This is a genomic window from Bacillus sp. CHD6a, assembly GCF_001293645.1.
Lineage (GTDB): Bacteria > Bacillota > Bacilli > Bacillales > Bacillaceae_I > Sutcliffiella_A.
Genome location: NZ_LBMD01000001.1, coordinates 230,686 through 461,371, shown reverse-complemented (window position 1 = coordinate 461,371; position 230,686 = coordinate 230,686). Strand labels below are relative to the sequence as shown.

Here is a 230,686-nt window from a genome sequence, read left to right as displayed (position 1 = left end):
TCTATTGAAAGAAAGACAATAGAAATGGAGAAGCTCTTACTTGGACAGGGGGTTAAGTTTGGCTTAGAACTTTTGGTTACCACCGGTATACATTCATTCCTCCCTGGGCTTGATGGAAAAGAAGAACAATTGCTTGAGATTGGGGATCTGCCTTTACAGCGCCTTCAGAACCGGTCAGCAATTTGGACGGTATTGGCATACGGTTTGAAAATAGATAAGCAAGAAATGGAAGTTTTTTTAACTAGCTGGAAACTACCAAAGAAAATCAATAAGTCGGTCGTAGAGAATTTACTGCTCATGGAACAGATCCAACAATTTGGCTGGGAAAAGGAGTCTGTTTATAGAGCGGGTCTTGAGCGGTCATTAGAAGCTCATGGAGTGATGACCTTGGTAGATATAGATGAAGAAACTTCAAAAAAGAAGATAAACGAATTATACGACAATCTTTCGATATACAGTCTGAAAGATATTGTGCTTAATGGTCATGACCTGATGGAAATGGCAGGAGGAAAACGCGGCAAGTGGATTTCCGAGATTCTAACAGACTTGGAAATGGCTTTGGTTCAAGGGGAAATAGAAAATGAAAGAGCGGCTTTAAAGGAGTGGGTATACAATTGGCTACAGAAATACGGTCCAAACTATTAAAAATGTTCACCGAGATTGAAGGTGATTTCCTTTCTGGGCAAAAGATAAGCGAAGAATTAGGGTGTTCAAGAACAGCCGTTTGGAAGCATATTGAAGACTTGAGGCAGGAAGGCTATGAGCTTGAGGCAGTAAGAAGAAAGGGATACCGAATAAAAACCATTCCCGATAAAATATCCCACAATGAGATCTCTCTGGGGTTAAAAACGGAAACACTGGGACGAAAAATACATTTTGAAGATTCCGTCACCTCCACCCAAAAGATAGCCCATCAATTGGCTTATGATGGTGTACCTGAGGGAACATTGGTTGTGGCTGAGGAGCAAACCTCTGGAAGAGGGAGATTAAGCAGGGCCTGGTATTCACCAAAATACACCGGAGTTTGGATGAGTCTGATCTTACGCCCTAACCTGCCGCCTGCCAAAGCACCTCAACTGACTTTATTGACAGCAGTTGCTATCACTCAGGCCATTGAAGAAGTGACCGGGTTGCGTCCGGATATTAAATGGCCTAATGATATTTTGATCAATAAAAAAAAGACAGTCGGCATCTTGACTGAAATGCAAGCAGAAGCAGATAAAATCAATTCTGTCATCATCGGCATGGGGATAAATGTGAATCAATCTTTGGAACAATTCCCTGAAGATCTTCATTCTATTGCAACCTCTTTGTCCATTGAACTCGGTGAAAAGGTCAATCGTGCGGAGCTTATCCAATCCATTCTCATGAAATTTGAAAATCTTTATCAAAAGTATTTGCAGCATGGGTTTTATCCGATCAAACTTTTATGGGAGTCTTATGCTATCAGTATCGGCAAGAGGATCATTGCTCGCACTATCACAGGAACATTAGAAGGAACTGCTAAAGGCATTACAGAAGACGGAGTCCTGATGCTTGAGGATGACCAAGACGTAACCCATTATATTCACTCCGCGGATATTCAAATTGCAAGCGATTAAATGATGGCATTCTTTCATCACATACACTATAATAATGGTGTTGGGCAGTATCTATTAAAGAACTGCACCTGACAACTTCTCAAAAATTTTTATACAACCAACCAAATATCTGCCTTGATCCAAAGGACTGGGACAGAGGGATTGAACTGAATGATTTTTTGAGCTTAACACCACATCCTTCTTTCGCATGCGCAAAAGAGGGATTTTTTCGGTTCTTTTCCTCTCCTTACTAAAAAGGAGGACGGAAAATGAAAACTACATCAGACTTTTTAAAAATGAAAAAAAATAATGAGAAAATCGCCATGTTAACAGCATACGATTATCCCTCTGCAAAGCTAGCTGAAGAAGCGGGAGTGGACATGATACTTGTGGGTGATTCTCTTGGTATGGTCGTGCTTGGTTACGAATCTACTGTACCTGTTACAGTGGATGACATGATTCATCACACGAAAGCGGTGAAAAGAGGGGCACTATCTACTTTTATCGTTACCGATATGCCATTTATGTCCTATCACCTTTCAATGGAAAACACCCTTTTAAATGCCAAAAGAATCGTTCAGGAATCGGGGGCCCATGCGTTGAAAGTGGAAGGCGGCGGGGAAGTGTTCCATGTTATCTCCACTCTGACAAGTGCCGGTATTCCAGTGGTTGCCCATTTAGGGCTGACTCCTCAATCTGTAGGGGTTCTTGGCGGCTACAAAGTACAGGGGAAAGATGTAGAAAGTGCCAAGAAAATGATCCAAGATGCAAGGACAGCTGAAGAGGCAGGTGCAATGGCCCTTGTATTAGAATGCGTGCCAAAGCAACTAGCAAAGGACATTGCTGCTCAACTGACCATTCCGGTAATTGGCATAGGTGCAGGTGTTGATGTTGATGGACAGGTGCTCGTTTATCACGATGTGGTGAAATACGGGGTGGACCGAGTTCCAAAGTTTGTACATTCCTATGTAGATGCCCAAATGTTGATGAAAGAAGGTCTGCAACAGTTTGTACAAGAGGTGAAAGAAAATGCTTTTCCTAAACCTGAACACAGTTTTACGATGAAAGAGGAAACACTGCACCGTTTATATGGGGGATAAAAAGTGAAAATCATTAAACAAATAACCGACATGCAACATGTCATACAAATAGAAAAGCAACAAGGTAAAAAAATCGGCTTTGTTCCTACCATGGGGTTTCTACATGAAGGACACCAAACATTACTAAAGGAAGCTCGAGAAAACAATGATATTGTTGTCTTAAGTATTTTTGTAAATCCTTTGCAGTTCGGACCTAATGAGGATTTAGAAGCCTATCCTCGTGACTTTATACGGGATGAAGAGATTGCAAAATTAAGGGGAGTGGACTATCTTTTTTACCCGTCAGTAGAAGAAATGTACAAAGAGAATCGAACCACCCTCATAAAAGTGGAACAGAGAGTGGATGTTCTTTGTGGAAAACATCGTCCGGGCCATTTTGACGGAGTAGCGACTGTTGTCATGAAACTTTTTCAGATTGTTACACCAGATACAGCATACTTCGGCATGAAAGATGCACAGCAAGTTGCCGTGATTGACGGTTTGATAAATGACTATCATCTGCCAATTGAATTGGTGAGAGTAGGGACAGTGCGGGAAGAAGATGGTTTGGCAAAAAGCTCCCGGAATGTATATTTAAGCGACGAGGAGAGAAGCAAAGCCCCATCCCTGTATAAAGCACTTACACTCGGTAAGTTGAAAATGGAAGAAGGATTGGATGTCCATACTGTAAAAAAAGAATTGGAGGACTATATTTACCTTCATACAGGACACAGTGCGGAATATGTGGAGATTTACGCGTACCCGACCCTTCAAGAACTAAAGAAGGTAAAGGAAGAGGAGAGTATCATCATTGCTATTGCAGTGAAGTTTTCAAAGGCAAGGCTAATTGACAACATTGTTTTTTCATATTCTAAGGGGGAATAATAATTGTTTCGTACACTAATGAATGCAAAAATACATCGTGCTAGAGTTACTGAATCTAATTTAAATTATGTTGGCAGTATTACCATTGACGAGGATATTCTCGATGCGGTTGGTATGGCTGCAAATGAAAAAGTGCAAATTGTGAACAACAATAATGGTGCACGCTTTGAAACATATATTATACCAGGTAAAAGAGGCGGAAAAGACTTTTGTCTAAACGGTGCAGCAGCAAGACTCGTTCAAGAAGGTGACGTTATCATCGTCCTATCCTATGCTATGATGGCGGAGGAAAAAGTAAAAGACCATCAACCTAAAGTCGCCGTCATGAACGAATATAATGAAATAATTGAAATGCTAGGCACAGAACCAGCAGCAACAATTATGTAAAAATATTTATAGAACACCCTGTTGATTGCAGTGAAAGGCAGGAAGTCTCCTCGAAAATGCTAACGCATTTTCTTCGTGCGATGAATCACTGCCGAAGCCTTCCTTGTCCTGAGGGAAATAGCGCTAGGTGGAGAACCCACAGGCGAAGCCGAGGAGGGTCCAGCAGTGCCCCTAGGAAAGCGAAGCCTTTTGGGGAAATCAACAGCGGTGGCTAAGCACAGTCTTAATTCAATGACTTTTCAGTGGCCCCCTCAAAACAGGGGGTTTTTCTATTTAAACATGGGAAAAATAAAAATACATATTTTTTTCAGGTGATGTCTATGGTACCTTTTATATATGTTGAACAGATGTAATGAGGTGGAATGAATGAAACAGCGATTTGTCGTTCTTGACTTGGAAACGACAGGGAATACTCCCAAGAAAAATGACAAAATAATACAAGTTGGCGCTGTTTTAATAGAAGATGGTGAAATAGTCGAGCGATTTGCAAGCTTTGTGAATCCTCAATGTACCATCCCGCCTTTTATTGAACAACTAACCAATATTAATCAAGAAATGGTCGACAGGGCTCCAACTTTTGCGCAAATAGCTCCAATGTTGAGTGAAATGCTAAAAGGTTCGTCCTTAGTGGCACACAATGTACCTTTTGATCTTTCTTTTTTGCAACATGAGTTGAAAACTAGCGGACAACCTAGATTTTCAGGAAATACATTCGATACAGTTGAACTGGCCAGGATTTTACTGCCTACACAAAAAAGCTATAAATTAACGGACTTATCTATTTTTTATGAGTTGAATCATGACAATCCACATAGAGCAGATAGTGATGCAGAAGCAACAGCCATTATTTTTTTAAAGCTAATGGAGAAGATTCAACATCTACCCTCCGTTACAATCAATCAGTTACATACATTTTTACATACGATGAAAAGTGATATTTACCTTTTATTTCAACAAAAGGGTGTGTCATCTTCTCTTAAACATGCTCTATATGATAAAAAACTTGCAGTTAGAAAAGCTTCACTACAGCCTATTGAAGAACTAGCAAAAGTGAAAAGTACGATGCTAACAAAAGTTAAAAGCCTACTAAATCCCATTGATAAAGAGTTGGCTTCCCTTCTCGATGCTAGGCAACATGGTTTATTGGAAATTACAGCATCTCACAAAATGCATACGTTAGGCGCTCTGGCTTTTGCACTGGAAAATAATAAAAAAGTGGTAGTGAGTTCTGCAACGAAAGAAACGAAGCAGGAGCTTGAAAAACAGGTCTTAGCACTAAATATGCATGCGGCATTTCTCTTATCAGAAATAAAAGGAAAGTATTATTATCTTAGCTTGTCGAGGTTAGTGACGATGTTAGAAGAAGCTGATGATAACTATGATGCTGTATTAACAAAGGCGCAGATTCTCGTTTGGTTAACAGAAACTGAAACCGGAGATATGGAAGAACTCTCACTGTCGTCTGGGGGTAGATTGCTGTGGGATTCAATCAATTGTTCTTACGGTGATTCAACTGATGACCAACAAGATGACCTTTGTTTTTATTCAAGAGCAAAGAATAGGGTACAAAGTGCTTCCCTAATTTTTACTAATCACATGTTTTTAGCAAAGGAAATTTGGAAGCCTGAAGCATTTAGACAAACGGACCATTTTCTCGTAGAAGATGCCAATCTATTTAACCAAAGTGTAAGCAGGTTCCTCGGAAAAGAAATCAGCTATCTTGATTTATATTTTGCTTTATCAAGGCTAAAGGAAACCATTGTCGTCCAACAGGCAAAAGAAGAGTTGGACGAGGCTTTTCGTTTAATCCGAAGCTACTGTCTTTTGAGAACCAAAAAAGGGCAATCGAGGGTAATATACAGATATGATGTGTTGAAGGAAAAATCACCTGGGTGGTATGCTGTTTTAGAAGCTGCCCAAAGGCTGTATATGAAATTGACAGAAGTCCTTTTGTCGATGGAAAAAGAGACTGATTCAACACCTTTGAAGCAAATGAGGGATACCTTTCACGCCCTGTTGTTCAGTATGGAGAAGCATGGATTAACGTGGTTTGATGTGCATACAAAAGGGGCAAAGAATTCGGTTACCATTTATGAACAACCTCTTGACGTTTCCCATACTCTTGCTGAAAAGTTTTATCAGCAAAAAAGTAGTATACTTTTTATTTCACCAGCATTAAGTGTGGACAACAATTTTGATTATATGCTTGAGGAGTTAGGACTGACAGACTTCTATCCTAAGACCATAACTGTTGAAAACGCAGGAACTAATTATCCAGATGTATTTATTCCCACAGATATGCCAGCAATTACAAGAGGGAAAAATGAAGTATTCATCGAGATCGCTGCCATGCAACTATTAGAGCTTTTGGAAGATAGAGGCGGAAGAATTCTGGTTACCTTTTCTTCCCTTGAGATGTTGTCTGCTGTTTATCAGGCGATTAAATCCCTCCCAAATGCAGATGAAACCGTAGTGGTCAGTCAAAGTAGTTTGTCAGGAGGAAAGCAAAAGATACTAAAAGCTGCAGCCAACTTTGAAAAGGCAATCCTGTTGGTTACAAACGGATTCCTAGAAGAAGTTAACTTACAAGGTGAAAGAATAGACAAACTCGTTATTATGCGACTTCCTTTCAAATCGATGGACGAACCGGTCATGGCAGCTAAAATTGCCACTCTAGAGGGACAAGGCCGCAATTCATTTACAGATGTATCATTACCGATAGCAGTATTAAGATTCAAAGCCATGATAGATCGCTTTTTAGAAGCAGAAGGTCCAAAAGAAATATTCATCTTTGATAAACGAGTGGTGGAAAAAAGGTACGGTAACACCTTCCTACAAGCCATCCCTAACGCAATTGTAAAGAAAGACTCCTTCTTTGCAATTTTGAATAATATAAACTAGGCTAAAGCAGTTGAAGTAATGCAGGAAGTAGAAGCGACAATGTTGAGATCCCACCGGCAAAGCAAGGCCACTAAAAAACTGAAAACCCAAAGTTTTTATGGACTCCTAGCTGGTCATTGGAACAAATGGCATAGACTCCTGAGGGAAATAGCGCTAGGTGGAGACCCCACATGCGTAGCCAAGCCACTGAAAAACTGATGACGTAATGTTTTTTACGATTCCTAGCGGTGGATTGGAGCAAAAGGCGAAGACTCCTGAGGGAGATAGCGCTAGGTGGAGACCCCGCAGGCGTAGCAGAGGAGGCTCCAGCAGCGCCCCTAGGAAAGCGAAGCCATTTGCGGAAATCCACAGCGGTGTTTAGTAAAATTTCAAAATCAAGGTCTTTTTCAGTGGCTTCGGCGTATCCAAGGAGGCTCACGTCAGCCCCTAGGAAAGCGAAGCCTTTCTCTGAAGTCATGCGGCTTAAATAAAAAGGGGTGAATCTTCCATTTCAGAAAGATTCACCCATCAAGTTGGTGTGGGATAGGAGCAAATTTTATACTTTCACGTACATCAATGTACTAAACTGAATAGAAACTGTTATAATGTGTTTGAACACTATAGGTGATTCAGTACTTATATTCTAACCGACAATACAGGTCACTATAAGTAACAAAAATTGTTTAAACGCAGGAGGATTTTGGGATGGAAAGTAAAATTGAGGTTTTGTCAACTGTAACAGTAGAGAATTCATCGGATTTATATAAAATCGTGGATACATTAAACAGAACATTAAAAAGAGAAAACCTTATGTTCGGCTTGGCTTTAGACCAGGAAAATAAAGAAAAAGCTGTATTTACAATATATCGTACATAAAGAAGTGATGAAATGAAAAAATGGATTATTTTTAGCATTATCATGATTGCCATTATCATTTTGTGGCAATTTATCTCTATATACCAAACAGCCATGTCACCAGTAAAAGACCAGATGGAAAAAGGGGTGGCAGTTGCCCAAAAAGGGGCAGAGCTACAAACAGTGGAAGATGTAGCGGCATACAATGGAACAGACTCCTTTGTAATTGTTCATGGAATGGATAGTAAGAAGGAAGAGCTTGTAGTATGGGTCAAAGAAAGCAAGGAAATTGTCCGTACGATGAAAAAGAAGGACGGAATTCCAAGGGAAGATGTTTTGAACTATCTTCAAACGGACAGGGAGCCAAAAGAGATTATTTCCATCTCTCTTGCAATGGAAAAAAACACCCCATTATGGGAAATTAAATATAAAGACATCAATGATCAGTATAATCTGTACTTTATTAAATTTGAAAATGGCGAATATTTTCAACGAATAATCTTTTAATGGTAGCGGGAGGAAGTAAAATGAAATTAGCCAAAAGGGTATCAACGTTAACACCATCCACCACTTTAGAAATCACCGCAAAGGCGAAAGAATTGAAAGACGCTGGCCATGATGTCATTGGTTTAGGTGCAGGAGAGCCTGACTTCAATACACCAGCACATATAATGGATGCTGCAAAAGAGGCGATGGATAAAGGATTTACTAAGTATACGCCATCAGGCGGACTTCCTGCCTTGAAAAAAGAGATCATCCTTAAGCTTGAACGTGATCAGGAGTTAACATATAAACCATCAGAAGTGATTGTTTGTATCGGGGCTAAACATGCGCTGTATACTCTTTTCCAAGTTATACTTGATGAAGGGGACGAAGTGATTATTCCAACTCCTTATTGGGTTAGCTATCCAGAACAAGTAAAGCTTGCTGAAGGTGTACCTGTATATGTAGAAGGGAAAGAAGAAAATCAATTTAAAATTACTGCAGATCAACTGAAAGCCACGATTACTCCTAAAACGAAAGCAGTAGTATTAAACTCTCCAAGCAACCCGACTGGAATGGTTTATACCAAGGAAGAACTAGAAGCGCTTGGGAAAGTATGTTTAGAGCATGATATTCTTATTGTATCAGATGAGATTTATGAAAAACTTCTCTATGCTGGAAACCAACATGTATCCATTGCTCAACTTTCACCAGAATTGAAAGAGCAAACAGTCATCATTAACGGGGTATCCAAATCCCACTCTATGACAGGATGGAGAATCGGTTACGCAGTCGGAAATCAGACCATTATTAGCGCTATGACAAACCTGGCTAGCCATAGTACATCAAACCCTACATCCATTTCACAATATGCGACGATTGCTGCATACCAAGGTCCCCAGGAAGATGTAGAAGTCATGAGACAAGCATTTGAAGAGAGACTAAATATTATATTTGAAAAACTAAATCAAATACCTGGGTTTCATTGCCTTAAGCCACAAGGGGCATTTTATCTTTTCCCAAAAGCCATTGAAGCTGCTAAAATGGCAGGTTTTGAGGATGTAGATAGTTTTGTAAAAGCATTGCTGGAGGAAGAAAAGGTGGCACTTGTCCCTGGTTCAGGATTTGGAGCAGATGATTATGTTCGTCTTTCTTATGCAACAAGTCTGGACTTATTGGAAAGTGCTGTAGAACGAATTGCAAATTATATGGCAAAAGTGGCGGCTAAGTAAAATTACTTAGCCTTCACCTTTTGTAGAATGTATGTAAAATTGTTTGCTTACAATATTACAGGCTTGTATAATAGAGGGTATGTACATAAAAGTGTAAATACATTGCAAGAACATTGCTGGAGGGAATAAAGTAGTGAAAACAACAATATCGGAAGTACATAAACATGTTGGAGAAGAAGTAACCATTGGTGCTTGGATTGCCAACAAAAGATCTAGCGGGAAGATAGCATTCTTACAATTACGTGACGGTTCCGGGTTCATCCAAGGAGTAGTCGTAAAAGCGGAAGTTGAAGAGAATGTATTTCAAGCAGCAAAATCTGTTACTCAAGAAACGTCAGTCTATGTAAAGGGTATCGTGCGTGAGGACGAAAGATCACCTTTTGGATACGAACTTGGTGTAACAGGAGTGGAAGTAATTCACGAAGCTGTTGATTATCCAATCACTCCAAAAAATCACGGTACAGAATTCTTAATGGATAACCGTCATTTATGGTTGCGTTCTAAAAAACAACATGCCATTATGAAGATTCGAAATGAAGTAATTCGTGCGACTTATGAATTCTTTAACGAAAATGGGTTCTCTAAAGTTGATCCTCCAATATTAACAGGTAGTGCTCCTGAAGGAACATCTGAACTGTTTGCTACGAAATACTTTGACGAAGACGCATATCTTTCTCAAAGTGGACAACTTTATATGGAAGCAGCAGCGATGGCGCTGGGTAAAGTATTCTCATTTGGACCGACATTCCGTGCTGAAAAATCTAAAACTAGACGTCACTTGATTGAGTTCTGGATGATTGAGCCTGAGATGGCGTTCTATGAGTTTGAAGACAACCTTGTTGTCCAAGAGCAATATGTTTCTTACATCGTTCAATCGGTAGTGAAAAACTGCAAATTGGAATTAGGCATACTAGATAGAGATGTATCAAAACTTGAAAAAATTCAAGCTCCTTTCCCAAGAATTTCCTACGATGATGCCATTAAATTCTTAAATGAAAAAGGCTTTGATGATATCCAGTGGGGCGATGATTTCGGTGCACCTCATGAGACAGCCATTGCTGAAAGCTATGATATGCCTGTGTTCATTACTCATTATCCAGTTGGAATTAAGCCATTCTACATGCAACCTCATCCTGAGCGCGACGATGTAGTACTATGTGCAGACTTAATTGCACCAGAAGGTTACGGAGAAATCATCGGTGGATCTGAACGTATTCATGATTTTGACCTACTAAAACAACGCTTAGAAGAGCATAATTTGGAGTCAGATGCATACAAGTGGTACTTAGAGCTTCGCCAATACGGCTCCGTGCCTCATTCTGGCTTTGGTCTTGGACTTGAACGTACGGTAGCATGGATTAGTGGAACAGAACACGTTCGTGAAGCAATTCCATTCCCAAGATTACTAAACCGTCTATATCCATAATAAAAACGTTGGTCACCCGCTTTGAAAGCAGGGTGACTGTTTTTTTGAAATATATTACCTATGAAGAATCGGTAGATATTTGTTATACTTATCGGAGAGGTGTCTCAGATGAAAAAAGAACAATTTATTCAATTCATGGAAGAGGGCAACCTGTCCGTTCCTAAATATTTGTTAAACAATTACGTAAATCTTGGGTTAAATGAAAAAGAATTTATCCTTCTTCTACATGTACATTCTTTCGTGGAAAATGGAATTATTTTTCCAACCCCAATGGAAATCGCAGATAAGATGACAATCGACCCCTCAGAATGTATGGAAATCTTGCGTCATCTACTTCAAAAAGGGTATGTATCCATAAGTGATGAAATGGATGAATACTCCATCAAATATGAACGCTATTCTCTCCAACCTCTTTGGGAAAAAATGATTACCTATATGATGGACCAAAATAAGCAAGCTACACAACACTTAAATCAACAACAAGAAATTAATCTTTATACAGTGTTTGAGCAGGAATTTGGAAGACCATTATCGCCGTTTGAGTGTGAGTCTTTGAATATGTGGATGGACCAGGATCACCATGATCCAACCATTATCAAAGCTGCATTAAGAGAGGCTGTTATCTCAGGTAAGTTGAATTTTCGTTATATTGATAGGATCCTTTTTGAATGGAAGAAGAATGGGATAAAGACAATTAATCAAGCTAATGAATATGGTAAAAAGTTTCGTAAAAATCAACAAAAGATAACTTCCGTTCCACCCAATAAATCAGGCAATTCAACTGTTCCATTTTATAACTGGCTTGATTAAAAAAAGGGGACACGTAATGAGGAATTGCGTGTTCCCTTTTTTATCCATTACGAAAGAAAGGCAGGATCTATCCGAATGTTAAATCTTACACAAATAAAGGAAGTAGTAGATGTGATGGGAGAGATGTTTCCTGATGCACATTGCGAACTCAATCATAAAAATCCTTTCGAATTAGTAATTGCAGTCGCGCTGTCAGCTCAGTGTACAGATGCCCTTGTAAATAAAGTAACGAAGAACTTATTTGAAAAATACCAAAAACCCGAGGATTATCTTGCCGTTACACTCGAAGAGTTGCAACAAGATATCCGCTCTATCGGTCTTTATCGAAATAAAGCGAAAAATATTAGAAGTTTATGCCAACTTCTTCTAGAGGAATACAATGGTGTAGTTCCAAAAGACAGGGATGAACTCGTTAAGCTTCCGGGTGTTGGTAGAAAAACAGCAAATGTAGTAGTGTCCGTTGCTTTTGGTGTTCCAGCCATTGCAGTAGATACACATGTAGAACGAGTTAGTAAGCGGTTAGGTATCTGTAAATGGAAAGATAGCGTATTAGAAGTAGAAAAAACGTTGATGAGAAAAATTCCTAAGGACAAATGGTCTGACACGCATCACCGTCTTATTTTCTTTGGGAGGTATCATTGTAAAGCACAGAATCCTCAATGTGAGAGCTGTCCTTTACTTGAATTGTGCAGAGAAGGTAAGAAGAGAATGAAGAAGAAGGTGGGCTAATGAAGATACCAGAAAGTTTTCTTCATCCCCATTTTTACTCAAATCAAGACAACATTTCTATAAAAACTTATGATTTGAAAGATATCATAGCAGTTCCATTTAAGTTTGATATCGCATACTACATGGGAGCAGCGCCAGATCAATTGCCTTGGGAGATGACAAGTGATTCGATACCAGATATCCTCACTAGTTGGAGAGAGAAAGAAATTCTACTAAACTCTCTTCATGAAACAAGGGATAGAAAGGAAGCAAGGAAACAAATACTGCTACCAATTGCATGGTATCTACAATTGTTATTTTGGATGAATGGGCAACCTGTAAGAGGTTTGACTGGTTGGAAAAAAGAAGTGGGCAGGTTGCAATGGAAGCCGGTAAATGTGGAGGAGAGGCTGGAATTTGTCATAAAAAAACCTGAGATGTATCATTCATTTATTCAACTTCAACAACTTTATACAGAAAGCGCCAAGTTGTTTTATAAAATGAAGGCGTTAGAGAAGAAGTAATCTAGAGAATACTAAAAAGGGCTACCCTCGCAGGTAGCCCTTTAGCTTAATCATTGTCTTCTTCCGAGTTATTTCTTTGTCCATTTCTGTTTGTGTTGCTTTGTGTATTAGCATTATCAGACTCATCCCCGTCGCCAGGAGGCTCTTCTCCATCTCCTGGAGGTTCTTCTTCCCCATCCCCAGGTGGTTCTTCGCCGTCACCAGGAGGCTCTTCACCGTCGCCAGGAGGCTCTTCGCCATCGCCAGGAGGCTCTTCCTCATCCCCAGGAGGGTTTGGTATCTCAGGAATAATACTTTCATCCTCTTCAACCAATTCAGGAATTGTTATTGTCTGCGTTGCTGCATCACTTCTATTTTCATTGTTTTCATCCTGTACTGCAAAAATTTCAAAGGTGAAGGTAGCACCTGGATCTGGTGATTCCACAACCAAACCTAAATCTTTTGTTTCAGTGAGAGGTTGAGGGGAACCTTCATTGACAGCTACGTTAATTGTAAATGTCACACCTTCTAATCGTTCCTCAGGGTATTTCCAATTCAAATTGATAACATTTGCTTCTTCGTCATACTTTGCAGTGAAACCAGACGGACTAGGTAGCTTATCATATTCTTTGGAAACCTTTGTTGGTTCTGTTCCTTTTACAAAATATTCATTAGTAATTTGGTCAGTTGGAGTGAACTGACTTGCTTTTAATGGCGGATTTGATCCTTTTTCAATTGCAACACGGACAACACTGTTAGGAACAGGGAAATCTGCTTTATCTTCATTTGTTGTAGAGATGTTCTCCATTAATTGCTTAAAGATTATTCGAGATAGATACTGATCTTGGTTTACGCCGTCAATTGGTCGCAGATAATTATCTGTTCCAGTTCTTCTGAATCCAGTCCATACTGCGGCCGTATATGTTGGTGTATACCCAGCAAACCAAGTGCTTGGTACACCACCTTTAGGTATGCCATATTCTGCAATTGTTTCATCAGAGAAGTTTGTTGTCCCTGATTTACCTGCAATATTCAATCCAGGAACATTTGCAGCAGTTGCTAATCCGCTTCTTACGGATGTTTTAAGCATATCCGTAATCATGAATGCTGTGGAGTCTTTCATTACCACTTCAGATTCTTTATTCAGGTTAACGCTAGTTCCATCCTGGAAGACGACTTTCGTCACTGCGAATGGTTCGGTATATACACCGCCACTTCCGAATGAACTGTATGCTCCTGCCATTTGAAGCGGCGAAATACCGTTTGTAAATCCTCCAATTGCATACGCTTCATTAATTTCTTCTTCAAGAGGGATGCCTAATTTAACTGCAAAATCTCTTGCTTTGTCCAAACCAACTTCTTGAAGGGCCTTTAATGCCGGGATGTTACGAGAGTCGGCTATATGTTGTCTCATGCTAAGGTAACCTTTATGCTTGTTGTCCCAGTTATTAATCTCAGTACCAGAAGAATAACTATAAGGTTCATCATTAATTTGATGATAGGTGGACCAATCAAAGTACTCTATTGCAGGAGCATAATCGAGAATTGGCTTAATCGCAGACGCTGGTTGGACCCTAATGTCTGTAGCGTAATTGGTTCCAGTCTTCATATGATTTCTACCACCGCCAATGGCTCGAATTTCACCACTTTGTGTATCAATTAAGGCGATACCTGCTTGGTAGTCTTCATTTTCTAAATGCGGGATGCCACTTTCATCTGATAAAATGTATTCCACTTGTTCTTGTGCATTTACATCAAGAGTGGTGTAAATCTCAAGTCCATCTGCTTGAGGGTCTACATCTCCTAATTGATCGGAGATTTCTTCTATTACACGATCAATAAACGCATTGTATTTATTTGAGTAATTCGTTTTCTCTACATCATCTGTTAGTGTAGAGTCTACCGGAATTGCTCTTGCTTCATCGGCTTCTTCTTCTGTTATTTTCCCATGCTTCACCATAAGCGTCAGTACAATATTACGACGCTGTTTAGCATTTTCAGGATTTGTAACAGGGTTATAATTGTTAGGACTTTGTGGGAGCCCAGCGAGCATCGCTGCCTCATGCAATTCTAACTCGTCTAGAGATTTTCCATAATAATTTTTTGCAGCATTGGATATTCCATATGCATAATTTGAGAAATAGATACGATTTAAATACATTTCCAGGATTTCGTCTTTTGTGAAACGGGATTCTAATTGATAAGCCAAATAGAATTCCTGTGCTTTTCTCTTTAAGGTTTTATCAGTTGATAAAAATGATAATTTTACTAGCTGTTGAGTAATGGTACTACCACCTTCAGCACCGAATCCTCTTGTTACGTTAGCGAGAACTGCTCCAGCCAAACGTCTGTAATCTACACCATTATGCTCATAAAATCGAACATCCTCTGTAGCCAAAAAGGCATCTTTTACAAGGTCAGGAATTTCATCCGACTCTACATATTCCCTAGCTTCGTGTCCGCCTATTTCAGCAGCCAACTCACCGTCCATTCCATAAACTTTGGACGGTACAGGGACTTTAAGTAGCGTTTCGTCCAAAGGTGGAGTGCTTTGGACATAGTAAGCAAATGTGCCAATACCTGTAATTAATCCTACAAGTCCTATAATAAGTGCGGATAAAAATATTTTCTTGAAAAGCCCTTTTTTGGGTCCTTTCTTTTTTGTGCCGGATTTAGCACTTCGTTCTTCTTCCATCGCTTTACGTCTTTGCTCTCTGGATTGATACTTTTCAGTCATGTTTCAGACCTGCCTTTCTTCACACTTACAGTAATTCCGGGGTTATTAATAATACATGTCTATTATTTTGAGGTAATCGATTCTAGGCTGATATCCTTGAGGAATAAAGTAGCCGTCTTGTTCTATTTCTTGTTTTGTAATAGACTTTCTTTCACCGGATTCTTTCCTTTCCCAATAATGAAATAATTTTTCTGCCGGAAGCAGAAATACTTCATTATAAAGACGGAACATTAATATGACGAAACAGATTCCATTTTGTTTCACAACTTGTCTCATATGTTGAATTTGATGTTCATGAAAGTTTTGGAGAGGGAAGGAAGTTTTGTTCTTCGTTTCCTTTGCCTCAAAATCAATATACCTTCCTTTGTATACTCCGTTAAAATCTGTTGTAGAGGCTTGTTTGAAGTAGGCTTCTTTGATAACGGCAGCACTTCTTTTAGGATAATGCACATCAACTATCTGAATTGGTGTCGGTTTTTTATGAACAACAGCAATTCCTTGGTGGAGATAATACAAATTGGAATCATGGAGATCATCTTCTAAACTCATTCCTCTATTGCCATACAATGTTGGACCAGTCTTTTTGGAAGGTGAACTGCTGTTTGCCTGAAATACTTTACCATTTGGGTATCGTATAGTCATAAATTTCCCCCTCTAGACTAAAACTAATCTTATATTAGAAAAAAACGTCATCTTTTTGTAAACTTTGTCACTTTTTGTTGGAAAGGAGGAGGATATGTACATGAAACATAGTATTCTTTATTCGAAAATAGAAGAAAGAAGATTGACATACAAGTACTCCTTTCAAGAAAATAATTTTATCACTACTATTCAAAAAAATACAGCGAAATACAATGCTGACAATATTTCTAGGACAAAAGCCTATATGAATTATTATTATAGAAATAAAGAGATTCGATGGGCCTTTTTGGCTAGCATGGTTTCACGAAATGCTGGCTGGAATATGACGGACTTGGAAGGAAAATGGTTCAAGCTTGCTTTAGATTGGCGGAAAAGATATCCCATTTTTTTGACTTACGAATTAGCTAACTGGATGATCTTCCATGATGCCTATCCACAATTATTACTATATGAATTGTCCAAGAAATATAACAAACCTCTATTTCATTTATTAAAAGAGTTCCGTGTTTCTTGTTTTATGGAAGCAGAATGGCAATATTTTTGGGAGGAAAGGGATATAAGTAGGTTAATGACTTCCCTCATTATTAACGAACAAAATCTTATTCAAGAACCTGTTCTTCAAAACAAAAAGTTGAAAAGAAAGGTCTTTGGAACAAGTGTATATGCCTTTCAAGATCTAGGTCATTTTAGTTGTGTCATTTTTCCAACACTTAAAGGAAAATTGTATGGATATTCTGTGCATGGATTTCAAAAGCTCGATAATAGAATTAATTTAGGAAAGAGATTGGCAGATCTTTTGTTTGATGGGACTTTTTCTGATTCATTTTTGAACTTTTCGCAGAAAACAGAACCTACAGGATCAAGATATGACTATGAGCAGTATTTACATAATGGGCTTTTTCGCGAAACTCCTGTTCTTAGAGCAGTATATCCAGTGGTACCACATCAGCCCTTTCTACAGGACGACTGGGTATTTAGGGAGGCAAAACATCTTTCTAAATGGAAGGAAAGGGTAAACACAGAGAGAAAGGAGACAGAGGTAACAAAGTGGTTTATTCATAAACAACATCAATTGCATAGCATAATTGCTTTAAAAAGGTGGTTATAACGTATAAAAACAGCTCCTGTGCAGGAGCTGTTTTTTGAATGGAAGGAAATCAGGTAGAAGGACGGTTTGGTCCTTTTAATTTTTTATCTTCTTGGCCAGGTGCGCTTTCCACTTGGTTTTTACGTTGTTGCTGATTTTTCTTTTGTTTAGACATTGTTAAAACCTCCTTTAATAATTTTTTTACCATCTTATTTTTTACAAATTAGTAAGCAATCATGCGAAAGATAGGAGGTGTTTTTGCAAATAAACACTTTCTTTGACGAAATGCTTCTAGTTTTGTCACACAGGAAGGGAGTAATAGATAAACGGAGAAATTATAAACTAACAAAGTATGGAGGGGATTTGTATGTCCAATGTAGTTGTTTCAAGAAATGAGATTGCGGACTTGTTCAATGAAATGATGCTTCAAATGGATGTATTGGAGGAGACGATGTCAAATTCACTTAAAATAGAGCGAGAAGAAATGGAAGAAGTCATGAAACATCAAATTAGAAGGCTGCATGTCACACTAGATGAAGTGGAAAAAGTGATGGGGGAGCAAAGGCTTTTAAAAATACACTCTCCAAAAACAATTGACTTTAGGCAGAGTGCTTACTCTGTTTAAGAAGATATGGTAATGTATTGCTAGAGGTGAAAAAAGATGTCTGGCAATGAAAATAGCGTAAGGGAATTAACGTCACAAATTTTGATGGAATTGGACAGGATAGAAGCAAACTTTATTGAAGTGAAAGCTAGTCAAGAGGAACCTGATTTTTTTCAAACAGTAAAACCGTATGCGGATCAGGTTTTCGCGACTGTAGAACAGTGGGAGAGTATGGCTAAAAACTGGATTATTTCAGATAAACCCAAATATATACACGTCCAACAAATAGACAGCACGGTTGAAAATATCAACATGGTAGCTGTGCAATGCTTTTATCCCGATACCCGTGAAAAACGTTTTAAAGGCATGTTACAGTCTATACGCTACGTATTGAATGATACAATAGCCAAAAATATGGAATGAAATCAGCCTGATCGGTAAAAGATCAGGCTGGTTTATTTTTATTGATCTTTCTCTGCTTTGTTCGTTACTGGACGTTCCTCAGCAGTAGCCACAGGCTCGATTGCGTATTCCACTTTTTCGAATACCTTTCTTTCAGCTGGCTTTGCCCCTACAGTAGGTTCATGTCCTTTTTTCTTATGGTTAAAGTTTTTTCCTCTACTCATCTATATATCCCTCCTTTGTTATCCTACTTAGCTTTCCACATTGCACTTGTCATTACGCAATAAAGTTAAAAAAAAGAGACCCATAAAAGGCCTCTTATGAATAATGCATATTATGTTACTTCTAAAATGTCTTCAAACGTATTTGGTGGAACAGCACCTTTTGATTCGAGCTCTCTAATTACATTTCTAAACTGACCAATTGTTAATTCCCCTCTAAGGTACAGCTGTCGGGCAAAATCCATTAATTCATTATGCTCCATCGGTTCATAGGTCCTACAACTAATAAATTTATGACGCAATTCTTCAAGTACCAATCCAAATCCCCCCTTTGAAGTTAGTTTCATCATAGCATGCAAACTAAATTTTTCTTGTTTTTGAAAAAATGAAACTTCCGACAAATTGGGACAAAAATGGTGTATTGTGGCAAGACTTATAGCGCTTTTATTGCAAAGTGGAATAGGCACCTTTCCTGGTCTTTTTCATACTTTATTTATAGCTAGAAAAGAGGAGGGGTTCGAATGTTTAGGAGAATGTACGCGAGGCCTAGACATTTATCACATAATAGGAATATGAATATGTTAAGTCAGCTTCCTTTCTTAAATAATTTACTGCCATATTCCGGCAGCGGATCTATGCAAGGGATGTATCCACAGCAGGTAATGAACGGAGGATGGGTGACCCAACAAGGGATGTCTCCTGACTTTATGAATGGTATACCATTTTCAGGAACTAGCACACAAAATTCGACGTTTCCTTTTAACATGATGAACAATATGAGTCAGAATGGATTCCCACAAACTATGCCTTCGGGGGGCAGTATGGGGCAAAATGGCTTCATCCAAGGCGTGCCTTTTAATGCAATGGGTCAGAATGGATACCCTCAAGGCTTTCCACAACAGGGTGGAGGACCTGGTGGTAATTTTATGCCCAATCAAATGAATATGCCATTTATGAATCCCTATCCTACCCAGGGACAATCAACTAAACCTCAAACCTCCCAGGTAAACTCCTTTATGAATCAGTTTAAAGGGCAGGACGGAAATGTGGATATGAAGAAAATGATGGACACAGCCGGTCAAATGATGAACACAGTTAATCAACTAAATAATATGTTCAAAGGTCTAGCAGCAACATTTAAAGCATAATGAAAGATGCCTTCCACTAGAGGGCATCTTATTTTGATATATGTAAGACCACGTGTTCTTCATCTATAAAAAAGCCGTCTACATATAGGGCTTCTCTCTCATATCCAAAAGTTTTAAATCCATAGCTTTCATACAATTTTTTGGCAGAGGTATTAGTCGCAGCCACGGTTAATTGAATCTGTCTTAATCCTGGTATGTTTTTCGCTTTAATTAGTGTATCTCTAAGCATCTGCTTGCTAAAGCCTTGACCTCTATAATCCTCTGAGATATATACGCCCCATATAAATCCTTTATGTTTGAACTTAATCTTGTCTTCTCGTTTAAATCCAATCATACCAATGAGAATACCCTTATCAAATAAACCATAAATAAAGGATTCTTGATTTTCTGGAATACGATTTCTGATGTCACATAAAGATCTATTTTGTTCTTCCTCATAGCTGGAAGCGAAGGAGGAAGGTTCTTTTAATAACGATTCTACACTCAATCGTCTATATTGTTCTGCATCATTTTTATTCAACACACACATCTTCACTCTCATCCCCCCTGCATTGTAAGAAGGAGAGAAAGTTCTCTCCTTACATTACTTATGGTAATCGCCTTTTGGGTCTTGTTCAAAAAAGTAGTTGTCCAATTTTTCTTCTTCCTGATGGTTTAGGGAGGAGCTGTAATATGGATTTTCTTCTTTTTGCTCTTTATCAAGGTTGGTTTTTATTACAAGTGATGGCGAAGTGGATGGACTTGCATATACTTTTTTATACTGTTTGCTCATCTTGTACACCTCCTATTGGTTATCTTGTGTACTGGAGGTGGATTTATGTGATTTTGTAATTGGACTTTTATTTCCATTCATAATATCTTTAATTCCAACCAAGCTATAGAGGTAGGTAGTTAATTTTTATTTAGGGAGGCATATTGATGACGAATAGAAATGATAATAGAGAACGTAAGAATAAATATCCTAATAATCAGCATCAGCAAGAGGTTTCTAAGGAATTGGCAACCATCCAGATGGATTCTACTCCTGAAGAGAATGCAAAGTACGGATCTAAATCGCATAAAAACTAAAACAAAAGCAGTCACTTATATGGGTGACTGCTTTTGTTGTTATTGAGAATATCAAAAATGCATTTAACCGTTGATTGCCGTTCCAGTTGCTTCGCTTTCCATGGGCGGTCCGGAAGCCTCCTCACTCCGTTGGAGGCCACTGAAAAAGCCTTGATTTTAGTATTTTTATAAACACCCCTGTTGATTTCCGCAAATGGCTTCGCTTTCCTAGGGGCTGACGTGAGCCTCCCTCGGCTACGCCGAAGCCACTGAAAAAGACATTGATTTTGAAATTTCACTAAACACCGCTGTTGATTTCCGCAAATGGCTTCGCTTTCCTAGGGGCACTGCTGGAGCCTCCTCGGCTACGCCTGACGGGTCTCCACCTAGCGCTAACTCCCTCAGGAGTCTTCGCCTTTTGCTCCAATCACCAGCTAGGAATCACAAAAAAATTTACGTTAACAGTTTTTCAGTCGCATCGCTACGCCTGCCGGGTCTCCACCTAGCGCTATCTCCCTCAGGACAAGGAAGGCTTCGGCAGCGATTCATCGCACTGCGAAAATGCGTAGCATTTTCGCAGTGTGTAGACAAAGCTAAAAATAGTGAAATTCTCTAGTTGATCGCAGTGGAAGGAGCGAAGACTCCTGCGGGAGGAAAGGACATGGAAGACCCCGCAGGGCGTAGCCCGAGGAGGCTTCCGGACTGCCCGCGGAAAGCGAAGCTCCTGCAACGGAGATCAACTCTTCCAACAGATAACCTAACTAGTTTATAGTTTGTCGACAGTCTGAGAAAATGCGTAGCATTTTCGAGGAGTCTTCGCCTTTTGGGGAAAGGAACAGCGGCGATTAGCTATCAACTAAAATTTATGGAATTTCCCTATGCTATCAATCATCAATTTTAATTTGTTTGATGTTTTTCTTTGGTATGCGAATTTGGAGTAGACCGTCTCGGTAGTTGGCTTGAAGGGCATGCAATTTTACATATGCTGGGACAGGTATGGTCCGTTTTTGGTGCTTCATGGAATAGCTGTTGCTTACAAAAGAACTCGATTCATCAATTGTTTCGACCTGTTCTTCATTTTTAACTCCGATGGTTAAGTATCGATCAAATGTCTCAATGGTTATTTGTTCTTTTTTAATTCCAGGTAGTTTACATATAACGATAAACTCGCCAGTTGTTTCTCGTGTTTCCACTGGTAATGTAGCATCTGTAAATGCATGGCCAAAGAAATTATCCATTTGCTGAAGCATCCCTTTTATTGGTGAGTTGCTGAAAAATGTATCAATAGAATTCATGATATTGTTTTGAGGGAGATTCTTGTTTGGAAGCTTACCTTTTTCGTCTTTCATGGTAGGACTCCTTTCGTGCTCTTTATCATTACTATATAGAAATGGGCTTAGTCGGGTTACTGAATTTAGAGGTTCTATTATTGCAGATTTTGCAATTGATAAATCCTTTAGAAAAATGCATTTTCTCTAACTTTATGCTATAATATATTGGAAGAGATTGTATGACGAGGATGCTTTTTTTATTTTTTTCTTATTTTTTCCTTGTATAATGGCATACTAAGAGTATATTAGTGAGGATAAACTGCGCCCCACCTCAAAAGATAGGAGAGTGGTACAATGGCTTTTGGAAGAAGAGAAGTAGAAGAAATCGTTACCGAGGAAACGAAAATATGGGTTTGTGAATCAGAGGATTGCAATGGGTGGATGAGAGATAATTTTAAGAACAGCGAAAGCGACATCCCAACTTGTCCTCTTTGCAACAGCGGCATGACACAATCTACCAAAGTGCTAGCAGTCATCAATAACTATAGTCAAAATCAGAAGATGTAATATACCAAAATAGAAAAACCAAGCGCCCTCCAAGTGCTTGGTTTTTCTTTTTGGACTTTACGAACCGAACGCTTATTCGCTAAAATAGAGAGTAGAGAATGAGGTGAATGGTAATGAAATGGAGAAAAACAATATATGAAGTGATTGATTGGATGAAAAGTGAGGAATCAATAGCAAAAAATATTGTACATTGGGAAACAGTTCCACCAAAAGAAGCACAAACTGTCCCGTTTCCGGCTCAAATAGATGAACGTTTGTTGAAATCATTAACCGAAAGAGGAATCAATTCTTTGTATACCCACCAGGCTGCAGCATTCAAAGCTGCAATCAATAAAAAACATTTTGTAGCGGTTACCCCGACTGCTTCAGGAAAGACCTTATGTTATAACTTGCCGGTGCTTCAAAAAATTGTGCAAAACCATGATGCAAGAGCACTGTATTTGTTCCCGACAAAAGCACTTGCGCAGGATCAGAAGAGTGAATTAAATGAAATCATTACGCAAATGGGTGTGCCTATCAACAGTTATACATATGATGGAGACACTGCCCCTACTATCAGGCAAAAGATAAGAAAAGCAGGGCATGTAGTGATAACGAATCCAGATATGCTACATTCAGCAATCCTCCCTCATCATACTAAATGGGTTTCACTATTTGAAAATCTGGAATATATCGTAATAGATGAATTGCATACGTATCGAGGTGTATTTGGGAGTCATGTAGCTAATGTTATTAGAAGGTTAAAAAGGATTTGTAATTTTTATGGAAGTAACCCTACGTTTATATGTACTTCTGCAACGATAGCCAATCCGAAAGAACTAGCTCAGGAGCTTACTGGGGAAGATTTCGAACTAATTAATAATAACGGTGCTCCATCCAGTAAAAAGCATATCGTTTTTTACAATCCACCTATCGTAAATAAGCCGCTGAATATTAGGAGAAGTGCAACGCTAGAGGTAAGAAAGCTGGCTGCAGAGTTTCTTCAAGAAAAAATTCAGACTATCGTTTTCGCAAAAAGCAGGGTACGTGTTGAAATTCTATTAACATACCTTAAAGAGCTAGTCAAAAATCAACTCGGAGAAAAATCTATCCAAGGGTACAGGGGAGGGTATCTTCCGACCCAGCGAAGGGCAATTGAAAAAGGCTTAAGAAACGGGGAAATTTATGGAGTAATTAGTACTAACGCATTGGAACTTGGAGTGGACATCGGGCAATTACAAGTTTGTATCATGACAGGATACCCGGGAACAATTGCAAGTGCTTGGCAGCAGGCTGGCAGAGCTGGGCGAAGACAGGGAGAGGCAGTAATTGTCATGGTTGCCAGCTCCAATCCATTAGATCAATATGTCATCCAACATCCGGAATTTTTCCTAAAAAGCAATCCAGAGTCAGCCAGGATTAATCCAAACAATCTCGTAATACTAGTCGATCATATTAAGTGTGCTGCCTATGAGTTACCGTTTAAAAAAGGCGATACCTTTGATGGAGTGGAGCTTGAGGATATTTTGGATTACTTGGCAGAAGAAAGAGTACTTCACGAGAATGTAGGGAAATTTCATTGGATGAATGATGCTTTCCCGGCACATAACATCAGCTTACGTTCAGCTTCACAGGAAAATGTCATTATTATTGACCAATCATCAGAACCTGCTAATAAAGTGATTGGGGAAATGGATCGTTTCAGTTCTATGACGCTTCTCCATGATGAAGCAATCTACTTGCACCAAGGAGTTCAATATCAAGTAGAGAAACTTGACTGGGAAGAAAAGAAAGCATTTGTAAGAGAAGTAAATGTCGATTATTTTACCGATGCAAATCTTGCTGTTTCCCTTGATGTACTTGAGGTGGACAAACAGACCGATTATCAAGCAGGCACCATATCGTTTGGAGATGTTTCGGTCCGGGCGATGGCAACTATATTTAAAAAGATAAAGTTTGAAACGCACGAAAACATCGGTTCAGGACCAATCTATCTTCCAGAAGAAGAACTTCAGACAAGTGCAACGTGGATTACTCTTGAAGAAGATATTACAGACCGACTTAAAGGAGATGACCTGGAAAAAAGTCTCTTGGGTATCTCTCACGCACTTAAACACGTAATTCCATTATTATTAATGTGTGAACCGATGGATATGCAAGTGGTTCCTCAAGTCAAATCCACACACGACGAAAAACCTGTTATTTATTTTTATGACCGTTATCCTGGAGGAGTCGGGTTAAGTGAAAAGGCGTATGATTATATAAGTGAGCTGCTTACAAGTGCGAGTGAACTAATTGGCAATTGCCCTTGCCGTTCAGGATGTCCATCTTGCATTGGTGCGGATTATCCTGATGAAGATTCGAAAGAACTGGCACTCTCTCTACTACAACAACTTGTATAAAGGGGGAAAGCATATGCGCATGAAAAATAAATTAAATAGAATGAAAAAGCATCTCACGAGTAATTCAAAAGAAATGCCTGTGGAACGCAAGGATGAAGGAATACAGAACCTGTTGAATTCAGATTCATCCCTTGCCGATATCCCTAACTTAGAAGAATGGGAAAGCTATGGGGTAAAACCATACTTTGCAAATGGTGAGTACTGCCTTATACGAGAAGTAGAGTATGATTTAAATTACAAGCACGGGAAGTACAGGTTAGGAGATTTATTGCCCATTATGGATAAGTGGCAAAAATCAGGTGTAGAGCATCCATTGTCTGCAAAAGGGCATCAGGCAGTTGATCTCTTTTTCTTTGATACAGAAACAACCGGGTTAAGTGGAGGGACAGGCACAACTATTTTTTTGCTAGGATATGCTAGAGTACTAAGAGATAGAGTGATTGTTAGACAACACCTTTTACCTGGGCCGGGAAATGAGGTTGCCCTTTACCAAAGCTTCCTTGAAGAAGTCGATTACACGACACTTGTAACATATAATGGCAAGGCATTCGACTGGCCTCAAGTTAAAACACGGCACACCCTTATTAGAGAACATGTCCCGAAACTTCCTGCCTTTGGACATTATGATCTGTTACACGCTTCAAGAAGACTTTGGAAGAAAAAATTAGAGTCAGTAAGACTTGCAAATGTAGAGAAAGAGATCCTAGGAATTGAGCGGAAAGATGATATCCCTGGGTTTTTGGCACCGATGATTTACTTTGATTTTGTAAAAACAAACGAGATGCAAGGGATAAAGGGAGTGATGAAACATAATGAATGGGATGTGCTAACTCTCATTACATTGTATGCACATCTCTCTGCACTCCTTTTGGTGGATAACAAAGATAGAGATAAAGTGGAAGAGTACGAAATAGGACGATGGTATGACAGATTGGGAGAGAAGGAAGCAGCTAAAGCATTATATAACAATATTTCCGACACTTCACATGAAGCCACCTTTCATTTAGGGTTATTAAAAAAAAGGGAACAGAACTATCAAGAGGCAAAAATACATTTCCAGAAGTGCTTTGAGGATGAAAATAATAACTGCAAGGAAATGGCGGGCATAGAAATCGCTAAAATACTGGAACATAAAGAGAAAGACTACACCCTTGCTTTATTCTATACAGAAAAATCGTTGGAGTTTTTTCAGTCTGCAAATAAAAAAAAACCTAAAAATATCGGTTCTATTTTAGCTGATTTTGAAAAAAGAATTAATCGGCTTAAAAATAAATCAAGAAATTAAAAATATTTTCACATTTCGTCTAAATTTCTGCAAAACATATATTGTCAACGTGCTTTTTACCATGTAAAATTAACTATTGTTAATGCCAAAATTACTATTAGATATATGGGAGAGAGAGCACGTTGTCTAGATTTATCTTATGTTTGTTTTTTGTTGTTATCGGTCTTACGTTATTTGGTCTTTCCAATTTAAAGGATAATATCTACACGATTTTACTATAAAAATGGTAAGCAAATGTATATAAATTAAGAAAATAGGTGTTTGTATTAGTACATGTATCTCACTTCTTTCATAGTTTGTTAATGTAAAGAGAAAAACAAATTGAAAGGAGATTGAAAGTATGTACAACTGCAGACCTAACATGATGGCACCTATTGTCCATCCTACAAAATGTTGTGTAAAAAATCTTTATTCTACTACTGAGGTTCCTCACATCCATCCTTCTCACACAACATATGTAAACAACCAACAGTACCAACACAAACACTATTTCCCGCAAACAGATTCCATGGTAGATTCTGTGTCACACCAACACTTCAATTGTGGGCCTGGAGGTCCTGGAATGGGTGGAGCACCTGGAATGGGTGGTCAACCTGGTCAAGTGATGGGAGCACAAACTGGCCCTGGAAATGGTCAAGTAATGGGTGCACAAACCAACGCTGGATATGGTCAAATGGGAATGCCTGGTCAAGTGATGGGAGCACAACAAGGTCCTGGAATGGGACAAATGGGACCTGGCGGAATGCCTGGTCAATGTAAGCATTATGGCTATGGAAGATAAGCAAGCGAGTGTAAACTTGCTTTTGTTTGATAAATGACGAAAAGAACTGGCTTCAAGTCAGTTCTTTTTCGATTACATATTGATGTATGACTTGCGCTTTTCTTGCTTTCTATTTATTATTTTAAGTAGAGGTGCTTATGAAAGTATTAGTAATTTCAGGGTATAAACCCCAGGAGCTGCAAATATTCAAAAAGAACGATCCTGCTGTACACTTTATTAAAAAAGCGATACAGAAGCGCTTGACTGCTTTACTAGAAGAGCATAATGAGTTAGAATGGGTTGTTATTAGTGGGCAGTTAGGCGTGGAACTTTGGGCTGCAGAAGTTGTTTATGCTCTGCAAACAGATTTTCCTATGCTAAAACTTGCCGTGTTTACCCCATTTTTGGAACAAGAAGAAAAATGGAGTGAACAAAATAAGGAGTATTACGAATCTATTTTGTCGCAAGCTAATCATATTGACTCCATTACCAAAAAGAAATATGAATCCCCACTTCAACTTCGATTGAAAAACCAATTTGTTGTGGATAAGTCCGACGCACTATTGGTGCTATATGATGAAGAGGGGCCGGGTAGTCCTCAATATTTGATTGACATTGCCCGTAAGAAATCAGCTCAGACAAATTATCCTATATATATGATTGACAGCTACGAACTTCAGCTGGTTGTTGAAGAAGAGCAGTACAATAGCAATCAAGAGTGGTAAGAATGAAATAGAGAAATTGAGAAGTGACCCATTATTACTATTAATACTAATATAAAATGGGCACTCGCATAGAGGTGAGGAACTTATGCTATCAGATAAAATTAAGTTAACGTCAAAAGAAATTCTAGAAAAAGAGTTCAAATCAGGCATGAGAGGTTATAAAGCAGAAGATGTGGACAAATTTTTAGACGTTGTGATAAAAGACTATGAAACCTTTTATCAAGAATATGACTTGCTTGTTCAAGAAAACGCAAGACTGAAACGTCAAGTGGAAGAAGCAGGCAAAAAACCACAACCATCCAATACTAACAGCGGATCTACTAATTTTGATATCCTAAGAAGATTATCAAACCTAGAAAAGCATGTATTCGGAAGTAAGTTATACGACTGACATTAATTTACAGTTGCAATTATTACTCAAATTTACTATACTATATTTTGCTGACATCAATAGTGATTGGGTAACCGCTACAGTTTCGGCTGTAGAGGAAAGTCCATGCTCGCACAGGCTGAGATGCCTGTAGTGTTCGTGCCTAGCGAAAAAATAAGCTAGGGTAGCTTGGTTTTCGGACGAAGCTAACGGCAGGGAACGCACCTAAGTCTTTATAGATATGGTGTTAATACCTTGAAAGTGCCACAGTGACGTAGTCTTACAAGAAATTGTAAGAGTGGAACGAGGTAAACCCCTCGAGCGAGAAACCCAAATAATGGTAGGGGCACCTTCTCTAAGGAATCCAACGATGAGAGGGACAGATACTTTAAAGTTTCTGTAGACAGATGGTTACCACCTGCGTACAAGGAGCGATCCGTTTGCAGTACAAAGGAACAGAACATGGCTTACAGATCACTATTGATTGAATGTCACATCCAACTATGATTATGTAACATAAGCTCTCCTGTTGCCAGGAGAGCTTTATTTGATAGATGGGATATGGGATAGAGAATGTGTGATAATAATACATAAGAGAATTTGAATATTAGTTAGGGTGAATAATACTATGACAGACTACACATTAATTGCAACCGCAGCAATGGGATTAGAATCTCTTGTTGCTAAGGAAGTAAGAGACTTAGGTTATGAGTGTACGGTTGATAACGGAAAAGTTATTTTTAAAGGAGATGCAATGGCAATTTGCCGCGCGAATCTTTGGTTACGTACTGCCGACAGAATCAAGGTGGTGGTAGGAGAATTTAGAGCGACTTCTTTTGAGGAACTTTTTGAAAAAACTAAAGCCTTACCTTGGGGAGAATATTTACCTGAAGATGCCGAATTCCCTGTTATCGGAAAATCAGTAAAATCCAAGCTCTTTAGTGTTCCGGATTGCCAAGCCATCGTAAAAAAGGCAGTAGTGGAAAAAATGAAATCGCATTATAACATTCAGTCAGCATGGCTAGAAGAGAAAGGGGCAGTCTACAAAATTGAGGTTGCTTTGTTAAAAGATGTTGCTCAGATCACCATTGACGCCTCTGGAATTGGCTTACATAAACGAGGGTATCGTGCAGATCAAGGCGAAGCACCACTAAAAGAGACATTGGCAGCTGCTTTGGTCATGCTAACGAACTGGTACCCAGATAAGCCATTTGTAGACCCTTTTTGCGGTTCAGGTACAATCCCTATTGAAGCTGCTTTGATTGGACAAAACATTGCACCAGGATTTAATCGTGACTTTGTTTCAGAAGACTGGCATTGGATCGGAGATGATCTTTGGAAACAGGCACGAGAAGAAATGGAAGATAAGGCTAACTACGACCAGCCGTTAGACATTGCAGGATATGATATAGATCACCGCATGATATCTATAGCTAAAGAAAACGCATTTGAAGCGGGACTGGGAGAACTAATTGACTTTAAACAAATGCAAGTTAGGGACTTTACCACAAGAAAAGAATATGGTGTCATTATCGGAAATCCTCCTTATGGAGAGCGACTTGGTGAACGACCGGAAGTGGAGAAGATGTATAGGGAAATGGGGAAAGCTTTCTCTGAACTTGATACTTGGTCGGTTTATATGCTCACATCCCATGAAGGATTTGAAAGCTTTTATGGAAAAAAAGCAACCAAGAAACGTAAATTATTTAATGGATTTATTAAAACCGATTTCTATCAATACTGGGGCAAGCGTCCGCCTAGAAAAGGGTAAATGACGTTTATCAGCACCTGTCACAGGGAATTACTCCTAAAAAGGAGTGATGGTGTTGAAAGACCAAACGAAAGAAAAAACACTGCTTGAGAGAAACAAGAAAGACAAGGCTTTTAAGAAGAATGACAAGGACCAAAAAAACAGGGATCAACTTGTCATGCCGATAGATGAGCTTCCACTTGATGATATAAAATATGAAGAAGCAGAAGAACGCGACAAAAAAGGTTCTAAAGGGCGTTCTTCAAGTAAAGGAATATAAAGATAACATGTATACACCATAGATGAATAAACTTTAGAAATTGGGCATAGAATACTCCTATCAATACTGTTTGGAGGGATTTCTATGCCTATGCATGTGAATGACTTTATGAGAATCTCCAAAGCATTGGAAAGTAGCTATCAGCGTCTTGCAAGTGAAAATATGCTAGATAATCATGAATGTGTAGAACGAATGAACGCTGCACGTGATGAATATACAAAAGCAATGCTGTATGCCACCCTGCTTGATGATGAGATTATCCATATTACTAAGAACTAAGAGAAACCTCCTAATTGGAGGTTTTTTATTTGGAGTTAGGCTCTGTGAAGCGGGAAACAAGAGGATGCGTCATTTTTTGAAGAGCTTAAAGACCTCCTAGAAAAGGAAATTCATCTAGCGAATAAAGACTACTAATGTCTTACTTGACAAGTACCCCCTGACTAGTAGATAATGTCTAGATGCAAACTTTTTCTCGGAGGTACATAGAATGAATAATCGTCTGCCATTTACAATGAACAAAGGAGATGCTTTTTTTGATCGCCTGAACGAATGGATTGGGGATGTTTTTTACGACATCCTACCCGAAGCTGGATTCGAATTGCGTGATGAACAAATTTTTATGGCTTTCCAACTGGAGAGAGCGTTTAAAGAGAAAAAGGTCATATTCTCCGAAGCCGGTGTAGGAACTGGAAAGACGATGGTGTACCTTTTATACGCAATTTGTTATGCGAGATATATGGGGAAGCCAGCTATCATAACCTGTGCCGATGAATCGTTGATTGAGCAGCTTGTTAAAAAAGAAGGGGACATAGCTAAACTATCAAAAGTCCTAGACATTACAATGGACGTTCGTCTAGCAAAATCTCCAGAACAATACTTGTGCTTGAATAAATTAGATTATGCTGTTAATAAATATGATAACGACAACATAGATGAAGTGTATGATGCACTTCCAAGCTTTGTGACGAAACCTGCTGCGATGCAGTCTTTTCATCCATATGGAGATCGTAAAGATTACTCTAATCTTAATGACGAGGAATGGGATTTGGTGGGATGGGACTCGTTCCAGGACTGTTTCAGTTGTGAAAAACGACATCGTTGTGGACAAACTCTATCCCGCGATCATTACAGAAAATCGACAGACTTGATTATCTGTTCCCATGATTTTTACATGGAACATGTTTGGACATTTGAAAAAAGAAAAAGAGAAGGGCAGCTTCCTCTATTGCCAGAAGCATCAAGTGTCGTTTTTGATGAAGGTCATTTGTTGGAGTTTGCTGCCCAAAAGGCATTAACGTACAAAATAAAAAACCAGCAGGTGGAAGAAATTCTTACCCGCTTATTAGGAAACGATTTAAGAGAAGAATTTGCTTACTTGGTTGAGGATTCTCTACAGGCAAATGACCTGTTTTTTGAAATATTGGAAGAAAGTCTGATAAGCATAGAGGGCTCCGACCGAAAAGATATCACGATGGATACACGCCTTGTGAGAAGTGCCAAAGATCTCCTTGCAAAAATAGAAGAGATAGGCAATCAGCTTGTTTTTGAAGGGGAACTCCACACAGTAGATCACTATCAACTGCACATAGTGGAGGAGTACTTGGACTCTATTGAATTTTTACTAAAACTGCTTCTATCAAAAGAAGATGTGATAGCCTGGGCTGAACATGCAAGTAAAGACCTGACACTTGTTGTGATGCCTAAAACTGTTGAAGAAGTATTAAAGGAAAATGTCTTTTCTAAACGCATTCCTTTCATTTTCTCTTCTGCAACGTTATCAGACAGTGAGAACTTTAGTTATCTTGCCTCTTCTTTGGGTATTGGTGACTATTTATCCTTTTCCATTAATTCTCCCTTTGATTATGACGAAAACATGAAACTTTCATTAACAATCGAAGAGGATTTTTATAGGAAGTTCAACCAGACGAAGAAATCCATTGAAAAACATGGTGGAAGAACGCTTGTCTTGTTTTCTACCAAAGAGGAATTAATAAGGTTTAAAGCGGAAAATGCCAACAACTTCGACTATCCATTCCTTTATGAAGGAGAAAAGGAAATCAGTGTCTTGGTTTCTGAATTCCAGAATGAAGAAAGGGCTGTACTTTGTGCGTATCATCTATGGGAAGGGTTGGATATCCCAGGACCTTCGTTGTCTAATGTTGTTATTTGGTCCTTGCCATTTCCACCCAATGATCCAGTCTTTGCTGCCAAGCGAAAAGGGCTTGAAGATCCATATATGCAACTTGATGTTCCGTATATGCTGCTTCGACTTCGTCAAGGTATGGGCCGACTTATCCGTACAACTGATGATAGAGGAGAAATTACTGTTTATCTTCCAGCTGGATTGCCGGAAGCTGTACTGGCAAAAATTGAAGGTGTCTTACCGACCAGCCCAGTAACCCAATAATTTTCAAACACCAAAAGCACCGAAGCTTAATTCGGTGCTTTTTCCAATCTCCCCAAAACCAGTTGCCAACTAGTGAGAAAATTGTGTATTCTTAACAGGAGCTTTATTATAAATTTGAGGGAGCACTATTAATATTTCAGAGTAACCAGCGGTTATCAGTCGCTCTATAACAAAATGGGGGAGATACATATGATAGAAATCAGCAAAGTAAAAGAACAATACGCAAATCATATTAACAAAATGGATAGTTATAACGAAGCACTATCTCTTATTTTCTGGGATCTAAGAACAGGTGCTCCAAAAAAAGGAGTAGATCGTCGATCAGACGTCATCGGAATCCTGTCCTCAGAAGTATTTAATATGTCAACATCAGAAGAAATGGCAAGCTATTTAACACAACTTTTAAACGAAGAAGTTTTCAACGAACTCGATGACATTACAAAAGCCTCACTATTAGAAAGCAAAAAGAACTACGACCGCAACAAGAAAGTACCGGCAAAAGAGTACCAAGAATATGTAGTCTTATCGACAAAGGCTGAGTCAGTTTGGGAAGAAGCAAAAGAAAAATCGGATTTCTCTCTCTTGCAACCGTACCTGGAAAAATTGGTCGGGTTCAACAAAAAGTTCATTGAATACTGGGGCTATGAAGGTAACAAATATAATACATTGTTAGATATGTACGAACCGGGTATTACTGTGGATAAATTGGATGAGGTGTTTGCTAAGCTAAAAGAAAGGATTGTTCCACTCGTTCAAAATATTGCAGATTCCTTTGTCTCTCCTAGGGCTAATGAATTATTGGTACCTTTTCCAAAAGATAAACAACGCGACTTTAGCTTAGAAATATTAAAAGAACTTTCGTATGATTTCAACGCAGGCAGATTAGATGAGACTGTTCATCCATTTGCAATTGGGCTGAACCCGGGTGATGTTCGAGTTACAACTAAATATGATGAAGAGGATTTCCGAACGGCAGTTTTTGGAACCATACATGAATGTGGGCACGCACTATATGAGCAAAACATTTCCAAAGATCTTCAAGGTACCGGGTTATGCACAGGAACATCTATGGGGATCCACGAATCTCAATCTTTATTTTATGAGAACTTTGTAGGCCGTCATGAAAACTTCTGGAAGCGTCATTATGAGAGTCTTCAACGCTATGCAGGCGGCAAGTTTGATGAAATCAGCCTGGAGGAATTCTATCTTGCTATCAACGAATCCAAGCCGTCACTAATAAGAATTGAAGCAGACGAATTAACGTACTCTTTGCACATTATGATACGTTATGAATTGGAAAAAGCACTATTCAATGATGAATTGGAAGTAAAAGATCTTCCTCAGGCTTGGAATGAAAAGTACCAAAGCTATCTGGGCATAACTCCTCCAAATGATGCCAAAGGTGTATTACAAGATGTACACTGGTCTGGTGGAAGCTTTGGATATTTCCCTTCCTATGCTTTGGGATATATGTATGCCGCACAATTTAAACAAGCAATGTTAAAAGATTTGCCAAATTATGATGAGCTCTTAGCAAATGGAAACTTAGAACCGGTGAAAGAATGGTTAACGGATAAAGTACATCAACATGGTAAATTGAAGAAACCATTAGAAATTCTCAAAGATGTAACAGGTGAAGAGTTGAATGCAGACCACCTCATTGAGTATTTGGAAGATAAGTATAGTAAAATTTATCAATTAACTTAATTAATGGGGAAGGGACCAGGGGAGTATCTCTGGTCCTTTAATTTATGGGTAAACAAAATAACCCGCCATAAAGGAGGGTTCAGTGGTTAGGAAGCTTCTTCTAATTCCATAATAATTTGCATGTGCATGGTATCTTCCAAATAAACAGGAGTATGTAGGCGGTGCAGTAAATGAAACTCTTTTTGCTGTTCGCTTAATACATCAGGTGGAGTGATATCCATATTGATGCCACTACCCGCCACTTTCGAAGATAAGGTCCCTGCAATCATATTTCCAAGTTCTCCTGTGAAAGATTGTAGCATTTCACCTTCTAGCTGCATGCCAAACATCATTTCTGCGATGTGCTGAAAAGCATGTCGGTCTCCTTGAATAATTAACTGACCACGAATATCGCCCGTTAACATGATGAGCACACCGTACGAAACGTTTGTAAGATTTTCTGTATATAATCGAGGTTGATCAAAGGTAAACTCAATCGGAATAACCGTCTTAAACGAGTCTAAAGTCCTGTCAAAAACTTGCGTCAAGTTCTCTGGAAGGGACATTTGGCACCTCCTCTGTTTCTTTTTGAATAGTACAAATTTATCATACCACACTTCTCTTTCTATTTTTCAACAAGTTTCAACAATTTCACGGTTGATAAAGGGTTTTTTGTTGAAGAATAAACATAAATACAGTAGGATGTAGTACCTAAAGAGTTTATAGGAGGAACATCATGTTAGATCTACGTTTAGAATTTACAGCGAAAGATGAGTCATCCGTAATATTACGGCCGGTAGAAGAATCGGATGCAGGAGATATCGTGACAGCAGTGGAGAGTATTATTGCTGCGGGTCAGTACATACAAAAGGATGTCCCTCGAACATGTGAGGAAGAAAAACTTTTCATTCGTGACATGAAGAAAAAGGAGAACATGTATATTGGAGTAGAACGTAATGGAAAGGTAATAGGGATAGCCCGCGTTATTCGGGGGGAAATTCAAATGAAGCGTCATACTGGGTTGTTTAGGACTTGGTTAGCTGAGGAAGCACAAGGACTCGGCATAGGAAAAAAAATTATGGATTACACTGATATGTGGTGTGAACAGCATATCAGAAAACTTTCTTTAACGGTTTTCTCATCCAATCAGGTTGCCTATCATCTCTATAAAAAATATGGTTTTCATGAAGAAGGAAATCAAAAAGAACAAGCCTTTATTAATGGGGAATATGTTGATGAGATTTGGATGGCAAAGTTCTACAAAAAATGATTTCCATTTATTTATAGTGATAATTTTTGCGGCATTCGTTATAATAAAACTGCACAACACAACAACTCCTTTAAAACGAGATGTACCTTCCCAATATCAAACTTGGGAAGGTTTTTTCTGTTTCTATTCTCTTTGTATTTCCTCTCAGTGACTCTCTTATCTGTATAAATATATAAATATTGGAAAAGTTAACAGTACCAAATCGGATGAGGTGCACTAAATATGCCAAAGATATTGTCTGTTGGAACGTCCATTCCCAAATATCCAATCTACCAAGATACAGTTGTCGAGTTTGCAAAAGAACTATTTGAAGAATCGTTCAGAGATATCAATCGCCTACTTACTGTCTTTCAAAATGGCCAAATAGAAAAACGGCATTTTACTAGGGACGTTGAATGGTTCAAACAGCCGCATACTTTTCAGGAAAAAAACGATATATACATAAAAGAGGCAGTCGCTTATGGAGCAGAAGCAATCAATGCATGCTTACACAATTCTGCGACACTCTCACAATCTATAGATTATCAAGATATTGAAGCTATTTTTTATATTTCTACAACAGGCATGTCCACCCCAAGTATTGAAGCTAGAATTATGAATATTTTACCGTTTTCTCCATATACAAAGCGAATTCCAATTTGGGGACTAGGATGTGCTGGTGGCGCTGCGGGGCTATCACGAGCATATGAATATTGCTTAGCCTTTCCACATGCCAAAGTGCTCGTATTGTGTGTGGAACTTTGCAGTCTCACTTTTCAAAAGAATGATCGTTCCAAAAGTAATCTAGTTGGAACTTCTCTTTTCGCAGACGGCATTGCCTGTGTGTTGATGGTCGGCGATGAAGTTCAGGTTGAAAGTAGTAAATCTTACCCTAAAGTGTTAGGAAGCCAGTCTACGTTAATGGAAAATTCAGAAGATGTGATGGGGTGGGAAATCAAAAACGAAGGACTTTATGTAGTATTTTCTAGGGATATCCCTGTTATCATCACAAATTGGCTAGCGCCAAATGTTGAACGGTTCCTTGATAGCCACCAAGTAAAACTACAGGAACTTGACCATTTGGTCTTACATCCTGGTGGAAAAAAAGTGTTAGAGGCATATCAAGAGTGTTTGGGGTTAGAACCAGAAAAGCTGAATACATCATTACAAGTGCTAAAGGAATATGGCAATATGTCTTCAGCCACTGTCTTGTATGTCTTAAAAGAAATCATGGAAAAGAATCCGAAAAAAGGCGAAAAAGGGATTGCCGCTGCACTAGGACCGGGTTTCAGTTCTGAAATGCTATTATTGGAATGGGAGTGAGGAATTATGATCTTTGCGTTGTTTTTTGCATTTATTGTCACACAAAGAGTGGTGGAACTAGGTATTGCTAAAAGAAATGAAAATTGGATCAAATCAATGGGGGCTATAGAATATGGGAAAGAGCATTATAAATACATGGTCAGTCTGCATGTTGTTTTTTTAACAAGTTTTCTAATAGAGGTCACCCTATTGGAACGAACGTTAAGTCCTTTTTGGCCGGCTATACTCAGTTTGTTTATCATGACTCAAACCCTTCGAGTATGGTCCATCCAGTCATTGGGGAAGTTTTGGAACACGAGAGTATTAATACTACCCGATGCATCCATTGTGAAAACAGGCCCGTACAAATTTCTACGTCATCCTAACTACACCATCGTGGTATTAGAGATTCTTCTGATCCCATTAATGTTCCATGCATTTTACACAGCCATAGTTTTTACTGTGTTAAATGCGTGGATGTTAAGTGTAAGAATTCCACTTGAAGAGAAGGCTTTGTCAGAACTGACTTCTAATTATTCTACTTATATGGAAGATCGAAATAGGTTTTCTCCAACTTTTCAAAAAGAAACTGATTGAACTCATTGTCAATTAGCTTTTAAGCTGATATGATTATGATAATAATTATCACTATCAACGAGGGGGACATACCAACATGACATGGTTGTTGATTGGTACTACTGTGGTAGCGTATTCCGTATTGATGAAAGTTGTATTAAAACATACATGCGAGCCTAGACCGGTTAAGTAATACATAACAGGGCCTTCTACAACCATTCTTGTAGAAGGCCCTGTTTTTTTACATTGCATATTCTGTAATATGCACATGTTTTCATAAAAAAATATTAATAATTATGGCTTCTTAAGTGGGAAAATCCTGCAATATCAAGTAAAATAGACGTAAGAAGCGGAGAAATGATACACACAACTAAGGGGACAGAAGAAATGGGAACAAACAATCCAAAACAGCAACTACAACAGAAAGAACAGGAGACAAGTCAGCTCCAAGCAAAACTGCAGTTAATTTTAGAAAAGCTAGACAATCATGGCGATCTTAAAAGTGCCAGAAAAGTGGCAGAACTATTACATAAACATACTACAAAAGAATTAAGTATTGCGTTTTGCGGACATTTTTCAGCAGGCAAGTCGTCTTTTATCAATGAAATATTAGAGGAGGCAATTCTGCCAGCAAGTCCGATACCAACTTCCGCCAATGTTGTCCAGATAAGAAGTGGGGAAGAACTTGCACATGTTCATTTCTTTGAAGGGGAATCACTGGAGATCCTTCCACCTGTCTCGTTTGAGCATGTAAAGGCATATTGCAAAGACGGTGACCAGGTAGAATCTGTTGATTACCAATTTCCTTTTGAAAAACTTCCTTCAGACATGGTCATATTAGATACTCCTGGAGTAGATTCGACTGACGATGCGCATCGCATTTCTACAGAATCAGCCTTGCATTTGGCAGATGTCATTTTCTACGTGATGGACTATAATCATGTTCAGTCTGAGGTAAACCTTAAGTTTATTAAGGATCTTCAGGACAAAGAAAAAAAGATTTATTTGATTGTTAACCAAATTGATAAGCATCGAGAGGAAGAAATTCCGTTTTCCACATACAACGAAAGAATAATGGAATCCTTTGGAGATTGGGGAATTATACCTACAAGCATCTATTTTACGAGCCTGAAAGATACCAATCACTCTTTAAATGACCTTCCAATAGTGAAAGAAACAATCCAAATATTAAGACAAGACAAACTGGAAATCCTGCCAAAAACGATTGAGCGAGCGCTCATTCAAGTAATGGAAGAACATAAAGATTGGCAAATGGACCAAAAGGCAGAGGAAATAGAGATTCTTGAACAAACCATTCGTTCTATAGAAGACCTACCAAAAGATGTATCCGAAAGATTAAACGAAAGAAAAAATAAACTTTCTATCATCCAGTCAGAAAGTGCCGAATTAAAAGAAGACCTTATTAATCAGACAAAACGGATCTTAGAAAATGCAAATATCACACCATTTGAGATGAGGGAGCTAGCTGAGCGTTATCTAGAATCACAACAAAAAGGATTCAAAGTAGGAATGCTGTTTTCTGGGAAAAAAACACAAGAAGAGCGGGAGCAAAGAAGTGCCGCGTTTCGAAGCGATTTGGAAGATCGTGTGAAAACACAGGTGGAAAAATTCATTCATGAACATATTTTTTCCTTCTTAAAAGAGCAAAACTTTTATTCTCCTTCCATTTTTGAAAAAGTCCAGGAGCTTACGGTTCCCTTGACAGAAGAGTTTGTATTCGGCCATGTGAAACCTGGTGCTGGGTATACAGGAAACGCTGTTTTGCACTACACAAAAGACTTAGCGCATTCCATAAAATTAGATTACCAAAAACAAGTACAAAGATTCATGGAAGGGTACTTTGAAAAAATTGATACCCAAATGCAAGAAAACACGAAAGAATTAAAGGTGGAAGTGGATAGGCTTGAGGCTGTTCACCATGCCCAAGAAGCGATTACACAGTTGCATATAAAACTTGAACAAGAATACGAACAATTAAACAATATCTTGATTTCAACTGCCACTCTAACCGAACAAAGCAAGAGGGATAACCTGATTACCAAATACTTAAACCGTTCCTATAAAAAAGTGCGAGGAGATGAATTGCCTTCCTCGTTAAGGAAGCAAAAAAGTGCTATCCAAACACAAGGAATCAGTTCAACTGCTAAAAACCATAATGACCCGGAAATAGTAGTGAAAGGACTTATCGAAACATCCACTTCGTTAAAGGAAATAAGTGGTTTCGGTACAATTGTTGATGACCTGAAAAAAAGGGCAGGAAAAATAGAAACCCAAACCTTTACGGTAGCATTATTCGGTGCGTTCAGTGCAGGGAAGTCATCCCTTGCAAATGCTTTGTTTGGTGAAAAGGTGCTCCCTGTTTCCCCAAACCCAACAACTGCTTCTATTAACAAGATTTCTCCTGTTACAAAGGTTAATCCACATGGATCGGTTAATGTACAGATGAAAACAGTGGTACAACTGCTTCAGGATGTTCAACAAGCCTTGCAACTATTCAATACCGATGTAAGGAATCTTGAAGAAGCTGTTCCGACGATTAAGAGTATCATCACAAATAATGAGCACCTAGAACTGGATGCAAATAAGAAGACTCATCTTCATTTCCTTAAGGCCTTTTTAACTGGTTGGGAGGAAATGAAGACGAAATTGGGAACGCTTCAGCAGGTGTCACTTAATGAATTTGAAGCATATGTCGCCAAGGAAGAGAAATCCTGTTTTGTGGAATGGATCGAAGTATTCTATGATTGCCCATTTACAAGACAGGGTCTGACACTGGTGGATACACCTGGAGCGGATTCTATTAATGCAAGACATACCGATGTTTCTTTTGATTATATTAAGAATGCGGATGCCATTTTGTTTGTCACCTATTATCAACACGCTTTTTCTAAAGCAGACCGTGAGTTCTTGATCCAATTAGGCAGGGTAAAAGATGCGTTTGCGATGGATAAGATGTTCTTTCTTGTAAATGCAGCTGATCTTGCTAATAATGAGGAAGAACTTGAACTGGTATGTGACTATGTAAGGGATCAATTGAATGCTTATGGAATTCGTCATCCACGATTATATCCTGTTTCAAGTCTTCTTGCTCTGAAGGAAAAAGAAAACCGTCCGTTCGAACATACATTTTTAAAAAGTTCTTTGATGAATGATTTTGAGCAGGCGTTCAATGATTTTATTCAATCTGATTTAGTGGAAATGAGTCTTCATGCAGCCCAATCTGATCTAAACAAAGCAGTGGACTTATTTGAACATTTTGTCCAACAGGCTAAGCTTGGATCTGAGGAAAAAGAGAGATTGCAACTTTTATATGCTAGTAACAAAATGAACCTGGAAGCTCAAATTATAGGATACGAAACGGTCAGTTTCTATACGCTTCTTGAGCAAGAAATAAACGAACTTGTGTATTACATTAAGCAACGAACATTATTACGTTTTTCTGATTTTTTCAAAGAAAGTTTCAATCCTGCAGTGATCAGGGAGGACGGACGTAATATCAAGGCTCAGCTTATCAATTGCCTTCACGAGCTTGTTACGGATATTTCTCACAATCTTTCCCAAGAAGTTAGAGCAACTACCGTGCGAACAGAGAACTTTATTCGCAAAACATTAGAGTCCTGGCAAAAGGAATTAGAATCCGAAGCACAGCAGCTAGAAGCTCAGCTTTCCTTACGTGTGTTGGAAGCAGAAGGTTACACCACGTTTAAAGTGAATAGTTCGTTTCCTTCCATTTCTCCAAAGTTAGAAAAACAAACATTAGGCTATTACCGAAACTCGAAAGCTTTTTTCGAGAAAAACGAAAAGCAGAAAATGGCCTTGTTTTTGGAAGAGCAGCTGTCACCTTTAATGGATTCATACTTAAAAGAAAGTGCGCAGAAACTAACAGACCATTACAAAAATGAAATGCAGATTTCTCTAGAAGAGGTCAAGAAGTATATACTAAGACAACTTGAGGATTATTTTGGAGGAATGCAGGCAGCACTTGAACAAGAACAGGACATTCCGCAGTTGGAAGAAGTGCTAGCGCGAATAAAAAAGCATAAAAAGTAAGGAGGAAAAATAGGTGAACCATATAAAGGAAATACTCACGAATATTGAACTACATCATAATGTGAAAATCCTTTATGCCTGTGAAGCCGGTAGCAGGGCATATGGCTTTGCAACCGAAAGCAGTGATTATGATATCAGGTTCATCTATATTGCCCCCATAAAAGTGTATCTTTCCTTGATGAAGAAGGAAGATACCATTACAAACCAGGATGACAAATATGATGTACAGGGGTGGGATTTAAGGAAGGCTTTATTTTTGGCTGGGAAATCCAACCCTTCCCTATATGAATGGATGTTATCTCCAATTGTATACAGAAAGTTAGATCCTGCCATGCTTTCATTGAAAAACGTCGTTTTAACTGACTACTCAAAAAAAGTGCTTGGCTATCATTATTGGATGATGATTAAAAATAACCTGCAAGCTTGGAACAAAAAAAATGAAATTTCTTACCTTGTTCATGCCGTCCGGGCAACTTTAATGTTAGAACAGGTTCTTCACTTTGAAAATGAACCTGTTACAATTAACTTTCAAGACCTAACAGAGAAAAGCAATATATTTACCAATGAAGAGTTATCGTTTTTGTTTAGCTTAAAGACGGGAGAGAAAGTAGCCGAACCTCCACTTATTTCTCAACTTCTTGCTAAGGTGAGTCATTTTATCACTACTTCTGAAACGTCTATAACTCATTTACATGAAGGGAAGATGCATCTTCATGTGTTAGAGGAGATGCTATTCCAACAGCTGGGAATAGAGGGTGAGCGTGATCAAACCAGTTAATCGATTTCAGGCATGTGCTACCTGCAAGCATTATCAAGTGCTTAAGATAGATGCCCGTACCGTTTACCGTTGCAGGAGACTTGGTTTTGACACAAAGCCAAATTACAAATTTGATTGTTGGCAACCGAAAGAAAACATAATACAATTGATGAAAAAAGAACAGATAAATTGGAGGAACGACCATGAGCGTACATCAAGCGATAAGTGAACATTCTAGAAAACAGAATCAAGTAGTGATGAATTTTTTACAACTAGAACAACAAAGAGAAGCATACATTGAAGAGGCAATCGTACTTTGCCGTAACAACAAACCATTTTCAACCGAAAAAATTAATGAAGTAACAAAAAGAATAAACGAACTCGCACGGAAAGGGATTGCACCTCAGAGACAACTGGTAACCAAAGAAATGGTAGAAGAGTTTGTTTCTCGAAGTCACTAATATGCGGAGGAGAGAGCATGAAACATATTGTTTCAGTGAATTGGGTGAAGGAGCACTTAAACGACCTCACAGTCATTGATTGTCGCTTCCATCTTGCAGCACCTGATAAAGGACGGATAGAATATCAAGAAAGTCATATCCCAGGTGCACACTATATGGATTTGAACAAAGATCTATCTAGTGCAGTAAATACACATGGAGGCAGACATCCTTTGCCTGATTTTAAGGAACTTCATCATAAACTTCAAAACATCGGAGTTCATGATGAGGGTAAAATACTGCTTTATGATGATCAAAACGGCGCGATGGCCTCAAGGCTGTGGTTTTTGTTAAAGATTTTAGGACATGAGCATGTTCACATAATGGATAGAGGCTATCGTGAATGGCTGAAACAAGGGTGTCCTGTAACAGGAGAAGTGCCTAAACGAGAAAAACATGGCACTTTTACATTTAAGGTGAAAGAAGAAGATTTTGTCATACATATGGAAGAGGTTAAATCCCAGTTGACTTCTTTTCAAAGCGGAGAAACTTACCTTCTGGATGCAAGAGAGTCAAACCGTTATAGTGGAATAGAAGAGCCAATTGATAAGGTTGCCGGTCATATTCCCGGCGCTCTGAATTTTTTCTGGATGGAGAATATGGAAAATGGAAAGTGGAAAAAGACGGAAGCATTGCAAGAAAGATTTTCCCAGTTGGATCCTTCGAGAGAAATTGTAGTCTACTGCGGTTCTGGTGTTACAGCATGCCCCACATTATTAGCACTTAAAGAAGCTGGCTATGAAAAAGTTAAGCTGTATGTCGGCAGCTGGAGCGACTGGATAAGTTACACAAACAACCCAATATCTAAATTAAAGAACTAAATTTACCCTCACTGAATTGGTGCTCTCTTGAGCAAACTATAAGAGATCCACCATATGAAGGAGGAGATTAGAATGGGACGTACGAAAAAAGGAAATGCAAATGCACAGCGCAACAATAACGCTAAACAAAAAGGAAACATGGATACAGAGTTTGCTTCCTATGCGGAATACGAAGCAGCAAAAATGACAAATAAGAAAAACCAGTAAGTTTTATGCCATCCTCCTTTTTTGGGTGATGGCTTCGATTTCTACAACGCTGCTCAAAGTCGCTTTTTTGACTTTGGGCAGTTTTTTTATTAATTCACCGTTTATTTGAACATTTGCTCTTCCATGAATGCCTGTCCTCCAACTCTAAAATATGCTATAATCAGAATCGGAATAGAGAGGAAGTGTTCTTTTGAAAAAAGTATTATTGATAGATGGAATGGCTTTATTATTCCGTTCATTTTATGCAACCAGTGTTTATAATCGCTTCATGTATACATCCAACGGAGTCCCAACGAATGCAATTCAGGGATTTGTTAAACATATGATTACGTCAATGGAAACGTTCGAGCCAACCCATGTAGTCTGCTGCTGGGACATGGGAAGCAAGACATTCCGCACAGAAATGTTTGATGACTATAAAGCAAACAGACCTGCACCTCCACAAGAATTGATCCCACAATTTGACCTTGTAAAAGAAGTGGTAGAGGCATTTGATATCCCAAATATTGGACTTGCAGGATTTGAAGCAGATGACTGCTTAGGAACCCTTGCAGAACTTTACCGTGAAGAAGCAGAGGTCATTATCCTAACGGGTGACCAAGACGTTCTTCAGCTGATTAAACCAAATATTAAAGTAGCATTGCTAATGAAAGGTTATGGCAACTACGAAGTGTTAGATGAGAATGGGTTCTATGAGAAAAAGGGACTAACACCGCAACAACTGATTGATCTTAAAGCAATAATGGGGGACAGCAGTGATAATTACCCTGGAGTTAAAGGTGTAGGGGAAAAAACCGCTACAAAGCTGTTGATGGAATATCAGACAGTCGATGGGATCTTAGAAAATCTGTCTGCTCTTACCAAAAGTCAACGTCAGAAATTTGAAGACAGCTTGGATTTATTGCATCTCTCTAGAGAACTTGCAACAATTAAGTGTGATGTACCAGTTACCTGTGAATTAAATGATGCCACTATCACAATTGACCGCGGCAAAGTCGCTAGTAAATTTGATGAGTTGGAATTTAGTAATTTACATGGATTTATTGATAAAGTTTGTTAAGAGAAGATGAACAAGTCATCTTCTCTTTTTTATCGTTTCGTATTGTCTTTTTTCGCCTTATTTTCAAGCGTGGAATGTACTTCTTGGGCAAACTCCGTATCTTGGCCGTAACCTTGAGGGTTTACACCAGGAGCTTTCTTGCCTCTGTTTGCAGAATTATTCTTACCCATGCTTCTCACCTCCTTTCTTAGTTTTCCTTTTCCAGCTGAAAATTATGTTGCATTGGGTCGTTCGAAATGACTCAAACTACAGATGAGGTGATTAGTTTGAATCGACCACTAAAAATTGCTTTGAGTGCTATCACATTGGCACAATTCCTAAAAATTCCGATAAAATTCCTTAGAACAGGCAAATGGGAGTGGAATACCTTCTTTGAAACGGGAGGAATGCCAAGCTCACATTCTGCAGGAGTATCAGCGTTAGCCACCATCATTGCAATGAAAAGGGGTTTTAGAACAATAGATTTCGCGCTTTCTGCCATATTTGGTCTGATTGTTATGTATGATGCACAGGGAGTTAGAAGACAAACAGGTGAAATAACTCTTGCGGTAAATGATCTTGCTGAAAAATTGGATAGACTGGAAGGAAAACCTGACAAGAATGTCCATGACAAATTAGAAAAACGATTAAAAGAACGTTTGGGGCATCAACCGGAAGAAGTAGTTGGAGGAGCTATATTCGGTATTATTCTAGCTTTTATAGGGATGCGCTTGTTTCCAAAAAAGAAAAAATTGGAACTTTGGGACAAACTTTAATGGGCAAACGACAAATTTTGCGGTAAAATTGAAAAAGGGGACGTACAAAAGGATGGATAAATTTGAACAAATCATGGAGTACAGAAGATTACCTTCAACAACTTACCGCAAAAGGTTTTAAATTCGGAGAAGATTCTCTCGGTTTTATAGAATTTGGCAAGCACTATACAGATAGCTCGGACTATTTGGTCAACATAGCTATCGAAATTACCCTAAAAGCACAAAAGCAGTTTGACGGCAGTTTTTTCGTCTCGTTTTTGGAAATGATTAAACACGAACAGATTCATTCTAAACATGCAGCGTTTGAATTAGCTAAGGCGAAACAGATCATCTAAAAGACTTTCCTGATTAGACGGGGAAGTTTTTTTGTTGTTAGGAGTGATACATAAAGATGATTTTATGTGCTCGAAGCAGGTTGGTAGGGGGATATCGAGGGGTTTTATATGCATGAAGGAGTAAGGGCAAAAATGCCGGAAGCTGCGGGGAAAAAGGGTGAAAGGTAAAATGGAGGGGATCTATATGCCCGAAGCAGCGAGAGAAAATGGAAAACGGTAATAGAGAGTCGTTCTCACCTCCCGAACTAGCCAGAAAAAATGCAAAACGGTAGAAGAGAGTCGTTCTCTCTTCCCGAATTATCCATAGAAAATGCAAAACGGTAGTAGAGAGTCGTTCTCTCCTCCCGAATTATCCATAGAAAATGCAAAACGGTAGTAGAGAGTCGTTCTCTCCTCCCGAACAAGCCAGAAAAAATGCAAAACGGTAGTAGAAAGTCGTTCTCACCTCCCGAACTAGTCAGGAAAAAAGGAAAACGGTAGAAGAGAGTGGTTCTCTCCTCCCGAACTTGCTCAGAAAAAAGGAAAACGGTAGAAGAGAGTGGTTCTCACCTCCCGAACTTGCCAAGAAAAATGCAAAACGGTAGAAGAGAGTGGTTCTCTCCTCCCGAACTAGCCAGAAAAAATGCAAAACGGTAGAAGAGAGTCGCTTTCTCCTCCCGAACTGGCCAGGAAAAATGCAAAACGGTAGAAGAGAGTGGTTCTCTCCTCCCAAACTGGCCAGGAAAAATGCAAAACGGTAGAAGAGAGTGGTTCTCTCCTCCCGAACAAGCCCGAAAAAAAGCAAAACGGTAGAAGAGAGTGGTTCTCACCTCCCGAACTAGCCCGAAAAAATGCAAAACGGTAGAAGAGAGTCGATCTCCTCCCGAACTAGCCAGGAAAAAAGGAAAACGGTAGTAGAGAGCCCGTCTCACCTCCCGAACTAGCCAGAAAAAAAGCAAAACGGTAGTAGAGAGCCCGTCTCACCTCCCGAACTTGCCAAGAAAAATGCAAAACGGTAGTAGAGAGTCGTCCTCTCCTCCCTAACTGACAGTTAAAAATGCAAAACGGTAGAAGAGAGCCCGTCTCTCCTCCCGTACGCCCATGGAGAAACCCAAAAAGGTAATTGAAAAGCGGTTTCTCCTCCAAAACAAAACTCCCATGAAAAAACCAAAAACGGTAGCAGAAAACCCTATCATTTCTTATTAAGCTGAATCGCCTTCCTCGACAACTCGTCGGCCATCTTATTCTCTTTACTCGGGACCCACTTAATGAAAAATAACTCAAGCTGATCGGATAAGCTTAAAGCTTGCTCCAACAACACGCGATACTGCTGTTTTTTGGCAAAACGCTTTTCCATCGCATTCTCCACCGCCTGAGAGTCGGTGCGAAAAGAAACAATTTGATAACCTTGTTTCTTACATATTTTTAATGCTTCAATCAACGCATGAAACTCTGCTTCATGATTTGACATCAATCCGAGCGGAATACTGTATTGTTCTGCACGACCATGGCCTTTTATAAAAATGCCAGCACCAGATGGACCGGGATCCCCTGCGCTTGCCCCGTCAAAATATACTTCAATCATTGCATTCGCCTGCCTATTAAATAAGTGTTACACGAACATATTTCGATATGTCCTGTGATAAGATAAGAATACACAATAATAATAAAGTAATAAAGACAAAATGCCCATGCTTTTTCCGGCCATAGGGCATAAGTAAGAATCACTTAGTAGTAAAGGGGATCTCCAAATCATGAAATTGACCTTAGAATGGCATTACCACACTCCTAAACATATTGAGACCACTTTCAGAAGTGATGAACTTGATATTAGGCTGGCGCTTAGGCTTGCAGAAGATATAGAAAAGACAGGGAGAGTCAAACGTCTTTCTTTTTTTGATGAGGATGGATCAGAATGGACCAAGAAAGAAATAAACAAATGGATTAAGCAGAGTGAAGTAGGGATTTCTGACGTTGTTGCTTACTTTGATGGTGGATATGACGGAGACTCAAAACTGGCGGGAATCGGAAATGTGGTTTATTATAATCAAAATAGAAAAGACTACAGATACAGAATAAATGCAAGGCTTGAAGAATTGGAATCGAACAACGAAGCGGAGTATGCTGCTTTTTATTTTTTGGTTCAACAATTGGAGCATCTTGAAATCCGTGCAATGGAAGTTACTTTTAAGGGCGACTCTCTTGTCGTATTAAATCAACTTTCTGGAGAATGGCCGTGTTATGATGAACTTTTTAACCGATGGCTTGATAAAATAGAAGCGAAGATGAAGGAGCTTAAGATACGGCCAATATATGAACCTGTATCAAGGAAAGATAATACCGAGGCTCATCAGCTGGCCAAACAAGCACTAGAAGGAACGCCAATAGAAAGTAAATTGCAACTGTGAATATATAGGAGTGACAATAAACAATGATGAATCGAAAAAAGATACTTTTGGAAGTTGGTGAAATTTTAGATACTTATTGTACGGAATGCCTGGTGAAGCAGACGTTGCGGAAAGACTATGGCAAGACACATGCTCAAGCATTTTGTATCAACGAATGTACAGTAGGTGCTGAAATCAAGAAATTAGGAGACCAGTTAGTGGAGCGTAAGTAATTCAACGCTTCGCTGACTGGTTTTTTGTCGAACTAAAAAACCGCCCGTTTAGGCGGTTATTTTCGTGCTTCAGAAAGCTGATGTTCGCATTGAGAAAGGGATAACTCACAATTTTGAAGAAAATCTGTATCTAACCCTGTTCCTGCGCTTTTTGCATCGTTAAGTAGAGATCTAGCGTTTGAAATGGCTCTTTCTGCATGATCCATAGCTTCTGGATCCAGACTCATAGTAGCCGACCCCACCATTTTTTCTGCAGATTGGATGGATACCTGAACTTGAGCCAAATCATTATATCCTGTGTGCAATTCCATATTGTTATTATATTGTTGTTTATCCATTATTACAGCCTCCTTCTTAGTTTAGAATAAGTAAAAGAGGCCAAAGATATTCACTAAAACGAAAAAGACCATCATTTAAATGATGGTCTCTCCCTTTACATATATGTTTTACAACTATAGATTAAAGTTTTGAAACGTTAGCAGCTTGTGGTCCGCGGTTTCCTTCAACGATTTCAAAAGAAACTTCTTGGCCTTCTTCTAAGGATTTGAAACCCTCACCAGTAATTGCAGAGAAATGTACGAATACGTCATCTCCACCTTCTACTTCGATAAATCCGAAACCTTTTTCGTTGTTGAACCATTTTACTTTACCGTTTTGCATTGTTCTTTTTCCTCCTAAAAATAGCGCACAATGTGCCGTGAAATAGTATTATCATAACCAATTTCCATCAGAGAAGAAAGCGGTTAAATGACAACTTCAATATACAATATTTCCTCTATTAGAGTCAAGGTTTCAAACTTTGTACCTGTTTTATTTTCCTTTTCCTTTCATATATATAGGGTAAGGAGGGATAAGCTATGCTGCGAACAAAATTTGAAGGTAGGGAAATGATTTTACGTATTAAAACAAATCTTCGTTTATACTCTTTAGATGAGGATACTATCTACAGCAGCTTGGGCAAATCTTTAGATGAGATATATTTTATGGATACATTCGCACTACAAGTTGGTGAATACCTTATTATTGGAGAAACTCAAAACAGTGCCTATCCGTTAATTACCGTCCAGAACATAGTGCCACAAAAAAATATTGTGACCGTGTAACTATACAAACAAATGTTTTGCTTTTATAATTAATGTAGGAAAAGAGAAGGGAAGCCACACTCTTTTCCTACATTTATTTTTATAGAGTGGAGTGGAAGATGTAGTGAAATTAATAATCGCCGAAAAGCCAGATCAAGGATTAAAGCTTGCTGCTCCATTTTCCTACAAGAAAAAGGATGGCTATGTAGAGATTCCCCCCCAACCTATGTTCCCTAAAGGTGCCTTACTTACATGGGCTGTTGGACATCTTTGTGAACTATTGTCTCCGGAAGAATACGATAAGGCGTGGAAGCGCTGGTCCCTGCAAACTCTCCCAATCATACCCGAAAAATTCCAACACAAAGTAACCAAATCCAAATGGAAGCAATTCCAAACCGTCAAAAAATTAGTTCATCATCCTGAAGTGACAGAAGTTATTATGGCAGGCGATGCAGAGCGGGAGGGAGAGGCGATTATACGCATCATTCTTCTAGTTAGCAATTGTCATAAACCGTTAAAGCGTTTGTGGATTTCCTCTTTGACCCCTAAGGCTGTTCAAAAAGGGTTTGAGAATCTTTTAGAGGAACATGAAACGCGAAATGTGTACTATGAAGCGCTGAGTAGATCTTGTGCAGACTGGCTGGTTGGTATGAATGCTTCGCGAGCTTATACGCTGCTCCTGCAGCAAAAAGGGATATCCGATGTTTTTTCTACCGGGAGAGTTCAAACTCCCACACTTGCCTTAATTGTAAAAAGAGAGATAGAAATTGAAAACTTTGTATCCAAGCCTTTTTGGGAAGTACTCGCCACCTTTAATATGAATGGAAAGAAATATAAAGGTAAATGGCATAAGGAGGAAGAATCAAGGCTGGATGATGCGAACTTAGCCGAAAAGATTGTGCAGTTTTGTAAAGGAAAAGAGGCAAAAATAGAAAACATCGAGAAAGAACGGAAAGAATTTCAACCGCCATTTCTTTTTAACCTATCCTCTCTGCAAGCTACTGCCAACAGTCTCTATAAGTTCTCTCCACAAAAAACATTAGAGGTTGCACAAAAGCTTTATGTTAAAGGAATTATATCCTACCCACGATCTGATTCAAGCTTTGTTACAAAAGAAGAGGCAGGGATGTTTCCTGAAACTTTGCAAAAATTGAGCGGATTTAAAGAATTTAAGGATTATTTTCCACTTCCATTTTCATCTGTCATGAATAATAAAAGGGTAGTAAATGAGAAAAAGGTGACAGATCACTATGCCATCATTCCAACCGAGCAGGTGACGGACCCTTCTAAAATGTCTCCAGATGAAGAGAAAATATATTCACTTATTGTAAAACGGCTCATTGCTGCTCACTACGATAAAGCTATTTTTGACTACACAACGATACATACATTGGTAGATGGACGTGCCACATTTGTCTCCAAAGGAAAAGAAGAAATTCAGGCAGGCTGGCGAACGGTCATTTATGGTAACAAAAAAGAAAAGGAAGCAGATGAAGATGAACAAGACCTCCCATCCCTTGCAAATGGAGAAACTGGACATGTACATGATGTGAAAGTAAAAGAAGGAAAGACCCAGCCTCCTAAACGTTATACAGAAGGTCAACTCATAACAGTGATGAAAACGGCTGGAAAACACCTAGAAGACGGTGAGCTCACTAAAGTCCTTAATAAAACGGAGGGCCTCGGTACAGAAGCGACCCGTGCTGGGATAATCGGTGTGTTAAAAGACAGAAAATATATTGATGTGAAACGAAACCAAGTATTCGCTACTAATAAAGGAAAGCTCCTAATTAGGTCTATTGGATCAAGTATTCTAGCAAGCCCTGAAATGACTGCCAAGTGGGAGCAGCGTTTGCATGAAATAGGTCAAGGAACAGCATCACCAGAAGAATTCATGGAACAGGCAAAAAAGCTGTCGATAAAATTGATAGAGGATGCAAAAAATGAAAGCGGACAATGGTCATTTGAAGGAATGGATATAAGTGAATTCAAATACTCCAAAGGAAAGCGCAGGGGCAGAAGTTCTACAGGTGTCGGCACAAAGGTGGGTACGTGTAAAAAATGCAACGGAGATGTAGTGGACAAGGGATCATTTTACGGATGTTCAAACTACAATTCAAATAAGTGCAATTTCACCATTTCAAAAAAAATACTCGGAAAAACTATCTCTGCTTCCAATGCAAAAAAACTATTAACTGAAGGGAGAACAGCAGAGATTAAGGGGTTCAAAAAAGGAGAAAAGGTATTTAATGCTTCTTTAGAATGGAAAGAAGATAAATTACAATTTGTATTTTAGGTTTCTTAATATCTTTAAGGTCGAGTGTTAGAAGCTCGGCCTTATTTTTTTATGAAACAAAGGGTATAGTATGTACTATTAATAGGATGGGAGGGCTACTTTTGCAGGAGGCTATACGGTTAAAGAACGTTCAGTACAAGACAGATGGTAAACTTATTCTCAAAGGAATTACTGGAGTCATTACAGAAGGAGAAATCACTACCTTTGTCGGACCATCTGGAGCAGGTAAGACAACTTTGTTGAAGATGTTTAACGGTCTTCTGACTCCTACATCGGGTGACATAATAATAGATGGTAAAGAGCTGACTGACTACGAACCAACAGAGCTTCGTAAGCAGATTGGTATTGCCCTTCAGAGTGCTCCAATGGTTGAAGGAGATGTATTCGAAAACCTATCCTTACCTTTGCGGCTCCAAGAACGATCTCTTGATGCGCAAGAGGCAATTAACCTATTAAATGTAGTAGGTCTAGATGACAGCCATTTGCATCAACATGTAAAAGATCTATCAGGTGGACAGAGACAAAAATTGTCGATTGCAAGAACACTTGTTAATCGTCCAAGAGTGTTACTGTTGGATGAAATAACTTCTTCCTTGGATCAAACTTCCCAAAAGGAAATCAATGAATTAATTCAAAGAGTAAGCAAAAAGTATGGCACAACTATTATTTGGATCACACATAATTTAAATCAGGCTTTAACTGTGGGAACCTATACATGGGTCTTAATGGATGGAGAACTATTAGAAGCGGGGAAAAGCAAGGAGATACAAAACTCAACGAACAATCGTGTCCAAGCATTTCTAAAGGGGGAACTGAAATGAACGTCTTTACGCTCGCTATTGCCCTCATTTTTGTCCTAATACCTATCGTACTTTCTAAAACATTTCGTCTTGGACTTGAAAAAGATACGATAGTTGCTGTAATCAGGTCTGTTATACAGCTATTAATCGTCGGTTACCTGTTAACATTTGTGTTTGAGTCGGAAGGATATACTTTTATCATTTTAATGGTACTCGTGATCATTGGGGCAGCCGTTCAAAATGTTGCAAGAAAGAAGACCTCAATTAAAGGGATCACTTGGAAGGTGGCAGTAACATTCATTTTCATTGAAGTATTGACACAAGGAATCTTGATTGGTTTCAATATTATTCCTGCAACTGCACAGTATATTATTCCGATAAGCGGCATGATTATCGGTAACTCTATGGTACTCGGCATTCTTTTTCTTAATAGATTTTTATCCGAGATTGAAGCAAGGGAGGATGAAATCGATCTGATCCTTACCCTTGGCGGGACACCCAAACAGGCCATACATACCCAATTGATGCAGGCAATTAAAGCGAGTATGATTCCAACAATTGAAAGTCAGAAGACGATCGGACTTGTGCAGCTGCCAGGAATGATGAGCGGGCAGATTATCGCTGGAGCCAGTCCTATTCAGGCGGTACAATTTCAACTGCTTATCGTATTCTTATTACTGACGACAGCTTCTGTCACAAGCATCATGCTTGGATTATTGTCTTACCCAACACTGTTTAACAATAGAAAGCAGCTTATCAGATTAAGATAAATAACCATCAAAAAAGCCAACTCATCAATAGTGGCTTTCTCAAAAAAAAGTATAAGCCACAGTTGATTTCCGTTCCAGGCGCTTCGCTTGCCTGCGGGCGTCTTCGCGCCTTCCACTCCAATCACCAAGGTAGCTTCATTCAACTAAAGGTGATGAATTGTTCTCTAAATTAGGTAATTAGGAGCGTCCTCTTTAATGTAATTTCTAGCTTTGTATTGGAGCCAATGACGAAAACTCCTAAGGGAGATGAGTTAAGGTCGATACCCTTCAGGTAAAGTTTATAGTAGAAAATTCTCAAAACAAAAGGGATGACCTGAGTTTAGATCATCCCTTTTTACTTCTTTGTAACTCTAATTCCATTAATTTAGCAATTTCTTTAGAATCATATTGTGATTGTTTTTTCAGTTGTTCGATGACACGTTCTTTTCGTTCGATTGAATGATGTTGGTTTAGTTTCCATTTGCCTTGAAGGTTTTCAACACTTATTCTCAATCCAACAATTCCATTTAACATGCTTTTGACTGTTTCGAGGTTTTCTTCCAATCGCCAAGGTACCTCCAGCTCTTTTTCATAAAAGTCTGTTGCTTCTTTCAAGATATGTAGTAAGGTCTGGTCCTCTTGTATCACTTCTACTTTCCCATGCGCATGTGCACTCACATAATTCCAAGTGGAAACAGAATTATCTTCTTCATACCATGAAGCAGATATATAGGCATGAGGTCCGTTAAATACTATTAGTGCATCTTTTGAGTCCAGTGTTTTCCATTGGGGATTTGCTTTTGCCATATGCGAAAGTAACGTGATGCTGCCGTCCTCTTCAGTAGATAGGATGAATGGTAAATGGGTAGCAGTGGGAACTCCATCATGCTGGGAGAATAATACTCCGAAACTGTTTGCTCGGATAAATTGGATAATTTCGTTTGTTTCTTCTTTTCTAAATTGCTTAGGTACATACATGAGGCAAGCTCCTTTACAGTTTCAATAGAATAGCACTTATTGAAATTATATAGGATTTTCTGGGCGTATGGAGAAAAAAATAAGAGAGCTGCCTAAATGACAGCTCGCAAGAATTATAGTTCCGTTTTATCTTTTTGATCTTTATTTCGCTTATTTCCCTTGCTATTATCCCCGGCAACTTTTTCGCTCCCTGCTGTGAAGCTGCTTGTAGGGCTGTTCTGATTTTGGCTTCCGCCTTTGTTATACTTTTTCGTCATGATTGTTGGCTCCTTCTGTTCGTTTAGAATAACGGTAAGTTATCCAAGTTGTTTGTCGGATCCCCGTCGGGGTTTCCTCTTATATACATTTCGCCGTTTTTACCTTTAAATACATTTGCTCCAAGGACAGTGCCTTGATTTACGTCGTTTACAGCTTCTTGATAGGAGAGAACTCTGCCGCTGGATGTTTTAAAACCTGTGATATCACCATCGCCATTCTTCTGAACTGCTACAAATGTTTCGCTCAAAGTAGATCCTCCTTTCTCTATACGATTGTAGCGTTTCCTTGTAGAATAAATTTATACGGTTTATAGGGAGTAGTTAAGGGAGGGATTATTATGAAGAAGTTCAATTGGAATGAAGAAACAGAGAAGGTATGGAATGAGCGAGCAGATTTTTGGCACGAAAACAGTGAAAACATGTGGTTAAACGGTAGCAGGAAGACTATTATTCCATTTATAAAAGAGAGGCTAACTCAAGAAGCGCATGTTTTGGATGCAGGGTGTGGCGATGGATTTGGTTCATTCTTGCTTGCTGAGAATGGGTACCATGTAATAGGAGTGGATATTGCAGAAGCCATGATAGAAAGAGCTGTGAAAAAACGGGTACATACAAACATCAAATTTCAAAAGGGGAGTTTGACGGAGCTGCCATTAAAGAATCAGTCCATGGACGCCGTGATGGCTATTAATTCAATTGAATGGGTAGAACATCCTCTTCAAGTGTTAGAAGAATTTCAAAAAGTGTTAAAGCCAGGTGGAAAGTTGTTTTTGGGGTTGTTGGGACCAACTGCCGGACCAAGGGCACATAGCTACCAAAGGCTGTATGGAAAAGAAGCAATCTGCAACACCATGATGCCATGGGAGTTTGAACGGTTGGCACTTGAAAATGGTTGGGAACTTTTGGACGGGATGCCCGTATATAAGGAAGAAGCGAAAAAGTTGGATACTGCTAATTTACCTCGCTTTTTAAAGCAAGCATTAACGTTCATGTGGGTTTTTGAGTTGCAGAAAAAATAAAGGGGAGATTTTTTATGTCTAAATACTCCATTCAGCAATTTATTCAAAAAAGTAGGCAAGAGGATAAAGGGCAAGGTCTATTCGAGTTAGAGACAGAAAGAATACTTGAGGTAAATCTTAAAGGAGACATATGGGCTAAAATGGGTTCTATGATTTCCTATGAGGGTTCCATCAAGTTTCAACGAGAAGGTATGTTAGAACACGGTTTGGGGAAATTGATGAAAAAAGCCCTTACCGGGGAAGGTTCACAACTGATGAAGGCCTCAGGCAACGGGAAGCTGTATATTGCTGATCAAGGTAAAAAAATTACAATCCTTGATTTGGAAGGTGACAGCATTTATATTAACGGCAACGATTTGCTTGCTTTTGAAAAAGGATTAGACTGGGACATTAAACTTATGAGAAGAGTGGCAGGCATGATGGCAGGTGGACTTTTCAATGTAAGGCTGGAAGGTCGTGGAATGGTTGCATTTACCTCGCACTATGAGCCTCTCACTTTAATGGTGAATCCTGGTCAGCCTGTTTATACAGATCCTAACGCAACGGTTGCATGGTCAGGTAACCTCCAACCCGAGTTTGTCACAGACGTGCAATTGAAGACTTTCCTTGGAAGAGGAAGTGGAGAATCAATTCAAATGAAATTCGCCGGTAACGGTTTTGTGGTAGTACAGCCATTTGAAGAAATTGTCTCAACAGGAGAATAGCACACCTTCGACACAAAAAACCTTTTCTTAATCACTCTAATGTAGTAAGCTAGATGTTTAATACAAAAAGTTATTAGAGCTGTGTTTAACAGAGTCTGGTTGAAATATATAGGAGTGAAACAAATGAGTAGTGGAAAGAGCAAAGGCGGAGGAACTGGCCGCGGAACAGGTAAAAAGGGATGGAGCCGATGGCAAAAAGCAGCAAATAAAGCCAAAAGCAACAAACCCTACAAGAGTAAAGGTGCCAAAGCAAAAGGAACTAGTGGATCTGAATAATAGGGGAAAGCTTGGTAGCGTTATTTAGCTCCCAAGCTTTTTTTTCTGTGATTTTATAATAGAGTGATTTTTCATTCGTGATATTTTCTCGCTCTCATTGAGTATATCTGTCATGATTTTCTCCTGAGAAGAGGGCAAGTACATTTTTCTAATGGATGATTGCAAAGAAAGTTGTTTCTGTTTGCTTTTTAATAAAGAATCGATGGTATTAAGCAACTCTTCCTGATTTTTCGCTGTTAACGCTGCACCCTTTTCTGAGAAAAAGAGTGCATTTTCTTTTTCTTGGCCAGGAACAGGCATATAAAGGATAAGAGGAGTACCGGTTGCCGTAGCCTCAGTAAGAGTGATTCCCCCAGGTTTAGTCACCATGACACTGGCTATCCTGTACAGTTCATCAATTCTCTCCATGTATCCGAAACAATGTAATCTATCTCGGTACCTATTCTCGAGTTGTGCCATTTCGTTTCTTAAAGAATGATTTTTGCCGCACACAACAGCAAGTTGATGATCTGTTTTTAACAAAAGTGTTTCACATGTTTCCTTTATATTCTTAAGTACTCCATGAGCTCCAGCGATAAGTAGGATTAAATCTTTTTTGGGACTGATCCGGTATTTGTTAAAAAGAATACCCTTGTCTAACGGTTGAGAAAAAGAAGGACGAATTGGGATACCGCTTACTACAATTTTCGAATCAGTTACGCCTCTTGAACGAATCTTTTCTTTTAATTCATTGCTCGCAACATAATATCTATCAATATCGTCATGAAGCCAAAGACTGTGCAGGCAATAGTCGGTGATGATATTGAAGGTAGGTATAACTATTCCTGTTCTACGACGGAATTCAGGTACAGCGTTGATTGGAAAAGTGTTTATGAAAATGTCCGGATTTTCTGTTTCAATTAGAGAAGTAAGTCGTTTAAATCCGTATTGGTAATACCAACGAAGCATCTTTTTATTTTGAATGAAATCTGTTCCGTAATAAAACAACTTATAAAATTGCTTTCCATATGTAAAACTTTTGGAATAAAGCTTTTCTGTCACTTCTGAAATGAACGGATGTGATTCTGCATACAGGTTGCATATCTTTACATTTTCGTATCCTCTTTTGACACACTCTTGATATAAAGAATTAGCCACCTGCAAATGGCCGTTTCCATAAGAAGCAGTCAAAATAACAATTTTCGACCCTTTATGCCTCATCATTAATCCCCCTAACTACAATTCCTACTTTATAAAATAGTATCAATCTTTTGTTATAAGGAAATTAAAGTTTTTCTAATTTTATGTAAATTTTCATGTACGGATGAGCACAACTAATCCATAATTTTTAGGAATAGTGGTACAATAATAGCATTGCAAAAAACATACAAGTTTATCAGTTAAAACGGGGGAATGAATGATGAAGCATACCAAGACAGCAGTGCAGAGTGATATTGAAATTGCCCAACAAGCTTCCATGAAAAAAATTATGGACATCGCAAGGCTGCTTGATATTGAAGAAGATGAAATAGAGCTTTATGGAAAATATAAAGCAAAACTCTCCCTGGACATTACAAAGCGATTACATAATAAACAAAATGGAAAATTAATTTTGGTTACAGCAATTAATCCTACTCCTGCTGGAGAAGGAAAGTCTACCGTTACAGTTGGGCTTGGTCAAGCAATGAACAAGTTGGGAAAAAAGACAATAATTGCTATGCGTGAACCTTCTCTAGGACCAACGATGGGAATGAAGGGCGGAGCAACTGGTGGAGGATATTCCCAGGTGTTGCCGATGGAAGATATCAACCTCCATTTTACAGGGGATATTCATGCCATTACGACAGCCAATAATGCTCTTGCAGCCATGATTGACAACCACATCCATCAGGGAAACGATTTAAAAATTGATACAAGAAGGATCACTTGGAAAAGGGTGCTCGACCTCAATGATCGAGCGCTAAGAAAAGTAGTCATCGGAATGGGAGGACCAACACAAGGGGTGCCCCGAGAAGATGGCTTTGATATTACGGTTGCCTCTGAAATTATGGCTGTATTCTGTTTGGCAAAAGATGTAGCTGACTTAAAAGAGAGACTTGCTAGTATCGTCATCGGATACGATATGGAAAAGAAACCAGTAACGGTAAAAGATTTAAAGGTAGAAGGTGCCTTGACTTTACTCCTTAAAGACGCATGCATGCCAAACCTTGTGCAGACTATGGAACATACGCCTGCCATCATTCATGGAGGTCCTTTTGCCAACATAGCCCATGGCTGTAACAGTGTAATAGCGACGCAAATGGCGGCAAAATTAGGGGATTACGTGGTTACAGAAGCAGGATTCGGTGCAGACCTTGGTGCGGAGAAATTTTTACACATTAAGACACCTGCACTTGGATTTAATCCCGAGGCAGTTGTCATTGTTGCTACAATACGTGCCATTAAAATGCATGGGGGCATGTCAAAAGACCAATTAAAAGAAGAGAACCTGGAAGCGCTCAGTATAGGGATAGAAAATGTGAAAAAACATGTGGAAACAATAGAAAAGTTCGGTCTGCCGTATGTGATAGCCCTTAATGAATTCATAACAGATACAGCTGCTGAAATAGAGTTTGTGAAAAGTTGGTGCCAGAAAAATAAGATTCCAATGGCTCTCACGCAAGTGTGGGAACAAGGTGGGAATGGAGGACTTGAACTGGCTAAAACAGTACTGGAGCAAATAGAAGCAAAAGAAACTTCCTATACTCCACTCTATCAATCAGAGGACACACTGGAACAAAAACTTGAGGCAATTGTAAAGAATGTTTACGGTGGATCAGGAGTTGAATTGTTGCCAGCTGCCCAAAAACAACTTCAGCAAATTGTTGGAGAAGGATGGGGCCATTTGCCAGTATGTATGGCCAAGACACAATACTCCCTAACGGATGATGCCAAAAAGCTTGGAAGGCCAGAAAACTTCACGGTTACCATTAGAGAGTTGAAACCTTCTGTAGGAGCAGGTTTCATCGTTGCGTTAACCGGGAACATCATGACGATGCCGGGTCTTCCAAAAGATCCTGCCGCACTGAAGATGGATGTTGATGAAAAGGGCAAAGCGGTAGGCTTGTTCTAATGTTTGATTCAACCGTTTTTGATAATTTGAAGGTAGTCATTGAAGGGGATTTATATGACTTAGACCTGGATGGTGTATGGTGAGCTTCTGAAGCGTTCAGAGGCTCCTGGCTGTACCGTTAAGTTATTTTTACTAAAAACGTGTCAGAAGATTCGAACCTACATAAAGAGGTGGAGAATTGGAGAATTTCTCTTTCAAAAGTCTGGCTAGAAAGAAACATACATACATATCATGAGGCACACGGAAGTAGTGAGTGTACAACTTAAAGCTGAAGTTATTTATCCTGGAAGACAATATTGATGATTTAAGAGACAAGCTTTTGTTTATGGTAGAGACTAATAGCTAGTTTTACACACAAATGATGGACAGGGATAACACCATAATCCATAATAAAAAGAAAAATGAGGTGAATGCATTGGCAACAATCTATGATTTTACTGCACCAGATATAAGAGGAAATGAAGTACTGCTCTCGGAATATAAAGATTACGTCCTATTAATTGTCAATACAGCTAGCAAATGTGGTTTTACGCCACAATTTGAAGAGTTAGAGGAACTTTACAAAGAATATAAGGACAAAAAGTTTATGGTACTTGGTTTTCCATGTAACCAATTTGGAAATCAAGAACCTGGTAAAGAAGAAGAGATTAGTGAATTTTGTCAGTTGAATTATGGTGTCTCTTTCCCCATGTTTTCCAAAGTAGATGTAAATGGGGACGATGCGCACCCGCTATTTGATTATTTAAAAGAAAATGCAAAAGGATTATTGGGATCAAAAGCAGTAAAATGGAATTTCACCAAATTCCTTGTAGACAGAGACGGAAACGTAGTGGAGCGATTTGCTTCGGCAACATCTCCTTCAAAAATGAAAAATGATATCGAAAAACTACTATAATAAATTCACTTCTATCTAAGTAAAGGCTAAAGAATAAATTTTCACTTTTAATACTATTATAAAAGCAATCCCTTTTCTAAAAACAGAGAAGGGTTTTTTTGTTTTATTATCGAATAAATAATAATATCACTATTCAAATTTTCATTTTGGATACAATCTATGGTTGTAAGTATTATTATCAGAATAGTAGAATAAAATAAGATAAAAGATAGAGAGAAGGGGGATTTACTATGGAAAAAATAGCTTGGGTAACAGATAGCACAGCTTATTTGGACGAGATGTTGTCAAATCATCCTGATGTTTACAGCATTCCGATGGTGGTCTATTTTGAAGAAGAGGAATTTCTTGATGGTGTGACACTATCTTTAGAGGATTTTTATACAAAACTAGAGGCAAGTAACACCCCACCCAAAACATCACAACCTTCTGTAGGTGCATTTGTTGAGTTGTACAATAAATTGGCAGAATCATATGACCGGATTATATCCGTACATTTATCTAGTCATTTAAGCGGGACTGTGTCATCTAGTACGCAGGCAGGGGAACTTGTAGATATTCCCGTTCACACAATAGATTCCAAAGTCATCTCATTTCCCTTATCTGCAATGGTGAAAAGAGGAATAGAAGCCCAAGAAGCAGGGAAGTCATATGAGAATATTATAGAAATACTAAACGATTTATCCACAAAATGTGATATATATGTTTTGATAGGTAGTTTAGAACAATTGCATCGAAGCGGAAGGATGTCAGGTGTACAAAAGCTATTAGGCAGTCTGCTTCAAATAAAGCCGATCATACAAATTAAAGATGGTACATTGGATGTTGCAGAAAAAGTCCGCACACATAAGAAAGCGCTATTAAAAATAGTGGATTTTTTAGAAGTGGCTCAAGCAAATTCAACGATCAAAGAACTATTTGTCCTTCATGGCACTAACGTAGAGGAAGCGGACGCCCTAGTGGACAACCTAAGGGGAAAATATCCTGATATACCAATTAATCGCTTTCCGCTTTCTACAGCAATTGCAGTTCATGCTGGAGTAAATACAATCGGTATTTCCTGGTATAATGAATAAAATTAACGAAACTGAAGGACATATTGAACCTCCTTATCACCAAGAGCATAAGCACCTAATAAGGTGTAACCTATACTAATATATCTAGATAACGTTTCGGCGCAGCTATTAGCTGAAGGTTCAAATGGAGCGTGGTCACTCTTAAATACAGCTAACACTTCATTTGTCCTATAATTGCATCTGATTAGGACGATATGAGTGCCAAACCAGGCAGTTCCAATTTGAGAACGGTTTATATTCCAAGAATAATTCATTCTTTTTTCCTTTCTAGCTAATGTTCAACGTCCGCTAACCCAAGACGTAGCCATTAGCTTTTTTGTTGTGATGATAAGCAAGTTTGTAATACAGTGGATTTCCGTTCCATGCGCTTCGCTTGCCTGCGGGCGGTCCGTAAGCCTCACTTTATTCCAGCTTCTTATATGTCCCTTCCTACCGCGGGCGCCTTGGCGCCTCCCACTCCAATCAACAATGTAACCTCATTCACGGAGAGGCTTAGAAAAAAGCAATTTAACAGAATTAATTGATGAAGCATTAACATCTAGCTCTCATAAATTTCTAGCTGCAGATTGGAGCAAAAGGCGAAGACTCCAGCGGGGGAGCAGCGACAATGTTGAGACCCCGCAACGAAGTGAGGAGGCTCAAGGTCGCCCCGCGGAAAGCGAAGCCATTTGCGGAAATCTACAGCGGTGTTAAACAAATTACCAAAAGTATTAAGCTGACTCAGCCCATTTTATGAAAGAGAATCGCCATATGTTACACTTATGAAATGACTTACATTGCGAAATGGTATAGATATTGACTTTTACATGTTAAAATGGAACTGAATCATATGAAAAAGGGAGTTACATAAAGTGATACATAAAGTAGAAGAATACGTAGAATCATTATTCAACAAGGACAGCACCGGGCATGACTGGTTCCATATCCAAAGAGTCAGAAGGCTTGCCTTACATATAGGAAAAGAAGAGAATGCAAATCTTTTGATGGTAGAAATCATTGCCCTATTGCATGATGTACTTGATGACAAAATGACGGAAAATAAAGACAAGGCGAAACATGAAATAGTTGAACTTTTGTCTGAACTGCCACTAACTAAAATACATATAGATGAAATTCTTTATACAATAGAAAATATCGGATTCAAAGGCGGAAATGGAATAGTACTGGACACACTGGAGGGGAAAGTGGTTCAGGATGCTGACAGGCTAGATGCACTAGGTGCCATTGGGGCTGCCAGGACATTTATGTACTCTGGAGCAAAAGGACGAGCGATGTACGACCCTCAAATAGAGGCCAGAACATCGATGACTTATGAGCAGTACAGAGGCGAAAAGTCCACAGCCATTAATCACTTCTATGAAAAGTTATTTCTATTAAAAGATACACTTCAAACAGAAGAAGCGAAAAAGATTGCGTTGGAACGTCATGAATTCATGAAGAAATTTGTAGATCAATTTATGAAAGAATGGAATGAGATATAACAAGATGAAAATGTTGATTGGGGAAGATCTATCTAAAACATATGTGGAAAAAGTACTGCTTGGGAGGGCCTCCTTCAGTATTCAAGAAAAAGAAAGAGTAGGTCTAATAGGTGTAAATGGTACAGGGAAATCCACCCTTTTAAAAATTATCGCCGGAATAGAAACTCCTGATGCAGGAACCATTACTGCTTCCAATGACTATACAATAGGGTTTCTATCTCAACAGCCAGAATTAAATGAATCTTTTTCAGTAATGGAACAAATCTTCAGCAAAGAGTCAAATACGAACAATGTCATTCGACAATATGAGAAATGCTTACAGAATATCCAAGAGGACCCGCTGAACGAAAAACTTCAGGATCAACTTGCTAAGCTTCAAGCACAAATGGATCAGCTTCAAGCATGGGATGCAAGCTCAAATGCCAAGGCTATTCTAAATAAACTGGGAATTACGGATACAAACCAGCAGATATCCAATCTTTCAGGTGGTCAGAAAAAACGGGTAGCTTTATCTCAAACTTTGGTGGAAGCTGCAGATTTACTTATATTGGACGAACCTACTAACCATCTGGATTTTGAGGCGATAGAATGGTTAGAAGACTATCTGAGCAAGTACCAAGGAGCGGTACTGCTTGTAACACATGATCGCTATTTCCTTGATAAAGTAACAAACAAAATATTCGAACTGCATAATGGCTCCATTTACACTTATACAGGTAATTATGGAGATTACCTGGAAGCAAAAGCGGTCAGGCAGGAAGAAGAACTTAAAGTAGAAGCAAAACAGAAGAGCCTTTATCGCCAGGAGTTAGAATGGATGCGAAAAGGAGCAAAAGCGAGAACGACGAAACAAAAAGCAAGAATTAAGCGTTTTGAGGACCTAGATGAGAGAGTATCCTCCACTTCCTCTACTGGTGAATTAGAACTACTTTCAGGCTCTGCTAGGCTTGGGAAAAAAGTAATGGAAATAGAAGATGTATCTCTTCAATTTGGAACCAAGGTAATTCTTAAACATGTAAACTTATTAATCAAGCAAAAAGACAGAATCGGAATAGTCGGACCAAATGGGGTTGGTAAGTCTACCCTATTAAATGTCTTTGCTCAAAAAATTTCACCTGACCTCGGTAAAGTGGATGTTGGATTAACTGTTAAACTTGGTTACTATACCCAAGAGCAGCAGGAAATGAATCTTGATCAAAGAATGATAGAATATATAAAAGAAGAAGCCGAGGTTATTAAAGGAGAAGACGGACAGCATATCAGTGCGTCACAGTTACTCGAGCGCTTTCTTTTTCCGCCCCATTCCCACGGTACTCCAATACGGAAGCTTTCAGGAGGAGAAAGAAAAAGATTATACTTATTAAGAATACTCATGTCCCAGCCAAATGTATTGCTTCTTGATGAACCTACCAATGATTTAGATACTGAGACATTGACCATTTTAGAGGGTTATTTAGATGAATTCCCTGGGGTTGTCATAACTGTTTCCCATGATCGTTATTTCTTAGATAAAGTTGTGGATGAACTGTTTATCCTCGAAGGTGACGGTAACGTTAAAAGGATTTTCGGCGAATACTCAGACTATGTACAAGCGCAACAACAAAAGCTGAAAGAACAGAAGCAGTTAGAGCAAGCAAAAAAAGATACACAAACAGCAGCCCGCCAAAAACAAAAAACCTTAAAATTGTCCTATCAGGAGCAAAAAGACTGGGATACGATAGAGGAAAGAATTATGGAGCTTGAGGAAAAGCTTGAGACCATTGAGAAAGAGATTGCAGCAGCAGGAAGCGATTATGAAAAGGTTAGCAAGTGGCTTACAGAGCAAGAAGAAACCAATCAATTGTTAGATGAGGCAATGAACCGATGGGAAGAACTCTCTGAAAAAGTAGAAAAGATAAAAGAGCAATCATAAGAATAGAAGGGGTGTATTTTCTTGAATATACAATCTATTGAACCAACTCCAAGTCCCAACACGATGAAGGTTATCCTAAGTGAAGAACTGCCTGCAGGTTCAAGAAACAATTATACAAAAGACAATAGCGACCTGGCACCTGAAATCATACAAGATATACTAGAAATTGATGGTGTAAAAGGTGTTTATCACGTAGCAGACTTTTTGGCAGTAGAAAGAAATGCCCGCTTTGATTGGAAAGGGATACTTTCTGAAGTAAGGGCTGCTTTTGGAGAAACAGAAGACAACCAAGACACAAAAGATCAAAGATCCCTTGAAGGTTTTGGGGAAGTGAAAGTCTTCGTTCAAATGTTCCAAGGAATTCCAATGCAAGTGAAACTTACAGACGGAGAACAGGAAAAACGTGTTGGATTGCCAGATAGGTTCATGAAAGCTATACTTTCAGTTCAAGAACAGCAAGATAATGTCGTACTTGATCGTGAATGGAAGGAACATGGTATCCGCTATGGAGATCTTGAGGCCGTTGGTACGGAGATAGTAGAAGAACTTTCTGCAACTTTTACAGAAGAACGCTTAGAAAAAATGTTAAAGCAAGAAAATAATAAGGAAAAATCGAATACAATAAAATCAAAAGAACGTTATAAAGTGACAGTGGAAATGCTAGAAGACCCCGACTGGTCAAAACGATTTGCTGCACTAGATCAAATGGAACCTAAACCAGAAGACATCCCAGTATTGGCAAAGGCTTTAGAAGACGAAAAGGGATCTATCCGCCGTTTAGCAACTGTATACTTTGGAATGCTTGAAGAATCCGACATTTTACCTTACTTGTCAAAAGCGCTTAAAGATAAGTCCGTTACGGTGAGGAGAACAGCTGGTGACTGCATGTCAGACCTAGGCGATAAAGCAGCCATGCCTGCCATGATTGAATCCTTAAAAGATAAAAACAAGTTAGTTCGTTGGAGAGCTGCCATGTTCCTTTACGAAGTTGGTGACGAAACTGCGCTTCCTGCACTTCGAGAAGTAGAAAACGATCCGGAATTCGAAGTGAGCATGCAAGTGAAAATGGCCATCCAACGAATAGAAGGCGGAGAAGAAGCAAAAGGCTCCGTTTGGAAACAAATGACTGAAAGAAATAACTAAGAAGAATACCGAGTTTAAGAAGTTTCATAGCAGTTGATTGGAGCAAAGGGCGAAGACTCCTGAGGGAGACCCCGCAGGCTTCCGCAAAGCTGATGAAGCTTTCGTCAGTCCCTAGCAAAGCGAGCCGGAGATCAACTGCGGTATAAGTAAATACCTATAACATAAGGAGGAATTGAAAAATGTCAATGGCATATGAAGAATATATGAAACAAATAGTAAAACCTATGAGAGATGAACTTACAAGAGCAGGATTTCAAGAACTAACCACAAGCGATGAAGTGGAAGAATACTTCAATAAAGTAGAAGGAACAACGCTTGTAGTGGTGAACTCTGTTTGTGGTTGTGCAGCAGGGCTAGCACGTCCAGCGGCAACCCAATCCATTATCCAAGCCGACAAAACACCTGATCACCTAGTTACGGTTTTCGCCGGTCAGGATAAAGATGCTACGTCCAAAATGAGAGAGATATTCGGTGATGTTCCACCATCTTCTCCATCAATGGCCGTATTAAAAGGGAAAGAACTCGTACATTTCATTCATCGCCATGATATTGAAGCGAACACGATGGAAAACATCATGACTAACCTTCAAGGAGCTTTTCAACAATATTGTTAATTCGCTAGGATGTGTGTAGATACTACGCACATCCTTTTATAAAGGAGAAAATTATGATTGTAACTACTGCGGGGAGAACCGATGAAGCAATGATTCAAACTGCAAAGCATATTGCACAAGACCTTGACTGTTCATACATAAAAAGAGATAAGAAATCAATAGACATATTATTCAAGGAACATAATCAAGAAGTTTTAGTGATAGGGAAAAATAGGTATGAATGGCATCGCATGAATGAAACTGAACCTATTTTCTTTCATCCTAATACAGCAGGATTTCGAGTTAAAAGGTGGCTACAAGGAGAAATCGAGCCATTCTTAAAAGCAACAGAGTTAAAAGAGGGAATGAGTTTTCTTGATTGTACACTTGGTCTCGCATCAGACAGCATTATGGCAAGCTTAGCGACAGGTGAAAAAGGAAAAGTGTGCGGCATAGAGGGAAATGAGGTACTTGCTTATTTGGTGAAAAATGGACTTGCCTCTTGGGACACTGACTATAAATCGCTTGAAAATGCAATGAGACGCATTAAAGTAATCCAAGGGAAGCATCAGGAAATCTTATCTAACCTACCAGATAAAAGCATTGATGTTGTATACTTTGATCCAATGTTTGATATTGAGATTCAAGCATCAAACGGCATTGCACCGCTAAGAAAGATAGCGATAACAGATCCACTAAATGAACAAACACTTCAGGAAGCAAAGAGGGTTGCCAAAAACAGAGTAGTACTGAAGGACCACTGGGAAAGTGAAAAATTTGCCAATTTCGGATTTACTGTACTAAAAAGAAAATCCGCAAAATTCCACTTTGGCTATATAGATTGTTAGGCTATGTAAAACGGAAACTGTAAATTAGCAAAAAAGGTAGCTGGTGATGGGAGGATAAGGGGGAGACTCCTGTGGGAGATAGCGCTAGGTGGAGACCCTGCAGGCGAAGCCGAGGAGGCTCCAGCAGCGCCCCTAGGAAAGCGAAGCCATTTGCGGAAATCAACAGCGGTGTTTATAAAAATACTAAAATCAAGCCTTTTTCAGTGACCTCCAGGCAGAGCTAGGAGTCTCCAGCAGTGCCCCAAGGAAAGCGAAGCCATTTGCGGAAATCTCAAGCGGTGTAAATGTGTTTAAGTAAAAAAGCCTCGTGTTCTCAACACGAGGCTTTTTCTGTAGATTCAGTCAGTAAAACATAAATAAATTAATGCACCTAAAGTAACAAAGCTTGATACCATTACTGCAATATCTGCCATGAGTTTAACCTCCAATATGTACTATTCATTAATATTAACAAAAAAACACAAATAAATGAATAATAAAAAAATCATTTTTCAATAAATCACAAGATTAGTGCGGAATCTGTAACAAAAAGCAACCCAAAGAAAGTTTTGAAAGGCAAAGAAAGAAAAGTTAAAGCGAAATTGATAAAATTTTCTTACTTTTGTGATATACTAGTTTTACATAATACTAGAGAAATTAATAGAATGGGGATTTACAGATGGAAAGTAAAGCTGTCTTGCCGAAATGGCTCAAGAAATCATTAGTAGTCTTAATTACAGCGCTCACGTTCGGTACAGTATCGCCACCTGCCTATTTGACAATAGACGATCAGAAGGATGATTCCTCGTTTGGCGATGTAACAAGCAAAGAATATAACAGTCATTCTAATGAATTTATAGCTCCATTTGAACAAAAATTATCTAAAGATTCATTCCTGTCTTTCGCTACAGAACAGGCTGAACAACAAAGTTATGCAAAATTCGGTTCAAGAATCGGACCAAAAATACAAGATGAATTTAAAGATGTGATTTTACCTAGAATGGAACTGGTTCTACAAAATTTAGCAGAAGAGCATCCTGAAGAAGATCTCACCAATTTGACTATTTCTGAAAATCCTACAGGTGGAGATAGCGAAAAGATTTTTCATATTTATCATGCTGTTTCAGGAAAAGATCTTATCCGATTTCATGTAAGAAAAGATCATCCGCCACTTGATGGGTATTATTTTAACTTCCATTACCATACTTATCACGATGACTTTCATGGACATCATGCTTTAGGGTCAATTTATTGGGCGAAAAACACGCCACCTAAATGGTTGAGCTAGAGAGAAAGAGGGGGGCCTTATGAGAAAACACACATTAAAAGAGATGAGAGAAACAACAAAAAAGATGTTAGAAGACAGAGGGGTTACGATACAGGATATCGCTGAAATTGTTCTTTCACTACAAAAGAAATATATCAGTAATGTCACCTTGGAAGATTGTATACATAACGTCGAGAAAGTTTTAGAGAAAAGGGAGATTGTCCATGCAGTGCTAACAGGATTATCTTTGGATATTTTAGCAGAAAAAAAACTGCTACCAGATCCGCTTCAATATTTGGTTGAGACTGACGAACCATTGTATGGGATTGACGAAATCATCCCACTATCGATTGTAAATGTGTATGGTTCAATTGGCTTGACAAACTTTGGTTTTCTTGACAAAGAGAAATTTGGAATCATTAAGAAGTTGGATGAACACGATGGAGATGAAGTTCACACCTTTATGGATGATATTGTATGTGCGCTTGCAGCAGCTGCAGCTAGCCGAATTGCTCACAGATCAAGAGACATTGAAGAAGCAGAATTAAGTGAAGAAGAGGTAATTGTATAAATATATTTATCTAAGAAGAGTGATTCTGTTGCAGAATCACTCTTTGGTTTTATAGATAGGTAACATATAATCCGGTTAATTATCGTTCTATGCGCTTCGCTTGCTGGCATAAGGTCCTTGATCATCTTCATTCCGACTTAAAGGGTCTCACCTGTCCGTTCTTCCCGTCGTGGACGTCTCCGCGCCTACCACTCTAATCAACAAAGGCGAGAAATCCTCACAAACGGTTGAAAAGAGCTTCTCTAAGCCGGAAAAGATCACAAATCCTCGCAAATGGTCGTAGAGAGAACTTCTCTAAGCTAGAAAAGATCACAAATCCTGGGAAACGGTCGTAGAGAGGGCTTCTCTAAGCCCGAACAGGCGACAAATCCTCGGAAACGGTCGTAGAGAGGGCTTCTCTAAGCCCGAACAGGCGACAAATCCTCGGAAACGGTCGTAGAGAGGGCTTCTCTAAGCCCGAACAGGCGAAAAATCCTCGCAAACGGTAGAAGAGAGCGCTTGTCTAAGCCCGAACAGGCGACAAATCCTCAGAAACGGTCGAAGAGAGCGCTTGTCTAAACCCGAACAGATCACAAATACTCGCAAACGGTCGTAGAGAGCACTTCTCTAAGCCCGAACAGATCACAAATCCTCGGAAACGGTCGTAGAGAGCACTTCTCTAAGCCCGAACAGGCGAAAAATCCTCGCAAATGGTCGTAGAGAGGGCTTCTCTAAGCCCGAAAATACCACAAATCCTCGCAAATGGTCGTAGAGAGGGCTTCTTTAAGCCGAAAAAGATCACAAATCCTCGCCGACGGTCAAAGATAGCGCTTCTCTAAACCCGAACAGATCACAAATCCACAAATCTTCGCAAACAGTCGTAGAGAGCGCTTCTCTAAGCCCAAACAGACCACAAATCCTCGCAAACGGTAGAAGAAAGCACTTCTCTAAGCCCAAACAAGCCACAAATACTCGCAAACGGTCGTAGGCTCGGTTTTTACTTACTCAGAAGAGAAGCAGTAAATTGGAAAAAATTAATCATTATTATTAAGAAAAGATTACAAAAATGTCATTCCAATTAAATGCCAAGATGATATAATATCAATATAATAGAATTGAATTTTCTAATAATTATAGATCAACATGTTACGGACAACTAGAGAAGGTGAGCAAAGATGAAAAGACGTATAGTTGCAATAATACTATTAATTACATTTACCATTATTCCGATATATTGGAAAGCTTATGCTAGTTTGAACGCGATACCTCTTACACAATTTAAGTCTTCTGAACTTGATACCCATCTAAAAAATATTCCTAATCGAGATACATTAAATCAATTTATCTATCTTCCTCCTGGGAATTTCTCAAAGGAGGATGCAGCAAATATGATCCGTCATGTTTCCAACATACCTCCCCACATTTTACACGTATTGGTTCAACAAAACGTTCATTTGTATTTATTTAGTGGAAATCTTACCGATGTTGAAGGATTCGAGCATCTACATGGTGTAAAACCTAGAGGCTATAGCAATAAGGGTTCTAACTGGGAAGATGTTCCAGGTATTGGAGGTTCTAAGCTAGTATTGGCCAAAATCGGACACAGTAACAAAGGATCCGGACATGGTTCGATCAATTTGGAACTACATGAACTCGCGCATTCTATTGATCGTTATGTTTTGGGTAATATAAGATATAATAAGGCATTCTTAAAAGCATGGAAAAGTGAGGTCGCTTCCTTATTTCCTAACAGAAATTATTTTCACACTTTTCCAGAAGAATATTTTGCTGAGACCTTTGCCATGTACTACTTAAATGATGTGACTAGATTTGAATTGGCAAAACATGCTCCACACACATTTCTATTTTTTCAAAATATGGAGAAGCTACCAATTACAAAAAACCTAATAACCAACACGCACTAGAAAAGCATTCACCTGAATGTTTTTCTTTTTGTCTTACTAGCAAATTTACTTTTGTGATAGAATGTACTAAGAACAAAGACAGTTCAAGAGGTGAAGATAGAATGAAACAATATCTGGATCTATGCAAACATATCTTACATAATGGTACCGAAAAAGAAGATCGGACAGGAACAGGGACAATTAGCACATTTGGTTATCAAATGAGATTTAACCTTCAGGAAGGTTTTCCTTTAGTAACTACGAAAAAGCTACACGTGAAATCAATAATCCATGAATTACTCTGGTTTTTAAATGGAGATACAAATGTGAAGTATTTGCAAGATAATGGCGTAAGAATCTGGAATGAATGGGCAGATGAAAACGGAGACCTCGGCCCGGTTTATGGGTACCAATGGAGATCTTGGCCAACACCTGATGGAGAAAGCATTGATCAAATAGCCAACTTGATTGAGCAAATTAAACATAACCCAGATTCAAGAAGACTTATTGTGTCTGCATGGAATGTGGCAAATGTTGATTCTATGGCTTTGCCCCCTTGTCATACTATGTTTCAATTTTATGTGGCTAACGGAAAATTATCTTGTCAATTATATCAGAGGTCGGCAGATGTTTTCCTAGGTGTACCGTTTAACATTGCATCGTATGCTTTACTTACCATGATGGTCGCGCAGGTCTGCGACTTAGAGCCTGGTGAATTCATTCATACACTAGGTGATGCACATATATATTCCAACCATATGGAGCAAGTGAACTTACAAATAGAACGTGAACCTAAAAAAATGCCGAAAATGAAACTAAATAAAGAAGTTACATCAATCTTTGATTTCAAATACGAAGATTTTACTCTTGTGGACTATGAGGCACACCCACATATTAAAGGGGTTGTCAGTGTATGATTTCTATTATTGTAGCTACTGACAAAAATAACCTAATAGGCAAGGACAATGACCTGCCATGGAGAATTCCGGCAGACTTGGCATATTTTAAGCAGGTGACGTTAGGTAATACAATTGTGATGGGGAGAAAGACGTATGAGTCCATCGGTAAGCCGCTTCCTAATAGAAGAAATATTGTTCTATCAAGGCAAGATTACCATGCAGATGGTTGTGAAACACTTCATTCTTTAGAAGAAGTAGTAAGCATGGATGAGGAGGGAAAAGAGCTCTTCATTATCGGAGGGGCTCATATTTTTAAGGAAGCACTTCCTTTCGCAGATTTTTTATATTTAACGTTTATTGATGAAGAATTTGAAGGTGACACCTATTTTCCTGAAGTCAAGGAGAATGATTGGGAATTGATTTCTAGTGAAAAAGGCATAAAGGATGAAAAAAATCCTTACGATTACTATTTTAAAAAGTTCAAAAGAACAAGCACATTAGACAAATAGATGTATTTTTAGGGAGAGAAAGAAATGTTACGTACGATATGGTGGTTTGTTTATTTTTTCGGCTACTTAATTTACAGTTTGCCGACCATAAAGAAAGTGCAAAAAATAGACACTCCGATGACTGTGGAAGAAAGAGATACAATAATACATCAAAAACCGAAACATTGGGCGAAAACATTGGTAAAGCTTACAGGTTCTAACATAGAAGTGGTGGGTCAGGAGAAAATTCCTACCGGCCCCGTCCTTTTTGTAAGTAACCATCAAGGGAATTTTGATGTTCCGATACTAATTGGTTTTTTAAAGAAGCCACTTGGTTTCATTTCCAAGATAGAAGTAAAAAAGATTCCCTTTATTCCAAGATGGATGGAAGCAATGAACTGTGTCTTCATTGATCGTAAGGATAGAAGAAAAGCGGTCCAGTCTATAAAAGATGGGATCGAAACCCTGAAGAAAGGGCATTCCTTGGTTATTTTCCCTGAGGGGACTAGAAGCAAAGGGGACGTGATGGGAGAATTCAAAAAAGGTGGCCTACGTCTGGCAACAGATAGCAAAGTGCCGGTTGTTCCCATTACAATTTCAGGATCTTATAGAATAATGGAAGAAAGCAAATTCGGTTTCCAGGCAGCAAAAGTAAAAGTAACCGTCCACGATCCAATTTTCCTACCTCTAGACGAAAAAGTTGACGGAAACCAACTAGGCATACAAATTCAAGAAAAAATCAAGCAGGGCTTCTAGGATTGATTGGGGCAAAAGGCGTAGACTCCTTGAAAATGCTTACGCGTTTTCTTCGTGCGATGTTACGCTGCCTAAGCCTTCCTTGTCCTAAAGGAGATAGCGTTAGGTGGAGACCCCGCATACTTGCCGAGGAGACGTACGTCAGCCCCTAGAATAGCGAAGCCATTTGTAGAAATCAACAGCGGTGTTTATAAAGTTATCCAGCCACTACACATGTAGTGGCTTTTCCTGTAAAATAAATACATAAAAAAAGGAAGTGTGCCGACAATGTGTGGAAGATTTTCATTAACTACAGAACTTCATAAGTTGGAAGAACGCTTTTTTCTTGAAAATACAACGAACCTTGAATATAGTATCAGCTACAACATCGCTCCAGGACAACCTATTTTGGCGATTGTAAAAGGAGAAAACCAAAACAGAGCTGGCTACCTTCATTGGGGCTTGGTTCCAAGCTTTGCAAAAGATAAAAAAATTGGCTACAAAATGATTAACGCACGAGCAGAGACATTACAGGAAAAAGTGAGTTTTCGAAAGCTTTTGGAAAGGAAAAGATGTATTATTCCAGCAGATGGTTTCTTTGAATGGAAAAACCAAAACGGAGAAAAGAAGCCCGTAAGGTTTACAAAAACGAATCAACAGCCTTTCGCTTTTGCTGGCCTATGGGACCGCTGGATTACAAAGGATGAAGAAATGGTTAGTTGCACATTGATAACGACTAGACCAAACAAGCTTGTGGAAGATGTGCATAACAGAATGCCGGTGATACTAAAAGAGGAACATGAAAAAGATTGGCTTTCTAGAAAAGAACTTACAAGTAGTGAGTTAGCTACCATGTTGCAACCATTCGATGCGGATTTAATGAGATCTTACGAAGTGTCCTCTATTGTTAATTCTCCTAAAAATAATGGACCTGATTGTATCAAAATTATCTGAAAATGTTTTATTTTGTCTATCAAAAGTTTACACTTATTTGAAATTTTAGGGTATAATGATGATAAACGGGTGAAAAAGAGGATTGATATTTTGCTATGGAAAAGCCTAGAGTTCACGGTTAATGAGGGACAGAAGGTAAAAGTCATTGAAATTCCAGTATTGGAGGACGATAGCACATATCATTTTATGGTTCGAATCAGATTGGAGAAGTATATTAAATTAATCCTATCAGAGAAGGAGCCAAAGCAAATCTATTCCTTTAAGGATTATTTGCGAACAGTATTAAAATGGCCGGATTATTGTAAAGTTGTAAAAACAGATATATTAAAAAATAATGCTTAAACTTATGTTAATGTGATAATATTAATACAGGGCCAACACCCTGTATTTTTTTTGTTTTAAGTTTGAACAAGCCCTGTGAGAAGGTATAATAGTAAAAAGGATATTATTGGGGAAGTGAATGTAATGACAAATGTAAAAATTGTGACAGATTCAACTGTTGATATTGATCAGTCCATCATTGAAGAATTAAACATAGAAATTGTTCCGTTATCCATTACGATTGACGGAGAATCATACATAGATCGATTTGGAATAAAGCCCGATGAATTTATGGATAAAATGAAACACTCTACTGAGCTCCCAAAAAGTTCTCAACCTGCTGTGGGGTCATTTGTCGATGTGTATAACCGTTTAGGGGAAGATGGCAGCAAAATTCTGTCCATCCATATGACTGGTGGAATGAGTGGAACTGTCGGGTCCGCTGAAAGCGCAGCTAATATTAGTGATAGCGATGTCACGGTAGTTGATTCAAGGTTCATTTCTTTTGCTTTATCTTTTCAAGTAGTGGCTGCAGCAAAAATGGCCAAAGAAGGGAAAGAGTTGCAAGAAATAATAAATAAGTTGAACGATATTCGTTCCAATACAGATCTGTTTATTATGGTAGATACATTAGACAATCTAGTAAAGGGTGGCCGAATCGGTAGAGGAAAGGCACTTATCGGATCTTTATTGAACATAAAACCAATTGCTTCTTTGGCAGATGGAGTCTACACCCCTGTTACAAAAGCAAGAAGTCATTCACAAGTAATTAAGTATTATACAAAGCAATTCAAAGAAGATATTGCAGGTAAAATGGTAAAAGGCGTGGGAATAGCGCATGCCGGTTCATTAAAACAGGCTCAAGCATTAAAAGATGCCCTTTATGAAGCTTCCGGATTTGAAAACATCCAAATTGCTTATACTACCCCTGTCATCTCTACTCATACAGGTCCAGGTGCATTAGCATTAATGTATTATGCCGAATAGAAAGCAAAAAGGGTAACGGAGATGTTCACATTTCCGTTACCCTTTTTCATTATCCATTCTCTGGTTCTGGCGTTGGAGTAGGTGTTGAATAGCCCTCTTTATACGCTTCGTCAATCAAATGTCTTATTTCTTCTACACTTTTTCCCTTGTTGAACTCCATGACAGAAGTGGCTGCAATTTCTAAACAGACCCCACATCTTGTGCCATGGTCATCCCAGGTAAGAGAACCATCTTTCTTATTTTCATAAACAAAGCAATTATAACTGCTTTTATGCCCTGCGGAAGTGCCACACCCACAATAACACGGAATATACTCAAGAACTTCTCGGTGCTGTGCTGCGGCAGAATAGATAAGTTGCATATCTTCTGGCTTGTCCTTCAAAAAAGAAGGCAAAACTTCTACAGAAGCCGTTTCTTCCCGAAGATCTCCTTGGAAAAAAGAAGGCTTTTCGTTGTGATGGTGTTGTTCTTCCTTGTGTTGTGCATTGCTTTTGGTGGTTTCCGAATTCGAACATCCCCCCATGAGGATGATCATACAGGAGGCAGTTAATGCCATTTTTTTCATAAATAAATTACACCTCGTTCACATAAACTGTACCATTATACTATAACATAGAAGAGTACAGAAAAATCTAACACAAATGTGAACGAGGCATATAGATTGTTACTCAATTTTAGTAACAATCATATTTTACCAGAATAAAAGACCGCCTAATACCACACCTGTTACGAATGCAAGTGGGACTGCTACAGGGTTATACCCATATCCTCCGTAATATCCACCCCAAAAGCCCATGCCATATCCACCGAATCTATTTCCGCCCGTTGGTTGAATGTAAACGTGACTAGGTGATACTCTAACAATTCTTCCACGATGAGATGAACCGTCACGACATCTTACGGTCACCATTTGCCCCTGGTAACGACGACACTGATTATAAAATTGAGACATGTTTCCTTCCTCCTATCCTATTTAATCACTAATAGACTATTCGCCCCCTATCCCTTGTGCCTGTATGTTTGTCTTGGTTTGTCTTAATCTAAAAAAAATATATTATGGCAAATTTACATAGAGGAGGGATAAATTTGAAGAAAAAAGTGCTGCTTTTTGCTGATTTTGGTATAGATGATATCATGGCAATCATTTATGCGTATTATGAGATACATGTCGAAATTGTCGGAGTAGTAGCAGAATACGGCAATGTTGATAAAAAAACGGCTATCAGAAATGCCAGATACCTGCAAAGGAATACTGGAAGATACGATATTCCACTTATTGGAGGAGCTGAAAGGTCTATGACAGGGGAACCTCCAATATATTATCCGGAAGTGCATGGGCCGGAAGGGTTTGGAGGGTATGTATTACCTGAAGATTTTCAAGCAGAAGGAGATGTTTTTGAAAACTTCCACCAGATTTATGATATTATAGAGAAATTTGCTGGCGAGTTAACTATAGTCTGTGTAGGTAGATTAACCTCTCTGGCAACCTCCTTTATCCTTTATCCTGAAACTGTAGCAAAGGTAAGCGATATCTTTGTAATGGGAGGCGCATTCAATTTTCCTGGCAACGTTACTCCTGTTGCAGAAGCAAATATATATGGTGACCCGTATGCAGCAAATATTGTTGTTAATTTCGCAAAAAATTTGACCATTTTCCCTCTAGATGTCACTCAAAAAGCAATCTTGACAGCAGATATGGTCAATGAAATTGATAGTTTAAACAAGGAAAAAAATAGCCAGTTAGGATCAATAATCAAACCAATGATGGACTATTATTGGCAGTTCTATAAGTCTCAGATACCTACGATACCTGGAGCTCCCTTACACGATGTGGTGACATTGTGGGGAGTATTTAATGAAAAGAATATTAAATATGAAATGAAGCCAGTCAAGGTAGTCACTTCCCAAGGTTCTGCATTTGGGCAAACAATTGGTGATTTTCGTGATTTTGTTCAACTGGCGGAATATCCTGTTCATCGAATAGCGATGGAATTTAGCTATACAGAATTTATTAACCGTGTTGTTGCAGTTTTGACAGTAGAACTAAACAACCATCAATCTCCTTAAGCCAACCTAATTATAGGTTCGGCTTTTTATTATTCATGACCTTCAAAAGACGGTACATTAGAGATTTTCATAAATTTACGTATCTTGGTAAGCCTACATTTATATAGAAGAAAAATAATAAGGTGGTCCGCATGGAGAAAAGGAGTCTAACTACATACGATATATGCGATCTTCAGGATTATTTTAAAAGAACTTTTCATGACAGTCCTGATTTGTATTTTTATGAAATGAAAAGAAATAAACGATCTATTCTTTTTGTTTATATGAAAAACCTTGTTGATACTAACGTACTGAATCAATCCATTCTTCCTACTATAATAGATAAAACGAAGGAAAATACCTTAGACTTGCAGGAATTAATTTACCAATTGCCTACGACTCAGTCTAACCTGACGGAAGATATGGATGAAATGATTCATAAGCTGTTGAATGGATATGTTCTATTAATTACACCAAAGGCTGAGAGAAGTTTATTAATAAACGTCAGCAAAAAAGTAGAACGGAGTTTAGAGAAAGCAGAAACAGAATCGCTTGTCTTTGGTCCGAAAATTTCCTTTACTGAGTCCTTAAGTACAAATATAAGTATTATTAGGCAAAACATCGTCTCAGAAGACCTTTGCACTGAAAAAATGGCAGTTGGTAAAAAGAATGAAACGGAAATAAGAATTGTTTATTTAAAGGGAAAGGCAGAAGAGGAATTAATACAATCTATAAGAGATAAAATTAATTCTCTTCAAGTCAATGACATACTCGATACTTCCGTCTTGGCACAATTAATAGAAGATAACAGTTATTCCATCTTCCCACAATTTGTTCAGACAGAACTTCCTGATAGAGTTACTTACAGTGTGGAAAGAGGAATGGTGGCGGTTTTTGTGGATAGGAGTCCAATGGTAATGCTTGGACCTTCTTCCCTTTTTAATTTCTTTGAGTCGACAGAAGATGTATATATGCGGTGGAATATGGGAAGCTTTATTCGGTTTCTACGTTATGTCACCATGTTTCTTTCTGTTATTCTTACTCCAGCATATGTTGCCATCATAACCTATCACTATGAAATGATTCCTTCTACTCTGTTGGTTTCCCTTGGGGAGTCAAGATCAAAAGTCCCTTTTACACCAATCTTTGAAGCCTTGTTGTTGGAGGTCATGATTGAGTTACTAAGAGAAGCAGGTGCTAGGCTTCCGACAAAAGTAGGGCAAACAATGGGTATTGTAGGAGGGATTGTGTTAGGGCAAGCTGCGGTTGAAGCCGGATTTACGAGCAATATTTTGATTATTGTTGTTGCATTAAGTGCACTAGGCTCTTTCACAGCTCCTAGTTATTTAATGGGGACTGCTGTAAGGGTCATGAGATTTCCGATTTTAATTTTAGCAGGGGTATGGGGAGGCATTGGCATTAGTCTTGGGCTGTGCTTTATATTAATTCATCTAATTCGCTTAACAAGCATGGGTGTACCTTATCTTAAACCGGTCTATCCATTTGATAGAAAGCATGTAATTAATACTATATTCCGGATGCCCATCCACTTGATAAGGAAAAATCCGAACAAAGAAGACTTCTTTTCGTACCGAAAGGAAGTCTCTCAAGACATAGATGAATAAGGTGATGAAATGATAAGTACCATTAAACATAATAAATCATTTTTAATATCGGCTTATTTAATTTTTTTTATCGTTCATACTAACCAAACTGGTGTGGGAATAGCTGGAGTTCAGCGTATCATCTTTCTTGAAGCAGGTCAGGATGCATGGATATCAATCTTCATTAGCTACATAGGTATGGTGATTGTCGTATTTGCCATCTGTTATATTCTTAAAACGTTTGAATCCAAGGACTTGTTTCAAATTCACATGTTACTGTTTGGAAGGTGGATAGGCAATGCGTTAAATCTAATTTTGGTTCTATATCTATTGTCCGGTTTAATGTCCATGCTTTTAAATTATACGGAAATTGTACAGGCATGGGTATTTCCAGATTTAAAAACTTGGACAATCGTTTCGATTATACTTCTTATCTCTATTTATGGGGTATATGGTGGCATAAAAACTATCGTTGGAGTCAGCTTCTTAGGATTCTTTTTAACTATTTGGCTAATATTCATGTTGATAGTCCCAGTTCAATACATGGATTGGACAAATTTTTTGCCTATGTTTGAGGCAACACCAAAAGAACTTCTAAAAGGGGCATATAAAACTTCTTTTACAGTTTTGGGGCTTGAGATATTGTATTTCGTTTATCCTTACATACGAGATAAACATAAAGTCCATAAATACGCTCAGTTAGGTGTGTTTTTTACGTTTATCTTGATTATTGCCGTAACTTTCGTAGCCATCGGGTATTATAGCGGCGAACAATTAGAAAAAACGATTTGGGCAACTTTGTCTATGTTTAAAATAGTACAGTTTCAAAATTTAGAAAGATTTGAGTTTTTTGCAGTCTCTCTTTGGCTTGTCATTATTCTACCAAATACACTTTTCTTGCTATGGGCAGCTTCTAAAGGGTTAAAAAGAATTTTTAACAGAAGGCAAAAAAGCATGGTCATGGTATGTAGTGTGCTTGTATTGATTTGTTCCTGTTTTTTTCAAAAACGCACAGAGATTAATGAGTTTGTAGACTTACTTGGAAAGTTTGGATTTTATATGATTTTTGTATATACCATCTTACTTTCGTTTATCGTATTTTTACGAGAAAAAATCAAAGGGGTGAAAAGGGAGGGATGAGAAAAGTTATATGGATTTGTGTAATCGTCATCTTAAGTGGGTGTGTTCAACAAAAACCGCTGGAGGAACTCGGTTTAATAACAGCAATGGGGTATGATAATGAAGACGGAATGCTAAAAGGCTCTATCATTTACTATGAATTTGATCCCATGCATCCAAATAACACCAAAATGGTGACGACTCTAGCTCATACAAGTAAGGGGGTAAGACAAAAAGAAAACCTTGCTTCAAGCAGAAGACTTGTATCCGGGCAATTAAGGGTGGCAATTTATGGGGAGGAGTTAGCAAAGGAAGGGATAATTTCTATAATTGATACGCTTTCCCGGGATGCTCAAGTTGGAACTATGTCTTATCTTGCAGTTAGCAAACCTAAGGCTCAGGAGCTACTTCAACTCTCGCAAGATTCAGAAGATATATCAAATGCTGGTACATTCTTATACGAATTAATCACACAAAATGTGGAAGGGGATACATTACTTTCTCCCACCCTGCATGAATTTATGCAGTGCTATTATAGTGAAGGGCGTGACCCTGTACTTCCTCTATTAAATTTTAAAGATAATACAATCATTATAGAAGGATTGTCGTTATTTCAAGATGATAAAGTTGTTGGAGAATTGGATAGTAATGATTCCTTTTATTTAAAATTGCTCGTTGATCCTTTTGATGTAGGTAGTACAGAAATTACCATCCCTAAAGAGCAGTTGAAAAAATATATTTTAACTAGCAATCATAAAAAAGAGAACAGTGTATTTGTTTCACTTGATCATCTCAGAAGTGTTACAGATATAAAATTGGAAGACAAAGAAGTTCCCTCTTATTCAATAGAAGTTGATGTGAAAACGAGAATGCAAGAAATATCTGAAAATTATGATTTAGGAAATCCTAAAGCATTGAAAAAATTGGAAGAAGCAATAGGGAAAGATATGGAGGAACAGTTAATTGATGTGTTGGAAAAAAGCAAGGAAATGGGAGCGGATCCAGTTGGTTTTGGAAACTATTATCGTGCAAAAGTAGGATATGACTCATTCCGTACAGAGGATTGGAGAAAACAATATCAGAATGTTAAATATAAAATAAAGATCAAGGTGGAAATATTACGAACCGGAGTAATGGATTAAAAAAAGAAGGAGAGAAACCTTCTTTTTTATGAATAAGTAAGAAAAAAACTCCATTAATCTTCCGTTCCAGCCGCTTCGTATGCCTGCGGGTGTTCCGTGACTCTTCACAACGGTTGAAGCCACTGAAAAACTGATAACGTAAAGTTTTTTATGATTCCTAGCTGTTGATTGGAGCAAAAGGCAAAGACTTCCGAGTTAGATAGCGCTAGGTGGAGACCCCGCAGTTGTAGCGAAGCCACTGAAAAACTGATAACGTAGAATTTGTGTTGATTCCTAGCTGTTAATTGGAGCAAGATGCGAAGACTCCTTAGGGAGATAACGTTAGGTGGAGACCCCGCAGTAGTAGCGAAGCCACAGAAAAACTAATAACGTAAAGTATTTTATGATTCCTAGCTGTTGATTGGAGCAAAAGGCGAAGACTCCTGAGGGAGATAGCGTTAGCTGGAGACCCCGCAGGCGTAGCCGAGGAGGCTCCAGCAACGCCCCTAGGAAAGCGCAGCCATTTGCGGAAATCAACAGCGGTGTTAAAAATTTTAATATCTCAATGACTTTTTCAGTGGCCTCGGTTTAGACGAAAGAGGCTCACGTCACTCCTAGGAAAAGCGCAGCCATATGCGGAAATCAACAACGGTGTGAAAAAAATTCTAAAATCTCAATGACTTTTTCAGTGGCTTCAGCGTAGCGAAAGGAGGCTCACGTCACTCCCTAGGAAAAGCGCAGCCATTTGCGGAAATTAACATCGGATAATAACCAAGCAACCAAAATAGGACCGGGCATTTTTTTGTCCGGTTTTTTATATTAATTTGAAACTTTTTCCTAAAGTGTTACGTCTTAGATATAGTTATTTGAAAATAGAAAGAGAGATTGTCATATTTAGGGGGAAAAGACGTGAAAGCATGGTTATTAATTAGAAAATGTTTAGTCTTGATCATTATCGGATTATTTCTAAATCCATCATTTTCAAACGCAGAGACAAACTTAGAAGTGAAAGTCGAATTTGGAGTAGACAATAAAGTTCAGATGGGGAAGGGACATCAGATTAGAATTGAATTGGTGAACAAAGGGGATGCGACGAAAGGGGATATCGTTGTTTTTTCAAGCCCTACATATAATATGGCCGGGAGTTATGTTATCCCTGTTGAAATAGAAGCGGGAGGTTCCAAAACGTTGGAACTTGCAGTAAAAGGAACCTCTGAACACATGTCATATAACTATTCCGGTACTAGACATGATTTTGTCACTTTTTACGAGGGTGGCGTAGAAAAAGGGAAAGAAGTGAAGCTGAAAGGGAATGCAAATGCTCAACCAAGGTATATTGGGGATAACAGAGTCGTTTTAGGAGTTCTAAGCAAAAACCATGATGCAGTCAACTTCTTGAAATTGGTCAAATATCAAAATGAAAGTATGGAATTACTAAATATCAAAAGCGAAAATATTCCAAATGAATCCTATGGATTGGAATTGTTTGATGTACTTTTAGTTCATGATTTTTCCCTGGCCACTTTAACGGCTCCTCAGCAACAAGCCATTAAAGACTGGGTCAACAACGGTGGCTCTTTGATGTTTGATACAAAGGTAGGTCTGAGTCAGGATTTAGGAGACTTACAGGAATTTCAGCTATTGGATCCCACGAATGAAACATCACTAAAGAAATTGAATGAGTATAGTAGTTTTCCAGATCTTCCTATATTTACTGGTAATATAATAAAGGAAGATGCTACAGTTCTGACAAAGGATGTGGAAACTCCCATCACCCTCATGATGAGTACAGGGACTGGGACAGTAACCCAAATTACAAGTAACTTAGCTTCTCCACTTTTTGGAGAATGGAGTGAATTAACCACATGGTGGAGCAGTGTCCTTCAAAAGGTTACAACTAAAAGTCCGAATCATTATAAGATGCCTGTCATGGAAGAACTATCTCATCAATTAAGCCCAATTGGGGAAGCTTTTCCAGGGTCAATCGTTTCAGTTCCACTGTTAATTGGAGCATTTGCTGTTTATCTTATACTAGTTATTCCAGTTTTGTATATTATTCTGAAGAAAACGGACAAACGAGAGCAGGCGTGGTGGATTATTCCAGCCGTAGCCATTTTTACTAGTGTTGCAGTTTTCGGGATTGGTGCGAAGGATCGGATATCAGGAACACAGGTGAATGAATCCAGTATACTACTCCTGGACAATGAAACAGAAACTGCCAGTGGATATGGTGTAGCCAGCATTCTTACAAATAGTGGCGGAGATTATAAGATGGAAACAGGAGAAAACACCACACTTTTCCCAATGACTTATGGTTATAATGAAAATTTCGAATTAATGAAAAATTATGCATATGTCAGTTCTTTATCTAAAGGAACAGAAATCAAGTTTAACAATGTGGAATATTGGTCAACACGAACAAGTATCGGAAATGTTAATGCTTTGCCATTAGGAAAAATTGAACATGCTATCTCTATGAAAGATGGAAAAGTACAAGGGACAATTTCCAACCAAATGCAATATGAGTTAAAAGATGCATTTATATTATCAGGCCGCAACTCGGAAGCTCTTGGAGATATTAAAGCAGGGGAAACAGTGGACCTTGAATATGAGGTGTCTGGAGGAAACATTGCCAATGCATTGACTGCACCGAGCAGCTCTTCTTCAACAAAGGCATTCCCAAATTTCCAAAGTTATTATAATCAGGGACCTGGGGCTAATCAAATTGAAAAACATGAGCTGGAAGACTATAAGAAGTTTCAGTTGCTGGATCTACTTGTCAACAGAAAAGATATTTTCTCTATAGCATCTCAACCTATTCTGGTTGGCTATGTAACAGACGGAGTGATGAACACGAAAGTGGAGGGGAAATCAGGAAAATCAAATGCCTCTCATCTAGTTGTTCTACCAATTTCAATCACTAATACAGGTGGAGGAAGCTTTAGTTTTACTGAGGAACATTTAGCGCCAAACATAAAGGTGACAGAAGGAGAAACAGGTATGGTTCACCATAACGGTCTACACTATGGAGAAACATATGTATATTTAGGTGGAGGGTCTTATGATTTTACCTATAGCCTACCGGATTTGGTCGACATTACAGAAGACGAAATGAAAGAAGTTAAAATTAAACTTCGAACAAGAGACGGTAGTATAGAGTATTTTATTTTCAATCATAAAACGGGAGAAGCAGAATTGCTTGATAATAAATCTTCTGTGACATTAGAGGGAAATCTCTCCGATTATTTCAATGATCAGGGAAGCGTTACTGTTCGTTTAAGAGTTCCAAATAATTTTGATATGGATATACAATTGCCGGGAGTGAAGGTAGAGGGAGCGGTAAAAGAATGATAGAAACCATTAATCTTACAAAAAAATATGGGAAATTCACAGCATTGGATTCATTGAACTTGAAGGTTGAAAAAGGTACAGTGTTTGGTTTTGTTGGTCACAATGGAGCAGGAAAATCAACTACATTTTCCATACTCTCTACCCTTCTTGCACCTACATCTGGAACTGCTTTAGTAAACGGGTATGATGTTACGAAGTATCCTAAAATGGTTCGAAAGTATATTGGATACATGCCGGATTTCTTTGGAGTATATGATCAATTTAAAACGGATGAGTATCTTGACTTCTATGGTGCGAGTTACGGCATCCCCCTTGAGGAAAGGCAAAAACTGATACCTCAGCTCCTTGAACTTGTCAATTTAACAGATAAAAAAGATGCGTATGTAGATGTATTATCGAGGGGGATGAAGCAGCGACTTTGTCTTGCGAGAGCATTAATACATGACCCAGAAGTGTTAATTTTGGATGAACCTGCATCAGGATTAGATCCAAGGGCTAGGATTGAAATGAGGGAAATTTTAAGAGAACTAAAAAGTATGGGGAAAACCATCATGATTTCCTCACATATACTGCCAGAACTTGCAGAGATGTGTGATGAAATTGGAGTAATTAATGGTGGAAAGCTTGTTGCAACAGGAAGAGTGGAAGAAATTCATCAACAACTTCAAGCCAATAAAGTGCTAAAAGTACTCATTTTGAAAGATATTGATAAAGCTATCAAATTCTTCGAGGATGTACCTAGTGTCTCTAATATTCAAAAAAATGAACAACGATCAAATCTTCTATCCTTCTCATTTGAAGGGACTGATGAGGAACAAGTTGATTTGCTAAAAAGAGCACTAGATTCAGACATCATGATTCTTAGCTTGAGTCAAGAAGAATCTAATCTGGAAGATATCTTTTTAGAAATTACAAAGGGTGTGGAATAATGAAAGCTCAACTAATTAACCCCATGTTAAACAAAGAGTTCAAATTACGCTTCAGGAGTTTTAAAAGCTTTTTGGGGATTTTATTTTACCTCGGTGTACTTGGTCTGATCGCCTTGTTCTACATCTATATGGAGACAAGATATAGTTCCATGGGAATGTTCCGTGCAGAAAGTAGTAAAAACATGTTCATGATATTAGCATTTGTCCAGCTAGCCTTGATTTTCTTTATGACACCTGGATTGACAGCAGGAATTATCAGCAGTGAGCGGGAAAAACAAACGTTAAACATTCTTTTGACGACTCAGCAATCTTCCACAAGTATTATTGTAAGCAAATTGGTGTCATCTTTATCATTTCTACTGTTAATTGTAATTTCCAGTTTGCCGTTATATAGCATTGTTTTCTTATTTGGTGGTATATCACCGAAACTTTTGATGACGACTTTCGGTGTATATTTGCTTTCCATGGCTACTTTAGGAAGTATAGGGGTTTTCTTCTCAACTTTAATCCGAAAAACAATTGTAGCCATGGTTTGTACGTATGGTGTAGCCTTTTTTCTTGCTGCAGGTACAGCAATCATTACCATGTTCACGATTAGTTTTTCACAATTTGGGGCAACAGGCCCACAGGCAAACCCCATACCGTATTTTATTGCCATGTTTAATCCCTTCGGTGTCATGTTAGCACTATTTGAGCCTGCTGCAGCAATAGAATTGAAAAATATTACAGGAATAGAATTACACTTAGGTGTAGGTTTAGTCATTTCATATATCACCATTACTATCATTTTGATATTGCTTAGTATTAAAAAGTTACGCCCAAATATGAAACCAAGTAAAGGGTAGATCATTTATGAAGGAAAACGATCTTATTATCAGATTTCTATTCTCCATTAGAAGAAAGCTTAGAATTCAACGTATATCTAAACAGGCGCAATATGCTATCTTGGCATTTTGCGTCAGCTTTTTAAGTGTGATCTTCGTTGCCAGAATAATGGTGACTCCTTACTTAATCGAAAAAGCGCTCTGGTTAGGAGGAATTGCTTGTATAGCAGTTCTCCTCTTCTACTGGAGAAAAAGACCTTCCACTTGGGATGCTGCAAGATATTCAGATGCCTTTTTAGAAGAGGATAGACTTACTACGTCCCTTGATTATGTGAAGGATACCTCCTTGGTCGCGCAACTTCAGCGCAAAGAGGCTTATGACCACCTTAAGAAAAAGGAACAAACTATTAAAGAGGCAAAGCTACAGCATGTACTCCCCAAAGTATTATTATCGTCGTTAATAACATCGTGCTTGATTGTTCTTTTCATTTTGTTTCCAAATAACAAGATGCAAGAAGCTAAGGCTGTAGAGGCGGAACGAGAAATAATAGAGGAAACCCTTGAAAAAGTTAAAAAAGATGCCGAGAAATGGAAGGATAACAAAGAGATAAAGGAAGAGTTAGAAGAGCTCAAAGAACTTAAAAATGAGAAAGATGCAGATGAGTTATTAAAAGAACTAATGGAAAAAGAAAATAACTTAGCTGAAAAGATGAAAGAGCTTCAAGAAAAAGAAGCTAGCTTAAAAGAAATTGGAAAAGATCAGCCAGATAACTCATTAGCGAACCTTGCGTTAAATAAAAAGAATGAAGAATTAGAGAAGCTACTTAATGAAAAGAAGAAAAATATTGAATCCTTATCAGAAGAAGAAAAAAAAGAGCTGTCAGAACTATCAGATACCCTCTTAGACCAAGAAGAAATGAATTTGGAGGAAATGTCTGACGAGGAATTAGAAGCATTGTTGGAACAACTTGAAGAACTCTTGCAAGACATTTCTGCACTGTCTGATATGGAGGCGTTGCAGAATGCACTTCAAGCAACCGCTGCTAATCAATATGGAAAAATGTCGCAAGCTGGGTTGAACCCTTCTAAGCTGACTTTATCTAATTCTAACAATCCGACCACTTCTAATCAAACTGCCCAAAATTCTAACCAGGGTCAAAGTCAAGGTCAAAATCAAGGTCAAAGTCAAGGTAAAGGTCAGGGTCAAGGTCAAGGCCAGGGTCAAGGCCAGAGCCAGGGACAAGGTCAAGGTAAAGGTAAAGGCCAGGGCCAAGGCCTTGGCAAAGGTCAGGGTCAAGGTCAAAGCGGTGGAGGGCTTGGTGCAGGCGTAGGTGTTGGTGAGCAAACATTTACGGTTCCTTCTAAAATCAATAGTGATACTCAGAATGAAACGGATGGGGGTCCAACTGGGGAAGGGCAATCTCAATACGAGGATGCTCCAGATTCTCCTACCTTGAGAGGGCAAGCAAGACCGTATGAAGAAATATTCTCATCTTATGAAAAGTCCTACAGAGAATCGCTGGACAGAATGCAATTACCTTCAAGATTAGAAAATGTGGTTAAACAATACTTTAGTGAAGTGGATCCGAAGGGAGCAGATTAAGTGATCAGTTTGGAAGAAAAAGAAAAAGAACTGAAATATTATCAAGATACATTGCAGGAAGTGAAACAAGAGATAGGAAAGGTGATTGTTGGTCAGGAGGAAGTGATTGAACAACTGATTTGGGCGATGGTGTCAGATGGCCATGCCTTGCTCGAAGGGATGCCGGGTGTAGGAAAGACCATGCTCATTCGAACAATTTCAGAAGTACTAAGCTTTGATTTTTCTAGAATACAGTTCACTCCTGACTTAATGCCATCCGATATTACCGGAACAAAAATGATTGAGATACACGAAAACGGGAAACAATCCTTTGTGTTTCATGAAGGTCCTATTTTTTCTAATATTGTTCTTGCAGATGAAATCAACCGGGCAACTCCTAAGACGCAAAGTTCCCTTTTGGAGGCGATGGCGGAAAAAACCGTGACCATCATGGGGGAAACTAGAAAGGTATCATCCCCATTCTTTGTATTAGCAACACAAAACCCAATTGATATGGAAGGAACTTATCCTCTACCGGAGGCGCAGATGGACCGGTTCCTTTTAAAAATTAATATGGGTTATCCAAAGAAGGAAGAGTTATATGAAATCATTAAAAGGACGACAGGAATAGAATCTTATCATGTTCAAAAACTTTTAGATACAGATAAGATGCAAAAAATACAGCTGGCTGTAAAGGAGATACTCGTATCACAGGAACTGTTAGACTATACGGTTCAGCTAATCATGGCGACTCATCCAGAAGAAGAGCATGCCAGTGAACTTGTGAAAAAATATGTACGTTACGGTGTAGGCCCTCGTGGTGTTCAAAGTTTAATTAAGGTAGCAAAAGCAAGAGCATTCTGCTCAGGTCGCTTTCATGTCTCCAAAGGAGATATCAAACATGCTGCCATCCCGGTTCTTCGACACCGCTTGTTCTTAAATTTTGAAGGGGAAGCTTCTGGGGTGAAAGAAGATCTTATCTTAGAGGACGCCATCCAATACACAGATAAAGTATTGAATGTAAGGTAGCTCTTATGTTGAATTCTATGATAACTAAGCAGCTACAAGCATATAGTCTTCAAGCGGGTAAGCTTAAGAGAAGTTGGCATAAAGGAACAAGAAAGTCGACAAGGTTCGGTGCATCTCATGATTTCTCTGATTATCGAATGTATGAACAAGGAGACGATCTTCGGCAAGTGGATTGGAATATCTACGCACGTACGCAAAAGCATTACATTAAAAGGTACTTAGATGAGCAAGAACTCTCTGCTTCCATTTATCTGGATTGTACGAATTCTATGGCCAGTTCTTCTGGAAAATGGAAACTAGCCAAAACCCTTACAGCTTCATTTGCATACATAGGGCTAAGTCAGGATGATCGTATATCCATTATTGATGTTCACGGTGAACAAGCTCCTTACTTGTATCGTAAAGGGAAAGGTCACCTCTTTCAGATGATGCAATATGTGGAGGACATACAACCCAAAGATACCTCCCTGTTATTTTCTGAAGCTGCTTTAAACCATATTCAAAGGAAAAGCAGTGTATCCATTGTCATCAGTGACTTACTGGAGCCACTTGATTCGGTTATTCACACGTTGAAGATAATCCAAGCAAATAGACAACAAATTTACTTGCTGCAAGTATTGGAAGAAGATGAAGTAAATCCAAGTTTTGATGGCGACTTTATGCTGATTGACAGCGAGACCAATCAGGAAGTGAATGTAACAGTTTCTGATTTTACTAGAAAGAATTATAAAGAAAAAATGCAACAAAGGAAGGAGATCCTGGAGGGATTTTGTTTTGAAAGGGGAATCTCCTACCTTATGTGCCATACAGGAGAGAGTGTAGAAGATATATTATTTAAAAGGATGACCTCTAAAGGTTGGATTAGGTGATGGGGATGGGTTTTACAGCACCAATATATTTTTTGTTCAGTGCATTTTTACTTTTAGTTATACTTATGTATTTCTTTCGGAAGCAATATGAGAAAAAAGCTATTCCTTCAGTCTTACTATGGCAGGAATGGATGAATGAATTCGAAGCGCAGGCTTGGTGGAAGAAACTGCAGCACCATCTGCTTTTATATCTTCAGTTATTGGCACTGCTATTTCTTATCTTCACTTTAACGCAGCCTTTTTTTCAGAAAGAAGGAATAGAAGGGGACCATCTTATTTTCATTGTTGATTCATCAGCATCGATGACAGCAAAGGAAGGGGACAATTCGCGATTAGAGCTGGCCAAAGAGAAAATGGTGCAATTAATAGATAAAGTCGATAATCAAGAAATGACGTTAATCGTCGCAAAGGAGACTCCTGAAATCCTAACGGAAAGGTCTCTGTCAAAAAAAGAAGTGCTACAGCATGTAGATAAGTTAGAAGCATCTTACGCTTCTCCAAACGTGATTGATTCGATTAACATGGCTAAGAGTCTCCTAGGAGAAGAAAACGGGAACATACAGCTTTTAAGTGACAATTTTACCAAAGAAGCATCCTTAGAGCTTCATCAGAATACTGCTTTTTACGCTCATAACATGGGTACATCTCATGAGAATTTGGCAGTTGAAACCTTCGGAGTAGCCATGCGGGAAGACACAGTTGTGGGAGTAGTTACCGTAAAAAACGAAGGTAACCATTCAAAGGAGTTTACCTTGTCGATATTTAATGATCAGGAAGAAACTTTAAAACAAGTTTCAGAGAAGGTAGAAGCCAATAAAGTAAAGACCATTTACCTGGAAAAACTCCCACTAGCGGCATTGTATAGAGTGGAATTGAAGGGAGACAAGCAATATTTACTTGATAATGAGCAATACGCTTTTCTTGGACAGCAACAGGATCCTACCGTTTACGTGCATAAGGACATACACCCTTTTGCTAGAAAAGCTGTCGAAATTGCAAGTACGAATGTTATTCATCTCACTTCCCATCCATCGGAGGGGAAAAAATTTGATGGTGTTCACCTTATAAAAGGGTTACCAAAAAGCGACTGGCCGTCTGGACCGAAACTAGTGTTTTTATCTGGGGTAGATGGGGAAAAAGAAGTCGATCTTTCGGGTGAGATAACGGCAAATAGGTCAATTCCGTTAATGCAATCAGTGGCGATGGAGGAAGTGTATGTGGAAAAAACCTTTTCATCTGAAGAATTTTCCTCATTAGATGTGGTAGCAGGCAGAGGAGGAATACCACTGATTCTCTCAGGAACATACCAAGGAGATCCGATAATAATCGTAACCTTTGAGCTTGGTTCTAGTGACTGGCCGCTCCATCCCGGTTTTCCGTTGTTCATGTTTCACTCTATTCAGGAACTGACACAGAACCGGGGGATGTTGGGATATTTTTATCCTGGCCAAACAATGGATTATTTTCCAGCTTCTGATGTAAGAAAAGCTGAAATTCTGAATAAGGATAATAAGGTTGTATTTACATCTGAAACATTCGAGCAACCCATCGAACTTCCCTTAACGCCTGGATTGTACACGTTAAGAGAGACAAAGGATGAATCAGAAGAATTTAAGACGCTTTATATCATGTTGGAAGATGAAGAAAAATCCATTCAAACGGAAGAGAGCTTTACCATATCGGCAAATCCTGCAACAGATCAAGATGGAGAGTCAACAAGCAGCAAGGATATTTCCTATTTGTTTATCATACTTGCACTTGTCGTCTTATTGGTAGAATGGGAGGTTTACAGACGTGGAATTTCAAATTGAACATCCTCTCATGCTTTTATTTCTTATTCCGGTACTAATCAGTCTTGTATTGTTCTGGCGTAAAAAGAAAGTGAAGCGGAAAAAGGAGTATGTCATTATCTCCTTGCGAAGCATCATCTATTTGTTTCTTATACTGGGGCTATGTATACCATCGCTTCTTTCCCCTGTAAAAGGGGTACATACTGTGTTCCTTGTAGACCAATCCGATAGCGTGAAAAGGATGGAAGGACAAATATTATCTTCCATTAATGAAGCTATTAAGCAGAAGAAAGAAGAGGATAGTTATAGCATTGTTACTTTTTCAGAAAAGCCGAAACTTGAACGATCTTTTACCAATCAACAGGAAACCATTCACCAACTTTCTGTAAATGACGGTTCACAATTCACTAATATGGAAGAGGGATTGGAATTTGCCGCAAATTACATCCCAGAGGACCGTAAAGGCAGAATTGTTTTACTAACTGATGGAATTGAAACAAATGGGAATAGTACGAAACAATCTAGTTTTTATAAAGGTAGAAATATAGAAATGGATGCAATGGCATTTCAGCCACCTTATGTGGAAGATGTGTCACTACAATCTTTTCATACTCCACAAACAAGCTTTGAAGGGGAAGCTGTCCCATTCCAAATTGGTCTTGAAGCTAATGTAGACACGCAAGCCACATTGCATATTACTCAAAATAATGAAACCATCATTAAAGAGGAAGTTGTAGTGGCAAAAGGGTCGAATACTTATTCCTATACTATTCCTTTAAAAGATCCTGGATTATATACGTTCAAGGCGGAAATTTTCCCAAAAATAGATAAGATTGTGGAAAACAATATCTCGCACTCTCTAACACAGGTATCAGGCCAACCTAAAGTGCTTATGGTAGACCTGGAGGGGGAAGGGGAAAATGTGTTTCGAGCGTTAGATGCAAGCGGATGGAAGGTTGATCGTATCCATCCGAACCTTTTGCCAACGACTCTGAGCGGTTTCCTTGCATATGAAAGTATAATTTTTCATAACGTTTCCGGTCACCTATTAAGTGGTAATCAGATGGAACTGATTGAAACAGCAGTTAGAGATTTTGGTGTCGGTTTCACGATGACAGGAGGCAATGAATCCTATGGTCTCGGTGGATATTTCCAAACTCCGATAGAAAAAATTCTACCGGTGGATATGGATGTAAAAGGTAAAAAAGAAATTCCTTCTCTTGGTTTGATAATCGTCTTGGACCGTTCGGGAAGTATGATGGGAGAAAAATTTAATTTAGCGAAAGAAGCTGCAGCACGTTCGGTGGAACTACTGAAAGAAGAAGACACGTTTGGTTTTATAGCCTTTGATACGGAGCCTTGGGAAGTTGTAGAAACAACCCCCATTAAAGATAAAGAAGAGGTAATTGAGACTATTCGTTCAACCGCCTTAGGTGGTGGTACAGATATTTTCCCAGCTTTAAATCAAGCATATCAGCAACTCAATGAAATGGACCTCAAACGCAAACATATTATCCTGTTAACAGATGGACAATCCAATGATGGGCCATATGAGGAAATCATTGAAGAAGGTTTAACGAACAATGTAACATTATCGACAGTAGCAATCGGTGGAGATGCAGATACTTCCTTGTTAGAAGAATTGGCAGAGATAGGAACAGGAAGATTTTACGAAGTATATGAAGCAAGCTCAGTCCCAAGTATTCTATCTAGAGAAACCGCCCTTACTACTAAAACATATATAGAAGACAATCCACATGTCCCGAATGTATATCAAGGATATGATTGGTCCAAAAGGTTTGAAAATGGGACACCGTTCCTTAATACGTATATAGCAACGACATTGAAATCACGGGCTGAGCAGATCATTTCCAGTGAAAAAGAAGATCCCATCCTTGCTCGAATGAATTACGGATTAGGGAGAACAATCGCTTGGACTTCGGATGTTTCCGGTGCCTGGAGTGGTGGGTTTCCTTCGTGGGAAGAATGGACAGCTTTTTGGAACGAGATGGTGACGTGGTCTTTACCATCTTATGAGAAGGGAGCTTATGACATCTCTACTACTGTTGATGGAGGTAGAGCATCCGTGAAAGTGGAAGCAATTGAGGAAATATTGATGCCTGTATCCATATCAGTCTCAAACAATAAAGGTCAAATTATAGAAGACGCTAAAAGTAAAATGGTGGGTCCTGGACAGTATGAAGTGGAATTTTCAGCCATACCCGACATTTACTTTCTAAATATTACCCAAGAAGAGGAAGGAGAGACGGTCTCAACTTATACTAGCGGTATGGTTGTACCTTTTTCCACGGAGTTTGAGCAAAGACCAGTAAATATGGATTTGCTGAAAAACATTACAACAAATCAAAATGGAAAAGTGATAGAGGATCCTAGGGAAGTATTTCGTCCTTACCATAAAAATGTTTATCAGTCTCAGACGATGTGGTTACCTTTTATCATCATTGCTTTTTTCTTACTGATTATTGAAATTTTCATAAGAAGGTTCGGTTTACTATCGCTAGTCTTTTGGAAAAAAAGTAAGGAGAAAAAAGAAAAGAATGAATCCGATAAAAAATGGAAAGCACCAGTAATTCATAGAAAGAAGGTTAAACAGTCGAAAAAAAGGGAAGAGCCAAAAGTAGAAGAAATGAAGGAATTTAAACCACGGAAAGAAACACCAATTCCACCGAATGAAACAAAACCTTCAGAAGATCGTATGAACCAACTATTGAAAGCAAAGAACAGAAAACGTAAATAACCAATAGAGGTTGACGTAAAAAGTCAGCCTTTTTGTTTTTTTCGTTGAAACGGTAAATTTAACATAGAAAACCAATTGGTGATGGCAGGAAGCGACATACTTATCTTTTTTCCTTCTAAAAACCAAAAGCATAGAATGGCTTGTAATAAACAAAGTACAGAAGAAATTACAAAGATTGTAGGAATGGAAAAATCTATAAAAAAGCCAAAGACAATTGGTCCAAGCGCAATTCCGGCAAACCTGACTGATCCGTATAGAGCTGTTACAAATCCTCTAGCCTTTTTCTTGACAGAATTAGTGATAATGGCATTCATGCATGGAAGAACTATACCAATAGAACTGCTAATTAAAGATATCATGAACATGGTCCACCATAGACTCTTATTTAGCAATATTCCAAGTAGAAAGAAGCTAAGAAGAAAAAAATTAACAATGACAATTCGGTGGATGTTGCCATGGAACTTTCCTAATACATTTCCAGTTAGAAAGGATGCAATCGTCAAAAATAAAAGCGGAAAAGAAAGTATCACACCATTTAAAAAACCATGAGTTTCAAATTTGTTTTCCAACACATTAGATGAATAAAACAACAAACCAAAAAGTAAATAGAGGCAGAGTGCACCAGCACTATAACTTGTCATTAAATAATACTTATTACCTTTTAATACTCCTCCTAAATGCCGTACATAGTTCTTGAAAATTATTTTTTCAGAAGGAGACTCTTCCTTACCAACATAATAATAGAAGAGAACAAACAAAATGCCACAAGCTAAAGGAAAGACAAAGAAAACATAGTGCCACATAATCAGTGCAATACATGCTCCAATCAAAGGAGATACCACTTTCCCTAAACTATTGGTTGTTTCCATTAGGCTTAGTACCTTTAACTGTTTGTTCCCTGAAAACAAGTCTGCTATAATTGCCATGGCAATCGGAGCTGTTCCTGCTGAGCCTACTCCTTGAAGAATCCTGCCAAAAATGATTCCCTCAAATGTATAGGGTGCTTGTAGGATAGAAGCTATCGCTGAAACTAATCCACCAAATCCATAAAGTAAAAGCGAAGCCAGAATTATGTTCTTTCTGGAGAATCTATCAGATAAATATCCGATAAATGGGATAGTAACAGCTCCAGCGATGGAGAATATGGAAAGGATAAGACTTGCTTGTACTTGAGATAATTGTAGATCATGACGGATTTCTGGCAGCACTGGAATAAGCATCGAGTTTCCAAAGACAAGGATGACGGATGTTGATGTGATGGATATTATACTAATTGTCTCAGATTCTCTTTGCATCCTTTACCTCCACTACTAACAAATGTGTTATTTTTATGAATTTATTCTGCAGTTCCTTTTATCTACCTGTAAGAAGTGGTACGATTTGATTGGAAAATAACTAGCGAAAAAAGGTGAAAATCGTGTTAAATCACAGTAAGATACTTCTAATTGGACTTTGTGCAGTGTTTCTTGCCGCATGTAGTGGCAATGCAACGATACCTGATACAACAGATTGGGAACTGGCAAATTTTCAATACATAAACCAAGATAACGAGCAAGTCAGTCTAGAGAATTTAAAAGGTGAAGTCACTGTAGCAAATATGGTCTTTACCAACTGTACAACAGTATGTCCTCCTATGACGGCAAACATGGCCAGATTACAAAGAATGGCCAATGAAGAAAAATTAGATGTTAAATTCTTATCCTTTTCTGTTGATCCTGAAGTTGATACCCCTCAAGTACTGAAGGAATTCGGGAATAACTTCGAAGCAGACTATACATCTTGGGACTTTTTAACAGGATACACACAGAAAGAGATTGAAGAGTTTGGAATGGAAAACTTTAAAACAATTGTAGCTAAACCCAAAAACGGCGGCGAAGTGGTCCATGGAACAAGTTTTTACTTGATTGATCAAGAAGGTACAATACTAAAAAGTTATGATGGCTTGGATGTTCCTTACGAAGAAATATTAGAACATGCAGGAATCCTCTTAGAGCAAAAATAACGTTGACGGGATCACTCTTTCTTAATCAGAGTGATCCTTTTGATTTTCATTAATCTCCTCTTCTCTAGTGGCAGTCAATCCGTCTGTGACTATTACAAATAGTTCTTTTGAAAATAGCTCTTTTGAAACCTCTTCATTGCAAGCAAGTATTTCTTTTTCCTTCAATGTAAACAACCTCCCAACCTTTTAATTTTGAAAAATACATTAGGGTATGTTATAAAAAAGTGTACTATCGTATAATGTTAGTAACGGATGTAATCCTTAACAAATTAAGGAGTTTTATGATGGTTAAATTTTGGAAAATAGCCTTACTTGGGCTAATAATAGTTAGTATGGTTAGTTGTTCCGCAGAAAATTCTTCCAGTTATGTTTTGGAGAAAGCGAAGGAACGAAGAGAAAGCCAAAATGAAAGAGAGCTTTTCAAAGATTTTTTCAAAGAAGAGTCTGCCGAGAACAAGAATAAAATAATGAATATTGAAGAAAAAGAGGAAGTAACCGAAGAATTTTTTAACAGGTCGTTTAAATTGGTCTTTTTTGGTGATTCCCTGACACAAGGTGTTGGAGACGAGTCCAAAAAAGGTGGATTTACATCAGTAGTGAAACAACATTATGAGTCCAAACCATATATCGACAACGTAAGTGTCACTAATCTTGGTGTAAGGGGAAATAGGACTAATCATCTCTTAAAAAGGTTGCAAGATCCAGAAGTGCAGGAGGCTCTTGCTGAAGCAGATGTAATCTTTATGACGGTTGGCGGAAATGATCTGATGAAGGTAATACGCGAAAATTTCCTTGATCTAACATTTTCTCTTTTTGATAAAGAACAAGAGTTATACGCTAAAAGGCTCGATAGTGTGCTAAGTGAAGTAAGGACACATAATGATACCAGTAGAGTATACTTAGTGGGGCTATTTAATCCTTTTTATCAATATTTCCAAGAAATTGAGGAAATGAATGAGGTTGTTACTAATTGGAATGCTACAACCGTTTCAGTCTTAGATGAGTATCCTAATACAGCCTATGTTCCGATACAAGACATTTTTATCGAGCCAGAGGAAAATTTACTAGATGATGATCAGTTTCATCCTAACCAAAAAGGGTATGAATTAATAGGTTATAATGTTGTACAAGAAGTTAAGCGGTTTAATGAGGAAACATCATTGGATGAGATGTTAGAAGAAGAGTAGTGGAGAGGGTTATGGTGAAGAAAGTAATCAACTGGAAAACGGCTTTTTTAAGCTTGCTAGTAATAAATATTATAATTGCAGGAGTAGCAATATTCTTGGTGCTACTGCCAAAACACTCAAAATTTAATTTACCCGGCAAGGATGACGATCGAAAAAGGGTTGCTTTTACAATCCAATCAGATAAAGAAAACTTAAATGAACTTATCCGTTACTATTTGGAAAAAGAAACAAGAAGACCTTTAAATTATGAAGTGGTGCTGACTGACAGAGTGGAGCTCAGGGGTGAAATGACAGTGTTTGAGAGGAACATCCCCCTCACTATGACGTTTATGCCTGAAATTCAGGAAAATGGTGATGTAGTGTTAAAACAGGACTCCATGTCGATTGGAAGGTTGCAAGTACCTGTATCCATGGTATTAAAGTATGTAGGTGATAATTACCCTTTACCATCCTGGGTTACAATAATACCGAACGAACAAAGTATCTATGTCGCACTTCAAGAACTAGAGCTGCAAAGTGATACAAAAGTAAAATTCACAAAATTTAATCTTGAACGCGACGATATCGAATTTAAACTACTAGTCCCAGTTGAGGACTAACACCCAAAAAGCATGGTGATTTTTTACCATGCTTTTTATATTAAGACAATAGAGCATGTAAAACGGTTGATTTCCGTTCCAGGCGTTTCGCTTGCCTGCGGGCGGTCCATGAGCCTCCACAGGCTCCGCCTTCCGGGGTCTCACCTGTCCCTTCCTCCCGCGGGCGTCTTCGCGCCTTCCACTCCAATCAACAAAGTGGCTACATTCATTTAAGGGTTTATGAAAAAACATCTTAACGAGTTAACACTGGATAAGTATTAACGTAACATCTCCTCCATTATTAGCTGTGGATCGGAGCAAATGGCGTAGACTCCAGCGGGGGGTAACGGTAGATTCAGACCCCGAAACGAGGGATGCCACTGAATAACTGAAAACGTAAAGTTTTTATTGATTCCTAGCTGTTGATTGGAGCAAAAGGCGAAGACTCCTGAGGGAGCTAGCGCTAGGTGGAGACCCCGCAGGCGTAGCCGAGGAGGCTCACGTCAGCCCCTAGGAAAGCGAAGCCATTTGCGGAAATCAACAGCGGTGTTTAGTAAATTTTTAAAATCAAGTTCTTTTTCAGTGGGTTAGGCGAAGCCGAGGAGGCTTCAGCAGTGCCCCTAGGAAAGCGAAGCCTTTTGCGGAAATCAACAGCGACGATTATCCAATAACTAAAATTTTCAGTTTTAAAGGTCCGGGCGGTTTCTGCCCGGTTTTTATTTTTCATATAACTTACTTGGTACTACAACGCCTAAGGGCTTAGTAGTAAAAACCACCCAATTTTTTTGGAACTGGGCATATGCCTTTACCAATACGCGCCCCATGAATACATTATGTATTAGGAAAGAGGGGGAGGTGTAGAGCATGGGTGGTTCTGGTTATGGATCAGGATTCGCATTAATAGTTGTTCTGTTTATCTTATTGGTGATTGTTGGTGCAGGAGTCCTCAGCTATTAATTACCAAGCTTCGATAATACCTTTGTAGAGGAGGTGACAGCTATGAGTTGGTGTGGTTGCGGTTACGGTCAAGTAGCAGGAGCAGGATACCCAGGTGGTTACGGAAGCTCTTTCGTGTTAATCGTAGTATTGTTTATTCTATTAATCATCGTTGGTGCTGCTTGGTGCTAATGAATTAAAACACGGTGCTCAATCACAAGTTGATTGAGCATTTTACATATCAAGGCGCTAAAAAGATAGCTTCCAAAGGTGGACTGTTTTTCACAAGCCCAACTGCTACCATGGTATAAGCAACATCCGGCTTCAAGCTTACCCTGTTTAGTGGAAGCACGATATCTTTTGTACCGGCAACCCTTATTTCAAGATCAACTGTCATCGGTGTAAGTCCAAGATAATCAGATATTCCGCTGTAAGGTATATCAGAAAAAACAACATCGCCTTTTTTAACGGCAATATCAACAGAAGGGGCATCTGGGGATAAGTGCCAAAAACGGAGTTTTGATTCACTTTTGGGTATAGTAGAATCATCCTTGATTGGAATTAGTTGTAGGTCATCCTTTATACCGGCAATTGCGATTGTATAAGACATATTTGAGATTGCCTGAAGTGTACCTGTAATTAACTTTTGCCCGTTTTGAATTACTTCTATTTGATTGCTTGTTGGTAGTATATCTAAATATCTACTGCTGTTTGTATAGCGCAAGTCTTTTAATATGGGGTTATTGTTTATATGCACATCCACCGCCATAGTCCCAGGGGATGCATGAAGGATCCTAAGTTGAGCGCTATTGTTTGAAGGATCATCTCTTTTTGGAACGGGTTTTATTGTTGCTATCCATTTCTGCAAATGATTAATATGCATGGAATAAAAGTAAATATATTGTTGTGGATCGGAGTATTTATAATAATCTGCCAACAATTGATATTGAACTGCCAGGTAGTAATTTTCATCATGTCCCATAATTAGACACACCCTCCATTTATTCCTGATGCTAAATGGATATGCAAAGAAAAGTGAAATAGTATTGATTTTTAAGGATACATAGAAAAAAGGATAATAGGCAACTTAGGCCTGTTATCCTTTTTGGTATTCTGCATGTTTGATAAAAGTGATTTCTTCATCAACATTTCCACAGGTGGCACATTGTATTTTTTGAGTAGGACCTTTATACGGAATATGGAAGGGGTCCGTATTGCCCGATGTATACTCCTCTATCACTTCACCTGATTGAGGATTTAACTTCACGGACTTTGCCACTTGTTCAATAATGTTAAAACGCGAGCGGTTGGTTTTACAATTTGGGCATAGATAAGGGGATGCCATATCAAATCCGCCTCCTTTAATAGTAGCTTTTTCCGAACAGATAACTTTTATGCAAAAGCACAAACAAACGGTTCTACCAAAGTAGAACCGTTTTGTGATTAGGCTGCTTTTTTGTTTGGAAAATCATGTGCATCAAGCTCAAAACCTGTCTTTCTTGCTGCAATAGCTTTTACATAAAACAATCCAATAATAATGATCGTAAACATAGCAGCCCCGATATAAGATGCTTCAATTGGTAAGCGGAAGCCAATTGGTGCATTTAAGATATAGGTTGTCGTTGCCATCGTCATAAAAATTGCTGGTATCATTGCGATGTAATACTGTTTTCTAGCAATGAAAAGATACATTGCGCCTACCCATAATGCAATGACGGCAGTGGATTGATTCGCCCAGGAGAAGTATCTCCATAATAACTCAAAATCAATTTTTGTCAGTACAAATGAAAGGACAAATAAAGGAGCTGCTATCCAAAGACGGCTAATGATGTTTTTCTGAGAGATTTTGAAGTAATCGGCAATTATCATACGAGCACTTCGGAACGCAGTATCTCCTGAAGTAATCGGAAGAATAATGACTCCAATGACCGCCATTGTCCCTCCAATAGCTCCGAGCAATGTAACAGAAACCTCACTTACAACCGCTCCTGGTCCACCGTTCGCCAAGACCTCACTTAATCCGGCTGAACCATTAAACAAGCTCATTCCTGCAGCTGCCCAAATCATCGCAATGACACCTTCTGCAATCATCATGCCGTAGAAAATTCGGCGGCCTTGCTTTTCGTTTTGAGTAGTTCTAGAAATAATAGGTGTTTGCGTTGCATGGAAACCAGAAAGTGCTCCGCATGAAATCGTTAAAAATAATAATGGGAAGATAGGCACATTATCTGGATGCATATTTGTAAAACTTAATTCAGGAATAGGTGCGCCTGTAACAACTAAAGAGACTCCCACACCTAAAGCACTTATTAGTAATAGTGCTCCAAAAATAGGATATAAGCGACCGATAACTTTATCGATTGGTAACATCGTTGCGAAAATATAATAGATGAAAATAGCAAATATGATGATACTAAGTGCCACTTTTCCTTCAGCTAACGTATGAATTAATCCTGCAGGCGCGGTTACGAAAACGGTTCCAACTAAAAGTAAAAGCAAGATAGCAAATGCATTAACAGTATGTTTCATGAATTTTCCAAGAAACTTACCTGCAAGCTCAGGCAAATGGGCACCGCGGTTACGGATGGATATCATACCCGTCAAATAGTCATGAACCGCCCCGGCAAAAATACATCCTAGGACTATCCATAAAAATGCCACGGGACCATATAAGGCACCCAAGATTGGTCCAAAAATTGGACCTACACCAGCAATATTCAATAATTGGATCAAAGAATTTTTATTTTGACCTAGGGGAAGATAATCAACGCCGTCTTGATTGGAATATGCTGGTGTTTTTCTAGCATCTTTTATCCCGAATACTTTTTCAATAAATCTACCATAAATGAAATAACCTAAAATTAATAAAACAATACCTGATAAGAATGTATACAAAAGGAAGACCCCTTTCTCTTTATGGAGTATCATTATTATAAATGAAAAGGCTTTCATTTTAGTGGAAGGGTGGCCAAGATGTACAAAAACATAAATAACATGTCAGTATCCATCACTGACATGTTATAATTCAAGTTTTTTTCTTAAAGCTTTTACATAATTACGGCTTACAGAGAGTTTTTCTGGACTTCCTGTAAGTTCCAGCATGTATGCTCCATTGAACCAAGGTGTTAATTTCGTCACATAGTTTACATTAACAAGGTAACTTTTATGGATGCGGAAAAAGGGATAGTCATGCAACCTTTCCTCTAGATCCTTTAAAGCAAGCTTTGACTCGAAGTTGCGAGCATTAGTATGTATTCTTGAAATCCGATCATCTCTGCTGACATAGAGTATATCAAGAGGATCTAGATAAAAAATCTCGTTTTCATATTCCACAGCAAGCCTAGAGGAGCCAGATTGTGATGTGAATTCCTTTTTTGGAATTAAATGTTTACTAAGCCGACACACGGTTTGGGACAGTTGTTCCTCATCGAAAGGTTTTAATAGATAGTCAACCGCTTCATGTCTAAAAGCGTCTACTGCAAAATTAGGAAAGGCAGTGGCAAAAACAATAAGAGGTGATTTTTTTAACTCTTTTAAATGCTTAGCTACCTCTAAGCCGTTCATCTTTGGCATTTCAATATCTAAAAAAACGACATCTGGCTGATGCTGCATGCACAGTAACAGAGCTTCTTCACCTGTGGCTGCTTCTCCAATCACTTGTATACAGTTATGGTCTTCTAATAAATGCTTAAGTTCATCACGGCTGTATGGTTCATCATCAACAATAATTGTTTTAATATTATCCATCTGATAAGACATCCTTATTTAATTTTTTGGCAATGGTAAAAGAAACCGTTGTGCCTCTACCGACTTCACTAAGGAAATGCAATCTTGATTGTTTGCCAAACATCATTATAAGTCTTTTATTAATATTGTAAAGGCCAACCCCCGTACCAGTAGGAGAAAAAACCTGATGCTGTCCAAGCTCATTTGTTCTCTCACTTGTCATGCCTGCTCCATTATCCACTATAGAGATTAGTATATCAGAAGAGCGCTCTTTTATAGTAATGGTTAATTGTGCATTTTCCTGACGGTCCTTAAGTCCATGTTTTACGGCGTTTTCAACTATTGGCTGCAAGGACAGAGGAGGAACAAGGTAGGAAAGCGAAGATTCGTCAATATGATACGATACTGTTAAGCGATCAGAGTATCTTGCTTCCTCAACAGAAAGGTATGCTTGTACATGTTTTAGCTCTTCTTGAACAGTGGTCCATTTAGCAGTGGTTGCCGTCAAGTTTTGGCGGAAGAAATGAGAAAGAGAAATTAATAGTTTTCTTGCCTTTTTCGGATCTGTGCGTATTAAAGATACAATGACATTCAGAGAGTTAAACAGAAAGTGGGGGCTGATTTGAGCTTGGAGAGCTTTAATTTCAGCTTCTTTCACTAGTTTGGATGCATTTTCTGCTTCAGAAATTTCCAACTGATGACTCATAAGGGAGCTGAGTCCTGAAATTAATTGGATCACTACATTATCAATTTCTTTATCAGAGCCAAAATAAAATTTAAGTGTACCAACAGTTTCTTCTCGCTTCTTTAATGGAGCAATAACAACCGCACCGAGTGGACAAGATGGATCTTGACACTGTATGTCGTTCTTTCCTGCTACTAATAAATCTCCTAATTTTAAGACCTGTCTGGTACTATGTGTCTGAATGGGGGAGAGAGGTTTATGATGATCATTACCCATTCCTACATGAGCTAAAATCTTTTCCGTATCTGTTATGGCTACAGCACTCGCATTTACTTCCCGATATATTATTTTGCACGTTTCTTCAGCTGATTCAATCGATAAACCTTTTCGGAGGTGTGTCAACGTATTTTCAGCAAGCGACAAAGCTTTTTGAGCTTGAAGTGCTCCAACTCTTTCTTCTTCGTTAATTACAGTTAATATAATAAGGAAAAAGAGAGCAGATCCAACCCCATTCGCTAAAATCATGGGGAGGCCAATACTTTCCACAAGTGCTAAAGCTTTAGCGAATGGCTGGGAACTTAATAGGATAATCCCCATTTGAATGGATTCTGCTAATGCTCCAGTCAGCAGCGCAACTGTCACACTAATTCTTTTTCCTTTGTATTTGCTTCGAATAAAACCTGCCAACAAGCCTGCTACAATAGCAGAAAAACCGCATGAAAAAGCAGTGAACCCACCAAGACTCATGCGATGGATACCTGCAATAAATCCTGCACCAATTCCTACTTTGTATCCACCAAGTAAGCCTGCCATTACAATGCCAATCACTCGGGAATTGGCAATCGCCTCTGAATCATTTAATTCTGTTATCCAACGGTTAAAGCCTAATGTTTCTGTACTAAAAGCGATACCAGTATATGTACCGATAATGCCGAAAAAGCCAAAAAAGATAATAGCGATTACCTGCTGCTTTCGATTAATTTGCTGTTGGTTGATAAGTTGTCTAAAAAACGATAGCCTTGTCATGATAAAAGCAACGGTGACGATAATCCCAAGTCGCTCTAACATGGTTAGTAGTAATTCAAACATTTTTCACGCTCCACTTTTATCCTGATGTGCTAATGGTAGCATAACCAAACACTTCCGTTAAGATAAATTCTGATAAAGAAAAAAGCATGATTTCCTACTTAGTGGATATCATGCTTAGTTTCTATTTTGTTTAAAATGCGCCTGAATTTGTCCCTTTAACATTTGCTTTTTCCAATTATCATTTTCTTTTTCTTTCTTTTTCCACTCTCTACGTATTTCATGAGTCTGGACACCTTCTTCCATCTGATTGGCGATTTCCATCAGCCGTTCCACATCAGAGAAGGAATACTTGCGTATGCCAGAACCTGATCTGGCAGGGAAAATCAATTTTCTTTCCTCGTAATATCTTATCTGTCTTTCTGATAAACCTGTAAGATCACGAACCGTGCCGATTGAAATGACTTTTCTCTCCTTCAAAGATGGATCCTCTTGTGTCATAGCCATTCACATCCTATTCTAGAGCTCTTACTGTTATTATAGTATATTTCTTTCGTTAATTCCTGTACATGTGTAAGAAAACTTTACAGTCAAATGAAGCTCATTGTAACTTCCATGTGATAACTCCTGACAAAAATAAAGAATTTCCACTACTGATTTACTAAACTGGAAGAAAGAGAGGTGAGTGGAATGGCAAAAATTTTAGAAAAGGCTGTTAGTGATGCAAAAGAGTATTATATTACCAAACTTGTTAATGCGGATTGTTTCATGAATCATAGTGTTCTTTCCACCTACACATTAAGTGAATTGAAAAAGGAATATACGAACTTAATTGAAAAGGGGAGGAGATAAACTTGCAGGAATATTACAATACTGATTCATTTAAACTTGCTTACGATATTATTAAATTAGATTGTCGACGAGATCAGATTTGGGAGGAGCTACTTAGAAAAGAAGGAGACCGTGCTTTGGAAATCTTAAGGTTTGTCCAAAACTTTAAATGAAAGAGGCTGGCTCCGACGTCGGAGCTAGCCTTTATTGATTGGGAAGATAAGATCGGTACAAGTAGAACAAATACCGATCGAGGGAAATGGAGTTCTTGCGATGAATAATGACTGGATGTTGGTGTTTGGTTCGTCTGTTTTGTTGCGAAAATAACTTTGCCAAATGCGAAAAAGATGGACGGGCAACATAATCACTCAAATAAGCTGGCTTAGTAGCATCCGGTTTTCTCGTACCATTCAAAAACTCAATGATATACGCTTCATCTTTTATTCCTAGTCCATGTCCAAAATACAAATCGTCACCCATCACCACGGCATTTTCGCCTCTCCACCAATAAGTCAATGGATTAAAATCAGGGTTTTTAAAGTAAACAACATCACCTGGAATCGTATAATAAGTATAGACAGACTGCATGACAAGATCTGAATCAAAATGCCAGCTGTAAAGTAATAAATCTTGAAAAAACTCATTAAAAAGTTTAGGTCCAATTGTATTTAATATGGCGTGATAATATAGAATAAGGATGGCTGTTGCACACTCATACGCATAAAATTGACTGTTTTCAAAAATATCAGTTATAGCATCTGATGAATTGACATCATCCCGTATTAAAAAGCCGCCAGCCTCTGTTATATTCCAATATGCAGGGTTGCCTTGTGAACCTGCAAACGTTTCAAAGCGTGCTTCTCCCTGTGCCATTAATGCAGCACTTGCAACAATGTTATTCCGTAAAGCAATCTCAAATCTTAATTCCTCCATAGAATCATAAGAATATACCTGTGAATCATTAAGTAAGCGTTGGAAAATTGTTTTTTCAAGATCTTCTAGATTAGGAAGAGTACTTTCTGTAATTGATTCTCCGTTTATGACAATCATGTCATCCCTCTTTTCACAAAAACAGTATCATCCTCATTACTATTCAACATATTCAATTTGAGGCGATTCATGAATGAATAAAAATGAAAAGTGCTGTGCAAATCCACATGATTTGCACAGCACTTTCGATTATTGTTTGTTTTTTTCTAAAGATTGTAATTGTTCTGTTAGTAACTCTGCATCCAAGTCTTCTCCAATAATGACAAGATTCAACGGGACTTTAACCAACTCTTTTAAATACAGCGGAGTGCCGTAAGAATACTGAAACAAATAAATACTGTTTGAATGCTCGAAAGAAAGATACCCTTTAATACGGTAAACGGAGTCAGGTAGATTTCTAAGCCAGTCTTCAAACTCATCCAAGTCAATTTTAGAGGTGAATTGATAGACAAATGTCTTCAAGTGAAGGGACTCTTTAACATGTGCAATAGAATGACTCCCTTTTTCTAGCTGTTTCGTTCTCTTCCAGCTGTTTTCCGGAATTTTAGCATAGGTGGTCAAAAGAGTGGAAGCATGCGGATTTATTGATTGCAATTCAAACAAAATGCTAGCAACCTCAGCTTCACTTACTAAATCCGTCTTGTTTAGAATAAGCATATCTGCATGCTTTACTTGTTCTCTTATCAACTGTTTTACTTGAATTGATAAGTTGTCACGATCTTTCCAACGTAAAACATCTAACAATGTAATGATACGAGCTTCAGAAAATTTGTTGGCAAATATGGGAGAAAGAACCGTGTCAAGCACTTCTATTGGATGAGCTGCACCTGTCGTCTCTATGTAAATGGCATCCAAATCTTTATCAAGTAAAAGCCCTTGCATAGTTGATTCCAATTTCTCTTGAATGGTACAACAAATACAGCCATCAAAGAGTTCAGATAGTGGGGTTTCATCAGGTATAGAATCAGAGTCAATGGAGACTTTGCCAAGCTCGTTCATGACCACCGCCACTTTCCTATTTTCTGATTGTTCCTGTTGCAGCATTTGGGTCAAAAGGGTAGTCTTCCCGCTCCCAAGAAACCCAGCTAATATATAAACTTCCACTTTTTTGCTCATAAATTGAACCTCCTGATATATGTACCCTTCATTTTACCATACTATTATCTTTCTGTAATACGAGCATACCATTAGGAAATCCTCTTTGATATTGCTATAATTCACGTAAATATATTTTATAAAAAGGTGGGTACTACATGATAAACAAATTGGAAAAAGCAACGTTTGCCGGAGGTTGTTTTTGGTGCATGGTTAAACCTTTTGACGAACAGGATGGCATTGAAGAAGTAGTGTCAGGCTACACAGGTGGCCATAAAGAAAACCCAACTTACAAAGAGGTATGTTCTGAGACGACAGGCCATTATGAAGCGGTACAAATTACATTCAACCCTGAAGTATTCCCTTATGAAAAACTATTAGATGTTTATTGGAGCCAAATTGACCCGACTGATGCAGGAGGCCAATTTCACGACCGGGGAGATTCTTATCGTACGGCCATTTTCTATCATTCTGATGAACAAAAAGAAATCGCCGAAAAATCCAAACATGACTTAGACCAAAGTGGAAGATTTAAAGACCCAATCGTAACAGAAATCCTTCCTGCAAAGCCATTTTATGCAGCAGAAGAGTATCACCAAGATTATTACAAGAAAAATCCTTTCCGCTACAAGATGTATCAAGCAGGATCTGGGAGGGCTGCCTTTATCAAAGAGAATTGGAAAAAAGAAAACCATGCAGACTTGAAAAAGAAGCTAACACCCATGCAGTATGAAGTTACACAAAATAATGGTACAGAACCACCTTTTAAGAATGAATTCTGGAATCATACAGAAGAAGGAATCTATGTCGACATAGTTTCTGGGGAGCCACTGTTCTCTTCCCTTGATAAATATGATGCCGGATGCGGCTGGCCAAGCTTTACCAAGCCAATAAAAAAAGAACAAATTAAAGAAGAGATGGATGTAACCCACAGAATGGTAAGGACGGAAGTTAGAAGCAAAAAGGGAGATTCTCATTTAGGTCACGTGTTTGAGGACGGCCCTGTTGATAAAGGCGGTCTTAGGTATTGTATCAACTCTGCTGCCCTTCGCTTTATTCCGGTTAGCCAACTAAAAAAAGAGGGCTATGGAGAATACAACAAGTTATTTTCATAAAGAATTATCGGAGTGTACATCACACTCCGTCTTTTTATGAATTAGAATAACTTCCTGATTTCCGTTCCAAGCGCTTCGCTTGTCTGCGGGAGGTCCGTGAGCCTCCTCGCTTCGCTGTGGGGTCTCACCTGTCCCTTCCTCCCGCGGGCGTCTACGCGCCTTCCACTCCAATCAACAAGGGTATATCATTCTACAGTTGATAAAAAATACGGTTTACTTCAGTAAAATAAGGTATATTATATTTGTTGCATAGATTTTCTTTAAAACAATAAAAGTAGGTGAACAAATTGGGGAAATATCAATTGGATAACAAAGGTAAGGTAGCTGTGGCCAAGTTTCATGAAAAACAGACACCTGCTAAATTTGATAAAAAGCAACAACTTGAAAAATTACGTGCGGAGTATTTGAAAAAGAAGCAAAAACAAACAGATAAATAATATGGATAATAAAATAGGAAGACCAAATTCTTCATATGTAGTACCGGGCAGCTTGCCCGTTTTTTTATGTCAAAATTCAACAAAATAACAGAAATATTGCAGGATAACAGAAGGAACATGAAGAATTAATAGATATAAAGGAAACAAAAGCAACAAGGATGATGGAGTGGGGGATTATGCAATGTCAGCGGTAAGTGTAAAAGAATTAAAGTTTCAAGATTTAATCAACAAAAATAAGCTTATGTTTTTCGTGATTTTTATCTCGTATGGTGCAGGACTTCTAGTGAATTTCTTTGTACCGGCGGCAACCATTATAACCGTGACCTTATTTGTTGCCTTATGCTTAGGGATCGTTTTATTAATTTTGACTAGATGGAAAAATTGGTTCCACTATTTAGTTCCTTACTTTACAGTAGGTGTAACATTTTTAGTATTTTTAATCATTCTTTTAAACCGCGGGGCATCTTTATCAGGATTTATTCTACCTTTTTTTGTTTTGATGCTTGCAACCGTTTACTTTAATAGAAATGTTTTTATCGTTGGAGGGGTGGGGAGTTTAGTCCTTTTCGCTTACTCACTTTGGTCATTTTTAAACGGTAATCTGATGACGGACGGACAACTAGGAAATATAGTTCTATTATTCTTTTTGTTGTTTGTCATTACATTTGTTCAAGTGAAAATAGGGAAGAAACTGTTTGCTCAATTTGAGGGAATTGTAGACACGATGCAAGCTGCAAGTGAAGAGCGGCATATCAAGCAAGAAGCCTTTCAGCAGGATGCCATGACATTAATTGACCAAGTCAATAAAGTCCATGAGCGCTTGAACATGAATATTCAATCGCAGAAAGAGGTTTCTTTAACGATACAGGAGCTTTCGGTGGGAAGTTCAAAACAAGCAGACCAAATTGGTGGCATAGCGGAACAGACGAATGATGTATCCATATTGATGGATAATGTTGTAGAGAAATCCAATAGTTTATATCAAACTACTAATGCTACTAAGTTCACAGCTGATCAAGGGGAAGAGATGGCGGTAGAACTTCAAGAAAACATGAAAAGTTTTTCACAAGATGTGGCGGAAATGGACGCTGTATTCCAGGTACTTACGGAAAAAATTGACGAAACGAATATATTAACTCAACACATAAAAAATATTACGGATCAGACAAACTTACTGGCTCTAAATGCATCTATTGAAGCGGCTAGAGCAGGCGAAGCTGGAAGAGGATTTGCGGTGGTAGCGGAGGAGATTCGGAAGCTTGCCACCTCAACTGGCGAAACGACAAAAGAGATTACAGAAAATCTTTCCTCTTTAAACCAAACAAAAGAAGAAGTATTGAAACAGTTGCAACTTAACATAGCAAAAATGGGGAAAAACCTTGAAGCAACTACTCAAGTAAATCAATCCTTTCAACAAATAAGCGAAACTTTGAAAGCATTATTGACTGATGCCCAACAATTCCGCGATTTTGCGAGCACAGTAAAAGAAAAAACAGCAACTACAGATTCGTATACGAGTGAATTTGCAGCATTGATGGAAGAAGCTACTGCTGGTTTAGAGGAAATTAGCGCGACAGTCGAACAAGTTACAGAGGACAACACGCATATAGAGGAAACACTAAAAAGCATGGTCAAAATCATTGATAAAATGGAGCAACATAAATAGATTTTTCAAAAATGGGCATATGCACATACAGGACAGCCACCCATATCATAGTGTAGAAGTGTAAATATTAAACAGGAGTGATGACCATGCACGATTACTGTTACTACACTTGCGGACCATGCGGCTATCCACCTCAAGTAGCCCCGGCATATGGCTGTGGAAATACATTCGTTTTGATCGTAGTTCTATTCATTTTGTTAATCATTGTTGGAGCTTGCTATTGCAAATAAGATAAGTTTTAAAAGAAGTATCACTCAGGAACTGAGAGTGATGCTTTTTTTGTTTTAGAAAGGGGTCGCCAAGGTGAAAGAGCGCAGCCGTTTGCGCAAAGTAACAGCGGGGTTAAACTGTTTATTAATCCACAAATTGAACGAAAGATTTCATTCAACTGAACATAGAATGAAAGTAAGCTAGCTTATCGACAGCCAGGATTTACCTTGCTTGAAACGGGCAGGAGCTACCTTTGCTAGTAAACGGTTACAGGACAGTTGTGGAAAGGAGTAATCGTTTATGGATCAATCCTATCTTATTAAGCCTTTATTAGATAAAGAATATCCGGTGATAAGCCACGGTAGCGGAGTGTATTTATATGATGTCACTGGTAAGAAATATTTGGATGGTTCGTCTGGAGCTGTTACGGCAAGCATTGGTCATCATGTACAAGCTGTAATAGATGCGATGGCTGACCAGGCAAGCAAAGTATCATTCGTTTATCGATCCCAATTCAGCAGTGTTCCTGCGGAAAAACTGGCAACAAAGATTAGTTCTATCACACCAGGAGATATTAATTGGTCGTTTTTCGTAAATAGTGGGACAGAAGCTGTGGAAACAGCAATGAAAATATCAATCCAATATTGGCAAGAGGAAGGAGAACCTAAAAAAAACCAGATTATTTCACGATGGAAAAGCTATCACGGTATTACAATAGGAGCACTATCCCTCTCAGGACATGCGGATCGCAGGAAGAGATTTGAGCCTTTATTGGAAAAGTCTCCTGTAGTAGAACCGCCTTATTGTTACCGTTGTCCTTTTCAACTTGAATATCCATCATGTGGTCTTAAATGTGCGGAAGATCTAGAGCGTGCCATCTTGGAAATTGGGGAAAAGAACATCGCAGCATTTGTAGCCGAGCCGGTGATTGGGGCAGCAGCTGGAGCAATCTGCCCGCCTGATGGGTATTATCAAAGAATTGCAGCGATTTGCAAAAAATATCACATTCATTTTATTGCAGACGAAGTAATGACAGGTATCGGAAGAACGGGCAAAATGTTTGCGATGGAACATTGGGACGTCATTCCAGACATTATTTGTATAGGCAAAGGCATGAGTGCTGGTTATACTCCCATTGCTGCAACCCTAGTGAGCGAGAGGATAATAGAAAGCATTCTAAAGGGGTCTAGGCTGATTATGAGTGGACATACGTATAGTGCTAATCCCCAATCTGCAGCAGTTGCATTAGCTGTATTAGAATACATTGAAAGCCAAAATCTTGTAAGAAATGGCCTGCATATGGGAGATTATCTGTTGCAACAATTACATCAATTAAAACAAACTTACTCCTTTATTGGTGATGTTAGAGGCAAAGGACTTTTACTTGGAATGGAAATTGTAGCAGATCTTGCAACGAAGTATCCTTACTCACAAGAAAAAGCAGTCACCCCGAGACTGGTAGAGTTGGCCCAGAAAAATGGTTTGCTCATCTACCCTGCATCAGCGGGAATTGAAGGTGTCGGAGGCGATGCCGTCATTATTGCACCTCCACTATCAATCAACCAAAAAGAAATAGATGAACTGATTACCATCCTAGAAATGACACTAAACGAACTTCAAGCAGAATTGTAAGGAGTGGACAGGGATGGAGAAAGTTGAGAATACATTCAACAAAATAGTGGAACAGGAATTGGTCCGCCAATTATTTTTTGATGGAATGACATTGATGTTCGGCGGCTTTGGAGGTGTAGGGACACCTCCGAAATTGGTTGATGACCTCTTGGCTTCAAAGGTGAAAAACCTGACACTTATCGGAAATGACGCAGGCTTTCCGACTATAGGGATTGGTAAGGTAGTGTGTGCAGGAAGGGTAAATAAATTGATTGCTTCCCATATAGGTTCTAATCCAGTTGCAGGCAGAATGATGACAGATAAAAAGATGGAAGTCGAGTTCAGTCCGCAGGGAACATTAGCAGAAAGAATAAGAGCTGGTGGTGTAGGTTTAGGAGGGATTTTGGTAGATGTAGGGATTGAGAGTGATATTGTAACAAAAAACAAGCAAATTCTTACATCAGGTGGAAAAGAATATATTCTTGAACCAGCTTTAACTGCAGACCTTTCAATCGTCTATGCAAAAAAAGCAGATCCATATGGGAATCTTATTTTCGATAAAAGCGCCAGAAACACCAATCCTCTTGTGGCAATGGCAGGGGCAAAAACCATCGTGGAAGTGGAGGAATTTGTTCCTCTAGGTTGTTTGGATCCGGAAGAAATTGTCGTGCCCGGAGTATATGTGGATTATATGGTTCAAAGCGAGGGGGTGAACTGGACATGGGTATGGGAGGAAACATACGGAATTTGATTGCCAAAAGAGCGGCCAAGGAAATAGAAAATGGAATGGTTGTAAACTTAGGAATAGGTATTCCATCCCTGGTACCCAATCACCTACCGGAAAATATCCATGTTTTTTTCCAAGCAGAAAACGGTGTGTTAGGAATGGCATCGACTCCTCAGTCCGGGGAAGAAGATGCCAATCTCTGTAATGCTGCCGGATTTCCGGTATCTGTCCAGCTTGGTGCATCCTATTTTGATAGTGCACTAGCTTTTGGAATGATTAGGAAAGGGAAGCTGGATATTACGATTCTTGGATCACTACAAGTATCGGAACAGGGAGATTTGGCTAACTGGATCGTCCCCGGCAAAAGGGTACCAGGAATGGGTGGGGCTATGGAACTTTCACAAAAAGCAAAAAAAGTGATCGTATTAATGAGCCATACAGATAAAAATGGGCAATCAAAAGTGGTAAAATCATGCAGTTTACCTGTAACTACACCAAAATGTGTGGACATCATTATTACTGATTTAGCAGTTTTTGAGATTACAGAAGCTGGACTTTATCTTCGAGAATTAATGCCAGGCGTGAGTTTGGAACAGGTGAAAGAGAAAACTGAAGCACCCTTTACATTGTCGCCTACATTTTTATAATGAATTAATTATGCTGTGAAAAGAAGGGGGGATGAAATGAAAGAGAAAATGCTCAAGGAATGGTTGGTTAAGAACAAGGGAAGTGCTGTCAAACTTTTAAGAAAGCTTATCCAAGAAAGAAGTGTACAGGGCAATGAAAGTTCTGCGCAAGCAGTGGTAATCGAAGCGTGTCGGGAACTGGGGATGGAAATAGACATATGGGAGCCGGATAGTAAAGAAATGAGTTTGCATGAAAATTTTGTATCCACACGGGATAATTTTGAGGATTCTCCTAATGTTGTCGCGACCTGGAAGGGAACTGGAGGTGGTCGTTCCATCATCCTTAATGGGCATATCGATGTAGTCCCTGAAGGAGACTTGTTACAGTGGGAATGTGATCCGTACGAAGGTAAAGTTCAAGATGGAAAAATATATGGCAGGGGAAGCACCGATATGAAGGGAGGGAACGTCTCCCTACTACTTGCATTAAATGCGTTAAAATCCATTGGAGTAAAACTTAAAGGGGATGTAATTTTTCAAAGTGTCATTGAAGAAGAGAGCGGGGGAGCGGGAACGTTAGCGACCATTCTTCGCGGCTATTCCGCAGATGCAGTACTGATACCAGAACCTACAAATATGAAAATTTTCCCAAAACAACAAGGATCCATGTGGTTTCGTCTAAAAGTAAAGGGGCGGTCAGCACATGGAGGAACGAGATATGAGGGAGTAAGTGCCCTTGAAAAGAGCATTCTGGTTATAAAAAAAATCCAAGAGTTAGAAACGAAAAGAAATAAAAGAGTAGAAGATCCTTTATATAAAGGCATTCCAATTCCCCTTCCAATCAATATCGGAAAAGTAGAAGGAGGAAGTTGGCCATCCTCGGTACCAGATATAGTAGTGTTGGAAGGAAGAATAGGAGTAGGACCTGAAGAAAAACTAGTAGACGTCAAACAAGAACTTGCAACGTGGATGAATAAGATGAGTGAGACTGATTCGTGGTTTAAACGTCATCCTGTCGAACTTGAGTGGTTTGGTGCGCAGTGGGTGCCGGGATCAGTAGAGTTAAGCCATCCCTTTGTGAAGATGATGGAAAAGGCTTATATACAAGTGGAAAAGAAGCAACCCATTTTAGAAGCATCACCTTGGGGGACAGATGGAGGACTATTCACCCAGCTTTCAGGTATCCCAACAGTCGTATGCGGTCCCGGAACAACTGAAGTAGCGCATTATCCTAATGAGTTTATCTACATTGACGAAATGATAAAGGCTGCAGAGATTTTTGCCATCCTTTTAATGGACTGGTGCGAAACCTCAGATGAAGTTTAGATGAATAACCAAGCTACAAAAAAGACCGGGCGGTTTTGCCCGGTTATTTTTATTGGTGTGGTGATAGTAGGGAGGGTGGTGGATATTGATGGAATTTGTCAATTTCTTGATATAATTTGTTTTTTCTTGATATATCTTCAAAATTATTGATATCCTGTGAGAATTATTGATATACCTCAGAAATTATTGATATCCTCCAATTCTTCTTGAAACCCCATCCTTCCACGTGCCTGCATAGCATTAGATAACTGCCCAAAATTTGCGTATTTCACTCTGATTTACATATCCTGAGATGTTTAGAAAATACTATCAAGTATATGAAAACCGGAGGCAACTTTATGGTTACATTTTTTACTATCTTACTTCTATTAAGTATGGTGATTTTTACTTCCATCCTAGATTGTTATTACTATAACAGGGATGTTTTAGACTGTTTTACTCGTTTGTTCATTTTTGATCCTGGTTTAAGAGAGTGGATGGTTTATTTGACGTTAACATTTGGGATTTTTGTAGCAATCATTCAAGATCTACGCTTTAAAAATAAACAAAACAGGGGCAATGATACGAATGGGCAATAAAGAAACAATCTCATTATGGCAACTGTTTATCTTACTCCTCATTTTTGAAATGGGTAGCGCCACAGTAGTCGGGATAGGTGGAGAAGCAAAGCAAAATGTCTGGATTGCCATCAGTTTGGCTGGGTTAATAGGAGTAGGCTATATTTATCTAATGCACTTCATGCTTGGAAGAAAAAAAGGCTATAATCTTTTTGCTCTCATAGAATTTTGTTTAGGGAAATGGTTAGGGCGCGTAATAAGTTTCCTTTATATTATTTATTTTATTTATATTTCTGCAAGAGTTTTGAGGGATTTTGGTGAATTGATTGTGTCTACCATTTTTGTCTTTACTCCAATTGAAATAATTAGTATCACGATTATTTTGACGATTATTTACATGTTGAACTCAGGTATTGAAGTGATGGCAAGAACATCGGAGATATTTTTCCCTTATGTGTTTTCATTTACATTTTTGGTAGGTATTTTTATTTTAATGTCTGGAGAAATTCAATTTGAGAACTTAAGACCATTTCTTGATGAAGGAATGAAACCCATTTTCCAAGCGATTATACCCGGGCTATTGACCTTTCCATTTGGAGAACTTATTGCGTTCGCAGTTGTATTACCACTAGTCACTAAATATAACAAGGCAAAAGGCTTTGCTGTAGGTAGTATCATCTTCAGTACATTAGTCCTTGTCTATTCATCTGTTATTCAAGTGCTGACACTTGGACACGAAATGAAAGAAAGGTCTAACTTTCCGCTCCTTTCGGCTGCGAGGGAAATCTCTTTGTTAGATTTTATTGAAAGGGTAGATATTGCAGTTGTCTTTGTGGTGATGTTTGGCGTCATCGTTAAGATAGGTGTTTTCTTTTTTGGGGCATTAAAGGGTTTAGAACATATCTCCAAAAGAGAGTACCGGACGTATTTGATTCCTGTTGGCTCCATTATTTGTTTATCATCCATTATCATAACCGACAATTTTGCTGAACATATTGAGGAAGGTTTACACATTGTTCCTTATTTTGTCCACCTTCCATTCCAGTTCGCATTGCCACTAATTTTACTTGTGATCGTGTTAATACGAACAAGGGGGAGAAGTGGCAGAAAAAGGAGTGATATTAATTGGGAAAGTTGAAACAATTTCTTCTAGGGGAAAGTGAGAATATAAGTACTACCGATAAAGAACTATATTCACCGGAAGAAACGTCGGAACCTATACAAGAATCACTTGAGGATAATGACAAAATCATACAAAAAGAATTTTCTTTATCTATTGATTTTCATTATTCAACTTTAATTGTTGGGAAAAGGGATGCCATCGTTTATTTTTTTGACACGTTGATTGCCAAAGATAGATTGACCGAAGAGATTTTTGAACCGCTTGTTACTGCAGAAGGGTCTGATACAGTATTACATTCAGGAGATCTTGAAGAGTTTAGAAAAGAATACTTTGCTTCTGTTCCTTATAAATTTGCAGAGAATTATCATCAAATTTTTTGGAAGCTTCTTAATGGATATGCAGTCATCATTATAGATGGAATGAAGCAGGCATTGTGTATCAATCTGGGAAGCATTGAAAAAAGAAACGTTACGGAACCGAGTACCCAAACCATTATAAGAGGACCAAAAGACAGCTTTACCGAAACGATAAATACAAATATTAGTTTAATTAGACGAAGAATACGAAATCCGAATCTCTGTTTTGAACAGTACCGTGTCGGACAGGATACAAAAACAGCGGTTGTGATAGGTTATATAAAAAATATTACCGACGATAATCTTGTACAAGAGGTGAAAAGTAGAATTGAAAAGGTTAATGTAGTCGGGCTTTTTGATAGTGGGAATATCGAAGAATACTTAACTGACAAAACGCTTACACCTTTTCCGCTTACCTATAACACAGAAAGACCAGATAACATAGCAGCAAATCTTATAGAAGGAAAAGTTGCTGTGTTAGTGGATGGCAGTCCTTTTGCCTTAAGTGTGCCAACAGTTTTTACTGATTTTTTTATTTCAACGGAAGATTATTATCAACCATTTTTCATGGCTTCTTTCATTAGGCTTATCCGGTATGTTTCTTTTATGCTTTCCTTGTTATTGCCATCTTTGTATGTGGCTATTTCTACTTATCATCATGAATTAATTCCGACATCCTTATTAATTAGTGTACAAGCTCAAAGAGAAGGAGTGCCTTTTCCGGCTGTAATAGAAATACTATTGATGGAACTTACGTTTGAAGTATTGAGGGAAGCGGGAGTAAGAATGCCGAGAGCTGTTGGACAGACGGTTTCCATTGTTGGTGCATTAGTTATAGGTCAGGCGGCTGTTGAGGCCGGGTTAGTTTCTAGTGTTCTAATTATCATTGTCGCTTTGACAGCTATTGCAAGTTTTGTATCCCCTATTTATAACTTTTCCATCGCTACAAGGATTCTTCGTTTTGCCTATATTTTGATGGGCGCTTTGATAGGGTTGTATGGAGTACTGCTGTTGGTTGTTATCATGGTTATCCATTTGACTGGTTTACGTTCATATGGCGTGCCATATTTGGCTCCAGTGGCTCCTCTCCTTTTAGAAGATCAGAAAGATGTTTTTGTTAGAATGCCTGTTTGGGATAATATAACTCGCCCATCTTATCTTAAGCCTAAGCATACTAAAAAAACTTCAGATAAAGGAAGCAACAGTGGACCATCACAGGATAAGGGGAATTTTTCATGAGGAAATGGTTATGTATATGCTCCGTTTTAATTTTATTGACCGGATGCTGGGACAAGGTTGAGCTAAATGAAATTTCCATTGTCACAGGGATTGCCATTGAAAAGGGAGATAAGGCTAAATTTCGTGTCACTGTTGAGACTATAAATGCACCACAACTATCTGCAGATCAGCCAGGTAGCGGGACACCGGTCATTACTTTTCAAGAGGAAGGGAATTCACTCGCTGAATTATCTGAAAGAATGAACGTAGGACTTTCTAGAAAACTGATCTATTCCCACACTAGAATAATTGTCATCGATGAATTACTCGCTAAGGATGGTGTCGGCGATGTCTTGGACTTCTTGGAAAGAACGGGAGAATTCCGAAATGACTTCAACATTCTAATATCTAGAGGAACAAAAGCTTCTGATATTGTAAAAACAACCTATCCTTTAGAGTTAGTACCATCCATTAAGGTACATAAGCAAATTGAAGTCTATTTAGAAGAATGGGGAGGAGATCCTTACGTACGCCTTACAGACTTCATTTCTTCTTTGACTTCAAAGGGTCGACACCCTGTGACAAGTGCTGTTTCAATTGTAGGAAAACCCGAAGCAGGAAAAAATATTGAACAAAATTCAAAGACAGAGTTGGATTCCATTGTTGTTATTTCCGGTCTATCCGTTTTTAAGAAAGATAAATTGATTGGATTTTTATCTCGCGAAGAAGCTAGAGACTACCTCTGGACACAAGGGCTTAGCAGGACAAGCCTAACTATTCCTTGTTATATGGAGGGTAACGAGGCAGAAAACAATTTTTTGGATATTCGTATTATTCATTCTCATTCCGATGTGACAACGACAGAGGAAGAAACGGGAGTCAAAATTAACGTACATATTAGTGGAGAGGCAAAAATACAAGGAACACAATGTCATCAAAATTTAGAAAAAATCAAAACATATGAAAATCATGAAGAGGCTTTAAATAAATATATAGAAGAAAAGATTATGGCAACTATTCAAAAAATGCAAGACGAATACCAAGCAGATATTTTTGGATTTGGGGAGGTATATTTTCGTACTTATCCGAAAAAATTCAAGAAGCTTGAAGACAAGTGGGATGAGATTTTTTCAGAAGCAGAAGTGGAGGTTCTTGCAGATTACCGTATTAAACGATCAGGAATAAGAAACAAAAGCTTTCTGACCGATGAACCGGATTCTGCTCAATAAAAAAGGTGTTGATAAAAAAATGGGGGAATTTCCGGCTCTTTAGCGAATTCAATTAGTAGGGGGGATACAATGAATACAAAAACAAGCAAAACCTTATTAGTCAAGAATGACACTATCTATTTGAACGCTTATGAGGATCATTATAATAAAAGACTAAAAATAGAAGATTTCAGAGGTAATGTAGATCACATCTTGCAATGCATTGAAGAATGTAGCAATCAGTTATATCTGGAGAAAGTAATTATCAAATCAAGAAAAGATTATGTTCCTGCACTAATGGAAAGAGGATTTCTTTTAGAAGCTTCTGTTCCTGGATATTTTCTTGGTGGGGAAGGATACTTTTTATGTAAATATAAGCATGTTAATCGCTATAACAGTGATAAATGGTGTGAAGAAGATAGTATCCTTGAATCTGTATGGAAAAAAAGGAAGCAAAAGGAAGTAGCTCTAGACCCAAATTTGACAATGCGAGTGGCAGAGGCAAAAGATGCAAAAGCCTTATCGATTTTTTACAAAAACGTATTTGCTATTTATCCTGTACCTATTGAAGACCCGAATTATATAAAGGAACAAATAGATGGAAATACAATCTTTATGCTTTTAGAGGAGAAAGGTGAAATAATCGCAGCAGCATCAGCCGACATGAATACTACTTATAAGAATGCTGAAATTACGGACTGTGCCACCTCTCCTTCCAAACGTAAAGGCGGTTACATGAATTCCTTGATTCGTGGATTGGAAGCAGAATTAGTAAAAAGGCAAATTTATTGCAGTTATTCCATCGCCAGGGCTCTCTCATTTGGAATGAATGCCGTTTTACACAATCTGGATTACACCTATAAAGGAAGGCTAAAAAACAACTGTTATATTTTCGATAAGATAGAAGATATGAATGTTTGGAGTAAAGACCTTTCTTTAATGGATGCCCAAAAATTGGCGCCAGTTGCCGAGAAATAGGCAGGTGAACATTATGCAAACACACACACTATCAAAAGAAATGTTGATGGCAATTTTAGATGGAATTGAAGAGGCTATTCACGCAGTAGATAAGGACGGTATAACGATCTATTATAACAAGGTGGCAGCGGGCTATGATGGTATGAATGTGGAGGAGGTATTAGGAAAACATCTTTTGCATGTTTTCCCTTCTTTGACGGAAGAAACCAGTACATTACTGAAGGTACTTAAAACGAAAAAACCGATCTATCATGAAAATCAACGATATGAAAATAAAAAAGGGCAGTTGCTTGAAACGGTGAATACTACTATTCCAATCCTTAAGGGAGACAATCTTTTAGGTGCTGTGGAAATTGCCAAGAATTATGGACACTTAAACACACTATCTAATAAACTAATGGACTTACAAGCCAAGATTAATAGGTCAGAAGGATCAAAGAAGGTTTCATCTTTTCAAGCATTCTACACTTTTGATGATTTTATCACGGAAGATCCTGATTGTGTGTCTATGCTTCAAGACGCCATGTTATTCGCATCTTCGTTATTACCTGTTGTTATTTGGGGAGAAACAGGGACAGGAAAAGAAATTATCGCCCAAGGAATACACCATCAATCTCCTAGAAAAAGTGGACCATTTATTGCACAAAATTGCGGAGCGATACCCGCTACATTGCTTGAGAGCATTCTGTTTGGAACAGAAAAAGGCAGTTACACCGGTGCAGTTGACCGTAAAGGACTTTTTGAATTGGCATCAGGTGGAACCTTATTCCTTGATGAAATGAATTCTATGCCACTAGAATTGCAGGCAAAACTGCTGAGAGTCCTGGAAGATGGATTTATAAGGAGAGTTGGTGGAACAGTTACCATTAAAGTAGACGTTAGAATAATTACGGCAATGAATGAGTCTCCTGAGTCATGTGTAGAGAATGGATCATTTAGAAATGACTTATATTATCGATTAAATACTTGCCCGATATATATCCCTCCATTAAGAGAACGACCACATGACATTCACCTCCTATTGGAAAAGAATTTGCAAACAAGAATTTCTTATCAGTTGCCTCGTGCAATTGGAGAAATGTTTCGTTCTTATCATTGGCCAGGTAATGTAAGAGAATTTATCAATACAATAGAATATGTCCTATTAAAATCAAAAAAAGAAACCATAGCTACTAAACATCTCCCTGCAAAACTTAACAGAAAAAAACAGCAATCTTCTACCGCCAAAAATCTTGGATCATTAAGGACAGAATTACAGAAGACAGAAGAATCCATGATACAAAATGCCATGGACCAGACAGGTGGGAATGTAATGAAAGCAGCAAAGATATTGGATATTCCACGTCAGACCCTTCAATACAAACTTGCTAAAATGGAAGAGAAATCTAATCCTATTGAAGTGCCGAAAATTCGTCAGGCAGATTAATAACAAGTTTCTCCTATTCTACATATATAAGTAATAACTGGGCATCAGCGTAGTTGGCACGGTTATTGCATGGTGTAGATTAGGGAGGAGATAGAAATGAAAATGGATCTATATAAGCCCAAACGGCATTGGAGTGAATTTGAACTTTGGAAAGATGTAACCGAAGAACAATGGAATGATTGGATCTGGCAGTTGACCAATACCATCCGAACACTTGAAGATTTAAAGAAAGTTATTAACTTAACACCGGAAGAAGAGGAAGGGGTAAAGATCTCCACTAAAACCATTCCTTTAAATATAACGCCATATTATGCTTCGTTAATGAATCCAGATGATCCACGATGCCCTATAAGGATGCAATCTGTGCCAATTTCAAAAGAAATCTACAAAACAAAGTACGATTTGGAAGACCCTCTTCATGAGGATGAAGATTCCCCAGTTCCAGGCCTGACGCACCGTTACCCGGATAGAGTTTTATTTTTAGTTACCAACCAGTGCTCCATGTACTGCCGCTACTGTACAAGAAGAAGATTCTCCGGCCAAATTGGTATGGGAGTACCCAAAAAACAATTGGATGCTGCCATAGCCTACATTGCATCCAATGATCAAATCCGGGACTGTCTAATTTCAGGTGGAGACGGTTTACTAATTAATGACCAGATTCTTGAATACATTCTGAAAAACCTGCGTGCCATCCCCCATCTTGAAATAATCCGGATCGGAACTAGGGCACCCGTCGTGTTTCCTCAACGAATTACAGAGAACCTTTGCAACATATTAAAGAAGTATCACCCTGTGTGGTTAAATACACACTTTAATACTTCTATTGAAATAACAGAAGAATCTAAACTCGCATGTGAAATGCTCGTTAATGCAGGCGTACCAGTAGGAAATCAAGCCGTCATTTTAGCAGGAATCAATGACAGTGTGCCTATTATGAAAAAGTTGATGCATGATCTAGTGAAAATACGTGTAAGGCCTTACTATATTTATCAATGTGACCTTTCTGAAGGGATCGGACATTTTAGAGCCCCCATTTCAAAAGGACTTGAAATTATTGAAGGGTTACGCGGACATACGAGCGGCTATGCGGTACCTACTTTTGTAGTGGATGCTCCAGGCGGAGGAGGAAAAATTGCCGTTCAACCGAATTATATTATCTCACAAAGTGCGAATAAAGTAGTGTTAAGAAACTTTGAAGGGGTTATTGCCACTTATCCGGAACCGGAAAATTATGTCCCGGGAAGAGCGGAAGCCTATTTTGGTGAGATATACGCAAACATGGAGGATAAGCGTTCGAATATTGGGATCGCAGCACTAATGAATGATTCTCAATTCAATCTCGTTCCAGAAGGGTTAAATCGTTTGAACCGACGTAAGGACTATGAAACAAACCCAGAACATTCTTCTTTAAAGGATAAACGCGACAAACGGGATGAATTAAAAGAAAAGAAATTCCAAGCACAGCAGAAGAAATTTCTTGTTGATGACGAAGGAAAACAAAGTGAATCCAGTTAGGAGGGTGCTTGATGAAATGCAATTGGTGTGAAAGCTCACAAGCAACAACTTCATCGGGTACAGTATATTGGGAGCTGCCTGATGGTACAAAAGCCGTCACGATAACCGAAACACCCTCTGTCTATTGTGGGGACTGCGGAATGGAATATCAAGAAGACACGACTGTAAAGGAAATAGAAGATCAATTGTTTTTGATCAACACGAAGGAATTAGAAGCGGAGCTAAGCTACAAGGAGCTAATGGCTAAACCTCGATTGTTAAAAAGAAACTACTTTGACTTTTCAAGCTAAAGGTTGTCCTTTACCCTCATTCTAATGTAGAATGAGGGTAAAAAAATGGGTGTGGATGTGTTTTGAGAAAGTCGTTTTACCATTATTTAATGAAGTTTCGTCATGCTTTGAAAAAAGATGACATCAGTATATTTGCAAATCATGCTTATGATGATCATAGTTTTCCTAAAAATTCAGAGGACTATCATGAAATCAGCAACTATTTAGAAATGAACGGACAGTACCTAGAGAACATGTCTACCTTTGATAAAGCTTGGGAGTTATATGAAGAGGAAGTTTAATAGCTAGTTAAAGTGTACCTTTTATGAGGGTGCATTTTTTTTTTGATAAGTACAAATCCAGTTGATTTCCGTTCCAGGCGCTTCGCTTGCCTGCGGGCGGTCCCTGAGCCTCCTCAGGCTTCGCCTTCCTGGGTCTCACCTGTCCCTTCCTCCCGCGTGGCGTCTGCGCGCCTTCCACTACATCAACAAGGTGCCAAATTCTAGCTGTGGATTGGAGCAAAAGGCGGAGACTCCTGAGGGAGATAGCGCTAAGTGGAGACCCCACAGGCGAAGCGAGGCCACTGAAACACTGATAAAATAAAGTTTTTATATATTCCTAGCTGTTGATTGGAGCAAAAGGCGAAGACTCCTGAGGGAGCTAGCGGTAGGTGGAGACCCCACAGGCGAAGCCGAGGAGGCTCCAGCAGCGCCCCTAGGAAAGCGAAGCCATTTGCGGAAATCAACAGCGGTGTATATAAAAATACTAAAATCAAGACTTTTTCAGTGGCCTCGGCGAAGCCGAAGGAGGCTCACGTCAGCCCCTAGGAAAGCGAAGCCATTTGCGGAAATCAACAGCGGTGTCTATAAAAAATACAAAAATCAAGACTTTTTCAGTGGCCACCAGCGCAGAGAGGAAGCTAAAGCACCGTCCCGCGGAAGCGAAGCCATTTGCGGAAAGGAACAGCGTAGTTCAGTCAAACCGCACAAGTTTTTATTTTTTCATCCGGTTACTGAAAAAGAGACTAATAAGGACAGCCGCCTATAAACACATTGGTGCAACTACTTTTTGCCCTAACACTTTGGCGAGTTGGCATCTTGCTGCATATACTACATTACTATCAAAGCCACAGTGATAAATGGGGAGAAATTATATGGGGAAGAACAAGAAACCAAACAAGCCAAAATATAAAATCGGTGACATTGTCGTCATCACCATCTATGGAACTGTCGGTAAAGTGACGGACATGAAGCAAATAGATGGTGCTTATGTATATGAAGTAAATTCAAGTGACGGGTTATATCAAGAAGAAACGCTCGCCTTTGTATCTGAATATGAAGGAAAAGTTCTGGTAACCGAACGACTTGATATCAAGTATATGTATTTTATAGGTGATATTGTCCATGTTGCAGGTTATGGCAAAGAATTATTTAAAATAGTCGGTTTCCGCACGGAAATCTGGCGGTACAAGGAAGACTCATGGGAAGACATCATTTATGAATTGACAAGATTGTCTGATGGGGAATGGTTGGAAGCAGGAGAGGAAGAATTGACCATGGTTGTCCATCACGAACATGCTGAAATTCTTATCCACAAACTTGGATTGTCCTATATGTTCAACAAAGAAAATACAAGCTTGGAGTTGTATAATCCGATGACTGGATCAAACAAACATTTTAAAAAAGAAGAATACAATAAGGAATACCAAAGGATTATTGATGGGCTACTTGATGTCTATAATGATTATAAAGTGTTATATGATATCTTTGGTGATGACGAATACCAGGAAGTAATGAATCTAGTAATGAAAAACTTAAAAAAATATATGGATGGCAAAAAACATAGTCAATTAGAAAAATAGAATGGAGAATTGAAAGAGCAAATAGATAAAGAACGGACCACCGATAATGGTTGCAGTGAAAACCAATTTGTCCGAAATTTTATCTAATAAAGGCAATAACACTTCCTCTTCTCCTAATTTTTCTAAGCTTGCTAAATAATTTTTCATATTAATCTCCTCCTTTTAAGTGGCTGCTTGTCCTTATGTCCCCAATGTATGCACGCTTAAACTTTGATATGCATTTTTTTGAAATTTTTGAAAACAAAGATAGCATTTGACCAACCGGATGAATTAATATAGAGAGTAAGACATATATCTTTAAAGACGTACATAAACCTTTAAAAAGGGGTGATATTGTGAAAGAAATCGAAGTAGTCATCGACACAGAAGAAATAGCCGAGTTCTTTTACAATGAGCTGGTAAGGCGGGGGTATGTTCCAGCTGAAAGCGAGATAGAAGAGTTGGCGGATATCATGTTTGATTATTTACTGGAAAAATGCATTATAGACGAAGAGATAGAATAGAAACAGATCAAGAAGAAATTAATACAAGCTTTGCTGTTTCTTAGGCAAAACGTTGCCTTGGAGGCAGCTTTTTTAGGTTCAGCTGATTGTTAACTTTTTTTTGATGAAATATATTCAATAATAAGCAAATGATATGAGCTTTGAAACCGTTCGGACAAATTTGGTATAGGTTCAGTCAACGTGAACAGTTGAAAAGAAGGTATTCGGTCATTTTAAATTAGGCTTTGGACATAAAAAAACGAGGTTCGGTCACCTGAAAATTTCGTTTGGTCAACTTAGGAGAAACTTTGGACAAAATAACCAAATCTTCGGCCAATTTCCAAAAATCTTTGGTCAACTATGGAAAAACTTCGGACATTTACACTTTTGACACATTCACCAACAACAAAACCACAAAGCTACTTTACCACCTTCATCATTTTTCCTTATCCAAAAATATCCCATGTAGCTCAGAAATTCCAGCAAGCTTCATCAAATTATAAAGATGTGTTTTCTCCATATCAGCCGGCACCATGGTTGAAGGGAGATAAAAAAACTTTAAAACTTCTTGAATATCTTCAAACCACTCAACAGGCACAATGGAAGGATGATTAAAATCCGGCCAGGCTGCTTCAATAGTCGGACTGAATATTTTTCGGGAAGTAGAATTTGATGAAAAAAAGACAGGAAGGTAATCTTCCCTTGAACCAGTATGGGAATTCTCCTTGCTAAAACGCAAAGCACCTTTTAAGACATCCTCGTTATTAAACAATAAGACATAGAGCTTTTTTCCTATCTCAATACGATTGGAAAGGTTGGAAAATTGCTGTACTCCAAGGCCAGTCAATTGAATATCTGAACCTCTCTGGTAAGGAAACAACACTAATGTAAAACCAAGCTTTTCCTGGAGTTGATAGGTTAAACTGGATAATACTTTTTGCTGAAAATAAGGATTCTGGAGGAGGTTGGATTCTATAAAATTCTGTTCATTAATGATCAATGTTACCGTAAGTAGTTCTTTCATACTGTTATTTTTCCAAAAAAGCGTCCATATCGGATTCATAAAAGATGAAACATGAAATTTGAAGAGAAGATGAAATAGAGGTCTGCCAGCTTTTTTACTTTCTTCATACAGGAGCAGTTGTGGGTAGGCGTCTTGAAAAATGAGGTGATTGGCCTTCTCAAGAAAACGAAATAGGATGGAGGCCTTCTCGTAGGAAAGCAAGGTAGATATATGACTGGCTTTTAGGTCTGTCATATTCCAGCCGCCATTTCTTGAAACCATGTGAGCCAAGAAGCTCCAATGAATTTCAGGGTGCTTTTGGTAAAAATCTAAGTAGGCTTGTGTTCGTGTTACATTATTTCGATTAAGATTTGCTGTCTTTTTGAGGATCTTCAAAATAGTATTCTGTTCTTCCAGCGAAGGTGATGGAATAACAGGAGTTTTTGTCCATTCTTTTATCAGCAGTTCTTTTTCAGCTGATGTGCATACTTGTTTTAAATTATTATCTGAAATCTTTGATTCTGGCCCTGAAAACCACTTCCCAAACATAATATCACCTCGAATTATCATATGAGGGAGGCCATGTTTTCATGATAATTTGGCAAGTCTTGTGTATTCTATGTAAATTTTTTCACATTTCGACAAAACTTTTTATAATTTTATGAAGGATTCGACATACCTTATTGCTAATTAGTATATATAGAAATGGTTGAGGGGTGAAAAGGATGTTGGCTCTTAAAAGAATGATGAAGATGGGGACAGGGGAATATGATGTGACCATTATGCAAACACCGAATTATGGAGAATCTAAAGGGTACAATCCCATTTTCCGACTAACCATGGAAGGTAGTAGTCATCAGGAGATAGTAGATAGAGTATATAAAAAGTTCAATGTGACTGACTCTATTCCCCGTGATTATGAAGGCAGATTTATTGCCACAGGCGATATTATCATGATTGATGAAGGCACACTTGGTATCACCTATTACCGGTTGGAATTTGGAGGCTGGAAGAAAATAAATCGAGTTGCAGTGCGTTAAAAGGAGAAGGGCAAAGTTCAAACTTTGCCCTTTTGCAATTAAATATGATTACCAGGACCGTTTTTCCGGCCTTTAGGAGAATGCTCTTTTTTATGGGCAGTATGTTCTGCTTCAATTGCATCAGGACTGACATGGTTATTCTTTTTTTGTCCATTTATTCTATTACGGTGTTTTTTTCCCATTTGATTCAGCTCCTTTACTAGATGTGTATACACTATTATTTATTTAGCTTTGCTGCTTATCACTTCTAGAAGTGTGAGGTTCTGCGGTTTTCTTCTTTGTAGTGTTTGTTTCATTGGCATGTTCTACAGCTTGTTTTAGTTTTTTCTTCACCATATTCACCTACCTGAAGAGAAATATCTTGCCTTACTATTTTCTTCTTCCTTAGTAAAAGAATGCGCTTTTTTAGGGAGAGTTTCTTTTGAAACATGGGTAATATATGGTATAGTAGTCATTGTTGTAAAGTATCAATGGCAAGAGTTATTAGGAGGTAACAAGATGAGTGTACATATTGGAGCAAAACAAGGTGACATAGCGGAAACGATTCTACTACCTGGAGATCCGTTACGTGCTAAATACATTGCAGAAACATTCCTTGAGGATGCAGTCTGCTACAATGAAGTAAGGGGAATGTTAGGTTTTACAGGTACTTATAAGGGTGAAAGAATCTCTGTTCAAGGTACCGGTATGGGAGTTCCATCTATTTCTATCTATATTAATGAACTTATGAATGAATATAATGTGCAAAATTTAGTTCGCGTAGGTACATGTGGGGCTATTCAGAAAGATGTAAAGGTTCGTGATGTAATCCTTGCGATGAGTGCTTCTACTGATTCACAAATGAACCGTTTAACATTCGGTGGAGTGGATTATGCACCTACAGCAAACTTTGATTTGCTTAAAAAAGCGTATGACGTCGGAGTGGAAAAAGGTCTTAATTTGAAAGTTGGAAATGTCTTTACGGCCGACATGTTCTACAATGACAACGGTGAACTAGAAAAGTGGGCGAAGTATGGAATCCTTGCAATTGAAATGGAATCTGCAGCGCTTTACACATTGGCTGCTAAATACGGTCGAAACGCTTTATCTGTCCTAACTGTAAGCGACCATATCCTTACTGGTGAAGAAACGACTTCAGAAGAGCGCCAATCCACATTCAGCGACATGATGGAAGTGGCTTTGGAAGCTGTAACAAAAAAATAATCCACACTAAGCCCTTGGGATTTTACTCAAGGGCTTTTTTATACGAGAAGGGATGACATTCTATGTTGCAAACATTAAACCTGCAAACACATAAGAGGGATGAATGGCAAGATATCACGGAGAAGGTGGAGAAACTAGTTCTAAAATCAGGGATAAAAGAAGGCCATGTGATGGTGTATTGTCCGCATACAACTGCCGGAATCACGATAAATGAGAATGCTGATCCTGACGTGGTAAAAGACGTTGTACTTCGGCTGGATGAAGTATACCCATGGGAACATCCAAAATACCAGCATATGGAAGGCAATACGGCAGCTCACCTAAAAGCGATAACACTTGGTAACTCCCAGCAGGTAATCATTCATAAAGGTCAGCTTGTTCTTGGCACTTGGCAGGGGATTTTTTTCTGTGAATTTGATGGCCCTCGTCATAGAGAGATATATGTTAAAGTGTTTAATGATGCTCAATGATCAAATAATGTAGGATAGTGACTTATTTCTTATCTTCCACATTATCAGTAAAATCTTTTTACGGCGTTATGGATTAATGGTAAACTGTTTAAGTATGTTTCACATTAGTGAACCGTTAAATGTTAGAACTAACCAACTCATAATGATTATATTAGAATAGTAAAAAGGTGATTATTTTATGAAAAAGAAACATTTTTCTGTTTTGGTAATTTTACTTTTGTTAACAGGCTGTTCCAATCAATTGGATGATGTTAACTGGAGATTTTGGGAGTACTTTACTAATGATACTGTAGAAGAGGTTGTAGAAGAGACTCCAACTGAAGAAAAACCTGTGGAGGAAGAAGACCAGCCGGAAAAAAGTCCACAGACTGAGACACCACCAGAAACAAATGAGAACCAGTACATACTGGATGAGCCCTTTTTCACCGTTTTAAATGAAGAAAAAGTGATTGAAAATACCGAAAACCTATTAGTTCTTGTTAATAAGAATCAGTCACTGCCAGCTGACTATGTCCCAAAGGATTTGACTATTCCGGATGTCCCGTTTTCTTTTGAAGGAGACTATGAAAAAAAATACCTTAGGGAAACAGCTGCACGTGCATTGGAAGAACTTTTTGCTGCAGCAAAAGCTGAGAATGTAGAGATCTTTGCTGTATCGGGTTATCGTTCTTATGAAACGCAATATGGAATCTACAATACCTACTTAAAAAAGTGGGGAGAAGAAAAAACAAATGCTGTTTCTGCCATTCCTGGTCATAGTGAACACCAAACAGGACTTGCAATGGACATTTCTAGCAGATCTGCAGCGCTAGACCTGACAGAGGAATTCGGAGGAACTTCTGAAGGAAAATGGGTAAAGGAGCATGCTAGTGAGCATGGTTTTATCATACGTTATCCAGAAGAAGGAGAGGTAATTACAGGTTATCAGTATGAGCCATGGCATCTTCGCTATGTTGGCAAAGAAGTTGCTGCTTATATGGATGAACACAATCTTACCTTAGAAGAATTTTTCGATCGTGCGATAAAACAGTAAAAAGGAAAACCTCAACCATATGTGATCTGGTTGAGGTTTTTTATAGTATTCCACTTGAAAGGACATAGGAACATAGAACACCCAGTGCAGAGAGCAGGCCCACAATGGGACCTCCTTCTTCAAACGCTTCAGGCATCATGGTGGACGCAACCATTGCGATGATGCCACCTGCTGCAAGTCCACTTACAAGATATATGTACAGCTCATTTAATTCTTTAAATACAACATAACCAAAGACAGAACTGAATGTGGTCAAGACAAACACAATTGTCCAAAGAAACAATATTTTTTTTCTAGAGTAACCATCTTTTTTAAGACCTACCGAACTGGACAGCGCTTCAGGAATATTACTAATAAATATGGCCAAGACAATTACCCAGCTGACCGTATTAGATTTTATCAGGCTAACACCAATTATGACGGATTCAGGTATGGAGTCCATGATTGAACCAATAAAAATAGCCATACCAGAATGTCCTTTGCTTTTTTCTTTTGAACGTTTGCGCTCTTTTCCGCCCTTTTTTATTATCACCATTTCTAAGAGGGTGAACAAAGCGGCACCGATTAGAAATCCAAAAATGACATAGCTGTATCCCGCTTCGATCTCCACTTTTCCCATAAGTTCAAAAGATGCCGCGCCGATAAGTACTCCTGTTCCAAAAGACATAATAAATCCAGTTAGTTTTCGAGGGATTGGTATATATAACCCAACTATAGCTCCAAGCAATAAAGCTCCACCTGCAATTGCTCCCCATAACAAAGCGCCTGTCATAATTTTCACCTGACTTATCATTGAAATTCTTATAGTACTAATGTGTACGAAAAAAAATACAACATACTTTAATTGTATTTTTGACAAAATACAAAGGTACTTGGTTCAATATTTAGGAGGAATGAAAGTGAACAGGTTTTATCCTTATGTCTTGGTAACAGCTGTCATCAGTGTGTTTTTGTTTAATATGAGCATACCGGGCTATGTGTCTGCTTTTGGAGATAGTGAGGAGACGGCACGATATTATGCACAAACATCTCTGGAATCTCAGTACATTTCTGATTTACCAGTTCCTAAAACGGTCATTAAAGCAATAAAAAAAGGGAAATGGATGGACATTACCTATCCCGTCCCTCCGACAGATGTATACATTAGCCTTGATGAAAATAAGAAATATGCAATTGATCACCAAATGAATATATATGACTTAAAAAAGAACAGGGCGATTTTGGAACTGCCTGATAAAGTGGTTCATCAATTAACAAAAGACATGAAAAAACTATATAGAGTTCATTATGGAGATCTGATTACATGGAATGAAGCAAATAGCGCATTGCCTCGTTATAGCAGCTTTACTGTATTAGATTTGGACACTGGGAGGACCTTTGAAGTCCAAAGGAGAGCAGGTTCTTATCATGCGGATGTACAACCTTTAACAAACAAAGATACCAAAATTATGAAAGAAATATACAGGGGAACATGGAGTTGGGATCGCAGAGCAATTCTCATTTTATCTCAAGATCATAAATATGCTGCTTCGATGCATGGAATGCCTCATGGAAAAGGGGCTTTGCAGAACGGGTTTCCAGGTCATTTTTGTATACATTTTCAAGACAGCATTACCCATAAGTCACGAAAGATGGACCATGCGCACTCTATTATGATAAAAAAAGCCGCAGGTGAATGGTTAGATCATACCGAAAAGTTATCACCTGCAGAAATTGTGGATGCAACCGTGTTATCTATTCATCAACATGACTGGTTTATACTTGCCTCCGTTCTTGATGATAAAAATAGAGTCCTGTTGAAGGAAAAAATAAAGTTTCTGGAAGAGATCGATCTTGTAAAAAGGCTTTCAGACTTGCCAACCGATCGCGACTATGACACGAAGCTATATTATCCAATTACTGTAAAGCTATATATCCATAGAGATACAACAGGTACTGAATCAAGGCAAGTGACCTTCCAACTTTACCGAGGGTCTATTGAAGAGCCGTGGACAATGGATTTAGAAAACTTAATTCAGCAGCTATAAGTAAAAGACGGAAGGCTCCTAGACATGACAGGAGTCTTCCTCTATTTTTTATACTTTGTTTTTATGATTTCAATGGGCACCTTGGTTATCGGAACTACTGTCTCTTTTGGTATCCTTATCTCTACAATACCATCTTGATATTTGGCCTTTGAGCTATTTCCTTTAACGATGCACGGTAAGGTGATGGTCTGTTTATCGCCTGAATTGGGTAAATTATCAATATATAAAGTAGTCGTATTATGAGAAGTTTTAATTTGGGATAGTTGCTCTTCTAAAGCAACCGGAAAGCGTACAAATATTTCTTCATGTGTTTCAAATACTTTTGCCTCAAAACCCGCTTTTTTCTTTTTTTTCTTGTTTGCCTGCGCCGATTTCAAAAGATCGAATGACTGAGCAAAAAAGTCTGTGGAACCTAATGTTTGTGGATTAGGAGGCAATTTCCCTTGCATTGCTTTTGACATCCAGTTTTCCACATCTGTTTGTTTGAAAATATCCTGTTTCATGTAATCCTTTGGAAAAGGAAACATCTTGTTCCAAGGTAGCATATTAAACCCCCTCCAATATGACTTTTGTTGCTTTATACTATTCTCTTCTAACGTGATATGTTAGAACCAATTGTTTGACGTTCCCCCTTTTTTTTACTATACTAAATTAATCTCGAATTCAAGATATTAGTAGGTGAGGAGTGACTGATCATGAAACATATATTTAAAAAAGGGTCTAAGCGCGTATTACTGTTATTGCATGGGACAGGTGGAACCGAACAAGATCTTCTTCCACTGGCAGACATGATTGATCCTCAAGCTTCTGTTTTAAGTGTAAGAGGCAACGTTTCTGAAAATGGTATGCCTCGGTTCTTTAGACGACTTTCAGAAGGAGTGTTTGACGAAGAGGATTTGATATTTCGTACAAAGGAACTTCACGACTTTATAGATGAAGCAGCTGCGAAGTATGAATTTGATCGCAGCAATGTCATAGCGGTTGGATACTCAAATGGTGCAAATATTGCTGGTAGTCTTCTTTTCCATTACAAGAACACGCTAAAAGCTGCTGTTTTGTACCATCCGATGGTCCCAAGAAGAGGAGTAGAACTGCCAAACTTAAGTGAAACTCCTGTATTTATTGGCGCAGGAAAAAATGATCCAATTTGCCCTGCTGCAGAAACCGATGAACTTAGCAAGATGCTAAAAAATGCAGGATCAAAGGTCGAGGTTCACTGGGAATATCAAGGACATCAGTTAACACACTCCGAAGTCCAAGCGTCAAAAAAATGGTATGATTCCATCTAATAAAAGCGGAGTGATGTCATATTCACTCCGCTTTCGTATAAATATATGAGCAAACCATTTTCTTTCCATTGCGTCATATATTAAACTGAAGAAAGAAACTAAATCTGTACATAGCGTTGGAGGAACAGAATGAAGATTATTGACCAAAAACATGTGCAAGCCGAATTAAACAAACAGATAGATGTGGAAGTATACGTACATTTGGAGACGACAAATGGAGCTTATGCTGGCCACCACAATACTGGTCTTGCAGTTGGGGCGTTCATACGCAACGTCCCATTGAAATATGAGCGGGCTAAAATAGTTGGGAACGGACCGTACCGAATCGGTTTAAAACTCAAACACGGCTGGGTCTATGCAGAAGGTGTTACACATTATGAAGTGGATGATAAAAATCGTCTGCTGTTGGCAGGTTTAAATCCCGAAGGAAAACTTGCAGTTGCCCTGCAAATTAGTGAGGAGCCATTTTGAGCGAAAGGAGAGAGAGAGTAATGGAAGCAGAAAGGAACGTACTGGTCGTATTCCCACACCCAGATGATGAGGCATTTAGTTCATCTGGCACCATCAAACTTTTTACCCAAAGCGGGGTACCTGTTACCTACTTATGCGGTACCCTTGGACAAATGGGTCGTAATCTTGGCAATCCGCTATTCGCAAACCGTGAGACACTTCCGGAAGTTCGCAGAGAAGAGTTATTGAATGCATGTAAAGTCATGGGAATAGAGGACTTACGCATGCTTGGCCTTCATGATAAAACATTGGAATTTGAAGATGAAGAATACCTGGCAGACATTGTTCATGAAGCGCTGGTAGAGTTGAACCCAAGTTTAGTACTTACTTTTTACCCAGAGCACGGGGTTCATCCAGACCACGATGCTATGAGTAATGCAGTCGCAATTGCAGTCAGAAGGCTACCCGAACAGGACAGACCAACCGTATATGGGAAAGCCATTTTGAAGAATAGTGTTGAGTTAATCGGTGAACCAGATGTGACGATTGATATTCGCTCGGTTGCGGAGGAGAAGCTGGAAGCCATTAAAGCACACAAATCCCAAACAAGCGGCTGGGTAGAGCTGATGGAGAAACAATTAAAGGAAAATGCACCGGAAATAGAGGATTGGTTGTACCGAGAAACATTCTGGACGTATAAAGTGTAAGAGAAATCAGGAGATTAGGTCTCCTGTTTTTTTATGTTTAAACTAGTATATATTTGAAAATATTCCCTTTACCCCCAAATCGTTCTTATATACTATTAAGGTTAGAGAGAAGATCAGTTGGGGAAGGATGAACAACATTTGAGTACTAAGAAGATAAAAATTTTATGGTTGGACTTATGGCAGATAGCCGAACAAGAAGCATGGCTTTCTGATATGGCCGCAAAAGGCTGGGAACTTACCAAAATAACAAGACTGACCGCTCATTTTAAAAAGGCCGAACCTCAGAAGATCATCTATAAAACAGACATTTTGAAAGAACCGATCAATCAAAATTCAGACCGAATGGAACAAAATGAACAAGCGGGATGGAAATATGTTGCTTCGAGAGGTCACCTGCATTTCTTCCGGAACAATTTTGATAGCTCTGTAAAAGAAATCCATACAGACCCAATCCACCAAGCAGAAACTGTAAAAATATTAAATATTAGTTTAAAAACAAGAGCATATTTCATAGCTTTACTTACATTGATAGGGGCGGCTTTGTCTGTATTCATGCTTACATTAGATCCTGTTAAAAACTATCTTAATGATGAGTTTTTGTCGCCCATCATACAAATCTTTATCTTTATTGGTGTGAATTTGTTGATTTTAAAAGGATTATTTCACTTGAAAAAGTTAATGAAAGTATTACAATCCAACAAAAGAATTTCACCTGATTCTAACTTTCGAAAAAAATATTTGCTGAATAAACTAATTGGATTAAGCGTGATTATGTTTTTTGCAGTCATTTTCATATATCAACTTAGTAAATTGGGCAACTCAACATTATCAAATAGTTTTCCGCCTATTCCAAAAGGGGAGTTACCAGTCATCCAGATTAAAGATTTTACGAATGGTAACAATCATAAGCCTTATTTTAACAATAAAAATAATAATCGTGACAATTTCTACTTTGAAAGTTCTAGCATCCTTGTACCTAAGCAATACGAACTCAATCAACTTGTCGAAGTAAAAGGAGAGAAATGGGAAAATGGAAGTGGACCTTATCGTCCTTCCTTGACATCACGTCAATATATTGCCCTGAACGAGGTATTGGCTAAAAGATTGATGCAACATTTAATAGACAGGGAAGAAGAGCTTCAAAGTGGGAATGCTTCTTTTCCTGAAACAACAGCTTTTGATGAGTTGGTTGTATTAGAGAATTCTATTTTATCGAGAAAGGGACACGTTATTTATTATGTGACTTATTATGGGAAAGAACCAGTTGAGAAAGTAATAAATGCAATGGAATTATTAATATCGGATTAAACGCGGAGGAGCTAATTACCTCTGCTTTTTTGCATATGGGACTAGTGTTGGTATTATGTCAATAGAAATGGAAAACTAGCAGTACTATTGTAGGGAAAATTACCTGAATGGTAAACTAAAGATATAACCGATATAATAGAACAACTCTCGTAAGAAGAATGGAACTTTACTTTTAAAGGTCTTATATACGGAACTTTGGGTAGGTGAAGAGTATGCCTCCATTCCTAGGTTTTTTGCCATTAGATTTGCTCTTTTCATATGCAAAGGGTCACTTACGATAGTAAATGTTTTCATGTTCTTCTCATTCGCAATTTCATATGCGTATAATAGATTTTCTTCTGTAATTTTTGATTTAGTCTCAATAAGAATATCTTCTGAACTAACATTGTTTTTAATAGCGTAATCCCTTGCTATCTCAGACTCTGCCAATTCATCATCCTTGCCTTTACCACCAGTAAAGATAATTTTATCTACATAATCATTCTGATAAAGCCAAATCGAATGATTTATCCTCTCACGCAAAACAGGAGATGGTTCCTTACCCCAAGCAGCAGCACCAAGCACGACAGCCGCATCAGTTTTAACTAATTGATTTTTGCTCCCAAACGACCAAATGCTAATAGCTGAATAGCTTATGAAAATAAGAAAAGTAACTATAATGGTAAAGACTAATCTTAGTCCGAACTTCTTGGTCAATTTGAATCAATCCTTTCCATACAATTTCTGTCTCCTACCTCATATTTTATTTACCTACATTATTTAACAATTGTTCGATTTAATCAAATATCAACAAAGTTATTACACAAAACCTAACATTAAAAAGAATCTTCAGAATTATCAGTTGACATTTCTTCCCTTCAAGGTTATTTTAATGGTGTTGAATAATATTACATAATGTATCATGTCGGAATAATTTCGTTATATTAAAAAAGTGAAAGGGGAAATATCGATGATCTTACATGATCCTGAAACCCTATCTTTATCAGAGATGCAACTCCTTCAATCCTCCAGGTTGAAAGAAACAGTAAAGAAAGTCTTTCAACATGTTCCTTTTTACAGACAAAAAATTTCTAACTTAACGATTACACCTTTGGATATTCAAACCATTGATGACATTCACAAACTGCCTTTTACAACTAAAAAAGAACTGCGCGAGAACTATCCTTTTGGATTAATTGCTATTCCGAGAAGTCAAATTACACGGCTTCATGCCTCATCTGGAACAAGCGGGAAGCCTACTGTTGTTGCCTATTCCCAAGAGGATATCGATATGTGGAGCGATATAGTAGCACGTGCCATTTCCATGGCTGGGGGAAAGAAAGGAGACATCCTTCATAATGCTTACGGTTACGGTCTTTTTACAGGAGGACTAGGGCTCCATTATGGCAGTGAAAAACTCGGGATGATCACAGTTCCGGTATCTGGCGGAAACACAGACAGGCAAATACAATTAATTCAGGATTTCCAGCCAACTGTTATTTGTGGGACACCCTCCTATATTCTCAATATTGCTGACAGAATTGATAGATTTAGGTATTAATCCAAAAGAGACTTCTTTACAATATGGAATTTTTGGAGCAGAGCCTTGGTCGGAAGAGATGAGAAATACATTAGAAAATAAATTAGCTATCAAAGCATGCGATATTTACGGTTTAAGTGAAGTAATCGGTCCTGGTGTGGCAATGGAATGTCAGGAGGCGAAGGATGGTCTGCATATTGCAGAAGATCATTTTTATGTAGAAGTTATTGATCCCAAAACCCTGGAGGTATTGCCAGAGGGAGAAGTAGGAGAACTTGTATTTACTAGTCTTACAAAGCAAGCTATGCCAATCATACGGTACAGAACAGGTGATATAGCTTCTATTAAAAGAGAGGAATGCGTATGCGGCCGGACGACAACAAAAATGTCGAGAGTCAAAGGAAGAGTAGATGATATGTTAATTATTAGAGGGGTAAATATCTTCCCTTCTGAAATTGAACATACCTTGCTGCAAATAAAAGATCTAGCACCACATTATCAGTTGCTCGTCTCTCGTGAGAAAAATTTAGATTCAGTAGAGGTTCAGGTAGAAATGCAAGCGCATACATTCCGGCAAACAGAATTAGATAAAAGGCAGGATCAGATGAAAATCATCGCACAAAAGGTGGAATATGATTTAAAGACGAAATGCTTGATTCATGTAAAAGCAAGTGTTGTTGAACCTCGAACTATTCCGCGTTCTGAAGGGAAAGCGGTACGTATTGTCGATACAAGGTTTTCTCACGCTTAAAAGTTCAGAACTTTCTGTGTTGAAAAACGTATAACATTATATTATAATGACGTTAAATAAACGTTATAGAAATAGGAGGCGGCGAAAATGACTAACACATTATCGTTTGACCGCTTGACGGAAGAAGAGAAACTTGAGCATTTTATGCAACGGATCCAGGCAGGGGAAAAGATTGAAGCAGATGATTGGATGCCGGAAGAATATCGTAAGACATTAATTAAACTAATCTCCATGCATGCAATCAGCGAAATAATGGGAGCGCTTCCAGAGAAAGAATGGGTACCAAAAGCTCCTACTTTAAAAAGAAAGCTCGGGATCATGGCAAAAGTTCAAGATGAAATGGGCCATGGACAGCTTCTGTTGCGAGTGGCAGAAGATTTGATGGAACCTTACGGGAAATCCCGTGAAGAAATAATGCAAGATTTATTTTCGGGAGATTTAAAGTTTCATAATGTTTTTCACATGGAAGCACCAACATGGGGCGATGCAGGTCTTATCGGATGGCTTGTTGACGGGGCGGCCATCATATCCCAGACCAATATGTTAGATGCATCTTATGGGCCTTATGCGAGGGCCCTAAAGAGAATATGTGCAGAAGAAGTTTTTCATGCTCAACACGGCGAGGCAATTATTATGGCGCTTGCAGAAGGAACAGAAGCACAAAGAAGTATGATCCAAGATTCGATCAATCGCTGGTGGGAAGCATTATTAATGTTCTTTGGACCTGCAGATGCTTCGACAACTGGTACATCAAAGCAAGATATCACAATGAAGTATAATATCCGCACCAAAAGCAACGAAGAACTGCGGCAAGATTTTTTTACAAAGTATATCCCGAGAGTTTTATCCCTTGGTTTGACCTTGCCAGATGAAACGATGCACTATGATGAAAAGGAAGAAAAATGGAAATACAAACAACCGAATTGGAACAACTTTAAAGATATTATCAAAAATAAAGGTCCCAAATCACAGGATCGCCTGAGGTTGAGGATAATAGCACATGAAAATAATGCATGGGTTCGTGAAGCGTTAAGCTCCGAAACATCAGCAGGGTGAGGGGAGGAGCTTAGAAGTTGAGTACAAAAGGCTTTTATAAAGAATTTGAAGTGTTTAGTAAAAGAACCCATACAGCTCCCATGCAATATCAGTTCAGCCTTCTTGCTCCTAACAAGGAGATTGCTCTTGTCATGGCACAAGAAAACTTTATGAGGCGGGAACCTGCCGTAGATATTTGGGTGGTACAACGCGGTGATATTAGGAAAATGTCTCAAGAGGAGCGTCAATCTTTACAGAGAATTGACAACAAGGACTACCGAAATACGAAAGGTTATGGGTATTTGAAGAAAAAATGGCGCCATTATGAACAGGGGATGCTTGATGAGCAGGAAATCATGTCTTGGGGAGGGAAGAAAAAAGGATGAATATAGCAACGATAGAAGAAGCCAAAAGGGATGCATCCTATTATAAGGCCCTAACAGCGTTATTATATCAACTGGCAGACGACGATTTTATTATAGCTTATCGAGGTTCTGAATGGCTGGGCCTTGCACCGCATATTGAAGAAGACGTTGCTTTTTCTTCCATAAACCAAGATACGATGGGGCATGCCGCTATGTATTATCAACTGCTTGAAGATCTCGGTGAAGGGGATATGGATGCACTTGCACATGGAAGAAAAGCAGCAGATAGAGTGAACGCGGTTCTGTTGGAAAAAGTGAATGGTTCTGGGACCTATCTCACCGAACCTAAATATGATTGGGCATATACAGTCGTAAGACATTATTTTTACACCCAGGCCAAAAAATTAAAAGTGGAGGCATTGAAAAATTCCTCCTATGAACCTTTGAAACATGTAGCAGTAAAAGTAAATATGGAACTTTATTATCACTTGTTGCACTGGAGAACATGGTTCAGACAATTGTGTACAGCAAATGGAGAAGCTAAGACCAGGATGAAAGCAGCAATTGATAGAGTGATGGAAGACTTAGATGGCGTCCTGTCACTGGGTCCGAGTGGTAATCAGATCACTCAACACCAATTACTAGATTCAGAAGAGAATATTCGCAAACAATTTACTGATGAGATGGCGACAATGTTTGAAAAAGTAGAAATGACGTTCCCAACCATTAATAAAAGCCAAAGTGCTAACGGCAGACAAGGTGAACATACCAAGGATTTGGAAGATGCGCTTTTAACGCTTAGCGAAGTCTATAATAGCAATCCAGCTGCAGTTTGGTAACAACTTACACCTTTTAGCCCAACAAAAAGGAATGATGACATCATGCAGGAAGAAGCAAATATCATAAAGGTTTGGGATGCCCTGCAGCATGTAAAAGATCCTGAAATAGATTCTGTCAGTATTGTGGATCTTGGAATGGTGGAAGCAATCGATATGATCAATAATCAGATAACTATTCAGATGTTGCCTACATTCATGGGATGTCCAGCCCTAGAAATTATTAAAAAGAATGTAGAAAACGAGATTAATAACTTAGCATTATTTAACAAAGTGGAGGTTCAATTTATCTACCAGCCACCGTGGACTTCTGACCGTATAACAGCACAAGGCAGAATTCATTTAAAAGAATTTGGGATTGCTCCACCCCCGAAACTGGATGATTCAGGGGAATGGCATGTGGATTGCCCTTATTGCGGATCGACCTATACAACATTGGATAACATCTTTGGCCCGACCGCTTGTAGAAGCATTCTCTACTGCAAAGGATGCAAAAATCCTTTTGAAGCAATGAAACCAGTGTCAACCATGATGTAAGTACCAATGCCTTGCAGAGAAACATTCTGTCGGGCAATTACATAAATAACCGCTCTGACAAAGTTCTGAGCCCATAAAAGGAGAGATTTAGAATGGTAAAATTAATTGCGCTTTATAAACATCCGGAAAACAAGGAAGCTTTTGATCAGCACTACTTTGACACGCATGCACCTATTACTGCTAAGATTCCTGGCTTACGCAAAATGGAAGTAACGAAAGTAGTAGGCAGTCCAATGGGTGGAGAGGGCAAGTACTATTTAATGTGTGAAATGTATTACGATAGCCAAGACGCTTTAAAGCAAGCGATGAGAACGGATGAAGCAAAAGCATCTGGAAAGGATTTAATGAGCTTTGCCGGCGATCTTGTCACCTTAATGATTGGTGAAGAAGTGAATGAGTAACACGTACGAATATATCGAAGTTTCCATTGAAAGCTCGATAGGCATCATCAAACTCAATAGACCTAAAGTGTTGAACGCAATCAATCGCCCCATGGTTACAGAAATTGTGACGGTATTAGAAGAGTTTGACCGAAATGATGAAGTAAAAGCTATGGTACTGGCAGGAAACGGACGCGCGTTTGCAGCTGGGGCGGATATTGATGAAATGGCAGAAGCTACAGCAATCGAACTTGAACTGTTAAATCAATTCACTGAATGGGACCGTCTTGCTTGGGTAAAGAAACCTATTATTGGAGCAGTTCAAGGGTTTGCCCTTGGGGGAGGCTTTGAACTTGCTCTGTGTTGTGACATCTTATTCGCAGCACAGGATGCCGAGTTCGGCTTTCCTGAAATTAGCCTCGGTGTTATGCCTGGGGCTGGAGGAACCCAGAGATTGACGAAACTAATGGGAAAATCAAAAGCAATGGAGTGGCTGCTCACAGGTGACAGAATGAGTGCGAAAGAAGCATTGCACTATGGAGTCATCAACCGGGTCATCCCGAAAGAACTATTACTGGAAGAGACCATGAATTTTGCCCAGAAAATTGCTAAACAACCACCTCTTTCCCTTCGGTTAATCAAAGAATCCGTCCATAAGGCAGTGGACTATTCTGTGTATGAAGGGATGCAATACGAGCGAAAGAATTTTTATCTTTTGTTTGCATCCAACGATCAAAAAGAAGGCATGCGTGCATTTAAAGAAAAGCGTAAGCCTAAATTTGAAGGGGAATAAGGGGGGAGATTCCATGTTTGAAACCATTAAATATGAAGTAGTAAACCAGGTTGCATGGGTCATCATGAACCGGCCGGATAAATTGAATGCGTTTACAGAGCAGATGAACAAAGAGATTACCAAAGCATTAAAACAGGCAAGTGTGGATGAGAGAGTTCGGGCCATTGTCATTACTGGGGAAGGCAGGGCATTCTCCTCCGGTCAGGACCTTGCAGAAGTGGATGAAAATATGGATCACGGGCATGTCTTACGTACAAGGTATGGCCCAATGATGAAACAATTGTCCCGATGTGAAAAGCCTGTCATTGCTGCGATAAATGGAGTTGCTGCCGGTGCAGGTTTCAGCCTTGCCTTAGCATGTGATTTTCGTCTTGCATCTGAAAAAGCAAGCTTTGTCCAGGCATTCATACATGTTGGGTTAATACCAGACTCTGGGAATCTGTATTTTCTCCCTAAGTTAATAGGTAATGCAAAAGCATTAGAATTAGCTATATTAGGAGAGAAAATTAAAGCAGATCAAGCAAAAGAATACGGACTTGTTACCAAAGTGGTCCCTGTAAACAGTTGGAACGAAGAAGTGGAAGCATTTGCGAACAAACTTGCTAACATGCCTACACAAGCTATTGGACTCATTAAACGATCCATACAAGCGAGTTGGAATGTTACGTATGAGGAGTATTTGGAGCAAGAAGCATATGGGCAGAGAATTGCCGGTCTATCTGAAGATCACAAAGAAGGGGTAACTTCTTTTATAGAGAAGAGGAAACCGGCTTTTAAAGGGAGATAATAAAAACTTAAAGGAGATGAGAGTATGTCTACAGTAAAAGAGCAAAAAATGGAACAACTAAATATGAAACGAGACACTTATCAACTTATTATCGCAGGACAACGCATGGACAGTTCCACAGGAGAAACGTTTACGACATACAACCCTGCAACTGGAGAAGCGGTTGCAACGATCGCGAAAGCTTCTAAAGAGGATGCGGAAAAAGCTGTTCAAGCTGCGCGTCAGGCCTTTTATAAAGGAAAATGGAAACTGTTTCCTTTAAATAAACGTGCAAGAACGTTAAATAAAATTGCGTCTATCATGCGTTCCCGTTTCAACGAGCTGGTTGAGTTAGAGATTTTAGATACTGGTAAATCCCTTTCTGCTGCCCAAGGGCAAGTCATGCAAGCAATCGAAGACTTTGAATTCTATGCTGGTGCTATCGTGGGACACCGTGGGTCTGTAAACAATGTTCCAGGACAATTCCAGAACTTCACAGAAAAAGAACCGGTAGGTGTGTGTGCACAAATCATCCCATGGAACTATCCATTAATGATGGCAGCATGGAAGATTGCCCCGGCAATAGCAGTAGGTTGTTCCGTTGTTGTTAAACCAGCTACATTAACTCCGCTAACCGCCATCGTATTAGGTGAAATATGCGTGGAGGCAGGAGTACCAGAGGGAGTTGTCAACATCATCCCTGGAGCTGGATCTGAAATTGGAAACTACTTGGTTGAGCATCCTCAAGTAGACAAGGTAGCTTTCACAGGCTCTACACCAATCGGAAAAGACATCATGGAGAAAGCTTCCCAAACACTTAAACGAGTAACATTGGAACTTGGCGGCAAGTCTCCTAATCTAGTGTTTGAAGATGCAGACATTGATGCAGCAGTAGATGGGTCGTTGTTTGGAATTTTCTATAACACAGGACAATCTTGTGAGGCACGATCTCGTCTGTATGTTCACGAAGATATTTATGAGACGTTCATGGAGAAGTTCGTAGAAAAAGCGAAAAAACTTTCTCTTGGTGATCCTTTTGCAAAAGAAACGCATATAGGTGCGATCATCAACCAAGGTCAGTTAGATGTAATTGACGGATATGTTCAATCTGCAAAAGAAGAAGGAGCTAACATCGTTTTAGGTGGTAAAGTGGCTAAAGTGGAAGGTTATGAAAATGGTTTTTGGTATGAGCCAACCATTATCACAGGTGTTACACATGAAATGAAAGTGGTAAAAGAGGAGATTTTCGGGCCTGTAGTAGTCGTTATGCCATTTAGCGATGAGAAAGAAGCGGTTAAACTTGCAAATGACAGCGAATATGGTCTAGGCTCAGCTATCTGGACGAAAGATCATGGCCGTGCTACACGTGTTGCAAAACAGATTCAAGCAGGTATTGTTATGGTCAACTGCCCATTCTCTGCATTCCCTGGAACGCCGTTTGGAGGATACAAGCAATCCGGATTCGGCCGTGAGCTTTGCATTGAAACACTTGATCTTTACACAGAAACGAAGAGCATCATTTCCTATTTTGGAAATCGTCCGCTTAATCCGTTTGGTGTATAAATAGAATAATTTTCTTTCTGGAGCAAAGGGGCATGGTCCTCTTTGCTTTTTTTACAGCATGATGAAGGAGGAGAGTCTACATGAAAAAAGTAGTGGTCATCGGTTCAGGAGTTATGGGCCGTGGAATTGCCTATGTAAGTGCGCTAGGCGGGTACCAAACTACATTGGTTGATGTTAAAGAAGAACAACTTGAAGGAGCTAGAAAAGAAATAGAGCTCATCATTTCCAAAGGGTTGGAAAAAGGAAAATTAACAGAGCAAGCTGCAGAAGAATTAAGGGACAGCCTTTTTTACTCGACAGATCTTGAGGAAGCTGTGAACGAAGCCAATCTTATCATTGAGGCGGTACCTGAAAACATAAATATCAAAAAATCCGTCTTCGAAAAAATCGACAAGGTTGCCCCTTCGCGTTGTTATTTTGCTTCCAACACCTCTACCATGAGTCCGACCGAAATAGGAAGCTTCACATCGAGACCCGAAAAAGTTATCGCGATGCACTTTTTTAATCCTGTACATAAAATGAAACTGGTCGAAATTGTCCGTGGTTTGGAAACAAGTGACGAAACCGTTGAATTTATCAGAGATGTAGCAGAAAAAATGGGGAAAGAAACGGTTGTTGTAAATGAATTTCCCGGCTTTGTAACAAGTAGAATTAGTGCCCTTGTCGGAAATGAAGCCTTTTATATGCTTCAAGAAGGGGTAGGTACACCAGAAGAAATAGATAAAGCGATCAAACTGGGACTCAATTATCCGATGGGGCCTTTTGAACTCGGAGATCTCGTTGGATTGGATACCCGTCTAAATAACCTAAAATATTTGCATGAAAAGTTAGGGGAAAAGTATCGCCCGGCACCTCTGCTAGAAAAGTATGTGAAAGCTGGAAGATTGGGCAGGAAAAGTGGAAAAGGAGTCTATGACTACCAATAATCAACGAGAGAGGTGTTCATTATGAAGGAAGTTGTAATAGTAGATGCTTGCCGAACTCCCATTGGAAGGTATAAAGGAGCTTTAAAGGCTGTCCGACCCGATGACCTCGGGGCGATTGTTATTAAAGCCCTTGTAGAAAGAAACCCAAATGTCCCTGTCAATGAAATTGAAGAAGTCGTGTTCGGTAATGCTAATCAGGCAGGAGAAGATAATCGAAATGTCGCCCGGATGAGTGCACTATTGGCTGGTCTTCCGGTAGAGGTGGCAGGAACGACCATTAACCGATTATGTGGTTCTGGTCTTGATGCGGTAAATTATGCAGCACGCGCCATTATGGTGGGAGAAGGGGACATTTTCATCGCTGGAGGAACCGAGAGCATGACAAGGGCTCCATTTGTCATGGGCAAACCAGAAATAGACTACCCCCGTGGCAATATGGAACTCATGGATACAACCATAGGCTGGAGATTTACAAACAGGAAACTTGAAAAAATGTATGGAGTGGACACGATGCCGCAAACCGCGGAGAACGTGGCAAAAGAATTCTCCGTCTCCCGCAAAGATCAAGACGAATTTGCGCATGAAAGCCAGTTAAAAGCTAAATTGGCAATGGAGTCAGGTCGTTTTAAAGAAGAGATGGTACCAGTCACTATTGTGGATAGAAAAGGCAAAGAAACAATTGTGGACTGCGACGAGCACCCTCGACCTGATACTACTTTAGAGAAGCTGAGCCAATTGAAGCCTATTTTTGGTGAAGGGACGACAATCACAGCAGGCAACGCGTCCGGAGTAAATGACGGCGCATCGGCACTGCTGTTGATGAGTGCTGAAAAAGCGAGGGAGCTTGGCTTAAAACCATTAGCAAGGTATGTCACTTCTGCCACTGCTGGACTTACCCCTTCCATCATGGGAATTGGACCAATCTATGCCACTAGGAAGGCAGTTGGTAGGGCAGGTATATCTGTTGGAGATTTGGACCTCATCGAGTTAAATGAAGCATTTGCATCCCAATCACTAGAATGTATGCGACAACTAGAATTAGATCCAAGCATAGTAAATGTTAACGGTGGGGCAATTGCATTTGGCCATCCTCTAGGTGCCAGCGGGGCAAGAATACTTACTACTCTTGTGCATGAAATGAACAAGCGGGAAGTGAGATACGGCCTTGCTACCATGTGTGTAGGCGTTGGTCAAGGGATTGCAACCATAGTTGAGAGACCACAAGAGTCATAGAGCATCATGCTCTATGGTTCTTTGGGGTGTTTTTTTGTTGGGGTTTTTGGATGCGTTTTCCGTTACCATCTTTTCTATAACGCGTTGCTCTGTTAAAATGAAATTACTGTAATATAACGATTTATTTAATGTGGTAGAAAGAGGATGCTGGAAATGAATACAAGATCAATGATTTTTACTTTATATGGTGACTATGTCAGACATTATGGCAACAAAATTTGGATTGGTAGTTTAATCAAACTATTAAATGAATTTGGTCATAACGATCAAGCGGTGCGAGCAGCGATATCACGTATGAACAAGCAGGGATGGGTCCAAGCGGAAAAAAAGGGAAACAAAAGTTATTATTTTTTAACAGACCGCGGCGTGAAAAGAATTGATGAAGCGGCAAAACGTATATTTAAGCTAAAGACAGATAGTTGGGATGGAAAATGGCGTATGCTCATGTATACCATTCCAGAAGAAATCAGAAGTGTTCGGGATGAACTGCGTAAAGAGTTGATTTGGAGTGGATTTGGAACATTATCCAATAGCTGTTGGATTTCACCCAACTCATTAGAAAAGCAGGTACACGACCTCATTGCCAAATACGAAATACAAGAGTATGTCGATTTTTTCGTTTCTGAATACCATGGTCCCTATGAAAATGAACGCCTTGTTATGAAAAGTTGGGATCTTAATGAAATTAATGGGAAATATCAAGAATTCATTCAAGAATACAGCCAAAAATATATCATTGATAAAAATAAAATTGGGAAAGGCCAAATGACAGACGCGGAATGTTTCGTGGAGCGGACCAAGCTTGTGCATGAATACAGAAAGTTCTTATTCGTTGATCCAGGACTGCCAGAAGAGCTTTTACCGGATATGTGGTTAGGCAGCCATGCCGCATCTTTATTTAGTGAGTATTATAAAGAATTGGCAGAGCCTGCTTCCCGCTTTTTTGAAGAGGTTTTTGAAGATGGTAATGAGCTGGATTTGAAAGACAAAAAGTATGATGTGATGAATCATCCTTATATTATGGAGTAAGGAGAGCATTTCCACTTTAGATGGTGGAAGTGCTTTGTTTTTGTGAAGTGAGTGTTTACATAATATTATTATGATCGATATAGTTCGTGTCGATTTTTGTTGAAAGGTAGAAGGTTCTACTTTTAAAAGGTAGAAGATCTCCCTAAAGTTGTAGAACCTAGCAAACTATATCAAAAAGGCAGAACTAATAAACCGAATCATCAAAGATCAAAACAAAAAAAACCGAACCATCTACCCGGCCCGGTCCCACGGGAACTCCCGTCTATCAATCTCCCAATTCCCTCTGATAATCTTTCCCTTTTTGCACATATGTATCAATGGATAGCTGAATGAGCTCCAAATCCCTGTCAGACAATTCACGAATAACTTTACCTGGAGATCCAACAACCAGTGATCGTGGAGGAATTTTTTTGCCTGAAGGAATCAAAGTATTGGCACCAATGATACTTTCTTCGCCAATTTCAGCTCCATCCAATATCGTAGAACCCATTCCTACAATGCATCGTTTTCTAACTGTACAACCATGAAGAATGGCAGTGTGTCCTACTGTTACCTCATCCTCCACCACTAACGGAAATCCTTCGTATAAATGCGCAGTTACATTATCCTGGATGCTGCACTTTTTCCCAATTGTTATTGGTCCTTCATCACCTCGAAGAACGGCGTTAAACCAAACAGTCGACTCTTCTCCAATTGTTACGTTACCGATAATCCGTGCACCTGGTGCAACAAATACAGAATCATGAAGTTGCGGTTTCTTCCCGTCAAAAGGATAAATCATTCATCACTCACTCCCTAATTATTATTGTCTAAATATTAAAATTAGTATAACATTATTTTTACGAGGGGTGAAATAATTGATGAATAAACTACAAGAAATTCTCCACATAAACTTTCCAATAATCCAAGGCGGAATGGGAAATATCAGTAACGCGCCATTAACTGCAGCTGTCTCCAACGCAGGAGGCCTTGGTACAATTGGGGCAGGGACGATGAAGCCAGAAGAAGTGGAACAAATCATCATACAAACGAAAAATCTTACAAATAAACCTTATGCAGTGAATGTTGCGTTGTCGGTTTCTCCATATACAAAAGAGGTTCTAAAACTCATTATTAAGCACCAGGTACCGGTTGTCTCTCTGTCAGCGGGGAATCCAGGGCCTTTTATTCCTAAGTTAAAAGAACATGGGGTAACAGTTATTTGTGTGGTTGCTTCCCCTAAACAGGCCTTGAAAGCAGAAAATGCAGGCGCTGATATTATTGTGGCAGAAGGCTATGAAGCTGCTGGTATAAATTCAAACCTTGAAACAACGACTATGACATTGATTCCACAAGTGGTGGAGGCTGTGTCTATACCGGTTGTAGCCGCTGGGGGGATTGGGAATGGAAGAGGGTTGGCTGCAGCTATTGCCCTTGGTGCCTCTGGAGTGCAGATGGGGACAAGGTTGATTGCTACAAAAGAAGCACCTTTTCATGATCATTATAAGAACTCCATCTTAGCTGCGGACGACCAAGGCACTGTCATTGTCGGCAGAACATTCGGGAGAGTAAGAAGGATCCTGCGCACTCCATATGCTGAGTTGCTTCTAACTAAAGAGACAGAAGGAATTACACTTGAGGAGTTTAATCTAATGACTACGGAAGATCACCATATCAAAGGCGCAGTAGAGGGAGAACTAGAACAAGGTTTTATCAACGGTGGTCAAATATCGAGTATCATAAATACCATACCATCTGTTAGCGAACTATTAGAGCAGATGGTGTCGGAAGCAAAAAAGCAACTTCATAATGCCATGGCGCAATTTTAAGTAGAAATAAACCTCTTTTTCACTCGGAGGTTTCTTTTTATATTTACAAAAAAATAAAAGGGTTTTAGAGAAAAATGGCGTATTTATTGTAGAATAATATATTTATTTAAATTTTTAGAATATATTGACACTATTTGTTTTTTGGTGTTAATATAACGTTGAAAAAACGAATAACGTTTTGTTCATCATAGATAGACTCATAATGTAAACGGTTTCAATAGCTTACATAATTTTATGTAGCTTATAAACATATATAAGGGGGATAAGGATGAAAAAATTTAAGATGAAATCTATTTTAGCTAGTATGGCATGCGCTGCGTTATTGGTGGGTTGCAGTTCTAACTCAACAAGTGGAGATGCAAAGGACGAAGTAGTGATTGGTGTTACCCAAATTGCTGAACATCCTTCTTTAGATGCAGCCTTCGAAGGATTTAAGAAGGCATTAGAAGACAACGGCTATAAAGAAGGCGAGAATGTAAAATATGATGTTCAAAATGCCCAAGGTGATCCAAATAATAACAAGCCTATTGCAGACAAATTTGTTGCAGATGAAGTTGATATGATTTTTGCTAACTCCACTCCAAGTGCGCAAAGTGCTTTACAGGCTACAAAAGATATACCCATCATTTTTACATCTGTAACTGATCCTGTTGGTGCTCAGTTAGTAGAGTCTTTTGAAAAACCAGGAGATAACATTACAGGTACTTCAGATACACACCCTGATGCGATTGCCACTACTATCAATTTCATGATGGAAGAGTTTGGTGCCAAAAAAATCGGTGTTATCTATAATACGGGAGAACAAAACTCCGTTGTTCAAGTAGAAACTGTGAAAGGCCTTGTTGAAGAAAAAGGCGGTTCCTTGGTAGAAGCATCGGTTTCTACATCTGCAGAGGTTCAACAGGCTGCAGAATCTTTAATTGGAAGAGTAGATGCTATTTATATGCCTACTGATAATACCGTTGTATCAGCCATTCAGTCCCTTATTAGTGTGGCAACTACAGAAAAAATACCTTTGTTTGCAGGAGAACTTGATTCTATGAAAGCAGGGGCAGTGGCAGCAAGTGGATTTAACTATTTTGACTTAGGTTATGAGACCGGCTTGATGGCTGTGCAAGTTCTAAAAGGGGAAAAGGACCCTTCTGAAATTCCCGTATCCTATCCAAAGAGCTTGAAGTTAACTATTAATACAGATGCTGCTGAAGCTCAAGGTATGGAAGTACAGGATGCTTGGAGTGAAATGGCAGAGTTTTATGATGAAAAATAAGAATGTATAAGACAACAAGGAGATGATTCTGACATGATTACAGCAATTTTTGGTTCAGTCGAATTGGGAATCATCTATGCCATCATGGCCCTAGGGGTATATCTTTCCTTTAGGGTCCTTGATTTTCCCGATTTGACGGTAGATGGAAGCTTTGTAACAGGTGCTGCCGTTGCTGCGACAATGATTGTCAGCGGGTATAGTCCCGTTACGGCAACAGTGGTAGCGATGTTTGCAGGATTTATCGCAGGCTGTATTACTGGCTCTTTACATACGTTTGGAAAAATCAATCCCCTTTTATCTGGTATTTTAATGATGATTGCTCTTTATTCCATTAATTTGCGAATAATGGGAAGATCCAATGTACCATTATTAAATAGTGATACTTTTTTCACAAACATCCGTTCCTGGTGGGGGAATACAGGGATAGATGAGTTTTTAAACAATATCTTCACATCTGTTGGATTAGCCAATTTCTTACCGAGAACATGGGGCATTATCGCCATTATGTTAATTGTGACTTTTGCGATAAAAGTTTTAACTGATTTGTTCTTAAAAACGGAAATCGGTTTGGCAATCAGAGCGACAGGTGATAATAAGCGAATGATTCGAAGCCTTTCTGCCAATACAAGTGGACTGGTTATTCTTGGTTTAGGGATTTCAAATGCCATGGTTGCATTCTCAGGTGCTCTTATTGCCCAGCATGGTGGGTATGCAGACGTTGGAATGGGTATCGGGATGATTATCATCGGATTGGCATCTGTCATTATCGGAGAAGCCATTTTCGGTACAAGAACGATTGCTTGGACCACGTTTGCCGTTATCGGTGGCGCAATCATCTATCGAATTGTCGTGACGCTAGCATTAAGGGTGGAGTTCTTAGAAACAGGTGACTTAAAAGCCATAACGGCCACCATTGTTATTTTGGCACTTATTACTCCTAAATTCATTGAAAGTTATAAAGATAGAAAGCGAAAGAAACAGAAGTTGTTAAAGCTTGGAACTCTTCATTCTGCCAATGAAAAGGGGGATCAACGTGCTACACTTAACACAGATTAACAAAATTTTTAATGAAGGAACATTAGATGAAAAAAATGCACTTGATACCATTAACCTTTCCTTGAAACAAGGAGATTTCGTCACCATCATTGGTAGTAACGGTGCCGGTAAGTCGACGCTAATGAATATGATTTCCGGTGTGCTAACGCCTGATACCGGAAAAGTTGAGATTGATGGGCGTGATGTCACCTATTTGGCAGAACATCGAAGGGCAAAATATATTGGAAGAGTGTTTCAGGACCCGATGGCAGGAACGGCGCCCACGATGACAATTGAAGAGAATCTAGCAATGGCTTATTCGCGGAATAAGAAAAGGACATTAAAAATGGGTGTCACAAAAAAGAGAAAAACTTATTTCAAAGTAGTACTGGAGACGTTGCACCTTGGTTTGGAAAACAGACTGAGTGCAAAAGTTGGATTACTTTCAGGTGGGGAAAGACAAGCACTGTCCCTTTTGATGGCAACATTCACAGAACCTGATATCCTTCTTTTAGATGAGCATACGGCAGCTCTCGATCCATCTCGTGCAGAATTGATTACCAACATCACAAAAGAAATCGTTGCAGATAAAGGCTTGACGACATTGATGGTAACCCACAACATGCAGCAGGCACTTGATCTTGGGAATCGATTAATTATGATGGACAAAGGACAAATTATTCTGGAAGTAGGAGAGGATGAAAAGAAATCTCTTACTATTGAACGATTGCTTTCTGAATTCCAGCGAATACGCGGACAAGCAATGACCAACGACAGAGCATTACTAAGTTGATAATAGAAGGGGGGAATGACCTGGTCATTTCCTCTTTTTTTATTGTTTAAGAAGATTGAATTGTGGTTAGTCCTCAGAGTAGTTCTTGATCACCGTTATGGAGACCTCAGAGACGAGGAAACAGGAGTAGAGAAGTCTCAATGCCCGAAGCATAGTGGGAAAGAAGGAAACGGTAACAGAGAAGGCGTCTCAATCATGCCCGGAAAGAGTGGAAAAGCAGAGGAGCGGTCGTCATAGGAGGTGTATGACGACAGGTGAGGGTGAAAAAGTAGAGGAGTCGTCGTCATAGGAAGTGTATGACGACAGGTGAGGGTGAAAAAGTAGAGGAGTCGTCATTATAGGATGTGTATGACGACAGGTGAAGGTGAAAAAGCAGAGGAGCGGTCGTCATAGGAGGTGTATGACGACCGGTGAAGGTGAAAAAGTAGAGGAGCGGTCGTCATAGGAGGTGTATGACGACAGGTGAGGGTGAAAAAGCAGAGGGGCAGTGGTCATAGGGGATTTATCCTTAGATCATGTTTTAACTATTTTTGCACATTAATATGGACTTGACTCCTCATCACCGTTATGAAGACCTCAGTGACGAGAAATTAGGAGTAAAGAGGTCCTCATCGCCACCGATATGAAGGTAATTGAATTAGTCAAAGAGATTCGCACGACTTCCACTTCAATCAACAAGAAAGCTACATTAATTTAAGAGGTTATAAAAAAGGAAACTTTAACTGAAGTAGCTGATAATGCATTCATTTAACATGCAATATTCAGCAGTGTATTGGAGCAAAAGGCGAAGACTCCAGCGGGGGAGTAACGGTAGGTTGAGACCCCGCAACGAAGTGAGGAGGCTCAAGCACCGTCCCGCGGAAAGCGAAGCCATTTGCGGAAAGGAACAGCGGTGATAAATCAATTAACAAAATTTTTTAGGTTCAATATTTTTGTTTTCTTATAAAGAGCAAAACCATTTATGATTGACTATTTATAAAATTTCTACAATTTATTGACGGTTCATTTAACGGAATGTTATTATAGCGTTGAATAAACGTTATACGTTTTGAGGTGAACACATGAAGCGGCAACTAACGTTAGGTACGAAACATTCCATTCAAATCACCGTTACCAACAAAATGTTTGCCCAGTTTGAAGGTGAATTAATTCATCCCGTGTATTCCACCGCAATGATGGTCTATCACATGGAGTGGGTTTCACGGCAAATGATATTAGAAATTTTAGAAGAGACGGAAGAAGGAATGGGTGCAGAAGTTAAAGTGAAGCATCTTGCACCGGCAACAGAAGGAACAATGTTGACGTTAGAAGCAACGGTAGTGGGTCTTAAGAAGAACTTCATCATCACAAAAGTTTTAATATTTTCTGAAGATCGCGTTGTTGGAGAAGGGGAAGTTACGCAGGTAGTATTACCAAAGAGAAAAATCCAAACGATGATAGACTATAAGAAAAACTGAAAAAGGGTGGTTGCTTTGACAAATATGAAAACGCTTACTTCAGAAGTTGGAGGAATGGAGATGTTCGATAAAATTCAACAACACCAACAAGTAGTCTTTTGTAATGATCCAGATACTGGGTTGAAAGCCATAATTGCCATACATAACACAACGCTAGGACCAGCTTTGGGAGGATGTCGAATGCAACCATATCAATCTGTGGATGCTGCATTATATGATGTTCTCCGTCTTTCAAAAGGGATGACCTATAAATGCGCTGCAGCAGATGTTGATTTTGGTGGTGGGAAAGCGGTTATCATTGGGGACCCGAATAAAGACAAAACTCCAGAATTATTTAGAGCGTTCGGTCAATTTGTTGAATCGTTAAATGGTCGTTTTTATACTGGCACCGATATGGGAACATCACCGGAGGATTTCGTGCATGCTTTAAAAGAAACCAATTGTATTGTAGGTGTGGATGAGGTGTATGGAGGAAGTGGGGATTCCTCCGTACCAACAGCTCAAGGCGTTATCTACGGAATTGAAGCGACAAACCTTACACTATGGGGTTCGAAAAATCTTTACGGAAAAAGTTATGCAATCCAAGGATTAGGAAAGGTTGGGGCAAAAGTGGCAGAGCAGCTAATGCATGCTGGAGCAGACATTTATGTATCTGACATCAATGAATTCGCCATTAACCAACTGGTCGCCAAAGCGAAAGAGATTGGAGCAGGTATCAAAGTGGTTGGCGGAGATGAAATCTACTCGGTTGATGCAGATGTGTTTGTACCGTGCGCACTTGGTGGAATCATCAACGACCAGACGATAGAACAGTTGAAGGTAAAAGCAGTGGTAGGTTCAGCCAATAACCAGCTGATTGAAAATCATCACTGTGCAATGCTGCAAGAAAAAGGGATCCTTTATGCTCCAGATTACATCGTCAATGCCGGTGGACTGATTCAAGTCGCAGATGAACTATATGAACCAAACAAAGAACGTGTTCTTCGCAAAACTATGGCTATCTATAATTCTTTAATGGATGTTTATAAAGAAGCAGAGAAAATGAATATTACGACAGTGGAAGCGGCAAATAACTTCTGCGAACAGAGATTAGTAGATAGAAGCAGAAGAAACAGCTTCTTCACTCATTCCAAGCGACCAAAATGGTCAGTACGAGTTTAATAGAGGGGGAAATAAGGTGATAAATCAATTTCCTATCATTCAGATTATTGATAATCAAGGTAACATCCTTGATAAAACGTATGAAGAAAGAATTACAGAAGAACTTGCAAAGTCTATGTATAGACATTTACTTAGAATTCGCACTTTTGACAAAAAATGTATTAGTCTTCAACGACAAGGCCGCATCGGTACCTATGCTCCTTATGAGGGGCAAGAAGCTTCCCAGGTAGGGAGTGCAATGGCATTGGAGGATGAAGACTGGCTATTTCCATCTTATAGGGATCATGGTGCTACCATGACGTTCGGTCATTCCCTTCGCAATATTCTCTTGTTTTGGAATGGAAGAAATGAAGGGTGTATTCCGGCAAATGGGAAAAAAGTATTTCCACCGGGGATTCCAATAGCAACACAGCTTCCACATGCGGTAGGCGCAGCCTATGCAGAGAAAAGAAAAGGAACGAAAAATGCAAGTATCGTTTATTTTGGTGATGGAGCAACATCTGAAGGTGATTTTCATGAAGGGTTAAACTTTGCAAGTGTTCTTAAGGCGCCGGTTGTGTTTTTTAACCAGAACAATCATTTTGCTATTTCTGTACCTCTATCCAAACAAATGAATACTGAAACAATTGCTCAGAAAGCACTTGCTTATGACATGAAAAGTGTTCGTATTGACGGGAATGATATTTTTTCTGTTTATTTTCATACGTTGGATTCTTTAGAAAAAGCAAGAAACGGCGAGGGACCAACCTTAATTGAAGCGGTAACATGGAGATATGGAGCCCATACAACTGCTGATGACCCAACCAAATACAGAGACCAATCTGAAAACGAGAAACGCCGTGAGAATGACCCTGTTCTTCGATTGGAACGTTTTATGAAAAATCAAGGCTGGTTTACAGAAGACTGGAAGGAATCAATGGTAGTAGAGCTTTCTCAAGAAGTCGATACTGCAATAGAAGAAATGGAGAACTTTCCAAAGGCAGATCCTGCTGACATGTTTGACTATGTGTTTGAAAAGCCGACATGTGGAATTGACCAACAGAAAAAAGAACTTCTTCAACTGATGAGAGGTGAAGTATAGTGGAAACGGCATTGAAAACGAAAACATTGACAATGGTTCAAGCAATTACAGATGGGTTGGATACCATGCTCCGTGAAAACGAACATGTCCTTCTTATGGGGGAAGACATTGGAGTAAATGGGGGTGTTTTTCGTGCCACAGAGGGCTTGCAAGAGAAATATGGCGAAGACCGTGTTATGGATACACCTTTAAGTGAAGCTGGTTTCATTGGAGCTGCAATCGGCATGGCGATAAATGGTTTTCGTCCAGTTACAGAAATACAATTTCTTGGATTTATTTATCCTGCCTACGAACAAATCATGACGCATGCATCAAGAATCAGGGCTAGAACGATGGGGCATTATACCGTCCCTATGGTCATCCGCGCACCATATGGAGCTGGAGTTAGGGCACCAGAAATTCACTCAGATAGTACAGAGGCAATTTTTACTCATATGCCGGGAATCAAAGTAGTTTGTCCATCTAATCCATATGACGCCAAAGGATTATTAATTGCTGCAATCGAGGATCCAGATCCTGTTCTGTTCTTAGAACCAATGCGATGTTATCGTTCTGTCAGAGAGGAAGTACCAGAAGGAAAGTATTCAGTAGAAATAGGGAAAGGGAAAATTTGCAAGGAAGGGGAAGATGTCACGATTATTGCGTGGGGAGCCATGATTCCGGTTGCCCTTCAATCTGCGAAGAAACTAGAATCTGAGGGTGTAAGTTGCGAAGTGATTGATCTAAGAAGCCTGTACCCGATTGACAGAGATATTATTGCAGAATCTGTACAGAAAACTGGTAGAACGGTTATTGTGCACGAAGCGCATGCGGCAACAAGTGTTAGTGGAGATGTTCTTGCTATTATTAATGAGACATCATTCCTCCATCAAAAGGCACCAGTGGAGCGAGTAACGGGATTTGATGTGCCTGTTCCTTATTTCGGGTTTGAAGACTACTACCTTCCAACTACTGACAGGGTGGTTGCGGCAGTAAATAAAGTGATGAAGTTTTAGTGAAAGGGGGTTCAACATATGATCGAGGTCAAACTTCATGATATTGGGGAAGGCATGACACAGGCTGATATTTTATCTTTTTTTGTTAAAAAAGGAGATAAAGTAAAGCCAGATGAGCCTTTGGTTGAGGTGCAAACGGATAAAATGACAGCTGAAATACCGGCACCACTTGCTGGAGTCATCAAAGAAATATTGGTTAAAGAAGGGGAAACCATTTCAGTTGGGACCACCTTATTTTTGTTAGAAGCTGAATCAGTTGGGAACAAATTAACTACGCCTCCCAATTTGACACATACAAACATTTCTACAAAAGCTGAAGAAACAAAAAGAGAGCACCAACCACAAACAAAGCCTCAATCATTTAGAATCATGGCGGCTCCATATACAAGAAAGATTGCGAGGGACGCTGGAGTTAATCTTGAACAGATTAAGGGGACCGGTCCTGCTGGAAGAATCACAGATGAGGATGTATATAGATTCATAGAGAGTTTAAAGCAGCCTGCTCAAATGGATGAAGTAAAAGAAAAACCAGTTCAGGAAACTCAAACCAAAACAGAATTAAAAGATCAACAAGAACCTACCACTGTCATTCCATTCAGAGGTCGAAGAAAACAGATAGGTAAAAAAATGTCACAGTCACTTCTTACGATACCTCATTGCACTCATTTTGAAGAAATAGATGTGACAAATATTTTAGAACTCAGAGAGATTTGGAAAAAAAGCAATCAAAGCATATCAGCAACTGCTTTATTCTTAAAAGCCATATCCATCGCCCTAAAGGATTATCCAATCTTTAATGCCAGATTGAATGAGCAGGAAGAAACAATAGAATTAATGAAAGAACATCACATAGGAATAGCTACCGATACAGAAGATGGACTAATTGTCCCTGTGATCCGTAATGTAGAGAAAAAGTCATTAAAAGAAATACATGACAATTTAAAAGAGTTAACAAAAAAGGCACAGGAAAATAAGCTTTCCATGAAGGAATTGACTGGCGGCAGTTTTACCATCAGTAATGTTGGTCCTCTTGGAGGAAGTATTGGCGCTACACCAATTATCAATCAGCCGGAAGTGGGCTTGATCTCCTTCCACAAAACCAAAAAGCGACCAGTTGTAAATGAACAGGATGAGATTGTAATACGTTCCATTATGAACATTTCCATGTCCTTTGATCACCGTGTAGCAGATGGGGCTACCGCTGTTGCATTTACCAACAGGCTGACTCAACTCTTAGAAGAACCAAAATTACTAATGCTGGAGCTGGTTTAAATGGTTGTAGGTGAACTTACTCAAGAACGTGATGTAATAGTAATTGGTGGAGGGCCGGGGGGCTATCACGCTGCAATTAGAGCGGCTCAATTAGGTCGACAAGTTACCATTATTGAGAAAAACAAACTTGGCGGCGTCTGTTTAAATGAAGGATGTATACCATCCAAAGTACATACTGCAGCAGCGCAATCTTTCCAAAGGATGGGACCTTTTCTACAGCTAGGGCTAGATACTAGCGGTGTAACATTCGACTTGCCAAGGTTACAGCAACACAAAAAGAAGGTTGTGGAGCAATTGATTCAAGGTGTTATAGCATTATGTAAAGCTAATAAAATTGAGATCATAGAGGGAGAAGCCTCCTTTATATCCGCCAGTAAAATAGGGGTGGAGAATGGGCATCAATATGATACGTTCACTTTTAATGATGTCATTATTGCTGCCGGTTGTAAAAAAGAGCCGATCGCCGAAATACATCATCATGCTCTAACACCTACGTCGATATGGACCCTTGAACAATTGCCAAGTGAGCTTATTTTATATGGAAACGATGATTTCACCCTTGAAGCTGCAACGACTTTTAACAGTTTAGGCTCAAAGGTGACATTGATTCTTCCACCAGAACAGCATGATTTTACATTTGACCCATCTATAAACAAAGAACTGCAGCGACAGTTGAAAAAACAAAAAATAAAGATTTATAAGGCTCATACTACTCCTCAGTTCATGTTCGACGATGTTCAGTGGGAGGTGGCTTTTGAGCAAGGTAAGAATGAATCAGTTATTTTAGAAAGTTCACATTCTTATTGCGCAGAAAAAAGAAAACCTTCAACGGAATCATTGGGTATTCAACGTTTAGGCATTCATTTGAGTGATGAAGGTTTTATTAAAATTAATGCAGCATGCCGTACTAATATTGCCTCCATTTATGCTATTGGCGATATTACGGAAGGCCCTGCCTTGGCAGTTAAAGCCATCAAACAGGGAAAGGTGGCGGCGGAAAACATTGCAGGTGAACCATCCGAGTGCGATTTTACGTTTTTACCTAGAATCGTTCAGTCCATCCCTCCAATTGCATCTGTCGGAATGACTGAAACAGAAGCGATTGAAAAAGGATTTGACGTGAAAGTTGGAGAAAGCAGCCTGCAATCAAATGGTTATGCCAGTATTCTTGGCCAAAAAGAGGGTTTCACTAAAACTGTTACTGACGCCAAAACAGATCTAGTATTGGGTATACATATCATGGGAGCCCAAGCGGTAGAAATGATTAGTACCGGAACACTTGCTGTAGAAATGGTTGCAAGACATGAAGATATGTTGTTTCCTTCCTACCCTCATCCGAGTGTAAATGAAAGCATGTGGGAGTCGGTAGAGGATCTAGAAGGAAAAGCAATTCATAAGGCCCCAAAAGTGACAAAACAAAAAGTAACTTCGTCATGACACGTTGGCGCGTCAAAGCATTCTTGCTTTAAATGATACTCTTGCAGAGTATGAAAAAATTAGATTATATTATATTCAGAATAATAATATTTTTAAAAAAGTTCGGGAGGGGTAATTATGAACGTAGAAAAAACAATGCAATTAAAAGATCAAGCAGAAGAAGTTTTTCCCGTAAAAGATGTTGACTATTTAGAGATCTACTCCGGCAATGCCAAACAAGCTTCTCACTTTTTCGCCACCACATTCGGATTTACACCTATAGCCTATTCAGGACTAGAGACAGGCAATAGAGAAACCGTTTCTTATGTTTTAAAACAACGTAATGTACGACTTGTCATTACCGGTTCCCTTAAACAAGATACAAAGATCTCTGAGTTTGTTAAAAAGCATGGCGACGGAGTCAAGGATATTGCGCTTGTCGTGGAAGATGTTGAAAGTGCTTACAACGGTGCGGTGGAAAGAGGAGCAATAGCTATCCAGCCTCCACAAGAGATGACAGACGAGCAAGGAACATTGAAAAAAGCGGTTATTGGTACATATGGAGATACCATTCACACATTGGTTGAACGCAAGAATTATAATGGGGTATTCATGCCTGGATTCAAAGCATATACGAACTCCACCCCGGTTAAGGACGCTGGAATTATCGGAATCGATCATGTGGTGGGGAATGTAGAGCAAATGGAAGAATGGGTTGCTTATTACGAAAAAGTGATGGGCTTTAAAGAAATGACTCATTTCACTGATAAAGATATAAACACAGAATATTCCGCACTAATGTCTAAAGTGATGCACAATGGGGGCAGAATTAAATTTCCGATTAATGAACCTGCGGAAGGAAAAAGAAAATCACAAATTGAAGAGTACTTGGAGTTTTATAATGGCGCCGGTGTTCAACATATCGCCATCTTAACCGAAGATATTGTTCAGACAGTGAGCAAATTAAAGGAAAATGGGGTTGAGTTCCTTAATACTCCTGACACTTACTATGAAATGCTGTCAGAAAGAGTTGGAGAGATTGATGAGGAAATCGCAAAGCTTCGTGAGTTGAGCATCCTGGTTGACAGAGATGATGAAGGATATCTCCTTCAAATCTTTACAAAACCAATTGTAGACAGACCAACTTTATTCATTGAAGTGATTCAACGTAAAGGTGCAAAAGGATTTGGTGAAGGAAACTTCAAAGCGTTATTTGAATCCATTGAAAGAGAACAAGAATTAAGAGGAAATCTGTAAGCAAGTCAGTATGGGGAGGACCAGTTCCTCCCTTTTTTATAGGAGGTAGATGAAAGCATGGCGGTAAAAGTTAGAAGCCGAGAAATTCTCCAGCATATTGCTGCCTACCCTTTAGGGAAAAGCTTGCAGGATTTACAGAAGGAATTGGGAATTACAAGTATAAGAAACATGTCTGAAATAGAGAATGTGTTTGGATGTTCACCGCTTGTAAAAAAACAATTAATGCAAAGACTAGACCATCTTTTTACATACCCAGACGGTTCCGCTAGAGCTCTTTCTACCAAATTGGGGGAGTTTTTGGGAGTAGCACAAAATCAGTTGTTCATCGGGAACGGTTCAGATGAAATAATTAGGCTGCTCATTCGAGCTTTTCTCAATATAGACGAAGAAGCTATTATGGCTGATATGACATTCCCGAGATATAAAACCAACGTCTCTATTGAAGGGGGCAAGCCGGTGATCGTTCCATTAAAAAATGGGGTGCATGATTTGTCGGCCATGCTAGCTACTATTACAGAAGAGACAAAAATGATTTTTGTCTGCAATCCTAATAATCCAACAGGAACAATCGTAAATAAGGATGAACTTGTATCATTCATTGAAAAAGTACCTGAGCATATCTTGATTGTGTTAGATGAAGCGTACTATGAATATGCAACAAATGAGGAATATCTTCAATCGATTCCGCTTTTAAAGAAACATGACAATCTGGTTATATTAAGAACGTTTTCTAAAGTATATGGCCTGGCTGGATTAAGAATTGGTTATGGCATTATGAATCCTTCCATATCAACAGAATTAAACAAAGTAAAAGAGGTTTTCAATGTTAATCAGCTTGCTCAAGCAGCTGCAATGGAAGCCATTATGGACCAGGAATTTAGAAGAGAGTGTATCCTTCGTAATGAAGAAGGAAGAGCATACTTGGAGAAAGAACTAGACGAACTAGGTTATACCTATTACCCTACTCAAGCGAATTTCATGATGATACATATAGGCAGAGATGGAAATGAAATGATGCAAAGGTTGTTAACGAAAGGGATCATGGTGAAAACAGGTGCTGCTTTGGGATATCCAAAAAGTATCAGGGTTACCATTTGTTCTATGGAAGATAACCGTTACTTTATCGAGACATTAAAAAATTTGTAGCAAAGTGCAGGTGACGAACATGAATATTCAACCAAGCAATCTTACCTGGAAAGATGCGTACAAGCTCATGGTGGGCTCTATCTTACCAAGACCTATTGCACTAGTTTCTTCTATTGATAAAGAAGGTGTTGCAAACATTGCTCCTTTTAGCTTTTTTACTGCTATCAGTGCAGAGCCAATGTTAGTCTGCTTTTCTCCCATGAGAAGAGGGGCAGATGGGTCGAAAAAGGATACCTTATTGAATATTGAAAGTACAAAGGAGTTTGTCATCAATATTGTCAGTGAGGAAATAGTTGATCAAATGAATATTACAGCAACGGAATTCCCAAGCGAAGTGGATGAATTTGAAGAATCGGGTTTCACGAAAGAGCCTAGTCTCCTAGTTACACCTCCACGCGTGAAGGAAAGCCTTGTTCAAATGGAATGCACTCTTCACCAAGTGCTGCATTTTGGTGATCTACCAGGTTCAGGAAGCCTTGTTATTGGAAAAGTGGAGAGTTTCCACCTATCAAATGATCTTTATTTCGATGGAAAGATTGATACAAAGAAATTAAATCCGGTAGGCAGAATGGCAGGTAGTATGTATACCAAGGCTATAAGTGATATGTTCGAACTTCAACGTAAATAAGAAATGTGAGGGATTGTCATGAAATATATTACCTTTAAAAATAGCTCTGGAGAGATTAAAGCCGGGTGGATAAATCATGACATGGTTGTTGATATGAATGAAGCATCAGGTGGTCTGTTACCAAGTGACCTTCTTCTATTGATAAACCAATATGAAAAATACCGAGATATAATAACACTTCACTTAGGTAGTGATAGCCACACAGGAAGATATAAAAGAGAAGAAGTAACCCTTCTTGCACCTATACCTAGACCAGTAAGCGTCCGAGATTTCTACGCATTTGAGGAACATGTAAAGACTGCAAGGGCCAGAAGAGGGCTGGATGTGATTCCAGAATGGTATGAGATTCCCGTTTTTTATTTTACAAATCATTTGGCCATAAAGGGACCAGATGAAGTAATTAAAAAGCCATTAGCCTGTGAGTGGATGGATTATGAGCTGGAAATTGCTTGCATCATTGGAAAAGAAGGTAGAAATATTAAAGCTGAGGATGCGGATGATTACATTTTCGGTTATTGCATCATGAACGACTGGAGTGCGAGGGACCTACAAGCAAAAGAGATGAAAGTAGGATTAGGGCCGGCAAAGGGGAAAGACTTCGCCACATCTTTGGGGCCTTATATTGTAACACCAGACGAACTTGCATCTTACAAATCCAAAAACGGGTACAATTTAGAAATGACCGCTTCAGTTAATGGTAGTTTACTTTCCAACGGAAATTTCGAACACATCCATTATTCTTTCGCTCAAATGATAGAAAGAGCTTCAGCTGATGTTACATTATACCCGGGAGAAGTGATAGGATCGGGAACTGTCGGAACAGGTTGTATCTTAGAACTTGGCACTGACGTCCACCGCTGGCTGCAACCAGGTGACGAAGTAGAACTATCCATCACTGGCCTAGGCACATTAAAAAACACAATTAGATAGGTTGTTACAAAAAGTAATATTTAGCAATGAGTGGAATCGAGCGGAAGGCACTCGACTCCGGCGGGAGGTAGCAGTAGACTTGAGACCCCTAAGTGTAGCGTAGCCGATCAGGCTCAAGCACGGCCCCGCGGAAAGCGAGTGCCTGCAGCGAAAAGGAACGTTCTAACATTAAGTAACAACTAAACAATATAATGAGGTGAGCTCATGTATTATCGTAAAATGGGAGAAATACCACACAAACGCCACACCATGTTCAAAAAAGAAGACGGCACTCTATATAGAGAACAAGTAATGGGAACCAAAGGTTTCTCAGGCACACAATCTATCCTCTACCATCACTACCTGCCCACAGAAGTAGTACAATCAAACGTGCTTGGCAGCTATTTGCCTGAATATGAAGAACAAGAAGCCCTTAACCACAGGCACCTACTTACTACATCTATTGAGACCAAAGGCAATGCACTTGATGCCAGAGAATATCTATTAGGAAACAGTGATTTGTTAATTGGTACAGCTCTGGTAACAGAACCGATGAAGAATTATTACCGGAATGGTGACGGAGATGAGCTTCTTTTCATTCATTATGGTTCAGGTAAAGTAGAAACCATGTTCGGAACAATTACATACCGCCCTGGTGATTATGTAACAATACCAATCGGCACTATTTACCGAGTAGTTCCAAAAGAAGAAACGAAAATCCTCTTTCTCGAATCTTTCAGTCAATTAACCACACCTAGAAGATACCGAAATGAATATGGCCAGATGCTCGAGCATAGTCCATTTTGTGAGCGTGACTTCAGAGGTCCTGAAACATTGGAAACATACACAACAAGAGGAGAGTATGAGGTAGTTACTAAAACAAGGGGTTATTTGCATTCTCACGTACTTGGGCACCATCCGCTTGATGTTGTGGGGTGGGACGGTTATCTTTATCCATGGGTATTTAATATTGAAGATTTCGAACCAATAACAGGCAGAGTCCATCAACCACCTCCAGTTCACCAGACATTTGAAGGTCATAACTTTGTTGTTTGTTCCTTCGTGCCAAGATTATACGACTACCACCCAGAAGCGATACCAGCTCCGTATTATCATAGCAATGTTAACAGTGACGAACTGCTCTATTATGTTGCAGGCAACTTCATGAGCCGCAAAGGAATTGAGGAAGGTTCGATTACCTTACATCCATCGGGAATTCCACATGGTCCTCATCCAGGTACGACGGAAGCAAGCATAGGGAAGAAAGAGACTTTGGAGCTTGCGGTTATGATCGATACCTTTAAGCCGTTGAAAATAGTAAAAAAAGCTCACACTATTGAAGATAAGAAGTATATGTTCACTTGGATAGATAAATAGTGATAGGTGATAAACACCAGGCTTATTCAAAGAGCTTGGTGTTTTATTTAAAAGTACAGGAATTTTCATCCAAAAAAGTAAGATTTCCTGTAAACACTGTAACATAACCGAAGTAATTTGTAATAAAAAGGACTGTATAAAAACTTGTCAACACCATTTTTTTAGTATAATTTTAATCTAATTCATTTTACTGGAAAAACCCTCGACAAACTGTTTAAAAGTGTCTTCCGTGTCATCCGTTGATAAACAAAGAGTTTTGAAGTATATGGATAATTATTGAAATCCTTTAAATTTATTCCCCATATTATTCCTCTAATATTACACAAATCCCATGATATGATTTTCGTGTAGCAAGAAAGCAACACAAAAAACTTTCAAGGGGGAAACACACCTATGAAAATCAACAAAAAGTCTATCATCACTGCTGTAACTACTGCAGCTGTATTAACAGCGGCTCCATTCGGAATGAATGCCAAAGCCGAATCAAACAATGCTCCAACAAAACCAACGTGTGACTTAACAAACAAAGTCACTTCATTTAATATGAATAAAGCATTCACTAACCAAGAAGATGCAAAGGCGTTCTTAGACGGTTATGTAAAAGAACTTGAAGAAAAATACGGTGTAAAAGTTAATTTAAATGGCGCACCAACTGCTGAAGCAGCTGAAAAAGAAGCACCTAAGCAAGAAGCTCCAAAACAAGCTGAGCAGAAACCTGCTGAAAAAGTAGAAGCACCTAAAGAAGAAAAAGAAGCTCCTGCAGAGGCACCAAAACAGGAAGCTCAAGCACCACAACAACAAGCTCCACAGCAAAATGCTGAAAAACCAGCAACTGAACAAGCAGCAGGTGCTGTAAGTGAATTTGAAAAGAAAGTAGTAGAGTTAACAAATGCGGAACGTGAAAAACAAGGTCTAGCTCCTTTACAGTTAGATGAAGAATTAAGCAAAGTAGCAAAAGAAAAGTCTAAAGATATGCAGAAAAACAACTACTTTTCTCATAACAGCCCAACTTACGGATCTCCATTTGATATGATGAAGCAATTTGGTGTAGAATACCGTACAGCTGGTGAAAACATTGCACAAGGTCAACAAAGCTCTGAAGAGGTAGTAAATGCTTGGATGAATTCTGAAGGACATCGTGCAAATATCATGAATGAAAACTTCACTCATATCGGTGTAGGCCATGTAGAAGAAGGCAACTACTGGACACAAATGTTTATTGGAAAATAATATAAGAACAAAGGAAAAGGCAGCCGGCAGGCTGCCTTTTTGCTATGTTTCTATTTTGAAGCGTTGATCACAACGTTCCATAAAAAAGTAGGCTTTCTTTATTTGTTGAACCACTTTTGGAATACTGTTAGGGTTCATCCGGTTGATTCCAATATCCTGCAAATAGGCAAAAACCACCGCCAAGGAAGGTAATAGAAAATCAGAACTTAAAAGATTTGCATCGTATTCAATTAAGATTTTTATTTCTCTTTTTAACTTTACTTTGTACCTTTTGAATTGTAGGATCAAGTCCTCATGTAATGTTGTCTTCTGCTCATAGTTTGCCTTTGCATAGCTTTCTAACAAATCAAGGAGATTTTTAAGCTCATGTCGAAAATAATGTAAAGAAGCACTTACTTTTTCCATATCATAATCATTCATCTGTAATACCTCACTTAAAAAATTATCATATGACTTTTTTCGACAATTTCCTACACAACTCCTTTTTTATTCCTATAAGAATAGTTTTATTTATTTTGCAGTTGCTGACATAGTCATATATCTATTCTGAAGTATGCTTAATCGCCAAGAAAGCCCAAGTGCTCCTGCAGCTAAACCGCAAATTAAACCAATCCAATAGCCAAACGCTCCGAAATCAGTATAGTTTGCCAATATATAGCCAATCGGTAAACCAATAATCCAATAAGATACAAAAGCAAGCATAAACGTAACATTTACATCTTTATACCCTCGTAAAGCCCCCTGTATTGGTGCAGCAATGGCATCAGAAAGCTGAAAGAAAATGGCATATAAAAGGAAAGCAGTCGTTAGCGCAATAACTTCTGGATCTTTTGTATAAAGGAATGCGACTTCTGCTCTGAAGAAATAAAGAAGTACAGCACAAATGGAAGAAAGAAGAACTGCAGAAACTACCCCCATAATGGTGTATTGTTTAGCATCTTGAATTCGTCCGGCTCCGACTTCAAACCCGACTAAAATGGTTAAAGCCATTGAAATACTTAGCGGTATCATGTAAAGAAGGGAAGCAAAATTCAATGCTACCTGATGAGAGGCTATTGTCACAGTGTCAAAAGAACTCATCAAAAGAGTCACAGCTGAAAAAATACTCGTTTCAAAGAAAATGGAAAGTCCTATCGGAACCCCAATCAGTAATATTTCTTTCCACTTTGAAAAAGATAAGGGATATAATTTTTTGAAAAGTGGGTACTTAGTAAATGGTCTCTTCTTTAGAACAATATATAAGGAAATGATCATAATCAACCAATAAGTCAAAGCAGATGCCACTCCTGCCCCAATACCGCCCAGGGCAGGGAGTCCAAGTTTGCCGAAAATTAATAAGTAGTTTAGTAAGACATTAATAGGTAATGACATTAGAGTGATAATCATTGATGTTCTCGTGTGCCCTAATGCATCAATAAAACATCGAAGTACTGTATAAACAAAGAGCGGTACTATTCCAAAACCAAGTGCAATTAAATAGTATTTTGCTACATATCTAACTTCTGATTCTAAGTTCATACCAGTAAGAATAGGATTGATTAACACAGCCCCAATACAAATAACAAGTATACTCATGGCAAACGCGACATACACACCTTGGGTAATAGAAAAAGGGACACCCTTTGTCTTTTTAGCACCAACAAGCTGTGCGACAATAGGAGTGATAGAGAGTAGTATTCCGCTTAGTCCTGTGTATACTGGGACCCAAAGTCCAGAAGCAATCGCAACACCAGCCAGGTCCGAAGCCCCTACGTTTCCAGTCATCATGATGTCAAAGAGATTCATGGAAAATAAGCCGAGTTGGGTAATAAGAATGGGAACAACAATTTTAATAAAGAGATTTACACGCTCTTTATAGGAGAATACTTGATGCATAATAATGCCACGACCTTTTATTTGAAGTAATTAATAATGTTATGGATTATATCATAAAACATTTATTTAGAGTGTAGAAATAAACTAATTGAAATTTAAGAAAATGGACTTTCCCTTTATTGACTTGAGAAGGATCAAATAATGTGTTGACACATTTCTATAAAGCTACTAGAATAGGTTTATATTAAAACTACATATGCACAAGCCCAATCAAAGGGGAGTAGCTATGAGAACGATATTGCCGTCATGACGTGACTGAATTAATCAGCACCGGCTTTATCGGCAACGAAAATGTTGTTAGCAAGACCTTTGCCTAAACTGGAAATTGGACAGTTCTAGGTAAAGGTCTTTTATGTGTTCATAAAAGCCTTTGCCTATTTCCAGGAGAGGCTTTTGTTATGTAAAAGGAGAGGAAACCATGGAGATATCATTATTATTGGAATATGGCTGGGTTCTTCTTGTCTTGATTGCACTTGAAGGTATATTAGCGGCTGACAACGCACTAGTACTAGCAATTATGGTTAAACACCTTCCGGAAGAGGCTCGTAAAAAGGCTTTGTTTTATGGTCTGGCAGGAGCACTCGTCTTTAGACTTGGATCGTTGTTCGCCATCTCATTCTTAGTAACTATTTGGCAAGTACAGGCGATTGGAGCCGCATACTTGCTGTTTATTGCACTCAATCATATTTGGCGAAGATTCGCCGTAGCAAAAGTCGAGCATGCTGCTACTGTTGACAAGCCAAAGAAACAATCTGGTTTTTGGATGACAGTTTTTAAAGTAGAAGTAGCTGACATTGCTTTTGCAGTGGACTCTATTCTTGCAGCTTTTGCATTAGCTATGACGTTGCCCAAAACAAACCTGCCAAACGTTGGTGGAATTGATGGTGGGCAATTTATTATCATTTTCCTCGGTGGATTTATCGGGGTAGTTATCATGCGTTTTGCTGCTACCTTGTTTGTAAAATTGTTAAAAGAAAGACCGAGTTTGGAAACAGCCGCATTTCTAATTGTTGGTTGGGTAGGTTTCAAACTGGCTATGTATACCTTGGCACATCCAAGTGTTGGCGTACTTCCATATCATTTCCCACACAGTCCGCTGTTTAAAGCGATGTTCTGGATTGTCTTGATCGGAATCGCTGTTGGTGGCTGGATTGTTTCAGGAAAGAACAAAGTAGTCCAAGAAGTGGATAGCATTAAGTGAGATAACTCTTTTTACTTCAAGTAACATGCAATTATTGATATAATATATTAGGCTGTTGACAATCCCTTGTCAGCAGCCTTTTTCAATAATACGATATCTAAGGCCATATTGTGAGATACTAAATGGAATAAGGTTAAAGGAGACGGAAAGATGTTTGCTATAGATCAATTACCTACAGCTATTCAAGAAAAGATAAAACGTAATAAAGAAAATGAAAGTGTTAGTTCCCTTATTGGATCGGCAGGTTATACATCAGCAGATGATGATGTTTTGTTTGATTGTGTTATTGCTTTATCTATGGGGAAAAACGTTCTGTTAAAAGGGCCAACCGGTTCTGGGAAAACAAAATTGGCGGAAACCTTGTCATCCATCTTTCATCAACCGATGCATAGTATCAACTGTTCAGTAGATTTAGATGCTGAGGCATTACTAGGGTTTAAGACCATTCAAAATGATGCAGGAAAAGCGACAATAGAGTTTGTTCCAGGTCCAGTGATCAATGCAATGAAACAAGGAAATCTTCTGTATATTGATGAGATAAATATGGCGAAGCCTGAAACTTTGCCGATTTTAAACGGAGTATTGGACTACCGTAAAACCATTACAAATCCTTTCACAGGCGAAGTAGTAAAAGCTAATCAAGAATTTGGTGTTATAGCTGCCATCAATGAAGGATATGTGGGAACGGTCCCATTAAATGAAGCATTGAAAAATCGTTTTGTTGTCATTGATGTGCCATATGTGCAGGGTGAGGTTTTACTTCAAGTCTTGAAGAGTCAATCCAAACTCGAAGATGAAAAGTTACTCAATAAATATGTGACGTTATCTTCTGATCTTATTGCTCTAGTTGAAAATGGAAATCTATCGGAAGAGGCTGCATCTGTGCGTGCACTATTAGATACTTGTGATTTAAGTGTATATTTGCCACCGCTTAGAGCTATTAAGCGTGGAATTGTTGAAAAATTGGAAGATGATAGAGAAAAAGCGGCTATCTTAAACATCGCACAAACTTTGTTTGAATGAGGAGATTATCTTGAGACCTATCGTTTTTAATGATAAAAAAATTGATTCCTTTCTATTTATGGAGTTATCAGACTTAGCGACTTCCCTTTCAAAAAAGAAGAACCTTGAAGTGGAATATGCATTCAAGTCCTACTATGATCCATATTTGAATAAACTGTTCATCAGTTTATTTTGGGACAATCATCCCACTTATGAAAAACTACAAGGCATGAAAAGCGATGTGTATTTACGAAGTGTCGGGTCTGTTGTTCATACAGACTATAAGGTGATTAAACAACTTTTTGCTTTTATGAAAAAAACACACTTATCAAGCTTTAGCAGACAATTGTTTATACTTATGGAAGACATAAGACTTGAAGAATTATGTAAACGAGAGCGCCCGGGGACCACTAATACCTTTCTGGTGAGAAGAGTGGAGTATCGCAAATATTTTAGAAGCCAGCTTACAGTCAATTTGGAAAGAAATATCATGACAGATGCACTGTACAATCTATTGTATCTACTATTAACATCTGATAATCCTTTGGAGGAAGTACCTCAACTAAATGAGGAATTAGACCTTTCCCTTTCATTCATCCGGGACGAAATGGCGAAATCTTATGTAGCAAAAACGACGAAAGATATTTTGCGGAGCGTTCAAGTTATCGTGGAAGTACTGGAAGATCTCTTAGAGAAAGATATGCTTAACACGTATTTTTTCCTACCGGACTTTTCAGAGACGCCAGAAGACGTATCTCCAACCTTTGATGAGATGAAGAGAAAAAGCGAATTGAAAAATGACGATATAAAACAACATGATAATGAAGATGACGAAGAAGATGTACATGAAGACAAGCTTCCAACTTGGCACCGTGAATCAGAAAGCAACAATAAAAGCTTTCTCCAGTTTGATATGGAACAAGGAACAAAAACGGACCTAATGGGGGAAGGCGTACGAGAAGGGGAAGATGGAGACCAGGCAATGGGCTTTGTCCAAGGTGAAAGTCAGCAGACTAATAAAAATGATTACTCAAAGCTAGAAGCACTAGATGTTCTAAATGATACAAAAAAAGAAGGAGGAAGTGGCGCGGAATTTGGGAAAGAGAACAAATACGCCTATCCTGTCTTCTTAAAGCCTGAGAAGATATCAGCAGAACACTATTCAGATTATGAGGAATATAAATTGTTCGTCTCCACGTATCAGAAAAAATTAAAACAATTGATACAAAAAACGTTGGAGCACAAAAAAATTATGCCAAGAAGTGACCTTCCATTCGGCAGATTAAGTAAAAAGCTCTTACCGTGGTTTACCGAAGAAAATCCAAGAGTATTTTATAAAAAAGATAATCCCTCCATTGAAATTGATGCTGTCTTCTCTCTATTAGTTGATTGCTCGGCTTCGATGTTTGATAAAATGGAACAGACCAAATATGGAATTACTCTTTTTCATGAAGCGTTAAAATCCGTTTTTGTTCCACACGAAGTGGTAGGATTCTGGGAAGATACGAATGATGCCACTAAAACAAGCCAACCGAACTACTTTAAAACAGTAATAGATTTCAACTCAAGTCTCAGACCTGCTTCAGGGCCAGAGATTCTGCAGCTTGAGCCAGAAGAAGATAACAGGGACGGTTATGCCATCAGACATATGACCAAAAGACTTGTGCATCGGAGTGAAAAGCAAAAATTCCTACTTGTCTTCTCCGACGGTGAGCCAGCAGCGATGGACTATGAAAAGAACGGCATAGTAGATACCCATCAAGCGGTCATGGAAGCCCGAAAAAATGGACTTGAAGTAATCAACGTGTTCTTGGCTAACGGCGAAATTGATGAAGGACAAGTAAAAACCATTCAAAATATGTATGGCAAGTATAGTATTTTAGTGCCGGATATTGAAGAGTTACCAGATGTGCTCTTTCCCCTATTAAAAAAATTATTATTAAAAAGCTTATAATACAAGCGTTTAGGCTAACTCTAAAGTACAAGGAGTTAGCCTTATTTTTTGGAGGCCACTGAAAAACTGATAACGTAAAGTTTTTTTTGATTCCTAGCTGGTGAGTGGAGCAAAAGGCGAAGACTCCTCGAAAATGCTACGCATTTTCTTCGTGCGATGAACCGCTGCCGAAGCCTTCCTTGTCCTGAGGGAGATAGCGCTAGGTGGAGACCCCGCAGGCGAAGCCGAGGAGGCTCACGTCAGCCCCTAGGAAAGCGAAGCCATTTGCGGAAATCAACAGCGGTGTTTATAAAAATACTAAAATCAAGACTTTTTCAGTGGCCTTATTTTTTGGGGAGTGACATCATGATTAATTACATATATCCTAAGACAATGTTTAAAGCAAGCGTTGTACTTTTTTTACTTTTCCTTATAGTAGCTTTAATGACAAGGATAGAAGTAATGGAATTTTGGGACAAGAGGATTGGTGAAAACCTCTATAGAATAGGTGATATAGACAGATTTTTTATCTTTTTATCTATCATAGGGTCGAAGCTTTTTTTCTACCCTGCGTTAGTCATCATATCAATCTGCTCTTTTATCAAAAGAAACTGGTTTCTAGCATTATTTCTCTGGATTAACCTTCTAGGCGTACGTTGGCTAAATACCCTGTTAAAGATAATATTTTCCAGAGATAGACCAAGCTTAGATCAAGTTGTAGAGGCAGGCTTCTATAGCTTTCCAAGTGGACACTCCATGAATTCTATGGCTTTCTACGGTGCTATAGCATGCTTGTGTTATATACTAATTAATAAAATTTGGTTAAAGAATACACTAATGATTTGTTTCCTATTTTTAATAAGCTTAATTGGACTTAGCAGAATATATCTTGGAGTTCATTATCCACTTGATGTTTTAGGCGGATTCTTCATGGGTGCTTCTTGGCTATTGTTTTTATTGGGAGTTTGGATTAAAATTTCGAGTGGCGAATTAATTCGTTCCGTGGTATAGTTTTCTTAAACATCACAAGTGATCGGAGAAACTATCATGTGGAAAAATCGGAATGTATGGATTATTTTAGTTGGGGAATTTATCGCAGGTTTGGGTTTATGGACCGGTATAATTGGAAATTTGGAATTTATGCAAGCTTTGGTACCTTCTGATTTTGCCAAATCACTCATATTATTTGCAGGATTACTGGCCGGAGTGATGGTAGGGCCGTTAGCCGGCAAAATTATTGATTCAACAAGTAAAAAGCGAGTGATGTTAGTATCAGGATTTGGTCGGATGATTAGCGTGGTATTTATGTTTTTAGCGATTGAATACCAATCTATTATGTTTATGATCATTTTCATGATCGCCATTCAACTTTCAGCCGCATTTTACTTTCCAGCATTACAATCATCTATTCCATTGATTGTGAAGGAAAAAGACTTATTAGAGATGAACGGTGTTCATATGAATGTGTCCACTGTATCTAGAATTGCTGGAACAGCCCTGGCAGGAGCGATGCTTGTCATAATGAGTTTATCTTCCTTATATATGGCATCCATGGTTGCTTATGGAATTCTATTCTTACTTACCTTTTTACTGAACTTTGAAGAACCAACCGATAACGATTTACTTGAAGGCAAGAGCAAAAAGTCTGGTGACTTTAAAGAAGTTCTGCCGGTGTTAAAGGAAACGCCAATAGCTCTTACCGTATTGATTCTAACATTTATCCCATTTTTATTCATTGGGGGTTTCAATCTGATGGTCATCAATATAAGTGAAATCCAAGATGATCAAACGATTAAAAGCTTGATCTATACCATTGAAGGTGTCTGCTTTATGATTGGTGCATTTACCGTAAAGCGCATTTCAAATGATAAAAATATGGTACCTTTAATGTTTTTCTTTGTTACGTTGATTGCCATTTCTCATTTGAGTTTGTATTTTGCAGATATGAAATGGATGACTCTATTTTCTTTTGGGTTGTTTGGATTGGCTGTTGGATGTTTCTTCCCGATTGCAGCAACTATTTTTCAAACAAAAATACCAAAAGAATACCATGGACGGTTTTTCTCGTTCCGTAATATGCTTGATCGGGTGCTCTTCCAGGTAGTGCTCCTAGGAACAGGGCTTTTCCTTGATACCATAGGACTTCAGATGATGGCAATCGTATTTGGAATGCTTTCTTTAACATTAATTTTGATATATGGTTTGAGACTATTTCGACATCCTGTGGCAGTTGCTGAACAAAAAACACCTTAACGGGTGTTTTTTTGTGTTTAATAAAGGGAATGTTCCATAAAGAGTGAATATATTAAGGGAGAATGTCCTGAAAACTTTTTTGGAGGGATTGTAATGGAAAAATATTCAATGTACATAAACGGAGAATGGGTAAATACGGAAGAAGTTATTGAAGTGACAAACCCAGCTACAGGAGAAGTGTTTGCTACAGTACCTAGTATTTCTGAGGACCAAGTTGAAAAAGTGATTCAACATGCAGAAAAAGCATTTCAAACGTGGAGGAACTATACAGCATATGAGCGAGCGGATATTTTGAATAAATGGTTCCTTTTATTGGAGGAAAATAAGAAGCTAATTGCTGAAACTCTTACAAAGGAGCAAGGCAAGCCATTCCGTGAAGCACTTGGAGAGGTTGGTTATGCGAATAGTTTTGTAGATTGGTATAAAGAAGAAGGAAAAAGAATATATGGAGAAACCATACCATCTTCTTCCAAGGACAAGAGAGTACTTATTCAAAAGCAACCAGTGGGGGTTGTTGCGGCAATCACTCCTTGGAATTTCCCAGCTGCTATGATTACAAGGAAAGTAGCTCCTGCTCTTGCTGCTGGATGTACGGTGATCGTTAAGCCTGCAGGACAGACTCCATTGACTGCCTTGCTTATGGCAAAATATGCAGATGAAGCTGGGGTTCCTAAAGGTGTTCTGCAAGTCATCACGGGGAAGTCCTCCATAATTGGCGAATCATTAATGAAACATAAAGATGTGAAAAAGCTTACCTTTACCGGCTCGACGGAAATTGGAAAGAAATTAATGGAACAAGCATCTCAAACAGTTAAGAAACTTTCTTTGGAGCTTGGCGGGCATGCCCCATTTATAGTTTTTGAGGATGCAGACTTAGAAAAGGCTGCGAAAGGACTTGTTCAATCAAAATTCAGAAATGCTGGGCAGACATGCATTTGTGCGAATCGAATATATGTACAGGAGAGTGTAGCTGAAGAATTCACCTCTCTATTCATCAAAGAGGTTTCTAAACTTAAAGTAGGAAATGGCATGGAACGAGGAGTGGATCTTGGTCCACTGATCGATGAAGATGCATTAGATAAAGTAAAAGAGCATTTAAGCGATGCCAAAGAAAAAGGTGCAGCTGTTGCTTTTGGAGGGGAAGTGATGGAAAAAACCTTCATGGAACCAACAGTTATTACTGGTGTGACGGATGAAATGCTGTGTATGAATGAGGAGACATTTGGTCCGCTTGCACCTATTACCTCATTTAAAGATGAAGAGGAAGCAGTTAAACGGGCAAATAATTCACCATATGGACTGGCTGCATACGTGTTTACTGAGAATATGTCACGTATCTACCGTGTTACAGAAGGGTTGGATTACGGAATTATCGGAGTTAATGATGGAGCACCCTCTATTGCCCAGGCACCTTTTGGAGGTTTAAAGGAGAGCGGGATAGGCAGAGAAGGTGGTCATCACGGGATGGAAGAATATTTGGAAGTAAAATACCTATCCATAGGAATATAATCTACCATTCTCAGCCCTTGATTCTTATATAATCAAGGGCATTTTTCTATAATCTCATTCCTCCTCATAAAAAATTTCGTATTCCGACTTCTTTCCTATATAATTAAACTATAATTTACTGAAACCTTTACCAGGTTATATACGTAAGAAAGGTACAGTTTATCTATAGCCTTTAAAAAAGGTGAGGAGTGAAAATATGAAACGGTTTTTACTGCATAGTTTTATTATTATACTTTCGTTTAATTTAGCTGCCGTTGGTTTTTTAATAGTATTTCTACTTACAGGTAATCAATTACAACTTGGCGTCCTTGGCGCTTTTGGTGGCTTTCTCGGAAGCTATTGGGCGTTAAAAAGAAAACTGCTTCCTAATAACGACCTGGAAAAGTTAGAACGAAAAGAAAAGAAATATGTACAGGCTCAATTGAAGGGTGCAAAAGAAAAGGCAAAGAAAATTAATAGTACGAGATTTCGAGTGCGTTCCATATTTGTTTATCAAACCATTACAAAATTAGCTAAGATTTCAATGAAGATTATAAAAATGGTGGAAAAGGAACCAGCACGGTACCGCACAGCGCAAAATTTCTTTCACCAGCATCTGGATTCTTCTGCTATCATCACTGAAAAATATGTGCACCTATTAAATCAACCAGTTCGTACTCACGAAGTTTCACAAGCGCTTAGGGAAACGGAAGGTGCTTTAAAACAGTTAGAACGCAGCATGGAAAAAGAGTTGATGGCAGTCCTATCAGGTGATATGAATAATCTAACGACAGAAATTAAACTGATGAATCAATCAAATGATCAACAACTTGATTCAGATAAGAGAATGATTGAGAAGAAGTAGTTTATGGGGTGAGTGACGATGAAAAACAATGATCATGTAAAAAACCAAGTAAAAGAAGATACACTGAACGATTTATTAAGCAATCCTTTTTCCTCACCGAAAATGGACAATGAAATGATGACTCAAGATTTAAAGGAAGTTCAACCAGAACCTAAAAAAGAAAAAGTAATGGATACACTTTCTGAGGAATACAAAGCCAGAGCAATCGATATTGCGAAACAAATTGACCCTACAGACCAACAGTCTATATCTTCTTACGGAATTACCGCTCAGAACGAATTGTCTACTTTTTCTAATTCCATTTTGTCTCATGTTCAGGCTAAGGACGCTGGACCGGTTGGAGAAGTTGTTTCTGACTTGATGAGAAAGATCAAAGAAGTGAAACCAGGAGAACTGGAGCCTCGGAAAAAAGGATTATTTGGTAGACTTTTCGGAAATGTAAATAATTCGGTACAACAACTATTTGCAAAGTACCGAAAAATTGGCTTTGAAATCGATAAAATTTCTGATCAACTGGAAAGCTTTAAAAAAGTGTTGCAACGAGACAATATCATGTTAGAATCTTTATACGACAAAAACAAAGATTATTTCCAAGCACTGAATATTTATATTGCAGCAGCGGAGCATAAATTTGATGAAATTCAGGCATCTATTATTCCAGAGCTAGAACGAAAAGCCAGAGAAACAAATAATCAAATGGATGTACAGGCAGTTAGTGATATGATTCAATTTGCAGACCGCCTGCAAAAGCGTACACATGACTTAAAAATTAGCCGTCAAATTACCCTGCAAATGGCACCGCAAATAAGAATGATTCAGCACACCAATCAGACACTAGTAGAGAGAATTCAATCTTCCATCCTAACTGCCATACCGTTATGGAAGAATCAACTAGTTATAGCAGTTTCTCTATATAATCAGCAAAAGGCAGTCGATACACAGAAAAATGTTTCTGAGACTACGAACGAATTGCTATTGCGAAATTCTGAAATGCTTAAACAAAACACAATTTCTGCAGCACGTGAAAACGAACGAGGTCTTGTTGATATTGAAACACTGAAGAAAACACAAGATAACCTAATCGAGACACTAGAAGAAACCTTACAAATTCAACAAGAAGGCCGTGAAAAACGTCATCAAGTAGAACTTGAACTGGTCCAAATGGAAAACGACCTCAAAAACAAACTACTTGAAGTACGGTCTAAAGCAAAACGGAACTAACATACCAAAAACCCCTGCACAAATATCGCAGGGGTTTACTATTATCTAGAAGTCGGGAAGAGACGTTGAACTACTTCCGTAAATTCATCGAAAATCCCAGCAACAGGTCTGCCTTCTCTAATATCATTCGTATACCCTTCCATTCGATCGACAAACTCTGGGTTTACAGAAACATACACATTACGGATACTGCCATCTGAATGACGAACCTGATTTGCTATCTTTTCTTCCACATCTTTCGTTAATTCCTGTTTACCTTCTCCTTCTAAAACAGCTGCTACATATGCATTTCTATTAGTTACGATGATACTGCAAGATTCCACTTCTTTTAAATCAGTAATTTTCTTAGAGGCTTCATCTGCTACTTCAAGCCTTGGCTCATTTGTGTCATTAACTCTACGTGGGTTAATGTCGCCGTTTCTTACATTCCTATTGTAACGCCCCATTTTATCGTAATTAACATTAAGTGCGTTATCTGGGTTATTATTTTGATCTGCACCATAATTATCTACATTGCCACAACCTGTCATCACCATTGTCATGATAAGGCCAGTTACTAAAAATCCTTTTATATTCAATTCCTACACCTCTTTCATCATATTTACCTATATGTTTCATCAAGAGGGAGGGATTTATTCGGTTTTTATCATAAAAATAAGGTAACATAAGTATTAGAAATTTTGTTTATAGGACGAAGAGAGGTCAACTATGGTAAAGTATGAAAAGCAGGAGTATTTATCCTTTTATGGTCTAGAACAATGGGGTTCGATACATACTAGCGAAATTATTACCTACAATCAACACGAAATATTTATCCAATTTTTTATGCCTGATAATACTAAGAAATTAGTTACTATTGTACATGGTTATCTCGATCATTCTGGAGCACTATCGAAAATTATTGATACATTAGTTTCTGATGGATATGGTGTGGTTACGTTTGACTTGCCGGGCCATGGACATTCTAATGGAGTAAGGGGAGATATTGAAGATTTCTCAGCATATGCTCAAGTTCTACATGCGGTCCATTCTCACATTATTAATAAAGGGATAACTTATAAAAAATGGTCAATAATGGGACATAGTACTGGTGGGGCCATCATTTTAAATTATATGAACGAGTACAAATTCACATTTGATAAGGTGATTTTGGTAGCACCATTGATTCAACCATATTTGTGGTCATTTTCAAAGTTTGGTGTTAAACTCATTGGGGAGAAAATAGTTCATTTAAAAAGAACATATAGAAAAAATTCTTCAGATCCTGAGTATTTAGCGTATGTGAAAAACGATCCACTTCAATTCACAAAGTTACCTGTAAGTTGGCTTCAGTCTCTTGAGCGGTGGAACAGCAGTCTTTTAGAACAACTATCAAAAAGTGAAAAGACACTGTTAATTATTCAAGGGAATAAGGACACAACTGTTGATTGGAGGTATAATATAAAGTTCATTCTTAAAAAATACCCAAATGCTACGTGTGTACTTATTGATGGAGGTAATCATCAACTTCTCAATGAAACGGCAATAATTAGGGACCTAACTTTTACACATATTAAAAGATATTTATCAGTCATTGGGGATAATAAGGATAGAAGAAACTAAAGTATAAAAAAGGTGGAATAAGAAAATGGAAGAGACAAAAGCTACAAACGTTCAAGTAGGAGATACCATTCAAATTAATAAAGGAACAAAAAAAGGGAGCAAAGGCACCGTTATTGTTGTTAGAGACAGCTCTGTAATTGTGGAGCTAGGAAAAAATCCCAATACAGGTGAACCAATTCGTACTGTTATCAACCATAAGAACTATAAAGCTTTATAAATAGTAAAAGACACCGGAGATTAATCCGGTGTCTTTTTTAAATTGAATTACTGTGCAAAAACGTGGTTACCAATTGTCTTTGTTACTTTTCTTGTACGGATCCATTCATCACTTGTTTTGTCTGGATTAAAGAAGTAAAGTGAGTTATTGCCATCCCCTCGGAATGCAATAGCCTCTTCCACTGCTTTTTGGGCTTCCTCATCCGCGGACTTGTCGATCTGACCGTTTCCTACTGGAGAGAATTGGTATACTCCACCGGGACTCGTTTCATAAACTACTTCCTTAATGGAGTCAGGGAATTGGTCACTGTCCACTCGGTTTAATACAACTGTTGCCACAGCAACTTTTCCTTCATACGGTTCTCCTTTAGATTCCGCATGCACAAGGCGTGCCAATAATTCTTTATCATTTTGCGATACTTTCTCTGGGAGCTGTAAAGCTTCTCCAGGAAAAATAAGATGGTTGTTTTTATTATTTAATTCCTTCATTTCCTTGACGGAAACTCCGTAAGTCTTTCCTATATTCCAAAGTGAATCGCCTGATTTTACTTTATGTGAATCAGTTGCATGTGCATCAAATCCTGTTCCAGCAAACAATGCTACTGCTGCAGTAGAAATGACAATAAGTTTTTTCATAAATAGATTTCCTCCTTGTGTTGTGGATAATCATCAACTCTCGGACGCTCTAAGAAATATCCTAACAAGTATATAGAACTATTTCACTGTATAAATGTTGGAATGGGATGATATATATTGTAGATATTACCTACTTTTCACATTTAATAGGATAATTATGGGATTGAAGTGGGAAAATAAGTTCATTACTCCAAGATAACCTAATTCAAATTGATGGGAGATGTTGTATTGCGCTACATATCAAAGTATCCGACAGCAGTTCACAGCTTTATTCTATCCTTGATGTTAATCCAAGGAACCTATCAAATGTTGCAAGCTCATTATGGAAGGGGAGTAACACAGCTCTCCATAGGTATGATAATCTTGTTTTCCTATTTCATTCGATATGAGATAAAATTGGACGAAACAAGAGTACATTACGAAATACGGTTTATAGGTCATACGTTTTATTCGAGAAAAATAAATGCCGGTGATATAAGGAAAATAGTCTTTAAGCGAGTGGGATGGTCAGCAATGGGAGCATTCATTTATACAGATGAATTTTTCCCCATCCGATTAATAAATTTTAAACCTGATAATATGTATGATCAATTACATCTGTATGGGAAGAAAAACGGAATTTCTGTCATAAGTCGGGAAGATCTGGTACAGCAAAAAGGGAATGTCACAAAAGAAAGCTGAAGCATACATAAGTAGCTCCAGCTTTTTATCGTTGTGCTCGAATAACACTTATTTCAATATGTTCCTGTGATTCATATGTTAACTTTTCATGTTGATGCATCACTTCAAAATACTTATCATCTATTACTTCAGACGGGTCCATTTCCGGTTCCGATGGCTCAAGTTCACCCAAAGAGATAGGAGAGATCATTACTTTCTTAAATCCATGTTTTTCAAGAGTCTCTTTCCATTCGTCTTTACTAAACATATTCGGCATATTGTAGAAAAGCTTCATTCTGTCTTCCAATTCACTTTGCAATGTACCTTTCTTCGTCATCTCAAACGCTAACAGAACTCCATCCTCGTTCAGAAGTCGAACCACTTCCGGAAGAGTTTTGTTTATATCAGTAAAAGATAAAACTGATTCAGAGAGTATAAAATCAAAACTGCTATCTCTAAATTCTGTTTCTTCAATATCCATTTGTAGGGCAGTTATCCCTGCTTGATGTTCTGTAAATCGATTGTTGGCTTTTTCAATCATAATTGGATGATTATCTATAGGTGTAATATTTACATTCATAGCATTTAGAAATAAAGACGTTTGTCCTGTTCCACATCCAATTTCAAGTAGCTTTTTCTCTGAAAGATTTTCTTTTAATAGGATGGTTTTGGTTAGCTCCAACCCTCCAGGATGAGCACCGCCAATTCCAAACAATGCTAATAAATCTGTATATGGTCTATTGTTCATTCCTTTTTCACCTCATCTAATCATATGAAAGAACAGTTGTGTTTGTTCATTGTAAAAAGATGAGGTAAAATAGTTGAGAGATAATGTAGGAGGTGCAAAGTAAATGATACATAATTCTTGGGATAATAAAGAAACAGTACAGCATGTTAAGTGTGTACATACAGATGCAAAAAAATATCTAGTGAGCAATATGCTGACTGTTGGAAAAACGTACGAAGTGAAAAATGAAACGGAAGAGTTTATATTCGTAAAAGACAACAGCGGCCACATTGGTGGATATTATAAAACCTATTTTGAAAAAGCATAAGGAAACGAAGAGACAAGGCGGAAATACGTCTTGTTTTTTTTTTTGTATTTTCATTCGTTATTTGGATTAGACTTGAAAGATGAGGGGAAAAGAGTAGAGGGGTGACTTTTTTGAGAAATTTTATGTTAACAATAACCTTGCTGTGCACGATTTTAACAGGTTGTACTCCTTTAGTGGAACCAGAAAATGAAAGTGAAAATGAAGTTCAAGAAACGAACACATCACCTGAAAAAGATGTTGAAAATCAACAATATAGATTCACGAATAAAGAAGTAATAGCGACCAATTTAAACATACCTTGGTCTATTGCTAAATCAGGAGATACATTTTTCATTACTGAAAGAACAGGGAAAATTGTAAAAATAAATAAAGAAGGCATGACAAGGGAAGATATCCAACTGGAAAGACCGTTATTGGTCTATGGTGAGGGCGGATTGCTTGGCTTGGAACTACACCCTGACTTTCAAAAGAACGGACTCGCGTTTGCCTATCATACATATGGGACTGAAGAGAGGGTAAAGAATAGGATTGTAACATTGAAGTATGACGGAACAGAATGGAAGGAAGCAGGAGTTCTGTTGGAAGACATCGATGGAGCTATTTATCACAATGGCGGACGGATAAAAGTTGGACCAGATAACAAGTTATATATAACAGTCGGAGATGCCAATAAACCCGAGACTGCACAGAACAAAGAACTGATTACTGGCAGCATTCTCCGCATGAACTTGGATGGTACTGTACCTGAAGATAATCCTTTTCCAAGATCCTATGTTTACAGTTACGGCCATCGAAATCCTCAAGGGTTAGCATGGGACAAAGAAACAGGTGAGATGTATGCATCAGAGCATGGCCCATCTGCTTTTGATGAAATCAATATTATAAAAAAAGGCAAAAACTACGGATGGCCAACTTATACAGGGGATGACCATGCTGAAGAAGTAGAACCGCCTCTATATCACTCTGGTACTGATACTTGGGCTCCATCTGGCATTGTTGTTGAGAATGGAATTCTGTTTGTAGCAAACCTAAGAGGTGAAATGGTGAGAGCTTTCGACATTAGCTCCAACCAACAATCTGTAATTTGGAAAGATAATGGCCGAATTAGGGATGTGTGGAAGGAGGGGGATTCCATCTACTTTATAACCAATAACACAGATGGGAGAGGAAACCCTGTCCCAGAAGATGACCAGTTGATCAAACTGGACTTATCGTTTGATTAACTAGAAAAGAAAAAGATTTTTAGTTGATCTTTGCCAATATTCTAGGGGGAACAATATGAAGAACTGGATAAAAAAAAATATACTTCTGACCATTATACTAATACTCATCTTAATTGTAATACTTACCAGCGTCTATCATAGTTATAAGCCATTGCCAGAAGGCGTATCCTTTGAAGGTGATGTCCACTACGTATCTGAAGTGGATTTTCTCTATGATCTTACTTATGGAGACAAGGATAACCTTCAAAAGGAACATAAGATATTTGATCGCATTTTTCAAATAATTGATGATGCAGAAGAGTTTATAGTAATAGACATGTTCTTATTCAATGGATATCATGATGGAGAATTGGATTACCCTCCGTTAAGCTCCAACTTGATGGAAAGACTTATTTCTAAAAAGAAGGAGAGCCCAAATGTAGATATTGTATTCATCACCGATGAAATCAATACAACTTACGGGTCACATGAGGCGGAAGAGTTGTCTATGTTAGAAGATAACGGAATAAGAGTCATCGAGACGAATGTGAAGGTGTTGCGAGATTCCAATCCGCTATATTCTGGAGTCTGGCGAGTGTTCTTTCAATGGTTCGGTCAAGGTGGTTCGGGCTGGATCAAGAACCCAATGGCAGAAGATGCACCTGAGACAACCGTCCGTTCTTACTTGAAACTTTTAAACATAAAAGCAAATCACAGAAAGGTAATTGCGACAGATAAAACAGCTATGATTTCTTCAGCCAACCCACATGATGCAAGTGGACTGCATTCAAATACCGCCTTTGAAGTTTCTGGTAATATTGTTGCTGATATATTAAAAACGGAACAGGCAATCCTTGATTTTTCTGGGGGTGGCGGTTTACCAAAATACACTGGACAGACAGAGAAAGGTGACATTGCAGTTCAACTGTTAACGGAGAGGAAAATATTAAATCATGTTCTTGAAGAAATAAGAAAATCCAAGGATAAAGAAGAAATCTGGGTAGGGATGTTCTATCTGGCAGAAAGAAAGATTATTGAGGAACTAATTGACGCTGCAGACCGGGGAGTGACCGTTAATTTAATTCTTGATCCTAATGAACATGCATTCGGCCAACAGAAGATAGGACTTCCTAATCGACCTGTTGCATCAGAGCTGTTAGAAGAAGGGCAAGGCAATATTGAATTAAAATGGTACAACACCCAAGGGGAACAATACCATCCTAAAATGATCTATTTTAATCGGGCAGAAGAATCCACCATTATCGGAGGGTCAGCAAATTTTACAAGAAGAAATCTCTATGATCTCAATTTGGAAACGGATATAAAGATAACTGCCAATAACAACGAGCAAGTAATGAAGGATATGGATGATTATTTCCTAAGGTTATGGAGTAACGAGGACGAGATATATACCCTCCCTTACGAAACTTATAAAGACGAAATGCCTATCGTAAAAAAAGCCATGTACCGCCTACAAAAAATATTCAGATTCACAACTTACTAAAACAAGCTGTCCAGATTTTTTGGAAGCCGCTGAAAAACTGAAATATCTTATATTTAGTGATTTTTAGCTGTGGATTGTAGCAAAAGGTTAAGATTCCTGAGGGAGATAGTGCTAGCTTGAGACCCCGCAGCAAAGGAGGCCACTGAAAAACTGATAACGTAAAATTTTTATTGATTCCTAGCTGTGGATTGGAGCAAAAGGCGAAGACTCCTGAGGGAGCAAGCGCTAGGTGGAGACCCCGCAGGCGTAGCCGAGGAGGCTCCAGCAGTGCCCCTAGGAAAGCGAAGCCATTTGCGGAAATCCACAGCGGTGTTTATAAAAATATTAAAATCAAGACTTTTTCAGTGGCCTCCAGCAAAGCGAGGAGGCTCCAGCACCGCCCCTAGGAAAGCGAAGCCATTTGCGGAAATCCACAGCGGTGTTTATAAAAATACTAAAATCAAGACTTTTTCAGTGGCCTCCAGCAAAGCAGGAGGCTCCAGCACCGCCCCTAGGAAAGCGAAGCCATTTGTGGAAATCCAAAGCGGTGTCTGAACAACATCTTATTTCTAGAGATTTTTCCAGCGGATTCAATTATTGGACAGCTTATTGTATAGGTAACACATATAACAAAACAAAAAAGAAATGCAAAACAGTCCCGCCTAATACAAAAATATGCCATACCGCATGATGATACGGAAACGCCCGCCAAACATAAAAAACTGCTCCTAAACTATAAACAACCCCTCCAGCAACAAGAAAGGCTATACCGCCAGTCCCCACAGTAGAAGTAATATCATTCCAACCAAACACCGCAAGCCAACCCATCAATACATAAAGAAGGGTAGAAGCCAAAATAAATCTTTTTACAAAAAACACCTTAAACACCGTTCCCGCTATCGCCAGGCCCCATACTATTCCAAAAAGTGTCCAGCCTAGGGCACCATCCATAATAATAAGGGTAATGGGAGTGTAGCTTCCCGCAATAAAAAAGTAAATCGATGAATGATCTAGAATTTCAAAAACATTTTTAGCTTTCCCCTTAGGCAATGCATGTAATAGTGTAGAGGCTGTGTAAAGCATTATCATGGTTACACCGTAAACGATAAAAGTTGTCACATGAAGGGAAGTCCCGTTGATAGCAGAGAACACTATCAATAATACAAGAGCAGCAATACTCGTTAAAATGCCGATCCCATGAGTAATTGTATTTGCAATTTCTTCTCCTTTTGAAAAGGTATGTGTTTGAGCCATGTTTATCATCTCACTTTTGTCGTTTAATGAACTAAACTAAATTGTTACTTCCTATCATAACAACTATAAGTACTTTTTTCCAATAAAAAAGCATGTCATGAAAGTGAGATTAACTTTGCATTACATGCTTTTTGGGGAAAGTGCCGGTTTTGTTGAATTTTTGTACAAAAAACAGGTGGAAACACTCGTTTTGATGAGTGTTTTGAATCGTTCGGTCATTTCGAGTCTTGGTTCGGACAATTTTCTCATGGTATAGGAGGGGGTTCGGACATTTGAGATGCGTGTTAGGTCAACTTTCAACGACCTTTAGACAAGTTAAAATTCCGTTCGGTCAATTTTGAGAAAACTTCGGTCAACTTTGCCAAAACTTCGGTCAAATTCGGACAAACTTTGGTCAACTTTCGAAAAACTTCGGACAATTGGCGCGTTGCCCCCCGTTATCTATCCCTATGACCCGCGTTGCCCCCCGTTATCTATCCCTATGACCCGCGTTGACCTCCATAAAACCTGTCCAAGACCCTACCTATCCTATTTATAAAGCGAATCTTCCGTAACTTTTACTTTTCTAAGTTTAATAAATCGAATGGTATGCAGGACAATCACTTTGGAAACTGCATAGGTCGGTACTGCAAGCAATAAACCAAGCAAGCCTGCAAATTTGCTTGCTACTAGTAAGAGTAAAATGATGGTGAGTGGGTGAACATCCAATTTCTTACCCATAACCTGTGGCGAAATCAAATTGCTTTCTATTTGCTGAACAATGATTACTACCACTAGTACCCACAAGGCCATAATAGGTTCATCAAAAAAGGCTACGATAACACTTGGTATAGTCCCAATAAACGGTCCAATGAAAGGAATCACATTTGTAAACATGGCTATCAAAGCTAAGACAAGCGAATATTCCAGTCCAATTATTAGAAACCCAATATAAATTAACACCCCAACAAATACACTGACAATAATTTGACCTTGAATATAGGAACTCAAAGCTATGTCCATGTCTTTCAATACACTTCTACCTTCGCGCTCATGTTGGCGAGGTATTATTTTAATCACCTGATCAGGCAATCGATCTCCATCTTTTAACATGTAAAAAAGGACAAACGGGATAATTACAAGTAACACAAGAAAACCAGTTATTGCGCTAATTATGTTCACTACGTTTGAGCCAAAAGCAGTAACATAAGCATTTAAATTATCTGCAAGTTTACCGGATATCTCTTCTAGAGAAAACCGCTCATTTTGCTGAAATCTCGCAATATATTCATTTTCTTGCAATTCAAACGTGTAATCTCTGATATCATTGATTATTTCTGGTGTATTCTTTACAAGACTATTAACCTGTTGTTGTAAGGTAGGACCAATAAAGAACAATAACATGGTAATTAGACCAATAAACATAAGGTATATGCTTAATATTGCTAACCCTCTTGGGACATAGCGATCAGCAAGGTTTACAAGAGGTCTAAGTAAATAATAAAGAACACCTGCTAGAATAATCGGTGCAAATAACGTGCTAATCATCACGGTGAGAGGGGTGAAGATAAAATCTACTAGTGATGCTAAGAAAATAATTAACAGTATGACAATAATTCCATAGCCAACCTTAAACCACTTCGTTTGCGGCATTCCTACACCTCATTCATTCTAAGTTATCAACTTCATAAATTATATAGGTAAAAAGCGAATATTACTAATACGAAATAATGCCAAAAAGGTTTCAAAATTTGAAAAAAGCCCTTTTATTCTAAAGGGCCTTTAACAATTTTAGGAGTGAAGATCAGCTAACTGTTGCTGTACACTTGCATCCTCTAAATATTCATCATACGTCATTTGTTTATCCACCATACCTTTAGGTGTGATTTCAATGATCCTATTTGCAATCGTTTCAATGAACTGATGATCATGAGAAGTGAAAATAATGGACCCCTTGAAATTAATCAGCCCATTGTTTAGAGCTGTAATAGATTCAAGGTCCAAGTGGTTCGTAGGGTCATCAAGCAATAGTATGTTTGATCCGGAAAGCATCATTTTAGAAAGCATACAACGCACTTTTTCTCCTCCCGATAGAACACTCGCTTTTTTCATAACTTCTTCACCAGAGAATAGCATTCTACCTAGGAAACCGCGCAAGAAGCTCTCAGTCTGGTCATTAGGAGAGTACTGACGCAACCAATCTACAAGGTTCATGTCTACGCCTTCGAAAAACTTGGAGTTGTCTCTTGGGAAAAATGCCTGTGTAGTCGTGATTCCCCATTTGAAGGTTCCACTATCCGGTTCCATTTCACCTGAGATAATTTTTAAAAGAGTGGTGTTTGCAATTTCATTTCCACCTACAAGGGCAATTTTATCATCCTTGTTCATAATGAAACTTACATTATCTAATACTTTTTCGCCATCGATTGTTTTAGTCAATCCTTCTACACGTAAAAGATCATTTCCGATTTCGCGTTCCGGTGTGAAATTCACATAAGGATAACGACGAGATGAAGGCTTTATGTCATCCAAAGAAATCTTATCTAAAAGCTTCTTACGGGATGTCGCCTGTTTGGATTTAGAGGCATTTGCACTAAATCGGGCAATAAAGGCTTGAAGCTCTTTGATTTTTTCTTCTTTTTTACGGTTCACATCAGATGCCATTCTAGCCGCAAGTTGACTGGATTCATACCAGAAGTCATAGTTACCAACATAGATTTGGATTTTACCGTAGTCTAAGTCAGCAATATGCGTACAAACTTTATTTAAGAAGTGACGGTCATGGGATACAACAATGACTGTATTCTCAAAGTTGATAAGGAATTCTTCTAACCATTGTATCGCTTTAATGTCCAAGTGGTTGGTAGGCTCATCAAGTAATAGTACATCGGGTTTACCAAAAAGAGCTTGCGCCAAAAGTACTTTTACCTTTTCACCACCAGTGATGTCGGCCATTTTCTTTGTATGAAGATCTTCAGAAATTCCTAAACCTTTTAAAAGGATTGCTGCTTCTGATTCAGCTTCCCAACCATTTAATTCAGCAAATTCGCCTTCAAGCTCTGCAGCTCTCATACCATCTTCATCTGAAAAGTCTTCTTTCATATAAATAGCATCTTTTTCCTGCATTACTTCATATAGACGACTATGTCCCATGATTACCACTTTAAGAACTTCGTGTTCCTCATATTCAAAGTGGTTTTGCTTCAGGATAGCCATACGCTCATCCTTATTCATGTGTACGTCGCCAGTTTGAGCTTCTACTTCACCGGACAAGATTTTCAAGAAAGTAGATTTACCGGCACCATTAGCTCCAATTAACCCGTAACAGTTTCCAGGGGTGAATTTTATATTAACATCTTCAAATAACTTTCGATCGCCATAACGTAGACCAATATTCGTAACTGTAAGCATGTAATTAGTTTCCTCCAAAATTAATGTCGTTGAAATTATACCATTAAATGAGGACGTTGCAAAAGATTCATTTAGTATAGAAGCAAAATAAAAAAGACCAGTCTCCATTCTGACTGGTCATTTTGTATTTAATAAACATAAATATAAGCCACCATTGGAGGACTATGATGTCCGTTGTGGTGTGAATGGGTGGAACAGATTAATTTGTATACTCCAGTTTTATCAAATTGCACATCAATTAGTGTTTCTTCGCCTTTTTTTATGACACCATTAATATCTGTTCCTTCAATTGAAAATGGATGTTCACTGCCATTTACCCCGAAAATACTAAACGTTATTTCTTTGCCTTTAGGTACGGTAATAGTACCAGGATCAAAGCGGTAGGCCTCTATTTCTGTGCCGTCTGCCAATTTTGTCTTAAATTCCGAAGTGATCATGTTGAATACCAGTTTTTCTTCTTCAGATGGTTTGCCAGTGGTAGGAACTACCCCTTTATTAACCACATACCATCCCCCTAATCCAGCGATTATGCAAAGTACAGTTGTAATAAGAAAGCTTTTCTTTATTACAAAAAATTTCATTCCATCCTCACCCTTTCCTTTGCTTGGCTTCTACTTAAATGTGTATGCAAAGGAGGGGGGAGGGTTGTCTACATTTTTACAAAATTTCTTATAACAATCTTTTATGGAGGACATACTAAAAAAAATATTCATGGGAGGGGCAAGGCTTAATGGATAAACAGTTGTCATCTTCTGAAATAGGGAATCTTTGGATGACGTATCAACAGAAAACAATGCTAGCTAGGCTTTTAGAGCATTTTCTAGCGAACAAACAAAATGAAGAAGTTCACAACTTGGTACAAACCTACTACGATCAAGAATTAAATTTTATTAATGAACTAACAGAACTCTTTAAGCGAGAAAATATGGTGGTGCCTGTCGGGTATGTCGAAAGCGATGTAATGCCGTCGACGAAGCCTTTGTATGACCAGTACTTCGATGCACTGTTCCTAAGAGTGATGATGAAAATAACTATTGGTCTAAACGCTTTAAATGTCAGTATGTCTTATCGACAAGACATCACGGCGTTATATAGAAGATTTCTGGATGTAACAACAAATACATATAACGAATTGACTCAATTCTTATTGAAAGATGGGGTTCTTACTCGTCCACCAATGATTCCGATGCCGGAAAAAGTGGAATTTGTAAAAGGGGAAGGCTATATGGCAGGCTTTAATATTTTCAGCGAAAAGAGACCATTGAATGCCATTGAACTTTCGCTATTGTATCAGGGTATTGAAAGCAACGTACTTGGGTTTCAGTTGTTAAGAGGGTTTGAACAGGTAACAAGGGACAAAGAAGTGAAGAAATACTTTGAAAGAGGAAAAGACTTGGCGAAACAAATTATTGATACTTTCAGCGAGATACTCCTATCGAGCGATATACAGCCTCCCATAGTTGCTTGGGGGAATCCTACCTTATCAACGGATTCACCATATTCTGAGAAGCTCATGATGTATTTGACAAACCTGCTCAGCAGCTTCGGGCTTACAAGCAACGCTCTTGGTACATCATTTAGCCTTCGTTCCGATCTCCCGACAAAGATGACGTTAATTGCAAAAGATATATTTGATTATGCTAAAGATGGTGGACAATTAATGATTAAGAATGGCTGGATGGAAGAGCCACCTCAGTCATTGAAAAGCACAAAGTAAAAGACGAAGGCGTCCATAAGCGGACGCCTTTTGTCATGTTGGGAAAACTTTTGATCTGGTCAAGAAACGTACACCTTCTGGACCTTCTAAGGAGAACATTCCACCTCTGCCTGAAACGACATCAATAATGAGCTGTGTATGCTTCCAGTACTCATACTGCTTTTTATTCATGTAGAAGGGAGCACCGCCTATTTCTCCAAGTAAAACATCAGAATCTCCAATCATAAAGTCTTCCTTTGGATAGCACATAGGGGAACTCCCATCGCAGCATCCCCCGGATTGGTGGAACAGTACAGGTCCATGTTTGCCTACAAGCTTTTCAATTAATTCAACGGCAGCTTCGGTAGCCAGTACTTTTTCCATCTTAAAAGAATCCTAATTTTTTTGGACTGTAACTTACTAAAAGATTTTTCGTTTGCTGGTAGTGGGAAAGCATCATTTTATGGTTCTCACGACCGATTCCACTCATTTTATATCCACCGAATGCAGCATTGGCAGGATATGCATGGTAGCAGTTAGTCCAAACACGTCCCGCTTCAATTTGGCGTCCGAAACGATAAGCAGTATTTACGTCTCTTGTCCAAACTCCTGCTCCAAGCCCGTAAAGAGTGTTATTTGCAATTTCCAATGCTTCTTCAGCTGTTTTAAAGGTGGTCACAGATACAACTGGCCCAAAGATTTCTTCTTGGAAAATTCTCATCTTGTTATTGCCTTTAAAAACGGTCGGTTTTACATAATAACCATTAGCTAAATCGCCTTCAAGCATATTTCGTTCTCCGCCTGCAAGAAGTTCTGCACCTTCTTCTTTTCCAATTTCGAGATAAGAAAGGATTTTTTCCAACTGCTCCGAAGAGGCCTGTGCTCCTATCATCGTTTCTGTATCAAGAGGATTACCTTGTTTGATTTGAGAAACCCGTTCAAGTGCACGCTCCATAAATTTATCATAAATGGATTCATGTATGAGGGCACGGGAAGGGCATGTACATACTTCACCTTGGTTGAGTGCAAACATAACAAAGCCTTCCACTGCTTTATCAAAGAAATCATCATCTTGAGCCAGCACGTCTTCAAAGAAAATGTTCGGTGATTTCCCGCCTAGCTCAAGCGTTACCGGAATGATGTTTTGAGAAGCATATTGCATAATTAATCGGCCTGTTGTCGTTTCTCCAGTAAAAGCAATTTTTGCAATTCGGTCACTGGAGGCTAAAGGTTTCCCAGCTTCCACACCAAATCCATTAACAATGTTTAATACACCTGGAGGTAAAAGGTCTGAAATTAGCTCAGTTAAAACCATGATGGAAGCAGGTGTCTGCTCAGCAGGTTTTAAAACGACACAGTTCCCAGCTGCGAGAGCTGGAGCAAGCTTCCAAGTGGCCATTAGTAACGGGAAATTCCAAGGAATTATTTGTCCCACAACCCCTAGTGGTTCATGGAAGTGGTACGCGATTGTGTCGTTATCAATCTCTCCTAGCGACCCTTCCTGGGCTCTAATACAACCTGCAAAATACCTAAAATGATCAATAGCAAGTGGAAGATCTGCGGCCATCGTCTCTCGAACCGGTTTTCCGTTCTCCCATGTTTCCGCAACTGCTAGCATCTCCAAGTTTTCTTCCATGCGATCTGCAATTTTATTAAGAATGTTTGCTCTTTCAGCTACAGACGTTTGACCCCAAGCTGTTTTTGCTTTATGTGCGGCATCCAATGCCAATTCAATATCCTCTGCAGTGGATCGAGCAACTTCACAAAAAACCTGACCTGTAACGGGAGTGACATTTTCAAAATATTCACCTTTTACTGGAGCGACCCATTCACCACCAATATAGTTGTCATACCGGTTTTTAAAAGAAACTTTAGAATCTTTCTCACCTGGATTAGCATAAATCATTTGAAAATTCCTCCTCAAAATAGATTAATAGGTTGTGTACGAAACTTATTTATGTAAGCGCATACAAAAGACTACAAAAAATAGAAAGGTTAGACAACCTATTGTAAAATGAATTTTAAACATTCTGATAATAAAATGCAAGGGAAAAGTTTTTTTCAGTCCTTTAATGACGGTTAGGCTTGACTTCACTTTGGTTGCAGGTGATCCATCATTCCGTTAAAATAATATGGAAACTAATAAACTCCTTCATTTACCTAACTCCAATTACCTACTAAACCATTTCCCATTTATAAACGAGGTGTCCTATGTACGAACAAGGAAAAGAAATATTGAAAGAATACTTTGGTTATGAAGATTTTAGGCCAGGTCAGAAAAAAATTATTGAAAGTATTGTAAACAAGTCAAATACACTAGGAGTGATGCCCACAGGAGGTGGAAAGTCCATTTGTTATCAAGTGCCGGCACTGTTGGAAAGTGGACTAACTATTGTCATCTCTCCCTTAATTTCCTTAATGAAAGATCAAGTGGATTCCTTGATAAATATCGGGATAAAGGCAACCTATATTAATAGTTCTTTGAACGTAGGAGAAATTAGAGAAAGAGTTCACCAGGTCGAACAAGGACGTATCAAACTCTTATACCTTGCACCAGAAAGACTGGATTCTTACGATTTCCAATCTATTTTATCTGCTGTTGAGGTTTCAATCGTTGCAATTGATGAAGCACACTGTATGTCCCAATGGGGGCATGATTTTAGGCCAAGCTATCGAGAAGTGGGTACCTTTATTAAAAGGATACCAGGAAACCCAGTCATAACTGCGTTTACAGCAACTGCAACAGAACAAGTTATCGAGGACATTCAAACGATGCTTGGAATAACACCAGATCATACATACGTAACCGGTTTTTCACGAGATAACCTGACATTTTCCGTTTTAAGAGGACAAAATAAGGACACTTTTTTGGAGAAATTCCTGAAAGCGAACAAGGGAGAATCGGGAATAATCTATGCAACTACCAGAAAAGAAGTCGATCAAATTTTTTCTTCATTTACCAAAAAGGGCTACAAAATTGGCAAGTATCATGCAGGATTATCTGAAGAAGAAAGAAAGGATTATCAAGAAAACTTTCTCCATGATCGACTCAAACTGATGGTTGCCACTAATGCGTTCGGAATGGGAATCGATAAGTCTAATGTTCGATTCGTCATCCATTACAATATGCCTAAAAATGTTGAATCTTACTATCAGGAAGCTGGAAGGGCAGGAAGGGATGGAGAGGAAAGCGAATGCATCCTCCTGTTTAATGCGAGGGATATACAAATTCAGAAGTTTTTGATTGAGGAAAGTATCCGCTCAACAGAACGCAAAATGCAAGAATATAAGAAACTTCAAGCTATGATGGATTACTGTTATACCCAACGCTGCCTGCAAGGTTATATTGTACAATATTTCGGTGAAGATACAGAACAAGTTTGCGGCAAATGCAGTAATTGTTCTACTGATTTTGTAGAGCAAGATATAACGCTAGAAGCACAGAAGATATTTAGTTGTATTCATAGAATGAATGAAAGATTTGGTGCACTTCTTGTAGCAAAAGTATTAAAAGGGTCAAAAGATAAGCGTATCCAGCAATTCCGTTTTGATAGCTTGCCAACTTATGGGTTAATGAAATCTTTTACAGAAAAACAATTGGTAGATCTGATTAATATTCTTATTGCAGAAGGATATTTAATACTGACGGAGGGGCAATATCCTGTGGTAAGATTAGGTGCGCGCGCCGTTCCAGTTCTAAAAGGGCAGGAAAAGGTCCTCTTTAAAGTGAAAGAGCAAGTGAGAGCTGTCGTTGAGGATAATGAATTGTTTGATAGGTTGAGAGAGTTACGTAGAAACTTATCAAAAGAAGAGGGAGTACCTCCCTATGTTATTTTTTCCGACAGCACTTTAAGAGAAATGTGTGAGGTCCTTCCAAGAGATGAAACGACTATGCTAGAAATCAAAGGAGTAGGCTCATTAAAGTTTGAGAAGTATGGGCCATTATTTTTAAGTGAGATAGGTAAATTTCAGGAGAATGAAGCCTCTGCTAAATTAAATTCATCCACTAAAAAAGATCCTATTAAGCCTAACAAGTCCTCTATTCCAATGAATCTTGGAGAATCTAGTCATATGTTTACTTATAGGCTACTGCAAGAAGGTCTGACTTTTAAAGAAATAGCCAAGGAACGGGGAATGAGTTTAATCACAGTTCAAAACCATCTATTTAAGTGTGCAAGTGATGAGGGTATGAAGGTTGATTGGGATTCATTTATTCCAGAGGAGTTTGAGGAGATAATAATTAAAGTTATTAAGGAAATTGGAATTGAAAAACTGAAGCCAATTAAGGAGAATTTACCCGATGGGGTTGATTATTTAGCAATAAAAGCGGTGATGGCCAAGCATAACATGATATAATGTTTAGTTTTTCTCTTGTCGGGAATATCACTCTTATAGATAAATCCATTAAACAGGAGGCGTTATATGATGAATGCTCGTGGACTGAAGAAACCTTTGTTAGTGGCAGGAGCTGCAAGCCTCACCGGGGCAGGACTGTTAGTATATAAACCCTACAGAGAAAAAATTGTGCAATACTCTAAAAAAGTTAAGAATAAATTAGTACCTTTAAAATTCAGAAAGACCGATTTACCAATTGAAAAAGCAGGGAATCCAGATCCTGAAGATATTCAAGATAATAACATGGTCAGTGAGGGAGCCCAATATTCAGTAGAGTATTATAATAAGAAAATGCAATAACAAAAGGCGTTCGGTCCAATCCGAACGCCTTTTGTATACACTTTATACGAAAAAGATAGCGTAAGCTCCACCCACTATACCTATTAACGCCAAAATCTAGACAAAAGCTACAATTACCATGGATGGTAATACCCAAAGGCTACGATGAGTAGCTGTTTTGACGAAGTCTCCAGCTCTAAATACGCCGGTTAATTCAGAAAACAATTGATTAGTATATGAGCGTTGTTATTGTAAGTACAAGACAGTTAGTGTAAAATTCCATCAAACACATATAAATAGGAGGATACAACATATGACAACGAACAAAACGGAATTAGCAACCTTTGCTGGAGGGTGCTTTTGGTGTATGGTAAAACCTTTTGATGAGCTACCAGGAATTGAGAATGTAGTATCCGGTTATACAGGCGGTAGCGTCTCCAATCCTACATATGAAGAAATTAAAAAAGGAAATACTGGTCACTACGAAGCTGTCCAAATAAAATTTAATCCTGATATCTTTCCTTATGAAAAATTACTGGAATTGTATTGGCCCCAAATAGACCCTACAGATGATGAAGGTCAATTTTTTGATAGAGGAAGTCAGTACCGTACAGCAATTTTTTATCATAATGAAGAACAGCAAAAACTTGCAGAGAAAACAAAAAAGGATTTAGAAGCAAGCGGAAGATATAAAATGCCAATTGTAACTGAAATTAAACAAGCTAGCGCATTCTATGAGGCAGAAGAATATCATCAGAAATTTTATAAAAAAAATCCTGAAAAATATAAACAAGAACGTCAAGAATCAGGTAGAGATGCTCATATAAAAGAGCATTGGGGTGAAGAATATACAAAGTAAGTGAGGGTGTGAAAGGCTACCCATCAGGAAAAAGAAGGGGGACTACCATTGATTCATCTTTTTACACACAATGATTTAGACGGGGTAGGCTGTGGGATTTTAGCCAAGCTTGCGTTTAAAGAGAAAGTAAAGGTTCATTATAATTCAGTCGGCAGTTTAAATTATCAGGTTGCTGAATTTATGGAAGAAGCAACTCCGCGGCATCAAATATACATAACTGATTTATCCGTCAATGAAGAGAACGCCAAAAAGCTCGACCATTTTGCTACACAACAAGAAGGCTTTGTTCAATTTATCGACCATCATAAGACTGCTATTCATCTAAATGATTATAGTTGGGCTTCTGTTACTGTTGAATATGAGGATGGCAGGCTGACAAGTGCCACTTCTTTATTTTATGAGTATCTGTTAAAAAAAGGGTTCATAGCCCAGTCAGAACCGTTAGATGAAGTAGTCGAATTGATACGACAATATGATACGTGGGAATGGGATCGAAATAAGAATACGAAGGCAAAAAGATTAAACGACCTTTTATACATGATTTCTATCGATGACTTTGATGAGAGAATGCTTCAGAAATTAAAAAGTGGGGCCGCGTTCGATTTCGATGACTTTGAAACACAAATACTAGATATGGAAGAACAAAAGTTAGAAAGATATTTGCGTAAAAAACGCAGAGAAATTGTTCAAAAACCTGTAGATAATAAGTGGGTAGGAATTGTACACGCTGAATCTTTTCTATCAGAACTTGGAAATATTTTAGGGAAGGAAAATCCCCATTTAGACTATATAGCAATGATTAATATGGGGAGCAAACGGATTAGCTTGCGAACAATACATGATGATGTAGATGTTTCACAAGTGGCTGGAAAATTTGATGGAGGGGGCCATGCGAAGGCTTCTGGTTGCAGTCTAACTGAACAGGCGTACAAGCTTTTTGTTGCCGAGGCATTCTCTTTAGATTCCCTCAAACAAGACGCTCGCCATAACGTCTTTAATGTCAAAGAGTCACCAAATGGCGTTCTTTACGACTCTAAGGATAAAGGATCATTATTTATTTTACCGAAAGATGATGGCACTTGGAAGGTGGAAAACAAGGAAAAATTTCTGGAAACTTCCTTCTCTTCTTTCCAAGAAGCGGAAACATTTATTAAAAGAAAGTATGCAGCATGGTTGGTTAAAGACGAGGAATATGTCAATTTCCTAGTTGAAAACATTAGAAGATTAAAGGCAAACTAAAGGTCAGTTATGGGGAGAGATAGGTTATGGCTATTAAAAGATTAGAACATGTTGGAATCATGGTTAAAGATATTCAGACGTCCTTAGAGTTTTATACAAATGTGGTCGGATTTTCATTAAAGGGACAGTTAGATCATCCAAATGGTGAGATAAAGCTTGCATTTCTAGGGTTTAATGAAACGGCAGAAACAGAATTAGAGCTAATTCAAGGGTATAATGACAATCTACCTGTAGAAGGTAAGGTCCACCATCTTGCTTTAACGGTAGATGATGTAGAGGCCGAACATGATAGGTTGAAAAGGTTGGGAGTCACTTTTATCGAACAGGAAATCACCACGTTGCCAAATGGAGCAAGGTATATCTTTTTTGCAGGTCCAGACGGTGAATGGATCGAATTGTTTGAAACACCGGTAAAATAAAGAGAAGGCAGGGAATAATTTCCCAGCCTTCTTTTTTTAAAAAGGAAAGTATAAAAAGTATTGATTTCCGTTCCAGCCGCTTCGCTTGCCTGCGAGCGTCTACGCGCCATTCACTCCAATCAACAAGGTGACTACGTTCAACATAAAGTCAATAAATTTAACTAACCGAATTTGATAATCCAATAACGTTTATTTAACGTTTTTTCTAGCTGTGGATTGGAGCAAATGGCGAAGACTCCAGCGGGGGAGAAACGGTAGGTTGAGACCCCGCAACGAAGTGAGGAGGCTCAAACACCGTCCCGCGGAAAGCGAAGCCAGTTGTGGAAAGTAACAGCGTCTATTACCCAAACAACTGATGTTTTTTAGGTTTAAAAAAGAACGTGTCGTTCCTTATTTCCTATCAATTGGTTTTCCTTTAGCTCGTGAACTTTTCAGCATATGTGTATACGTAAAGCCTAGACAAATGATTCCGGTGATAGAACAAGCATACCGAATGATGGACATCCAATCCATGAGTGTCACCCCTAAAAGGTAGTTGTTCTTATTCTCTCAAAGGTTGTAAAAATTATGCCTGACCTAAGTGTTAAGAGCTATATTTTTTATTCAACCGCTCTAATATCAAAGTTAATTCACTCGGCTTTAGCATCTCAACAGGTGAGACATTCTTTTCAAATTGAAGAAAATCCCCTTCAAGAAGGACCACATAACGGTCATTGATTTTTGCTATATGGACATTTTCACCAAAGTCCGCAAGCAACCCTTTGACAGAGATATGATCTAGCTTGAATTTCAGTTCTATGTCAGGTGTCTGTTCAATGATAGAAGAGGACGCTTCTATTACTTGTTCGTCAGACCACCTTTCCTGAAGTTCACGTTTAGGCGAAGTGGCCCAAGCTTCCATCGCCTGTTCCACTTTTTCTTTTTCTTCGCTTTCATCTTGATAGGTCTCGGAAATTTCCTGATGAACCATCCCCATCACTTGGTTCTTAATAATTTCTGGCATTGACTCACCATACTCTACATACTTCAAGAAATCCTCAAAATAACGGGAATGAGAGGACTGGTGAATTTTCAATTCTCCTTCCTCTACCATTCCATCCTCGACCATAAAAGGATACTGGATAGACTTCATATTCTTTGTAGTAATCGCCATCTGGACATTATGGATTAGCGTTTGTTCGTCTGTGATGGAAGCAACCTTTTGTTCAAAATCACACTTTAAAATAAACACAAAGGGATCATCAAAATATTTATTCAATTTAGCTTTCGTAATAATAAGAACTCCGCCACGGACCGCAGTAGTATCTGTATAGGTGGTCGCTATTTCATCAGCAGCAGCGGAAAATGCCTCTAAGCTTTCAGCCTGTTTAATACGATTAAATTGATTATAGTTGGGGTTTGAGCCAAGGTCGTACCCTGGTTCCACGATAAACCTCCCAATCTTCGTGGGTACTTGTTCGTTTTTAGGGTGACGATCTACCTTCCTTTTCGTGATTTTCATTAGCTCCCCATCCAGGAAAGGTTTTAGTGCGCTTTCTTCATATGTATTTTCATCCAACACTGCCATAGGTTTATATTGTTTCTTGGCATTATCTCCACTACCTTCTACTTCTATTAAGTAAAAGGCTAATGATTTAATATCAAAATCCATCTTTATCACCATTTTCACAAGGTATCTTTCAACACTTAAACAAGTATAGGCAAAAGAAAAGAAAGGGTCAACAGGAACCCCTTCTTAGAATTAACTATGCATATCCCTAACTTTTTGATCACTAGGAAGGAAAAACGTCAACAATCCTATAAAAGGTAAACAAACAGTAAAGATGATGGTATTTGTTAATCCGACCCAGTCTGCTAAAATACCAAGTGCAACAGATCCAACGGCACCCATACCAAAGGCTAGACCTACTATCAGTCCGGAAACCAAACCGATACGACCAGGAACCAGTTCCTGAGCGTATACTACTGTAACTGAAAAGCTAGAGAGAATGATGAATCCGATAATGGCAACCAGTACATAGGCAAATGTCGGACCTACAAAAGGCAGCATCAAAGCGAGTGGAGCAGACCCCAGCATAGAGAGAGAAATGATAAGTCTTTTTCCAAAGCGGTCTGCCAATGGCCCTCCAAAGAATGTGCCAACAGCACCTGCACCTAAGAAAACAAAAATATAAATTTGGGAATCTGCTATTGGTATACCATAATTCTCTATGGCGTAAAATGCGTAGAAGTTAGTGATACCCGCATGGAACCATGAACGTGCAAACACAAGAAAAATTAATAAACAGATAGAAAATGTGATGATTCGTCTATTTCCATTGAATTTTCCTGAAGTTGTAGTTTGTGGCGTTTTCTTTTGTTTAACAGGTCTGTTTGTATTTGCTACTTGCTGTTTGTACCAGGCCGCGATGTATAAAAGCAATATCACAGCTGCAGCAGCAACAACAGTAAACCAAAGCACTCCTTTTTGACCGAGTGGTAACAAGATATATGCTGCCATCAAGGGTGCCAAAGCCTGTCCAGAATTTCCTCCTACTTGGTATATGGACTGCGCTAGGCCTCTGCGATTTCCTGCAGCCATATAAGCTACACGTGATCCTTCTGGGTGAAATGCCGCTGAACCAAGTCCAATAAACAACACAGAAATTATAATCACCCAAAAGCTAGGTGCCAATGCCAAGCCAATAATGCCAAATAAAGAAAAGGTAAGCCCAATAGGCAGGGCATATGGAGAAGGCTTTTTATCTGTAATGATGCCAACAACTGGTTGAATAAGGGAAGAGGTAGCATTTAACGCAAATGCAATCAGTCCCAATTGAGTAAATGTTAACCCCATAGAATTTTGCAACACGGGGAATAAGGCAGGCACCACTGATTGTAATGCGTCATTCAACAGGTGAACAAGACCGATGATGAAAAGAATTGGATAAACGGTGGAGCTTTCCGTCGAAGCGGTAACTAGTTTGACTTTTTGTGCTTGCATTTTTATTTAAACCCCTTCTATGGTAATAGTTGAAAAAAGTCAAGATATGTATATTAAATAATCATAGCACGTCAATGCAGAACAATGGTAGATAATTTTACGGTATGCGAAATAAATGTCATTCTGGTAAACTGTAAGAAAAATAGAAAAGGGGAAAGGCCATATGATAGATTTAAGAAGTGATACGGTAACAAAACCAACAAAGGAAATGAGAAAGGCTGCCTATGATGCAGAAGTTGGAGATGACGTGTACGGTGAAGATCCCACAGTTACGCTGTTAGAAGAAAAAGCTGCAGAGATACTAGGGAAAGAAGCGGCACTTTTTGTTACAAGCGGGACACAAGGAAACCAGATAGCCGTATTGACCCATTGCCGACCAGGAAATGAGATCTTACTAGAAGAAGAGTCTCATATCTTTTATTACGAATCTGGTGCAGTTGCGGCCTTGGCAGGAGTTCAAACAAGAACCATTTCAGGCGTTAACGGGATAATGAATCCAGAAGATATAGAATCTGCTATACGTGGAGAGGATCAACACTTTCCTGAAACTGGTCTAATTTGTATAGAGAACACTCATAATCGAGCTGGTGGGGCAGTGGTACCTGTAACAAACATGGCAGAAATCTATAAAGTTGCACAGAGATATTCTATACCTGTTCACGTGGATGGCGCACGACTATTTAATGCCGCAGCAAGTTCGGGCACACCTATAAGAGAGTTCACAAAACATTGCGATACGGTACAAGTATGTTTGTCCAAAGGATTGGGTGCACCAGTTGGTTCGATCATTGCCGGTTCAAACGACTTCATTAAACGAGCGAGAAAATGGAGAAAGCGTCTTGGTGGGGGATTGAGGCAAGTTGGAATCATTGCGGCACCTGGGTTAATTGCTTTAACCCAAATGACGGAAAGACTTTCACAAGATCATGAAAATGCCACGTTTCTTGCTGAAGGATTAAGGGGAATTAGCTCTTTAAAAATAGTAAATTCGGTTGATACGAATATTGTGGTAGTGGATGTAGCCGGGTTGGATATGATGGCTGATCAGTTTGTAAAGTCGTTAAAAGAGAAAGGAGTATTGGCTGTTACGTTTGGACCTACGCTTGTGCGTCTAACGACTCATTTTGATGTGAGTAGAGGGGATATCGAGAGCGTTATTAATACGATTGATGCGATAGTCAAAACAAGATAAGTAATGGTAAGGGGCAAAATACCCCTTACCATTTTACATTCTTACTAGTGTATTTACGGCATGTTCTCTAAGCTTGAATTTTTGGATTTTCCCTGATGCTGTCATTGGATACTCGTCTACGATCTCTACATAGTAAGGTATTTTATATTTTGATATTTTTCCGGTGCAGTAGTCTTTGACTTCTTGACTGTTTAAGCTTTCGCCCGGTTTGACTTTAATAAATGCTGCAACCTGCTCGCCGAACTTTTCATCTGGAACTCCTACAATTTGAACATCGAAAATTTTCGGATGAGAGTATAAAAATTCCTCAATTTCACGTGGATAAATATTCTCTCCTCCTCGAATAATCATATCTTTTAGTCTGCCAGTAATGACGACATACCCTTCCTCATCGATAGTAGCAAGATCTCCGGTATGAAGCCATCCATCTTTATCAATTGTATCTTTTGTTTGATCTTCCATTTTGTAATAGCCTTTCATAACAAGGTAACCTTTTGTACATAGTTCGCCTTGAACGCCATATGGAACATTTTCCCCTGTTGCAGGGTCTATAATTTTTACTTCTACATTATTTAAAGCGCTTCCAACAGTTGATACGCGCTTTTCAATACTGTCGTGTGGGCGAGTTTGTGTAATAACTGGGGAGGCTTCGGTTTGGCCATAAGCGATGGTAATTTCCTTAGCTCCCATATCATTTACAACTCTTTTCATAATTTCGGTTGGACAAGGTGATCCTGCCATAATACCGGTTCGTAAACTTGACAGATTATAGTTATTAAATTCAGGGTGGTTTAGTTCAGCGATGAACATGGTTGGAACTCCGTAAAGAGCGGTACATTTTTCTTGCTCCACCGCTTTTAGAACTAATAGGGGATCAAACATAACAAGAGGGACCATTGTCGCTCCTGTAGCTACTGCAGCCAAGGTGCCCATCACACATCCAAAACAATGGAAGAAAGGAACCGGAATACAAATCCTATCTTCTTCTGTAAGTTTTTGGCATTCAGCAACATTAATGGCATTATTGATAATATTGGAGTGGGTAAGCATGACTCCTTTTGGGAAGCCGGTTGTACCAGATGTATATTGCATGTTGATCACTTCATCATAGTTTGTACTGTTCTGCCGGGTCAGTAATTCTTCGTCTGAAATGGACATGGAGTTTTTCAGTAGGTCATCCCATTGGAACATACCTGAGTGACTTTCGCTACCCATAAAAATGACGTTCTTTAATTTAGGTAGTCTATTAGATATAAGATCGCCAGGTGCGCAGTTTGCAAGCTCTGGACATAATTCTTGAAGCATATCCAAATAGCTAACTCCTTTAAAATCATCCATAAGAAGAAGCGTAGTGGACTCTGATTGCCGCAATAAATACTCGAGTTCCTTAGATTGATAGCTAGTATTGACTGTCACTAAAACTGCGCCAATTTTTGCACTCGCGTACTGTGTAATTAACCACTCCGGTTTATTGGAAGCCCAAACCGCAATGTGATCTCCTTTTTGAATTCCTAGGCTCATTAAACCTTTTGCTACTTGGTTACAGATTTGCTGAAACTCTTTATAACTATAACGCAATCCTGTTTCTACATAGACCACAGCTTCTTTATCAGGGTAACGTGCTACGGTTTCATCCAATAAATTACCAATTGTTTTATGTACTAACTCTGCCATCGTCCAAACCTCCATAATTGAAAAGTAAGTGCTAGTTAAATATTAGTATGAATGTTCAGAAAAATCAAACGAAAAAAGAGCAGTCCGAAGACTACTCTTGCCTCACCTCTACTTTTTTCATTTCATTGCTTTCGGTCTCAAGGGGTGCCTTTTGAATGATTCTTTCTTTTAATCCGACCATACTTCCACTCAAGTAGTGGAGTGTTTGCTTATATTTACTGTCAATGGATGTAATGGCGTTTTCCAATTTGTCCACAAGTGTTTGTCTCAAGGTGTTAAGCTGATCGGCAATTTTTTGGGAAGCAATATCTTGGCTGTCCATACGCTCCATTACTGACTTGTGAAACATTTCTTGAACTTGTAATTTATTGTTTATTTCTTGGTAAAAATGTTCTTGGTCATGTAATTTTAATTGAATATCTTCATACAATTCTTCATATTTTTCTAACTTAGTGTGTATGCCACGGGTCAGATTCTCTTGAAGTGCCAACTGATCTATTGTAGCCTGACTTAGTAGTTTTTCTTCTTCCACCAATACTTCCAATTTATCCAATCTTTGCTCGACTTTTTTACTGCTTTCTTCATTTGATGCGATATTTTCTTGAAGTTCTTCACTTAATAATGACTGAACTTTTAATAGTTCGAGAAGCTGTGCATAATTATTATCCTGCTCGTTTAGTTTTTGTGTAAGATCCAAATGACTTTTTTCATGAACAAGTACTTTGTCGTATACCTGCTGCACATTGAAGTCTTGCGTTGCTATCATTTCCGATAAATCTTTCTGCGCTTCTCCCTGGGCGTATAATTTATCTAACAGAAGTTGGTGATTATTTTCCTGTGTGGACATACTTTGTTGTAAATTATTATTAATCAGGCTAACTGTTCTTGAAACAGTAAGATTCGTTCTTTCTTGTTGCATTAAAATATCTTCTAAATAGTTTTTTCTAAATTCCTGCTGATTGGAAGAAATGGATTTCGTCTGATCGTACAACTTAGGTATAGGTAGCAGGTTGTTGTTTTTCTCTCTCATAACGTAACTCCTTTAGGTTTAAATTAGGTTATTTAACTACACTATCTTATGAGAGAGCAATGGATTTGCGCGCGTTTTGGAGAAAACTAGGCAAAAGACTAGATTTATCATAAAAAAATGACCAATATTCTGGTCTTCATTTTTTACCAACTATTTACAGTTATGGTGTAAGGTGGGTATAGTAAGGTGGCTTTGATATGCTTTAGCAAGAATTGTAGGTGTTTTACGGCACTTTAGATAAGAAGGAGTGTTACACGGGAGGTGTTTTTTTGAAAATGTTTGCTGAAGCGGGCAATTCAGTAATATTATAAGAAACAAAAAAGAACTGCCCTTGAGAAACAGGCAATCCTTTCAAGATAAAACTTACCTTTTGTCCGCAGGGTAAATCAGACCTATTTGCGCGCGGGTTTCTTCTATTAATTCCATGGTTTGCAAGGAAGTACTATGAGAATTAATAGTAGATTCCTTTTCACCAGATTTAATAAGTCGAATAAATTCTTCAGCCTCATAAAACATAGATTGCCCCTTTTGAGGGACCGTAATATCTTCTTCTGTCCCGTCTTTATACCTAATTAGTACCTTCTCTGGTGTATGAATGGTATCTAAAATTATTGTTCCTTCTTCTCCTTGTATTTCGGAAGGAAGGTAGGAGTTTGCAATTTTGGAATAGGCGACAGAAGCATCCATTCCATTATAATTAAACAAGATGCTTCCTTGCCCATCCACTCCAGATTCCAACATATGTGATATAGCATGCAAAGCTTTTGGTTTACCAAATAATGCAACCATGGGATAAATAGTATAGATACCGATGTCCATCAAGGCACCATTAGAAAATTCAGGCTTAAATGCATTAAGCACTGTTCCTTCCTTGTACTTATCATAGCGGGATGAATACTGACAATAACTTGCAACATAACGCCTGATTTGCCCGATTTTATGCAGGTTTTCTTTGACTGCCAAGAAGTTAGGCAGGAGGGTACTTTTCATTGCTTCCATCAAAACCACGCTATTTCTTTTTGCTGCAGTCAACATCTCTGATAATTCTGTCGTATTAGAAGCTATTGGTTTTTCGCATAGCACATGTTTACCTTGATCCATGCAGGCTATTGCTTGCTTGGCATGGAAAGAATTAGGGCTTGCTATATATACGGCATCCATATCTTCGCTCTTTGTAAATTCATCTAGATTTGTATATGTAGTAGATACATGAAATTTATTAGCAAATTCTTTTGCGGTTTCTTCTTTTCTGGAATAAACAGCTGTTAAAACAAAATCTTCACTCTCTTGTGCTGCATTAATGAATGATTCTGTTATCCAGTTGGTTCCAATAACTCCAAAACGTATCAATCTAATTCCTTCTTTCACTTATAGAATGTAGACAGTATAGCAGAAATAGCAAAAAAGTAGCAAAAAAAAAGAAGGTACCTATAAAGGTACCCTCCTGCGTATTGAGGCGAGGGACAGCATGACCACATTCATGCCTTGCTCAAAGAGCGAGTCCTTCGACTTACACAATTCAGCTCATCGCATAATTACTATAACATAGATTAGGAATAAAACATAATTGAAAGTTTTTTCAGATAAAATTCCTTTTTTCAAGAAAATAGGTTTGAACTCTTAAAATAGGTAGAATAAAGGAAATATAGGACTTAATAAGTAGAAAAGGTATAATGGTAAATGAAAATAAATATATGTATATAAAAAGTGTATGCGTCTAAAATGTCAGGAGAGAGTAAGATGAAAGAGTTTTTACAAAATAATCAATCTGAAATGCTAGAGTTGTTGGAAAAACTGGTCAATATTGATAGTGGCTCTACTTCGAAGGAGGGAATTGATCAAATTGGGTCTATATTATCAAAGGAGTATAGAGCGATTGGATTTTCCGTTCAAGTACTAGAGGAAGAAAAGTATGGAAATCATCTAGTTATTCAACACCCATTAGCAAAAGAACCGAATATTATCATTGTGGCACATATGGATACAGTGTTTCCTAACGGAACTGTACAAACTCGTCCATTTAAGGTGGAGGGGGACAGAGCATATGGACCAGGTGTCATTGATATGAAAGCTAGCCAAGTTTCCATCCTCTACGCAATGAAAGCGTTAATTCATTCTCATTCAAAAGCTTACCAGAATGTTGTACTTGTGTTGAACAGTGATGAAGAGATAGGATCTCCTTCTTCCAAATCCCTTATTGAGAGCAGAGCAAAGGATAAAAAATATGCGCTAATCATGGAACCTGCTAGAAAAGATGGTTCTTTAGTAACTGCCAGAAGAGGAAAAGGAAAATATACAATAAATGTTCGCGGCCGGGCAGCGCACTCTGGAATTGAACCAGAGAAAGGGAGAAGTGCAATTGAAGAATTGGCGCATAAAGTCATTCAATTACATGCCCTCAATGATCATTCTAAGGGAATAAGTGTTAATGTCGGCTTAATTGAGGGGGGCTCCTCAGTCAATACTGTGTCTGATAGTGCAGTCGCACATGTAGATATAAGAATTACAGAAAGAGAGCAGGCAAAACCTATTGAAAGGAAATTGGAAAAAATTTGTGCATCTACTGATGTTAAAGGGACAGAGGTCGAGTTAGTTGGAGAAATGAACAGGCTACCAATGGAAAAGACAGAAAGCACAGAATCTTTGCTACATGTCATTGAAAAAGTTGGCGAACAGATAGGAGTAGAGGTAAAAGACACTGCAACAGGTGGTGGGTCGGATGCCTCCTTTACTGCTGCTATGGGGATTGCAACCGTTGATGGGATGGGGCCAGTTGGCGGGAATGCCCATAGCGAGGAGGAATATTTAGAAATTCCTTCTCTAACAGAACGAACGGAACTTCTGGCAAAAACGATTGCCGCCTTATGTGAATAAAAAGAAGAAGAGATGACCTTGTTTATATTCCAAGGTCATCTTTTTTTCTGAACTTTTTTAAAAAAACATATTGTATTTTTATACATACGTAGTTATAATAATTCATATTATTAACGCATGGGGAGGATGAAGGACTTGAAGGTTGGAATTATTGGAGCGAACGGATATAGCGGTGCAGAACTTGTTAGAATTTTAATGCAGCACCCGGATGTAGAATTGAGCTTTCTTGGATCCCACACAACAAGTGGAACGCTGATTACGGAACAATATCCCCATTTACAAGGGATAATGGAGAGTAAATTAGAAGAAATGAAGATGGACGACTTGATGGGAAGTGCAGATTTGTTCTTTTTTGCCACCCCTTCTGGAGTTGCTAAAAACATAGTTTATCAATTTATAGAAAATGAGATTCCTTGTATTGATCTTTCTGGCGACCACCGTTTAAAAGATTCACTATTATACGACAAATGGTATAAATATTCATCGGCTCCTGATAGTATTTTACAAAAGTCTACATATGGATTGCCGGAACTTTTTCGGGAAGAAATTAAACATTCTACTCTAATTGCAAACCCTGGCTGTTACCCGACTGCTACATTGATAGGTCTTGCACCATTATTAAAGAACAAATTGATAAACGAGAATAGCATCATAATTGATGGTAAATCAGGAGTTACCGGAGCAGGAAGGAAGGCAACAATGGGAACTCATTTTTGTGAGATTAATGAAAATGTAAAGGCTTATAAACTTGGGAATCATCAGCATATCCCGGAAATGGAACAAGTAATTCAGACGTACACGGGGATAGAGGCAACGATTACTTTCACACCACATCTCATCCCAATGTCTAGAGGAATCTTATGCACGACTTATTGTGATTTGAATCAATCTTTTACCACGAAGGATGCTTTAGAACTTTATCATGCGTTTTATCAAAACGAGTATTTTGTTCGAATTAGACAAGAAGAACAATGGCCTGCCACTAAAGAAGTTTATGGTTCCAACTTTTGTGACCTGGGAATAAAAGTGGACGAAAGAACCAACAGAATCATGATTGTGTCTGTAATTGACAATGTAATGAAAGGCGCATCAGGGCAAGCAATTCAAAATATGAACATAATGAACGGTTGGAACGAACAAACAGGACTCAATATCACTCCTGTCTATCCATAAAAAGAGGTGAAGACATGAAAGTGGAAGTTTTATCTGAAAAAGAGAAATGGATAACGATGAACAATGGAAATATATGTACACCTAAAGGCTTTTCTGCCGGCGGAATGCACTGTGGGATAAAACGAAAACGTAAAGACCTTGGCTGGATCTATAGTGAAGTACCTGCAACAGCTGCAGCAGTATACACAACCAATCAATTTCAAGCACCACCGCTTAAAGTTTCACAAGAAAGTATCAATACCAACGGAACTCTGCAAGGAGTCATCGTGAACTCAGGTAATGCCAACTCTTGTACAGGGAAGGAAGGATTAAAAAACGCTTATAAAATGAGGGAGATATTTTCAAAAAAAGCCTTTCTTGAAGAAAAAGAGGTGGCAGTCATCTCGACAGGAGTCATAGGCGAGCAACTTCCAATGAGTAAGATTATTGCAGGAGTGGAATCGATATCAAGTCTTTTAAATACTGATGATTCTCTTTCTTTTGAAGAAGCCATTTTGACTACGGACACGTTTACTAAACACGTATGTCTTCAGTTAGAGACAGATAATAAAATTTATACAATAGCAGGGGCTGCAAAGGGTTCCGGAATGGTACATCCTAACATGGCAACTATGCTTGGATTTGTCACATCAGATATCAACATAGAACATGAAGCATTACAACAAGCTTTGAGAGAAGTAACGGCAAAGACATTTAATATGATTACCGTCGACGGAGATACGAGTACCAATGACATGGTGCTTGTATTGGCAAATGGAATGGCAGGTAATAAACAATGGACGCAAAAGGACGATGAGTATGCTCTATTTAAAGAAGGACTTCATATTGTCTGCCAATCCCTCTCTCAACAAATAGCACGAGACGGTGAAGGAGCGACAAAGTTAATTGAAGTACAAGTAAACGGAGCTGTAACGACGGATGATGCACAAGTAATGGCAAAAACCATTGTTGGCTCAAGCTTGGTGAAAACAGCGGTTTTTGGTCAGGATCCTAACTGGGGCAGAATCGTCTCAGCAGTGGGGTATAGCGGTATTATGATCAATACGGAAAAAATAAAATTGAAGATAGGACCTATCTTAATTGTTGAAGAAGGTATGCCTGTTTCGTTTTGTGAAGAAGAAGCCAAATCCTATTTAAAGAATGAAAAAATTGAAATTACTGTAGATCTTGATGCCGGAAACGAAAGTGCTACGGCATGGGGCTGTGATTTATCCTACGACTATGTACGAATCAATGCATCTTATCGAACTTAAAGGAGGCCAGATTATGAAGATGCTCGTCATAAAGTGTGGGGGCAGTACAATTGAGAAACTTTCCCCTTCTTTTTTTTCTGAATTAGTTAGGTTAAAAAACAAGCATCAAATTCAACCCATTGTCGTTCATGGTGGAGGGCCCTCCATTTCTAGTATTTTGTCCTCTTTACATGTAGAAACATCTTTCATACATGGGTTAAGAAAAACGACAGAACCTGTATTGGAAGTAGTGGAAATGGTTCTGTCCGGATCGATGAACAAACATCTTGTCCGCCAAGTAATAAAAGCCGGCGGCAATGCGATGGGATTAAGTGGAGTGGACGGAAAACTACTTATGGCAGAACCAATTGCCAATGCATCGGAACTGGGGTTAGTCGGTGAAATTGTAGATGTAAATAAAGAAGTGCTGCTTCCAATCATGCAACTAGGAATTATTCCCATCCTATCACCCCTTGCTGTTGATGCAGAGGGCCAACACTACAATATTAATGCGGATATGGCAGCAGCTGCTATTGCGACAGCATTATGTGCACCGCTTTGTATGATTACTGATGTTGATGGCGTAATTGTGGGAGACTCAGTCGCGACAAAGCTATCAGATATAGAAGTTTATAGATTAATAGAAAATACTCTAATAACCGGTGGGATGATCCCAAAAGTGGAAGCTGCTATTCAATCCTTATCAAAAGGAGTAAGTAAGGTTGGAATAATTAATGGCACTCAAAACGATGCCTTAACCAATTTCGCATTGAACCATACAGAAGCGGGTACATCATTCTATCTTGAGGAGGTTATGGAGAAAAGTGTCTAAATCTGCTACTGATTACTCACCAATAATGAATACATACAGCAGGCTGCCTTTATCTATACAAAAAGGTAAAGGAACAACTGTCTGGTCTGACAGAAATGAAGCGTATCTCGATTTCACTTCGGGAATTGCAACATGTAATCTTGGCCATTGTCCACCTCAAGTTCAAAAAGCTCTTGAAAAACAACTGTCCAATCTTTGGCATACGTCCAACCTTTATCATGTTCCAAAACAGCAAGAACTTGCCCGCCTACTGGTGGAAAAATCCTGCTTTCAACAAGTTTTTTTCTGTAATAGCGGTGCAGAGGCAAATGAGGCTGCTATTAAGCTTGTTAGGGCATATGCCAATAACAATCGTAAAAAGCAAGCGAGCATTGTGACATTTCAACAAAGCTTTCACGGAAGAACTCTGGCTACAGTGGCTGCAACAGGTCAAGAAAAAATTAAGTCTGGATTTGATCCAATGCCTGAAGGATTTATCCATCTTCCTTATAACGATTACCATTCTCTCCAAACCATAAGAGAACTGGATCCAACCGCTGTCATGTTAGAACTTCTCCAAGGCGAGGGGGGAGTGGTACCGGCAGACCCTGACTGGGTAAAAGAGCTGTCTACTATATGTAAGGAGAATGGAATATTACTCGTAGTTGATGAGGTGCAGACGGGGATGGGTCGTACAGGAAGCTTGTTTTTATATGAACAGTACAATGTGGAACCAGATATCATGACGCTTGCCAAAGGGCTGGGCTCTGGTTTTCCGATTGGTGCGATGCTTGCTAAAGAAGAGGTAGCTGCTGCCTTTAAACCTGGCATGCATGGAAGTACTTTTGGCGGGAACCCGTTAGCATGTACAGCAGGATTTGAAACGTTAAAGATTGTCAGTGAAGAAAGTTTTTTGAAAAATGTTGCAACGCAGAGCGAGTTCCTGCATACACAGCTTGAAAATCTACTAGCTGATTTTTTCTTTATCAAAGAAAAAAGGGGAAAGGGCATGCTGATTGGTTTGGAGATAAATGGAGACGCGATTGATATCGTCAAAATCGCATTAGAAGAAAAACTATTACTACTACCTGCCGGTCCAAACGTGGTAAGACTGCTTCCTCCTTTAACAATCTCACAAAAAGAAGTAATCACTTTTGTTCAAAAGTTCATCAAGGTATTACAGCAATACGGGGAGGCAGAACATGGATAATGGATATTTAGTTTTAGAGACAGGGGAAGTCTTCCCCGGTAGATTAATAGGAAGTAAAAGGGATGCGATAGGGGAAGTGGTTTTTAACACCAGTATGACAGGATATCAGGAGATCATGTCAGATCCCTCCTATGCAGGCCAAATTATCGTCTTTTGTTATCCTTTAATCGGAAATTATGGCTTTAACCCACAAGATTATGAAGCGGAAAATATATGTGCAAAAGGAGTAGTCATGGGAGAGGCGTGTCATTTGCCTAATCATTACTCTTCTGAGGTAGGAACACCTGAACTTTTGGAAAAGATGGGAATCAGTGGACTTTGTCATGTGGATACAAGAGAGCTTGTTAAAACCATCCGAAAACAGGGATCTGTAAAAGGGTTTATTACAGATTCTATAAAAGATTTCCCTGATGAATTGGTTCCAGAAAATTGGGTGGAATTGGTCTCCACTTCCATTATAAAAAGCTATCCCGGAGCAGGTCCTCATATTGTTCTGTTGGATTATGGATATAAAAAGTCAATATTAGAAGCGTTGCTCCATGCAAACTGTCAGGTTACAATTGTACCATTTACCACAAGCCTGGAAGAGGTAGAAATCCTTCAACCTGATGGTGTGTTATTAAGCAATGGTCCCGGAAATCCAGAAGTGTTGAAGAATCACCTGCCAAAAATTAAAAAGATTGCAGAAAAATTCCCGACACTTGGAATCTGCCTTGGACATCAATTGTTAGCTATGGCATTTGGTGCAAAAACAGAAAAGTTGCTTTTTGGACATAGAGGGGGTAATCACCCTGTAAAAGATCTTGCAACAGGTAAAGTGTATATCACGGCTCAAAATCACAGCTATAACGTCAAAGAAGATACTATTAATCTAGAAGTCTTTTCTATTACCTATAAAAATATAAACGATGGCACAGTGGAAGGTCTTCAACTTAAAAATTATCCTGCTCTAAGTGTTCAATTTCATCCAGAAGCACACCCTGGACCGCAGGATACCAATTATATATTTGAGAAATTTTTAACTATCATCCATGAGAAAACAGGAGTAATGCCATATGCCATTTAACAAAACCATAAAAAAAGTGTTGGTAATCGGGTCAGGACCGATTGTTATCGGTCAAGCAGCTGAGTTTGACTATGCCGGAACACAAGCTTGCCTTGCCCTGAAAGAAGAGGGGATTGAAGTGGTCCTTGTAAACAACAATCCTGCGACTATCATGACGGATGTTGATATTGCAGATAAGGTTTATATGGAACCTTTAACAGTGGAATGTTTAGAGAAAATAATCGAAAAAGAGCAGCCTGATGGAATTATTGGAACCCTCGGCGGGCAAACGGCATTAAACTTGATAGTAGCGCTTTCGGGCACAGATATCTTGAAAAAACATAATGTGTCAGTCCTTGGAACATCCGTTCACTCCATTCAACAGGGAGAAGACCGAGAACTGTTCCGAAAACTAATGATGGAGTTGAAAGAGCCAGTTCCAGAATCCCAAATAGTCCATTCTCTAAGAGAAGGGTTTGAATTTGTAAAGAAAATCGGTTACCCGCTTATCATCAGACCGGCATACACTTTAGGCGGAGAAGGTGGTGGCTTTGCTTATAACGACAATGAGTTTGAAACTATACTGAAAAATGGATTAAGCCTGAGTCCCATAGGTCAAGTATTGGTGGAAAGAAGTATAAAAGGCTGGAAAGAAGTGGAGTACGAGGTGATGCGTGATGATAACGATACGTGCATTATCGTTTGTAACATGGAAAATTTTGATCCGGTAGGCGTTCATACAGGAGATTCTATTGTAGTGGCTCCATCCCAAACATTAACCGATAGACAATATCAGCTACTAAGAAATGCAAGTCTAAAAATCATCAGAAACTTAAAGATTGTCGGAGGCTGTAATATTCAATTTGCTATGGATCCACAGTCAGACAATTACTATATTATCGAGGTGAATCCTCGGGTAAGCCGTTCATCCGCTCTTGCATCAAAGGCAACCGGTTATCCGATTGCAAGAATGGCAGCCAAGTGTGCAGTAGGTTACCACCTGGACGAAATTAAAAATCCAATTACAGGCTCTACCTTTGCTTCCTTTGAACCTGCGCTTGATTATGTTGTAGTGAAGTTACCAAGGTTTCCATTTGATAAATTTCCAGAAGCGGATGCAACATTAAGTACACAAATGAAAGCAACCGGTGAGGTACTTGCAATCGACCGTACCTTTGAAGGCGCATTAAATAAAGGGCTACGCTCTTTGGAGATGAAAGTAAACGGTATTACCCACCCTTTAATGGAAAATATGAATGAGGCTCAATGGATGGGATTAGTCAAGGAACCAACGCATTTAAGACTTTTTGCCATCACTCATGCATTTAGACAGTGTGTTTCATTAGAGTCTATACATGAAGTAACTTCTGTTGATAAATGGTTCCTTCATAAACTACAACAAATGGTAATACTCGAACAAGTCCTTTCAACCAACAGTTTGGATACGTTGTCCCTTGAGACTTTAAAAATAGCAAAACGACATAATATCAGTAATGACAGACTGTGTGCCTTGTTAGGTTGCAACCATGAAGAATTAGCGTTCCTTATGAAAGACCACAATATCTTTCCTTCCTATAAACTGGTTGACACGTGTGCAGCTGAATTTGAGGCTATAACTCCTTACTACTATTCCACTTACAATGGAGGGGATGAAGTAGAAGTCAGTCAAAACAACAAAGCACTTATTATAGGTTCCGGTCCAATCCGTATCGGTCAAGGAATTGAATTTGATTATTGCTCAGTTCATGCCGTAAAAGCCCTGAAGAAAGCAGGATATGAAACCATCGTCGTAAACAACAACCCTGAAACCGTCAGCACAGACTTTTCGGTAGCTGATAAACTTTATTTTGAACCTATTACAGTAGAGGATATATTACCCATCATTCAAAAGGAAAAGATTGATCTGGTCTTTGTTCAATTTGGTGGTCAGACTGCCCTCAACCTTGCAGAAGGTCTAAAAAGTTTTGGTGTCAACATTGCAGGAACGAGCATCGAATCAATTGATAAACTTGAGGACAGATCACACTTCTATTCTTTATTGGAATCAGTTGGTATTCCCCATATTGAAGGGATGATGGTGGACCACCACAACCAATTGCAGGCAGCAGCGAATACTATCGGGTATCCTGTATTGGTGCGTCCATCTTATGTGATAGGTGGGCAATCCATGTATACACTTTTTAATGAAAAAGAATTAAATCAATTCAGACAAACACACCAAAATAATGACACCATATGGCCTTTGTTGGTCGATCGGTATGTTCCGGGTCTTGAATGTGAACTGGATGTAATATCAGATGGAGATAACATATATATCCCAGCAATAGTGGAACACATTGAAAAGGCAGGAATTCATTCAGGTGACAGCCTAGCCGTTCTTCCACCTATTTCCCTGGCAGAACATGTGAAAGAACGACTAACCGAATACACAAGAAAAATTTGTAAGGCTGCAAAAATAATAGGAATGGCCAATATCCAATTTGTCCTATCCGGAGACATTATCTATTGCTTAGAAGTAAACCCAAGGGCTTCCAGAACAGTCCCTATTGTTAGTAAAGTGACGAATGTACCAATGATAGAACTGGCAATTAGAGTGCAATTGGGTGAGAAACTTAGTCAAATTGGCCTAAAAGAGAATCCTGATTTTTGGACGGTCAAAGCACCTGTCTTTTCAGATTCTAAACTAAAGGACGTGGATCATGTATTAGGACCTGAAATGAAGTCTACTGGAGAAATTGTCGGACTTGGCATGACTTTAGAAGAGGCGATGAGTAAAGCATTGTTCCTTGGGAAAAAAAGCCCATTTTCGCTCATGCAAGAAGAAAAGATGATTTTTTGCTCCATTGCAGATCGTGAAAAAACATATGCTCTTCCTCTCATGTTGGAACTAGTCAACAAAGGATTTTCTATCATTGCTACAAAAGGGACAGCTGATTTTTTAAAAGAAAATAATATAAAAGTGAGAACCATTTTGCAAAAGGAAATAGATATTACATTGAAAACGGAAAAGTTTACTGCGGCAATTATCATTCCTACCATTGGAAGAGATCAATTACGTAATGGAGCAAAGTACCGAGCATTATGCACAATGAACGGAATAAAAACTTTTACATGTTTAGAAACCGCTCAACAAGCAATCATGCTGAACGATACTATACAACAAAATTATCAAACTATAAAAGATTATATAAATAACCAAAAAAGTGAGGTTGAATATTTATGCAAAGTGTACTAAAATGGGAAACGAACAAGGAGACCTATCATGTTAGTCAATCTCATTTTTTGACACTAGGATCCTTTACACAAAAAGACATCCATTTTCTATTAGAAGATGCTATTAAACTAAAAAAATATCAAAAAGAGGGAATACCTCACTCATTCTTACAAGGAAAAGTGCTTGCCATGCTTTTTGAAAAGGCTTCTACAAGAACAAGAGTATCGTTTGAAGTCGCCATGCTGCAATTAGGAGGTCATGCAATTTTCCTAAGCTCCAATGATATTCAATTAGGGCGGGGAGAGTCACCCGCAGATACGGCAAAAGTTTTGTCCCGTTATGTAGACGGATTGATGATACGCACATTCGACCATCAAACATTAGAAGAGTTTGCACTTCATTCAAACGTACCAATAATAAACGGTCTAACTGATTCCCATCACCCAGCTCAAGTCTTGGCAGATCTTTTGACCATCAAGGAGCACAAAGGGAAGCTAAAAGGCTTAAAGTTATGTTACTTGGGCGATGCAAACAATAATATGTCTCATTCTTTAATAGAAGGTACAGTAAAAGTCGGAATGCACATTTCCATAGCATGTCCTAATGGTTTTGAACCTGATCCGACCATTCTTAATGCTATGAAGAAGGAAGCACTCATAACAGGTTCTTCTATTCAGGTGGGAAAATGCCCTGTCGAATTGATAAAGAATGCGGATGTAGTAGTAACAGATGTCTGGACCAGCATGGGGCAAGAATCAGAAACGGAAGAAAGACTTAAAGTATTTGCGCCTTATCAAGTAAACAGTGAGCTTTGCAAATATGCAAAGGACGATTTCATCTTCTTGCATTGCCTGCCAGCACACCGCGGTGAAGAAGTAACCGCTGAAATAATTGATGGAACCCATTCTGTAGTATTTGATGAAGCAGAAAACAGACTTCATGCACAAAAAGCCATTTTGAAGGCTTTGTTAGGAAACTAAATTTTTTTACATGAAAATGCATAAAAATACAACAACATAGATTTTTATACTCAAGGAGGAGATCGTATGAAGAAAGAAAAAGTGGTTTTGGCATATTCAGGGGGACTTGATACTTCTGTTTCTGTTAAATGGTTACAAGAGAAATATGGCTATGATGTCATTGCACTGGGTCTTGATGTTGGTGAGGGGAAGGATTTGGAATCCATTAAACAAAAGGCTCTCGATGTTGGTGCAATCAAAGCTATTATGATTGATGCAAAAGAGATGTTAGCCAAAGATTATATTGTACCTGCATTAAAATCGAATGCGATGTATGAAGGTAAGTATCCATTGTCATCGGCGTTGTCTCGTCCATTAATATCTAAGCTGCTTGTTCAAGTCGCTGAGGAAGAAGGAGCAGTAGCAGTGGCACATGGTTGTACTGGGAAAGGAAACGATCAAGTTCGTTTTGAAGTTTCCATTCAAGCGCTAAATCCAAATTTAAAGGTCATTGCGCCAGTTCGTGAGTGGGGAATGACAAGAGATGAGGAAATTGAATATGCGGTGACACATAATATTCCTATTCCAGTTAATCTGGATAATCCTTTCTCCATAGATGCCAATATATGGGGCAGAGCATGTGAAGCAGGGGTACTGGAGAATCCTTGGAATGAAGCACCTGAAGCAGCATTTGATTGGACTAATCCGATTGAACTGACCCCAGATCAACCAGAATATGTGGAAATTAGTTTCGAAAAAGGAATACCCGTGGCTTTGAATGAAAAACAAATGGGACTTGTTGACTTAATCGAAGAACTAAATCTGTTAGGAGGAAAACATGGAGTTGGAAGAATCGATCATATTGAAAATCGCTTGGTAGGAATCAAGTCAAGAGAAGTATACGAAAACCCTGCAGCTCTTATCCTTATCCAAGCGCATAAAGAACTGGAGTTCTTGACTCTTCCAAGAGAAGTTAGCCAGTTTAAAGCTTCTATTGATGAGCAAATGGCCAAGGTCATTTATGAAGGACTTTGGTATTCTCCTCTAGTGAACGCACTCGTGGCATTTATTGAAGAGACACAGAAAAATGTAACAGGTAAAATTCGCGTGAAACTCCAAAAAGGCAATCATACAGTGGTTGGACGCCAATCGCCCTACAGTCTTTACAATGAAGAACTTGCAACCTATTCCAAAGGAGATATGTTTGATCATAATGCAGCAGTTGGGTTCATCAAACTATGGGGACTTCCAACAAAAGTTTACGCAGAAATCCACAAATCAGAAAAAAGTGACACTGTACTGATACGTTAACTGTTGATTTCCGTTCCAGGCGCTTCGCTTTCCACGGGCGGTCCGGGAGCCTCCTCACAACGCTTGAAGCCACTGAAAAACTGATAACGTAAAGTTTTTTATGATTCCTAGCTGGTGATTGTAGCAAAAGGCGAAGACTCCTGAGGGAGCTAGCGCTAGGTGGAGACCCCGCAGGCGTAGCCGAGGAGGCTCCAGCAGTGCCCCTAGGAAAGCGAAGCCTTTTGCGGAAATCAACAGCGGTGTTTAGAAAAATTTTAAAATTAAGGTCTTTTTCAGTGGCTTCCAACGCTTCAGGGGTCTCCCCTGTCCCTTCCTCCCGTAGGACAAGGAAGGCTTCGGCAGCTTTTCATCGTACGAAGAAAATGCGTTAGCATTTTCGAGGAGTCTGCGCGCCTTCCACTACAATCAACTTGGTTATCACAATTTACTCTAAGAAAGAGGAGGCAATAACATGACAAAACTCTGGGGTGGAAGATTTACAAAAGAAACAAACAAACTAGTAGAAGAATTCACCGCATCCATTGATTTCGATAAAGAACTCGCATTAGAAGATATCCAAGGAAGCATGGCACACGTACAAATGTTAAGTGAATGTAAAATAATTCCTGAAGACGATGCGAAAACAATCCAACATGGACTCCAAGTAATCCAAAATAAGATAAATGCCGGGGAAGTGGAATTTTCCGTTGCACATGAAGATATCCATATGAACATTGAAAAACTGTTAATAGATGAAATTGGTCCGGTAGGAGGAAAACTTCACACCGGAAGAAGCCGCAATGACCAAGTGGCAACGGATATGCACTTATACCTAAAAAAACAAACGGAAACTATCATATTATTGCTACGTGATGTACAAATTTCCCTCTTAATAAAGTCCAAGGAAAATGTACAAACGATTTTACCGGGCTACACGCATTTACAACGCGCCCAGCCTGTGTCATTTGCCCATCATCTGATGGCATATTTCTGGATGTTTGAGCGTGACAAGGAGCGTCTACAAGACAGCCTAAAGCGAATTAGCTGGTCACCACTTGGAGCAGGTGCCTTGGCGGGCACTACCTTCCCGATAGATCGAGCACAGACTGCCTCCTTATTAGGTTTCAATAAAATATATCCTAACAGCATGGATGCCGTCAGTGACCGTGACTTTATCGTCGAGTTTTTATCTCATGCATCGCTTATCATGACACACATCTCACGTCTTTCAGAAGAAATGGTTATATGGTCCAGTCAAGAATTTCAATTTATTGACCTAGACGATTCTTTCTGTACTGGTTCAAGTATTATGCCTCAAAAGAAAAACCCGGATGTACCCGAATTGCTTCGAGCCAAAACGGGCAGAGTTTATGGAAATCTCGTTGGACTTTTGACAGTCTTAAAAGGGTTACCCTTGGCTTACAACAAGGACATGCAGGAAGACAAGGAAGGAATGTTTGATACTGTTAAGACACTGGTTGGTTCCTTGAAACTTCTGGCACCAATGATTCAAACGATGACTGTAAACGATAAAAAGATGTATGCTGCGGTTTCACAAGACTTCTCAAATGCAACCGATATTGCCGATTACTTAGTTACAAAAGGATTGCCATTTAGACAGGCTCACGAAATAATCGGGAAAATTGTCCTTTATGCCATCAATCAGGATAAATACCTATTAGGCCTAACACTAGATGAGTATAAGAAATTCTCCCCTCTATTTTCGGATGATATTTTCGAGTTGCTTCAGCCAGAACATGTGGTTCGCGCAAGAAAGAGTGAAGGTGGGACATCTTTCGAACAAGTAGAAAGTCAGCTAGCATTAGCAGAGAAGCTAATATATGATCCTGTACCTTCTTCATAATTTGCAAAACGCGATACCCTCGTTCACAATGGAGTTATACTACTGTGAAGGAGGGTATTTTTATGAAATTACATAACAAAAAAATTATTCAATTAGTAAGTGACGATTTTGAGGACTTGGAGCTTTGGTACCCGGTTTTACGTTTGCGTGAAGAGGGTGCAGAAGTGGTCATTGCAGGGGAAAAGGCAGGGACGACCTACATCGGAAAATATGGCGTACCGATTGAATCCGACATATCTTTTCAGGATGCAGACCCAGCAGATTATGATGCCATCTTGGTTCCTGGAGGATGGTCGCCAGATAAACTTCGTAGATATGAAGATATTTTAACGTTTATTCGAACGATGGATGAGCAACAGAAACCAATCGGTCAAATTTGCCATGCAGGCTGGGTATTAATTTCCGCCAAGATACTTCAAGGGAAAAAAGTTACAAGTACACCTGGAATTAAGGACGATATGATTAACGCGGGAGCAGAGTGGGTCGACGAAGCCGTAATTGTTGACGGTCATATCATCTCCAGCAGAAGACCACCAGACCTTCCAGACTACATGAGAGAATTTATCCGAGTATTAGCCGACTAAAATCAGATAGAATTTAACAGGGAAAGCGATCATAGGGGGAGAAACAGTGAAAAAAACATATAAAGTGGGAGTAGTTGGGTTAGGAGTGGTCGGCCAACGGCTAATTTCAGCATTTCAAGATAATGATAATACCCAGATTGCCGCGGTGTGCGATTATAATGAAACTTTGGCAAAAGAAACAGCCAGTGAATGTGGTGATATAGCTTATTATACTGATTATAAACAACTTATTGAACTTAAAGACATTGATTTTGTTTATGTCGCGGTTCCACCAGCAGTGCATTATGAGGTTGTCATGTTCGCTTTTCAGCACAACAAACATGTTCTTTGTGAAAAACCACTTGCCAATAATGAGGAAGAAGCAGAAGCTATGCTTAGTGCTGCAGAGAAATCTGGTCTAGTTCATGCCATGCATTTTCCTCTTGTATATGAAAAAGCATTCGCAACCATAGAGAATCTTCTACGCAATGACTCCTTTGGGGAAATAAAGCGCATTACCTTAAAAATGCATTTTAATCAGTGGCCAAGACCATGGCAACAAACAAATTGGATTAGCTCTAGGAAACAAGGAGGATTCATTAGGGAAATCTCTCCACATTATCTTCAAATGATTCTCCATTTTTTCGGCTCTGTAATAGAAGTCGAAAGCTCTGTGGATTACCCTTCCGATCCAGATCTATGCGAGCAAGGAATCATTGCCGTGCTTAAGCTTGAAAATGGAGCGCGTGTTTTAATTGATGGACTTTCAGGACAAGCGGAGAAGGAAGAAATAGCCTTTACCATTCATGGGGAAAATCAGAGCCTTTCATTACTTAACTGGAGAAAGGTAAGAATGGCTAATAAAGGAGAAAAATGGGAAGACATGGAAGACACCGAGTTGGTTGGTTCGAAGGGAAGCTTGGTGCAACATTTTGTGAACAGGTTAAATAATGAACAAGCCTTTCTTGTCGAATTTAACGAAGGTTTACAGGTTCAACGTGTGTTAGAACAACTTATACGGTAACAACAACTACCAATTTTATCTCTTTTTTATCATTATTACCAATAATACTTTTAAGTGAAATTGCAAAACTAAAAAAGTATTAATGATGAAAAGGAGATGTACAATGAAGAACTTTATAAAAGTAACAACAATTGCTGTTTTCGCATTATCATTAATGGTCGGTTGTAACAACGATGCTACTAACAATAATGATAATATGGATAACAACAACACGGCTTTTCTTGATAATGACAACGGCAACGGAATTACACATGTACGAAATGAAGCTCGCGGGATGGGTCAAAGTGCAGATGTCCAAGAAATAAATAATGGATACTTAACAATTGATCAAAACTCTTTCAGCACATCAATACCTAGTGAAAAATTCCCGCATTTTGAGAAATTCCAGCAAGAAGGACCGTTCGCTATTTACAAATTCCAGCAAGAAATACCTCAGGGTCAACAAGGACAGCCTGCACCAAAACAAGCTCCACAAGGCGGACAAGCTGCACCACCTGAGAATCAACCTGCAGAAAAACCGACAGGTGATAATCAACAACAGGCTCAAGAGTCAACAGAAGGAATTTCTGAAACAGAAATGAAAGTTATAGAGCTCACAAATGCGGAACGCCGCAAAAATGGATTATCAGATCTTAAAGCTGATGCTTCATTGAGCAATGTTGCGCGTGATAAGTCCAAAGATATGCAAGCCAACAATTACTTTTCACACACCAGTCCAACTCACGGATCTCCATTTGATATGATGAGAGACTACGGTATTTCTTATAATACTGCCGGTGAAAATATTGCAATGGGGCAACGTTCTCCTGAAGAGGTAGTTCAAGCATGGATGAACAGTGAAGGACACCGTAAAAACATTCTAACTCCAGATTTCACACACATCGGAGTAGGGTATGTAGAAGAAGGAAATTATTGGACACAAATGTTTATTGGTAAATAAGTAATATATGGAAGCAAATTTAACCTTAAGGTTAAATTTGCTTTTTATTTTCCTAAAATGTTTAAATAATTCTCCGGTTAGGGAATAGAATTCATAGAACAACCTACATATATTTGATCGGAGGATTACAAAGTGACGATTGATTTGGGTTTTACGGATAAAATGACAAGACCTACATGTAAAAATGAATTTGGAGAATTACAAAAGGTCATAGTGTGTCCTCCAACTCATATGAGCATTACGGAAGTGATTAATGAAACACAAAAACATTTCTTGGAAGAAAATATCGACGAAACGTTGGCAACCAAGCAACATCGCAACTTTGTTCAAGCGATGACAGCAAACGGTGTGGACGTGTATAGTTTACCACCAAATGAACAATACCCAGAACAGGTTTTTACTAGAGATATTGGGTTTACTCTTGGAGAAGCCGTTTTTGTGTCAAAAATGGGCAGTAATATTAGATCGGGTGAAGAAAATATCTTAAAATCGTGGTTAGATAAACAACATTTTTCGTATTCATCCTTCTCAGATTACAGTGTGGAAGGCGGAGATATCATCATTGACCGTGATATCGTGTACATTGGTATTAGTGGCAGAACAAGCAAGAGGGTTTTAAAACATATTAGTCAATCTCTTACAGAGTATACCGTTAAACCTATACCGATAGACAAGTCATATCTGCATTTAGACTGTGTATTTAATGTTATTTCGCCGACTGAGGCACTAGTGTTTTCTCCAGCACTAAGAGAAGAAGAATGGAACTTTTTATCAAAGAGATATGAATTGATTGAAGTATCTAAAGAAGAACAATTCACCATGGGAACGAATGTATTGTCGATTGGTAATAAAATAATTTTCAGTCTTCCTTGTAATAAACAAGTAAATGAGCAGCTCCGCAACAGGGGTTATGACGTAGTTGAAGTAGATATTTCTGAAATCATTAAGTCCGGTGGCTCGTTCAGATGTTGCACATTGCCTTTACTTAGAAGCTGAAATGAGAGGTGGGTGTGAAAGTTGTCGCGACTCGTTAATTTTTTGAAAAGATTAGGTCTTGAAATGAAAAAAGACCGCGCCACAGGTTTAGCAGCTGAGCAGGCGTATTATTACATGCTATCATTATTTCCTTTGTTAGTGCTGGCTTTATCCATTATTCCTTACTTGAATATCGATCCTCAAAAAGTAATGGAGTTTTTACAAACTATAATGCCTCGGGAAACTGTTGCAGTATTTGAGGAAAATATCAATGAATTTGTCAATAAACCAAACGGGGGACTGTTGACCTTTGGTATACTTGGAACCATCTGGTCAGCCTCAAACGGTATGAACGCATTTATCAGTGCAATGAATGAAGCGTTTAATGTAGAAGAAAGCAGGCCGTTTTATCTAGTAAGGCTACTCTCTATAGGGCTTACCATTGGGTTAATTGTTGCTTTCCTTATAGCATTTTTTCTACCTGTTTTTGGCGGAATCATCATTAAACAGCTTGAGTCGTTTATCTATATTCCAGGAAGTACAGCCATCATATTAAATATTCTTAGGTTCATCATTGCATTTTTCGTTATTTTTACGATTATTGCCGTCCTTTATCGCATTGCGCCTGATATAAGCAAGTCGTTTAAACAGTTGTTACCCGGTGCAATTGTTGCAACAGTCATCTGGCAACTAGTATCCTTAGGCTTTTCATTTTACGTTAGTAACTTTGGGAACTACTCCGCAACATACGGGAGTCTTGGGGGGGTAATTATCTTGATGTTATGGTTGTTTTTAACAGGACTCGCCCTCGTCATCGGAGGTGAAATAAATGCCATCTATCATAAAGATCGCATTACTACCAGCTCCAATAACTATCACGATGAAAAATTCACAGCACTATAATAACAAAAACACCGTTTTCCTTTAATGGGCAACGGTGTTTTTGCTGGATGAACGCTTACATGCCGCGTTCAAATTCATGAAGTTTTTGTTTTGAACTACTTTTAAATGCATTGGGAAGTTTCTTTATTTCTGCAACAGTAAAGGAAAATACGGATTTTTTCCAATCCATATCATATTTGATGGCTTCTTGCTTACTTTTCAGCCGACCTACTTGCTCTTGGATTGCGTTGTTCTCTTCCTGGAGACGCTCACTCACTGTATTTATATAAGCAAAAGTGGGATTCGTCTTTTTCCTAAATGAGATGAAAGCAATACTAAGCAAAAGTAGGGATATTACGATAATTCCTATACTCAAATATACTAGTAGCACTTTTTTCCCTCCTTTAAATAGATATAGTTTAAATACCCGACAGTAGAGGATAAAAACATCATTGATTTTTACCACAAAAAAAGAAACCTGAGCAAAGAGCTGCAGGTTTCTTACGTTTCGTTTACTATTATTAGCTATGTTTAATCTCTTCTTCGAAATAAAAGGTTTTAGGGTTTTCTTTTATGGTGTAGGAGTATCTTTTTAAATTGGGGACGTAGTTGAATTTTAAGATGGTAACTTCCTCGCCAGTACTTTTCAAGATAACTTTTTCATTATCTTGGAACTTGTTTTTTTGTTTCATTGATGTTCCTTCTTTCCATTTGGAATTCTAATCATTCTTTCATTATCTCATATAATATGAAGTAATCCCACTTAATCATCAAAATTTAATAATTGGAGAGGTTTATGATATAGTTTGGGAATGAAAAAATGATGAGTTGAGGAAATGATAAATGAAGACGATTCAGTATATTAACGAATGGAAAAAAGCATTACAAATTGAAATACAACATTTAAAGAAATTTGGGAGCACCAAGTATCTAATAAGTAATGGACACCTAATATCTACCGATCAAGGTTTTACATACTTCTTTGAAACCTATACTTCTGTAAGAATTCCTGTAGGTTCTCTAGTGAAAGTGGAATGGGGATCAATTAAAACGGAAGGGAAGATACTATCGTCAGAAGGGAAGAATGTCATCATTTATTTCGAACAATCCCTTGGAGACATCCTAACCGAAGCGTATCTTTTTCATGACCCTTGGGAATTATTAGATCAACTTTTCCAACGTCTCGATGAATTGAAAGAAAGTAAAAAGAAGCGGGGCCGTATCAAAAGATTAATGCATCCGGAGATGAAACCAAAACATCCAACTGAGATAATAAAGAGCAGTGTTCATGAATTGATACTACGGTCGAAGTATAATCCCGTTACTTTCGTATGGGGACCTCCTGGAACAGGAAAAACCTATACGTTGGCAAGAGTAGCTGCTAATAAATATTTTAAAAAGAAAAAAGTTTTGCTTTTATCCCACAGTAATCAGTCCGTAGATGTATTAATGCGAGAGATTTCTATCTTTCTTTCCAAGCAGAAACGCAATAAAGAAGGGGATGTTCTCCGATATGGATCACATAACAGTGACATATTGACAAACCTTCCAGCCATTACAACCTCGCAGCTTCTTCAAAGCAGGGACCCGTTACTTGCGAAAGATAGAGATGATGTGTTGGAACAAAGGAAGCTCCTTAAATTTGATTTATCCAAATCCTTCAGTAAGAGGGATTCAGAATCATTGCTTAAGGTTGAAACGAAAATAGCAAAGGTATTGGAAAGAATAAGGCAAAAAGAATTGAGTTTTCTAGAGAATGCATCCATTATAGGCACTACGCTCGCTAAAGCGGCGATGGATCCTGCTATATATGACACAGAATATGATGTGGTTATTGTAGACGAGGCTAGTATGGCATATGTTCCGCAAACAGCTTTCGCAGCCTCTCTTGCCAAACATATCATTATATGCGGAGATTTCAAGCAACTCCCACCAATCGCCTCAGGTAGACATGAGTTAGTAGAAAAGTGGTTAAAAGAAGATGTGTTTCATCGTACAGGAGTAGCGGAAAATGTTCATTCCTCTCGCTTGCATCCACATTTGTTCTTATTAAAAGAACAACGGCGAATGCACCCTGCTATCTCTGCATTTACAAACAAGTATATTTATCATTCTCTTGTAGGTGACCACCCAAGTGTGAAAAAAAATCGACAGCTCATTGCCGGGCAGCGGCCATTCCCTAATCAAGCATCCGTTTTGCTTGAAACGTGCGCTACTGGAGAGCATGCCTTTATTGAAAAAAGCAGCAGGTCCCGAATTAATTTATGGCATTTACTCAAAGGATTCCAACTCATTCATGAAGCATATATAGAGGGTGGAAGATCTATTGGTTATATTTCACCATACCGTGCTCAAGCTCAATGGATGGATGTGTTGCTGCAAGATATTTATGGACTAGAACTTGAAACTGCCGAGATTGTAACCGCTACGGTTCACCGTTTTCAAGGAAGTGAGCAGGATATTATCATATTTGATTCTGTCGATAGCTTTCCTATAGAGAGGCCGGGCATGTTGTTAGTTGGTAAAGAAAGCGAACGTTTATTGAATGTTGCCATCACAAGGTCTAAAGGAAAGTTTATTCACATTTGTGACAGTCAATTTATAAAAAAGAAGGTTTATTATAATAAGATTATTAGAAAATTAGTAGACTATCAGGCAGAGTCGCAATTTCATGTCCAACCACATCAAGTAGGTTCTTGGATTAAACATCAGCATCCAAAGGTGCAATGGATGCATGCTAGAAAGTGGGATAGAGTGATGGATGACATGAAACGTTCTACTCATTCTATTACAGTAGGTATTCAAAACAATAGTATGTTACCAGAGGAATGGAGAACCTACCTAACAAAGTGGAAAGACAGGGTATCCATCATCACAGAGGAAGTAACGTTTCCATTTATTATGATTGACAACCGCATTCTATGGCTTGGAGTCCCAGTAGAGGCAACCACTAATACAAAACCACCTTATGTAAGTGTCAGGGTGGATTCAGAAGCACTCTGTCAGAAACTTATTCATCAATTTGGGGTTTAAGAGGGAAATTGGGCCAAGTTTCTGGTTTACTCCTAAGACTTATTGTAAGAGGTTTTTCACATATTATGGTATGATAATATACACTAGTTTAGGAAATGAGGTGCAACGATGAAAATAGAAATCTGGTCAGATTATGTTTGTCCTTTCTGCTATATCGGAAAACGAAGATTGGAAAAAGCATTGGAAGATTTCCCACATAAAGATGAAGTAACAATTGAATATAAAAGCTTTGAATTAGACCCAAATGCAAAGCGTGATACGGAATTCTCTATATATGAAATACTTGCAAAAAAGTACGGCATGCCTGTAGAAGAAGCCAAAAGAATGAGCGCAGGGGTTGCAAAACAAGCTGCTGAAGTCGGTTTGGAGTTTAATTTTGATACCTCTATCCCAACAAATACATTTGATGCTCATCGTTTAGGAAAATTTGCCGAAACAAAAGGTAAAGCGAAAGAAATGACCGAACGTTTACTAAGAGCACATTTCACAGAGTCAAAACATATTGGCGATAAAGGCTATTTAAAAGAATTAGGGATAAGCCTAGGGTTGGACTCTGTGGAAGTGGAAGAAGTTTTAGCAGGAGATGCTTTTGAAAAAGATGTTCGTTTCGACCAGAGAGAAGCAAGAGAAATTGGTGTACAAGGTGTTCCATTCTTTGTATTAAACAGCAAGTATGCCATTTCTGGTGCCCAACCACCGGAAGTTTTTGCAGAAGCTTTAGCTAAAGTTTGGGAAGAAGAAAATCAAAAGCCAAAACTGCAGAATTTTGAATCTAAGAATAAAAGTGAGACATCCTATTGCTCTGATGATTGTTGTGAGTGAATTGGTTTTGGGGGACAGGTAGTTTGACCCGCTTTTATCACTGTTAAAAACAATATGGATATTTAAGTATGGAGC

233 protein-coding genes, 1 other RNA gene and 2 pseudogenes (1 of these 236 cut by a window edge) are annotated in these 230,686 nt (G+C 38.7%); 182 read left to right on the top strand and 54 right to left on the bottom strand.

From position 1 onward, the window contains the following. The 13 genes from AAV98_RS02340 to AAV98_RS02280 form a co-directional block, all read left to right on the top strand. A protein-coding gene (locus AAV98_RS02340; RefSeq protein ID WP_060663936.1) for a CCA tRNA nucleotidyltransferase crosses the window boundary here: on the top strand, positions 1-645 show its 3' portion. It extends 573 nt beyond the left edge of the window; only the last 645 of its 1,218 coding nucleotides appear in the window; its start codon lies off the left edge, out of view; its stop codon occupies positions 643-645. 2 nt (positions 646-647) lie between these two features. After that, a complete protein-coding gene (locus AAV98_RS02335; RefSeq protein WP_060664007.1) occupies positions 648-1,601 on the top strand; it encodes a biotin--[acetyl-CoA-carboxylase] ligase in 954 nt (317 codons plus the stop codon). A 248-nt stretch (positions 1,602-1,849) separates the two neighbouring features. Continuing rightward, positions 1,850-2,680, top strand: a complete 831-nt coding sequence (gene panB, locus AAV98_RS02330; RefSeq protein ID WP_060663935.1) for a 3-methyl-2-oxobutanoate hydroxymethyltransferase — start codon at positions 1,850-1,852, stop codon at positions 2,678-2,680. Between the two features lie 3 nt (positions 2,681-2,683). After that, complete coding sequence (panC, locus tag AAV98_RS02325; protein ID WP_060663934.1) at positions 2,684-3,544, top strand: pantoate--beta-alanine ligase; 861 nt, start codon at positions 2,684-2,686, stop codon at positions 3,542-3,544. 3 nt (positions 3,545-3,547) lie between these two features. Next, positions 3,548-3,931, top strand: a complete 384-nt coding sequence (gene panD, locus AAV98_RS02320) for an aspartate 1-decarboxylase (protein WP_060663933.1) — start codon at positions 3,548-3,550, stop codon at positions 3,929-3,931. 366 nt (positions 3,932-4,297) lie between these two features. Beyond that, positions 4,298-6,832: an exonuclease domain-containing protein gene (locus AAV98_RS02315; protein ID WP_060663932.1), complete on the top strand. Its 2,535-nt coding sequence runs from the start codon at positions 4,298-4,300 to the stop codon at positions 6,830-6,832. Positions 6,833-7,516: 684 nt separating this feature from the next. Then, on the top strand, positions 7,517-7,687 hold the full coding sequence (locus AAV98_RS19820; protein ID WP_082380732.1) for a YpmA family protein: 171 nt from the start codon (positions 7,517-7,519) through the stop codon (positions 7,685-7,687). Between the two features lie 12 nt (positions 7,688-7,699). After that, on the top strand, positions 7,700-8,173 hold the full coding sequence (locus AAV98_RS02305; RefSeq protein ID WP_060663930.1) for a cell wall elongation regulator TseB-like domain-containing protein: 474 nt from the start codon (positions 7,700-7,702) through the stop codon (positions 8,171-8,173). A 20-nt stretch (positions 8,174-8,193) separates the two neighbouring features. Beyond that, positions 8,194-9,381 (top strand): pyridoxal phosphate-dependent aminotransferase, encoded by a 1,188-nt coding sequence (locus AAV98_RS02300; RefSeq protein WP_060663929.1) that lies wholly within the window; start codon positions 8,194-8,196, stop codon positions 9,379-9,381. Between the two features lie 133 nt (positions 9,382-9,514). After that, complete coding sequence (gene asnS / locus AAV98_RS02295; protein WP_060663928.1) at positions 9,515-10,807, top strand: asparagine--tRNA ligase; 1,293 nt, start codon at positions 9,515-9,517, stop codon at positions 10,805-10,807. Between the two features lie 108 nt (positions 10,808-10,915). Continuing rightward, a complete protein-coding gene (locus AAV98_RS02290; RefSeq protein WP_060663927.1) occupies positions 10,916-11,617 on the top strand; it encodes a DnaD domain-containing protein in 702 nt (233 codons plus the stop codon). Between the two features lie 75 nt (positions 11,618-11,692). After that, a complete protein-coding gene (gene nth, locus AAV98_RS02285; RefSeq protein ID WP_060663926.1) occupies positions 11,693-12,346 on the top strand; it encodes an endonuclease III in 654 nt (217 codons plus the stop codon). Further along, positions 12,346-12,849 (top strand): YpoC family protein, encoded by a 504-nt coding sequence (locus AAV98_RS02280; RefSeq protein WP_060663925.1) that lies wholly within the window; start codon positions 12,346-12,348, stop codon positions 12,847-12,849. Before nth ends, AAV98_RS02280 begins: the two co-directional genes overlap by 1 nt. A 46-nt stretch (positions 12,850-12,895) precedes the next feature. On the opposite strand, the gene AAV98_RS02275 is transcribed toward AAV98_RS02280, so the two are convergent. Together AAV98_RS02275 and recU are read right to left on the bottom strand one after the other, a co-directional pair. Continuing rightward, positions 12,896-15,565, bottom strand: coding sequence for a transglycosylase domain-containing protein (locus AAV98_RS02275; RefSeq protein WP_060663924.1), 2,670 nt, complete (start codon positions 15,563-15,565; stop codon positions 12,896-12,898). 45 nt (positions 15,566-15,610) lie between these two features. Continuing rightward, the gene (recU, locus tag AAV98_RS02270; protein WP_060663923.1) at positions 15,611-16,207 is read right to left on the bottom strand and encodes a Holliday junction resolvase RecU; all 597 of its coding nucleotides are present in this window, start codon (positions 16,205-16,207) and stop codon (positions 15,611-15,613) included. Between the two features lie 100 nt (positions 16,208-16,307). On the opposite strand from recU, the gene AAV98_RS02265 reads away from it, so the two are divergent. Then, entirely contained in the window at positions 16,308-17,315 is a 1,008-nt protein-coding gene (locus tag AAV98_RS02265; protein ID WP_156317561.1) for a DUF2515 family protein, read from the top strand. 49 nt (positions 17,316-17,364) lie between these two features. Here AAV98_RS02265 and AAV98_RS20490 read toward each other — a convergent pair whose 3' ends face one another. Further along, positions 17,365-17,469: a hypothetical protein gene (locus AAV98_RS20490; protein WP_010193728.1), complete on the bottom strand. Its 105-nt coding sequence runs from the start codon at positions 17,467-17,469 to the stop codon at positions 17,365-17,367. Between the two features lie 192 nt (positions 17,470-17,661). On the opposite strand from AAV98_RS20490, the gene AAV98_RS02260 reads away from it, so the two are divergent. Further along, positions 17,662-17,919, top strand: a complete 258-nt coding sequence (locus tag AAV98_RS02260; RefSeq protein ID WP_060663921.1) for a hypothetical protein — start codon at positions 17,662-17,664, stop codon at positions 17,917-17,919. 36 nt (positions 17,920-17,955) lie between these two features. Next, complete coding sequence (locus tag AAV98_RS02255) at positions 17,956-18,321, top strand: YppE family protein (RefSeq protein WP_060663920.1); 366 nt, start codon at positions 17,956-17,958, stop codon at positions 18,319-18,321. A gap of 38 nt (positions 18,322-18,359) precedes the next feature. Here AAV98_RS02255 and AAV98_RS20485 read toward each other — a convergent pair whose 3' ends face one another. Then, on the bottom strand, positions 18,360-18,524 hold the full coding sequence (locus AAV98_RS20485; protein WP_197284210.1) for a hypothetical protein: 165 nt from the start codon (positions 18,522-18,524) through the stop codon (positions 18,360-18,362). Between the two features lie 110 nt (positions 18,525-18,634). After that, entirely contained in the window at positions 18,635-18,838 is a 204-nt protein-coding gene (gene yppF, locus AAV98_RS02250) for a YppF family protein (protein WP_060663919.1), read from the bottom strand. Between the two features lie 204 nt (positions 18,839-19,042). On the opposite strand from yppF, the gene AAV98_RS02245 reads away from it, so the two are divergent. After that, positions 19,043-19,669 carry a YppG family protein gene (locus AAV98_RS02245; RefSeq protein WP_060663918.1) on the top strand — a complete coding sequence of 209 codons (627 nt, stop codon included), beginning with the start codon at positions 19,043-19,045 and terminating at the stop codon, positions 19,667-19,669. 28 nt (positions 19,670-19,697) lie between these two features. Here AAV98_RS02245 and AAV98_RS02240 read toward each other — a convergent pair whose 3' ends face one another. Beyond that, positions 19,698-20,198 carry a GNAT family N-acetyltransferase gene (locus AAV98_RS02240; protein ID WP_231687677.1) on the bottom strand — a complete coding sequence of 167 codons (501 nt, stop codon included), beginning with the start codon at positions 20,196-20,198 and terminating at the stop codon, positions 19,698-19,700. Between the two features lie 54 nt (positions 20,199-20,252). Beyond that, a complete protein-coding gene (locus AAV98_RS02235; RefSeq protein ID WP_010193734.1) occupies positions 20,253-20,441 on the bottom strand; it encodes a hypothetical protein in 189 nt (62 codons plus the stop codon). A 146-nt stretch (positions 20,442-20,587) separates the two neighbouring features. Between AAV98_RS02235 and AAV98_RS20480 the strand changes: the two genes are divergently transcribed. Next, positions 20,588-20,737: a hypothetical protein gene (locus AAV98_RS20480; protein ID WP_197284209.1), complete on the top strand. Its 150-nt coding sequence runs from the start codon at positions 20,588-20,590 to the stop codon at positions 20,735-20,737. A gap of 863 nt (positions 20,738-21,600) precedes the next feature. Here AAV98_RS20480 and AAV98_RS02230 read toward each other — a convergent pair. Beyond that, entirely contained in the window at positions 21,601-22,065 is a 465-nt protein-coding gene (locus tag AAV98_RS02230) for an Hsp20/alpha crystallin family protein (RefSeq protein WP_060663916.1), read from the bottom strand. A gap of 276 nt (positions 22,066-22,341) precedes the next feature. Between AAV98_RS02230 and AAV98_RS02225 the strand changes: the two genes are divergently transcribed. The 12 genes from AAV98_RS02225 (at position 22,342) to AAV98_RS02170 (ending at position 34,219) form a co-directional block, all read left to right on the top strand. Continuing rightward, complete coding sequence (locus AAV98_RS02225; protein ID WP_060663915.1) at positions 22,342-22,554, top strand: cold-inducible protein YdjO-related protein; 213 nt, start codon at positions 22,342-22,344, stop codon at positions 22,552-22,554. A 113-nt stretch (positions 22,555-22,667) separates the two neighbouring features. Beyond that, positions 22,668-24,935: a DEAD/DEAH box helicase gene (locus AAV98_RS02220; protein ID WP_060663914.1), complete on the top strand. Its 2,268-nt coding sequence runs from the start codon at positions 22,668-22,670 to the stop codon at positions 24,933-24,935. 13 nt (positions 24,936-24,948) lie between these two features. Beyond that, positions 24,949-26,220, top strand: a complete 1,272-nt coding sequence (locus AAV98_RS02215) for a ribonuclease H-like domain-containing protein (protein ID WP_060663913.1) — start codon at positions 24,949-24,951, stop codon at positions 26,218-26,220. A gap of 340 nt (positions 26,221-26,560) precedes the next feature. Then, entirely contained in the window at positions 26,561-27,001 is a 441-nt protein-coding gene (locus AAV98_RS19815; protein ID WP_082380730.1) for a spore coat protein, read from the top strand. Between the two features lie 137 nt (positions 27,002-27,138). Then, positions 27,139-27,705 carry a DUF1273 domain-containing protein gene (locus tag AAV98_RS02205; RefSeq protein WP_060663912.1) on the top strand — a complete coding sequence of 189 codons (567 nt, stop codon included), beginning with the start codon at positions 27,139-27,141 and terminating at the stop codon, positions 27,703-27,705. An 85-nt stretch (positions 27,706-27,790) separates the two neighbouring features. Continuing rightward, positions 27,791-28,096 carry a cell division regulator GpsB gene (gene gpsB / locus AAV98_RS02200; RefSeq protein ID WP_010193744.1) on the top strand — a complete coding sequence of 102 codons (306 nt, stop codon included), beginning with the start codon at positions 27,791-27,793 and terminating at the stop codon, positions 28,094-28,096. A gap of 62 nt (positions 28,097-28,158) precedes the next feature. Continuing rightward, positions 28,159-28,550, top strand: an RNA gene (gene rnpB, locus AAV98_RS02195) — RNase P RNA component class B. A gap of 153 nt (positions 28,551-28,703) precedes the next feature. Next, the gene (locus AAV98_RS02190; protein WP_060663911.1) at positions 28,704-29,846 is read left to right on the top strand and encodes a THUMP domain-containing class I SAM-dependent RNA methyltransferase; all 1,143 of its coding nucleotides are present in this window, start codon (positions 28,704-28,706) and stop codon (positions 29,844-29,846) included. A 55-nt stretch (positions 29,847-29,901) separates the two neighbouring features. Continuing rightward, complete coding sequence (locus AAV98_RS02185) at positions 29,902-30,105, top strand: hypothetical protein (protein ID WP_442853669.1); 204 nt, start codon at positions 29,902-29,904, stop codon at positions 30,103-30,105. A gap of 84 nt (positions 30,106-30,189) precedes the next feature. Next, positions 30,190-30,384 carry a hypothetical protein gene (locus tag AAV98_RS02180; protein ID WP_060663909.1) on the top strand — a complete coding sequence of 65 codons (195 nt, stop codon included), beginning with the start codon at positions 30,190-30,192 and terminating at the stop codon, positions 30,382-30,384. Positions 30,385-30,592: 208 nt separating this feature from the next. Next, on the top strand, positions 30,593-32,512 hold the full coding sequence (locus tag AAV98_RS02175) for an ATP-dependent DNA helicase (RefSeq protein WP_060663908.1): 1,920 nt from the start codon (positions 30,593-30,595) through the stop codon (positions 32,510-32,512). Positions 32,513-32,701: 189 nt separating this feature from the next. Next, positions 32,702-34,219: a carboxypeptidase M32 gene (locus AAV98_RS02170; protein ID WP_060663907.1), complete on the top strand. Its 1,518-nt coding sequence runs from the start codon at positions 32,702-32,704 to the stop codon at positions 34,217-34,219. An 86-nt stretch (positions 34,220-34,305) separates the two neighbouring features. Here AAV98_RS02170 and AAV98_RS02165 read toward each other — a convergent pair whose 3' ends face one another. After that, complete coding sequence (locus tag AAV98_RS02165; protein WP_060663906.1) at positions 34,306-34,764, bottom strand: chemotaxis protein CheX; 459 nt, start codon at positions 34,762-34,764, stop codon at positions 34,306-34,308. 170 nt (positions 34,765-34,934) lie between these two features. On the opposite strand from AAV98_RS02165, the gene AAV98_RS02160 reads away from it, so the two are divergent. The 9 genes from AAV98_RS02160 to AAV98_RS02125 all read left to right on the top strand — a co-directional run bounded on the left by AAV98_RS02160 (position 34,935) and on the right by AAV98_RS02125 (position 44,741). Further along, positions 34,935-35,468, top strand: coding sequence for a GNAT family N-acetyltransferase (locus AAV98_RS02160; protein WP_060663905.1), 534 nt, complete (start codon positions 34,935-34,937; stop codon positions 35,466-35,468). 222 nt (positions 35,469-35,690) lie between these two features. Next, the gene (locus AAV98_RS02155; protein ID WP_060663904.1) at positions 35,691-36,770 is read left to right on the top strand and encodes a type III polyketide synthase; all 1,080 of its coding nucleotides are present in this window, start codon (positions 35,691-35,693) and stop codon (positions 36,768-36,770) included. 6 nt (positions 36,771-36,776) lie between these two features. After that, positions 36,777-37,346 carry an isoprenylcysteine carboxyl methyltransferase family protein gene (locus tag AAV98_RS02150; RefSeq protein ID WP_060663903.1) on the top strand — a complete coding sequence of 190 codons (570 nt, stop codon included), beginning with the start codon at positions 36,777-36,779 and terminating at the stop codon, positions 37,344-37,346. A gap of 336 nt (positions 37,347-37,682) precedes the next feature. Further along, positions 37,683-41,396 carry a dynamin family protein gene (locus AAV98_RS02145; RefSeq protein ID WP_082380729.1) on the top strand — a complete coding sequence of 1,238 codons (3,714 nt, stop codon included), beginning with the start codon at positions 37,683-37,685 and terminating at the stop codon, positions 41,394-41,396. Positions 41,397-41,409: 13 nt separating this feature from the next. Next, positions 41,410-42,174: a nucleotidyltransferase domain-containing protein gene (locus AAV98_RS02140; protein ID WP_060663901.1), complete on the top strand. Its 765-nt coding sequence runs from the start codon at positions 41,410-41,412 to the stop codon at positions 42,172-42,174. 182 nt (positions 42,175-42,356) lie between these two features. After that, on the top strand, positions 42,357-42,614 hold the full coding sequence (locus tag AAV98_RS02135; protein WP_060663900.1) for a YpbS family protein: 258 nt from the start codon (positions 42,357-42,359) through the stop codon (positions 42,612-42,614). A 17-nt stretch (positions 42,615-42,631) separates the two neighbouring features. Then, positions 42,632-43,474: a sulfurtransferase gene (locus AAV98_RS02130; RefSeq protein WP_060663899.1), complete on the top strand. Its 843-nt coding sequence runs from the start codon at positions 42,632-42,634 to the stop codon at positions 43,472-43,474. A 72-nt stretch (positions 43,475-43,546) separates the two neighbouring features. Then, positions 43,547-43,681 (top strand): hypothetical protein, encoded by a 135-nt coding sequence (locus tag AAV98_RS20775; protein ID WP_269433424.1) that lies wholly within the window; start codon positions 43,547-43,549, stop codon positions 43,679-43,681. Between the two features lie 190 nt (positions 43,682-43,871). Beyond that, a complete protein-coding gene (locus AAV98_RS02125; protein WP_082380728.1) occupies positions 43,872-44,741 on the top strand; it encodes a 5'-3' exonuclease in 870 nt (289 codons plus the stop codon). 29 nt (positions 44,742-44,770) lie between these two features. Here AAV98_RS02125 and AAV98_RS02120 read toward each other — a convergent pair whose 3' ends face one another. Then, entirely contained in the window at positions 44,771-44,911 is a 141-nt protein-coding gene (locus AAV98_RS02120; RefSeq protein WP_060663898.1) for a small, acid-soluble spore protein L, read from the bottom strand. A gap of 96 nt (positions 44,912-45,007) precedes the next feature. On the opposite strand from AAV98_RS02120, the gene AAV98_RS02115 reads away from it, so the two are divergent. Both AAV98_RS02115 and AAV98_RS02110 read left to right on the top strand, forming a co-directional pair. Continuing rightward, entirely contained in the window at positions 45,008-45,496 is a 489-nt protein-coding gene (locus tag AAV98_RS02115; protein ID WP_060663897.1) for a divergent PAP2 family protein, read from the top strand. A gap of 62 nt (positions 45,497-45,558) precedes the next feature. After that, on the top strand, positions 45,559-45,831 hold the full coding sequence (locus tag AAV98_RS02110) for a DUF6123 family protein (protein WP_060663896.1): 273 nt from the start codon (positions 45,559-45,561) through the stop codon (positions 45,829-45,831). Positions 45,832-47,002: 1,171 nt separating this feature from the next. Here AAV98_RS02110 and AAV98_RS02105 read toward each other — a convergent pair. Further along, positions 47,003-47,395 carry a reverse transcriptase-like protein gene (locus AAV98_RS02105; RefSeq protein ID WP_060663895.1) on the bottom strand — a complete coding sequence of 131 codons (393 nt, stop codon included), beginning with the start codon at positions 47,393-47,395 and terminating at the stop codon, positions 47,003-47,005. A 169-nt stretch (positions 47,396-47,564) separates the two neighbouring features. Between AAV98_RS02105 and AAV98_RS02100 the strand changes: the two genes are divergently transcribed. Then, positions 47,565-48,218 carry a ribonuclease H family protein gene (locus AAV98_RS02100; protein WP_060663894.1) on the top strand — a complete coding sequence of 218 codons (654 nt, stop codon included), beginning with the start codon at positions 47,565-47,567 and terminating at the stop codon, positions 48,216-48,218. A gap of 23 nt (positions 48,219-48,241) precedes the next feature. Then, complete coding sequence (locus tag AAV98_RS02095) at positions 48,242-48,430, top strand: zinc-finger domain-containing protein (RefSeq protein WP_442853668.1); 189 nt, start codon at positions 48,242-48,244, stop codon at positions 48,428-48,430. Between the two features lie 56 nt (positions 48,431-48,486). On the opposite strand, the gene AAV98_RS02090 is transcribed toward AAV98_RS02095, so the two are convergent. Together AAV98_RS02090 and cspD are read right to left on the bottom strand one after the other, a co-directional pair. Beyond that, entirely contained in the window at positions 48,487-48,768 is a 282-nt protein-coding gene (locus AAV98_RS02090; RefSeq protein WP_060663893.1) for a DUF2564 family protein, read from the bottom strand. A 121-nt stretch (positions 48,769-48,889) separates the two neighbouring features. Beyond that, positions 48,890-49,090, bottom strand: a complete 201-nt coding sequence (cspD, locus tag AAV98_RS02085) for a cold-shock protein CspD (protein WP_060663892.1) — start codon at positions 49,088-49,090, stop codon at positions 48,890-48,892. A gap of 197 nt (positions 49,091-49,287) precedes the next feature. On the opposite strand from cspD, the gene AAV98_RS02080 reads away from it, so the two are divergent. The 4 genes from AAV98_RS02080 (at position 49,288) to AAV98_RS02065 (ending at position 53,378) form a co-directional block, all read left to right on the top strand. Next, a complete protein-coding gene (locus tag AAV98_RS02080; RefSeq protein WP_060663891.1) occupies positions 49,288-49,533 on the top strand; it encodes a hypothetical protein in 246 nt (81 codons plus the stop codon). A gap of 103 nt (positions 49,534-49,636) precedes the next feature. Then, positions 49,637-51,808 (top strand): DNA topoisomerase III, encoded by a 2,172-nt coding sequence (locus AAV98_RS02075; protein ID WP_060663890.1) that lies wholly within the window; start codon positions 49,637-49,639, stop codon positions 51,806-51,808. Positions 51,809-51,909: 101 nt separating this feature from the next. Beyond that, positions 51,910-52,629, top strand: a complete 720-nt coding sequence (locus AAV98_RS02070; RefSeq protein WP_231687670.1) for an ABC transporter ATP-binding protein — start codon at positions 51,910-51,912, stop codon at positions 52,627-52,629. After that, positions 52,626-53,378 carry an ABC transporter permease gene (locus AAV98_RS02065; protein WP_060663888.1) on the top strand — a complete coding sequence of 251 codons (753 nt, stop codon included), beginning with the start codon at positions 52,626-52,628 and terminating at the stop codon, positions 53,376-53,378. The genes AAV98_RS02070 and AAV98_RS02065 overlap by 4 nt, the downstream gene beginning before the upstream one ends. A 324-nt stretch (positions 53,379-53,702) precedes the next feature. Here the strand turns inward: AAV98_RS02065 and AAV98_RS02060 are convergent, their stop codons facing one another. From AAV98_RS02060 to AAV98_RS02055, 3 genes are all read right to left on the bottom strand, one after another. Continuing rightward, entirely contained in the window at positions 53,703-54,335 is a 633-nt protein-coding gene (locus tag AAV98_RS02060; protein WP_060663887.1) for an FMN-binding negative transcriptional regulator, read from the bottom strand. A gap of 113 nt (positions 54,336-54,448) precedes the next feature. After that, positions 54,449-54,592, bottom strand: coding sequence for a hypothetical protein (locus AAV98_RS20475; RefSeq protein ID WP_169289944.1), 144 nt, complete (start codon positions 54,590-54,592; stop codon positions 54,449-54,451). Positions 54,593-54,615: 23 nt separating this feature from the next. Beyond that, a complete protein-coding gene (locus AAV98_RS02055) occupies positions 54,616-54,840 on the bottom strand; it encodes a DUF3892 domain-containing protein (protein ID WP_060663886.1) in 225 nt (74 codons plus the stop codon). Positions 54,841-54,930: 90 nt separating this feature from the next. Here AAV98_RS02055 and AAV98_RS02050 point away from each other — a divergent pair, with 90 nt between their 5' ends. The 3 genes from AAV98_RS02050 to AAV98_RS19805 all read left to right on the top strand — a co-directional run bounded on the left by AAV98_RS02050 (position 54,931) and on the right by AAV98_RS19805 (position 56,591). Beyond that, positions 54,931-55,611 carry a class I SAM-dependent methyltransferase gene (locus AAV98_RS02050; RefSeq protein ID WP_060663885.1) on the top strand — a complete coding sequence of 227 codons (681 nt, stop codon included), beginning with the start codon at positions 54,931-54,933 and terminating at the stop codon, positions 55,609-55,611. A gap of 14 nt (positions 55,612-55,625) precedes the next feature. Further along, positions 55,626-56,315, top strand: a complete 690-nt coding sequence (locus tag AAV98_RS02045) for an AIM24 family protein (protein WP_060663884.1) — start codon at positions 55,626-55,628, stop codon at positions 56,313-56,315. Between the two features lie 123 nt (positions 56,316-56,438). Continuing rightward, entirely contained in the window at positions 56,439-56,591 is a 153-nt protein-coding gene (locus tag AAV98_RS19805; RefSeq protein ID WP_082380726.1) for a DUF3934 family protein, read from the top strand. 24 nt (positions 56,592-56,615) lie between these two features. On the opposite strand, the gene AAV98_RS02040 is transcribed toward AAV98_RS19805, so the two are convergent. Then, entirely contained in the window at positions 56,616-57,791 is a 1,176-nt protein-coding gene (locus tag AAV98_RS02040) for a diglucosyl diacylglycerol synthase (protein WP_060663883.1), read from the bottom strand. Between the two features lie 199 nt (positions 57,792-57,990). On the opposite strand from AAV98_RS02040, the gene AAV98_RS02035 reads away from it, so the two are divergent. From AAV98_RS02035 to AAV98_RS01950, 17 genes are all read left to right on the top strand, one after another. Continuing rightward, a complete protein-coding gene (locus AAV98_RS02035; protein WP_060663882.1) occupies positions 57,991-59,682 on the top strand; it encodes a formate--tetrahydrofolate ligase in 1,692 nt (563 codons plus the stop codon). Between the two features lie 361 nt (positions 59,683-60,043). Further along, positions 60,044-60,577 carry a glutathione peroxidase gene (locus tag AAV98_RS02030; protein WP_060664004.1) on the top strand — a complete coding sequence of 178 codons (534 nt, stop codon included), beginning with the start codon at positions 60,044-60,046 and terminating at the stop codon, positions 60,575-60,577. Between the two features lie 230 nt (positions 60,578-60,807). Continuing rightward, positions 60,808-61,650 (top strand): DegV family protein, encoded by an 843-nt coding sequence (locus AAV98_RS02025; RefSeq protein ID WP_060663881.1) that lies wholly within the window; start codon positions 60,808-60,810, stop codon positions 61,648-61,650. Between the two features lie 851 nt (positions 61,651-62,501). After that, entirely contained in the window at positions 62,502-63,131 is a 630-nt protein-coding gene (locus AAV98_RS02015) for an HD domain-containing protein (protein WP_060663879.1), read from the top strand. 4 nt (positions 63,132-63,135) lie between these two features. Next, the gene (locus AAV98_RS02010) at positions 63,136-65,043 is read left to right on the top strand and encodes an ABC-F family ATP-binding cassette domain-containing protein (protein WP_060663878.1); all 1,908 of its coding nucleotides are present in this window, start codon (positions 63,136-63,138) and stop codon (positions 65,041-65,043) included. Positions 65,044-65,064: 21 nt separating this feature from the next. Further along, positions 65,065-66,186 carry a conserved virulence factor C family protein gene (locus AAV98_RS02005; RefSeq protein WP_060663877.1) on the top strand — a complete coding sequence of 374 codons (1,122 nt, stop codon included), beginning with the start codon at positions 65,065-65,067 and terminating at the stop codon, positions 66,184-66,186. Positions 66,187-66,365: 179 nt separating this feature from the next. After that, complete coding sequence (locus tag AAV98_RS02000; protein ID WP_060663876.1) at positions 66,366-66,800, top strand: BrxA/BrxB family bacilliredoxin; 435 nt, start codon at positions 66,366-66,368, stop codon at positions 66,798-66,800. Positions 66,801-66,853: 53 nt separating this feature from the next. Then, entirely contained in the window at positions 66,854-67,627 is a 774-nt protein-coding gene (locus AAV98_RS01995; RefSeq protein ID WP_060663875.1) for a class I SAM-dependent methyltransferase, read from the top strand. Positions 67,628-68,303: 676 nt separating this feature from the next. After that, entirely contained in the window at positions 68,304-68,894 is a 591-nt protein-coding gene (locus AAV98_RS01990) for a YpjP family protein (RefSeq protein WP_060664003.1), read from the top strand. 19 nt (positions 68,895-68,913) lie between these two features. Continuing rightward, on the top strand, positions 68,914-69,444 hold the full coding sequence (locus tag AAV98_RS01985; protein ID WP_060663874.1) for a phosphatidylglycerophosphatase A family protein: 531 nt from the start codon (positions 68,914-68,916) through the stop codon (positions 69,442-69,444). 1,154 nt (positions 69,445-70,598) lie between these two features. Then, positions 70,599-71,348, top strand: coding sequence for an anthrax toxin lethal factor-related metalloendopeptidase (locus AAV98_RS01980; RefSeq protein ID WP_060663873.1), 750 nt, complete (start codon positions 70,599-70,601; stop codon positions 71,346-71,348). Between the two features lie 101 nt (positions 71,349-71,449). Then, positions 71,450-72,244 (top strand): thymidylate synthase, encoded by a 795-nt coding sequence (locus AAV98_RS01975; protein WP_060663872.1) that lies wholly within the window; start codon positions 71,450-71,452, stop codon positions 72,242-72,244. Further along, positions 72,241-72,735, top strand: coding sequence for a dihydrofolate reductase (locus AAV98_RS01970; RefSeq protein WP_060663871.1), 495 nt, complete (start codon positions 72,241-72,243; stop codon positions 72,733-72,735). Before AAV98_RS01975 ends, AAV98_RS01970 begins: the two co-directional genes overlap by 4 nt. Positions 72,736-72,759: 24 nt before the next feature. Next, positions 72,760-73,470, top strand: coding sequence for a lysophospholipid acyltransferase family protein (locus tag AAV98_RS01965; RefSeq protein ID WP_060663870.1), 711 nt, complete (start codon positions 72,760-72,762; stop codon positions 73,468-73,470). A gap of 267 nt (positions 73,471-73,737) precedes the next feature. Further along, positions 73,738-74,403 carry an SOS response-associated peptidase gene (locus AAV98_RS01960; protein ID WP_060663869.1) on the top strand — a complete coding sequence of 222 codons (666 nt, stop codon included), beginning with the start codon at positions 73,738-73,740 and terminating at the stop codon, positions 74,401-74,403. 90 nt (positions 74,404-74,493) lie between these two features. Beyond that, positions 74,494-74,745: a DUF2535 family protein gene (locus tag AAV98_RS01955; protein ID WP_060663868.1), complete on the top strand. Its 252-nt coding sequence runs from the start codon at positions 74,494-74,496 to the stop codon at positions 74,743-74,745. A 123-nt stretch (positions 74,746-74,868) separates the two neighbouring features. Beyond that, the gene (locus AAV98_RS01950; protein ID WP_060663867.1) at positions 74,869-75,711 is read left to right on the top strand and encodes a DegV family protein; all 843 of its coding nucleotides are present in this window, start codon (positions 74,869-74,871) and stop codon (positions 75,709-75,711) included. 49 nt (positions 75,712-75,760) lie between these two features. Here the strand turns inward: AAV98_RS01950 and AAV98_RS01945 are convergent, their stop codons facing one another. Then, positions 75,761-76,276 carry a PCYCGC motif-containing (lipo)protein gene (locus AAV98_RS01945; protein WP_060663866.1) on the bottom strand — a complete coding sequence of 172 codons (516 nt, stop codon included), beginning with the start codon at positions 76,274-76,276 and terminating at the stop codon, positions 75,761-75,763. Between the two features lie 126 nt (positions 76,277-76,402). After that, positions 76,403-76,663 (bottom strand): hypothetical protein, encoded by a 261-nt coding sequence (locus AAV98_RS01940; protein ID WP_060663865.1) that lies wholly within the window; start codon positions 76,661-76,663, stop codon positions 76,403-76,405. 134 nt (positions 76,664-76,797) lie between these two features. Between AAV98_RS01940 and AAV98_RS01935 the strand changes: the two genes are divergently transcribed. The 12 genes from AAV98_RS01935 (at position 76,798) to AAV98_RS01880 (ending at position 94,733) form a co-directional block, all read left to right on the top strand. Beyond that, positions 76,798-77,778 carry a nucleoside hydrolase gene (locus AAV98_RS01935; RefSeq protein ID WP_197284208.1) on the top strand — a complete coding sequence of 327 codons (981 nt, stop codon included), beginning with the start codon at positions 76,798-76,800 and terminating at the stop codon, positions 77,776-77,778. Positions 77,779-77,909: 131 nt separating this feature from the next. Further along, a complete protein-coding gene (locus AAV98_RS01930) occupies positions 77,910-79,382 on the top strand; it encodes a spore germination protein (protein WP_082380725.1) in 1,473 nt (490 codons plus the stop codon). Between the two features lie 9 nt (positions 79,383-79,391). Next, on the top strand, positions 79,392-80,501 hold the full coding sequence (locus AAV98_RS01925) for a GerAB/ArcD/ProY family transporter (RefSeq protein ID WP_060663863.1): 1,110 nt from the start codon (positions 79,392-79,394) through the stop codon (positions 80,499-80,501). Further along, entirely contained in the window at positions 80,498-81,622 is a 1,125-nt protein-coding gene (locus AAV98_RS01920) for a Ger(x)C family spore germination protein (protein WP_060663862.1), read from the top strand. Before AAV98_RS01925 ends, AAV98_RS01920 begins: the two co-directional genes overlap by 4 nt. Before the next feature lie 888 nt (positions 81,623-82,510). Next, complete coding sequence (locus AAV98_RS01915) at positions 82,511-84,952, top strand: hypothetical protein (RefSeq protein ID WP_060663861.1); 2,442 nt, start codon at positions 82,511-82,513, stop codon at positions 84,950-84,952. Further along, positions 84,949-85,881 carry an ABC transporter ATP-binding protein gene (locus AAV98_RS01910; protein ID WP_060663860.1) on the top strand — a complete coding sequence of 311 codons (933 nt, stop codon included), beginning with the start codon at positions 84,949-84,951 and terminating at the stop codon, positions 85,879-85,881. The genes AAV98_RS01915 and AAV98_RS01910 overlap by 4 nt, the downstream gene beginning before the upstream one ends. Then, entirely contained in the window at positions 85,881-86,726 is an 846-nt protein-coding gene (locus AAV98_RS01905) for an ABC transporter permease (protein ID WP_060663859.1), read from the top strand. Before AAV98_RS01910 ends, AAV98_RS01905 begins: the two co-directional genes overlap by 1 nt. 7 nt (positions 86,727-86,733) lie before the next feature. After that, positions 86,734-88,308 carry a hypothetical protein gene (locus AAV98_RS01900; protein WP_060663858.1) on the top strand — a complete coding sequence of 525 codons (1,575 nt, stop codon included), beginning with the start codon at positions 86,734-86,736 and terminating at the stop codon, positions 88,306-88,308. After that, positions 88,309-89,316: an AAA family ATPase gene (locus AAV98_RS01895; RefSeq protein WP_082380724.1), complete on the top strand. Its 1,008-nt coding sequence runs from the start codon at positions 88,309-88,311 to the stop codon at positions 89,314-89,316. A gap of 5 nt (positions 89,317-89,321) precedes the next feature. Continuing rightward, on the top strand, positions 89,322-90,185 hold the full coding sequence (locus tag AAV98_RS01890) for a DUF58 domain-containing protein (protein WP_060663857.1): 864 nt from the start codon (positions 89,322-89,324) through the stop codon (positions 90,183-90,185). Positions 90,186-90,190: 5 nt separating this feature from the next. After that, positions 90,191-91,996 (top strand): vWA domain-containing protein, encoded by a 1,806-nt coding sequence (locus tag AAV98_RS01885; RefSeq protein ID WP_197284206.1) that lies wholly within the window; start codon positions 90,191-90,193, stop codon positions 91,994-91,996. Next, positions 91,980-94,733 (top strand): VWA domain-containing protein, encoded by a 2,754-nt coding sequence (locus AAV98_RS01880; RefSeq protein ID WP_060663855.1) that lies wholly within the window; start codon positions 91,980-91,982, stop codon positions 94,731-94,733. The genes AAV98_RS01885 and AAV98_RS01880 overlap by 17 nt, the downstream gene beginning before the upstream one ends. A 23-nt stretch (positions 94,734-94,756) precedes the next feature. On the opposite strand, the gene AAV98_RS01875 is transcribed toward AAV98_RS01880, so the two are convergent. After that, entirely contained in the window at positions 94,757-96,028 is a 1,272-nt protein-coding gene (locus tag AAV98_RS01875; RefSeq protein ID WP_060663854.1) for an MFS transporter, read from the bottom strand. Positions 96,029-96,150: 122 nt separating this feature from the next. Here AAV98_RS01875 and AAV98_RS01870 point away from each other — a divergent pair, with 122 nt between their 5' ends. Next, a complete protein-coding gene (locus AAV98_RS01870; protein WP_060663853.1) occupies positions 96,151-96,735 on the top strand; it encodes an SCO family protein in 585 nt (194 codons plus the stop codon). A 21-nt stretch (positions 96,736-96,756) separates the two neighbouring features. On the opposite strand, the gene AAV98_RS20125 is transcribed toward AAV98_RS01870, so the two are convergent. Next, positions 96,757-96,900 (bottom strand): hypothetical protein, encoded by a 144-nt coding sequence (locus tag AAV98_RS20125; RefSeq protein ID WP_156317559.1) that lies wholly within the window; start codon positions 96,898-96,900, stop codon positions 96,757-96,759. A 116-nt stretch (positions 96,901-97,016) separates the two neighbouring features. Between AAV98_RS20125 and AAV98_RS01865 the strand changes: the two genes are divergently transcribed. The 4 genes from AAV98_RS01865 (at position 97,017) to AAV98_RS19790 (ending at position 99,628) form a co-directional block, all read left to right on the top strand. After that, a complete protein-coding gene (locus tag AAV98_RS01865) occupies positions 97,017-97,922 on the top strand; it encodes an SGNH/GDSL hydrolase family protein (protein WP_197284204.1) in 906 nt (301 codons plus the stop codon). Positions 97,923-97,933: 11 nt separating this feature from the next. Then, on the top strand, positions 97,934-98,521 hold the full coding sequence (locus tag AAV98_RS01860; RefSeq protein WP_060663851.1) for a YpmS family protein: 588 nt from the start codon (positions 97,934-97,936) through the stop codon (positions 98,519-98,521). 843 nt (positions 98,522-99,364) lie between these two features. Next, positions 99,365-99,457: a YjcZ family sporulation protein gene (locus AAV98_RS19795; RefSeq protein WP_082380722.1), complete on the top strand. Its 93-nt coding sequence runs from the start codon at positions 99,365-99,367 to the stop codon at positions 99,455-99,457. A 42-nt stretch (positions 99,458-99,499) separates the two neighbouring features. After that, positions 99,500-99,628 carry a YjcZ family sporulation protein gene (locus AAV98_RS19790; protein WP_082380721.1) on the top strand — a complete coding sequence of 43 codons (129 nt, stop codon included), beginning with the start codon at positions 99,500-99,502 and terminating at the stop codon, positions 99,626-99,628. Positions 99,629-99,677: 49 nt separating this feature from the next. On the opposite strand, the gene AAV98_RS01855 is transcribed toward AAV98_RS19790, so the two are convergent. The 6 genes from AAV98_RS01855 to AAV98_RS01830 all read right to left on the bottom strand — a co-directional run bounded on the left by AAV98_RS01855 (position 99,678) and on the right by AAV98_RS01830 (position 105,374). Then, entirely contained in the window at positions 99,678-100,418 is a 741-nt protein-coding gene (locus AAV98_RS01855; protein ID WP_060663850.1) for a DUF4397 domain-containing protein, read from the bottom strand. Positions 100,419-100,532: 114 nt separating this feature from the next. Then, positions 100,533-100,781, bottom strand: coding sequence for a DNA alkylation repair protein (locus AAV98_RS01850; protein WP_060663849.1), 249 nt, complete (start codon positions 100,779-100,781; stop codon positions 100,533-100,535). Positions 100,782-100,879: 98 nt separating this feature from the next. Continuing rightward, a complete protein-coding gene (locus AAV98_RS01845; RefSeq protein ID WP_060663848.1) occupies positions 100,880-102,331 on the bottom strand; it encodes a carbon starvation CstA family protein in 1,452 nt (483 codons plus the stop codon). Between the two features lie 123 nt (positions 102,332-102,454). Continuing rightward, positions 102,455-103,183, bottom strand: a complete 729-nt coding sequence (locus AAV98_RS01840) for a LytR/AlgR family response regulator transcription factor (protein WP_060663847.1) — start codon at positions 103,181-103,183, stop codon at positions 102,455-102,457. Next, positions 103,176-104,936, bottom strand: a complete 1,761-nt coding sequence (locus AAV98_RS01835; RefSeq protein WP_060663846.1) for a sensor histidine kinase — start codon at positions 104,934-104,936, stop codon at positions 103,176-103,178. Before AAV98_RS01835 ends, AAV98_RS01840 begins: the two co-directional genes overlap by 8 nt. A 114-nt stretch (positions 104,937-105,050) precedes the next feature. Further along, positions 105,051-105,374: a MerR family transcriptional regulator gene (locus AAV98_RS01830; protein ID WP_060663845.1), complete on the bottom strand. Its 324-nt coding sequence runs from the start codon at positions 105,372-105,374 to the stop codon at positions 105,051-105,053. A 189-nt stretch (positions 105,375-105,563) separates the two neighbouring features. Here AAV98_RS01830 and fbpA point away from each other — a divergent pair, with 189 nt between their 5' ends. Then, complete coding sequence (gene fbpA, locus AAV98_RS19785; RefSeq protein ID WP_082380720.1) at positions 105,564-105,725, top strand: Fur-regulated basic protein FbpA; 162 nt, start codon at positions 105,564-105,566, stop codon at positions 105,723-105,725. A 2-nt stretch (positions 105,726-105,727) separates the two neighbouring features. Next, positions 105,728-105,877, top strand: coding sequence for a hypothetical protein (locus AAV98_RS20470; RefSeq protein ID WP_197284202.1), 150 nt, complete (start codon positions 105,728-105,730; stop codon positions 105,875-105,877). A 31-nt stretch (positions 105,878-105,908) separates the two neighbouring features. Here AAV98_RS20470 and AAV98_RS01825 read toward each other — a convergent pair whose 3' ends face one another. After that, the gene (locus AAV98_RS01825) at positions 105,909-106,754 is read right to left on the bottom strand and encodes a protein-glutamine gamma-glutamyltransferase (protein ID WP_060663844.1); all 846 of its coding nucleotides are present in this window, start codon (positions 106,752-106,754) and stop codon (positions 105,909-105,911) included. Positions 106,755-106,883: 129 nt separating this feature from the next. Beyond that, positions 106,884-107,810 carry a CobW family GTP-binding protein gene (locus tag AAV98_RS01820; protein WP_060663843.1) on the bottom strand — a complete coding sequence of 309 codons (927 nt, stop codon included), beginning with the start codon at positions 107,808-107,810 and terminating at the stop codon, positions 106,884-106,886. Between the two features lie 137 nt (positions 107,811-107,947). On the opposite strand from AAV98_RS01820, the pseudogene msrA (AAV98_RS20660) reads away from it, so the two are divergent. The 19 genes and pseudogenes from msrA (AAV98_RS20660) to AAV98_RS01725 all read left to right on the top strand — a co-directional run. After that, positions 107,948-108,469, top strand: a pseudogene (gene msrA / locus AAV98_RS20660) (peptide-methionine (S)-S-oxide reductase MsrA); the annotation flags it as partial. Beyond that, positions 108,455-108,904, top strand: coding sequence for a peptide-methionine (R)-S-oxide reductase MsrB (gene msrB, locus AAV98_RS20655; RefSeq protein ID WP_269433427.1), 450 nt, complete (start codon positions 108,455-108,457; stop codon positions 108,902-108,904). The pseudogene msrA (AAV98_RS20660) and the gene msrB, both read left to right, overlap by 15 nt. A gap of 287 nt (positions 108,905-109,191) precedes the next feature. Continuing rightward, on the top strand, positions 109,192-109,341 hold the full coding sequence (locus tag AAV98_RS20465; protein ID WP_060663841.1) for a hypothetical protein: 150 nt from the start codon (positions 109,192-109,194) through the stop codon (positions 109,339-109,341). A gap of 181 nt (positions 109,342-109,522) precedes the next feature. Continuing rightward, positions 109,523-111,007, top strand: coding sequence for a methyl-accepting chemotaxis protein (locus AAV98_RS01805; protein WP_060663840.1), 1,485 nt, complete (start codon positions 109,523-109,525; stop codon positions 111,005-111,007). A gap of 86 nt (positions 111,008-111,093) precedes the next feature. Then, a complete protein-coding gene (locus AAV98_RS19780) occupies positions 111,094-111,237 on the top strand; it encodes a YjcZ family sporulation protein (RefSeq protein WP_082380719.1) in 144 nt (47 codons plus the stop codon). 280 nt (positions 111,238-111,517) lie between these two features. Then, complete coding sequence (locus AAV98_RS01800) at positions 111,518-112,849, top strand: aspartate aminotransferase family protein (protein ID WP_060663839.1); 1,332 nt, start codon at positions 111,518-111,520, stop codon at positions 112,847-112,849. A gap of 13 nt (positions 112,850-112,862) precedes the next feature. Further along, entirely contained in the window at positions 112,863-113,579 is a 717-nt protein-coding gene (locus tag AAV98_RS01795) for a CoA transferase subunit A (RefSeq protein WP_060663838.1), read from the top strand. Next, positions 113,549-114,202: a 3-oxoacid CoA-transferase subunit B gene (locus AAV98_RS01790; RefSeq protein ID WP_060663837.1), complete on the top strand. Its 654-nt coding sequence runs from the start codon at positions 113,549-113,551 to the stop codon at positions 114,200-114,202. The genes AAV98_RS01795 and AAV98_RS01790 overlap by 31 nt, the downstream gene beginning before the upstream one ends. A 36-nt stretch (positions 114,203-114,238) precedes the next feature. After that, positions 114,239-115,507 carry a peptidase gene (locus tag AAV98_RS01785; RefSeq protein ID WP_060663836.1) on the top strand — a complete coding sequence of 423 codons (1,269 nt, stop codon included), beginning with the start codon at positions 114,239-114,241 and terminating at the stop codon, positions 115,505-115,507. Positions 115,508-115,845: 338 nt separating this feature from the next. After that, a complete protein-coding gene (locus AAV98_RS01780; RefSeq protein ID WP_060663835.1) occupies positions 115,846-116,085 on the top strand; it encodes a hypothetical protein in 240 nt (79 codons plus the stop codon). Continuing rightward, complete coding sequence (locus AAV98_RS01775) at positions 116,075-117,202, top strand: GerAB/ArcD/ProY family transporter (protein WP_060663834.1); 1,128 nt, start codon at positions 116,075-116,077, stop codon at positions 117,200-117,202. The genes AAV98_RS01780 and AAV98_RS01775 overlap by 11 nt, the downstream gene beginning before the upstream one ends. Further along, positions 117,190-118,782, top strand: coding sequence for a spore germination protein (locus tag AAV98_RS01770; protein ID WP_060663833.1), 1,593 nt, complete (start codon positions 117,190-117,192; stop codon positions 118,780-118,782). Before AAV98_RS01775 ends, AAV98_RS01770 begins: the two co-directional genes overlap by 13 nt. Next, positions 118,779-119,990 carry a Ger(x)C family spore germination protein gene (locus AAV98_RS01765; protein ID WP_060663832.1) on the top strand — a complete coding sequence of 404 codons (1,212 nt, stop codon included), beginning with the start codon at positions 118,779-118,781 and terminating at the stop codon, positions 119,988-119,990. The genes AAV98_RS01770 and AAV98_RS01765 overlap by 4 nt, the downstream gene beginning before the upstream one ends. Positions 119,991-120,059: 69 nt before the next feature. Next, positions 120,060-120,947, top strand: a complete 888-nt coding sequence (ablB, locus tag AAV98_RS01760; protein ID WP_060663831.1) for a putative beta-lysine N-acetyltransferase — start codon at positions 120,060-120,062, stop codon at positions 120,945-120,947. Between the two features lie 13 nt (positions 120,948-120,960). Further along, a complete protein-coding gene (locus AAV98_RS01755) occupies positions 120,961-122,373 on the top strand; it encodes a sigma-54 interaction domain-containing protein (RefSeq protein ID WP_060663830.1) in 1,413 nt (470 codons plus the stop codon). A 96-nt stretch (positions 122,374-122,469) separates the two neighbouring features. Next, a complete protein-coding gene (gene ablA / locus AAV98_RS01750) occupies positions 122,470-123,891 on the top strand; it encodes a lysine 2,3-aminomutase (RefSeq protein WP_060663829.1) in 1,422 nt (473 codons plus the stop codon). 11 nt (positions 123,892-123,902) lie between these two features. After that, a complete protein-coding gene (locus tag AAV98_RS01745; protein ID WP_060663828.1) occupies positions 123,903-124,181 on the top strand; it encodes a YokU family protein in 279 nt (92 codons plus the stop codon). A 62-nt stretch (positions 124,182-124,243) separates the two neighbouring features. Beyond that, the gene (locus AAV98_RS01740) at positions 124,244-124,462 is read left to right on the top strand and encodes a YozE family protein (protein ID WP_082380718.1); all 219 of its coding nucleotides are present in this window, start codon (positions 124,244-124,246) and stop codon (positions 124,460-124,462) included. Between the two features lie 851 nt (positions 124,463-125,313). Beyond that, positions 125,314-126,021, top strand: a complete 708-nt coding sequence (locus AAV98_RS01725; RefSeq protein WP_060663825.1) for a hypothetical protein — start codon at positions 125,314-125,316, stop codon at positions 126,019-126,021. On the opposite strand, the gene AAV98_RS20120 is transcribed toward AAV98_RS01725, so the two are convergent. After that, the gene (locus AAV98_RS20120; protein WP_156317557.1) at positions 126,010-126,168 is read right to left on the bottom strand and encodes a hypothetical protein; all 159 of its coding nucleotides are present in this window, start codon (positions 126,166-126,168) and stop codon (positions 126,010-126,012) included. The genes AAV98_RS01725 and AAV98_RS20120 overlap by 12 nt on opposite strands. Positions 126,169-126,356: 188 nt before the next feature. Between AAV98_RS20120 and AAV98_RS19775 the strand changes: the two genes are divergently transcribed. Further along, positions 126,357-126,524, top strand: coding sequence for a YozD family protein (locus tag AAV98_RS19775; protein WP_010193926.1), 168 nt, complete (start codon positions 126,357-126,359; stop codon positions 126,522-126,524). 415 nt (positions 126,525-126,939) lie between these two features. Here the strand turns inward: AAV98_RS19775 and AAV98_RS01720 are convergent, their stop codons facing one another. After that, the gene (locus AAV98_RS01720) at positions 126,940-128,055 is read right to left on the bottom strand and encodes a DUF2515 family protein (protein WP_060663824.1); all 1,116 of its coding nucleotides are present in this window, start codon (positions 128,053-128,055) and stop codon (positions 126,940-126,942) included. 176 nt (positions 128,056-128,231) lie between these two features. Between AAV98_RS01720 and AAV98_RS01715 the strand changes: the two genes are divergently transcribed. After that, positions 128,232-128,546, top strand: a complete 315-nt coding sequence (locus tag AAV98_RS01715) for a YodL domain-containing protein (RefSeq protein WP_060663823.1) — start codon at positions 128,232-128,234, stop codon at positions 128,544-128,546. A 38-nt stretch (positions 128,547-128,584) separates the two neighbouring features. On the opposite strand, the gene AAV98_RS20460 is transcribed toward AAV98_RS01715, so the two are convergent. Further along, entirely contained in the window at positions 128,585-128,728 is a 144-nt protein-coding gene (locus tag AAV98_RS20460) for a hypothetical protein (RefSeq protein ID WP_197284200.1), read from the bottom strand. Positions 128,729-129,044: 316 nt separating this feature from the next. Here AAV98_RS20460 and deoD point away from each other — a divergent pair, with 316 nt between their 5' ends. The 3 genes from deoD to AAV98_RS01700 all read left to right on the top strand — a co-directional run bounded on the left by deoD (position 129,045) and on the right by AAV98_RS01700 (position 131,252). After that, a complete protein-coding gene (gene deoD / locus AAV98_RS01710) occupies positions 129,045-129,749 on the top strand; it encodes a purine-nucleoside phosphorylase (protein ID WP_060663822.1) in 705 nt (234 codons plus the stop codon). Between the two features lie 62 nt (positions 129,750-129,811). Then, positions 129,812-130,219 carry a secondary thiamine-phosphate synthase enzyme YjbQ gene (locus AAV98_RS01705; RefSeq protein WP_060663821.1) on the top strand — a complete coding sequence of 136 codons (408 nt, stop codon included), beginning with the start codon at positions 129,812-129,814 and terminating at the stop codon, positions 130,217-130,219. Between the two features lie 178 nt (positions 130,220-130,397). After that, positions 130,398-131,252 (top strand): M15 family metallopeptidase, encoded by an 855-nt coding sequence (locus AAV98_RS01700; protein ID WP_060663820.1) that lies wholly within the window; start codon positions 130,398-130,400, stop codon positions 131,250-131,252. 40 nt (positions 131,253-131,292) lie between these two features. Here AAV98_RS01700 and AAV98_RS01695 read toward each other — a convergent pair whose 3' ends face one another. Further along, positions 131,293-132,024, bottom strand: a complete 732-nt coding sequence (locus tag AAV98_RS01695) for a ZIP family metal transporter (protein WP_060663819.1) — start codon at positions 132,022-132,024, stop codon at positions 131,293-131,295. Positions 132,025-132,151: 127 nt separating this feature from the next. Between AAV98_RS01695 and AAV98_RS01690 the strand changes: the two genes are divergently transcribed. Further along, a complete protein-coding gene (locus AAV98_RS01690) occupies positions 132,152-133,279 on the top strand; it encodes a hypothetical protein (RefSeq protein WP_060663818.1) in 1,128 nt (375 codons plus the stop codon). 41 nt (positions 133,280-133,320) lie between these two features. On the opposite strand, the gene AAV98_RS01685 is transcribed toward AAV98_RS01690, so the two are convergent. Next, a complete protein-coding gene (locus AAV98_RS01685) occupies positions 133,321-133,824 on the bottom strand; it encodes a hypothetical protein (protein WP_060663817.1) in 504 nt (167 codons plus the stop codon). Positions 133,825-133,974: 150 nt separating this feature from the next. Here AAV98_RS01685 and AAV98_RS01680 point away from each other — a divergent pair, with 150 nt between their 5' ends. The 4 genes from AAV98_RS01680 (at position 133,975) to AAV98_RS01665 (ending at position 137,033) form a co-directional block, all read left to right on the top strand. Further along, a complete protein-coding gene (locus AAV98_RS01680) occupies positions 133,975-134,568 on the top strand; it encodes an alpha/beta hydrolase (protein WP_060663816.1) in 594 nt (197 codons plus the stop codon). 129 nt (positions 134,569-134,697) lie between these two features. Beyond that, positions 134,698-135,039 carry a YojF family protein gene (locus tag AAV98_RS01675; RefSeq protein WP_060663815.1) on the top strand — a complete coding sequence of 114 codons (342 nt, stop codon included), beginning with the start codon at positions 134,698-134,700 and terminating at the stop codon, positions 135,037-135,039. Positions 135,040-135,059: 20 nt separating this feature from the next. Beyond that, positions 135,060-135,725 carry a bacillithiol biosynthesis deacetylase BshB2 gene (gene bshB2, locus AAV98_RS01670; protein WP_060663814.1) on the top strand — a complete coding sequence of 222 codons (666 nt, stop codon included), beginning with the start codon at positions 135,060-135,062 and terminating at the stop codon, positions 135,723-135,725. 117 nt (positions 135,726-135,842) lie between these two features. Then, the gene (locus AAV98_RS01665) at positions 135,843-137,033 is read left to right on the top strand and encodes a DUF2812 domain-containing protein (RefSeq protein ID WP_060663813.1); all 1,191 of its coding nucleotides are present in this window, start codon (positions 135,843-135,845) and stop codon (positions 137,031-137,033) included. 99 nt (positions 137,034-137,132) lie between these two features. Here the strand turns inward: AAV98_RS01665 and AAV98_RS01660 are convergent, their stop codons facing one another. Next, positions 137,133-137,729, bottom strand: a complete 597-nt coding sequence (locus AAV98_RS01660) for a YdcF family protein (protein WP_060663812.1) — start codon at positions 137,727-137,729, stop codon at positions 137,133-137,135. Positions 137,730-137,982: 253 nt separating this feature from the next. On the opposite strand from AAV98_RS01660, the pseudogene AAV98_RS01655 reads away from it, so the two are divergent. The 12 genes and pseudogenes from AAV98_RS01655 (at position 137,983) to paaX (ending at position 148,766) form a co-directional block, all read left to right on the top strand. Next, positions 137,983-139,303, top strand: a pseudogene (locus AAV98_RS01655) (phenylacetate--CoA ligase family protein). An 87-nt stretch (positions 139,304-139,390) separates the two neighbouring features. Beyond that, a complete protein-coding gene (gene paaA / locus AAV98_RS01650; protein WP_060663811.1) occupies positions 139,391-140,359 on the top strand; it encodes a 1,2-phenylacetyl-CoA epoxidase subunit PaaA in 969 nt (322 codons plus the stop codon). A 17-nt stretch (positions 140,360-140,376) separates the two neighbouring features. Next, positions 140,377-140,724: a 1,2-phenylacetyl-CoA epoxidase subunit PaaB gene (paaB, locus tag AAV98_RS01645; RefSeq protein WP_060663810.1), complete on the top strand. Its 348-nt coding sequence runs from the start codon at positions 140,377-140,379 to the stop codon at positions 140,722-140,724. Further along, entirely contained in the window at positions 140,721-141,542 is an 822-nt protein-coding gene (paaC, locus tag AAV98_RS01640; RefSeq protein WP_060663809.1) for a 1,2-phenylacetyl-CoA epoxidase subunit PaaC, read from the top strand. The genes paaB and paaC overlap by 4 nt, the downstream gene beginning before the upstream one ends. A 42-nt stretch (positions 141,543-141,584) precedes the next feature. Beyond that, positions 141,585-142,076: a 1,2-phenylacetyl-CoA epoxidase subunit PaaD gene (gene paaD, locus AAV98_RS01635; RefSeq protein WP_060663808.1), complete on the top strand. Its 492-nt coding sequence runs from the start codon at positions 141,585-141,587 to the stop codon at positions 142,074-142,076. A 92-nt stretch (positions 142,077-142,168) separates the two neighbouring features. Further along, positions 142,169-142,477: an EthD family reductase gene (locus AAV98_RS01630; RefSeq protein WP_060663807.1), complete on the top strand. Its 309-nt coding sequence runs from the start codon at positions 142,169-142,171 to the stop codon at positions 142,475-142,477. Beyond that, positions 142,470-143,249 carry an enoyl-CoA hydratase/isomerase family protein gene (locus tag AAV98_RS01625; protein ID WP_060663806.1) on the top strand — a complete coding sequence of 260 codons (780 nt, stop codon included), beginning with the start codon at positions 142,470-142,472 and terminating at the stop codon, positions 143,247-143,249. The genes AAV98_RS01630 and AAV98_RS01625 overlap by 8 nt, the downstream gene beginning before the upstream one ends. A 13-nt stretch (positions 143,250-143,262) precedes the next feature. Beyond that, positions 143,263-144,036: an enoyl-CoA hydratase-related protein gene (locus AAV98_RS01620; RefSeq protein WP_060663805.1), complete on the top strand. Its 774-nt coding sequence runs from the start codon at positions 143,263-143,265 to the stop codon at positions 144,034-144,036. A gap of 24 nt (positions 144,037-144,060) precedes the next feature. Continuing rightward, complete coding sequence (locus AAV98_RS01615) at positions 144,061-145,578, top strand: aldehyde dehydrogenase family protein (RefSeq protein ID WP_060663804.1); 1,518 nt, start codon at positions 144,061-144,063, stop codon at positions 145,576-145,578. A gap of 80 nt (positions 145,579-145,658) precedes the next feature. Beyond that, positions 145,659-146,504, top strand: a complete 846-nt coding sequence (locus AAV98_RS01610; RefSeq protein WP_060663803.1) for a 3-hydroxyacyl-CoA dehydrogenase — start codon at positions 145,659-145,661, stop codon at positions 146,502-146,504. A gap of 21 nt (positions 146,505-146,525) precedes the next feature. After that, positions 146,526-147,737, top strand: coding sequence for a 3-oxoadipyl-CoA thiolase (locus tag AAV98_RS01605; protein ID WP_060663802.1), 1,212 nt, complete (start codon positions 146,526-146,528; stop codon positions 147,735-147,737). A gap of 153 nt (positions 147,738-147,890) precedes the next feature. Continuing rightward, a complete protein-coding gene (paaX, locus tag AAV98_RS01600) occupies positions 147,891-148,766 on the top strand; it encodes a phenylacetic acid degradation operon negative regulatory protein PaaX (RefSeq protein WP_060663801.1) in 876 nt (291 codons plus the stop codon). A 265-nt stretch (positions 148,767-149,031) separates the two neighbouring features. On the opposite strand, the gene AAV98_RS01595 is transcribed toward paaX, so the two are convergent. After that, positions 149,032-149,547 carry a gamma carbonic anhydrase family protein gene (locus AAV98_RS01595; RefSeq protein WP_060663800.1) on the bottom strand — a complete coding sequence of 172 codons (516 nt, stop codon included), beginning with the start codon at positions 149,545-149,547 and terminating at the stop codon, positions 149,032-149,034. A gap of 79 nt (positions 149,548-149,626) precedes the next feature. On the opposite strand from AAV98_RS01595, the gene AAV98_RS01590 reads away from it, so the two are divergent. From AAV98_RS01590 to AAV98_RS01510, 17 genes are all read left to right on the top strand, one after another. Next, the gene (locus tag AAV98_RS01590; protein WP_060663799.1) at positions 149,627-150,574 is read left to right on the top strand and encodes an NAD(P)H-dependent flavin oxidoreductase; all 948 of its coding nucleotides are present in this window, start codon (positions 149,627-149,629) and stop codon (positions 150,572-150,574) included. Between the two features lie 268 nt (positions 150,575-150,842). Next, positions 150,843-151,841: an ABC transporter substrate-binding protein gene (locus AAV98_RS01585; RefSeq protein ID WP_060663798.1), complete on the top strand. Its 999-nt coding sequence runs from the start codon at positions 150,843-150,845 to the stop codon at positions 151,839-151,841. A 33-nt stretch (positions 151,842-151,874) separates the two neighbouring features. Then, complete coding sequence (locus tag AAV98_RS01580) at positions 151,875-152,897, top strand: ABC transporter permease (RefSeq protein ID WP_060663797.1); 1,023 nt, start codon at positions 151,875-151,877, stop codon at positions 152,895-152,897. Continuing rightward, a complete protein-coding gene (locus AAV98_RS01575; protein ID WP_060663796.1) occupies positions 152,875-153,669 on the top strand; it encodes an ABC transporter ATP-binding protein in 795 nt (264 codons plus the stop codon). The genes AAV98_RS01580 and AAV98_RS01575 overlap by 23 nt, the downstream gene beginning before the upstream one ends. 15 nt (positions 153,670-153,684) lie before the next feature. After that, positions 153,685-153,906 carry a hypothetical protein gene (locus tag AAV98_RS01570; protein WP_060663795.1) on the top strand — a complete coding sequence of 74 codons (222 nt, stop codon included), beginning with the start codon at positions 153,685-153,687 and terminating at the stop codon, positions 153,904-153,906. 824 nt (positions 153,907-154,730) lie between these two features. After that, complete coding sequence (locus AAV98_RS01565) at positions 154,731-155,126, top strand: thioesterase family protein (RefSeq protein WP_060663794.1); 396 nt, start codon at positions 154,731-154,733, stop codon at positions 155,124-155,126. Between the two features lie 24 nt (positions 155,127-155,150). Then, positions 155,151-156,287 carry a Leu/Phe/Val dehydrogenase gene (locus AAV98_RS01560; RefSeq protein ID WP_060663999.1) on the top strand — a complete coding sequence of 379 codons (1,137 nt, stop codon included), beginning with the start codon at positions 155,151-155,153 and terminating at the stop codon, positions 156,285-156,287. Positions 156,288-156,303: 16 nt separating this feature from the next. Then, positions 156,304-157,368: a pyruvate dehydrogenase (acetyl-transferring) E1 component subunit alpha gene (pdhA, locus tag AAV98_RS01555; protein WP_060663793.1), complete on the top strand. Its 1,065-nt coding sequence runs from the start codon at positions 156,304-156,306 to the stop codon at positions 157,366-157,368. Positions 157,369-157,400: 32 nt separating this feature from the next. After that, the gene (locus AAV98_RS01550; protein WP_197284218.1) at positions 157,401-158,363 is read left to right on the top strand and encodes an alpha-ketoacid dehydrogenase subunit beta; all 963 of its coding nucleotides are present in this window, start codon (positions 157,401-157,403) and stop codon (positions 158,361-158,363) included. 21 nt (positions 158,364-158,384) lie between these two features. After that, positions 158,385-159,635: a dihydrolipoamide acetyltransferase family protein gene (locus AAV98_RS01545; RefSeq protein WP_060663998.1), complete on the top strand. Its 1,251-nt coding sequence runs from the start codon at positions 158,385-158,387 to the stop codon at positions 159,633-159,635. Beyond that, positions 159,636-161,072 carry a dihydrolipoyl dehydrogenase family protein gene (locus AAV98_RS01540; protein WP_060663791.1) on the top strand — a complete coding sequence of 479 codons (1,437 nt, stop codon included), beginning with the start codon at positions 159,636-159,638 and terminating at the stop codon, positions 161,070-161,072. A 117-nt stretch (positions 161,073-161,189) separates the two neighbouring features. Continuing rightward, positions 161,190-162,308 carry a 4-hydroxyphenylpyruvate dioxygenase gene (gene hppD / locus AAV98_RS01535; RefSeq protein ID WP_060663790.1) on the top strand — a complete coding sequence of 373 codons (1,119 nt, stop codon included), beginning with the start codon at positions 161,190-161,192 and terminating at the stop codon, positions 162,306-162,308. Positions 162,309-162,365: 57 nt separating this feature from the next. After that, complete coding sequence (gene hisC, locus AAV98_RS01530; RefSeq protein WP_060663789.1) at positions 162,366-163,454, top strand: histidinol-phosphate transaminase; 1,089 nt, start codon at positions 162,366-162,368, stop codon at positions 163,452-163,454. 19 nt (positions 163,455-163,473) lie between these two features. Then, a complete protein-coding gene (locus AAV98_RS01525; protein ID WP_060663788.1) occupies positions 163,474-164,082 on the top strand; it encodes a flavin reductase family protein in 609 nt (202 codons plus the stop codon). 18 nt (positions 164,083-164,100) lie between these two features. Then, positions 164,101-165,012, top strand: a complete 912-nt coding sequence (locus AAV98_RS01520) for a fumarylacetoacetate hydrolase family protein (RefSeq protein WP_060663787.1) — start codon at positions 164,101-164,103, stop codon at positions 165,010-165,012. 204 nt (positions 165,013-165,216) lie between these two features. Beyond that, a complete protein-coding gene (locus AAV98_RS01515; RefSeq protein WP_060663786.1) occupies positions 165,217-166,368 on the top strand; it encodes a homogentisate 1,2-dioxygenase in 1,152 nt (383 codons plus the stop codon). A 393-nt stretch (positions 166,369-166,761) separates the two neighbouring features. After that, complete coding sequence (locus tag AAV98_RS01510; protein ID WP_060663785.1) at positions 166,762-167,598, top strand: CAP domain-containing protein; 837 nt, start codon at positions 166,762-166,764, stop codon at positions 167,596-167,598. A gap of 42 nt (positions 167,599-167,640) precedes the next feature. Here AAV98_RS01510 and AAV98_RS01505 read toward each other — a convergent pair whose 3' ends face one another. Together AAV98_RS01505 and AAV98_RS01500 are read right to left on the bottom strand one after the other, a co-directional pair. After that, a complete protein-coding gene (locus AAV98_RS01505) occupies positions 167,641-168,018 on the bottom strand; it encodes a hypothetical protein (protein ID WP_060663784.1) in 378 nt (125 codons plus the stop codon). A gap of 90 nt (positions 168,019-168,108) precedes the next feature. Continuing rightward, entirely contained in the window at positions 168,109-169,473 is a 1,365-nt protein-coding gene (locus AAV98_RS01500) for an MATE family efflux transporter (RefSeq protein ID WP_060663783.1), read from the bottom strand. Between the two features lie 418 nt (positions 169,474-169,891). Between AAV98_RS01500 and AAV98_RS01495 the strand changes: the two genes are divergently transcribed. From AAV98_RS01495 to AAV98_RS01460, 8 genes are all read left to right on the top strand, one after another. Beyond that, positions 169,892-170,674 carry a TerC family protein gene (locus AAV98_RS01495; RefSeq protein WP_060663782.1) on the top strand — a complete coding sequence of 261 codons (783 nt, stop codon included), beginning with the start codon at positions 169,892-169,894 and terminating at the stop codon, positions 170,672-170,674. A gap of 150 nt (positions 170,675-170,824) precedes the next feature. Continuing rightward, complete coding sequence (locus tag AAV98_RS01490; RefSeq protein ID WP_060663781.1) at positions 170,825-171,697, top strand: ATP-binding protein; 873 nt, start codon at positions 170,825-170,827, stop codon at positions 171,695-171,697. Between the two features lie 10 nt (positions 171,698-171,707). Next, positions 171,708-173,630, top strand: a complete 1,923-nt coding sequence (locus tag AAV98_RS01485) for a vWA domain-containing protein (protein WP_060663780.1) — start codon at positions 171,708-171,710, stop codon at positions 173,628-173,630. A gap of 345 nt (positions 173,631-173,975) precedes the next feature. Then, positions 173,976-174,620, top strand: a complete 645-nt coding sequence (locus AAV98_RS01480) for a phosphatase PAP2 family protein (RefSeq protein ID WP_060663779.1) — start codon at positions 173,976-173,978, stop codon at positions 174,618-174,620. A 36-nt stretch (positions 174,621-174,656) separates the two neighbouring features. After that, positions 174,657-175,862, top strand: a complete 1,206-nt coding sequence (locus AAV98_RS01475) for an MFS transporter (RefSeq protein ID WP_060663778.1) — start codon at positions 174,657-174,659, stop codon at positions 175,860-175,862. A 108-nt stretch (positions 175,863-175,970) separates the two neighbouring features. Continuing rightward, positions 175,971-177,371 (top strand): NAD-dependent succinate-semialdehyde dehydrogenase, encoded by a 1,401-nt coding sequence (locus AAV98_RS01470; protein WP_060663997.1) that lies wholly within the window; start codon positions 175,971-175,973, stop codon positions 177,369-177,371. Between the two features lie 196 nt (positions 177,372-177,567). Continuing rightward, positions 177,568-178,215 carry a 5-bromo-4-chloroindolyl phosphate hydrolysis family protein gene (locus AAV98_RS01465; RefSeq protein WP_060663777.1) on the top strand — a complete coding sequence of 216 codons (648 nt, stop codon included), beginning with the start codon at positions 177,568-177,570 and terminating at the stop codon, positions 178,213-178,215. An 18-nt stretch (positions 178,216-178,233) separates the two neighbouring features. Next, a complete protein-coding gene (locus AAV98_RS01460) occupies positions 178,234-179,436 on the top strand; it encodes a toxic anion resistance protein (RefSeq protein ID WP_060663776.1) in 1,203 nt (400 codons plus the stop codon). 41 nt (positions 179,437-179,477) lie between these two features. Here AAV98_RS01460 and AAV98_RS01455 read toward each other — a convergent pair whose 3' ends face one another. Next, complete coding sequence (locus AAV98_RS01455) at positions 179,478-180,014, bottom strand: YhcN/YlaJ family sporulation lipoprotein (RefSeq protein ID WP_060663775.1); 537 nt, start codon at positions 180,012-180,014, stop codon at positions 179,478-179,480. A gap of 130 nt (positions 180,015-180,144) precedes the next feature. Between AAV98_RS01455 and AAV98_RS01450 the strand changes: the two genes are divergently transcribed. Both AAV98_RS01450 and AAV98_RS01445 read left to right on the top strand, forming a co-directional pair. Then, positions 180,145-181,038, top strand: coding sequence for an alpha/beta hydrolase (locus AAV98_RS01450; RefSeq protein WP_060663774.1), 894 nt, complete (start codon positions 180,145-180,147; stop codon positions 181,036-181,038). A gap of 25 nt (positions 181,039-181,063) precedes the next feature. Continuing rightward, entirely contained in the window at positions 181,064-181,255 is a 192-nt protein-coding gene (locus tag AAV98_RS01445) for a DUF2187 family protein (protein ID WP_060663773.1), read from the top strand. 47 nt (positions 181,256-181,302) lie between these two features. On the opposite strand, the gene AAV98_RS01440 is transcribed toward AAV98_RS01445, so the two are convergent. Next, positions 181,303-181,890: a cell wall hydrolase gene (locus AAV98_RS01440; protein ID WP_060663772.1), complete on the bottom strand. Its 588-nt coding sequence runs from the start codon at positions 181,888-181,890 to the stop codon at positions 181,303-181,305. Between the two features lie 228 nt (positions 181,891-182,118). Here AAV98_RS01440 and AAV98_RS01435 point away from each other — a divergent pair, with 228 nt between their 5' ends. Then, positions 182,119-182,571 (top strand): hypothetical protein, encoded by a 453-nt coding sequence (locus tag AAV98_RS01435; RefSeq protein ID WP_060663771.1) that lies wholly within the window; start codon positions 182,119-182,121, stop codon positions 182,569-182,571. 25 nt (positions 182,572-182,596) lie between these two features. Here AAV98_RS01435 and AAV98_RS01430 read toward each other — a convergent pair whose 3' ends face one another. Next, entirely contained in the window at positions 182,597-183,298 is a 702-nt protein-coding gene (locus tag AAV98_RS01430) for a class I SAM-dependent methyltransferase (RefSeq protein WP_060663770.1), read from the bottom strand. A gap of 103 nt (positions 183,299-183,401) precedes the next feature. Between AAV98_RS01430 and AAV98_RS01425 the strand changes: the two genes are divergently transcribed. The 3 genes from AAV98_RS01425 to AAV98_RS01415 all read left to right on the top strand — a co-directional run bounded on the left by AAV98_RS01425 (position 183,402) and on the right by AAV98_RS01415 (position 186,311). Beyond that, positions 183,402-183,605, top strand: a complete 204-nt coding sequence (locus AAV98_RS01425) for a DUF6501 family protein (RefSeq protein WP_060663769.1) — start codon at positions 183,402-183,404, stop codon at positions 183,603-183,605. Between the two features lie 110 nt (positions 183,606-183,715). After that, on the top strand, positions 183,716-184,828 hold the full coding sequence (locus tag AAV98_RS01420) for a PQQ-dependent sugar dehydrogenase (RefSeq protein ID WP_060663768.1): 1,113 nt from the start codon (positions 183,716-183,718) through the stop codon (positions 184,826-184,828). Positions 184,829-184,883: 55 nt separating this feature from the next. Next, positions 184,884-186,311 carry a phospholipase D family protein gene (locus AAV98_RS01415; protein WP_060663767.1) on the top strand — a complete coding sequence of 476 codons (1,428 nt, stop codon included), beginning with the start codon at positions 184,884-184,886 and terminating at the stop codon, positions 186,309-186,311. Between the two features lie 585 nt (positions 186,312-186,896). On the opposite strand, the gene trhA is transcribed toward AAV98_RS01415, so the two are convergent. The 4 genes from trhA to AAV98_RS01390 all read right to left on the bottom strand — a co-directional run bounded on the left by trhA (position 186,897) and on the right by AAV98_RS01390 (position 191,515). Then, positions 186,897-187,544: a PAQR family membrane homeostasis protein TrhA gene (gene trhA / locus AAV98_RS01405; protein ID WP_060663765.1), complete on the bottom strand. Its 648-nt coding sequence runs from the start codon at positions 187,542-187,544 to the stop codon at positions 186,897-186,899. Positions 187,545-188,072: 528 nt separating this feature from the next. Next, positions 188,073-189,176: an AI-2E family transporter gene (locus tag AAV98_RS01400; RefSeq protein ID WP_060663764.1), complete on the bottom strand. Its 1,104-nt coding sequence runs from the start codon at positions 189,174-189,176 to the stop codon at positions 188,073-188,075. Between the two features lie 138 nt (positions 189,177-189,314). Further along, positions 189,315-190,934, bottom strand: a complete 1,620-nt coding sequence (locus tag AAV98_RS01395; RefSeq protein WP_060663763.1) for an ABC-F family ATP-binding cassette domain-containing protein — start codon at positions 190,932-190,934, stop codon at positions 189,315-189,317. 128 nt (positions 190,935-191,062) lie between these two features. Beyond that, a complete protein-coding gene (locus AAV98_RS01390; RefSeq protein ID WP_060663762.1) occupies positions 191,063-191,515 on the bottom strand; it encodes a cupredoxin domain-containing protein in 453 nt (150 codons plus the stop codon). A 149-nt stretch (positions 191,516-191,664) separates the two neighbouring features. On the opposite strand from AAV98_RS01390, the gene AAV98_RS01385 reads away from it, so the two are divergent. Further along, entirely contained in the window at positions 191,665-192,651 is a 987-nt protein-coding gene (locus AAV98_RS01385; RefSeq protein WP_060663761.1) for a DUF3231 family protein, read from the top strand. A 33-nt stretch (positions 192,652-192,684) separates the two neighbouring features. Here the strand turns inward: AAV98_RS01385 and AAV98_RS01380 are convergent, their stop codons facing one another. Beyond that, complete coding sequence (locus tag AAV98_RS01380) at positions 192,685-193,014, bottom strand: DUF779 domain-containing protein (RefSeq protein ID WP_060663760.1); 330 nt, start codon at positions 193,012-193,014, stop codon at positions 192,685-192,687. 1 nt (position 193,015) lies between these two features. Further along, positions 193,016-194,536, bottom strand: coding sequence for an aldehyde dehydrogenase (gene adh, locus AAV98_RS01375; protein ID WP_060663759.1), 1,521 nt, complete (start codon positions 194,534-194,536; stop codon positions 193,016-193,018). A gap of 305 nt (positions 194,537-194,841) precedes the next feature. On the opposite strand from adh, the gene recQ reads away from it, so the two are divergent. The 5 genes from recQ to AAV98_RS01350 all read left to right on the top strand — a co-directional run bounded on the left by recQ (position 194,842) and on the right by AAV98_RS01350 (position 199,821). Continuing rightward, positions 194,842-196,986, top strand: coding sequence for a DNA helicase RecQ (gene recQ, locus AAV98_RS01370; RefSeq protein ID WP_060663758.1), 2,145 nt, complete (start codon positions 194,842-194,844; stop codon positions 196,984-196,986). Between the two features lie 66 nt (positions 196,987-197,052). Beyond that, the gene (locus AAV98_RS01365; RefSeq protein WP_060663757.1) at positions 197,053-197,325 is read left to right on the top strand and encodes a hypothetical protein; all 273 of its coding nucleotides are present in this window, start codon (positions 197,053-197,055) and stop codon (positions 197,323-197,325) included. Between the two features lie 292 nt (positions 197,326-197,617). Next, positions 197,618-198,163: a peptide-methionine (S)-S-oxide reductase MsrA gene (msrA, locus tag AAV98_RS01360; protein ID WP_060663756.1), complete on the top strand. Its 546-nt coding sequence runs from the start codon at positions 197,618-197,620 to the stop codon at positions 198,161-198,163. 48 nt (positions 198,164-198,211) lie between these two features. Next, complete coding sequence (locus AAV98_RS01355; protein ID WP_060663755.1) at positions 198,212-199,402, top strand: DHH family phosphoesterase; 1,191 nt, start codon at positions 198,212-198,214, stop codon at positions 199,400-199,402. Positions 199,403-199,428: 26 nt separating this feature from the next. Next, the gene (locus AAV98_RS01350) at positions 199,429-199,821 is read left to right on the top strand and encodes a VOC family protein (protein WP_060663754.1); all 393 of its coding nucleotides are present in this window, start codon (positions 199,429-199,431) and stop codon (positions 199,819-199,821) included. Positions 199,822-200,404: 583 nt separating this feature from the next. On the opposite strand, the gene AAV98_RS01345 is transcribed toward AAV98_RS01350, so the two are convergent. Together AAV98_RS01345 and AAV98_RS01340 are read right to left on the bottom strand one after the other, a co-directional pair. Continuing rightward, positions 200,405-201,472, bottom strand: a complete 1,068-nt coding sequence (locus AAV98_RS01345) for a DUF3900 domain-containing protein (protein ID WP_060663753.1) — start codon at positions 201,470-201,472, stop codon at positions 200,405-200,407. Positions 201,473-201,562: 90 nt separating this feature from the next. Further along, complete coding sequence (locus AAV98_RS01340) at positions 201,563-202,804, bottom strand: MFS transporter (protein ID WP_060663752.1); 1,242 nt, start codon at positions 202,802-202,804, stop codon at positions 201,563-201,565. 163 nt (positions 202,805-202,967) lie between these two features. Between AAV98_RS01340 and ltaE the strand changes: the two genes are divergently transcribed. Continuing rightward, positions 202,968-203,996, top strand: a complete 1,029-nt coding sequence (gene ltaE / locus AAV98_RS01335; protein ID WP_060663751.1) for a low-specificity L-threonine aldolase — start codon at positions 202,968-202,970, stop codon at positions 203,994-203,996. 33 nt (positions 203,997-204,029) lie between these two features. On the opposite strand, the gene AAV98_RS01330 is transcribed toward ltaE, so the two are convergent. The 3 genes from AAV98_RS01330 to AAV98_RS01320 all read right to left on the bottom strand — a co-directional run bounded on the left by AAV98_RS01330 (position 204,030) and on the right by AAV98_RS01320 (position 208,050). Beyond that, positions 204,030-205,685: an AMP-binding protein gene (locus AAV98_RS01330; RefSeq protein WP_082380715.1), complete on the bottom strand. Its 1,656-nt coding sequence runs from the start codon at positions 205,683-205,685 to the stop codon at positions 204,030-204,032. Between the two features lie 76 nt (positions 205,686-205,761). Then, positions 205,762-206,700: a hypothetical protein gene (locus AAV98_RS01325; RefSeq protein WP_060663749.1), complete on the bottom strand. Its 939-nt coding sequence runs from the start codon at positions 206,698-206,700 to the stop codon at positions 205,762-205,764. 363 nt (positions 206,701-207,063) lie between these two features. Further along, positions 207,064-208,050, bottom strand: coding sequence for a Gfo/Idh/MocA family protein (locus AAV98_RS01320; RefSeq protein ID WP_060663748.1), 987 nt, complete (start codon positions 208,048-208,050; stop codon positions 207,064-207,066). Positions 208,051-208,440: 390 nt separating this feature from the next. Between AAV98_RS01320 and AAV98_RS01315 the strand changes: the two genes are divergently transcribed. The 15 genes from AAV98_RS01315 (at position 208,441) to AAV98_RS01245 (ending at position 226,777) form a co-directional block, all read left to right on the top strand. After that, the gene (locus AAV98_RS01315; protein WP_060663747.1) at positions 208,441-209,574 is read left to right on the top strand and encodes a M20 family metallopeptidase; all 1,134 of its coding nucleotides are present in this window, start codon (positions 208,441-208,443) and stop codon (positions 209,572-209,574) included. A 135-nt stretch (positions 209,575-209,709) separates the two neighbouring features. Further along, complete coding sequence (gene argC / locus AAV98_RS01310) at positions 209,710-210,747, top strand: N-acetyl-gamma-glutamyl-phosphate reductase (RefSeq protein ID WP_060663746.1); 1,038 nt, start codon at positions 209,710-209,712, stop codon at positions 210,745-210,747. Between the two features lie 14 nt (positions 210,748-210,761). Then, entirely contained in the window at positions 210,762-212,000 is a 1,239-nt protein-coding gene (gene argJ / locus AAV98_RS01305) for a bifunctional ornithine acetyltransferase/N-acetylglutamate synthase (RefSeq protein WP_060663745.1), read from the top strand. A gap of 13 nt (positions 212,001-212,013) precedes the next feature. Continuing rightward, positions 212,014-212,811, top strand: coding sequence for an acetylglutamate kinase (argB, locus tag AAV98_RS01300; RefSeq protein WP_060663744.1), 798 nt, complete (start codon positions 212,014-212,016; stop codon positions 212,809-212,811). Positions 212,812-212,836: 25 nt separating this feature from the next. Then, a complete protein-coding gene (locus AAV98_RS01295; protein ID WP_197284216.1) occupies positions 212,837-214,000 on the top strand; it encodes an acetylornithine transaminase in 1,164 nt (387 codons plus the stop codon). Continuing rightward, entirely contained in the window at positions 213,993-215,066 is a 1,074-nt protein-coding gene (locus AAV98_RS01290; protein WP_060663742.1) for a carbamoyl phosphate synthase small subunit, read from the top strand. Before AAV98_RS01295 ends, AAV98_RS01290 begins: the two co-directional genes overlap by 8 nt. Further along, positions 215,056-218,280, top strand: a complete 3,225-nt coding sequence (carB, locus tag AAV98_RS01285; protein WP_060663741.1) for a carbamoyl-phosphate synthase (glutamine-hydrolyzing) large subunit — start codon at positions 215,056-215,058, stop codon at positions 218,278-218,280. Before AAV98_RS01290 ends, carB begins: the two co-directional genes overlap by 11 nt. After that, positions 218,265-219,239 carry an ornithine carbamoyltransferase gene (gene argF / locus AAV98_RS01280; protein WP_060663740.1) on the top strand — a complete coding sequence of 325 codons (975 nt, stop codon included), beginning with the start codon at positions 218,265-218,267 and terminating at the stop codon, positions 219,237-219,239. Before carB ends, argF begins: the two co-directional genes overlap by 16 nt. 66 nt (positions 219,240-219,305) lie before the next feature. Then, positions 219,306-220,529 (top strand): argininosuccinate synthase, encoded by a 1,224-nt coding sequence (locus tag AAV98_RS01275; RefSeq protein WP_060663739.1) that lies wholly within the window; start codon positions 219,306-219,308, stop codon positions 220,527-220,529. Positions 220,530-220,980: 451 nt separating this feature from the next. Then, positions 220,981-222,372: an argininosuccinate lyase gene (argH, locus tag AAV98_RS01270; RefSeq protein ID WP_060663738.1), complete on the top strand. Its 1,392-nt coding sequence runs from the start codon at positions 220,981-220,983 to the stop codon at positions 222,370-222,372. Positions 222,373-222,434: 62 nt separating this feature from the next. Next, on the top strand, positions 222,435-222,956 hold the full coding sequence (locus tag AAV98_RS01265) for a type 1 glutamine amidotransferase domain-containing protein (RefSeq protein ID WP_060663737.1): 522 nt from the start codon (positions 222,435-222,437) through the stop codon (positions 222,954-222,956). Between the two features lie 46 nt (positions 222,957-223,002). After that, positions 223,003-223,959 (top strand): Gfo/Idh/MocA family protein, encoded by a 957-nt coding sequence (locus AAV98_RS01260; protein ID WP_082380714.1) that lies wholly within the window; start codon positions 223,003-223,005, stop codon positions 223,957-223,959. Positions 223,960-224,062: 103 nt separating this feature from the next. Next, on the top strand, positions 224,063-224,899 hold the full coding sequence (locus AAV98_RS01255) for a CAP domain-containing protein (protein ID WP_060663735.1): 837 nt from the start codon (positions 224,063-224,065) through the stop codon (positions 224,897-224,899). Between the two features lie 162 nt (positions 224,900-225,061). Beyond that, positions 225,062-225,895 (top strand): dimethylarginine dimethylaminohydrolase family protein, encoded by an 834-nt coding sequence (locus tag AAV98_RS01250; RefSeq protein ID WP_060663996.1) that lies wholly within the window; start codon positions 225,062-225,064, stop codon positions 225,893-225,895. Positions 225,896-225,916: 21 nt separating this feature from the next. Next, positions 225,917-226,777 (top strand): YihY/virulence factor BrkB family protein, encoded by an 861-nt coding sequence (locus AAV98_RS01245; RefSeq protein WP_060663734.1) that lies wholly within the window; start codon positions 225,917-225,919, stop codon positions 226,775-226,777. A gap of 55 nt (positions 226,778-226,832) precedes the next feature. Here AAV98_RS01245 and AAV98_RS01240 read toward each other — a convergent pair whose 3' ends face one another. Together AAV98_RS01240 and AAV98_RS20455 are read right to left on the bottom strand one after the other, a co-directional pair. Beyond that, the gene (locus AAV98_RS01240; RefSeq protein ID WP_060663733.1) at positions 226,833-227,147 is read right to left on the bottom strand and encodes a hypothetical protein; all 315 of its coding nucleotides are present in this window, start codon (positions 227,145-227,147) and stop codon (positions 226,833-226,835) included. Positions 227,148-227,277: 130 nt separating this feature from the next. Continuing rightward, complete coding sequence (locus tag AAV98_RS20455; protein ID WP_168865731.1) at positions 227,278-227,448, bottom strand: hypothetical protein; 171 nt, start codon at positions 227,446-227,448, stop codon at positions 227,278-227,280. Positions 227,449-227,599: 151 nt separating this feature from the next. Here AAV98_RS20455 and AAV98_RS01235 point away from each other — a divergent pair, with 151 nt between their 5' ends. Together AAV98_RS01235 and AAV98_RS01230 are read left to right on the top strand one after the other, a co-directional pair. Continuing rightward, positions 227,600-229,789: an AAA domain-containing protein gene (locus AAV98_RS01235; RefSeq protein ID WP_060663732.1), complete on the top strand. Its 2,190-nt coding sequence runs from the start codon at positions 227,600-227,602 to the stop codon at positions 229,787-229,789. Between the two features lie 108 nt (positions 229,790-229,897). Then, positions 229,898-230,611 (top strand): DsbA family oxidoreductase, encoded by a 714-nt coding sequence (locus AAV98_RS01230; RefSeq protein ID WP_060663731.1) that lies wholly within the window; start codon positions 229,898-229,900, stop codon positions 230,609-230,611. Positions 230,612-230,686: the final 75 nt, after the last annotated feature.

What these genes read in the sequence shown, in the direction of transcription:
- AAV98_RS02000 (WP_060663876.1), top strand. Translation starts at nt 66,366, where the DNA reads ATGTCAATGGCATATGAAGAATATATGAAACAAATAGTAAAACCTATG.
- AAV98_RS01695 (WP_060663819.1), bottom strand. Translation starts at nt 132,024, where the DNA reads ATGACAGGCGCTTTGTTATGGGGAGCAATTGCAGGTGGAGCTTTATTG.
- AAV98_RS19790 (WP_082380721.1), top strand. Translation starts at nt 99,500, where the DNA reads ATGAGTTGGTGTGGTTGCGGTTACGGTCAAGTAGCAGGAGCAGGATAC.
- AAV98_RS01350 (WP_060663754.1), top strand. Translation starts at nt 199,429, where the DNA reads ATGGCTATTAAAAGATTAGAACATGTTGGAATCATGGTTAAAGATATT.
- AAV98_RS01400 (WP_060663764.1), bottom strand. Translation starts at nt 189,176, where the DNA reads ATGCCGCAAACGAAGTGGTTTAAGGTTGGCTATGGAATTATTGTCATA.
- AAV98_RS01495 (WP_060663782.1), top strand. Translation starts at nt 169,892, where the DNA reads ATGGAGATATCATTATTATTGGAATATGGCTGGGTTCTTCTTGTCTTG.
- AAV98_RS01940 (WP_060663865.1), bottom strand. Translation starts at nt 76,663, where the DNA reads ATGTCTCAATTTTATAATCAGTGTCGTCGTTACCAGGGGCAAATGGTG.
- ablA (WP_060663829.1), top strand. Translation starts at nt 122,470, where the DNA reads ATGAAAATGGATCTATATAAGCCCAAACGGCATTGGAGTGAATTTGAA.
- AAV98_RS02065 (WP_060663888.1), top strand. Translation starts at nt 52,626, where the DNA reads ATGAACGTCTTTACGCTCGCTATTGCCCTCATTTTTGTCCTAATACCT.
- AAV98_RS01745 (WP_060663828.1), top strand. Translation starts at nt 123,903, where the DNA reads ATGAAATGCAATTGGTGTGAAAGCTCACAAGCAACAACTTCATCGGGT.
- AAV98_RS02155 (WP_060663904.1), top strand. Translation starts at nt 35,691, where the DNA reads ATGCCAAAGATATTGTCTGTTGGAACGTCCATTCCCAAATATCCAATC.
- AAV98_RS19805 (WP_082380726.1), top strand. Translation starts at nt 56,439, where the DNA reads ATGAGTAGTGGAAAGAGCAAAGGCGGAGGAACTGGCCGCGGAACAGGT.
- AAV98_RS02165 (WP_060663906.1), bottom strand. Translation starts at nt 34,764, where the DNA reads ATGTCCCTTCCAGAGAACTTGACGCAAGTTTTTGACAGGACTTTAGAC.
- AAV98_RS01725 (WP_060663825.1), top strand. Translation starts at nt 125,314, where the DNA reads ATGGGGAAGAACAAGAAACCAAACAAGCCAAAATATAAAATCGGTGAC.
- AAV98_RS02180 (WP_060663909.1), top strand. Translation starts at nt 30,190, where the DNA reads ATGCCTATGCATGTGAATGACTTTATGAGAATCTCCAAAGCATTGGAA.
- AAV98_RS02050 (WP_060663885.1), top strand. Translation starts at nt 54,931, where the DNA reads ATGAAGAAGTTCAATTGGAATGAAGAAACAGAGAAGGTATGGAATGAG.
- AAV98_RS01550 (WP_197284218.1), top strand. Translation starts at nt 157,401, where the DNA reads ATGGTTCAAGCAATTACAGATGGGTTGGATACCATGCTCCGTGAAAAC.
- AAV98_RS01855 (WP_060663850.1), bottom strand. Translation starts at nt 100,418, where the DNA reads ATGGGACATGATGAAAATTACTACCTGGCAGTTCAATATCAATTGTTG.
- AAV98_RS20455 (WP_168865731.1), bottom strand. Translation starts at nt 227,448, where the DNA reads ATGAAACAAAAAAACAAGTTCCAAGATAATGAAAAAGTTATCTTGAAA.
- AAV98_RS01720 (WP_060663824.1), bottom strand. Translation starts at nt 128,055, where the DNA reads ATGTTTGGGAAGTGGTTTTCAGGGCCAGAATCAAAGATTTCAGATAAT.
- AAV98_RS01235 (WP_060663732.1), top strand. Translation starts at nt 227,600, where the DNA reads ATGAAGACGATTCAGTATATTAACGAATGGAAAAAAGCATTACAAATT.
- AAV98_RS01795 (WP_060663838.1), top strand. Translation starts at nt 112,863, where the DNA reads ATGGAGAAAGTTGAGAATACATTCAACAAAATAGTGGAACAGGAATTG.
- AAV98_RS19820 (WP_082380732.1), top strand. Translation starts at nt 7,517, where the DNA reads ATGGAAAGTAAAATTGAGGTTTTGTCAACTGTAACAGTAGAGAATTCA.
- AAV98_RS19780 (WP_082380719.1), top strand. Translation starts at nt 111,094, where the DNA reads ATGCACGATTACTGTTACTACACTTGCGGACCATGCGGCTATCCACCT.
- AAV98_RS01560 (WP_060663999.1), top strand. Translation starts at nt 155,151, where the DNA reads ATGAAAACGCTTACTTCAGAAGTTGGAGGAATGGAGATGTTCGATAAA.
- AAV98_RS01380 (WP_060663760.1), bottom strand. Translation starts at nt 193,014, where the DNA reads ATGGAAAAAGTACTGGCTACCGAAGCTGCCGTTGAATTAATTGAAAAG.
- AAV98_RS01290 (WP_060663742.1), top strand. Translation starts at nt 213,993, where the DNA reads ATGGATAATGGATATTTAGTTTTAGAGACAGGGGAAGTCTTCCCCGGT.
- fbpA (WP_082380720.1), top strand. Translation starts at nt 105,564, where the DNA reads ATGGCAAAAATTTTAGAAAAGGCTGTTAGTGATGCAAAAGAGTATTAT.
- AAV98_RS01390 (WP_060663762.1), bottom strand. Translation starts at nt 191,515, where the DNA reads ATGAAATTTTTTGTAATAAAGAAAAGCTTTCTTATTACAACTGTACTT.
- AAV98_RS01540 (WP_060663791.1), top strand. Translation starts at nt 159,636, where the DNA reads ATGGTTGTAGGTGAACTTACTCAAGAACGTGATGTAATAGTAATTGGT.
- AAV98_RS02175 (WP_060663908.1), top strand. Translation starts at nt 30,593, where the DNA reads ATGAATAATCGTCTGCCATTTACAATGAACAAAGGAGATGCTTTTTTT.
- carB (WP_060663741.1), top strand. Translation starts at nt 215,056, where the DNA reads ATGCCATTTAACAAAACCATAAAAAAAGTGTTGGTAATCGGGTCAGGA.
- AAV98_RS01365 (WP_060663757.1), top strand. Translation starts at nt 197,053, where the DNA reads ATGATGAATGCTCGTGGACTGAAGAAACCTTTGTTAGTGGCAGGAGCT.
- AAV98_RS01755 (WP_060663830.1), top strand. Translation starts at nt 120,961, where the DNA reads ATGCAAACACACACACTATCAAAAGAAATGTTGATGGCAATTTTAGAT.
- AAV98_RS02220 (WP_060663914.1), top strand. Translation starts at nt 22,668, where the DNA reads ATGAAATGGAGAAAAACAATATATGAAGTGATTGATTGGATGAAAAGT.
- cspD (WP_060663892.1), bottom strand. Translation starts at nt 49,090, where the DNA reads ATGCAAAACGGTAAAGTAAAATGGTTCAACAACGAAAAAGGTTTCGGA.
- AAV98_RS02260 (WP_060663921.1), top strand. Translation starts at nt 17,662, where the DNA reads ATGTCCAATGTAGTTGTTTCAAGAAATGAGATTGCGGACTTGTTCAAT.
- msrA (WP_060663756.1), top strand. Translation starts at nt 197,618, where the DNA reads ATGACAACGAACAAAACGGAATTAGCAACCTTTGCTGGAGGGTGCTTT.
- AAV98_RS01585 (WP_060663798.1), top strand. Translation starts at nt 150,843, where the DNA reads ATGAAAAAATTTAAGATGAAATCTATTTTAGCTAGTATGGCATGCGCT.
- AAV98_RS01325 (WP_060663749.1), bottom strand. Translation starts at nt 206,700, where the DNA reads ATGAGAGAGAAAAACAACAACCTGCTACCTATACCTAAGTTGTACGAT.
- AAV98_RS02255 (WP_060663920.1), top strand. Translation starts at nt 17,956, where the DNA reads ATGTCTGGCAATGAAAATAGCGTAAGGGAATTAACGTCACAAATTTTG.
- AAV98_RS01595 (WP_060663800.1), bottom strand. Translation starts at nt 149,547, where the DNA reads ATGATTTATCCTTTTGACGGGAAGAAACCGCAACTTCATGATTCTGTA.
- AAV98_RS02090 (WP_060663893.1), bottom strand. Translation starts at nt 48,768, where the DNA reads ATGGATAAACAACAATATAATAACAATATGGAATTGCACACAGGATAT.
- argB (WP_060663744.1), top strand. Translation starts at nt 212,014, where the DNA reads ATGAAGATGCTCGTCATAAAGTGTGGGGGCAGTACAATTGAGAAACTT.
- AAV98_RS02190 (WP_060663911.1), top strand. Translation starts at nt 28,704, where the DNA reads ATGACAGACTACACATTAATTGCAACCGCAGCAATGGGATTAGAATCT.
- AAV98_RS02275 (WP_060663924.1), bottom strand. Translation starts at nt 15,565, where the DNA reads ATGACTGAAAAGTATCAATCCAGAGAGCAAAGACGTAAAGCGATGGAA.
- AAV98_RS01865 (WP_197284204.1), top strand. Translation starts at nt 97,017, where the DNA reads ATGATGGTTAAATTTTGGAAAATAGCCTTACTTGGGCTAATAATAGTT.
- AAV98_RS01800 (WP_060663839.1), top strand. Translation starts at nt 111,518, where the DNA reads ATGGATCAATCCTATCTTATTAAGCCTTTATTAGATAAAGAATATCCG.
- AAV98_RS02060 (WP_060663887.1), bottom strand. Translation starts at nt 54,335, where the DNA reads ATGTATGTACCTAAGCAATTTAGAAAAGAAGAAACAAACGAAATTATC.
- AAV98_RS20490 (WP_010193728.1), bottom strand. Translation starts at nt 17,469, where the DNA reads ATGTCTAAACAAAAGAAAAATCAGCAACAACGTAAAAACCAAGTGGAA.
- AAV98_RS01255 (WP_060663735.1), top strand. Translation starts at nt 224,063, where the DNA reads ATGAAGAACTTTATAAAAGTAACAACAATTGCTGTTTTCGCATTATCA.
- AAV98_RS01980 (WP_060663873.1), top strand. Translation starts at nt 70,599, where the DNA reads ATGAAAAGACGTATAGTTGCAATAATACTATTAATTACATTTACCATT.
- AAV98_RS01920 (WP_060663862.1), top strand. Translation starts at nt 80,498, where the DNA reads ATGAGAAAAGTTATATGGATTTGTGTAATCGTCATCTTAAGTGGGTGT.
- AAV98_RS01510 (WP_060663785.1), top strand. Translation starts at nt 166,762, where the DNA reads ATGAAAATCAACAAAAAGTCTATCATCACTGCTGTAACTACTGCAGCT.
- AAV98_RS01705 (WP_060663821.1), top strand. Translation starts at nt 129,812, where the DNA reads ATGTTGCAAACATTAAACCTGCAAACACATAAGAGGGATGAATGGCAA.
- AAV98_RS02010 (WP_060663878.1), top strand. Translation starts at nt 63,136, where the DNA reads ATGAAAATGTTGATTGGGGAAGATCTATCTAAAACATATGTGGAAAAA.
- AAV98_RS02215 (WP_060663913.1), top strand. Translation starts at nt 24,949, where the DNA reads ATGCGCATGAAAAATAAATTAAATAGAATGAAAAAGCATCTCACGAGT.
- paaX (WP_060663801.1), top strand. Translation starts at nt 147,891, where the DNA reads ATGAATACAAGATCAATGATTTTTACTTTATATGGTGACTATGTCAGA.
- AAV98_RS01775 (WP_060663834.1), top strand. Translation starts at nt 116,075, where the DNA reads ATGGGCAATAAAGAAACAATCTCATTATGGCAACTGTTTATCTTACTC.
- AAV98_RS19815 (WP_082380730.1), top strand. Translation starts at nt 26,561, where the DNA reads ATGTACAACTGCAGACCTAACATGATGGCACCTATTGTCCATCCTACA.
- AAV98_RS01590 (WP_060663799.1), top strand. Translation starts at nt 149,627, where the DNA reads ATGAATAAACTACAAGAAATTCTCCACATAAACTTTCCAATAATCCAA.
- AAV98_RS02170 (WP_060663907.1), top strand. Translation starts at nt 32,702, where the DNA reads ATGATAGAAATCAGCAAAGTAAAAGAACAATACGCAAATCATATTAAC.
- AAV98_RS01615 (WP_060663804.1), top strand. Translation starts at nt 144,061, where the DNA reads ATGTCTACAGTAAAAGAGCAAAAAATGGAACAACTAAATATGAAACGA.
- argH (WP_060663738.1), top strand. Translation starts at nt 220,981, where the DNA reads ATGACAAAACTCTGGGGTGGAAGATTTACAAAAGAAACAAACAAACTA.
- AAV98_RS01395 (WP_060663763.1), bottom strand. Translation starts at nt 190,934, where the DNA reads ATGCTTACAGTTACGAATATTGGTCTACGTTATGGCGATCGAAAGTTA.
- AAV98_RS01930 (WP_082380725.1), top strand. Translation starts at nt 77,910, where the DNA reads ATGGAGAAAAGGAGTCTAACTACATACGATATATGCGATCTTCAGGAT.
- AAV98_RS01890 (WP_060663857.1), top strand. Translation starts at nt 89,322, where the DNA reads ATGTTGAATTCTATGATAACTAAGCAGCTACAAGCATATAGTCTTCAA.
- AAV98_RS01975 (WP_060663872.1), top strand. Translation starts at nt 71,450, where the DNA reads ATGAAACAATATCTGGATCTATGCAAACATATCTTACATAATGGTACC.
- AAV98_RS02040 (WP_060663883.1), bottom strand. Translation starts at nt 57,791, where the DNA reads ATGAGGCATAAAGGGTCGAAAATTGTTATTTTGACTGCTTCTTATGGA.
- paaC (WP_060663809.1), top strand. Translation starts at nt 140,721, where the DNA reads ATGAATATAGCAACGATAGAAGAAGCCAAAAGGGATGCATCCTATTAT.
- AAV98_RS19795 (WP_082380722.1), top strand. Translation starts at nt 99,365, where the DNA reads ATGGGTGGTTCTGGTTATGGATCAGGATTCGCATTAATAGTTGTTCTG.
- hppD (WP_060663790.1), top strand. Translation starts at nt 161,190, where the DNA reads ATGAACGTAGAAAAAACAATGCAATTAAAAGATCAAGCAGAAGAAGTT.
- ablB (WP_060663831.1), top strand. Translation starts at nt 120,060, where the DNA reads ATGAATACAAAAACAAGCAAAACCTTATTAGTCAAGAATGACACTATC.
- AAV98_RS01415 (WP_060663767.1), top strand. Translation starts at nt 184,884, where the DNA reads ATGAAGAACTGGATAAAAAAAAATATACTTCTGACCATTATACTAATA.
- AAV98_RS02335 (WP_060664007.1), top strand. Translation starts at nt 648, where the DNA reads ATGTTCACCGAGATTGAAGGTGATTTCCTTTCTGGGCAAAAGATAAGC.
- AAV98_RS02225 (WP_060663915.1), top strand. Translation starts at nt 22,342, where the DNA reads ATGGCTTTTGGAAGAAGAGAAGTAGAAGAAATCGTTACCGAGGAAACG.
- AAV98_RS01860 (WP_060663851.1), top strand. Translation starts at nt 97,934, where the DNA reads ATGGTGAAGAAAGTAATCAACTGGAAAACGGCTTTTTTAAGCTTGCTA.
- AAV98_RS01620 (WP_060663805.1), top strand. Translation starts at nt 143,263, where the DNA reads ATGTTTGAAACCATTAAATATGAAGTAGTAAACCAGGTTGCATGGGTC.
- AAV98_RS02280 (WP_060663925.1), top strand. Translation starts at nt 12,346, where the DNA reads ATGAAGATACCAGAAAGTTTTCTTCATCCCCATTTTTACTCAAATCAA.
- AAV98_RS01605 (WP_060663802.1), top strand. Translation starts at nt 146,526, where the DNA reads ATGAAGGAAGTTGTAATAGTAGATGCTTGCCGAACTCCCATTGGAAGG.
- AAV98_RS02160 (WP_060663905.1), top strand. Translation starts at nt 34,935, where the DNA reads ATGTTAGATCTACGTTTAGAATTTACAGCGAAAGATGAGTCATCCGTA.
- AAV98_RS02135 (WP_060663900.1), top strand. Translation starts at nt 42,357, where the DNA reads ATGAGCGTACATCAAGCGATAAGTGAACATTCTAGAAAACAGAATCAA.
- AAV98_RS01610 (WP_060663803.1), top strand. Translation starts at nt 145,659, where the DNA reads ATGAAAAAAGTAGTGGTCATCGGTTCAGGAGTTATGGGCCGTGGAATT.
- AAV98_RS01945 (WP_060663866.1), bottom strand. Translation starts at nt 76,276, where the DNA reads ATGAAAAAAATGGCATTAACTGCCTCCTGTATGATCATCCTCATGGGG.
- AAV98_RS20775 (WP_269433424.1), top strand. Translation starts at nt 43,547, where the DNA reads ATGGGACGTACGAAAAAAGGAAATGCAAATGCACAGCGCAACAATAAC.
- AAV98_RS01850 (WP_060663849.1), bottom strand. Translation starts at nt 100,781, where the DNA reads ATGGCATCCCCTTATCTATGCCCAAATTGTAAAACCAACCGCTCGCGT.
- AAV98_RS01565 (WP_060663794.1), top strand. Translation starts at nt 154,731, where the DNA reads ATGAAGCGGCAACTAACGTTAGGTACGAAACATTCCATTCAAATCACC.
- AAV98_RS01330 (WP_082380715.1), bottom strand. Translation starts at nt 205,685, where the DNA reads ATGGAGGTTTGGACGATGGCAGAGTTAGTACATAAAACAATTGGTAAT.
- AAV98_RS01925 (WP_060663863.1), top strand. Translation starts at nt 79,392, where the DNA reads ATGATAAGTACCATTAAACATAATAAATCATTTTTAATATCGGCTTAT.
- AAV98_RS02120 (WP_060663898.1), bottom strand. Translation starts at nt 44,911, where the DNA reads ATGGGTAAGAATAATTCTGCAAACAGAGGCAAGAAAGCTCCTGGTGTA.
- trhA (WP_060663765.1), bottom strand. Translation starts at nt 187,544, where the DNA reads ATGGCTCAAACACATACCTTTTCAAAAGGAGAAGAAATTGCAAATACA.
- AAV98_RS02305 (WP_060663930.1), top strand. Translation starts at nt 7,700, where the DNA reads ATGAAAAAATGGATTATTTTTAGCATTATCATGATTGCCATTATCATT.
- AAV98_RS20460 (WP_197284200.1), bottom strand. Translation starts at nt 128,728, where the DNA reads ATGGGAAAAAAACACCGTAATAGAATAAATGGACAAAAAAAGAATAAC.
- AAV98_RS02105 (WP_060663895.1), bottom strand. Translation starts at nt 47,395, where the DNA reads ATGATTGAAGTATATTTTGACGGGGCAAGCGCAGGGGATCCCGGTCCA.
- AAV98_RS01520 (WP_060663787.1), top strand. Translation starts at nt 164,101, where the DNA reads ATGAAATATATTACCTTTAAAAATAGCTCTGGAGAGATTAAAGCCGGG.
- AAV98_RS01680 (WP_060663816.1), top strand. Translation starts at nt 133,975, where the DNA reads ATGAAACATATATTTAAAAAAGGGTCTAAGCGCGTATTACTGTTATTG.
- AAV98_RS02265 (WP_156317561.1), top strand. Translation starts at nt 16,308, where the DNA reads ATGAAACATAGTATTCTTTATTCGAAAATAGAAGAAAGAAGATTGACA.
- AAV98_RS01265 (WP_060663737.1), top strand. Translation starts at nt 222,435, where the DNA reads ATGAAATTACATAACAAAAAAATTATTCAATTAGTAAGTGACGATTTT.
- bshB2 (WP_060663814.1), top strand. Translation starts at nt 135,060, where the DNA reads ATGGAAGCAGAAAGGAACGTACTGGTCGTATTCCCACACCCAGATGAT.
- AAV98_RS01685 (WP_060663817.1), bottom strand. Translation starts at nt 133,824, where the DNA reads ATGCTACCTTGGAACAAGATGTTTCCTTTTCCAAAGGATTACATGAAA.
- AAV98_RS02240 (WP_231687677.1), bottom strand. Translation starts at nt 20,198, where the DNA reads ATGTGTGTGTTGAATAAAAATGATGCAGAACAATATAGACGATTGAGT.
- AAV98_RS01445 (WP_060663773.1), top strand. Translation starts at nt 181,064, where the DNA reads ATGGAAGAGACAAAAGCTACAAACGTTCAAGTAGGAGATACCATTCAA.
- AAV98_RS02045 (WP_060663884.1), top strand. Translation starts at nt 55,626, where the DNA reads ATGTCTAAATACTCCATTCAGCAATTTATTCAAAAAAGTAGGCAAGAG.
- AAV98_RS02300 (WP_060663929.1), top strand. Translation starts at nt 8,194, where the DNA reads ATGAAATTAGCCAAAAGGGTATCAACGTTAACACCATCCACCACTTTA.
- AAV98_RS01970 (WP_060663871.1), top strand. Translation starts at nt 72,241, where the DNA reads ATGATTTCTATTATTGTAGCTACTGACAAAAATAACCTAATAGGCAAG.
- panB (WP_060663935.1), top strand. Translation starts at nt 1,850, where the DNA reads ATGAAAACTACATCAGACTTTTTAAAAATGAAAAAAAATAATGAGAAA.
- gpsB (WP_010193744.1), top strand. Translation starts at nt 27,791, where the DNA reads ATGCTATCAGATAAAATTAAGTTAACGTCAAAAGAAATTCTAGAAAAA.
- AAV98_RS02080 (WP_060663891.1), top strand. Translation starts at nt 49,288, where the DNA reads ATGCTGCGAACAAAATTTGAAGGTAGGGAAATGATTTTACGTATTAAA.
- nth (WP_060663926.1), top strand. Translation starts at nt 11,693, where the DNA reads ATGTTAAATCTTACACAAATAAAGGAAGTAGTAGATGTGATGGGAGAG.
- AAV98_RS01835 (WP_060663846.1), bottom strand. Translation starts at nt 104,936, where the DNA reads ATGTTTGAATTACTACTAACCATGTTAGAGCGACTTGGGATTATCGTC.
- AAV98_RS01840 (WP_060663847.1), bottom strand. Translation starts at nt 103,183, where the DNA reads ATGGATAATATTAAAACAATTATTGTTGATGATGAACCATACAGCCGT.
- AAV98_RS02290 (WP_060663927.1), top strand. Translation starts at nt 10,916, where the DNA reads ATGAAAAAAGAACAATTTATTCAATTCATGGAAGAGGGCAACCTGTCC.
- AAV98_RS01630 (WP_060663807.1), top strand. Translation starts at nt 142,169, where the DNA reads ATGGTAAAATTAATTGCGCTTTATAAACATCCGGAAAACAAGGAAGCT.
- argJ (WP_060663745.1), top strand. Translation starts at nt 210,762, where the DNA reads ATGAAAGTGGAAGTTTTATCTGAAAAAGAGAAATGGATAACGATGAAC.
- ltaE (WP_060663751.1), top strand. Translation starts at nt 202,968, where the DNA reads ATGATAGATTTAAGAAGTGATACGGTAACAAAACCAACAAAGGAAATG.
- AAV98_RS01425 (WP_060663769.1), top strand. Translation starts at nt 183,402, where the DNA reads ATGATACATAATTCTTGGGATAATAAAGAAACAGTACAGCATGTTAAG.
- AAV98_RS01525 (WP_060663788.1), top strand. Translation starts at nt 163,474, where the DNA reads ATGAATATTCAACCAAGCAATCTTACCTGGAAAGATGCGTACAAGCTC.
- AAV98_RS01950 (WP_060663867.1), top strand. Translation starts at nt 74,869, where the DNA reads ATGACAAATGTAAAAATTGTGACAGATTCAACTGTTGATATTGATCAG.
- AAV98_RS02230 (WP_060663916.1), bottom strand. Translation starts at nt 22,065, where the DNA reads ATGAAAGACGAAAAAGGTAAGCTTCCAAACAAGAATCTCCCTCAAAAC.
- AAV98_RS01825 (WP_060663844.1), bottom strand. Translation starts at nt 106,754, where the DNA reads ATGATTGTCATAAACGGAGAATCAATTACAGAAAGTACTCTTCCTAAT.
- AAV98_RS01230 (WP_060663731.1), top strand. Translation starts at nt 229,898, where the DNA reads ATGAAAATAGAAATCTGGTCAGATTATGTTTGTCCTTTCTGCTATATC.
- AAV98_RS01905 (WP_060663859.1), top strand. Translation starts at nt 85,881, where the DNA reads ATGAAAGCTCAACTAATTAACCCCATGTTAAACAAAGAGTTCAAATTA.
- adh (WP_060663759.1), bottom strand. Translation starts at nt 194,536, where the DNA reads ATGATTTATGCTAATCCAGGTGAGAAAGATTCTAAAGTTTCTTTTAAA.
- AAV98_RS01900 (WP_060663858.1), top strand. Translation starts at nt 86,734, where the DNA reads ATGAAGGAAAACGATCTTATTATCAGATTTCTATTCTCCATTAGAAGA.
- AAV98_RS01790 (WP_060663837.1), top strand. Translation starts at nt 113,549, where the DNA reads ATGGGTATGGGAGGAAACATACGGAATTTGATTGCCAAAAGAGCGGCC.
- deoD (WP_060663822.1), top strand. Translation starts at nt 129,045, where the DNA reads ATGAGTGTACATATTGGAGCAAAACAAGGTGACATAGCGGAAACGATT.
- AAV98_RS01780 (WP_060663835.1), top strand. Translation starts at nt 115,846, where the DNA reads ATGGTTACATTTTTTACTATCTTACTTCTATTAAGTATGGTGATTTTT.
- AAV98_RS01295 (WP_197284216.1), top strand. Translation starts at nt 212,837, where the DNA reads ATGAATACATACAGCAGGCTGCCTTTATCTATACAAAAAGGTAAAGGA.
- AAV98_RS01820 (WP_060663843.1), bottom strand. Translation starts at nt 107,810, where the DNA reads ATGAGCAAAAAAGTGGAAGTTTATATATTAGCTGGGTTTCTTGGGAGC.
- AAV98_RS02235 (WP_010193734.1), bottom strand. Translation starts at nt 20,441, where the DNA reads ATGAGCAAACAGTATAAAAAAGTATATGCAAGTCCATCCACTTCGCCA.
- recU (WP_060663923.1), bottom strand. Translation starts at nt 16,207, where the DNA reads ATGACTATACGATACCCAAATGGTAAAGTATTTCAGGCAAACAGCAGT.
- AAV98_RS01985 (WP_060663874.1), top strand. Translation starts at nt 68,914, where the DNA reads ATGAGAAAACACACATTAAAAGAGATGAGAGAAACAACAAAAAAGATG.
- AAV98_RS01480 (WP_060663779.1), top strand. Translation starts at nt 173,976, where the DNA reads ATGATTAATTACATATATCCTAAGACAATGTTTAAAGCAAGCGTTGTA.
- AAV98_RS01675 (WP_060663815.1), top strand. Translation starts at nt 134,698, where the DNA reads ATGAAGATTATTGACCAAAAACATGTGCAAGCCGAATTAAACAAACAG.
- AAV98_RS01475 (WP_060663778.1), top strand. Translation starts at nt 174,657, where the DNA reads ATGTGGAAAAATCGGAATGTATGGATTATTTTAGTTGGGGAATTTATC.
- AAV98_RS01765 (WP_060663832.1), top strand. Translation starts at nt 118,779, where the DNA reads ATGAGGAAATGGTTATGTATATGCTCCGTTTTAATTTTATTGACCGGA.
- AAV98_RS01250 (WP_060663996.1), top strand. Translation starts at nt 225,062, where the DNA reads ATGACAAGACCTACATGTAAAAATGAATTTGGAGAATTACAAAAGGTC.
- AAV98_RS01805 (WP_060663840.1), top strand. Translation starts at nt 109,523, where the DNA reads ATGTCAGCGGTAAGTGTAAAAGAATTAAAGTTTCAAGATTTAATCAAC.
- AAV98_RS01580 (WP_060663797.1), top strand. Translation starts at nt 151,875, where the DNA reads ATGATTACAGCAATTTTTGGTTCAGTCGAATTGGGAATCATCTATGCC.
- AAV98_RS01440 (WP_060663772.1), bottom strand. Translation starts at nt 181,890, where the DNA reads ATGAAAAAACTTATTGTCATTTCTACTGCAGCAGTAGCATTGTTTGCT.
- AAV98_RS01460 (WP_060663776.1), top strand. Translation starts at nt 178,234, where the DNA reads ATGAAAAACAATGATCATGTAAAAAACCAAGTAAAAGAAGATACACTG.
- AAV98_RS01385 (WP_060663761.1), top strand. Translation starts at nt 191,665, where the DNA reads ATGGATAAACAGTTGTCATCTTCTGAAATAGGGAATCTTTGGATGACG.
- AAV98_RS01875 (WP_060663854.1), bottom strand. Translation starts at nt 96,028, where the DNA reads ATGCAAAGAGAATCTGAGACAATTAGTATAATATCCATCACATCAACA.
- AAV98_RS02130 (WP_060663899.1), top strand. Translation starts at nt 42,632, where the DNA reads ATGAAACATATTGTTTCAGTGAATTGGGTGAAGGAGCACTTAAACGAC.
- AAV98_RS01515 (WP_060663786.1), top strand. Translation starts at nt 165,217, where the DNA reads ATGTATTATCGTAAAATGGGAGAAATACCACACAAACGCCACACCATG.
- AAV98_RS02315 (WP_060663932.1), top strand. Translation starts at nt 4,298, where the DNA reads ATGAAACAGCGATTTGTCGTTCTTGACTTGGAAACGACAGGGAATACT.
- AAV98_RS01960 (WP_060663869.1), top strand. Translation starts at nt 73,738, where the DNA reads ATGTGTGGAAGATTTTCATTAACTACAGAACTTCATAAGTTGGAAGAA.
- AAV98_RS02035 (WP_060663882.1), top strand. Translation starts at nt 57,991, where the DNA reads ATGAAGCATACCAAGACAGCAGTGCAGAGTGATATTGAAATTGCCCAA.
- AAV98_RS01965 (WP_060663870.1), top strand. Translation starts at nt 72,760, where the DNA reads ATGTTACGTACGATATGGTGGTTTGTTTATTTTTTCGGCTACTTAATT.
- AAV98_RS02095 (WP_442853668.1), top strand. Translation starts at nt 48,242, where the DNA reads ATGATGAATCGAAAAAAGATACTTTTGGAAGTTGGTGAAATTTTAGAT.
- hisC (WP_060663789.1), top strand. Translation starts at nt 162,366, where the DNA reads ATGGCGGTAAAAGTTAGAAGCCGAGAAATTCTCCAGCATATTGCTGCC.
- AAV98_RS01910 (WP_060663860.1), top strand. Translation starts at nt 84,949, where the DNA reads ATGATAGAAACCATTAATCTTACAAAAAAATATGGGAAATTCACAGCA.
- AAV98_RS20480 (WP_197284209.1), top strand. Translation starts at nt 20,588, where the DNA reads ATGACGAATAGAAATGATAATAGAGAACGTAAGAATAAATATCCTAAT.
- AAV98_RS02100 (WP_060663894.1), top strand. Translation starts at nt 47,565, where the DNA reads ATGAAATTGACCTTAGAATGGCATTACCACACTCCTAAACATATTGAG.
- AAV98_RS01500 (WP_060663783.1), bottom strand. Translation starts at nt 169,473, where the DNA reads ATGCATCAAGTATTCTCCTATAAAGAGCGTGTAAATCTCTTTATTAAA.
- AAV98_RS01450 (WP_060663774.1), top strand. Translation starts at nt 180,145, where the DNA reads ATGGTAAAGTATGAAAAGCAGGAGTATTTATCCTTTTATGGTCTAGAA.
- AAV98_RS02150 (WP_060663903.1), top strand. Translation starts at nt 36,777, where the DNA reads ATGATCTTTGCGTTGTTTTTTGCATTTATTGTCACACAAAGAGTGGTG.
- AAV98_RS01830 (WP_060663845.1), bottom strand. Translation starts at nt 105,374, where the DNA reads ATGACACAAGAGGATCCATCTTTGAAGGAGAGAAAAGTCATTTCAATC.
- AAV98_RS01470 (WP_060663997.1), top strand. Translation starts at nt 175,971, where the DNA reads ATGTACATAAACGGAGAATGGGTAAATACGGAAGAAGTTATTGAAGTG.
- AAV98_RS01785 (WP_060663836.1), top strand. Translation starts at nt 114,239, where the DNA reads ATGAAAGAGAAAATGCTCAAGGAATGGTTGGTTAAGAACAAGGGAAGT.
- AAV98_RS01570 (WP_060663795.1), top strand. Translation starts at nt 153,685, where the DNA reads ATGACCTGGTCATTTCCTCTTTTTTTATTGTTTAAGAAGATTGAATTG.
- AAV98_RS01625 (WP_060663806.1), top strand. Translation starts at nt 142,470, where the DNA reads ATGAGTAACACGTACGAATATATCGAAGTTTCCATTGAAAGCTCGATA.
- AAV98_RS01505 (WP_060663784.1), bottom strand. Translation starts at nt 168,018, where the DNA reads ATGAATGATTATGATATGGAAAAAGTAAGTGCTTCTTTACATTATTTT.
- argF (WP_060663740.1), top strand. Translation starts at nt 218,265, where the DNA reads ATGCAAAGTGTACTAAAATGGGAAACGAACAAGGAGACCTATCATGTT.
- AAV98_RS02030 (WP_060664004.1), top strand. Translation starts at nt 60,044, where the DNA reads ATGGACAGGGATAACACCATAATCCATAATAAAAAGAAAAATGAGGTG.
- AAV98_RS20475 (WP_169289944.1), bottom strand. Translation starts at nt 54,592, where the DNA reads ATGACGAAAAAGTATAACAAAGGCGGAAGCCAAAATCAGAACAGCCCT.
- AAV98_RS01340 (WP_060663752.1), bottom strand. Translation starts at nt 202,804, where the DNA reads ATGCAAGCACAAAAAGTCAAACTAGTTACCGCTTCGACGGAAAGCTCC.
- AAV98_RS20485 (WP_197284210.1), bottom strand. Translation starts at nt 18,524, where the DNA reads ATGAGTAGAGGAAAAAACTTTAACCATAAGAAAAAAGGACATGAACCT.
- AAV98_RS01995 (WP_060663875.1), top strand. Translation starts at nt 66,854, where the DNA reads ATGATTGTAACTACTGCGGGGAGAACCGATGAAGCAATGATTCAAACT.
- AAV98_RS01490 (WP_060663781.1), top strand. Translation starts at nt 170,825, where the DNA reads ATGTTTGCTATAGATCAATTACCTACAGCTATTCAAGAAAAGATAAAA.
- AAV98_RS01465 (WP_060663777.1), top strand. Translation starts at nt 177,568, where the DNA reads ATGAAACGGTTTTTACTGCATAGTTTTATTATTATACTTTCGTTTAAT.
- AAV98_RS20120 (WP_156317557.1), bottom strand. Translation starts at nt 126,168, where the DNA reads ATGAAAAATTATTTAGCAAGCTTAGAAAAATTAGGAGAAGAGGAAGTG.
- recQ (WP_060663758.1), top strand. Translation starts at nt 194,842, where the DNA reads ATGTACGAACAAGGAAAAGAAATATTGAAAGAATACTTTGGTTATGAA.
- AAV98_RS01700 (WP_060663820.1), top strand. Translation starts at nt 130,398, where the DNA reads ATGAAAAAGAAACATTTTTCTGTTTTGGTAATTTTACTTTTGTTAACA.
- paaD (WP_060663808.1), top strand. Translation starts at nt 141,585, where the DNA reads ATGCAGGAAGAAGCAAATATCATAAAGGTTTGGGATGCCCTGCAGCAT.
- AAV98_RS01430 (WP_060663770.1), bottom strand. Translation starts at nt 183,298, where the DNA reads ATGAACAATAGACCATATACAGATTTATTAGCATTGTTTGGAATTGGC.
- AAV98_RS01885 (WP_197284206.1), top strand. Translation starts at nt 90,191, where the DNA reads ATGGGTTTTACAGCACCAATATATTTTTTGTTCAGTGCATTTTTACTT.
- paaA (WP_060663811.1), top strand. Translation starts at nt 139,391, where the DNA reads ATGACTAACACATTATCGTTTGACCGCTTGACGGAAGAAGAGAAACTT.
- AAV98_RS02245 (WP_060663918.1), top strand. Translation starts at nt 19,043, where the DNA reads ATGTTTAGGAGAATGTACGCGAGGCCTAGACATTTATCACATAATAGG.
- AAV98_RS02145 (WP_082380729.1), top strand. Translation starts at nt 37,683, where the DNA reads ATGATACACACAACTAAGGGGACAGAAGAAATGGGAACAAACAATCCA.
- AAV98_RS01275 (WP_060663739.1), top strand. Translation starts at nt 219,306, where the DNA reads ATGAAGAAAGAAAAAGTGGTTTTGGCATATTCAGGGGGACTTGATACT.
- AAV98_RS01715 (WP_060663823.1), top strand. Translation starts at nt 128,232, where the DNA reads ATGTTGGCTCTTAAAAGAATGATGAAGATGGGGACAGGGGAATATGAT.
- AAV98_RS02205 (WP_060663912.1), top strand. Translation starts at nt 27,139, where the DNA reads ATGAAAGTATTAGTAATTTCAGGGTATAAACCCCAGGAGCTGCAAATA.
- AAV98_RS01345 (WP_060663753.1), bottom strand. Translation starts at nt 201,472, where the DNA reads ATGGATTTTGATATTAAATCATTAGCCTTTTACTTAATAGAAGTAGAA.
- AAV98_RS01315 (WP_060663747.1), top strand. Translation starts at nt 208,441, where the DNA reads ATGAAAGAGTTTTTACAAAATAATCAATCTGAAATGCTAGAGTTGTTG.
- AAV98_RS02025 (WP_060663881.1), top strand. Translation starts at nt 60,808, where the DNA reads ATGGAAAAAATAGCTTGGGTAACAGATAGCACAGCTTATTTGGACGAG.